Source organism: Streptomyces yamdrokensis (assembly GCF_053890455.1).
Genome location: NZ_CM132679.1, coordinates 4,662,074 through 4,892,759, shown reverse-complemented (window position 1 = coordinate 4,892,759; position 230,686 = coordinate 4,662,074). Strand labels below are relative to the sequence as shown.

Here is a 230,686-nt window from a genome sequence, read left to right as displayed (position 1 = left end):
CACCGGCCGCAAACAGCGGAATGCGGACGAATGGTGAACGCCGCCCGTGCGTCCGCTGCCCGGAAATTCTCCCGGTCACCCCTCCGAGGCGACAGAACCGCTGGTGGAGGCGGTCTGACGGAACAGCCATTCGGATTTCAGCTCGGCGTAACCGGGCTTGATGACGTCATTGATCATGGCGAGTCGTTCGTCGAAAGGAATGAACGCCGATTTCATCGCATTGACGGAGAACCACTGCATGTCGTCGAGCGTGTAGCCGAACGCGTCGACCAGGTGCTCGAACTCCTGGCTCATGCTCGTGTGCGACATGAGCCTGTTGTCGGTGTTCACCGTGGCACGGAAATGCAGCCGGCGCAGCAGGCCGATGGGGTGCTCGGCGTACGAGGCCGCCGCCCCGGTCTGCAGGTTGGAGCTGGGGCACAGCTCCAGCGGGATGCGCTTGTCCCGGACGTAGGAGGCGAGCCGGCCGAGCTCGACCGTGCCGTCGTCGTGCACCTGGATGTCGTCGATGATGCGCACCCCGTGCCCGAGCCGGTCGGCGCCGCACCACTGGAGGGCCTGCCAGATGGACGGGAGCCCGAAGGCCTCGCCGGCGTGGATCGTGAAGTGGTTGTTCTCGCGCTTGAGGTACTCGAAGGCGTCGAGGTGCCGGGTGGGAGGGTAACCGGCCTCGGCGCCCGCGATGTCGAAGCCGACGACGCCCAGGTCCCGGTAGCGGTTGGCGAGTTCGGCGATCTCCAGGGCGCGGGCCGCGTGCCGCATGGCGGTGAGCAGCGCGCCGACACGGATGCGCCGGCCGTCCCGTCCGGCACGCCGCTCCCCTTGCCGGAAGCCCTCGTTGACCGCTTCGACGACCTCTTCGAGGGTCAGCCCGCCCTCGAGGTGCTGCTCGGGCGCGTAGCGCACCTCGGCGTAGACGACACCGTCCGCCGCCAGGTCCTCGGCGCACTCGGCGGCCACCCGCACCAGGGCGTCCCGCGTCTGCATGACGCCGACGGTGTGCGAGAACGTCTCCAGGTACCGCTCCAGGGAACCGGAGTCGGCGGCCTCCCGGAACCAGAGGCCGAGCTTGTCCGGGTCGGTCTCGGGGAGTTGGGTGTAGCCGCCCTCGCGGGCCAGGTCGACGACGGTGCCGGGGCGCAGGCCGCCGTCGAGATGGTCGTGCAGCAGAACCTTGGGCGCCCGGCGGATCTGGTCCCCGGCCGGGGTGTTCACAGTGCTCTGGCTCGTCATCTCGGCACTCTAACGCCTACGCGCGTAGATCGCCCGGCGTGCGCATCTGCCGATATCCAACGGTGACCGCACGGCAGGGTCCCGTACACCGTTGCTTCTGACACTGTTCTGTCATGGCACAGCAAGCGACGCCGGTTCGCGGGGCACGGCTGGGGAGGGCGCTCGGCCCGGAGCCGAAGGCGGTGAGCGGCGTGGTACTGCTGCTGCCCGGCGGCGATCCGGTCTCCGGCCGCAGACCGTCCCCCCTGGTGGCGACCGCCTCCGTACGCGCGCTGGGACGCCGTCTGGGCCGCGCGGGCCGGGCCGAGCAACTCGCCGTCCACGTCGTCCACTACCGCTGTCGGGGCTGGAACGGCAGCGAGGCGCATCTCGCGCGGGACGCCGTCTGGGCCGCCGACGAGGCCGTGCGGCGCTACGGGGACGTTCCCGTGTGCCTGGCCGGCCCCGGCATGGGCGGCAGGGCGGCCCTGCGCGCGGGCGGTCACGAGGCCGTCGGCTCCGTGCTGGCGCTGGCCCCCTGGCTGCCCGAGGAGGATGTGGCCGCACCACCCGAACCGGTGAAACAACTGGCCGGACGGCAGGTGCTGATCGTGCACGGCACGCACGACACCCGGGCCGACCCCGAGCTGTCCTTCCGGCTGGCGGCGCGGGCGAAGAAGGCGAACCGGAACGTGTGCCGCTTCGAAGTGCACGCCGACGGGCACGGGCTGCACCAGTACCGGGACGAAGTACTGGCGCTGTGCGAGGACTTCGTGATGGGGACGTTGTTCGGACGGGCGCTGTCGCGCCCGGTGCGGGACGCTCTGGCGGCACCTCCGCCGCTGGGGCTGCGGATGCCGCTGGCCTCGGGGTTCGGTACGTCGTTACGACGGTAGGCGGCCGCGGCCGTACGCACCCGGGTGCCCGGGGGCGGGTGCCGGTCAGTCCGGGAGCAGGCGGCCGCGCCGCGACAGCAGGAACTTCTTGAACGCCGACACCGGCGGGGTGTCCGGCCGCCCCGCCGGCCAGGCGACGCCGATCTCACGGGCCGCCCGCGGCGAGGTGACGGTCAGTTCCACCACACCGGGGCGGGGCACGGCCGGCGGGGGCAGCAGGGCGACGCCGAGCCCGGCCGCGACCAGACCCCGCAGGGTCTCCGCCTCCTCGCCCTCGAAGGCGACCCTGGGCCGGAACCCGGCCTGGGCGCAGAGGTCGTCGGTGATGCGGCGCAGACCGTAACCGGGTTCCAGCGTAACGAAGTTCTCGTCGGCGGCCTCGGCGAGGCGGATCCGGCGACGGACGGCGAGCCGGTGGTCGGCGGGGACGACCAGGCGCAGCTTCTGCTCGTCCAGGCGGCGGGCGACGAGGTCGGGGGCGTCCGGGACCGGGGAGGTCAGGCACAGGTCGAGCTCGCCCGCGCGAAGGCCCTCCAGCATGGCCTCGCCGTAGTTCTGGACGAGGCTGAAGCGGATGCGCGGGTGATCGGCGCGGAAGGCGTGCAGCAGACCGGGCACGGTCCCGGCGCCCATGGTGTGCAGGAACCCGAAGGCGACCTTGCCGGTGGCCGGGTCGGCGTCGGCGCGGACCTCGTCGGCGGCCCGCTCGATCTCGGCGAGGGCCCGTTCCACGGAGGCGAGGAAGGTGCGGCCGGCGGGGGTGAGGGAGAGGGTCCGGCCGTGACGGGCGAACAGGTCGACGCCCAGGTCCCGTTCGAGGCGGACGACGGACCGGGAGAGCGTGGACTGCGGTACCTGCAGCTCCTGGGCGGCACGGGTGACATGCTCCGTGCGGGCGACGCCGGCGAAGTGGACGAGGCGCGGCGCGAGCAGCGCGACGATGTCCTCCGTGTCACTGGACGGTGACAGCCGACCCGGTGACCTCTGCTGATGCCGCATGGGAACGATTATGACGATTCCATGCATTGGACGGATGAGTGGGGCCGTCCATAGGTTCGAAGCATGTCTCCCGCCAGTCCCGGGGCGTCCACCACCGTGGACGCCCGCACCTCCGTCACGCCCCCTGTCTCTTCCGCCTCTCCTTCCTCTCCTTCTTCTCCTTCCTCTCCTCCCGCGAGCCCGCAGGTCGCCCCGGGCGCGCCGGGTGGTGCCGACTCCCGGCTCTCCCCGGGCGGCCCCGGTTTCCGCCGGATGAGCTTCGCCCTGTTCCTGGCGGGTGTGGCGACCTTCGCGCTGCTGTACTCCACGCAGGCCCTGCTGCCGCTGATCTCCGGCGGCCTCGGGGTGAGCGCGGGCGATGCGAGCTGGACGGTGGCGGCGGCCACCGGTGGTCTCGCGGTGTTCGTGCTGCCGATGAGCGCGCTCTCGGAGCGGTACGGACGCCGTACGGTCATGACGGCCTCGCTGGCCGTCGCGGTGACCGTCGGCCTGCTGGTCCCCTTCGCCCCGTCGCTGGGCTCCCTGGTGGCACTGCGGGCGCTCCAGGGGGCGGCCCTGGCCGGGGTGCCCGCGTCGGCGACCGCGTACCTGGCGGAGGAGGTCCGGCCGAAGGCCCTGGTGACCGCGATCGGACTGTTCGTCGCGGGCAACAGCGTGGGCGGGATGAGCGGCCGGGTCATCACCGGCTGGGTGGCCCAGGAGTGGGGCTGGCGGGTCGCCGTCGGTGTGATCGGGGTGCTCGCGGTGGCGTGCGCGGTGGCGTTCCGGCTGCTGCTGCCGGAGCCGAAGCACTTCCGGCCGGGCTCGCTGCGCCCGCGCGTGCTGCTCGGCACGGTCCGCGGCCATCTCGCGAACCCCCTGCTGCGGCGCCTGTACGCCATCGGCGCCCTGTTCATGACCGTGTTCGGCGGGGTCTACACCGTGATCGGCTACCGGCTGGCCGAGGCACCCTTCTCCCTCCCCCAGGGCATCGTCGGCTCGATCTTCCTGGTGTACCTGGTCGGCACGGTGGCGGCGTCGGCGGCGGGCCGGCTGGTGGGCCGGCTCGGCCGCCGGGGCGCGCTGTACGCGGCGGCCGGCACCACGGCGGCGGGTCTGCTGCTGTCCCTGGCCGGCTCACTGCCCCTGATCGTGCTGGGTCTGGTGCTGATCACCGGCGGTTTCTTCGCGGGTCACGTGGTCGCGTCCTCGGCGGTCGGGCGGACGGCCACCCAGGGCCGCGCCCAGGCGTCGGCGCTGTACCAGTCCGCCTACTACGCCGGCTCCAGCGCGGGCAGCACGGTCGGCGCGCTCGCCTTCCACTCGGGCGGCTGGGCCGGGACGGTGGGGGTCGGCCTGGTGGCGGCGGCCGGTGTCGTGGCCATCACGGTGCTGGGCACCCGCGCGGCGCGGGTGGAGCGGCGCCGGCCCGCCCCGGCGTAGGGCGGCCCAACGGGTTCGGAGCGGTTCCGCGGGGCGGCGGGCAAAAGCAGCGGTCGTGCCGCCCGCTGAACGCGCCCCCCTCACCCTCCACCCGACCCCACCTGCACGTTCGTCGTCCCGAAGGGCCGTTGTCAGTGGGCTGCGGTAGCTTCCGAAGTGCTGGGTGCGAAGGCGCGCCGCAGACAAGCCACAGGGGTGGACGGACGATGACGAACGGCACGGCGACGACGACCGATCTCGACGCCAGGCTCGAGGCGCACCGCGTCGAGCTGACCGGGTACTGCTACCGCATGCTCGGCTCCTCCTTCGAGGCGGAGGACGCGGTGCAGGACACGATGGTCCGTGCCTGGCGCAGCTTCGCCACGTTCGAGGGCCGTTCCAGTCTGCGTTCCTGGCTGTACCGCATCGCGACCAATGTCTGCCTGGACATGCTGACGGCGGGCAACAAGCGGGCCCGCCCGATGGACCTGACGGAGGCGACGCCGCTGGCCCGCGCGGCCCTCTCACCCCGGCCCGACCACACCTGGCTGGAGCCGATGCCGGATTCCCGCATGCTGCCCGAGACCGCCGACCCGGCGGAGGCGGCGGTCGCCAAGGAGTCCGTGCGGCTCGCCTTCATGGCCGCCCTCCAGCAGCTGCCGCCCAAGCAGCGGGCGGTGCTGGTGCTGCGCGAGGTGCTGGCCTGGAAGGCGAGCGAGGTGGCCGAGCTGCTCGGCGCCTCGGTCGCGTCCGTCAACAGCGCGTTGCAGCGGGCGCGGGCGACGCTCGCGGAGAGCCGGCAGCCGGGTGCCGAGGCGTCCGTCTCGGACCCGCTGGACGAGGGGCAGCAGAAGCTCCTGGAGCGCTATGTGGCGGCGTTCGAGGGGTACGACATGTCGGCGCTGACGGCGCTGCTGCACGAGGACGCCACCATGACGATGCCGCCGTTCGACCTGTGGCTGACCGGCTCCGGCGACATCACGGGCTTCATGACGACGCTGGGCGCCGCCTGTGCGGGCTCGCGGCTGCTGCCGGTCCAGGTGAACGGCCTGCCCGGGTTCGCCCAGTACAAGCCGGACCCGGAGGCCGGCGGGTTCACGCCGTGGGCGGTCCAGGTGCTGGAGATCTCAGACGGCCGGATCACCGGGTTCCACTGCTTCCTCGACACCCGGCGCTGGTTCCCGCTCTTCGGGCTGCCCCTCCACCTCGAAGCCGAGGCCGACGAGGTCGAGCAGGGAGCACAGGGCGGGGTCGGGGTCGCGCAGCCGTATCCGGCCGCCGGCCCGGCGGGCCAGGAGCTGGAGGCGTGCCAGCAGGTTCACGGCGGCGAGCCCGGGCGGTCCCAGTCCTCCCACGTCGCAGACGACCACCCCGCCGGCCCCGCCGCCGTCCAGGAGTGCCCGCAGCGCATCGCTCGGCCCGCTCACCCCGTCAAGGGTGACGGGGCCGCGCAGGACGAGTACAGGGGGTCTCGTGGCATCCACGAGCGGTAGACCGGACGCGGGCGCGTAACTCATCGCGGTGGCTCCTCGTGGGACACCGCACCGCGTCCCCCTCCCCGTGACGCGGCGCAGTGGAGATCACATTGACCCGGGCACGACCCGCCCACGAGGGTTGCCTGTATGCGCCACAGATCTTCCCCGCCCGCGGTCCCCGGTACCCGCAGTGCTCGCCACCCCGGCGAGGAGCCGTCGTGCAGGGGGTGTTGAGCGGCTTCCTGGTGATCGCGGTCGTCATCGGCGCCGGCTACCTGATCGGCCGCCGGGGGTATCTCGGCCGGCAGGGCCACGAGGTGCTGACGAAGCTCGCGTTCCACGTGGCGTCCCCGGCGCTGCTGTTCACGATCCTCGCCGAGGCCGACCTGTCGCTGGTCTTCTCCGGCCGGCTCCTGGTCACCGCGCTGAGCACGGCCGCGGTGGCCGGCGTCTTCGTGGCGGTGGGTGCCGCACGCGGCTGGGGCGTGGGCCGCACCACCATCGGCGCCCTGTGCTCCAGCTACGTCAACTCCGGCAACCTGGGCATCCCGATCGCCGTGTACGTCCTCGGTGACGCCTCGCTCGTGGCGCCGGTGCTGCTGTTCCAGCTCGTCGGGGTCACACCGGTCGCGCTGACGATCCTGGACCTGGCGTCCGCCGGGGAGAAACAGCCCCTGTGGCGGCGGCTGCTCACACCGCTGCGGAATCCGGTCGCGCTGGGCTCACTGGCGGGGGTGGCGGTGTCGGCGAGCGGCATCGGGATTCCCGGCCCGGTCATGGACCCGCTGACGTTGATCGGCAACATGGCGGTCCCGGCGGTCCTCCTCGCGTTCGGCATCTCGCTGCGCGGCAGCTCCCCGCCCCTGCGGGGCGGGGAGCGCGGGACGGTACTGCTCGCCGTGGCCCTGAAGTCGGTGGGCCAGCCGGCGGTCGCCTGGTTACTGGCGGTGACGGTCTTCGGTCTGCGCGGCGCCCAGCTGCTCGACGTGGTGGTGACGTCGGCGCTCCCGGCGGCGCAGAACATCTTCACCTACGCGAGCCGCTACCGCGTGGGCGAGGCCCTGGCCCGCGAGGCGATCCTGGTGTCGACCCTGCTGTCGGTCCCGGTGCTCGTGGTGGTGGCGGCGCTGCTGGGGTGAGTCGGTCGTCGGGGAACTCACTGGTGTCGATGACGAGGCCGAAGGGCGCCGGAAGCTTGACGGGCTCCCCGGACTTGACCGATTCCAGGGGGCGGTGGACATCGCCGTTCGGTTCCCCGAAGAGGGTCGCCGTCGGGCCGTCGGGGGCCCAGCGGTCCACGAGGAGGTGGAGAGGGATGCCCGCGGCGGCATAGGCGGCAGGCTTGCTGACGCGGTCGTGGCGCGCGTTGGACCTGGAGGTCGCCTCGACCACGAGTCCGGCGAGGGCGGCGGGAATGTGGGTGTCCGACTCCGGGTCCGGTCGCCTCGGGGCCACTACAGGATCCGGGACGAGCATACCGAGACGCGAAGGCACGGCGATGGCGAGCGTCTGGAAGACTCCCCAGTCCTTGGGAATCACGGAATAGAGGCGCCGATGATTCCTTCCGCGATCAGGTCGCGGCGGTACGCGGGAGCAGGTGACACGGTGACGATCCCCCGACGATCTCCACCTTGCTGCCCTCGGGCCGTTCCATCCCCTCCCAGAACCGGACGAGGTCGTCCCAGCTCTGTTTGGGGTCCTGGCTCACGGTGAGTGCGCTCATGGCGGTTCTCCCATCGGTGCGTCACCGATCCCAGCATGCCGAACGGGGCCGGTGGCGGTCCACCGGCCCCGTTCACCCGGTCGGGGCGTGTCCGACAGCGGCCTTTGGCCCGGGCGCAGGTCAGGCGATGCGCTCCCGTACCACCGGCGTCGCCGTGAACGGCGTGCCGGGGGCCGCGATGTCGTAGGAGCCGGACACCGCGTCGAGGGCGTAGTCGAAGCGGTCCGGGGTGTCCGTGTGGAGGGTGAGCAGGGGCTGGCCCGCGGTGACGGTGTCGCCGGGCCTGGCGTGCAGTTCGACGCCCGCGCCCGCCTGCACCGGGTCCTCCTTGCGGGCGCGGCCCGCGCCGAGGCGCCAGGCGGCGACGCCGATGTCGTAGGCGTCCAGGCGGGTCAGGACGCCGGAGGCGGTCGCCGTCACCACGTGCTGTTCGCGCGCCGTCGGCAGGGGCGCGTCCGGGTCGCCGCCCTGGGCCGCGATCATGCGGCGCCAGACGTCCATCGCGGTGCCGTCGGCCAGGGCCTTCGCCGGGTCGGCGTCCTTGATGCCGGCGGCGTCGAGCATCTCGCGGGCCAGGGCGAGGGTCAGTTCCACGACGTCGGCGGGGCCGCCGCCCGCCAGGACCTCCACCGACTCCCGGACCTCGAGGGCGTTACCGGCGGTCAGGCCGAGCGGCGTCGACATGTCGGTGAGCAGGGCGACCGTCCGCACGCCGTGGTCGGTGCCGAGGCCGACCATCGTGGAGGCGAGTTCGCGGGCGTCGTCCAGGGTCTTCATGAAGGCGCCGCTGCCGACCTTGACGTCCAGGACGAGCGAACCGGTGCCCTCGGCGATCTTCTTCGACATGATCGAGGAGGCGATCAGCGGGATCGCCTCGACGGTGCCGGTCACGTCGCGCAGGGCGTAGAGCTTCTTGTCGGCGGGGGCGAGGCCGTCGCCGGCCGCGCAGATCACGGCGCCGACGCCGTCCAGGACGGACAGCATCTCGTCGTTGGACAGCAGCGCGCGCCAGCCGGGGATCGACTCCAGCTTGTCCAGGGTTCCGCCGGTGTGGCCGAGGCCCCTGCCGGACAGCTGCGGGACGGCCGCGCCGCAGGCGGCGACCAGCGGGGCGAGCGGCAGGGTGATCTTGTCGCCGACGCCGCCCGTGGAGTGCTTGTCGGCGGTGGGCCGGGCCAGCGAGGAGAAGTCCATGCGCTCGCCGGAGGCGATCATCGCGGCGGTCCAGCGGGCGATCTCGCTCCGGTTCATGCCGTTGAGGAGGATCGCCATCGCGAGGGCCGACATCTGCTCGTCGGCGACCTCCCCACGGGTGTACGCGTCGATCACCCAGTCGATCTGCTCGTCGCTGAGTTCGCCGCGGTCCCGCTTGGTGCGGATGACGGAGATGACGTCCATGGCCATGACTGGCATTCCTTCCGGAGTGCGAGGGGCGCGGCCCCTCGGGACACGGCCCCTCCGGTCGGGGTGAGCCGCGAGGAGGGGCCTCGGTGGAGCCGCGGAGGTGCGGTGGAGCCGGGGGTCCTGTCGTCGCGTTCCCGTCGTCCGCCCGCAGGGCGGGCCTCGCGACGTCATGGGGTCCCCCTGCTCATGGGGCCCCGCTCGAGCGGGGACCGGGAGCCCGGGGGAGCGTGCACGGGGTCGCGAGGCAAGTGGGAGTGTGACGACAGGGCCCGGGGGGGGGCGAGGTGCTGCCGGGCCCGAGGGGCCCCGCAGGGCTACTTGGCGAGGTGATCCGGGCCGAAGGCCTGGGGCAGCATCTCCGAGAGCGGCAGGACACCCGCCGGGGTTTCCAGGAGCAGCCCCGGTCCGCCGAACTCGTACAGCAGCTGTCGGCAGCGGCCGCACGGAACGAGGACGGCGCCCGTGCCGTCCACGCAGGTGAAGTGCGTGAGCCGGCCGCCGCCGGTGCGCTGCAGTTCCGAGACCAGTCCGCACTCGGCGCACAGGCCGAGTCCGTAGCTGGCGTTCTCGACGTTGCAGCCGGAGACCGTGCGCCCGTCGTCGACCAGGGCGGCGACACCGACCGGGTAGCCCGAGTAGGGGGCGTACGCGTGGGACATGGCGTCCCGTGCCACCGCGCGCAGCGCCTCCCAGTCGGTGTCCGCCGCGGCGGCCGGGGCCGGGGTCATCCGCCCTGTCCCTTCCGGTACGGCAGTCCGTTCGCCCTGGGCATGCGCAGCCGCTGCGCGGACAGGGCCAGGACCACGAGGGTGATGACGTACGGCGTGGCGGCGACGACCTGGTTGGGGACCTCGTTGGTGCCGGCGTACCAGGCGTAGACGAGGGCGCCGACGACCAGGGTGACGGCCGCGGCCACGTACTTCTTGCGGATCGCAAGCCAGATCGCGCCGATGACCAGCAGCAGCGCGCCGAGCAGCAGCAGGGCGTGCACGTTGGTGGAGCCGCCGCGCAGGTTGAGGCTGTCGGTGTAGCCGAAGAGTCCGGCGCCGATGGCGAGGCCGCCCGGCATCCAGTTGCCGAAGATCATCGCGGCGAGGCCGATGTAGCCGCGCCCGCTGACCTGGCCCTCCAGGTAGAAGGGGTTGGCGACGATGGAGAGGAAGGCGCCGCCGAGGCCGGCCAGACCGCCGGAGATGATCACGGCCAGGTACTTGTACTTGTAGACGTTGACGCCGAGGGATTCGGCGGCGACGGGGTTCTCGCCGCAGGAGCGCAGGCGCAGCCCGAAGGGGGTGCGCCAGAGGATCCACCAGGTCGCGGGGATGAGCGCGACGGCGATGAGGGTCAGCCAGGAGACGTCGGTGACCAGGCCGCCGAGCAGGCCGGCGACGTCGGAGACGAAGAACCAGCCCTTGGCGTTGAGGTCCCGCAGCGCGTCGGACAGCCCCGGCACGGTGAAGTGGCCGAGCGGTTCGATCGCCGGGGACTGCTTGGCCGAGCCGCCCTGGTGGCCTTCGAAGGCCAGCGGGGCGAGGTAGCGGGTGGCGCCGAGGGCGAGGATGTTGATGGCCACACCGGAGACGATGTGGTTGACGCGGAAGGTGACGGTGACGAAGGCGTGCAGCAGTCCGCCGAGGCAGCCGCCGATGATGCCGACGAGGACGCCGGTCCACGGGCCCCACTGGAATCCGGCCCAGGCGCCGAACCAGGTGCCGAGGATCAGCATGCCCTCGAGGCCGATGTTGACGACGCCCGCGCGCTCGGCCCACAGGCCGCCGAGTCCGGCGAGGCCGATGGGGACGGCGAGCTGGAGGGCGGTGGACATCTGGCTGACGTTGGTGATGCCGTTGGCGCCGGTGATGAGGCGGACGATCGAGACCAGGGCCAGGGCGCCGGCGATGACCAGCAGCAGCACGGGCCACGACATGCGGCGGCCGGTGGGCGCCGCGTGCTGCAGCGAGGGCTGGTTGACGTCGGTCGCTGTGGTCGGAGCGGTCATCGGCCAGCCACCTCCTTCGTGGTGTTGTTGTCGGCGCCGAGGACGTGGCCCGCGGCGAGTTCCGCGCCGACCTGGCGCTGCTGGCGGCGCAGGCCCCACTCGCGGACGGCCTCGTAGGAGACGACGACCGAGAGGACGATCAGGCCCTGCATGATGACCGCGATCTCCTTGTCGTAGCCGTGGAAGTCCAGCTCGGGCGAGGCCTTGTCGAGCCAGGCCCACAGGAGGGCGGCGAAGGCGATGCCGACGGGGCTGTTGCGGCCCAGGAGGGCGATGCCGATGCCGAGGAAGCCGATACCGGTGGGGAAGTTCAGGTTGTACGTGTGGGAGTCGCCGAGCAGGATCGGCAGGCCCGCGAGTCCGGCGAGGCCGCCGGAGATCAGCATGGCGCCGAGCACCATGCGCTTGGGGTCGACCCCGCTGGCCGCGGCGGCGGTCGTGGAGGCGCCGGAGGCGCGCAGGTCGAAGCCGAAGCGGGTGCGGTTGAGGACGATCCAGTAGCCGATGCCGAGCAGCGCGGCGAGGACGACCAGGCCGTAGATCTCGCCGGCCTCGCCCATGTCGATGCCGGGGACCCAGCCGGACTCGTGCATCTCGCCGGTCGTGTTGTTGTTGCCGACCTTGACGCCGAAGACGGTCGGCAGCCACAGGTAGCCGATGACGGACGTCGCGATCGCGTTGAGCATGATCGTGGCGACGACCTCGCTGACCCCGCGGGTGACCTTGAGGACACCCGCGATACCGGACCAGAAGGCTCCGGTGAACACGGCGGTGAGAAGCAGCAGCGGGATCTGCAGCGCGGCCGGCAGGTTCATGTGGGCGCCGACGACGGCGGCCATGACGGCACCGAGCTGGTACTGGCCGTCGACCCCGATGTTGAAGAGGTTCATCCGGAAGCCGATGGCCACCGCGAGGGCGGCGATGTAGTACATCGACGCCTGGTTGACGATCAGGACCTGGATGTCGGAGAACGTCGCCTGCTCGAACATCAGGGCGAACGGCTCGACGGGGTTCTTGCCCGAGGCGAGCAGCACGATCGCGCTGAGCGCGAAGGCCACGGCGAGCGCGATGACCGGTCCGGCCAACGCGAGGAGCACACGCTCCTTGTCGAACTTCTTCATCAGCGGGCCTCGTCTTCCGGAGACTCGGGGGCGGCGGCCGCGGTGCCGGGAGCATCCGTCCCGGTCCTTCGGGCGTCGGCCGGGGTCTCGGGGGTCTCTTCGTGTTCGAGGTGTCCGGCGGCGGCACCGGTCATGGCGGTACCGAGCTCCTCGGGGGTGATGGTGGCGGGGTCGGCGTCCGCGACGAGCCTGCCGTCGTAGATCACCCGCAGGGTGTCGGACAGGCCGATCAGCTCGTCCAGGTCGGCGGAGATCAGCAGGACGGCGAGGCCCTCGTGGCGCGCCTGACGGATGTGGTCCCAGATCGCGGCCTGCGCGCCGACGTCCACACCGCGGGTGGGATGGGAGGCGATCAGGAAGCGGGGCCGGTGGCTCATCTCTCGGCCGACGATCAGCTTCTGCTGGTTGCCGCCGGACAGGGACGCGGCGGTGACGTCGATGCCGGGGGTGCGCACGTCGTACTTCCTGACGATGCGGCGGGTGTCCTCCTGGGCCGCCTTCGGGTCCAGCCAGACGCCCTTGGCGTTGGGCTTCTCGGTGACGTGGCCGAGGATGCGGTTCTCCCAGAGGGGGGCCTCCAGGAGCAGGCCGTGGCGGTGGCGGTCCTCGGGGATGTACCCGATGCCCTCCTCGCGGCGCCTGCGGGTGGCCCAGCCGGTGATCTCCTCGTCGGCCAGCCGGATGATGCCGGAGTCGGCGTGCCGCAGACCGATGAGCGCGTCGACCAGTTCGGTCTGGCCGTTGCCCTCCACACCGGCGATGCCGAGGACCTCGCCCGCGTGGATGGTGAAGCTGATGTCGTCGAGCAGGGCCTTGCCGCCGGGGGCCGCCAGGCGGAGCTTGTCGACGGTGAGCACCGCGCGGTCGGTGACCGTGGACTCGGCGGTCTCGGGCGTGGGCAGTTCGCTGCCGACCATCATCTCGGCGAGCTGGCGCGGGGTGGTCTCGGCGGGAACGGCGGTGCCGACGGTGGTGCCCCGGCGGATGACGGTGATGTCGTCGGCGACCGAGAGGACCTCGCCCAGCTTGTGGGAGATGAAGATGACCGACAGGCCCTCCGCCTTGAGCTCGCGCAGGTTGTCGAAGAGCGCGTCGACCTCCTGCGGGACGAGGACGGCGGTGGGCTCGTCGAGGATCAGCGTGGTCGCGCCGCGGTAGAGGACCTTGAGGATCTCCACGCGCTGGCGGGCTGCGACACCGAGCTCCTCGACCAGCAGGTCGGGGCGTACGCCGAGGCCGTAGCGCTCGGAGATCTCCTTGATCCTGCGGCGGGCCTTCGCTCCGATGCCGTACAGCTTCTCGCTGCCGAGCACCACGTTCTCGAGGACCGTGAGGTTGTCGGCGAGCATGAAGTGCTGGTGGACCATGCCGATGCCGCGGGCGATGGCGTCGGCCGGCGAGGAGAAGGAGACCGTCTCGCCGTGGATCGCGATGGTGCCCTCGTCCGGCTTCTGCATGCCGTAGAGGATCTTCATCAGCGTCGACTTGCCGGCCCCGTTCTCGCCGACGAGGGCGTGCACGGTGCCCTTGCGGACCGTGAGGTGGATGTCGTGGTTGGCCACGACACCCGGGAATCGCTTCGTGATCCCGGCGAGTTCGACGGCGGTCACCGATTCGTTGACCGCCGCTCCGGCCGGAGGGCTGCTGGACGCGTTGATGGCGCACTCCTGGGGACGGGGGTCGTCTACGCGCGTAGCGCCCCTACGGCATCGAACGGGGTCGCGCACCCCGCTCGACGGGGTGCGGGGAGCCTACTCCCCGCACCCCGTCAAGCGGTCACAACCCCACGGGTTACACGCTGTTCGGGTCCTGCGTGATCAGCTGGACTCGACCTCGATCTCGCCGCTGATGATCTTCTTCTTGGCCGTCTCGATGACGTCCTGGAGCTCGTCGTTGTCCGCGAACACGGGATTCGAGTTCGACAGGCTGACCTCACCCGACGCCAGATCGCCCCTGAGGATACCGGTGCTCGGGGACTTGTCCTCGACCGACTGCGCCAGCTTGTAGACCGACTTGGCGACGTCCTTCATCGCCGAGGTGAGGATCGAGTCCTTGTACTTCGCCAGCGCCTCCTGGGCGTACTGGTCGGAGTCCACACCGATCGCCCAGACCTTGTTGGCGGCCGCGGCCTCGATGGCGCCCTGGCCGGACAGACCGGCCGCCGTGTAGACGACGTCGGCCTTCTTCTCGATCTGGCCCTCGGCGGCGGCCTTGCCCTTGTCGGGGCTGGAGAAGCCACCCTCCTCCGCCGTCTGCGTCAGGAACTGCGAGATGACCTTGACGTCCGGGTTGGTGTCCTTGACGCCCTGCTCGAAGCCGGCCCGGAACTTGTGGATCAGCGGGATGTCCACGCCGCCGATGAAGCCCACGACGTCGGTCTTGGTGGTCTCGGCGGCGGCGACGCCGGCCAGGTAGGAGGCCTGCTCCTCGGAGAAGACCAGGTCGGCCACGTTGTCCATCTCGACCGTGGCGTCGTCGACGATGCCGAAGGTCGTGTCCGGGTACTTCTCGGCGGCGCCCTTCACGGCGGCGGCGTAGGCGTAACCGACACCGATGACCGGGTCGTAGCCCTGCTTCGCCAGCGAGGCCAGGCGCTGCTCCTTGTCCGCGTCGGTCTCACCGTCGGTGGGCTCGACGTCCGCGGTCTTGTAGCCGTATTCCTTCTCCGCCCGCTGCAGGCCCGCGAAGGCGGCGTCGTTGAAGGACTGGTCGCCCCTGCCGCCGACGTCGTACGCGATGGCCAGACCCTTGTCCTCCTCGGACTCGGACGAGCTGGAGGAGGTAGAGGTGCCGCCGCAGGCGGTGAGTGCGAGTGCCAGAGAGGCGGTCGCCGCGCCCGCGACCGTGATCCGGGAAATCCGGCGCATGTGTGGTGCTCCTTCGTACAAGCGCCGGAAGTTCGGGGGACGGCGCTGGCTTCGCCGCAGATTAACGCGCGTAGACAGTCCCGGAGAACCCTTCTGTCCACCTTGTTATGCGGCCGTGGCCTACCCGGGCCCTACCGCGAGCACACCATTGCCGATCGCGAACGGATCGTGGCACTGGGTGACATTCGGGCGATGTACGGCGTGTAGTGACAAGCAGCGTGACATCCGACACGGCGTGCGCCGGCCGGCGCACGCCGTGCATCGGAGCGGGCTGCCGGGCCCGCCGCGGACGGAGAGGGCTCAGCGCATCCGGCGCGCGCGCAGCACCAGGTCGTCGGTGTGGTGCGCGCCGGCGCCGCCGTCGGGTGCCACGCGGGGCCGCTGCTCGTCCACCTCCACCTCCCAGTCCTCGTCGAGCAGAGCGGCGACCATCGAGGGCCAGACGTAGTCGGCCGGGTCGAAGCCGCTCTCGTCCTCCTGCCGGGTGTCCATCCCCGCGTGGTGTACGAGCAGCAGCACGCCGCCGGGCGCGACGGCCGCGAGCAGCGCTCGCTCGGCTGCGGCGTCGGGGGTGCGCAGCAGGGCGGGGTACTGCGCGGAGACCAGGTCGAAGGAGGCCGGCGGGAGGGCCGCCTCCGTCAGTGAGGCGTGAACCCAGCGAACGGCGAGGCCGGCGTCCCGCGCGTGCCCGGCCGCCCGTTCCAGCGCCACGCCCGAGACCTCGAGCGCGGTCACGTCCCAGCCGCGGCGCGCGAGCCAGACGGCGTCCGCGCCCTCGCCGCAGCCGACGTCGAGCACCCGCCCGGGCGCGAGCCCGGCGACCTCGGCCACCAGCGCGCCGTTGGGCCGGCCGCTCCACAGCTGCCGTCGTTCGGTGTACCGGTTGTCCCACTCCGCCCTCACCGCGGGGTCTCCGACGTATCCGTCGGCAGGGGAGGAGGTGCCGGACGCGGGCGGTCCTGCTGCGATGTCGTCGTTCATCGGCCCACCGTCGCCCAACGCGTCCCGGACTCGCCACTCCTGTTGCCGGTCCGGCAACACGGCGCCCGAGGGCACGGAACGCGGGCGGGCACCCACTGAGGGCGCCCGCCCGTGTCCGGTACTGCGGCACTGCGCCGCTTGTCTGCCGCGTTACTCCGTCTTCACGGTGATGGAGCCGTCGATGATGCCCTCCTCGGCCTCGGCCACGGCGTCCGTCAGGCCCTCGATCTCGGCCATCTTCGGGTTGCTGTCGGAGAGGCCGACGCCGTCCACCTTCAGGTCGAAGACCTGGGTGCCGGTCAGCGGTTCGCCGTCCTGGACGGACTTGGCCAGCGTGTACACCGCACCGCCGACGTCCTTGAGGGCGGAGGTGAGGATGAAGTCCTTGTAGGCGGCGAGGGCTTCCTGCTGGTACTGGTCGGAGTCGACGCCGATCGCCCAGACCTTCGCCTTGGCGGCGGCCTCGATCACACCCTGACCGGAGAGACCGGCCGCCTGGTAGACGACGTCGGCCTTCTTCTCGATCTGGCCCTCGGCGGCCGCCTTGCCCTTGTCGGGGCTGGAGAAGCCACCCTCCTCCGCCGTCTGCGTCAGGTACTGGGAGACGACCTTGACCTTCGGGTCGGTCGCCTGCACGCCCTGCTTGAAGCCGGCCTCGAACTTGTGGATCAGCGGGATGTCGACACCTCCCACGAAGCCGACCGTGTTCGTCTCGGTGGCCTTGGCGGCGGCGACACCGGCGAGGTAGGACGCCTGCTCCTCGGCGAAGACGAGGGAGGCGACGTTCTCGCCCTCGACCACCGAGTCGACGATGCCGAAGGTGGTGTCCGGGTACTTCTCGGCCACGGCCGTCATCGCCGGGCCGTAGGCGAAGCCGACGCCGATGACGGGGTTGTAGCCCTGCTTGGCGAGCGAGGAGAGGCGCTGTTCCTTGTCCGCGTCGGTCTCACCCTCGGTGGGTTCGATGTCGGCGGTCTTGTAACCGAACTCCTTCTCCGCCTTCTGGAGACCCGCGTACGCGGCGTCGTTGAAGGACTGGTCGCCCTTGCCGCCGATGTCGTAGGCGATGGCGAGACCGAGGCCGTCCTTCGCGGAGCTCTCTGAGCTGTCACCGCTCTCGCTGCTGGTACCGCCGCAGGCCGTGGCGGCGAGTGCGAGCGACGCGACCCCCACCGCGACGCGAGTCAGTCTGGATATCCGACGCATCTGACGCTCCCCATTCTCCAAAGCCCCGCAGCGGGCGCTCGGTTCGGCGCACATTAACGCGCGTAGACACTCCTGGGAACGGGGTACTGCCGGGCCGTTATCCATTCGTGCCGATGGCCGGTCACACCCTGGTGAAGCAGAGGGCCGTAGGGGATCGAAAGGGGTGGAAACGGTCGACCGGAGCGGTGCGCGGCGGGACGCCACGCGCACCACGCTCCCCCTCCCCCGCCCGCGACGCAAGTGGAACGGCGGGACGGGAACAGAGGGGGACGGAGGGGGGCGAAAAGGCCTGGCGGGCGGTGGGAGCCGGCCCCGCGGCCGGCTCCCCCGCGCTGCCGGCGCCCTCAGCGCAGGTCGTCCAGCAGGGCGGCGGCGGTGAAGAGTTCGACGCCCACGGTGATGGCGTACTCGTCGACGTCGAAGTCGCCCTGGTGCAGGTCGCGGATGGTGCGCTCGCCCGGGGGCCGGACCCCGAGGCGGGCCATGGCGCCGGGAACGTGCTCCAGGTACCAGGAGAAGTCCTCGCCGCCGAGGCTCTGTTCGGTGTTCTCCACGGACTCCGGGCCGCGCCGGGCGATCATGGCGTCCCGCAGGAGCTCGGTGACACCGGTCTCGTTGACGACCGGCGGGACTCCGCGCACGTAGTTGATCTCCGACTTGGCACGGTGCAGGTTGGCCACCTCGTCGATGGCGGCGACCACGACGTCCGGGGCCAGCCGCCAGGTCTCCAGGTCGAGGCAGCGCACGGTGCCGGAGATCTCGGCGTGCTGCGGGATGACGTTGGGCGCGTGGCCGGACTCGACCCTGCCCCAGGTGATGGCGAGCCCGCTGCGGCTGTCGACCCGCCGGCCCACCAGCGCGGGCACGTCGGTGACGACGCGGGCGGCGGCGGTGACCAGGTCCGTGGTCAGGTGCGGCCGGGCGGTGTGGCCGCCGGGTCCGTCGAGGGCGATCTCCAGCCGGTCGCAGGCGGAGGTGATGGGGCCCTCGCGCAGTCCGATCCTCCCGGCGTCGACCCGGGGGTCGCAGTGCACGGCGACGATCCGCCCGACCCCGTCGAGCGCGCCGTCCAGGATGGCGTCGGCGGCACCGCCGGGCAGCACCTCCTCGGCGGGCTGGAAGATCAGCCGCACCGGCCGGGGCAGCAGGCCCTGGCGGTGCAGCTCGGCGAGGACGAGCCCGGTGCCGAGCACGACGGTGGTGTGCACGTCGTGGCCGCAGGCGTGCGCGCGGTCGGGCACGGTGGAGCGGTACGGGCACCCGGTCTTCATGTCGGGGATGGGCAGCCCGTCGATGTCGGCCCGCAGCGCGAGCATGCCGGTGCCGGGAACGGTACCGGTGCCGGTGACGGTGCCCGCGATGCCGCTGCCGCCCTCCATCACCCCGATGTCACAGACGAGGCCGGTTCCGCCGGAGAGTACGCGCGGCGCGAGGCCGGCCCGCTCAAGCCGCTCCTTGATCGCGGCGGTCGTACGGAACTCCTGGTTGCCCAGCTCGGGGTGCATGTGCAGGTCGCGACGGAAGGCGACGAGCTCGGCGCGCAGGACCTCGGGGAGCGTGCCCAGAAGCACCGCCCCTGCGGGCAGATCGATCTCGGACTCCAGTGACATCAGTTGCTTCACCCTTTGAAGGGTAGGCCGCCGGGCCCTCCGACCGACCCCTGATCAACAAAATTCAGCCCGTCAGTGGAAGAAAAAACGGCGGCGCCACGCTTGGCCGCACTCCGCGATGGGTAAGCTCACCGCCCCGTACGCGGATGAGCCCACACGGACCACCGGAACGCACCGCCGCTCGAACGGCCGCCTCCGGCACCCGCACCGCACTCCACCTCTCCTCGGTGTACCACGCATCGCCCGGGCCACGCGGACCGGTTCGCCTGCCGGACACGGCACCCCGCCGCCCCAGGTCCGCGTCCGCCGCCCACGCACCCGGGTGAAAACGCCTCCGGCGCCCCGGGTTGCGCCGATGGGGTGCGGGGCCGTGCACGCCGGCCCGCCTGAGTTCCTCCAGGCCACCCGTGCCTCGTGGGACGCCCTCCTCAGATGGCAGGCGCCACCGAAACCGCCGCCAGGCGGTGGGCGTCCCGGGCCGTGCCCGTCACGTTGGAGAGGAAACCCTGGGCTCGGGGGGAGGCGTTCTCGGTCAGCCAGGCCGGGTTGATGTCGCAGACCGCGACGCGGACCTCCGTGCCGAAGAGGGCCAGGGGGAGGGTGTGGACGACGGTCGACGGGAAGCTGAGCACCGTGCGGCCGATGGGGCCCCGGCGGGCGATCAGTTCGAGGGGGAGTTCGGGGCGGACGATCTCCAGGCCCGTCTCGACCGCGAGGCGGTGGAGTTTTTCGGTGCTCTCGCGGCGGTGGGCGAAGTAGCGGGTCGCACCGTGGGCCTTGGCGAGGGAGCGGACGGCGTCGAGGTAGGCGTCGGCGTCCACCACGCCGGTTTCCACGAGGGACGTGCCGACCATGTCGGCGGTCCTGGTGATGGTGGGCGGGCCGAACCGCTGCCGGGTCCAGGCGAAGGAGTTGGCGCTGACGGTGACACCGGCCGGTATGTCGTCGACCGGCATCGAGGAGAAGACCTCCACCCGGCGCCGGCCGCCCGGGGTGAGCCTGCGGCGGGCTATGCCGGAGACCGGGGCGAGGAGCAGGTCGCGGGGGCCGCGGCGGCCGCCCTTGCGGTGCCAGCGGACCAGGCGTTCGCCGCGCGCGAGCTGGCCGACGAACTCCATGGTCGCCGTGCCGTCGTCGACGACGACGAGGTCGTGGGCGCCGGTGATCGCCAGCATGAGCTGTACGTACCGCGAGAAGGGGTCGCCGAGGACGACCCGGGTGGCGCGGCGCAGCGGGCCGGCCAGGCCGCCTATGGTCCGCAAGGGCGCGCCCGCCCCGCCGCGCGCCTCCTCCCAGCGGACCTCGTGGCCCTCCTCGCGGGCGAGTTCGGACATGCGGCGCAACTGACCGCGGGTCATGGGGTCGACGGGGGACAGCACCACGAGGGTGAGCCCCACGCCGGGCGCATGCGCGTGCGCCCACTCCAGCACGTTCAGCAGCTGTACCGGGCTCTCGACGAAGGCGAGAGTGTGGGGGCCGGCATTCCCGGCGCGGGGGCTCATCGACGTACGACCGTTCCCGTCGTCAAGGGATGGTGAGGGGGAGAGGGGAGGGTCAGACGGTCAGCGGCTCGCCGGCCGCGTCGGCGATCTCCGCCTCGGCGACGACGCCGGGAACCCGGCGCAGCTTCTTCATCGGGCCGAGCTCGGACTCGTAGACCTTCTTGACGCCGTCACCGAGGGACTCCTCGATGGTGCGGATGTCGCGGACCAGGCGGGTGAGGCCCTGCGGCTCGACGGACGCGGCCTGGTCGGAGCCCCACATGGCGCGGTCGAGGGTGATGTGGCGCTCGACGAAGGTGGCGCCGAGGGCGACGGCGGCCAGCGTGGTCTGCAGGCCGGTCTCGTGGCCGGAGTAGCCGATCGGGACGTTCGGGTACTCCTGCTGGAGGGTGTTGATCACGCGGAGGTTCAGCTCCTCGGCCTTGGCCGGGTAGGTGGACGTCGCGTGGCAGAGCAGGATGTTGTCGCTGCCCAGGACCTCGACCGCGTGGCGGATCTGCTTCGGGGTGGACATGCCGGTGGAGAGGATGACCGTGCGGCCGGTGGCGCGCAGGGCGCGCAGCAGCTCGTCGTCGGTGAGGGAGGCGGAGGCGACCTTGTGGGCGGGGACGTCGAACTTCTCCAGGAAGGCGACGGCCTCGGTGTCCCACGGGGAGGCGAACCAGGCGATGTTCCTGGACTTGCAGTACTCGTCGATCTGGCGGTACTCGTCCTCACCGAACTCCACGCGGTGGCGGTAGTCGATGTAGGTCATGCGGCCCCAGGGGGTGTCGCGCTCGATGTCCCACTGGTCGCGCGGGGTGCAGATCTCGGGCGTGCGCTTCTGGAACTTGACGGCGTCGCAGCCGGCCTCGGCGGCGGCGTCGATCAGCTTGAACGCGTTCTCGAGCTCGCCGTTGTGGTTGATGCCGATCTCGCCGGTGATGTACACCGGGCGGCCGGGACCGGCTTCGCGGGTACCGAAGGTGCGGATGCGGGAGTTGGTGCTCATGACCTGGGGTTTCCTTACTTGGGGAGGGAATCGAGAGAGGGGCCGAGGATCCAGCTGGCGATCTCCCGGATCGCGCCGTCGCCACCGGGGACGGTGGTGACCGCGCGTGCGGCGCCGCGTACGACGTCGTGGGCGCTCGCGACCGCCACGGGCCAGCCCACGAGGGCGAAGCACGGGAGGTCGTTGACGTCGTTGCCGACGTAGAGCACGCGCTCGGGCGCGATGCCCTGTTCCTCGCACCACTGCTTCAGTGCGAGGTCCTTGCGGTCGATGCCGTGCAGCACGGGGATCTGGAGCTTGCGTGCGCGGGCGGCGACGACCGTGTTCTTCTCCGTGGACAGGACGAGCATCCTCAGTCCGCTCCTGCGCAGAGCGGCGATGCCGAGTCCGTCGCCGCGGTGCACGGAGACGAATTCCTGTCCGTCGGCGTCGATCAGCACCCTGTCGTCGGTCTGGGTGCCGTCGAAGTCGAGGACGACCGCGTCGATGTCGTCGGCGGTCGGGAGCGCGCCGGGCCTTGCCGCGTCGAAGAGCGGGGCGAGGGCGCGGGCGCGGGCGAGGTCGTGCGGGTCGTCGATCTCCAGGACCCGCGCGGGGTCGGTGCGGACGAGTTCGGTCCGGCCGAAGAAGCGGTGCCGGTGCTCGCGGAAGCCGGCCGCGTCCATCGCGTAGGCGGCGCCGGTCTCCAGGAGGTCCTGGGGGCGGTCCTGGCGGCGGGGGCGGAAGGACTTGTCGTGGTTGACGCCGTAGCCGCCGCTGGGGCCGTCCGCGCCGGGGGCCGCCCGGGTGTCCGCCGACACCGCGTCCGCCGACACCGCGTCGGTCGGCACCGCGTCGGTCGACACCGCGTCCGTCGTGGCCTCGTCCGTCGTGGCCTCGTCCCGCCAGATGAAGCCGTGGAACGGGGCCACGGTCACCGCCGTGTCGGCGCCCTGCTCGGCGACCGCGCCGGCCACCCCGTCGATGTCCTCGCGGATCAGGAACGGGCTGGTGCACTGGACCAGCAGGACGACGTCCACCTCGGCACCGTGCAGCGCCTCGTGGGCGTCCATGGCATGCAGGACGGCGGCCTCGGAGGTGGCGAGGTCGCCCGCGATGGCGGCGGGGCGCATCACGATCTCGGCGCCGGCCTGCCGGGCGGCGGCCGCGATGGCCTGGTCGTCGGTGGAGACGACGACGTCCGTGACATGGCGCGCGGCGCGGCACTCGCGGACCGCGCGGGTCACCAGGGGCGCGCCGCCGACCGGCGCGAGGTTCTTCGCGGGCACGCCCTTGGAGCCGCCGCGCGCGGGGATCACGGCGAGTACCCGGCGCGCCGGGGCGCCCTGGCCCGCTGTCGGTTGGGACATGGGATCAGCTCCTTGAGCCGGACAGGAAGGGAGGCGGTCTCGGCCGGCCGGAAGAGGGGCGCTCACAGCTCGCCCATCCGCCGGATCACCGGGGCCACCCGCTGGACGCCGTGGCGGTAGGCGCCGCGCGCCGCACGGCGCACGATCTGCCGGACCGGTCCGGGCTCCCTGTCGGCGGCGGGGGTGCCGGGCAGCGGGGTGCCGTCCGGGCCGAGGTGGTGTCGGGCGAGCAGGCCGGGCAGGTAGCCGGGCGCGGTGACGGTCGTGTAGTACGGGGCCAGCGGCGGCAGGCCGCCGGGGCGGTCGAGCAGCTTGGTGATGCGTGCCCGGGCGGCGTCGAAGGCGGTGTCGTACGACGCTCCCCCGGAGGCGGTGCCCCCGGCCGCCACGCCCTGCCGGGACACCCACTCCTCGTCCGGCACCGGCCGGTGACCGGCGTCGAGCTGGTCCCAGGAGGCGAGGCAGCCGGAACCGACGAAGTGGTGGTTGCCGAGCGCCTCGCGCACCCCGAGGTCGGTGAGGACCACGGTCGGGATGCGGCGGTGCAGGGACTCCAGCGCGGCCGTGGAGCTCATGGTGACCAGCAGGTCGGTGCGGTCCAGGACCTCACCCATGTGCCCGTACACCAGACGGAGGTTGGCCGGCGGGTCGAGCCGCTGGACCAGCTTCTGGTACGGCAGTTCCTCGATGTGCGTGGTGTGCTCGCCCGGCTTGGAGCGCAGCTTGAGCAGCACCTCGCGCTCGGGGTGCCGGCGGGCGTGCTCGACCAGCCGGTTCAGCAGGTAGGTACGGTCCCGGCGGTTGTCCGGAACGGAGGGCTGGGCGGCGAAGACGACCGTGTAGGGCCTGCCCCCCTGCTCCGCGGACGGGTCGGGCTCACCGGTGTAGGCGGCCCCGCCGAGGAACGGAAGCGCGACCTCCGTCACCGAGCCGGCGTCGGCGCCCACGCCTTCGTACACGGCACGGAAACGGTCCGCGTCCTGACGGGAGTTGGCGAGGACGAGGTCGGCTCCGTGGCGCAGCAGCAGGCCGTCGGCGAGCTTCTCGTAGACGACTCCGACGTACCCGGTGACGACGACGGGCCGCTTCGCCCGGCCGGCGGGGTCTTCGGAGCGGGCCCGGGCGTCCTCCCAGACCCGCCCGAGTCCGTGCAGCATCGCCTGCACCCCGCCGCCGACCAGGGCGAGGACCAGGAGGTCGTACGACTCCTCGCGCATGGCGTGCAGGAACTGGACCGCGGTCACCTCGTGGAGGGCGTCCGCCTGGACGCCGACCTCTTCGAGCTGACGGGCGGTGGGAGTCGCGCGGCCCCGCAGGAGATAACCGTCCAGACGGATGTCCGAGTTCTCCGGGGCGATGCGGTTCGCGGTGAGCGAGCCCCATTTCCACCGGGTGTCGGAATCCGCGAGGACGGCGACTCGCAGGGTCTTCGTTGCACTGGCTGGCACAACGACGACGCTAGAAGCAATTTCTAGGAGCCGCCCAACCTAAATCCAACAAATGGTTAACAGGAGACCGCCGAATGGAGAATCAACCCGCCCACCACTCGGAAAAATGTTCGCTTCACCGCTTCGCCACGCGCCGTTCACCCCACATCAAGGTTCAATCAATGACGAATGACGAGCCGCCGCCTAACGTCGAGGACGTGCTCAAGCTCTCCGTCATCGTGCCGTTCTACAACGTGCGCCAATACGTCCCAGATGCCCTGCGAAGTCTGCGCGCCAACGCGCGGGACGACTTCGAATTCATTCTCGTCGACGACTGCTCGACCGACGGGACCGCGGACCTCCTCGCGCGCGCCGAGCGCGAACTGCCGGGGGCGGTGCTGGTCGCGCACGAGAGGAACGGTGGCCTGGCCACCGCCCGCAACACCGGCATCGACCGGGCCCGCGGCGAGTACCTGACCTTCCTCGACGGCGACGACTGGCTGGCGCCCGGCTATTACGCCGAACTGGTGACCGCGATCGAGAAACTGGACTGCGACTTCGTCCGCACCGACCACGTGCAGTGCACCGCGCGGGCCCGCGTCGTGCACCGCGTCCCGCACGGCCGGCGCAACGTGGTGCTGGACCCGCGTGACGCGATCCTCCCCGCCCACCGGACCACCTCCGTCGACTACGCCTACGCCTGGGCGGGCATCTATCACCGCAGGCTCGTCGAACGCGGCCTGCTGCACTTCACCGACGGGCTGCGCACCGCCGAGGACCGGCCCTGGATCTGGAAACTGCACCGGGAGGCGGAATCCTTCGCGGTGACCAGCCTCCTCGGGGTCTTCTACCGGCGCGGCGTCTCCTCGTCGCTCACCCAGATCGGTGACGCCCGGCAGCTCGACTTCATTCGCGCGTTCGACCAGGTGATCGAGGAGACCGCGCGGGATTCCGATGCGGCGGCCCTGCTCCCGAAGGCCGTGCGCACGTATTGCGCCATCATTTCCCACCATCTGGGAACCATCGAAAGGTTCGAGCCGCCCGTGGCACGACAACTGAAGGCGATGAGCACCGCCGCGCTGCGACGCATGCCGCAGGACGTACTCGACGACGCGCTCGGCTCGATGGACGCCAAGCGTGCGGACGTGCTGCGCCGGCTGCGCCGCCGCCCGGTGCCGGCCACGGAGGTCGCCGCGTGACCACGCAGATCTTCATGGCGTCGACCCTGTACGGCACGGCCACGCTCGCCGCCGCCCTGGACTCGGGCTGCTTCGCGCCCGCCGACCGGCGGATCCTGTTGGTCTCCAACAACGCGACGACACCCGAGACGACACCCGCCGTCGACGAGATGCCCGGGTTCGAGCGGCTGCGGTCCCGGTTCGACGACGTGCTGTCGTGGAACGAGGCCATCTTCCCGTTCCACCCCGGCGGCTGGGCGCCGCGCCTGGAGGACGTCCCCCTGTGGGAGCGGTATCTGCGGCTGCTCTGGGGGCTCGGCGACGACGACCTCGCACTCGCCGTGGAGTCCATCCAGGTCAACCCGGCCCTCGGGATGACGCAGATCTTCACCGACGCCCCCATCACGGTCTACGCGGACGGCCTGATGAGCTACGGCCCCACCCGCAACAAGATCGACCCGCTGGTCGGCACCCGGGTGGAGCGGCTGCTCCACCTCGACCTGGTACCGGGTCTCGAACCCCTGCTGCTCACCGAGTTCGGGGTGGCGCCGGAGATCGTGGCCACGCCGGCCTTCACCAAGGTGCTGGCCGAACTGGTCGACACCGGTGACGCGCTGCCGGACGTGACGGAGCCCGCGCTGCTCCTCGGCCAGTACCTGTCCGCGCTGAACATCCTCTCCGCCGAGGAGGAGGAGAACCTCCACGTGCGGATGCTGAAGGGCGCGGTGCGCCTCGGTCACACCCGGGTGGTGTTCAAGCCGCACCCCACGGCCCCGGCGCGCTTCACCCGCACCCTGGAGGACGAGGCCGAGCGGCTCGGCGTCGCCCTCACGGTGGTGGACACCCCGGTGCTGGCCGAGGTGCTGTACCAGCGGATGCGTCCCGCCCTGGTCGTCGGCTGCTTCTCCACCGCCCTGCTGACCGCGTCCGCCCTCTACGGCCTGCCGGTCGCCCGCGTCGGCACCGAGACCCTGCTGGACCGGCTGACGCCGTTCGAGAACAGCAACCGCGTCCCGGTCACCGTCGTCGACGCGCTGCTGCCGGAGCCGACGGACGGGGCGGCCGTCGCCGAGGGGCGCGGGCGCATGGACACCGACGCCCTCGGCGACCTCGTACGGACCGTCGGGTTCACGATGCAGCCGAGGATCCTGCCGGACCTGCGGCCCGAGGCCGAGCGGTACCTGGCGACGCGGCTGGACGACGGCACCTGGCGGTACTTCAGGAAGAAGCGGCTGACGTCCCTCGGGCTGCCCGGCGGGGTGCCGCCCCAGCTGGCCTTCCTGCCGCGCAACGCCACGGTCCGGAAGGTCGCGCGCAGGGCGCGCAGGCTGCGCCGGGCGATGACGCGCCGCTGAGCACACGGGGCGCCCGCCCGGAGCACCGGTGTGGGGCGGCGCCCCGTACGCCGGGTGGGCGGGCGCCCGTCGGCCCCTTCTCGTCGACCGCCTCCGCATCCCAGGTGAACTACGGACAAAGACCGAGGGAAATTAGAGCGTCAGTCAGTCGACTCCATGGATTCCATGGCCGACCGGCGTTCGCGCTCATAGGATCACGATGCTTGCCGCCCTTCTCCGGCGTCACCCAACCCGTGAGGCATCCCATGACGAACCTCGGCCGGCTCTACCCGCTCCTCGACGACGTCCGGCTGCCGGACGACCTCCCCTACTCCCAGGTCAGCACCTGGGAACTGCGGTTTCTCTACCTGCTGGGGCGCCATCACCTCACGGGCGGGGACCGGCTGGTCGAACTGGGGTCCGGTGGCGGCGGCTCCACCTACGCTCTCGCCCTCGGACTGCGCGAGAGCACCCTCTTCGACGAGCGCCGGGGGCGGCTGCACGCGTACGACTTCTTCCGTGTGGGCAAGGGCACCTTCGCGACGGAGAAGTTCTTCACCTCCGGCAGCAGGCCGGCCGACGACGACTCCTTCCTGGACGACTTCCGCGGACGCCTCGAGCCGTTCCTGCCGTTCCTGGAGATCCACGCCGGAGACCTCTGGAAGACCTCGGACCCCGAGGACACCAGCCCGGTCGAGTTCCTGCACATCGACATCGCCAAGACCGCCCGGGTGTTCCGCTGTGTGGCCGAGCGGTTCCTGACCAGGCTGCGGCCCGGCTCGGTCGTCCTGCACCAGGACTTCGCCGGTCCCCGGCTGCCGTGGCTGCACCACAGCACGGGCGCGCTGCTGCCGTACATCGCGATCGCCGGGCCGCCGATCCGCTCCACGCTCGCCTTCGAGGTCGTCCGGCCGATCCCCGAGGACGTACTGAGGTCCATCGCCGAGGACAGCTACTCCGTGGACGAGAAGCTGGCGCTGATCTCCGCCGTCCAGGAACGGATCGGCCTCGACCACACCGGCGGCATCCCCTTCAAGTCCGTCCTGGAGTTCGCCAAGGCCTACGTCGCCCACTACGCCGGCGACCACCGGCGGGCGTGGTCGCTGGCCAAGCCGCTGATCGACGACGCGTACCTGAGCCGTACCCGCTCCGACCACTTCGAACAGCTGCGCAGGGCGTACGACGAGGACCGGGCGAAGAACGGCGGCGGTTCGCGGCTGGCCCGGCTGGTGAAGAAGGCCGTGGGGCGCTGAGTCCGCGGACCCGGCGCGAGAGGACGCGGCGCGCGGCACGTCTGAGCCCCCGCGGCCCGTCCCGGAGGGTTTCCGGGCGGGCCGCGGGGGCTCGGACGTTTCACTCCCCGAGGATCGCCCTCAGGTCGGCCGCGTTCGCCTCGGTGACCTTCCACAGCGACTGCTGACGCTCGTGGACGTCGGCGACGGTCGCCGCGTGGCTGTCCAGGATGCCGGTCGCCCGCTCGATGAGCACGGCGCCCAGGTTCCGGTCGTGCACGGAGACACCCCACTCGGGGCGCTCGATGTCGGCCAGGAAGTACGCCATCTTCGGGTGCGAGATCAGGCTGATGATCGGCGTGCCCACGCCGAACGGGATCATCCCGGCGTGCCCGCGCATGCCGATGACGAGGCGGGTCCTCGCGTACAGGTCCCGGATCCCGTCGTTGTCGAAGTCGTACATGGGGATGACCGGCAGCGAGATGCCGTGCTCGCGGCGCAGGTCGAAGGCGATCCGCTCGTCGTCCAGGGAGTGCGCCACGCAGCGGACCTCGGTGTGCGCGCCGATGCCCCGCACGGCCTTGGCGATCTCCGCGAGGAAGTGCCCGTAGTCGTGTCCGAAGCGCAGGCCCGCCCGGTCGTAGGCGGCGTTGAGCAGGACGGTGTCCTCGCGCTCGGCCGGGTCCGTCCAGCCCTGCACCAGCTGGCGGCTGACCGTGGTGGGGCAGGGCTGGAAGCGGACCTTGTCGTGCAGGTGCTCCGGGAGCATGGCCCGCACCTTGGCGATGGAGCCGTGGTTGCGCAGCCCGAAGAAGGAGGACTTCTCCACCAGCAGGCGCAGGCTCTCGCGGAACCGCCCGGCCCGGTACGACTGGCCGTCGAAGGCGTTGAAGCCGACCGCGTACACCATGATCGGCACGTCGATGGCGCGCAGGTGTTCGTCGGGCACGTTCCACTGCCAGGCGCTGTTGCCGTTGGGCATGGTGTCCGGGATGAACAGCCCGCCGCCGCCGATGACCAGGCCGCGCCGGGCGTTGACCCGCTCCAGGGCGGCCTTGTCGAACAGCCGGTGGGCGTGGACGGAGTGCCAGCGGCGGGAAGTGGTGTCCGGCCCGAAGCCCAGGCGGACGGTCTCCGGCAGCAGCTTGTCACCGGCGTTGCCCTGGCGGTCCATGTAGAAGGCGACGTGCGCCAGCTGGTCCCCCGCGCCGCCCAGTTCCCGCTCGGGCACGGAGGCGGCGCGCTGCGCCCACAGCCGGCTCGAGCGGTGGGTGGGGTCGACGGAGATGCCGGCGGTGGCATGGCGCAACGACGTGGCGTCGTCGCCGTGCACCCAGGCCATCTGGGCGAGCCGGGCGTAGGCGGTGGCGGCCCGGTTGGGAGCGGCGGCGGCGAGCAGCAGCCGTGCCTTGGCCTCGTCGTAGCGGGAGACGCTCATCAGGGCGTGCCCGAGCACCTCGTGCGGCCAGGCCTCGTCGAGCGGGATGTGCACGCTGCTCAGGATGTCGACGGCGTCCTGGTAGTCGCCGGCCGCGATGTGCGCGGCGGCCACCTTGCGGGCGCTCTCGGTGTCCTTGGTACGCGCGACGTGCGGGGTGCCCAGGTGCACCACCAGGTCGTGGTGGAGGCCTCCGGACTGGGAGAGGTAGGCGGCCTGGAAGTCGGCGTCGGACATGTCGAACTCGCGCCAGCGGTCCTCCGCCTGCCCGTATCCGGCCTCGCCGCCCTGCCAGGGCTTGTGGCGGCCGGTGAAGTGCAGGATCGCGGTGTCCTCGGGGACCGGCAGGTCGCCGGACAGGCGCCGCTTGACGAAGTTGTAGCGGGCGTCGAGGCGGACGAAGTCGCCGTCCAGGACGGAGTTGAGGATGCCCTGGTCGTGCTTGTCGAGTTCGTAGTCGCCGCTGCGTCCGGTCGCGTCCAGCTTGGCGCAGAAGGCGTCGCTGAGGTACTCGCGCTGGATGACCAGCAGTCCGGAGTTCAGCTTGTGCTGCCCGTAGAAGAACTGCGGGACGGCGGCCAGGCCCTCGCGCAGCCTCAGCAGTTCACCGAGGTCGCGGAGGACGACCATGTCGGTGTCGAGCGTGATGATGGTGTCGTACTCGCGCAGCCGGAAGACGTCGAGGATGAAGTACGCCTTGCGGACCAGGTAGTTGTCCTGGTCGCCCTTCTTGTACGTGTCGTAGTGCCCGGTGTTCACCCGGCGCAGCACGATCCGGGGGTGCAGGGCGCGGATCCTGGCGATGGAGCCGGGGCGCAGGTCGTCGTGGAGGACGACGAAGTCCTCGCACACGCCGGGGTTGGACAGGGCGAGGCTGCGCAGCAGGGCGAGGAAGCCGGGCAGGTAGTTCTCGTCGACGTAGGAGGCGAAGGCGACGCGGCGCTTGCCGGTGAGCGCGTCCGACGAGAGAGCCGGCGCCAAAGGGGCGGTGGTCACGGCCCCGGGGGTGTTGGTCATCGCAGGGATATCCTCATGTCGGTCACTCGCTGGGCCCGCTGCATGACCCATTCCTTCTCGCTGGTGTACTCGTGCACGGAGGTGATCGGCATCTTCATGGCTTCCGGCACGCGGTAGGCGCCGCTCTCGTAGAAGTCGAAGCCGATCAGGTCGAGCGTCGGGCTGACGTCCAGGAAGTCCAGCAGGAAGAGCATGTTGAAGCCGGTGGTCGGAATGCCCGACCAGGCGTCGGAGCCGAGCTTGCCGATGTTGCGCACGGGCCAGCGCAGCGACTCGTCGCCGAGGTGGCGCTGGGCACCGGGCACCAGGCGGTTGCGCAGGGAGTACTTCCAGTCGCCGGAGATTCCGCCGAACACGAGCCGGGTGGTGACCGGCTGGTCCCAGTTGAAGCCGTGCTTGTGGATGGTGGCGTGGATGTCGGTGCGCCCGCCGGTGTGCTTCTCGTCGATGCGGTAGGAGTTGAAACGGACCACCAGGTCGTAGGCGTCGATCTCGGCGCCCATCGAACTGGTGGCGACCCGGCCCGAGTTGGCGATGAGGCAGATGGACTTGCCGGCGATCAGGTTGCGGAACTCACCGAGGCTGACCCACTGCACGCCGCCGATGGTGGGGTCGGCGACGGGGCCGCGCATCCGGTTGCGTCGCTGCTCGGCGTAGAGGGCGAGGACCTCGGTGAGCGCGGGGAGGTCGGCGTCGCCGCGCGCGGCGCGCAGTTCCAGGTACTGGCTCAGGAGCTCCTGCCGGTCGGCGACCGGCGCCTGCTCGGCGGCCAGCGCGAGGAGCGCTCCCACCATGCGCGGTTCGGCCTCCGCCCAGTCCCCCACGGCGTGCGCGGCGAGGCCCTCGGCCCATACGTCGGTGGCGGGGCCGGCGGCGAACCGCTCCGCGCGCGGGCACTGGCGCCGCAGCAGGTCCAGCAGTTCCTGGTCTTTCTCCCCGGCGACGCGCAGTCCGGCGATCTTCGAGGAGACGCCGAACCCGTCGCTGTCGGTGAGACCCAGGTACCGCTCGTAGGCGGGTACGGCCTCGGACTCGTCGCCGAGGGCCTCCATCAGGCGGGCGCGCAGCCGCCAGCCGGCGCGGGAGTTCTTCCGCTGGGCGAGGACGGTGTCGCTGATGACCAGCGCGAGGTCCAGCTCGTCGTCGTAGCCGCACTCCAGGGCCTTGTTGGCGACGGCGAGCAGGGCGTCCAGCACTTCGTTGGCAATGCCGGCGGCGGGGGCCGACGCGCCCTTGACGACCCGCTTGAGGCGGGCGGCGGCGCCGCCCGGCGCGGTGGCGGTGGCGGTGGCGGCGTCACCGGTGGTGACCACGACGAGCAACCTGCGGAGCTGCTCGGCAAGTTCGATTCTGCGGCGGTCCACACTGCCGACGAGTTTGCCGCTGTGGACCGCGCAGGCACGCAAGCAGTCGTCCAGCTCCCCTCCGCGCACACGTGCCCGTCTGTTCTGAACCGTCGTCATGGCACTCCTGTTTTGCCGAACCGGCTGCGCACTCACTTCGCGACAGCATGGGTTGCGTTTTCTTCTGCGTAAGAGGGGGTGTTCGGAGAATTTAGAAAGCCAAAACGACATCCAGGTGAACTCGTCTCTACCTGGCGGGGAATCGTTGGCCTGGCGTTCGGTTGTTCTCCGTCCATCGGACTAGCGTGCTGACGTACCCGCGGCCGAGGCCGGCCGGAATCATGAGGCACAGGGGTTCCCTTGACCAACACGCTCGCCCGTCCGGCGCCCGAAGAGACCCGGCGGGCGGAGCCGGGGAAACCGCACGTCCGCCCCCGTCTGCGGGCCCTGGACGGACTGCGGCTGGTCGCCGCGCTGATGGTGGCCGCCTACCACTACGGTGGTCGCGGCGGCGACGTCACCACCGCCTGGGGAAGCTCCCCGAAGGAGCAGTTCCCCACCCTGCACGAGTACTTCGCGTACGGCTGTCTCGGCGTCCAGGTCTTCTTCGTGATCAGCGGGTTCGTCATCTGCATGAGCGGCTGGGGCAGGCCGCTGAGGTCGTTCTTCGCCTCCCGCGCCTCCCGGCTGCTGCCCGCCTACTGGGCGGCGGTCCTCCTCGTGACGGCGGTGTTCGCGCTGCCGGTGGTCGTCTACGAGGCGGTCTCGCCGAGCGACGCGCTGGTGAACCTGACGATGCTCCAGCAGCCGCTCGGCGCGGACCGGGTGCTGGGGGTGTGCTGGACCCTGTGGGTGGAGATCCGCTTCTACGCGCTGTTCGCCCTGTTCGTGGTGATGCCCGGGGCGAGCAGGCAGCGGGTGATCCTGTTCTGCGCGGTGTGGACCATGGCCGCCGCGATCGCCGACGCCGCGAACGAGCCGCTGCTCGACCTCGTCCTCATGCCGGAGTACGCGCCGTTCTTCGTCGGCGGCATCGGCCTGTACCTCGTCCACCGCGACCACAAGGACGCGTACGCCTGGGGCATCGTCGGAGTGAGCTGGCTGATCGGCCAGCGCTACGCGGTCCAGGACCTGTGGCACGCGCCGAGCGCGGACGCCTTCTCCCACCGGACCTCGTTCGGCATCATCCTGATCGTCACGCTCGGCTTCGCCGCGGTCGCCGCCATCGCGCTGGGCCGGCTGGACTGGGCGAACTGGCGCTGGCTGACCGTCGCGGGTGCCCTCACCTACCCGTTCTACCTGGTCCACGAACACCTGGGGTGGGTGGTCATCCACGGCCTCCACCGCGGCCTGGGCATCGGCTCGGCGGAGACCTTCGCCCTGACCATCGCCGCGATGCTGCTGCTGGCCTGGCTGCTGAACCGGTACGTGGAGGAGACGCTGACCCCGGTACTGCGGTCCCGGTTGTCCAAGCCACCACCGCAGTCGCAGCCCAAGCCGCTGTTGAAGCAGCTCTGACGCGGCAGGAACGTCCGTGGCAGACATACCTCCCGAAACAACATGCCGCGTATGCGGTATCGACGGCGGCGAAGTCCTGTGGGGCATCGGAGGCTTCCCCGAGTACGTCATCTGCGACTGCTGCGGCACCGAATCAGGAGTCGGAGACCACGGCCTCACCCAGGTCCGAGAACTCCGAGGCACTGGGCCGGCTGCGGGGCCCAGTGTGACCGGCCCAGCCGGAAGCCCAAGAGCCGGCATCTCCTGAAGCAGTGGGAGAAGATCCCTCCCCACCGGCGTCGACCGGACAGCAGGTCCGGACCTGACCGCAAGATGTGGGTGGGTGACACCGCACGCGTATGTCGCCCACCCACCACCACCGCCGCCAATAAGACATGGGAGTTGTGGATGGCAGCCGAATACCTGACCGTGGGTCAGTGGTGGATCGTCGCGCTCGTGGTTTCAGCCTTCTTCCCGGCAGCGTTCTACTACTGCCTCAGGAACAAGAAAGGCGCGCTGCTCTCCCTGATGGCACCCGCGCTCGGAGCCTTGTCCGTCCTCGGCCACAATGAGCTGCGAGACCACGGGGAGGTGGAGGCCTTGGTCATGTACTCCGTTTCCGTGCTCTCCGTGTCCCTCCTGGTCGCCGCTTTCAGACCGGACGTGGTGAAGCAGGCGGCGATGGCCCGGGCGGGTAAGGAGTACGAAGCCCCGAAGTGGAAGGTCAACCTCTACGCAGTACTGACGCTGACGCTCGCGCTCGGCCTGATGGTCCTGCTGCTGGCGTAGCGCGGGGGCGGTGCCGGGGCATTGGGGACTCCGTCCGACGCGCGGGCCGGCCGTCCTCGGAGTGTGGGGAAACCGCAGCCGCCGGTCTCATGCCGCCAGGGACAGCTTCGCCGCGAAGCCCAGGAACAGGGCGCCCGCCGCCGAGGTGGCGCCCGCCGACAGGGCCCGGCGGCGGCGGAAGGCGGCGGCGAGCCGGGTGCCGCCGAATATGAGGGCGCTCAGGTAGAGGACGCTGGCGATCTGGGCGAGGATGCCGAGGACCACGAAGGAGAGCGCCGGGTAGGCGTAGGCCGGGTCGACGAACTGCACGAAGAAGGAGACGAAGAACAGGATCGCCTTCGGGTTGAGCAGGCTGATGACCAGCGCCCTGCGGTACGGCCGTTCCACGGGGGCCGCGTCGGCCCGAACCGCCTCGGAGGCGTTCTCGAGGGCGCTTTGTTCCCGCCGGGTCCGCCACATGCCCCAGGCGGCGCGCAGCATGCCGACCGCGAGCCACGTCAGATAGCCGGCGCCCGCGTACTTCACGATGCCGAACAGCACGGCGTTCGCCTGGAGCAGCGAGGCGACGCCCGCCGCGGACAGGGTCATCAGCACGGCGTCCCCGCACCACACCCCGGCCGCCGCCCTGTAGCCGAACCGCACCCCGCGCCGGGCGGCGACGGACAGGACGTACAGCGAGTTGGGACCGGGCAGCAGCACGATGAGGATCAGGCCGGCCAGGTAGGTGGGGAGATCGATGACGCCGAACATGAAAAGGAGTGTCGCACGGGGGTGCGACACTCCGCGCCGGTGTTTCAGCCGTCGAGAAGCGTGTCCACGGGGAGCTCTACGCGCACGCCGACCGATCCCGGCAGGGCCACGTCCTGCCCCCGCTCGAAGCGCTGGGGGTCGGGGTATTTGCCGTCGGCCGGTTCCGTGTAGAGCAGGACCTCGTCGTGCTTGCGGTCCACGACCAGGTAGGCCGGGATGCCTGCCTGGGCATAGCACTCGACCTTGGGGCCGAGATCGTCGGACCAGTTGGACGACGTGATCTCGACGACCAGGCGGAAGACGTTCGGCGCGTAATAGTTCTTGGTGACGTGGGCGTCGCGGAAGTCGTCGTCGACGACGGACAGGTCGGGGATCGCGAAGTCCGCCGGCAAGGTGGGCAGCCACAGACCAACACCTTGGATCCATTCGGCCCCGCTGCCCGCGATACCCGCACGCTCGAGTGCCCTGCAGAACTTCGTCAACGACAACCCGTGCGAGCCGTCCGGCGACGGTGTCACAGTGAGCCTCCCCTGGAGAATCTCCACGCGGTGGCCAGGCAGCACACGGGCGAGCTGGTCGGCAGCCTCACCCAGGGTCAGCTCCTGCTGCAGTACGGCCATGGCGTCCTCCTTTTCGGGGCCCACTCTCCACGAGAGTAACCGGGGACGGACGGCTTCCGCCCGCGGTCACTCATACGAGGTAACCGACCAGCTCAGAAGGCGTCGCTCGGCACGTACGTCCCCCAGACCTCGCGCAGCGCGTTGCAGACCTCGCCGACGGTGGCGCGGGCGCGCAGGGCGTCCTTCATGGGGTAGAGGACGTTGTCCTCGCCCTCGGCGGCCTTCTTCAGGGCGGTCAGGGCGTTGTCGACGGCCTGCTGGTCGCGCTCCGCGCGGAGTGCGGCCAGGCGCTCGGCCTGCTGGGCCTCGATGGCCGGGTCGACGCGCAGCGGCTCGTAGGGTTCCTCGGTCTCGAGCTGGTAGCGGTTGACGCCGACCACGACCCGTTCGCCCGAGTCGGTCTCCTGGGCGATGCGGTAGGCGGAGCGTTCGATCTCGCTCTTCTGGAAGCCGTGCTCGATGGCGTTGACCGCGCCGCCGAGGTCCTCGACCTTCTCCATCAACTCGAGTGCCGCGGCCTCCACCTCGTCGGTCATCTTCTCGACGACGTAGGAGCCGGCGAACGGGTCGACGGTGGCGGTCACGTCCGTCTCGTAGGCGAGGACCTGCTGGGTGCGCAGGGCCAGGCGGGCGGACTTGTCCGTCGGGAGCGCGATGGCCTCGTCGAAGGAGTTGGTGTGCAGCGACTGGGTGCCGCCCAGGACGGCCGCCAGGCCCTGCACGGCCACGCGCACCAGGTTCACCTCGGGCTGCTGGGCGGTCAGCTGGACGCCGGCGGTCTGCGTGTGGAAGCGCAGCATCAGCGACTTGGGGTTCTTCGCCCCGAACTCGTCCTTCATCACCCGGGCCCAGATCCGGCGGGCCGCGCGGAACTTGGCGACCTCCTCCAGGATCGTCGTGCGGGCGACGAAGAAGAACGACAGGCGGGGTGCGAAGTCGTCGACGTCCATGCCGGCCGCCACCGCCGTACGGACGTACTCGATGCCGTCCGCGAGGGTGAAGGCGATCTCCTGCGCCGGGGACGCGCCGGCCTCGGCCATGTGGTAACCGGAGATCGAGATCGTGTTCCACTTGGGGATCTCGGCCCGGCAGTACTTGAAGATGTCCGCGATCAGCCGCAGGGACGGCTTGGGCGGGAAGATGTACGTGCCGCGGGCGATGTACTCCTTGAGCACGTCGTTCTGGATCGTGCCGGTCAGCTGGTCGGCGCCGACACCCTGCTCCTCGGCCACCAGTTGGTACAGCAGCAGCAACAGGGCGGCCGGGGCGTTGATCGTCATCGACGTGGAGACCCGGTCCAGCGGGATCCCGCCGAACAGCACCCGCATGTCGTCGACCGAGTCGATGGCGACGCCCACCTTGCCGACCTCGCCCGAGGCGATCGGGGCGTCGGAGTCGTGGCCCATCTGGGTGGGCAGGTCGAAGGCGACCGACAGGCCCATCGTGCCGTTGGCGATCAGCTGCTTGTACCGGGCGTTGGACTCGGTCGCGGTCCCGAAACCGGCGTACTGGCGCATCGTCCACGGCCGGCCCGTGTACATCGTCGGGTACACGCCCCGGGTGAACGGGAACTTCCCCGGCTCGCCCAACTGCTCGGCCGGGTCCCAGCCCTCGAGGGACTCCGGCCCGTAGACCGGCTCGATGGGCAGTCCGCTCTCGGTGGACCGGGCACTGCCCGACTCGCGTGCCATGGTGTGATGCCTCCCGCTGAGCAGCGCTGCTCGGCTGCTTGCCCGTTCACGTCAGGTCGGGTGCCCGTCAGGTGCTCCCCCGTACCGACCGCCTGCCCACCGGTACGGACCCGGCCCTTCGACGGACTGTAGTCGTGGGGGTGCGACCCGGTGCAGGGGCACACGCTGGGACCTTCCTCACAGGGCCGGTGGGACCCCGCTCACAGCGCTCGCCTCCGCCGCCGTCCGCCTGTCACTCACCACCATGCCCCCTGGTTCGGGAGCGGTCACGTCGGGGACCATCTCAGGTGACGGCACGCAGGGACCGGTGAGGCGAGGGGGGCTCGCGTGCGTACTACGGGCATGGGGACCAGGGCGCGGGCGTCGGCGGGGGCCCGGTCGCGGCCGGGCACGGGTACGGCGGCGAGGGCCGTCGCCGCGGGCGTGGCGCTGGCCGCGCTGACCGGGGGCGCGGTGGGCTGCACCGTGCAGCCCGTCGACGCGGACGGCAACGGGCGGTCACCGGTGCGCATCGAGCTGCCGAGCGGCACGCCGTCGGTGTACCGGCCGCCCGCCGGGTCCGGCGACGGGTCCGGGTCCGGCGACGGTTCCGGCTCCGGCGGCGGTTCCGGCTCCGGGGCCGACGACGGCAAGGGTGGCGGGGGTTTTGGCGCCGGTGACCGGCCAAAGAGCGTGCCCGCCCGGCCCCCGGCGCGGGTGCTGTGGTCCCCCGGCGACTCGGGGCGTGACATCCGTGAGCTCCAGGCCCGGCTGCGTCAGGTCGCCTGGCTGTTCGACGGGCCCACCGGGACGTACGACGGTGCCACGCGGGAGGCCGTCGAGGGGTTCCAGGGCAAGCGGGGGCTGCCGCGGACCGGGCGGACCGACACCGTCACCTGGCAGCGGCTGCTCGGCATGACGCGTGAGCCGGGCCGGTGGGAGCTGTACCTGATGGGCGGCCAGCCGGCCGCCGCTCCCGACGCGCGCTGCCGGACGGGACGCGTGCTGTGCATCAGCAAGTCCAGCCGCACCCTGCGCTGGATGATCGACGGGCGGACCCTGACGACGCTGCCCGTCCGCTTCGGCTCCGACCCCACACCGACGCGCGACGGTGTCTTCGAGGTCTACTGGAAGTCCCGCGACCATGTGTCCACGCTCTACGACTCACCGATGCCGTACGCCATGTTCTTCAGCGGCGGCCAGGCCGTGCACTTCTCGGCCGACTTCGCCGCGCGGGGCTACGCCGGCTCCTCGCACGGCTGCGTCAACGTGCGGGACGAGGCGGCCATCGCCGGGTTGTACGAACAGGTGCGCAACGGCGACAAGGTCGTCGTCCACTGGTGAGAAGGGCGCGGGCGGGACCGGGGGAACGTGTCCCGCCCGCGCCGAGTGCACGAGCCGCAGGTACGGGGGGAACCCCGGCTCCGTGCAGAAGCCGATGACCAGTCGGCTCACCCAGTACTGCGCCCCGGTGGCCGAAAACGTCACACCTGGCGACACGGAAACGCCGAACGCCGGTAAAACCGCAGGTCAGCCGGATGCGCCGGCGCCCTTGCCGCTCTTTCCCTTGTCGCCGTCGGCGTTCCCGTTCGCGTTCCCGTTCGCGTTCGCGTTCCCGTTCGCGTTCCCGTCGGCATCGCCGGTCGCGTTGCCCTTCCCGTTCCCGTTCCCGTTGTTGCCGTCCGCCGCAGCCCCGGTGCCGCCGGTGCCGTTGCCGGTGCCGTTGTTCCCGTTTCCCGTGGCATCGTCGCCCCGGCCGTTGCCGGTGCCGGTCCCGTTGCCGCCGTCACTCTCTGCCGTGGAGCCGGCACCGGAGCCGGAGCCGGAGCCCGTGCCCGTGTCGGCTCCGGTGCCGTGGGTGGCCAGGACGTTCTCGCAGTACGGCCCGACATGGGCGGAGCCGCCCGCCGCGCTCTCCAGCAGGCGCTTGCGGCTGCCCGGGAGCTTGCGGCCGTCGCGTAAGGCACGGCAGGCCGAGACGATCTGCTTCCCCCGGCCCTTCCCGGCCGCGAGGTCGCCGGTCTTCACACCGGGCTCCGTCGCGCCGCCGTCCTCGTCGTCGCCGAGGCCCGGTCCGTCCTGCTGCCCGGTGCCACCGTCGGCGTTCCCGGACGGCTTGTCCGGATCGCCGCCCCCGGGCGTGGCGCCGCCCGGCGCGTCCTCCTTCGACGGGGGCCCGGGCAGGGGGCGTTCGGCTGGGGCGGTGGCGGTGGACGTGGCGGCGGGGCCGGAGACTCCGGACGGTGTCGGCAGGACCCCGGTACCGGCCAGGACCGCGGCGCCGCCGACCATGCCCACGGTCAGCGCGGCGGCCAGCCCGAAGCGCGCCGGGCGCGCCCAGCGGGGTCCGTGCTCGGCTCCGGGACGGTCCGCGGGCGGGGCACCGATGCTGACCAGTTCCCCGTCGGCGCCCCGCGCGGCCTGTTCCGCCCGCTCCTCGCGGACCGTGCGGAAAGCGGCCAGCGCGGCGGCCTCACCGGGGAGTTCCCCGTCGGCCGGCGGGGGTGGGGCGGACAGGGCGCCGAGGACGCGCGCGAGCCGTTCGGCCTGTTCGCGGTCGGCCGGGTCGACGGCTTCGGGTGACTCTCCGCTCAGCAGTCGCTCCGCCGTTGCGCGGTCCAGCCACCTGTACTGCTCGTCGGCCATCACATGTCCTTCTGCGTCCGCGCTCGCATATGCGTCACACTCGCGGACGTCACCGCAGGGCTGCGTGGTTCTCTCTGGGGCGGGAGGCCGTCGAGTCCCCCCGCGGATTCCGGATGTGCTTCCGGATCGCCGTCGAGTATCTCAGCCAGCCGCCTCAGGCCCCGGTGCGCGGCCGTGCGTACGGCGCCCGGCCGTTTGCCCAGCGTGGCGGCGGCGGTCTTCGCGTCGAGGCCCACGACCACCCGCAGGACGACGGCCTCGGCCTGGTCCTGCGGCAGCCGGGAGATGAGGGCGAAGGCGCCGTCGGTGGCCATCGCCTCGATGGCCTGGTCGGCGGTGTCGGACTCCGCGGGCCGCCCGTTCAGTTCGCTCTCGTCACCGCCGATCGCGGGGCGGCGCCCGCGCATGCGGATGTGGTCGAGGGCACGGTTGCGGGCGATCCTGGCGGCCCAGCCGCGGAACCGGTCCGCGTCACCGCTGAACCGCTGCAGGTCCCGGGCGATCTGCAGCCACGCCTCGGACGTCACGTCCTCGGCGTCGAGCTCACCGACCAGCGTGCGTACGTACCCCAGCAGCCGTGGGTGCACGGCCCGGTACACCGTCCGGAACGCGGTCTCGTCCCCGTCCTGTGCCGCCCCCACCGCGGCCGTCAGCTCCGCGTCGTCCCCCAGCACCGCGCACCCTCTTTGCGCCTAAGCCGGCGCCGCTCTCGCGGACCGGGTTCTCGCCGTCGTGGTTCCTCGATCGATGGTCGCGGTCTCCGGCCGCGAATGGGTCGTGGTCATGCTTCCGTCGCAGCCTGGCGCGAAAGGCACGTTACGACCTCAAACCTCTCCCCGTCCATGTCCGCCCGCGTTTCCGTGCATGATTCAACAGAGCTGTGACCGGGCGGTGTGACAGAAAACGCACTCATGGCGCTGTAGGAGTCACGGGCCGCCGCGCGGCCCGTGCCGCGCGACGGCCGGGGCCTCTCCTGTGGGGGGTGGCGGCCTCGGCCGTTGCCTTGGCAGCCGTGGTTTACGGCTTCTTCCCGCCGTCCGGCCGGGCGGACGCGCCCTGACGGCCGCCCGCGCCGTTGCCCGCGGCTTCGCCCGCGCCGTTGCCCGCACCGCTGGAGCCGATGCCGGAGTCGCCCGCGTCGCCGGTCCGGTCCCCGGACGCACCGGCGCCACCGGGCTGCGACCCGCTCGGCGCCGACCGCGGCTGCCCGGCACAGTGGGCGTCGACGTTGTCCGCACCGCCCGCCGCGTCCACGAGCCGCTTCCATGCGGCCGGGTCGAGCGCGTTGCCGCGCCCCTCGAGCTTCTCGTACGCCCGGCAGTGGGCCTCGGTGTTCCGGGCCCTGAGGGGGCGCTCCGGGGCGGCGGGACCCGAGCCCGCGTCCGGGCCGGCGGTGCCGGGCCGGCCGGCGGACGGTTCCCCGGACCACGGGGCGAAGGTGCCGGCCGGTGTCGTCGGACGGCCCCCGCCGCCCCGGAAACCTTCCGTGTCCGTCACGGCCCCGCCGATCCCCGCGACGGCGACCCCGCCCAGGCCGAGGCCGGCGACCAGGACGGAGAGGGTGGCCCTTGCCGAGAAGCGGCCGAGGCGCCGTTCCCGGGGGCGCCAGTCGTCGCGGCGCCGGGTGCGGGTGCGGTGCGCGCCCGCACTCCGCGCCTCCCGGAACGCGGCCACGGCCCGCTGTTCGGCCCCGGCGTCGACACCGTCCCGGGTCAGGGCTCCGGCGAGCATGGCCCCGATGCCGACGGCATCGGGGCCGACGGCGTCAAGCGCGGCTGCGTCACGGGCCGGAGAGCGACCGGACGCGGGTACGGAGAAAGAGGTGGAGGTGGAGGCAGACCCCTGTGACGTGGCCTCGGGGTGCTCACGCCGACGGCCGGGCGCCCCGCCGCCGTTCCTCCGTTCACCCATGTCCGTTTCCGTCCCTGCTCGATCCGTTCAATCCGCCCGTTCCGTTCGGTCCACCCGGTCCACCCGGTCCACCCGGACGGCACCGCCCGGGCCCGGGCGGGCGGTGCCGTCCGACCGACGCATACGTGGCGCGCGTCCGGCCTGTTCAGAGCGCCGTGCCGGCCGCGCCGTCACGCGCGGTCCCCGTCACCGGCTACTTCGACCCACCCAGCGTCCGCGAGGCCCCATCCGTCACACTCCCGCCGTCCAGCTGCACGGCCAGGCGTTTCAGGCCCCGGTACACGGCCGTCCGTACCGCGCCCGGCCGCTTGCCGAGGACGCGGGCGGCGGCGGGGCCGTCGAGGCCGACGACCACCCTCAGCAGTACGGCCTCGGCCTGGTCCCGGGGCAGCCCGGCGACCAGCCCCAGGGCACGCTCGGTGGAGAGGACCTCCAGTGCCTGGTCGGGCGTGCTCTGCGGGCCGGGGAGGTTCAGCACGTCCTGTTCCAGCGTCGAGGGCCGTGGCCGCGCCCGTTGCCGGCGCAGGTGGTCCAGTGCCCGGTGCCGGGCGATGGTCGCCGTCCAGCCCCGGAACCCGGCCCCGTCGCCCTTGAACCGGCCGAGGTCGCGGGCTATCTCCAGCCAGGCGTCCGAGGTCACGTCCTCGGCGTCGTCGCCGACCAGTCCGCGCACGTAGCCGAGCAGTCCGGGCTGCACGAGTCGGTAGGCCACGGCGAAGGCGGCCTCGTCACCGTCCTGGGCCCGCGCGACGGCCGCGCCCAGTTCCCCGTCGTGCGCCTGTGCGCGGCGGGGTTGCCCTCCCTTGCCCAAGAACTGTCCTCGTCCGTACCGGTCCGCGACGCGGCCGTCCGGCGCGCCCCGTCGGGTCGTGCCCACGGCCCCACGGTCATCAGCGTCCGGCGCCATGAAAGTGTCACAGCTCGTCAGCAGCCCCGCGCGTCCCACGAACCCGCCGGTGCGGGCCGCCCGTCACCTCAGCGGTCACCGCTCGACGCGTCCCGGCACAGCAGGCGCAGGGACCCGTCGGCCGTGTAGCAGCGGCGGGCCTCCTCCATGGGGTTCCAGAAACGGCCGTCGGGGGTACGGATCCAGTACTCGCCGTCCGAAGCCACCCACTCGCCGCCGGCCTGCCGCACCATCACCTCACCGGCGTAGGCGCCGAACCCGCGCAGCACCGTCTCCACGGCGGCGTACGGGGCCGACTCCCCGCGTATCTCCTCGATGGCGCGGTCGGCGCTCCACAGACTGCGCGCCGAGTAGTCCAGGCGCAGCCGCGCCCCTTCGCGCATCGCCGTCACGGTGTCCGCCGCCCACCGCACGGGCTTGGCCGCGGCCGAGGGCCGGGCCTCCTGCCGTGTCGTCGCGGTCGTCGCGGTCGTCGCGGTCGTCGGAGTTTCAGTCGTCACAGTCGTCACACCCGATAGAGCGCCAGGGCCCGCGGTTTCGTCACCCGGATGCACGGGAGCACGGGCAACCGGCGCAGAACCGACCCGGCTTCGTCGCAACACGGTCACAGGCGCCGCCGTTCGGGCCGGTGTCCGGCTCTGCGAGCCGCGGGGCGGTCGACGTCGGGGGGACGGATCGGGGCCCGGGTGCGCTCCCGTCGTGTTGAGTACGTACTTCCGCTTCCGCGCCGTGCCGCCCTCGGCCCTGCGCAACGGCCCCGCCCGGCTGCTCCGGTTGTTCGAGGACGACCGGGAGACCGTGCGTGAACGCATCGGCCGGCACCGCGAGGAGGTCCTCGGCAAGGGCTGCCCCGACCACGAGCTCCTCTACGCGGACGCTCTCCCACCGCACGCGGCGAACGGGCCGCCCCCACGTGGTGCCCGGCGGCCGGCCGGTCTCCCCGCCCTGCCCTGACCGCGTTCCACACACGCACGGCACGGCGGCGCGAGACGGTGGTGGAGTGGCTGCTGCTTCGATCCGGGTCAGCCGTCCCTGCGGTTTCGGCGGGACAGGACCGCGGCGAGGACGCGCCGGCCCTCCGTCGAGACCTCCAGCACGCGCCGCAGACCCGCCGGGCCGTGACCGGCCAGGACCTCCAGAACGGTGATCTGGCGGCGCAGTTCCGCGGCGCCGAGCGGCGACAGCGGCAGACCCTCCGTGCGGCCTCCGCGGGCTGCCTCGATCGCGTCCGCCACGTCCTCGTCCGGAGCCCCGCCGTCCAGGATGCGGTGGATCCGCAGCGCGGTGACCGAGCAGGTGTGCGCCCACTCCCGCAGTGCGGAGGCGGAGCGCTCCGCCGGGGCGGTGGCGAGCATCCCGTGCGCGAGCGCCGCCGCGGCGTCCGCGCCGTCCGCCGCGGCGAGCTCGCCGCGCGTCTGCTCCAGCCGCTCCGCCCAGTCCTCGGCGGCCGCGTCCTCGGCGAGGCTCCCCCACAGCGGGCGCAGCGTCTCGTCGTCACCGCCCAGCAATGGCACGCAGCGATCCAAACAAGCCAGTCCGCTCGCGGCCAGTGCTCGCTCGCCGGCCTGCGCGATCAGTTCCACCAGGCTCATCCACGTCCCCCTCAGCAGGTCTTCGCAAGCCTCCGAAAAGGCCTTTCACGGACCTCACCGGTACGGAGGCCGCACTCTGCCCTTACTGCGTGCGACGGGCCGGGAGTGTCACAGGGGCACCACTCCGAGCCGGTCGAGCAACCGGAAGAGCAAGTTTTCGGCCACGGGGTCGGGGTCCGCGGTCAGCACCTCGACCAGTTCCTCCACGGCCACGGCGTGTCCGGCCTCGGCGGCCCATTCGACGGCCCGGTCGGCGGCGTCACGGGGTTCCAGGAAGTAGTCCTCCAGCGTGAGCCCGCCCTGCACCGCGCCCGCCGCGCCCTCGCCGCCGTCCGCCCCGCCGCCGTCCGGCGCCGGGGCTCCGAGGTAGCCGGCCGTCGCGGACCGCGCCAGGCAGGTCGTCCAGGCACCGCTCGCCGGTGCGGCCGCCTCCACCACCACGCAGGCGCTGTCCATCACGTAGCCGAACAGCGCGGGTGCGCCGGTCTCCCTGGCGAGGTCGTTCATGTTCCCGATGCCGCCGTCGCCGCTCGGGTACTCCCAGACCTGCCATCCGCCCGGCGCCGAGGTGCGCAGGGTCATGCCCCGGGCGCCGGCCAGCGCGTCCCGTTCGGCGAGCGGCCGTTCGTCACGGCCCACGACGAAATACCCCCAGTAGCCCATGTGCCGGTATTCCCCCCGGTGTATTGGTTTCGACTCGTCAGAAGACCACCACAGTCGCAAGGGGGTTCGCAGGAATATGCCGCGATCCGCCCCGCACAACTCCATCTGTACCGACTGAGGGCCGCTGAAACCGCCGCGCCGGGCCCGGCTCAGTCCACCTCGTCCGCCAGGCTCCGGAACTCCGCCCAGGACAAAGCCGGTTCGGCCGGGTCCCAGAGCTTCTGCGTGGTCGCCCGCAGCGGCATCCTGATCCCGGCCGCGACCTGGTCCTGCGTCTGGGAACGGGACAGGTCGCACCAGACGGCGAAGGACCCGCCGAGGATCTGACCGTCGTACCGGGCGGGGACGGCGCTGGTTCCGCGCAGCACGAGCGGCGTCCACTGCTCGTAGATCCGCTCCCCCGTCGGGTAGGCGAAGTCGTTCGGCTCGCCGAGCACGTAGTAGAGGAACTCGTCGTTGTAGTTGACGACCTCGCGGCCCTCGCCCAGGTAGTCCGCCGGCTGCCGGGCGCCGATCTCCTTGCCGGTCCAGTAGGCGACCTGGATGTCCTTCGCGGCCTGCACCGAACCGCCCTCGAAGAAGCCGTCGTTCCAGGCGCGGAGGGTGCGGTCGTGGGCGCGGACGGTGTCGGCGCGGTCGTTGAGCCAGCTCGTGGCCAGGTCCTCGACACTCGCGCCGGGTCCGTGCTCCTCGCGCGCGGCGGCGGCCAGTCCCGGGAACGACGCCTCGGGGTCGGAGACCACCAGCGCCTGGTACTCGTCGGCGCCGAGGTGCCACTGCGAGCCGGGGAACAGTCCGGCGTACTCGTTCAGCAGGTCGTCGACGATCCCGGCGGACTCCGGATCGGAGATGTCGATCGCGCCGCGCACGGGCCCGCCGCCCGCGTCGCGCAGCTGGAGGCCGGGGTGGGCGGCGATGACCGCGCCGAGGTGTCCGGGCGAGTCGATCTCGGGCACGACGGTGATGTGCCGGCTCGCGGCGAGGTCGACGATCCGCTTGACCTGTGCCTTGGTCAGACGCTGGTCGGAGACGATCTCCGGGTGCGAGTCGGACTCGATGCGGAAGCCCTGGTCGTCGGAGAAGTGGAGACCCAGCTCGTTGTACTTCAGGTCGCCGAGCTCGCGGACCCGGTCCTCGATCCAGTCGGCGGTGAAGTGCTTGCGGGCGATGTCCAGCATCATCCCGCGCCGCTGCTTGGCCGGCTCGTCGCGCACCACGCCCTCGGGGGCGGTCCCGGCACCGCGGATCTGCTGCTTGAGGGTGCGGGTCCCGTAGAAGACGCCCGCCTCGGCGGGAGCACTGACGGCCACCCGCCCGCCCCGCACGGTCATCGTGTACGACTCGGGGTTCGCGCCCCCGCCCTTGTTCAGCTCCAGGCGCAGGTCCCCGGCGCGCTCGTCGTCCTTCTCCCCCGCGTAGGCGAGGCCCAGCTCCCCGGCTATGAGGCGGCCCTCGTCCGCCAGCGCCGGATCTCCGACGACCACCCGGTGACCGCGCCCGGGCCGCCAGCCGGGGCCGCGCTCGGCGCTGTGGTCACGGACGGCGGGAATGGTCCGGGGCGCCTTCGACAGGGGGTAGGAACGGGTGGGGCTCGGTTCGGGCGTCCCGGAGGGCGGTGAACCCGCGGCGTCCGCGGAGCGGGAGGCGGCGGAGCCGGCCGGGCCCGTGTCGTCGTCCGACGTCGCCCAGAGACCGACGCCCACCCCGGACGCCGCGACCAGCGCGCCCGCGGCGAGGGCCACGGCCAGCGTCCGCCGCTGCCGCGTTTGCCGAGCGGAGGGCCGACGCCTGTGCTGCCTGTGCTGACTCACACGACCAACCTACGGCCCATCCGGGTGACGGACGCCGAGGAGCCGTTCCGAAACTCTCCCGTCCGAGTGAATTTCGACTATCGATCGGACACGTCATGGACTCACTCGATAACGTGACGGCACAACTCTCACACCATCCGCCACCCCATCTCCACCCCCATCCTTCCTGCCCCCTTCCCCCACCGACGCACACGTGACACCCCGAGGACTCACGCTGCCCGCGCACCGTCTCCCGCATCTCCCCGGCCGTGTCGCCCTTCCCGGACAGTCGCGCGGCACCCCCGGAGCACCCGACACGCCCGGTGCCCGATCCGGGCTGGAGCACTTCAACGCCATGCCGTCCGAGGACGCCGAGCGCGCCCTGCTGGCCTGCCTGCACAGCCCTCGCTGGGCGGTGCGCGTCGCGGCCCACCGCCCGTACCCGGATCTGGAAGCCCTCCTGGCGGCGGCGGACGAGGCGGCCTACGACCTGCCCCGCGCGGACCGCGCCGAGGCACTGGCCGCGGAATCCCTCCCCGGCCTCCCGGCGGACGCCTACTCCGCCGCCCACACGGCCCTGAACGCGGCCAACGCGGCCTACGGGAGCCGGTTCGGACATCCGTTCGTCATCTGCCTCGACGGTCTGAAGCCGGACGAGGCCCTGGACCACGTACTCGAAGGCATCCGGTCACGATTGGCCAACGATCCGGAGGAGGAGCGCCTGGTCGCCGCGGAGGAACTCCGGCGCCTGGCCCGGGGCCGTCTGACCGGCCTCCTCGCGAACGCGGGCCACTGACGGGCCACTGACGGGCCACGGCAGCCACCCGGAGGCGGCACCAAACCGCACCAAGTGACCCAAAAGCCCCACGGCGGCCCCTCGGAAGCCGTTCCGCGGACCGCTCCCTAGCCCGTAAGCGTGCCAGTTCGATCACAGCGGCAGGGCCCCTGTCCGCCTCGCGGCCACACGTGGCTACGATGCTGGGGGCCGGTGGACCGTACCCGGCCGGGCCCGACCGACAAGGAAAGCCGGCGCGGCCCCAATCCCCGCTCCCGGAGGAAACTTCCGTGCCGGCTGGAACGCTGTACCGCGGCCGGGAAGGAATGTGGTCCTGGGTGGCTCATCGAGTCACCGGCGTCCTCATCTTCTTCTTCCTGTTCGTCCACGTGCTGGACACCGCCCTCGTGCGCGTGTCCCCCGAGGCCTACGACACCGTCGTGGCCACGTACAAGACGCCGATCGTCGCGCTGCTGGAATACGGCCTCGTCGCCGCCATCCTCTTCCACGCGCTCAACGGCCTGCGTGTCATCGCCGTCGACTTCTGGCTCCAGGGCGCCCGGTACCAGAAGCAGATGCTCTGGACCGTTGTCGCCCTGTGGGCCGTGCTGATGATCGGGGCGATCTACCCCGTGCTCGGCCACGCCGCTCGTGAACTGTTCGGGAGCTGACGCCCATGTCCACGACTGAATCCACCGCTTCGGGCATCGGCCCCGTCGAGGGTGCGTCGCTCTACTCGGTCGACAACCCGGCGCCGGTCATCGAGCCCCCGCGCAAGCGGACCAAGAAGACCCCGAAGACCACCCGGGGCAACTTCGAGATGGCCGCCTGGCTGTTCATGCGCCTGTCCGGCGTCGTCCTGGTCGTCCTGGTCGTCGGGCACCTCCTGATCCAGCTCGTCCTGGACGGCGGCGTCTCCAAGATCGGCTTCGCCTTCGTGGCGGGCCGCTGGGCCTCGCCGTTCTGGCAGGTCTGGGACCTGCTGATGCTGTGGCTCGCGATGCTGCACGGCGCGAACGGCCTGCGCACGGTCATCAACGACTACGCGGAACGCGCGAACACCCGGCTGTGGCTCAAGGGCCTGCTCTACACGGCCACGGTGTTCACCATCCTGCTGGGCACGCTGGTGATCTTCACCTTCGACCCGAACATCCGTTAGGCACGGGGCTGCGAGAATCATGAAGATCCACAAGTACGACACCGTCATCGTCGGCGCCGGTGGCGCGGGCATGCGCGCGGCCATCGAGTCGACGAAGCGCAGCCGCACCGCCGTCCTGACCAAGCTCTACCCCACCCGCTCCCACACGGGCGCCGCGCAGGGCGGCATGGCCGCCGCGCTGGCCAACGTGGAGGAGGACAACTGGGAGTGGCACACCTTCGACACGGTCAAGGGCGGTGACTACCTGGTCGACCAGGACGCCGCCGAGATCCTGGCGAAGGAGGCCATCGACTCCGTCCTCGACCTGGAGAAGATGGGCCTGCCGTTCAACCGCACCCCGGACGGCACCATCGACCAGCGCCGCTTCGGCGGTCACAGCCGCAACCACGGCGAGGCTCCGGTCCGCCGCTCCTGCTACGCGGCCGACCGCACCGGTCACATGATCCTCCAGACGCTGTACCAGAACTGCGTGAAGGAGGGCGTGGAGTTCTTCAACGAGTTCTACGTCCTGGACCAGCTGATCACCGAGGTCGACGGCGTCAAGAAGTCGGCCGGTGTGGTGGCGTACGAGCTGGCCACCGGTGAGATCCACGTCTTCCAGGCGAAGTCCGTGATCTACGCCTCCGGCGGCAACGGCAAGTTCTTCAAGGTGACGTCCAACGCGCACACCCTGACCGGTGACGGCCAGGCGGCCGTGTACCGGCGCGGGCTGCCGCTGGAGGACATGGAGTTCTTCCAGTTCCACCCGACCGGCATCTGGCGCATGGGCATCCTGCTGACGGAGGGCGCCCGCGGTGAGGGCGGCATCCTGCGCAACAAGGACGGCGAGCGCTTCATGGAGAAGTACGCGCCGGTCATGAAGGACCTCGCCTCCCGCGACGTGGTGTCCCGGTCCATCTACACGGAGATCCGTGAGGGCCGCGGCTGCGGTCCCGAGGGCGACCACGTCTACCTGGACCTCACCCACCTCCCGCCGGAGCAGCTGGACGCCAAGCTGCCCGACATCACGGAGTTCGCGCGGACCTACCTGGGCATCGAGCCGTACACGGACCCGATCCCGATCCAGCCCACCGCGCACTACGCCATGGGCGGCATCCCGACGAACGTCCGGGGCGAGGTGCTGGCGGACAACACCACCGTCGTCCCCGGCCTGTACGCGGCCGGCGAGGTCGCCTGCGTGTCGGTGCACGGTGCCAACCGGCTGGGCACCAACTCGCTGCTGGACATCAACGTGTTCGGCAAGCGGGCCGGCATCGCGGCCGCCGACTACTCGCAGACCGCCGACTTCGTCGAGCTGCCCGAGGCCCCGGAGTCCTTCGTCGTCGCGCAGATCGAGCGGCTGCGGTCCTCCACCGGCACCGAGCGGGTCTCCGAGATCCGCCGCGAGCTGCAGGAGACCATGGACGCCAACGTCATGGTGTTCCGCACGGAGCAGACGATCAAGACGGCCGTCGAGAAGATCGCCGAGCTGCGCGAGCGCTACCTGCGCGTCTCCGTGCAGGACAAGGGCAAGCGGTTCAACACGGATCTGCTGGAGGCGATCGAGCTGGGCAACCTGCTCGATCTGGCCGAGGTCATGGCCGTCTCCGCGCTCGCCCGCAAGGAGTCCCGCGGCGGCCACTACCGCGAGGACTACCCGAACCGGGACGACGTCAACTTCATGCGCCACACCATGGCGTACCGCGAGGTGGGCGACGACGGCTCCGAGTCGATCCGGCTCGACTACAAGCCGGTCGTCCAGACCCGCTACCAGCCGATGGAGCGTAAGTACTGATGGCTACCCCTGTTGTGGACAAGGCGGAAGCGGCCGGATCCCCCGAGCCCGGCTTCGGCGACTCCCCTTACATCACCGCCACCTTCCGGATCCGCCGGTTCAACCCGGAGGTCTCCGCCGAGGCGACCTGGGAAGACTTCCAGCTGGAGATCGACCCCAAGGAGCGTGTCCTCGACGCGCTGCACAAGATCAAGTGGGATCAGGACGGCACGCTGACCTTCCGCCGTTCCTGCGCCCACGGCATCTGCGGCTCCGACGCCATGCGGATCAACGGCAAGAACCGCCTGGCGTGCAAGACGCTGATCAAGGATCTCAACCCGGAGAAGCCGATCACGGTCGAGGCGATAAAGGGCCTCACGGTCCTCAAGGACCTGATCGTGGACATGGAGCCGTTCTTCCAGGCGTACCGGGACGTGATGCCCTTCCTGATCACGAAGGAGACCAACGAGCCGACACGTGAGCGGCTGCAGTCCTCCGAGGACCGCGAGCGCTTCGACGACACGACGAAGTGCATCCTGTGCGCCGCCTGCACGTCCTCGTGCCCGGTCTTCTGGAACGACGGCCAGTACTTCGGTCCGGCCGCCATCGTCAACGCGCACCGGTTCATCTTCGACTCGCGCGACGAGGCCGGCGAGCAGCGCCTGGAGATCCTCAACGACCGTGACGGCGTCTGGCGTTGCCGTACGACCTTCAACTGCACGGACGCGTGCCCGCGCGGTATCGAGGTCACCAAGGCGATCGCGGAGGTGAAGCGGGCGCTCATCACGCGCCGCTTCTGACGCTTCACCCGTGCACGGCCAAGGCCCCGGTCCACCGGACCGGGGCCTTGGCCGTGTGCGGACGCCGGAGCGGTCGGCGCCGCGTCAGCCGCGCAGGACGCGGCCCTCCTTGTCGGTGCGGTCGTTGCTCACGAGGAACATGACGCCGTCGATCAGCGCCCAGAAGCCGAGGCCACCACAGGTGAGCAGCTGGGCGACACCGATGCCGACGGAACCGACGTAGAAGCGTCCGATGCCCAGGGTCCCCAGGAAGATCTGGAGGAGACCGGCGACGATCTTCGACTTGTCGGAGTAGGGGCGGCCCTGCGGGTCGTGGCCGTAGGGGGCCTGGGGGCCGGCGGGGACGGTCATGGCGCTGCTCCTGGGGAGAAAAAGCGTGATGCGCCGGGCAGGCTGCCCGGACGGCTCAGGAGGGAGCAGCGGAAACACGCATACGGATCCCGCGCGACTACGGCGCCAAAACCCACGGTTCGCGAACCGTCCCCCCTGCGCCAGAGGAGCGTAAGGCGCCCGGCGTTCGAACGGGAAAGCGAGAAGTCGAATGTTCCCGTTCCGTGATCAACTCGGCCCGATTACCGCATATTTCAGACGATGTTGCGAGCGATCGTCCAGGCCACGGCCGTCGTCAGGATCAGCACCTGGACCCAGGGGGCGATCCGGGGCGCCCAGGCGCGGCCGCGCAGCCCCTCCAGCGTCCAGCGCCCCCACAGCGCCAGGGCGAACGGCGCGGCGAGCAGCAGGGCCCTGTTGTCCAGCCAGGCGGCGGCGAACTGGCCGTGCATCAGGTCGTACACCATGCGCGTGCCGCCACAGGCCGGGCACAGCAGGCCGGTGACGGCCCGCAGCGGACACTGGGGCAGGAGGTGACCCGGCTCGTGCGGGTCGGTGCCCCACAGGTGGGCGGCGCCCGCGGCGCCCGCGGCCAGCACCGCGACGGGGGCCACCGCGGGATGCCACCGCGGGCGCCCCCGGGACGGGGCCCGAGGTGCCGCGTCAGCCACGCAGGATCCGCCCCTGGGCGTCCGTGCGGTCGTTGCTGACCAGGTACATGATGCCGTCGATCAGCGCCCAGAAGCCGAGCCCGCCGCAGGTGAGCAGCTGGGCGACGCCGATGCCGACCGAACCGGTGTAGAAGCGGCCGATGCCGAACGAGCCGAGGAAGAGCTGGAGAACACCGGCGACGATCTTCGACTTGTCGGAAAGGGGACGCCCGTAGGGGTCGTACCCGTAGGGCGCGCCGGGGTCGGGAGCACCGGGAACGAACCCGGGGGACGGGGGCTGCTGGAACCCGGGCGGGGGCGGGTAGCCACCGGGGGGCGGCGGGTAGCCGCCGGGGGGCTGCTGATAGCCGCCGGGGGGCTGCTGGCCACCGGGGGGCTGCTGGGGCCCGGGGTGCGGGTAGCCGTAGGGGCCGGACGGGCCGGAGTTCGGGGGGCCGAAACCGGGTGACTTGGACGGCTGCTGCGGCTGCTCGCTCACAGTGGGTCTCTCCTGAAAGATACGGATAACTGTCGGTCATCTTGCAGGACTCGGGCGGTAATGAGAAGTCGGATCCCGCGCAGGGCCTGTGGCACATGATCCGCCGGGGGAGGCTTCGAGGCCGTCCGTCCGGACGAGTGAGCCTTCGCCGCCCGGTCACCGCCTCGGCCCGCTCTGTGCCGTTACCGCCTAATGTGACGTCATGTCAGACGATGAGTCCTACGAACTGCTCGGATTCGACCATGTGCTGCTGCCCGTCGGGGACCTCGACGAGGCCGTCGGGTTCTACGGACGGGCCGGGTTCCCGGTCGGCTTCCGGTTGGACGAGGCCGGGATCGTGCGGCTGAAGGTGGGTGGCGAGACGCCCGGGGTGCTGCTGCGGCACGAGGCGGGCCTGGGCTGCCGGCCGCCGGCGTGGCCCTCCGCGCGGGTGTGGCTGGAGGTACCGGACGCCCGTGTCGCCGCCGGGGCGCTGGAGGGCGCCGGGATCGGTCTGCTCGACGGACCGTTCCCGGGCGCCACCGGCTGGACCGTCGAGTTCGCCGACCCCTGGGGGAACGTGGTCGGCCTGACCGACTACACCAAGCGCCCGCAGCTGGGCCGCCGGCCGTAGCGTCGGTCCACGCCGGCGCGGGGAGCGGTCCGCGCGGGCGCGGGGAGCGGTCCGCGCGGGCGCGGGGAGCGGTCCGGCCTGGGGCTAGGCTCTCTGTCCGTGTCCGTGAAGAACGACGGTCCCGGTGACGGTGCCGCACTCAGCAAGTCCGAGCAGACCCGCGCCCTGATCCTGGAGACGGCCATGCGGCTGTTCCAGGAGCGCGGGTACGACAGGACGACCATGCGGGCCATCGCCACGGAGGCCGGTGTCTCCGTCGGCAACGCGTACTACTACTTCGAGGGCAAGGAACACCTGATCCAGGGGTTCTACGACCGGATCGCCGCCGAGCACCAGCGGGCGGTGCGGGAGGCCCTGGAGCGGGAGACCGATCTGGAGGACCGGTTCGCGGGCGTACTGAAGGCGTGGCTGGACATCGCCACGCCGTACCACGAGTTCGCCGTGCAGTTCTTCAAGAACGCCGCCGACCCGGACAGCCCGCTCAGCCCCTTCTCGCCCGAGTCGGAGCACGCGCGCGTGGAGGCGATCAGCGTCCATCGGGACGTGCTGGCCGGTTCGAAGGCCAAGGTGCCCGCCGGGCTGCGGGAGGTGCTGCCGGAACTGATGTGGCTGGCGCAGATGGGGCTCGTCCTCTACTGGATCTTCGACCGCACCGAGGGCCGCGAACGCAGTTACCGTCTCGCCGAGCGCGGCGCCCGCATCACCGCGCGGGGCGTCGCCCTGGCCCGCTTCCGCGTCCTGCGCCCACTGGTGCGCGAGGTGCACGACATGTTCACGGAGTTCCTGCCGGGGATGACCAGGATGCTGCCGGACCCGGCGAAGGCGCAGGAAGCCCCTGCCGGGAACGACGACGGGACGGGCCGCGGGACGCCCGCCGGGAACACGGAGGGAGCCCATGGGGAACCCCCCGGGAACGGCGACGGGACGGCCCACGGGGCGCCCGCCGGGAACGACGGGCGCCCCGGTCGGGTCAGTTGACGGCGTCCACCTCACCCGGGGCGAGTTCCACGTCGTGCACCAGCGGGCCGCCGAGCACCGTCACCTGCCCCGCGCGGGAACCGTACGGGGCCGCCGTCACCGCCAGCAGGTAGGTGCCCGGGGACGGGACGGAGACGATGTACGAGCCGTCGGCGAGGGAGACGGCCCGGTCCAGCTGACGCCCGCCCGGGGTCAGCAGGGTGACGGCCGCGCCGTCCACGGGGTCGCCCCCGGCGGTGCGGACGAAGCCGTGCACGGCCGAGACGGCCGGGGCCGCCGGGTCGGGCCCCTCGCCGGGGGCCCGAGCGGCCGGGAGCGTGCCCGTGGCGTCCTCCCTCGGCTCGACCGCCAGATGCGGCAGCCGCTTCTCCAGCCCCGCCGGCAGCCACCAGTTGGCCTTGCCGATCAGATGCATCACGGCCGGTACCAGCGCCGTGCGCAGGATGAACGCGTCCAGGGCGACGGCCGCGGCGAGCCCCACGCCCGCCATGCCGGCCGCGTAGTCGCCGCTGAGCACGAAGGCGAGGAAGACGCACACCATGATCAGGGCCGCGGAGTTGATGACGCGGCTGGTCTCCGCGAGACCGACGCGCACCGCGCGGGCGTTGTCCCGGGTGTGCACCCACTCCTCGTGCATCCGGCTCACCAGGAACACCTGGTAGTCCATGGAGAGGCCGAAGAGCAGCGACAGCATGATGATCGGCAGGAAGGCCGCGATGGGGCCCTCCCTGCCGAAACCGAGCAGGTCCAGGCCCCAGCCCCACTGGAAGATCGCCACCAGGACGCCGAAGGAGGCCGCCGCCGCGAGCAGGTTCATCACGGCGGCCGTCAGCGGCACCACCAGGGAGCGGAACGCGAGCAGCAGGAGCAGGAAGCCCAGGCCGATGATCGTGCCGATGAAGAGCGGCAGACGGTCGCCCGTCACGGACGCGAAGTCCTTGGACACCGCCGTCACGCCGCCGACGTGGGCCTCGGCGCCCGCTGCGGGGATCACGTCCGCGCGCAGGACGTCGATGAGCCGGTCCGTCCTCTCGTCCTGCGGTGAGGTCTCGGGGACGACCTGGATGACGGTGACGCCGTTCGCGGGCGGCATCGGGGCGACCTGGGCGACGCCCTCGGTCTCCTCGACGGCCGTCACCAGGCGGTCGGACGCCTCGCCGTCCACCACCACCTGGAGCGGGCCGTTGAAGCCGGGGCCGAAGCCCTCGGCGAGCAGGTCGTAGGCCTTCCTGGTGGTCGTGGACGCCTCGTCGTTGCCCTGGTCCACGGTGCCCAGGCGCAGCGACAGCAGCGGGACGGCCAGCGCGGCCATCAGGACCACGGCGAGGACGGCGGTGGACCGCGGGCGGCGTTCGACGCCGGCGGCCCAGCGGGCCGCGAGGCCGGTGGGCCGGTCCGTCTTTGGGCCCCGCGCGGCGAGCGTGCGGCGCTGGCGGCGGCTGAGCACCCGGGGGCCGAGCAGTCCGAGGAGCGCCGGCAGCAGGGTGACGGCCGCGAGCACACTCAGCACCACGGTCAGCGACGTGCCGATGACGACGCCGTCCAGGAAGCGCAGGTTCGTCACCAGCATGCCGGCCAGCGCGATGCACACCGTGCCGCCCGCGAACAGCACCGCCCGCCCGGAGGTGTTGAGCGCGGTGACGGCGGCCTCCTCCGGGTCGTCGCCGCGCAGGATGCCTCGCCGGTGCCGGGTGACGATGAACAGGGCGTAGTCGATGCCCACGCCGAGACCGATCAACGTCGACAGCAGCGAGGCGAGTTCGGGCACGTTCGTGACGTGGCTGATCAGCTGGGTACCGAACATGCCGGTGCCGACGCCGAACACGGCGATCACGATCGGCAGCAGCATCGCGAGCACCGAGCCGAACGCCACGAACAGCACCACGGCGGCCGCGAGGACGCCGACCAGTTCGGCCGTGCCGGTGGGCGGCTCCTGGACCCGCGTGATGGCCTGGCCGCCCAGTTCCACCTGAAGTCCGTCGCCCGCGGCGTCCTTCGCCGTGTCGACGACGTCCTCGACGAGTTCCCTCGGCACGGCGTCCGCCTGTTCGGCGAAGGTGACCTGCGCGTACGCGGTCCGCCCGTCCCGGCTGATCTGCGCCGCGCCCTGCGGCCCGTAGGGGCCGAAGACGTCGCCGACGCCCTCCATGCGTCCGATCGCGGCCAGCGCGGGTTCCATCCGGTCCTGTACGGACGCCTCCCGCACGGAACCGTCCTCGACCTTCCACACCACGGTGTCGGTGTCGCCTGCGCGTTCCGGGAACGCCTTCTCCATCAGGTCGTACGCCCGCTTGGAGTCCGTGTCGGGCAGGGAGAAGACGTTCGCGTAGTTCGTGCCCGCGCCGCTCGCCGCCACCCCCAGCCCGAGCAGCGCCCCCACCCACAGCAACACGACCACCAGCCGGTGCCGATAGCACCAGCGTGCCAGTACCGCCACGTTCAAGCTCCTTCGTCGCTCCGTAGGTCCCCCGGGTCCTCGCAGCAGAATCGGCGGCCGGGCCCCCGCGGGGACACGACCCGCGCGGAACTCTCAAGGAACTCCAAAGCGGGAAGCGGTACGGCCGCGGACGCCCGCACCGATACTGGGAGCATGACGACGGCTCCAGGCACCGTGCTGGTCGTGGAGGACGAGGAGAGCATCGCCGATGTCCTCGCCATCGCCCTGCGCTACCACCGGTTCGAGGTCATGACGGCCGGCACCGTCCGCGAGGCGCTCGCGCTGACCGAGCACACGCACCCCGACGCGGCCCTGCTCGACGTCATGCTGCCGGACGGCGACGGCCGCGGACTCGGTCGTGAACTCCGGCTCAGGCGACCAGAGCTGGCGTTGGTGTTCCTCACCGCCCGGGACGCCCCGGCCGAGGTCGTCGGCGCGCTCGGCTTCGGTGACGACTACATCACCAAGCCGTTCAACGTGGACGAGGTCGTCGCGCGGGTGACCGCGGTGCTGCGCCGCACCCGCCCCGCCGACGCCCTCCCGCAGCGGGCGCCGCTGCGCCACGGCGACCTGGAGCTGGACGAGACGACGTACTCGGTGCGCCGCGCGGGCCGTTCGGTCGAACTGACCCCCACCGAGTACGCCCTGCTGCGCTTCCTGGTGCGCAACGGCGGGCGGATCGTGCCCAAGGACCAACTGCTGCGCCATGTCTGGCAGTACGAGCACACCCCGCCGGAGTCGACCGTCGTCGAGACCTACATCAGCTACCTGCGCCGCAAACTCGACACCCTGGGCCCGCCGGTGATCACCACCCGGCGTGGGGTCGGATACGGCCTGACGTGAGGGCGCCACAACCGCGGCCGTCCCGGCTCCCCCGACTCGCCCGGCTGCGCCGCCTGGTGCGCTGCGAGCGGGGCATCCACTCCCTGCGCGGCCGGCTGACACTGGCGAACCTGGTACTGCTCGCCATCGGCATCACGGCGGCGACCCTGGTGAGCGTGCTGGGCATGCGGTACTACCTGCTCGACCAGATCGACACGGAGCTGACCCGGAGCCGCGACTCGCTCGGCGGCTCCCGGCTGACGCTGCGGCAGATCGACTCGCTGAGCGTGCTGAGCTTCCTCACCGAGCGGGCGAACCCGGCGGAGAGCGGCGAGAACCGTCCCGACTCGATCTTCGCCGCCGTCGACTCCGGGGGCGAGACCGTGGGCATCCTCGGCTTCGAGCCGACCGAGGCCCAGCGCGCCCTGGCGGACGAGGTCGGCGACCCGCGCTCCCTGGTCCGTGACCCCGAGCCGCACGACCTCACGGTCCGGGGCACCGGCTACCGCGCCACGGCCACCCGGCTCGGGGACGGCACGTACATCCTGATCGCCACCTCCACCGAGTCCCTCCACGCCGGGGTCGCCAAGGTGGTCAGGCTCGACGTGGCCATCGGGACGCTGCTCCTGGCGCTGCTGGCCTGTCTGACGATGGTCAGCGTGAGGCGCCGGATGCGGCCGCTGGAGGACATGGTGGAGACCTCGTCGGCGATCGCCGAGGGCGATCTGACCCGGCGCGTGCCCTCCAGCCGGGATCCCATCCTGGAGGTGGAGCAGCTGCGGCTCGCCCTGAACTCGATGCTCCAGCAGGTCGAGTCGGCGTACCGCACGCGTGAGCGCAGCGCGGCCCAGCTGCGCCGGTTCGTCGCCGACGCCTCGCACGAACTGCGCACGCCGCTGGCGGCGATCCGCGGCTACCTCCAGTTGTACGACCGGGGGATGCTGCGGGAGCCGGTGGAGCGGCGGCGGGCCTGGGACAGGATGCTGGCGGAGTCCGACCGCATGGCGCGGCTCGTGGACGAACTGCTCGTGCTGGCCCGCCTCGACCAGCGGCCCGAACTGCGGCTGCGGAACGTGGACGTGTGCCGTCTGGCGCGGGACGCGGCCGAGGACCTGCGGGTGCAGCAGCCGGAGCGGCCGGTGACGGTCGACGCCGGCGGCACGGTGCTGGTACGGGCCGACGAGTCCGGGCTGCGACAGGTGCTGGGCAACCTGCTGGGCAACGTGCGGACGCACACACCCGCCGAGGTGCCGGTACGGCTCGGGGTGACCCGCGCCGGCGGGGCCGTGCGGCTGTGCGTGGCGGACGACGGCCCGGGGCTCGGCCCCGAGGACGCTGCACGCCTCTTCGACCGCTTCTTCCGGGCCGGCGGCGGCGCGGGCAGCGGTCTCGGCATGGCGATCGTGCAGGGCGTGGTCCACGCACACGGCGGCGAGGTGACGGTACGGACCGCCCCCGGCAAGGGTCTGACGGTCACGGTGACCCTTCCGGTGCGGGCGGAGTCAGAGGCGTGGGGAGCGGACCCGGCGCTCTCCGCGCCCTCACGGGAGGAGCCGGTCGCGGTGCCGACCGGCACGGCGGACCGGACCGACCCGCTGCCGACCGCCTTCCGGGACGGGTGCTGAGCGCGCGGAACGGTCCTGGGCCGCGGAGTCCGGGGCACCGGGCCGTACCGCGGGGGCCCGGGGTGGCACCCGGGCCCCCGCGGCGGGGCCGTCAGGTCTGCTTCGACGCCAGTTCGATCACCGTGATGTCCGACGGCGCGCCGATCCGGGTCGGCGGGCCCCAGGCGCCTGCGCCGCGGCTGACGTACAGCTGGGTGTCGCCGTAGTGGTCCAGGCCCGCGAGGGTCGGGTTGGCGGCGGCGGCGAGGTAGCTGGCGGGCCAGAGCTGGCCGCCGTGGGTGTGGCCGGAGAGCTGGAGGTCGACACCGTGGTCGACGGCCTCGTGGACCATCACCGGCTGGTGGGCGAGAAGCACGCAGGCGCGGGCCCGGTCCCGGTCGCCGAGCGCACGTGCGTAGTCGGGCCCCTGGCCCTCGTCCTCGCCGGCCAGGTCGTTCACGCCGGCGAGGTCGAAGTGCGGGAGGTGCGTGCGCGCGTTCTCCAGCGGGTTCAGGCCGAGTCGGCGCACCTCGTCGACCCACTCCTCGGCACCGGAGAAGTACTCGTGGTTCCCGGTGACGAAGAAGGAGCCGTGCCGTGCCCTCAGCTGCGCCAGCGGGGCCGCGGCCGGACCGAGTTCCTTGACCGTGCCGTCCACCAGGTCGCCGACGACGGCGATCAGGTCGGGCTGGGTCGAGTTGATCGTGTCGACGACCTTCTGCGCGAAGCCCCGGCCGAGGACCGGCCCCAGGTGGATGTCGCTGACCACGGCGATCCGGTAACCGTGCGCCGCGCGGGGCAGCTTGGCGAGCGGCACGGTGACCCGCTTCACCTTCGGCCCGCGCACCGTGCCGTACGTGCCGTACCCGACCGTTCCGACGGCCGCCGCGGCGGCGGCCCCGGCGACCACCCGGGAGACGAACAGCCGCCGGGAGGGACCGGCGGGCTCCACCGGGGTGGTGGGCTCCTCCGGCGCGTCAGGAGCGTCGGAGACGGGCGCGGAGGTCGCGGTCCCGGTCGTCCCGGGGACGTCCGCGTCCGCCGGCCGCGATGTCGCCGGTGCCGGTGTTCCCGGTGCCGTCGCGGCCGGTGCGGCAGCGGTGGCCGTCGCGCCCGCCGGTGCCGGCGTCGGCTCCTGGTTCGGCGGGGCGGCCGCCGTGCGCCGTGCCCGGCGCTCCAGGACCCGGCGCAGCACCGGGCGGACGGCATCGCCCACGAGCACCGCGAGGAGGAGGTAGAGGCACAGGGCCAGCCAGAGGTAACCGGGCCAGGCCAGGACCTGCTTGAGCCGGAACGGGACATCGCTGCGTGTGGCGAAGAACGCCGCGAAGGTCACCGCCCAGCCTCCGGCGATCACCACCACGCCGATGCGGCGCACGGTGCCCGGGGCCCGGGTCGTGTCACGGAACAGACGGCGCCACAGGTACCAGTTGCCCGTCACCAGGACGGACAGGACCAGCAGGGCGATGAGTACGAAGGCTATGGCCACGGTGCGGTGTTCCCCAGTTTTCCGTTACGACGTCCGTGACGCCCGGCTCAGTGCGCGCAGACCGCGCAACCCGATGCCCCCGATGACCGTCCCCCATACGAAGGAGACGGCGGCCAGCAGCAGATGGACCCAGAAGTACGCCGTCGGCTCGCCGTCGTCGAAGGCCAGCCCGCTGCCGTCCTTGACCAGGTTCCTGACGAAAGTGATCCAGATGATCCAGCTCCACACCCCGAAGACGAGCAGGAACCAGGAGACGGGGCGGCTGAGTTTCACCAGATCTGACCTTTCATCGCAACACCGGGCGCCCGGATTCGGCCAGGGCCCCGGGGGGTGTCCCCCGGGTGGGCACGGCATGGGTCCAGTATCACCGGCCGGTGTCCGGTTCCGTTCGCGGGGTGGGGAGGGAGGGGGGACTTCCTCAGGCACTGCATGTACGTTTCCGACCGTGCCTGCACCCAAAAACCCCATCCGGCGCTCACTGTTGGTCACTTCCGCCATATTGGTGTCCACCGCGCTGACCGCTCCCGTCGCCCTCGCGGCCCCGGGCCCGTCGTCCACCCCCTCGTCCAGGCCCTCGGCTTCGTCCAAGCCCTCGGCGGACCCGTCGAAGGGGTCCAAGGCCGTTCCTCCGGCCGAGATGTCGACGGTGGGCGGCGCCCGGCTCGGGCAGGCGGGGACCCAGGTCAACCTCGCGAGCGGCGTGCCCGTGCTGCCGAAGGACCTGTCGGCCCGGTCCTGGATCGTCGCCGACGCGGAGTCCGGCGAGGTGCTCGCCGCGCACAACGCGCACTGGCGGCTGGCCCCGGCGAGCACCCTGAAGATGCTGTTCGCCGACACCCTGCTGCCGAAGTGGCCCGGTTCGACGAAGCACAGGGTCGAGTCCTCCGACCTGGCCGGCATCGGTCCGGGCTCCAGCATGGTCGGGATCAAGGAGGACGAGACGTACACCGTCCACGACCTGTGGCTCGGCGTCTTCCTCCGTTCCGGCAACGACGCGGTCAGGGTGCTGTCCGCCATGAACGAGGGCCTCGAGAACACCGTCGAGGAGATGAACGAGCACGCCGAGGAGCTCCAGGCCCTCGACACGGTCGTGATGAGCCCCGACGGCTACGACGCCGAGGGCCAGGTGTCGTCCGCGTACGACCTGACCCTGATAGCCCGCTCCGGGCTGCAGAAGAAGGACTTCCGGGAGTACGCCTCGACGGTCCGCGCGGACTTCCCCGGTGAGACGAAGAAGAACAAGAAGGGCAAGAAGGTCCGCGGGTCCTTCGAGATCCAGAACACCAACCGGCTGCTGTCCGGCGACTACGACGTGCCCGTCTACAAGGGCATCGCCGGAGTGAAGAACGGCAACACCACCAACGCGGGCGCCACCTTCACCGGGGTCGCCGAGCAGGACGGCAGGGTCCTGCTCGTCACCGTGATGAATCCGCAGAAGAAGGAGAGCAACGGGGTCTACAAGGAGACCGCGCGGCTGTTCGACTGGGGGTTCAAGGCGGTCGGCAAGGTCGATCCGGTGGGTGAGCTGGTGCCGCCCAGGAGCGCCGTGCGGGCCGATGCCCGGCCGGGCGCCGGCGCCTCCCCCGGTGAGGCGGGCGGCGCGGGCGAAGGGGTGCCCGGCGCCGTGGGCACCCGGCCGGTGGCGAGCGCCGCGGCCGGGAGCGGGGCCGGTGGCGTCGGGACCGCGCTCGCCGTCACGGGCGGGGTGCTGGTACTGCTCGCGGGCGGGGCGTTCCTGGTCAACCGCCGCTGGCCGCTGCCGGATCTGGTGCGCCGCCGGCCGCGTCCGTGACCTGCCCGTCCCCCTCCTCCTTGTTCTGCGTCGCTGTCCAGGCGGCGCAGAACACGATCAGTTTCATGGTGAGGTTGATCCACAGCAGCAGGGCGACCGGAACGCCGAACGCGCCGTACATGCTCTTCGCTGCGACGCCCTGCACATAGCCACTGAGCAGCAGTTTCAGCAGTTCGAAGCCGACCGCGCCGATGAGCGCGGCCACGACCAGACGGCGGCGGGCGGGTTCGACGCCGGGCAGTGGCGCCAGGACGTACAGCAGGAGCAGGAAGTCGGCGCCCACGGCGACGGCGAAGGCCGCGATCCGCAGCACGATCCCGCCCCAGCCGCCCTTCTCCAGCCCGATGGCGTCACTGATCCGGTCGACCGCCGTCGAGGCGACCATGGAGGCGGCCAGGGTGACCAGGACCGCGCCGCCGAGCCCGACGAGGATGCCCGCGTCCTTGGCCTTGCGCAGGAGGGGGTTCTCCTCCGGTTCGGGCAGCTCCCACACCGCGCGCAGGCACTCGCGCGTCGATCCGGCCCAGCTGATGCCGGTGAACAGCAGGGCGGCACCGGCGATGAGACCGATGGTGCCGGCGTTGTCCGCCAGGCCGGCGATGTCCAGCTGGTCGGAGATACCGGGCACCTGCTCGGCGATCTTCTCCTGGAGGGCGTCCTGCTGCTCCTGGCTGAGCATGGCGGCGCCGACCACCGCGACGACGGTGAGCAGCGGGAACAGCGCGACGAAGCTGGTGAACGTCATCGCGGCGGCCAGCCGCGTCCAGGCCACCCGTTCCATCCGCTCGTACGAACGCCACGCGTGCGTGAGCATCAGCCGCGTGGCCCACGGGCCGACGACCGGGAGTCTCTTCAGCCAGTCCATGAACCGCCTCTGCCCCCGCCGGGGAAGTCCCATGTCCGGAACGACATCCCATTAATCACCCGTTCCGGGGAGTGGAGCGAGGTTTCAAAACTAATCACCCATACAGGGGCGATACGGTCACCGACATGCCTGATGACACCGTCTCCCCCACGGGATGGGGCCGCGTGGCTCCCGCCGCGGCCCGGCTGCCCCGGTCCCTGCTCGTCCTCGGCGGTACGTCCGAGATCGCGCTGGCCACCGCGCGCCGGCTGATCGCCCGCCGCACCCGCGCGGTGTGGCTGGCGGGCCGGCCCTCCCCCGCGCTGGACCGGGCCGCGGAGCAGCTGCGCCGCCTGGGCGCTCAGGTGCGCACCGTCGCCTTCGACGCCCTGGACCACGCCTCCCACGAGAGCGTCCTCGGCAAGGTCTTCGCGGAGGGTGACATCGACATGGTGCTGCTCGCCTTCGGCACCCTCGGCGACCAGGCCCACGACGAGCGGTCGCCCCGGGCCGCCGTCCGGGTCGCGCAGACCAACTACACCGGCGCGGTCTCCTCGGGCCTCGTGTGCGCCGGCGCCCTCCAGAACCAGGGGCACGGCTCCCTGGTGGTGCTGTCGTCCGTCGCCGGGGAGCGGGCCCGCCGCGCGGACTTCATCTACGGCTCCAGCAAGGCCGGCCTGGACACCTTCGCCCAGGGCCTCGGCGACGCGCTGTACGGCACGGGTGTGCACGTCATGGTCGTACGTCCCGGCTTCGTCCGTACCCGGACGACCGCCGCGCTGCCCGAGGCGCCGCTCGCCACCACCCCGGAGGCGGTCGCGACGGCGGTGGAGCTGGGGCTGCGCCGCCGCGCGGAGACGGTGTGGGTGCCGGGCGGACTGCGCGTGGTGATGTCGGCGCTGCGGCACCTGCCCCGGGCGGTGTTCCGGCGGCTGCCGCTCTGACGCCCGAGCGCCGGGTCCTGCCGTCGCATACCCGTCGTCCGCCCGCAGGGCGCCCCTCGCGGCGAGTGGGGCCCCTGCTCGAAGAACGAAGAACTCGGGGGAGCGTGCATGGCGTCGCGAGGCGGGCGGGAACGTGACGACAGGGCCCGGGAGGGCCGGAGGTCAGTACGCGGTGACGGAACCGCGGTCGGCACGGCCGGACTGCGGGGGCACCGCCGGCGAGCCGAACGGGAAGTCCCGCAGCTTGCGCCACACCGCGTCGGCGCCCTGTTCGTAGAGCGCGAAGCCGGTGCAGGGCCACCGCGCCTCGTAGTCGGCGAGCTCCTCGAAGGCGCGGTCCATCGCCGCCTCCTCTATGCCGTGCGCCACGGTGACGTGCGGATGGTACGGGAACTGCAGCTCACGCGCGACGGGGCCGGACGCGTCGCGCACCTGCTTCTGCAGCCAGGTGCAGGCCTCGGCGCCCTCCACGATCCGGACGAACACGACCGGCGACAGGGGCCGGAAGGTGCCGGTGCCGAAGAGCCGCATGAGGAACGGGCGGCCGGTCGCGGCGACCTCGCTCAGATGCGTCTCGACGGCCGCCAGGTCGCCCTCGTCGACCTCCGTCGGCGGCAACAGGGTGACATGCGTGGGGATACCGTGAGCAGCGGCGTCGCCGAAGCCCGCGCGCAGCTGCTGAAGCCGGCTGCCGTGAGGCTCCGGGACCGCGATCGACACACCGATCGTTACGGTCCCCACGTCGTCTCCTTCGTTTCCGTCGTTCGGTCCTTGTGGCGGTGCCGGCCCCGGGTGGTGGCACCGCCCCGGCCTGTTCGGTGCGCGGCGGGTGGCCGCCGGAGCGGCCGCCCTCGTACCGACTGTACGACCACGGCCCGCTCCCGGGCAGGCGCAGCCGGAGTGATGTACGGCGCTCAGCCGGTGGTACGGATCGGCACCGGCCCCGCGTTCACTCCCGCGGTGGTCGCCGCGGGAGCCCCGGCCCGGGCCGGGTCAGTGCTTGGCGGGCAGGAAGCCCACCCGTTCGTAGGCCAGGGCGAGGGTCTCCGCGGCGACGGCGCGGGCCTTCTCCGCGCCCTTGGCCAGGATCGAGTCGAGCGTCTCGGGGTCGTCGAGGTACTGCTGGGTGCGCTCCCTGAACGGGGTCACGAACTCCACCATGATCTCGGCGAGGTCCGTCTTCAGCGCCCCGTAGCCCTTGCCCGCGTAACGCTCCTCCAACTCGGTGATGCCCGCTCCGGTGAGGGTCGAGTACACGGTCAGGAGGTTGCTGACCCCCGGCTTGTTCCCGACGTCGTAGCGGATCACGGTGTCGGTGTCGGTGACCGCGCTCTTCACCTTCTTGGCGGTGGCCTTCGGGTCGTCGAGGAGGTTGATGAGGCCCTTCGGCGTGGACGCCGACTTGCTCATCTTGATCGTCGGGTCCTGGAGGTCGTAGATCTTCGCCGTCTCCTTGAGGATGTACGGCTTGGGGACGGTGAAGGTCGGACCGAACCGGGTGTTGAAGCGGTCGGCGAGGTCACGGGTGAGCTCGATGTGCTGGCGCTGGTCCTCGCCCACCGGCACCTCGTGTGCCTGGTAGAGCAGGATGTCGGCGACCTGGAGGACCGGGTACGTGAACAGGCCGACGGAGGCGCGGTCGGCGCCCTGCCTGGCGGACTTGTCCTTGAACTGCGTCATGCGGGAGGCCTCGCCGAAGCCGGTGAGGCAGTTCATGATCCAGGCGAGCTGGGCGTGCTCGGGGACGTGGCTCTGGACGAAGAGCGTGCAGCGCTCCGGGTCGAGCCCGGCGGCCAGCAGCTGGGCGGCGGCGAGCCGGGTGTTGGCGCGCAGCTCGGCCGGGTCCTGCGGAACCGTGATCGCGTGCAGGTCGACGACCATGTAGAACGCGTCGTGGGTCTCCTGCAGGGCCACCCACTGGCGCACGGCGCCGAGGTAGTTGCCGAGGTGGAACGAGCCTGCGGTGGGCTGGATTCCGGAGAGCACGCGAGGACTGTCAGGGGCCATGCTCATCATTCTCTCAGGCCTCGGGGAGCGATCGGGCACTGGTCCTGAGCGGGCGGGTTCCGATCCGTGCGCGGGGGTGCGACAAGGGGGTGGGGCGAGAGGGGCGCCGGGGGCCGCGGCGGACGGTGCGCCGTCCGCCGGCGAGCCGGACGTGGCGGTGGTCGTGTGGTCCGGCGGCGGGCGCGCCGCGTCCCGGCACGCCGGGGAGGCCGGTTTCGACCGGGTGCGGAGCCTGCTGGAGCCGACGCACGCGGGCACCGAGCGGGTCCCGGACACGCCTGGACGCAGGGTCGCCGTCCCCCGGTGCGGTTCACCGTGCTGCGGGGGCCGGCCGGGGCCCGGGGCCGGCCGCGGACGCGGCGGGCCCCGGCGGCGACGTGGCGGTGCCGCGCGAGGACCGGTTCCTCGTGGCCGGGGACGGCACACCGTGGACGCGCACGGATCCGGCGCCGGACGTCACGGACGACGACATCCTCCGGCGCCGTGCGCCGCGACGGGTCCACGACCGGCTGGAGGACGACGGCTTCCTCGGCGAGGAGCCGGAGCCCGCCGCTTTCGGCGGCGACGGTGCGCGGGCCGGGGGGGTGGTGTGGTGGGCCGGCCGCGGAGCTCGCGGCGGGGCCGCCAGGACCCTGTTGACACGCCGCGGGGCGGTCCGCCGCCGTGGCGGACCGCCCCGCGGGGAGCCGCGTCAGGAGCCGATCGGCATCTGAGGGCCGTCGGCGCCGTCAGCCGAGGTCGATCTCCGGGTACAGCGGGAAGCCGGCCACCAGGTCGGTCGCGCGGTGGGAGATCTCGTCCGCGGTCTTCGCGTCGAGGACGTGGGCCGCCTTGGAGGGGGCGCCGGACTTGGTGGTGCCGGCCTCGGTGGTGGTCAGGACCCGGTCGATCAGGCCCGCGACCTCGTCCATCTCGGCGGTGCCCAGGCCGCGCGTGGTCAGCGCGGGGGTGCCGATGCGGATGCCGGAGGTGTACCAGGCGCCGTTCGGGTCGGCCGGGATGGCGTTGCGGTTGGTGACGATGCCGGAGTCGAGCAGGGCGGCCTCGGCCTGGCGGCCGGTGAGGCCGTAGGAGGACGCCACGTCGATCAGGTTCAGGTGGTTGTCCGTGCCGCCGGTCACCAGGGTGGCACCGCGGCGCGTCAGACCGTCGGCGAGGGCACGCGAGTTGTCCACGATGCGCTGGGCGTAGTCCTGGAAGGAGGGCTGCCGGGCCTCCGCCAGGGCGACCGCCTTGGCGGCCATGACGTGCGGGAGCGGGCCGCCCAGGACCATCGGGCAGCCGCGGTCGACCTGGTCCTTGAGGGAGTCGTCGCACAGGACCATGCCGCCGCGCGGGCCGCGCAGCGACTTGTGGGTGGTGGTGGTGACGATCTGGGCGTGCGGGACCGGGTCGAAGTCGCCGGTGAGGACCTTGCCGGCGACGAGGCCGGCGAAGTGCGCCATGTCGACCATGAGCGTGGCCCCGACCTCGTCGGCGATCTCGCGCATGATCCGGAAGTTCACCAGACGGGGGTACGCGGAGTACCCGGCGACGATGATCAGCGGCTTGAACTCGCGGGCGGACGCGCGCAGCGCCTCGTAGTCGATCAGGCCGGTGGCCGGGTCGGTGCCGTAGGAGCGCTGGTCGAACATCTTGCCGGAGATGTTCGGGCGGAAGCCGTGGGTGAGGTGACCACCGGCGTCCAGGGACATGCCGAGCATGCGCTGGTTGCCGAAGGCGCGCCGCAGTTCGGCCCAGTCGGCGTCGGAGAGGTCGTTGACCTGGCGGACGCCGGTCTTCTCCAGGAAGGGCACTTCGACGCGGGCACCGAGGACGGCCCAGAAGGCGACGAGGTTGGCGTCGATGCCCGAGTGCGGCTGGACGTAGGCGTGGCGGGCGCCGAAGAGCTCCTTGGCGTGCTCGGCGGCCAGCGACTCGACGGTGTCGACATTGCGGCAGCCGGCGTAGAAGCGGCGGCCGATGGTGCCCTCGGCGTACTTGTCGCTGAACCAGTTGCCCATGGCCAGGAGGGTGGCGGGCGAGGCGTAGTTCTCGGAGGCGATCAGCTTGAGCATCTCGCGCTGGTCGGCGACCTCCTGGCCGATGGCGTCGGCGACGCGCGGCTCGACGGCACGGATCACGTCGAGGGCGGAGCGGAAGGCGGTGGAAGCGGTGGAGAGGGGCTCGGCGGGCATGAGGGACCTCCGGACGTGGCGTTCGGCGTTCACGGCATGGCCCAGGCGCACGGCACTCGGCCGGTCCCGGCGGGTCACGGGTCCGGGGGCCGCTTCCCGATGGTCGGTCCCATCCCAGCACGCCAGTCACGGCCCGCCGGTCAGCCTACCGGGCGGCACGGGGTGCCGTGGTGGGGCGTCCGCCATGCGAGCGGGCGCGTCCGCCCGGCGGCTGCGGGCTGCGGGGTCGGGGTGGCTGGTCGCACGGTTGGTTCCCCGCGCCCCTTGAAGGGCCCGCGGCCCTCCGAGGCGTCGGATCAGGGGGCGCTCACAGGATCACGTGCGGGAGGAAGCGGGCGTACTCGTCGGTGATCAGGCCCGACGACTCGCGGATGCCGAGGCCGGCGGACTCGTCCCCGACGGTCCAGGCGCCGAGGACGACGTGGTTGCCGTCGAAGTCCGGCAGCGGGGCGAGCTGCTGGTAGCAGCAGGGTTCGTCACGGACCACGGGGGCGCTGCCCGGCGGGTGGACCGTCACCCCGGCGCCCTCGCGGCCGAGCAGCGGCTTGGCCACGTAGCCGGTGGACGACGCCAGGTCGCGGGGGCCGTCGAGATGGGCCGGGAGGAGGTTGGGGTGGCCCGGGTAGAGCTCCCAGAGGATCGCCAGCAGGGCCTTGTTGCTCAGCAGCATCTTCCAGGCGGGCTCGATCCACAGGGTGCTGCCGGTGCCGCCGCCGTTGTCGAGGGTGTCGAGGACGTGGCCGGCGAAGCGGTCGGTGGTGAGCCATTCCCAGGGGTACAGCTTGAAGATGCTGCGGATGAACCGGAGGTTGTTGTCGACGAAGCGGCCGGAGAGCCGGTCCCAGCCGATCTCCTCCACGGTGAGCCACTCGGTGTCGAGGCCCGCCTGCTCGGCGGTCTCCTTGAGGTAGGCGACGGTCATGAGGTCCTCGCCGAGCACGTCGTCCCAGGAGTGGGCGAAGTACAGCGGGCTGCCGGGCGGGAGGAGCCCGGCCTGCTTCCGCCAGGCGTCGACGAGGCGTTCGTGCAGGGAGTTCCACTGGTCGGCGCCGGGGAACCGTTCCTCCATCCAGAACCACTGGGGCGAGGCGGCCTCCACCAGGGAGGTGGGGGTGTCGGCGTTGTACTCCAGCAGCTTCGCGGGGCCGGTGCCGTCGTAGCGGAGGTCGAAACGGCCGTAGACGGAGGGGAGCTCGGCCCGCCGGTGCCAGGCCTCGGCGACCGCGCCGGCGACCCGCGGGTCGGTGATGCCGAGGTCGGCGAAGCGGCCGGTGGTGACGATGTGGCCGGCGGCCGCGAGACACATGCGGTGCAGTTCCTCGACAACCTCCTCCAGCGCCTCGACCTCGTCCATGGCGAAGACGTAGTACGCGCTCTCGTCCCAGTACGGAACCCAGGCGTCGTCGGGGACGGGGATTCCCGCCGCCCGGTCGGCCTCGAGCGGCTTGGGCAGGGTGAGGGGGTAGATCAGGCCCTGCTCCTCGACGGTCCGCTGCCAGCCGGGGCGGGGTTCGATGGTGCGGCGTTCCACGGGTGAGCCCTTCGCTCCTTGACTCGGCCGGGTCCTCAGCCGCCCCTCTTGCCGGAGGACGAGCCGAAACCGCCCCGGTCGACGGCCTCGCTCCGGCTGAAGGTGCCGTCCTCGGCCCGGCTGCCGCTGACATCGGCGTCGTAGTACCAGTCGGCGTCGACACGCTGCGCCGAACCGGCCCTGCCGCCCTTGCCGACGGAACCGGAGGCCGTCGTGCAGTTCTTGTCGGCGACGATCTTGTAGCCGTTGACGTGGTCGTAGCTGTCCCGGTCCACGCAGCGGCGGTCAGGATCGGAGCTGCACGCGGACAGGGCCGCCGCGAGGACCCCCATGCTGCCGAGCATCACCGTGCCGGACCGCAGCCGCCGCCGTGCCTGAGCCCCCTGCGCCGTCTTCTGCTGGGCCGTCTTCTGGGCTGTGCTCTGCGCCATCTTCTCCGCTCCCCCGTGTGTGCCGTGTAACCGCTGCCGGTCCGTCATGCTCCCCGGCTCGCGGCGGACAGCCTAGGCGCCGACCGGCGGGCGTGGGCAGGGGGCCCTTGAACGCGGGCTCGACCGGCCCCGGTTCCGGGGCCTTTGGGAGGGTGTGCGTGCTTGGCGCGGCCGCCCGTCGCGAAGGACCGACGGGCACACCCCTCAGGGAAGAGCCCGGCACAAGGCGTCCAGGGTCGCCGCCCAGGCGTGGTCCGGCGGGGTGCCGTAGCCGACGACCAGGGCGTCCAGGGGGGTGACTTCGGCGGCGGGGTGGCGGAAGTGCGCCAGGCCCTTGACCGCGAGGCCCTGCCAGGCGGCCGCCCGGACGACCGACTGCTCGGTGCCCGGCGGAAGTCGGAGCACCGCGTGCAGCCCGGCCGCGATGCCCGTGACCCGGACGCCGGGCGCCCGCTCGGCGAGGGCGTCGACCAGGGCGTCGCGGCGACGCCGGTAGCGCAGCCGTGCGGCGCGCACGTGCCGGTCGTGGGCGCCGGAGGTGAGGAAATCGGCGAAGGTGAGCTGTTCGAGGACGCCGACGGAACGGACCGCGCCGTGCTCGACGACCTCCGGCAGCAGGGACGGGGGCAGCACCATCCAGCCCAGACGGAGACCGGGGGCGAGGGACTTGCTGACGGTACCGAGGTGGACCACGTGGTCGGGGTCCAGATCCTGGATCGCCCCGACGGGCTGGCGGTCGTACCGGAACTCGCTGTCGTAGTCGTCCTCCAGGATCAGGCCACCGGTGCGGCGGGCCCAGTCGATGACGGCCGCCCGGCGCTCCGGGCGCAGGACACCGCCCAGGGGGAACTGGTGGGCGGGATTGAGCAGCACCGCGGCGGCGTCGCCGGGGTCGGCGTCGGCGGGGACCGGAGTGGTGCGCAGGCCGGTGCGTTCGATCAGGTCGCGGTGTTCGGCGAGGCCGTAGGACTCCACGGCGAGGGTGCGGGCGCCACGGGCGCGCAGGATGTCGCAGAGCAGGTGGAGGCCGTGGGCGAACCCGGAGCAGATGACGATGCGTTCGGGGTCGGCGCGCACGCCCCGTACGCGGGCCAGGTGGTCCGCGAGGGCGGTACGCAGTTCGGGGCGGCCCCGCGCGTCGCCGTAGCCGAGGGCGTCGTGGGGGGCGGCCGCCAGGGCCCGGCGGGAGGCCCTGAGCCACTCGGCGCGCGGGAAGGAGGCGAGGTCGGGGGTGCCGGGGGTGAGGTCGTACCGCAGCCGCCCGGACGGGCGTTGCGGGGCGGGCCGCCGGGCGGGCGGCCGGGGCACCGCACGGTCGGCGACCCGGGTCCCGGAGCCCTGCCGTGCGGTCAGCCGGCCCTCGGCGACCAGATCGGCGTAGGCCTCGGCGACCGTGTTGCGGGCGATGCCCAGGTCGGCGGCGAGGGCGCGGGAGGAGGGCAGCCGGGTGCCGGGGGCGAGCCGGCCGCTGCGGACCGCTTCGCGCAGGGCCTCGGTCAGGCCGCGGCGCAGACCGGGACCGGCCGGTTCCAGGTGGAGGTCGATACCGGAAGTGGCCCATGGTTTCGCCATGCGAATGGACCATACTCCTGGGCTGCCTCGCTCCTACGCTCGTAGCCATGACGACGACCACGACCACGAACGACGGCACCGCGACGGCAGCCACCGGCGGCGGAGGTACGGCCACGGGGTACGCGCCCGAGGAGGCCCCCCGACTGGACTGGACCGCACTCGCCCCCGACGTCTACAAGGCGATGGTGCGGCTCGACGCGGCGTCGCGTGAGGGGGTCGACCCGAAACTGCTCGAGCTGGTGAAGATCCGGGCCTCCCAGCTCAACCACTGCGCCTTCTGCCTGGACATGCACTCCAAGGACGCGCTCGCGGCGGGCGAGAGCGTGGAGCGGATCGTGCAGCTCGCCGCCTGGGAGGAGTCGCGCCACTTCTACACCGGGAAGGAACTGGCGGCGATCGAGCTGACCGAGGCCGTGACGGTCCTGACCGACGGGTTCGTGCCGGACGAGGTCTACGGGAAGGCCGCCCGGTTCTTCGACGAGCCGGAGCTGGCGCGGTTGATCGCCGCGATCACGGTGATCAACGCCTGGAACCGGTTCGGCGTGACGTGCCGGTTGACGCCGGGTCACTACACGCCGGGCCGGTCACGGTGACAGCGCGTACCACGCTCCCGGCCGACGACGTCCGGTCCGCGCCGCGGGCCCTGGGCGCCGCCGCCGGGCAGGGGGCGGGCGAGAGGCAGCTCGATCCACCGGGCGCCTGGAAGGAGACCGCCCGGCGCTTCGACGCCGACGGGCCGGCCGCCTCCTGGCGCCGGTCGCCACCGTCGGCAGCTGGAACCGGCTGACGGTCGGCCGGCGGATTCCTCCGGGGAGTACCGGGTGGTGACCAAGGCCGGACGGTCGGCCCGGGCCTGCGACGCCGGACCGCACGGGCACTGGCCGGCATCGCGGCCGGACTCGCCCCTGGAGGGCCTCCGGTGCTGTGACCGGGAGGGTTTGCCGGAGCCGGTGAACCCTCCCGGCCACAGCACCAGGGGCACGGCCACCCCCGTGCGGCGGTGGGGCTTCGGTCAGGCCAGCCACGCCTTCCAGACGTCCTCGTTGGCCTTGACCCAGGTCTCGGCCGCCTTCGCGGAGCTCATCTTCTTGTCCGCGATCATCGCGGCGACCTCGTTCTGCTGCTCGGCGGTCCAGTTGAAGTTCTTCAGGAACCGGGCCGCCTCCCCGCCGTCCTTGGCGAAGTCGGCGTTGAAGTACTTCTGCAGGGGCGTCTGGGCGTAACCGCAGGCGATCTTCTTCGGGTCGGCGTCGCAGCCCTCCTCGTACTCGGGCAGCTGCACCTCGACCAGGTCGACCTGCGCGTTCAGCCACTGCGGCGTCCACCAGTAGGTGATGAACGGCTTCTTGGCCTTGTAGTCCTCCTTGATCTGCGTGATCTGCGCGGCCTCGGAGCCGGCGTACACCGTCTTGAGGTCCAGATCGAGGTTCTCGATGATCGCGTCGTCGTTGGTGGTGTACGACGGTGAGCCCTCGAGCAGCTGGCCCTTGTCGCCGCTCTCCGCGGTGCGGAAGAGATCGCTGTACTTGTTGAGGTTCTTCCAGTCCGTGATGTCCGGGTGCTCGTCCACGAGGTACTTCGGCACGAACCAGCCGATGTGGCCGGTGACGCCGAGGTCGCCGCCCTCGACGACGGACTTCTTGTCCTCGACGTACCGCTTGATCTTGTCCGGCGCGCCGCCCCAGTCCTCGAGCACGGCGTCGACCTTGCCGCTGTTGAGCCCGTCGATGGCGACCGACTCGTCGAGCTGGGTCAGTTCGACCTCGGTGTCGAGCTCGTTCTCCAGGACGTACTTGGCCACGGCCCCGTTGGCCTCGGCGCCGACCCACGACGGGACGGCGATGGTGACCGTGCCGGAGCTGCCCGAGGAGGAGGGGGAGGAGGAGTCGGTCTTGGCGGCACCGCACGCGCTCAGGCCGGTGACGGCGAGGACGGCGGCCGTGGCGGTCGCGGCGCGCAGGAGGTTCTTTCTGCTCTTCATGTGAGTGTCTCTCTCGGTTGGAACAGGCAGGGGGTTTCCCTGCGGAGGGGACTTGGGGGCCGGGTACGGGCGGGCGGGTGGCCGGGGCCCGGGAACGGCGGGCTAGCGGGTACCGGCCTGCTTGCCCGGGCGCTGTGTGGTGCGGTCCAGGACCAGGCCCAGCAGCACGATCGCCACACCGGCGCCGAGGCCGACGCCGAGCTCGCTCTTCTGCAGGCCGTAGACGACGTCGTAGCCGAGGGCACCGGAGCCTACGAAGCCGCCGACGATCACCATGGCCAGCACCAGCACCACGCCCTGGTTGAGGGCGAGCATCAGCGCGGGCCGGGCCAGCGGCACCTGCACCTGGCGGATCTGCTGGAAGGAGCTCGCGCCCATGGAGCGGGCCGCCTCCAGCGTCGCGGCGTCGACCTGGGTCAGGCCCTGCACCGTGATCCGTACGACGGCGGGCAGCGCGTACAGCACGGCCGCGGCGACGGCGGCGGAGCGGCCCACGTTGAACAGGGCCACCACCGGAATCAGGTAGATGAACTGCGGCAGGGTCTGCATGGTGTCCAGCACCGGCCGCAGCAGGCGGTTCAGCAGCGGCACCCGGGCCGCCACCACGCCGATCAGGAAACCGAGCGCGAGCGTGACGGCGACGCCCGCGATCGCCTGCGACAGGGTGTCCAGGGAGGTGGTCCACACACCGATGACACCGACCCCGGCCATCGCCAGGGCCGCCGTGCACATCGCGCCCCAGCCGCCCGCGAGCAGGGCCAGGGCCGCGGCCAGCAGCACCAGCAGCCACCACGGCAGGGCGGTCAGGCCGTCCCGGAGCGGGTCGAGCACCCAGATGGTGAAGCCGTCCGCCCAGACCCGGGTACCGCCCAGCACGGGCACGCCCTCGGCCAGGTGGCCGGTGAACCAGCCGACGGCGTCGTTGACGGGCGGGGCGATGTTGACCGCCCAGGTCTCGGGCCACTCGGCGATCAGCAGCAGCCACCCGACCGTGCCCAGCGCCGCACCGGAGCCGACGGCCACGGCCCAGGCGCGCCACCCGTGCAGCCAGGAGGAGCCGGCCGGGGCCGCGCCCTCGCTCAGCCGCTCTCCGGCGACGGCGGTGGTGCGGTCCAGCCAGACGGCCAGCAGCACGATCGGGATGCCCGCGGCGAGCGCCCCGCCGACGTCGACGGTGGACAGTGCGCGGAACACCTCCTCGCCGAGGCCGCCGGCGCCGATCACGGAGGCGATGGTGACCATCGACAGCGCCATCATGATCGTCTGGTTCAGGCCGAGCAGGACCTCCTTGCGGGCCAGCGGCAGCCGGGCCGTCAGCAGCCGCTGCGACGGGCTGGTGCCCAGTGACTTCGCGGCCTCCATGACGGACGGGTCGGCACCCCGCAGACCGAGCGCGGTCAGCCGGGCCATCGGCGGGGCCGCGTAGATGACCGTCGCGATCAGGGCGGACGGCACGCCGATGTCGAACAGCAGTACCAGCGGCAGCAGGTACGCGAACGCCGGCATGATCTGCATGGTGTCCAGGACCGGCCGCAGGATCCGCTCGAAGCGGTCCGACAGCCCGGCGCCCAGCCCCAGCAGCGCGCCGATCAGGGCCGAGGCGGTGACCGCGACCGCCATCAGGGCCAGGGTCTCCATGGTGGCTTCCCACATGCCGAGCACGCCGCACACCGCGAAGGCGGCGAACGTGACGCCGGCGAGCTTCGGTCCGCGCTTGTCGCGCAGTCCGCCCGCCCGCCAGGACAGCAGCACGGCGGCCACGATCACCGGGAACCAGCCGAGGGACTCCAGCAGGTCCGTCATCCAGCTCACGGAGCCCTCGGACCAGTTGCTCAGATGCAGCAGGAAGTAGAGGAAGACCGGGCTGGTCTCCCGGTTGTCCACGACCCAGGTGTAGGCGTCGTCCAGGGGTGTCCGGACGTCCACGGTCAGCTCGGACGGCCAGGTTCCGCTGCCCCACAGCAGGGCGGCGAGCGGGACGAGCACGGCGGCGGCGACGGCCAGCGGCAGCAGACGGCGCACCACGGGGTGCCGCTGCAGGGGGCGCCGCTCGGCGGACGCGCGTTCCTCGGACCGTTCGGCCGGCTTCGTCGGCGGGGCGGGCGTGATGACGGCGCTCACGCGGTCCACCCCCGGCCACGGGAGTCGGCACCGGTGGTCATACGGGCTGTGTGGGGACGGGAGGTCATGCGGCCGCCTCCTCGCGGTCCAGTCCGGCGACGACCCGCAGCAGGTCCATCTGGTCGACCTGCCCCAGGCACGCGCCGTCCTGCACCACGCACGCGGCCCGGCCGCTGCGGGCGACGGTCCCGACGGCCTCGACGACGATCGTGTCGGGGGTGAGGGAGCCGGGGTGCTCAAAGCCGCCGCAGCCGCCCGGCCGCATCGCGGTACGCACGGTCATGACCTGCTCGCGCGGCACGTCGCGGACGAAGTCGCGGACGTAGTCGTCGGCGGGCGAGCCGACGATCTGCTCGGGGGTGCCGAGCTGCACGATCTCGCCGTCCCGCATCAGTGCGATGCGGTCGCCGACCCGGAGCGCCTCACTGAGGTCGTGGGTGATGAAGACCATGGTGCGGCCCTCCTCGTGGTGCAGCCGGATGACCTCCTCCTGCATGTCCCGCCGGATCAGCGGGTCGAGGGCGCTGAACGGCTCGTCGAAGAGCAGCACCTCGGGGTCGGAGGCGAGCGCCCGTGCCAGGCCCACGCGCTGCTGCTGACCGCCGGAGAGCTGGCCGGGGCGGCGCAGCTCCAGGCCGTCGAGGCCGACCTTGTGGACCATCTCCTCGGCCCGGGCCCGCCGTTCCGCCTTGGGCATGCCCTGGATCTCCAGGCCGTAGGCGATGTTGTCCAGGACCGAGCGGTGCGGCAGCAGGCCGAAGTGCTGGAACACCATGGCCGCGCGGTGCCTGCGCAGCTCGCGCAGCCGGTTGCGGTCCATGGCGAGGACGTCCTCGCCGTCGATCTCCAGGGAGCCCGAGGTCGGCTCGATGAGCCGGGTGAGGCAGCGTACGAGGGTGGACTTGCCGGAGCCGGACAGGCCCATGACGACGAAGACCTCGCCCTTGCGCACGTCGAAGGAGACGTCCCGGACGGCCGCGGTGCAGCCGGTGCGGGTGCGCAGTTCGGCCTGGGTGAGGCTCGCGGTCTCCGGGTCGGCGGGGATGCGCTCGGCCTTCGGGCCGAAGACCTTCCACAGGTTGCGCACGCCGAAGACGGGCGGCTGCCCGGACGGGTCCGCGGGCGGGGTCTGCGTATCGGGCCGGGGCTTCTCGGGTGTGGCGGTGCTGCTCATCGGGCGTGGTTCCCTTCACTGGTCTCGACCAGCAGTTCGGCCGCCTTCTCGCCCACCATCAGCACGCCGATCATGGGGTTCACGGCGGTCATCGTCGGGAAGACGGAGGCGTCGGCGATGCGGATGCCCTGCAGCCCGCGGATCCTCAACTCGGGGTCGACCACGGCCTGTTCGTCGGTCGCGGCGCCCATCCGGCAGGTGCCCGCCGGGTGGTAGACGGTGTGCGCGACCTTGCGGGCGTACTCGCTCAGCTCCTCGTCACCGGTGACGTCGGGGCCGGGCGCCACCTCGCGCTTGAGCCAGTGGGCCAGCGGTTCGGTCCGCGCGATCTCGCGGGCGATGCGGATGCCGTCGACGAGGGTGCGGGCGTCGTAGTCGTCCGCGTCGGTGAAGTAGCGGAAGTCCAGCGCGGGCTTGACCTCCGGGTCGGCGCTGGTCAGGTAGAGCCGGCCGCGGCTCTTCGGCTTGGGGATGTTCGGGGTCATCGAGACGCCGAACTCCGGCCGCCGGTAGCCGAGGCGCTCCGGATTGTCCGTGAACGGGATCTGGTAGAAGTGGAACATCAGGTCGGGGCCCGCGTGTCCGGGGTCTCGGCGCACGAACAGTCCGGCGTCGGAGTCCATCGCGGAGTTGTCCGGGATGGGCCCGTCCGTCTCCCAGACGATCACCGACTCGGGGTGGTCGAGCAGGTTCTCGCCGACACCGGGGAGGTCGTGCGCCACGGGTATGCCGAGCGCCTCCAGGTCGGCCTTCGGACCGATGCCGGAGTGCAGCAGCAGCCGGGGCGAGTCGACGGCTCCGGCGCACAGCAGGACCTCGTTGCGGGCCCGGACGAGGATCTCCTCGCCGTCCTTGGTGCGGACGTGGACGCCTTCGGCCCGGGTGCCGTTCAGCTCCAGCCGGTACGCCCAGGTCTCCAGCAGGAGCGTCAGGTTGGGGCGTTCGTCCATCACCGGGTGCAGATAGGCGACCGACGCCGAGGAGCGCCGGTTGTTCTCCGGGTGGTAGGCGAGGTCGAAGAAGCCGGCGCCGTCGTCGAACGGCTTCTTGTTGAAGCCCTCGACGCGCGGCACGCCGAGCGTGCTCCGGGCGGCGTCGACGAAGTCACGGGCGATGGCGTTGCGGTCCTTCTCGTCGACCGGGACGATGTTGTTCTTGAGCCGGGCGTAGTACGCCTCCATCTGCACCGCGCCCCACCCCTCGGCGCCGGCCCGCTCCCACTCGTCCCAGTCGGACGGGAGCGGCTTGAACGCGATGAGGGTGTTGTGGGAGGAGCATCCGCCGAGGACCCGGGCCCGGCTGTGCCGGATGTGCGAGTTGCCGCGTGGCTGCTCGGTGGTGGGGTAGTCGTAGTCCAGCTCGCCGCCGAGCAGGCCCATCCAGCGGCGCAGGGTCAGCACGTCGTCGCGGCCCACGTCGCTGGGACCGCCCTCGATGACCGCGACGGTGACGTCCGGGTTCTCCGTCAGCCGGGAGGCGATGACGGACCCCGCGGTGCCGCCTCCGATGACGACGTAGTCGTACGTGTGGTCGCGGGTGGCGTCCCGGCCGTGCTCCCGGTCGGGTTCGTGGCGGTGTTCGTGCGCGTGCTCGTGGGTGCGCTCTGGCATGGGCTGTCGTTCTCCGGGAACTCGGTATGGGCGGGTGGGCGGTTGTGCGGTGTGCTGTTCGAGGCGGTGGGGCGGGGCGGGTGCTTCCGCTGCCCCTGGTGCGCCGGGCACGCCGGGGTGCCGCGCGCACCCCGAGGGCCGTGGGTGCCGCAGATGCTGCGGATGCTGCGGGTTCCGGGGAGAGGCGCGAGGGCCGCCTCTCCCCACGGCGGCGCGTTCGCCACGTGGGCCGCTCGGTGGCGGCGGGCTCAGCCGGCGAACCAGCGCACCGGCTTCGGCGCGAGGTTCTGGTAGATGTGCTTGGTCTCGCGGTACTCGGCGAGACCCGCCGGGCCGAGTTCACGGCCCACTCCGCTCTTGCCGAAGCCGCCCCACTCCGCCTGCGGGAGGTAGGGGTGGAAGTCGTTGATCCACACGGTGCCGTGGCGCAGCCGTCCGGCCACCCGCCGGGCGCGGCCCGCGTCGGCGGTCCAGACGGCGCCGGCCAGCCCGTACTCGGTGTCGTTGGCGAGGGCGACGGCCTCGTCCTCGGTGCGGAAGGTCTCGACGGTGAGGACCGGCCCGAACACCTCCTCGCGCACCACCCGCATCTCGCGGTGGCAGTGGTCGAGGACGGTCGGCTCGTAGAAGTAGCCGGCCTCGGGCCGCTCGGCGGACGGCTCGGGCCGCTTCCCGCCGGAACGCAGCACCGCGCCCTCCTTCAGCGCGGAGGCGACATACGCCTCGATCTTGTCGCGCTGCTGCTCGGAGACCAGCGGGCCGCACTCGACGCCGTCCGCGGTGCCCCGGCCGAGCCTGATCCGCTCGGCGCGGCGGGCGAGTTCGGTGACGAAGCGGTCGCGGACCGACTCCTCGACGATGAGCCGCGCGCCCGCCGAGCAGACCTGGCCGCTGTGGATGAAGGCCGCGTTGAGCGCCTGGTCGACGGCGGTGTCGAAACCTTCCTCGGTGGCGCAGGAGTCGGCGAAGACCACGTTGGGGTTCTTGCCGCCGAGTTCGAGGGCGACCTTCTTCACGGTCGGCGCGGCGGCCTCGGCGACCTTGGTGCCGCTGGCCAGTCCGCCGGTGAAGGAGACCAGGTCGACGTCGGGGTGCTCGGCGAGCCGGGCGCCTACGGTGCGGCCGGGGCCGGTGACGATGTTGGCGACACCGGCGGGCAGGCCCGCCTCGGTCAGCAGGCCGATGAGGGCGGCCGTGGTCAGCGGGGTGATCTCGCTGGGCTTGACGACGAAGGTGTTGCCGGCCGCGAGCGCCGGGGCGATCTTCCAGCTGGCCTGGAGGAGCGGGTAGTTCCAGGGCGTGATCATGGCGCAGACACCGACGGGCTCGTGCACGACGACGCTGTGGACGTCGGTGGAGCCCGCGTCGACGACCCGGCCGGGGGCCTCCCCGGCGACCAGGTCGGCGAAGTAGCGGAAGGCGTCGGCGACACAGTCGATGTCGACGCGCCCCTCCTCGACGGTCTTGCCCGCGTCCCGGCTCTCCAGCAGGCCGAGTTCCTCCCGGTCCCGGACGAGGAGACCGGCGACGCGGCGCAGCAGCGCGGCCCGCTCGGCGACCGGGGTGTGCGGCCACGGGCCCTCGTCGAACGCGCGCCGGGCGGCGGCCACCGCGAGGTCGGCGTCCTTCTCGTCGCCCTCCGCGACGACGGCGAACGGCAGGGCGTCCGCGGGGTCGAGGATCTCGCGCGTGGCCCCGGAGACGGCCGCCCGCCACTCGCCTCCCGCATGGATGGAGGTGCGCACCTGAAGCTCTGTAGTGTCCGCCATGATCGCCTACTGCCTTCCGTTCCTGTTCAGCGCCCGCGAGTGACCCAGGTCGAGTCACACAGGCGTCACCCACGGAACGGGAGGGCTCCTGCCCGCAGACTTCGTATGCATGCGCGATTCATGGCGGGAAGTGCGCGGCGTCACGGAGCATGCGGGCGAAAACGGGGAAAGCACCCCGTATCACCGGCCGTGATCGGTTCAGCCGAGGTCCACGGCCGCCCCGCAGGTGGTCTCCGGCGGGCAGAAGTGTGCGAGGGCGGTCCGGATCAGCTCGCGCTCGTCCTCGTGACCGTCGGAGTCGGCCCCGTAGGCGGCGAGCGCGTACAGCTTGCCGTCGGCGGCCTGGAAGCGCAGGTCGACGACGTGCCAGGTCCCGATGTCGGGCTCCCCCCTGAAGGAGTCCGCGAGGTACTCCAGCCGGGAGCCGGTGAAGTCGCCGTCGTCCAGCGTCTCCAGGGAGAGCTGCTGGAATCCGGGGGCCTTCGGGGTGGCGTCGGAGAGGAACAGTTCGTACGACGCGTCGGGCGAGGGCTCCGCCACCTCGAACACCTGGAGCCGCCTGCCGCTGCCGGAACTGCGGTAGCTGACCACGTCCATGCCGTACTGGGAGGACACGCTGGTACGGCTCCACCCCTCGGGGCGGGCGATGGTGAAGCCCTCGGGATCGGTGTACCGGTCGTAACCGGCGGGGTCCGTACCGGCCGGACCCGGGGCGGACGGCGTGGTCTGCCCGGTGGAAAAGGACGGCTGTCGCGGGGCGGGTGGCTCCTGCGGTCCGGGGGTTCCCGAACCGGCGGGCTGCGACACGCTCGCCGAGGCGGCCTTGTCGTCCTCCTGGCCGTCCGCGCCCTCGCCTCCTCCCAGGGTCTGGGTCAGCACCAGTCCCACGACCACCCCGATCACGACGGCCCCGCCCACCACGGCCCACACCCGCCTCCGGTCGAGCCCGTGCCGCGCCGGCGGCGGGGGCACGGGCGGGACGGACGGCCCGGCGGGGCCGTGGGGCAGTTCGGGGGACGACCAGGGGGCCGGCGCGGGCTGCCCGGAGGGCTCCGGCGGGGTACCGCCGCCCGGCCACCGGATGCCCGTGAGGGTGGGGGCGGAGGGCGAGACGTCCGGGGGCGGTGGCATCACCGGAGCGGACGCGCCCGCGGCGGTGTCCGCTGCCGTGCCCCCCTCCCCTTCCTCCCAGCGCTGGTTCTCCTCGTTCCAGTACCGCGGTCCCCCACTCATCGCTTCCTTCTCCTCCCCCGTGTCTCCTGCGTCCCCTGCGTCCCCTGCGTCCCCTGCGTCTTGCGGGTACCGCCGTCGTCACATCCCGAGCAGTCCCGCCACGGTCCCGGCCGAGACGAGCAGCGCCATGACGGCCTGAGCGTCCGTGAGCACCTCACGCAGCCGCCGACGGCGGCTCTCGCCGGCCGTACCGGTCCGGTCGATCTCCTCCTCGGTCTCCGCAAGGGCCGCGTCCAGCCGTACGGTCTGTTCGCTCCTCTGGAGCCGGGACAGGTCGGTGCGCAGTTCCCTCACCGCGGCGAGCAGTTCCTCGGTGGCGGCGTCGCGCGGAGCCGGGACGCCGTGGTGGCTCTCCGCGTGCGCGTGGCTGCCGATGGCGAAGGTGCTGTGGGAGACGTCGCCCACGCGGACGCCCTTTTCCTCACTGGGTGCCATTGCTGGAGGATCCTCTCCGCGGCGCAGGGCCGCCGGTGGTGGCAGCGGCGGCACGGGCGTGCGCACCGATGGCGAAGGTGGAGCCGTCGACGCGGTTGATGTTGACCGCGCCGTTGCTGATGTTCACGATCTTCTGCACGAACTCACCGGTCTCGTAGCCGGCTTCGGCCAGCGCGAGCCGTACCCCGTGCCCGACGCGGTCCTGGATGCTTCGCAGGTAACGCCGCACATCCATGTCCTGGAAGGTGGAACCCGCCCCCACCGCGGCCAGTTCACGCACCGAGAGGGCGGGGCCTTCGAGCAACCCACCTCCCCGGCCGACGGTCAGCAGCCGCCACCCGTAGCCCAGGCCACCGCACAGGACGATCAGCGCACGGCCCACGGAGCCGGGCACCTGGACGGCGGCCGCGACGGTCCTGCCGAATCCGGTGGCGGTGCGGAACTCGTGCTGGACGCGGTCGACGTTCTTGAACTTCTCCTGCAGCGGGGGCATCACGTGTGGGGCGATCTCCAGCATGAGCATCCGCCCCTGCGTGTGAACCCGCACGTAGACCGTGACGATCAGCTCCTCCTCCCAGCCGCCGACCCGGATGCGCAGGAAGTGCCGTCGTCCCTCACCTCCCTCCTCGACCGCCCGCAGCCGGTGCCGCTCGATTTCCTGCGGCGTGTACAGGGCCTGCGCGCGATCGGTCTGTTCCTTGTCGACGGGAAGGAAGACGCACTCGTCGATCTCCAGATGCCGCAGCCGGTCGCGCGCGACGGAGCCCGCGCTCTCGGCGGGCACACGCAGTTGTTCGATCAAGGGCCGGATCCGGTCGAGGATCGCCCGGTTGCTGAGCGGCTCCTGGTTCTCCTTCTGCTCGTCCGGCCGGAGTTCGACGGCCAGCACCCAGCTGTCGCGCCCGATTCCCGCCCCGCGGAACGGACTCGCCTCGTCGTACATCACCAGCGGCGCGTGCTGTTCCTGCCGGATACGGTCCCTCAGCCGGACGAACCGCTCTCCCCCGGCCTGCTCCGCGGGGTCTTCCGTGACGTCCCGGAATCGCCGCCGCGACAGTTCCTCGGTGAACACGCGGGCGAACTGGTCGCGCCGGCCCGCCACGCACAGCCCGATCAGTACGAGGAAAACGAGCGCCGTCCAGGCCTGCCACGGCTCGAACGTCCCCGCAGCGCCGGTGAAGAGCGGAAACAGAACGTCGCCGAGGCCGAGGACGTCGCCGCTCGAACCACTGGAGTCGTAGGAGTCGTAGGCGGGATCGTACGAACCGTACGAGGAACCGGAATCCGAACCGGAGCCGCCGGTGCCGGCACCGAAACCGACCCCGATCATGGCGGCCAGGCACACCGCGAAGTACAGCCGCCCGAACCAGAGCACCAGGGCGGCGCCGGACTTCCTGGCCTGGGACGACTCCCCGTCACGGCCTTTGATCCAGGGCACGAGACCGAGCAGCACGCCGGGCAGGAGCAGCGCGGCCAGCAGGCCGTCGGTCACCAGCACGCCCACGGCCCAGAGCCCGAGGACAGCGGCCGACCAGCACAGCGCCCGCCGCTGGGCCCGCAGCGCGTGGGCCAGGACCCGGGCCGCGTCGAAACCCGGCGAGGGGGCCACGATCCGCTGCTCGTGGAGATACAGCTCTTCGATGACCCGGTCACGGTAGACGAGGTCCAGGTTGACGCCCCCGCACAGCAGTCTGGTCACCTCGCTGGCACGCGGCGGGACGCGCGGGAGGTCCGGCGGTGCCGTGCCGCCCGTGCGGTGCGATTGCTGCGGCACGTGGGCAGTGCTCATGCCGGTCCCCCGATGCGGATGCGCATGTGTCTTTGGTGACGGAAGAGTTGAAGGACCATCAGCATAGGGGAGCGACAACATCATGCAAAGCGAATTGTCAAGAGCGTAATGATGTGACTTACGTTAACCTTTGGCCATGGATTGGAGCCCATGGCGCTCCGCCGCACACGCGGACGGGCGCGGACGGGCCTGCACACGCGGACGGGCCCCGTACCGGTCAAACCCGGCACGGGGCCCGTGGCCCGGAACGTGACTGACGGATCAGATGAGGCCGAGGCCGCGGACCGCCTCGCGCTCCTCCTCGAGCTCCTTGACGGAGGCGTCGATGCGGGCGCGGGAGAAGTCGTTGATCTCCAGGCCCTGGACGATCTCGTACTTCCCGTCCTTCACGGTGACCGGGAAGGAGGAGATCAGGCCCTCCGGGACGCCGTAGGAGCCGTCCGACGGGATGCCCATGGAGACCCAGTCGCCGTCCGCGGTGCCGTTGACCCAGGTGTGGACGTGGTCGACGGCCGCGTTGGCGGCGGAGGCGGCGGACGAGGCGCCACGGGCTTCGATGATCGCGGCACCGCGCTTGGCGACGGTCGGGATGAAGTCCTCGGCCAGCCACTTCTCGTCGTTCACGACCTCGGCGGCGTTCTTGCCGGCGACGGTGGCGTGGAAGATGTCCGGGTACTGCGTGGCGGAGTGGTTGCCCCAGATGGTCAGGCGCTTGATGTCGGCGACCGTCGAACCCGTCTTCTTCGCCAGCTGGGTCAGCGCGCGGTTGTGGTCCAGGCGGGTCATCGCGGTGAAGCGCTCGGCCGGTACGTCCGGCGCGGCGGCCTGGGCGATGAGCGCGTTGGTGTTGGCCGGGTTGCCGACCACGAGCACCCGGATGTCGTCCGCGGCGTGGCCGTTGATGGCCTGGCCCTGCGGCTTGAAGATGCCGCCGTTGGCCTCCAGGAGGTCACCGCGCTCCATGCCCTTGGTGCGCGGACGGGCGCCCACGAGAAGGGCGACGTTGGCCCCGTCGAAGGCCACGTTCGGGTCGTCCGAGATGTCGATGCCCTGGAGCAGCGGGAACGCGCAGTCGTCCAGCTCCATGGCCGTGCCCTCGGCCGCCTTGAGCGCGGGGGTGATCTCCAGCAGGCGGAGCTTGACCGGCACGTCCGCGCCGAGCAGCTGGCCGGAGGCGATGCGGAAGAGCAGGGCGTAACCGATCTGGCCGGCCGCGCCGGTGACGGTGACGTTCACGGGAGTGCGGGTCATGGCGTTCTCCGTATGACAGCTGGCGGTGGGGCGTCCCTGCCCCGGGGTACGGGATCCCGTCCGGCTCGTGACCGGTGCCCGCCACGATGATCGATCACCGGTACGGAGGGATCACCGCTGGATGATCGATCTCTTGGCGTCAAGAGAGATCCAGCGGTCAGGCTATCGCGCATCCACGATCGCGGACGGCCGGGCTCCATGTGGCCCGTCCCACAGAGTGACGGAGGGATGCACGGACGCGCCCGCGGGAAAGGCGGCCGCCTGTCCGCGAGAGGGACGGAGGCGGCCGCCGTTCGGGTGACCGATCCTGCCGGACCCGTGGGGGTGACGTGCACATGCCCGGCATTCGCCGGCTCATGCCCGTCCCGTGCCACGAACTTCACCGGGGCGGGCCGGCCCGGGCGGGGCCCTGAGGGCCGCCGCCGTCCCGCGCCGCCGGCGCCCGCCGCCCCGCGCCCGTACTCGGCGGGCCGGCGGGCGCGCCACAAGGACCTACTCCGCGGTTCCCGACGCCGTCTCCTCCGTGCACCCCTCCTCGCCGGAGGCCAGCAGTACGCACGCCTTGGCGTCCGCCGCCTTCCCGACCGCCATCATCGGGGTGTACGTGACCGTGTCGCCGACCTCGGTGATGCTGTCGCTCTGCTTGCTCTTCCCGCCGGTGATCTCGACCGTGTCGCCTTGCGCGGCCTGGGTGATCCGGCCCCACGCGGCACCGCAGACCTTGCTGTAGCGGACCTCGACGAGGGTGGTGCCGACGGTCGCCGTCCGCGTCGTGGTCACGAGGTCACCGCTGCACCCCATGCTCTCCGCGTCCTTGCCGTGGCAGCTGTCGCCGCTGCACTCCACCCCGGCGGGCAGATTCGCGGGGACGGAGGCCGTGGGCGAGGGCGACTTCACCGCCTCGCCCTCCTTGTCGCCCTCGAGCCCGGTGACGTAGAACGCGGCCGCGATCACCACCAGCACGCAGACGGCGCCCGCGAGGAACGTTCCCGTCCGCCGCTTGCCACCGGAACCGCCGGAACCGCCACGGCGCGCCGCCCCCGGGGACGGCGCGCCCTGCGCGTCCGACGAACCCCGCGGACGCCCGTCACCCGCGGGCTGCGCCCCGGCGTACGCCGGGGCGTCCCGGCGACCCGACGGGGACGGTCCCGTGTACCCGGCCATGCCCCAGGAGTTCGGTCCCGACGCGTCACGGACGTCCGAGGCGGTGGGCTGCTCAGGCACCAGCGGGGAACCCCCGGCCGGACCGGCGACGCCCGGCCGGACCGCGGCGCCCCCGCCCTTTCGCCCCCGGCCGCCCGCGCCGGCCGACGACGGCCCGGCGAGCTCGCTCAGCGCGGAACGCGCCTGCGAGATCCTGATCGCCTCCATCGTCATGTCGTGACGCATCTCCGAGCGGCTCCAGGCCCGCTCGGCCAGCTCCCACATCGTGGTCAGGTGCACCGGATTGGTTCCGGTGACCTCGGCCAGCGCCACGATCGCGCCCTTGGGCGCGAGCAGCCGGCCGTTCAGATAACGCTCCCAGGACGTCTTGCTGTAGCCCGTGCGGTCCGAGACCGACGCGACACTCATGCCGCTGCGGTCCACCACCCGCCTGAGCTGACTCGTGAACTCCTTGATCTGCGGATCGAGTTCATCCGGCAAGGCCTTCCAACGAGGCATCGATTCCCCACCTTCCCCCCGGTCGTGCTGGTATTTCCTCGCGCGTGGTGCCTCTGCCGAGTCCCCGTTCCGGCTGCCCACATGGATGCCGCCGGACAGGATCTCAGTTCCCGGGGTGGGGCGCACGGGAGCGTCAGGGCCGCGGGCATGCGCCGTCGCACGCTCACTCGCTCGTGTCCCAGTCTCCCACCGGCAACCCCTTCGACCGAACGGAACCGGCACAACGCGTGGGACATCACAGGTTGCCCCGGATCGTCATAATTATCACGCCGACGGGGTTCCGGAAGCACTTCACGGAAGTTCCCGGGGCGATCCGGGGCATCCGGGTGACGTAGCGGAACGGTCACTTCCGTGCCACAGCGCCCTGACAGCCGTTGAACAGCCGGTTCACGGTGCAGGAAGGTTGCTTCCGGCGGCGGCCCGTCCTTTCACGGGGGTGAGGACGGGCCGCCGTTCACCGGATGGGCGGGGCAGCCGCGCGAGGCAGCGGGTGCGTCAGCTGTTGCTGACGGTGAAGTGCAGGGTGTCCTTCAGGAACGGGATCTCCAGCAAGGGGTGGGGCTGCGCCATCAGCGCCAGCAGCACGATCGACAGGCCCAGCACCCCGTACGTGGCGATGTCCGTGAAGCGGGAGCGCACGGCGAGCATGCCGACGCCCGGCAGCACCCAGCGCAGCACCCCGCCGACCAGCAGCGCCGCGCCGACCAGCAGCGTGCCGATCCGGAACAGGTCGAGCGCCGTCAGCAGCAGGCCGAGTCCGGCCATGAGCAGGACGGCGAGGATCGGCCACTGCCGGGCGGGCGCGGGAGCGTCGCCGGGTGCGGCCCGGCCACCGCCCTCCGGGCGGGCGGTGTCCCTGGTGAAAAGGGGGAAGCGGCGGGTGGCGCGCCGTGGCCGCCCCGAGGCGTCGGGCGCGCTGACGGGGTCGACGACCGTGATGCCCTCGTCGGCGGCGTCCTCGTCGGCCTCCTCGACGGCGGAGCCCTCGACCGGCTCCCGCTCCTGTCCCTTCTCCCGGACCTGCTCCTGCTCCCGCTTCTGTCCCTGGCCCTGCTCCTGCCCGTGCCCCCGGTCCGGCTCCGGCTCGTGCGTCCGGCCGAAGTCCGTCCCGGTCTCCCGGGCCCTGGTCCGCGCCTCTCGGGCGCTGCGGTCAGCCGGCACTGCGCTCCGCCGCCTCGACCACGTTGACCAGCAGCTGGGCCCGGGTCATCGGGCCGACACCGCCGGGATTCGGGGAGATCCAGCCGGCCACCTCGGCCACGTCCGGATGCACGTCGCCCACGATCCTGCCCTCGGCGCTACGGGAGACGCCGACGTCGAGGACGGCCGCACCGGGCTTGACGTCCTCCGGGCGGACGAGGTGGGCGGAGCCGGCGGCGGCGACGATGATGTCCGCGCGCTTGAGGTGCGCCGACAGGTCTCGGGTGCCGGTGTGGCACTGGGTCACGGTGGCGTTCTCGCTGCGCCGGGTCAGCAGCAGCGGCATCGGGCGGCCGATGGTCACACCGCGGCCGACGACGACGACCTCGGCACCCTTGATCTCCACGCCGTAGCGGCGCAGCAGGGTGAGGACGCCGTTGGGGGTGCAGGGCAGCGGGGCCGGCTCGTTCAGGACCAGGCGGCCGAGGTTCATCGGGTGGAGGCCGTCGGCGTCCTTGTCCGGGTCCATGAGTTCGAGGATGCGGTTCTCGTCGATGCCCTTGGGCAGCGGCAGCTGGACGATGTACCCGGTGCAGGCCGGGTCCTCGTTCAGGTCGCGGACGACCGCCTCGATCTCCTGCTGCGTGGCCGTTTCGGGCAGCTCCCGCTGGATGGAGGCGATACCGACCTGGGCGCAGTCCCGGTGCTTGCCTGCGACGTACTTCTGGCTGCCGGGGTCGTTCCCGACGAGGATCGTGCCGAGGCCGGGCGTGATGCCCTTCTCCCTCAGCGCCGCCACGCGGGCGGTCAGATCGGACTTGATCGCTGCTGCGGTGGCCTTGCCATCGAGAATCTGGGCGGTCATGGCCCCATCCTCGCGGATGACCGGGCCCGGGTTCCAATCCGCCCGTATTCCGGCCGCATCGCGCGGGGGTCGTACCCGGGTACGACCCCGGCGACCGCGAGGTTCGCGATCCCACACACCGGCTCCGGTCCACTCCCCCACCGGTCATGTTCCACCTGTATCCGGCCAAGATCGGCAATGTTGCACTTGCACAACACAATCCGCCTGCGGCTGGACAATCGACAGATCCGTCGAGAACGATGAACGGACAGTGCCGCGGGCAGTACCGGGGGGACGGACCGCATCTGTAGACCTTCCTCCGAACCGCGCCCCGCGTGTCCCGCACCTGAAGCGACAACGGAGGAAGAACCGCCATGAGCTTCGGCGACCCGAACAACCCCTACGGGCAGCCGCCCCAGCAGCACGGCGGGCCCGGATACGGCTACCCGCAGCAGCAGCCTTCCGGCCAGCCCGGCTACGGCTACCCCTCGCCGCCGCAGTTCCCGCAGTCCTACGGACAGCCGGGGCCGGGCCCCGCGGCGGTCATGCCGGGCAGCGTGAAGGCCGCACGCATGATGCTGTTCGTGCTCGGCGGGCTCCAGGTCCTCGGCGGTGTGCTGATGATGGTGGCCAGCGCCTGGTTCGCGGATTACCTCGAGGAGGAACTCTCCTCCGACCCGAGCATCTCGTCGGACGACGTGAACACCGTCGGCGACGTCGGCGCGGGCATCATGGTCGTGCTCGGTGTGATCGTCCTCGGGTTCGCGTTCTGGGCGATTTTCACCGCCGTGAAAATGGCCACGGGCCGCGGCGGGGTGCGTGTCTCCGCGATCGTCTACGCCTCGGTGGTCACGCTGTTCAGTGTGATCAGCCTGCTCATGGCCAACGTCTTCGCGCTGATCAGCCTGATCCTCGGCATCCTGATCATCGTGTTCTGCGCCAACCGGAACGGCAGCTACTGGTTCAACCGGCCCCGGTACTGAGCCTGTTCCACCCCTGGCCCGTTCCACCGCCGCGCCGGATCCGCCGCTGTGCCGGTTTCGTCCGGCGCCGCTTCCGGCCAATCACGCACCAGGGCCGTGTCCCACCCGTACGGAGGGAGACACGGCCCTGGTGCGTCGCCCTGACCCGACGGAGTGACCGTCAGGCATGGGGGACGCGCCTTCTACAGCATCATCGTCGTACCTCCGCCGACTTCGGGGGACGCAGGACACCACAGCACACGGCTCCGGCTCGCCCCGGGCGGAAGCCTCGCCCTCGGCCGGGCCGCGCACGTCGGGGCCCGGCCGGAGCGGCTGGACGCGCCGGTGCCGTTCGGGTTCCCGCGGACCGTCCTCCCCCGGCCGGCGACCCGCTGCCGCCGGAGGTGCGGGCACCGCGCCACGACCACCTGCGCTGCGCACCGCACGCCTCACTGCCCGCCGTCGACCATGTCGTGGAGCGGCTGCGGCCCGACTGGCCGGCCGCCTCGCGTGTGCCGGTGCACCGGGAGGACGGCCCGACGGTCCTGGCGGCGGCGCCCTGCCGCCGGACGGCCCGATGACCGAGCCGTACGCCGTCACGGTGCCCAAGGGCTACCGGGTCGGCGTGTGGGAGGTGCGCGAGCCGATCGCCACGGGCGCCTTCGGCAGCGTCCCCCGAACCACCGCACGTACGCCGACCGCGTCGCCCACCACCTCGGGGAATACACGCCTTTGGCCGGGAGGCGGCCCTGGGACATCCGAGGTCGCGTCCCTCTGCCCGTCCGCCTCCTCTGCCCGTCCGCTCGCGCGGGCAGAGGAGGCGGGAACCCCGGCGGGCAGTCGGCGTCGCTGTCGCTCCACCGTCAGTGGAAGAAGTGGCGCGTCCCCGTGAAGTACATCGTCACGCCGGCCTTGTCCGCGGCCTCGACGACCTGCTCGTCGCGGACCGAACCACCTGGCTGGACCACGGCCTTGACCCCGGCCCCGGTGAGGATCTCCAGGCCGTCCGGGAAGGGGAAGAAGGCGTCGGACGCGGCGAAGGAACCGGCCGCGCGCTCGGCTCCCGCCCGCTCCACCGCGAGCTTCGCGGAGTCGACCCGGTTGACCTGGCCCATGCCGACGCCGACCGAGGCACCGTCCTTGGCGAGCAGGATGGCGTTGGACTTCACGGCCCGACACGCCCGCCAGGCGAAGGCCAGCTCGGCGAGCTCCGCCTCGGACAGCGCCTCACCGCTCGCGAGGGTCCAGTTCGCGGGGTCGTCGCCCTCGGCCTGGAGGCGGTCGGTGACCTGGAGGAGGGCACCGCCGTCGATCGGCTTGACCTCGACCGGGGCTGCGGGGGCCTCGGGAGCGCGCAGCACGCGGATGTTCTTCTTCTTGGTGAGGGCCTCGAGGGCGCCCTCCTCGTAGTCCGGCGCGACGACGACCTCGGTGAAGATCTCGGCGACCTGCTCGGCCATCTCCTTGGAGACCGGGCGGTTGACCGCGATCACACCGCCGAACGCGGACAGCGGGTCGCAGGCGTGCGCCTTGCGGTGCGCCTCGGCGACGTCCGCACCGGTCGCGATGCCGCACGGGTTGGCGTGCTTGATGATCGCGACGCACGGCTCGCTGTGGTCGTAGGCGGCACGGCGGGCGGCGTCCGTGTCCGTGTAGTTGTTGTACGACATCTCCTTGCCGTGCAGCTGCTCGGCCTCCGCGAGGCCGCCCGTGCCGGAGATGTAGAGGGCGGCGGGCTGGTGCGGGTTCTCGCCGTAGCGGAGGGTGTGCGCGCGGTCGTACGTGGCGCCGAGGAAGTCCGGGAACTGCGACTCGTCGACCGGGGCGTACTCGGAGGCGAACCAGGAGGCGACCGCCACGTCGTACGCGGCGGTGTGCCGGAAGGCCTCGGCGGCGAGCCGCTTGCGGGTGGTGAGGTCGAAGCCGCCGTCCTTCACCGCCGACAGGACGTCGGCGTAGCGGGCGGGGCTGGTCACCACGGCGACCGAGGGGTGGTTCTTCGCCGCGGCGCGCACCATCGACGGGCCGCCGATGTCGATCTGCTCCACGCACTCGTCGGGCGTCGCGCCCGAGGCGACGGTCTCGCGGAACGGGTAGAGGTTGACCACGACCAGGTCGAACGGCTCCACGCCCAGCTCGCCGAGCTGCTGCCGGTGGCTGTCGAGGCGCAGGTCGGCGAGGATGCCGGCGTGGACCTTCGGGTGCAGGGTCTTGACGCGGCCGTCCAGGCACTCGGGGAAGCCGGTGAGTTCCTCGACCTTGGTGACCGGCACGCCGGCGGCGGAGATGCGGCCGGCCGTGGACCCGGTGGAGACGAGCTCCACACCGGCCTCGTGCAGGCCGCGCGCGAGGTCCTCGAGGCCGGTCTTGTCGTAGACGCTGACGAGCGCCCGTCGGATGGCCCGCTTGTTGCTCTCGGCGGTCACTGGATAACTACCTTTCGTCCCTCAATGCGATAGCCGTTGCGGGCGAGCCGCCCCACGACCTCGACGAGCAGCCTTCGCTCGACTTCCTTGATGCGCTCGTGCAGCGCGCTCTCGTCGTCCTCGTCCCGGACCTCCACCACGCCCTGCGCGATGATCGGCCCGGTGTCGACGCCGTCGTCGACGAAGTGGACGGTGCAGCCGGTGACCCTGGCGCCGTACGCGAGCGCGTCCCGCACGCCGTGGGCTCCGGGGAAACTGGGCAGCAGGGCAGGATGGGTGTTGACGAACCGCCCGCCGAAGCGCGCGAGGAACTCCTTGCCCACGATCTTCATGAACCCGGCGGAGACCACGAGGTCGGGCTCGTGGGCGGCGACGGCCTCGGCGAGCGCCGCGTCCCACTCCTGACGGGTGGCGTAGTCCCCGACCCGGCACACGAAGGTCGGCAGCCCGGCGCGCTCGGCGCGGGCGAGCCCCTCGATGCCCGGGCGGTCGGCGCCGACGGCCACGATCCCGGCTCCGTACGCCTCGGCGCCGGTGGCGGCGATCTCGTCGAGAAGCGCCTGAAGGTTGGTGCCGGATCCGGAGACCAGCACGACGAGACGCCTGACGCGCTCGGCCACGGGCTTGGCGGCCACGGTGAGGCCCTTTCTCGGGAGCACTGGTGCGGTCGGGGACCAGCACTTTGTACATTCATACGAATGCTTCGCGTCCTCGGATACGGGGAAGTCTACGAAGCGGCCGACCGCCAGCAACGATACCGGCACATGAGGCGGCCCCCACGGGACGGGGGCGTGGCCGGAAGGTAGCGTCTGGGAAGAGCCGGTCCGCAACGTCCGGGAACGACCGGTCACCCGGGAACGCCACCCGCGCACCAAGCGTTCACAGGACGAGGCTCCCGGGCCGGAGAGCGGACGGGCACGCGCCGGCTGGGCCGCACACGTTCCAGCTCGCCCGGTGCAGCCGTAGCAGTTGTTGATTGACTTGATTAAGGGGAAGACGCTCACTTGATGCCGGACCGCAGCCTGCGATTCCTCACGTTCCCCCAGCCGTCGGCGCAGGGAGGGGAGCGTGGCGCCGTGCTGCTGCGGGAGCGCCCCGCCTCGCCGCCCGAGACGCCCGAGCCACCCCGGGGTGAGGGCGGCGACGGCGACGGGCGCCGTCGCTCCGAGGAGGACAATCCGTTCGCTCCGCCACCGGAGGGGACTCCCGACCGGCCCTGGCAGCCCCGCCGCCCGTCCGGCGACGAGGGCGGTGACAGTGGCGGCGAGGGGGACGGCGGCCGCTCCCTCTGGGGCGGGCGGTGGAGCGATCGGCAGCCCGGCCGTTCCTCCGGCGGCTTCGGTGATCGCCCGCGCGGCCCGGAGGGGCAGGGCGGTGGCGGGGCCGGCGGCCCCCAGAGCCCCGGCCCGCGCTGGGACCCTACGGATCCGGCCCAGCGCCGGGCGCGCTACGCCCTGCTGTCCGGAATGTGGGCCTTCTTCTTCGCCCTGTTCGGCTGGCCGTACGTCGCGCTGCTACTGGGCGCGCTCGCCGTGCACTGGGCCGTCAGCGCCCTGCGGGCCAAGCCCCGCGCGGCGTCCGACCCCGACTCGCCGGCGCCGCCCGCGCAGACGGGCCGGCCCCAGAAGGGCCGTCCGCAGACCACGGCGGCGGTGAGCGGGCTGGTCACGGCCTCCCTGGCGCTCATCCTGGTCGCCGTCAGTTTCACGGCACAGATGGTCTACCAGGACTACTACACGTGCACGAACGACGCCCTCACCCAGCAGTCCAAGGAGTCCTGCGACGACCTCCTGCCGGACGAGCTCCAGAACCTGCTCGGGACGGCTGAGTGAGAGCCGGCTGACAGCCGGTCGGCCGGGAGCCGACCGGCAGCGTGCCCCGGCTCCCCGGCTCCCCGCTTTCCGAAGCCGCCCCCAGCCCTACGGGCTGGGGGCGGCTTCGGGGTTTCGGGAGCGGTGGGAAGGCTCCCGCCGGAAAGGTCACGGCTGAGGGCACCCCGGCCGGGGGCGGGGTCCGTCGGGAGGAGGTCGTAGGGGGTCGGTGGCGTCCCGGCTCCGTCGGCCGTCCGCCGTCGCGCCGGCGCCGCCCTCCGGCACCCCCCGGCGCGGGCTGCCGATCCTCGAATTCCATGTCCTCGCGGCCGCCCGCACCCATGCCCTCGCAGCCGCCCGCAACCCTGCCCACGCCTCCTCGTCCGCGCTCTTCGGCGCCTGCTCCGCCCGCTCGCTTTGGGGCGTGCGGCACCGCCAGGCCCGTACCGGCAGGGCCGTCGCCGTGGCCACCAGCCCGATCCACACCAGCGTCGCGGCCCCCGTCTGCCACCACACCGGCCCGAACCGGGAGAACGCGGCGACGCCCATCGGCCCGCCCGCCATCGCGGCGAACAGTGCCAGCAGGGCCGCGCACAGTACCGCCGCGACTCCGGCGACACCGGCCGTCCGGCCCCGCGACCAGAGCGCGTACGGTTCCCGCCCCGGCCGCCCGCCTCCGGGCTCCGCCGGGTGCCCGGCCGTCGTGGCCCCCTGCGCGACGTACCACCCCGCCGCCACCCCGGCCGCCAACGGCACGGCCACGGCCGCCCAGTTCGCCGGCGTCCCGGCTCCCGCGTCCGGCACCGCCGCAAGGAGCGGGAACGCGGGCAGCGACGGAGGCGGCGTGGCGGAGAGCGGAGTCACGGCATGGCCGGCGCCGAGGAGGAACCCGGGCCCCAGGGCGTACGCCGTCGCCCACACCGCGGCGTTCGGCAGCAGGGCCACGCCGAGCAGCAGCAGCGCGAGCCACCCCGACCACCCCTGCGTCAGCCGCAGGAAGGCCTCCTGGGTCTCGCCGCCGTGCCACAGCAGTGACACCGTCAGCAGCAACGCCCCGCCACCGACGAGCACCGCCGTCCCGGCCGCCGCCGCCCGCGCGGCGACTCCTAGGCGTCCGTCCGGGCCGAGGAGCAGATGCCGTACGCCCCGCGGCAGCAGCGCCCCCACCGTCCGTTCCAGTGGCCCGCGGGGGCAGCCGTACGCCCGCCACACCCCCACGCCCGCCGCCACCGCCGCGACCAGCGGCACGCACACGCCCGCCGACGCCCACGCCGGCCGCAGCGCACCGCCCGCGGCGTAGAGCGCCGCGGGCGTGCCGACGGCCAGGTAGCCGAGGACGACGCCCGCCCAGGCCGTCGGACCGTGGACGAGCGGGGCGTCACCCAGGGCGTCCGATGTTTCCGACGCGTCCGACGCACCCCCGTCGGTGGCGTCGCGGGCCGCCCGGTGCAGCAGCCACACCGGGAGCGCGAGCAGCAGCAACGGCGGGACACCGAGCGGAGCCGGCGTACCCGAGAGCGTGTCGGTGCGGACCAGTTCGGCACCGTGCGCCAGCAGCCACAGCGCCGCCGCGACACTCAGCGCGCCGTCGGGTCCGCTGTCCGGGTACGGCGAGCTGATCCACAGCAGCATCACGAGCATGGCGAACGCCGCGAGCCCGAGCCCGGCCGCGAGGGCGCCGCCGAGGAGGGAGGGGCCCAGTCCGGGCGAGCGGTCGCGCATCCGGGTGAGCAGGAGGGACGGCCTCGTTCGGCGGGTGGTCGTCTGGATCACACCCGCCATGCTCCCAACGACACGCGCTTTCCCCGCGTAACAGGCGAAGGGCCGCCGTGTCGCTCAATATACGTTTATGTACTTTTTCGCACGAAGGGGCGTCCTGTGACGCGGAGCCCTGTCATCCCCCTCCCCCCGCCCGAGGAACGCCGACGTCTGCGCGAGTCCCGCTCGTTGACACAGGCTCAGCTCGCCCGGCGGGTCGGCGTCAGCCGCCAGACGGTGCGTGCGTGGGAGTCCGGCCGCACCGCACCGCGCGGCCGGAAGGGGGAGGCGTACGCGAAGCTGCTGACCACCGCCACCACCGCCACCCCGGCGAATCCCGGACCCACCGAACCCCTCACATCCTCCGGGCCCCTCACCCCGACCGAGCCGACGAAGTCGGCCGGTTCGGCCGACTCCCCCGAGATCCCCAGGAGTCCGGCCGAGCCTTCCACGCGTTCGGCCGCCGGGCGGACCAGCCGGGGACAGCCCTCCTGCTCCGTCCTGGAGGAGGCCGTCGGTCCCGCCGCCCTGACGCCCGCTCAGGCCTTCGACGCGCTGTACGCCTTCTGCGCCCCGGCGCTCGTACGACAGGCCTATCTGCTGTCCGGCCGTCGCGATCTGGCTCGTGAATCGGTCGAGCGGGCCTTCCAACTCGCCTGGGAGCGCTGGCCCGAGGTGGCCCGCGACCGTGACCCGGCCGGCTGGGTGCGCGCGGCGGCGTACGAGTGGGCGCTCGCCCCGTGGCACCGGTTCCGGCCCCGCCACCGGCACCCGGAGCCACCGCCCTCGCAGCCCTTCGACCGCGCGCTGCTGGACGTCCTGCTGCACCTTCCGCCGCCGCACCGCCGTGCGCTCGTGCTCTACGACGGTGTCGGCCTCGACCTGCCGGAGACCGCGGCGGAGACGGAGGCGAGCACGCCCGCGACCGCGAGCCGCCTGCTGCACGCACACGCGACCCTCGCGGCCCGGCTGCCTGAACTGTCGGATCCGCTCGTGCTGCACCGACGGCTGGCCGAACTGGCCGCCACCGAACACCTCCGGTCCGCCAAACCGCCGGAGGTACGCGACGGCAGCGAGCGCAGAGCCCGCTTCCGGACCCGGGCCGCCATCGCCTTCACCGTGGCCCTGATCGGCGCCACCGCACTCACCCTGTGCACGGCTCCCACACGGTACGACCCGCCGGTGCCGCCCGGCGAGACGGTCCAGGGGGTACCGCCGCGGGTGGCGCCGGGCCCCCTCTCGGGCAAGGAGCGGGAGCTGCGCACCAAGCTCCGCGAGGAACTGCTGCACGGCCCGGAGCGGCTGGCACCGCAGTCGCGCTGACGGACCCGGCCGCGGTCCCGGTACGGCTTCCGATCCCGGTCCCGCGTCCGAAAACGACGATGGGCCCGTTCCCCTGGAGGGGGAACGGGCCCATCCGTGTTCTGCGGCTGATCAGCCCGCGAGGATCTCGCGCGCCAGCTTGGCCGTCTCGGTCGGCGTCTTGCCGACCTTGACGCCCGCGGCCTCGAGGGCCTCCTTCTTGGCCTGGGCGGTACCGGACGAACCGGAGACGATGGCGCCGGCGTGGCCCATGGTCTTGCCCTCGGGCGCGGTGAAGCCCGCGACGTAGCCGACGACCGGCTTCTTCACGTTCTCCTTGATGTACGCCGCGGCCCGCTCCTCGGCGTCGCCGCCGATCTCACCGATCATCACGATCAGGTCGGTGTCGGGGTCGGCCTCGAACGCGGCCAGCGCGTCGATGTGGGTCGTGCCGATGACCGGGTCGCCACCGATGCCGACGGCCGACGAGAAGCCGATGTCCCGCAGCTCGTACATCATCTGGTACGTCAGCGTGCCGGACTTCGAGACCAGGCCGATGCGGCCCGGCTTGGTGATGTCACCCGGGATGATGCCGGCGTTCGACTGGCCCGGGGTGATCAGACCGGGGCAGTTCGGGCCGATGATCCGGGTCTTGTTGCCCTGCGACACGGCGTACGCGTAGAACGCGGCCGAGTCGTGGACCGCGATGCCCTCGGTGATGACGACCGCGAGCGGGATCCCGGCGTCGATGGCCTCGACGACGGCGGCCTTCGCGAACGCCGGCGGTACGAAGAGGACGGATACGTTCGCACCCGTCTTCTCCATCGCCTCGGCGACCGTGCCGAAGACCGGGATGTCGTTGCCCTCGATGTCGACGGAGGTGCCCGCCTTGCGCGGGTTCACACCGCCGACGATGTTCGTGCCGTCGGCCAGCATGAGCTTGGTGTGCTTCATGCCCGTGGCACCGGTCATGCCCTGGACGATGACCTTGGAGTCCTTGTTGAGGAAGATAGCCATGGCTGTTCTGTCCCTCGTCCCTTACTTCGCAGCCGCGAGCTCGGCGGCCTTGTCGGCCGCGCCGTCCATGGTGTCCACGCGCTGCACGAGCGGGTGGTTGGCGTCCGAGAGGATCCTGCGACCCAGTTCGGCGTTGTTGCCGTCCAGGCGCACGACCAGCGGCTTGGTGACTTCCTCACCCTTGTCCGCGAGCAGTTGCAGCGCCTGCACGATGCCGTTGGCGACCTCGTCGCAGGCGGTGATGCCACCGAAGACGTTGACGAACACGGACTTGACGTCCGGGTCGCCGAGGATGATCTCCAGGCCGTTGGCCATGACGGCGGCGGAGGCGCCACCGCCGATGTCGAGGAAGTTGGCGGGCTTCACGCCGCCGTGCGCCTCACCGGCGTAGGCGACGACGTCCAAGGTGCTCATCACGAGCCCCGCGCCGTTGCCGATGATGCCGACCTCGCCGTCGAGCTTGACGTAGTTGAGGTTCTTCTCCTTGGCGGCGGCCTCCAGCGGGTTGGCCGCGGCCTTGTCGTGGAACGCCTCGAAGTCGGGGTGACGGAACTCGGCGTTGTCGTCGAGGCTCACCTTGCCGTCGAGGGCGAGGACGTCACCGGAGGCGACCTTGGCCAGCGGGTTGACCTCGACGAGGAGCGCGTCCTCGGCGATGAACGTCTTCCACAGCGTGACGAGGACGTCGGCGACCTTGCCGGCCACCTCGGCCGGGAACTTCGCGGCCTCGACGATCTCGCGCGCCTTCTCGGGGGTCACGCCCTCGTTGGGGTCGATCGGGGTCTTGGCGACGGCCTCCGGACGGGTGGCCGCCACCTCCTCGATGTCCACGCCGCCCTCGACGGACGCGATGGAGAGGAAGGTGCGGTTGGCACGGTCGAGGAGGAAGGAGACGTAGTACTCCTCGACGATCTCCGGAGCGGTCTCGGCGATCATCACCTTGTGGACCGTGTGGCCCTTGATGTCCATGCCGAGGATGTCCGTCGCGCGGGCGACGGCCTCGTCCGGGGTTGCTGCCAGCTTCACGCCACCGGCCTTGCCGCGGCCACCGACCTTCACCTGCGCCTTGACGACGGACTTGCCGCCGAGACGCTCGGTGATCTCGCGCGCCGCCTCAGGCGTGTCGATGACTTCACCGGCCAGCACCGGTACATCGTGCTTGGCGAAGAGGTCCCTCGCCTGGTACTCGAACAGGTCCACGCGCTTCCGTCCCTATCAGTGATCTCGCGGTTCGTTGGATGCGTGGGCGTGCCGCGAAGGGCAACGTGACGACGTCCGCTGTGTCACAAGGGGAGCGCACACGGTGTCCGAGCGCGCGGCATGTCCATCTCGCAGGCTATCGCCGGTTGCGAGGCCTCCCGAAATCGTGGGGTCACACCTGAGCGGTGATACCTGTCACATGATGTCTGATTCGGTGACACAGAGTGCCACGAGTGAGTGGCCTCACCGGGCTGGGGTTGGCCCGGTGAGGCCCGCCGTGCACCCGGCGGGGCGGGAACGTTCCCGCTCTTCGGGGTGCGGGGTGGCCGGCTCCCACCCCAATGGGGCAGGCCACCTCATCCACGGGTTTACGGCCGGACGGGCCGATGGCGTTCGGCCCGTCCATGTCCGGATGCCCCGTGAAGCCTTTATTACTCGCGAGTCAGGTTAGTCGTGTGATCCACGTGGCGTACGCGGCGTACGGACGACTCGGGGGGCGGCTGGAAGGTCCAGGGCTCGGGTGTCCGTACCCGGAGGGGGCGGGGGGGGGAGGCCCTGCGGACGGGGCCACGGTCCCGGGCACGGCCCCGGACGGGCATGGCCGTGCCCGGCCCGTCCGGGGAGCGCGTCCCGCCCGTCGCGGGCGGGCCTATGCGGGGGAGACGGGGACGTCCCGGTGCCGGTCCCGCGTGTCGGCCGCTTCGGCCTGCGCGGCGGCGCCGGGGGCGAGCAGGGGGCGAAGGCGGGGGCTCACGGTGACGGCCGGGGTGTCACCGTGACGCGGGGTGCCGTGGCCGGCGGCGGTGCGGTGGCCCGTCGTGCCGTCCGGGCTTTCGCCGGGAGCGTGAGGAGCGGGGGCCGCCGGCTCGGTGTGCGGCACGGTCCTCGTGTCCCCGCGGCCGTCGGCTCCGTCGTGCGGCCAGGTGCCGTACGCCTCTGCGCCGATCCCGGCGCCTCCGTGGTGCGGGCCGTACGGGGCGGCCTCCGCCGCTCCGGGCCGGCCTGCGGCCGGTGACGCGGAGGTTTCCGGCTTCGGCTTCGGCTTCGGCTTCGGCTGAGGAGCGGGCGCCGCCTGTCGAGAGGCCCCGGCGCCCATCGGCGGGCCGAACGTGAGCGGCGCCGGCAGGGTGACCGGCAGCAGGTCCCACAGCCCCGGGAATCCCGGCGACACCGGGAGATCAGGGAGTGGCGGGAGATCGGGGAGTGGCGCGGGCTGCGGCACACCGGGCCACGAGAGACCGGGCAGGGCCGGCAGAGCCGGCGGGGGCGCCGCCGGGAGCGCCTTCCCGGGCGCCTCGGCCAGACCCGCGACGAGCCCGCCCAGCCGGTCAACGGCCGGGGTCACGACCCGCTCACCCACCGCCCGGACCACGCCCTTGCCCTTGCCTGGAGGACGCCCCGCCTCCGGAGGGATGCCCTCGGGGAGGGCATCCCTCCGGATGGGGCTTCGCGGGACGGACCGGCTCGGGACGAGGGTCGAGAGCGGTATCGGAACCGGGCGTGCCGCTCTGCTCGTCCGAATCCGTCGGCCGCCCGCCCGGCGCCGTGCCCGGACCGTCGGACCGCCCGGTCGCAGCACTCGCCCCCGCCCGGACACCGTCCACCACCGACACCACGGCCCCGGCAACGGAGGAAGGAGAGGAAGGAGAGGACGAAGGGGCAGAAAAGGCAGGAGAGGGGGCAACGGAGGAAAGCCGGGGCGGCACCGAGGGCGTCCTCACCGGCTCATCGTCCGCCGCCCGTGCGCGCTCTCCGCACAGCACCCCGAGGACGAACACCGCACCCACCAGAAGCACCAGGTGCAGCGCACACCTGCCGGTCACCGTGCGCGTCGCGCGCAGAGCGGCACCGGGCAGGACTGCGGACCGGGTCAAGGAAGGAACGTTCCTCGGAGACGGCGATACAAGCGGCACAAGGAGAACGCCGACGCCTCAGGCGCCGAGCGGCGTCGATCCTCGCACGCCACTCCCGAGGCCGCGCAAGCCCCGATGGACCGACGGACCGTCATATCCGCTTTTGCCGATCCGGGCCGGACGACGACAGATCGACAAATCGTCACCACCCTCCCTCTCTTCTCGTCCCTCCTCACCCCGGGTCCGGTACCGGCAGCGGACGTTTCTCGATCGCTGCGGCCATCACCTCCGGAAACAGGTCGGGTGTGCAGGCGAACGCCGGCGCGCCCAGCGCGGCGAGGGCGGCCGCGTGCTCCCGGTCGTAGGCGGGCGCCCCCTCGTCGGACAGCGCCAGCAGCGTCACGAACTGCACCCCGGACGCCTTCATCGCCGCGACCCGCTTGAGCATCTCCTCGCGGATGCCCCCTTCGTAGAGGTCGCTGATGAGTACGACCACCGTCTCCGCGGGCCGGGTGATCTGCGACTGGCAGTACGCCAGCGCCCGGTTGATGTCCGTACCGCCGCCGAGCTGGGTCCCGAAGATCACGTCGACGGGGTCGTCGAGCTGGTCCGTGAGGTCGACGACCGCCGTGTCGAACACGACCAGCCGCGTGTCGATCGACCGCATGGACGCGAGGACCGCTCCGAACACCGACGCGTAGACGACGGACGCCGCCATCGACCCGGACTGGTCGATGCAGAGGACGACCTCCTTCCTCACCGTCCGCTCGGCGCGCCCGTAGCCGATGAGCCGCTCGGGCACGACCGTCCGGTACTCGGGGAGGTAGTGCTTGAGGTTGGCCGCGATGGTGCGGTTCCAGTCGATGTCGTGGTGGCGGGGCCGGCTGACGCGGGCGCTCCGGTCCAGGGCCCCGGTGAGGGCGGCCCGGGTGCGGGTGGCGAGCCGCTTCTCCAGCGCGTCGACAACCTTGCGGACGACGGCCCGTGCCGTCTCCTTCGTCGTCTCCGGCATCGCCTTGTTGAGCGACATCAGAGTGCCCACGAGGTGGACGTCGGCCTCTACCGCCTCCAGCATCTCCGGTTCCAGGAGGAGGGTGGCGAGCCCCAGCCGGTCGATGGCGTCGCGCTGCATGATCCGGACGACGGAGGACGGGAAGTAGGTCCGGATGTCCCCGAGCCAGCGCGCCACCGACGGCGCGGACGCCCCCAGCCCCGCCGAACGCTCCTGCCCCGACCGCTCCTTGCCTCCCTTCTGCGGCCCGTCCCCCCTGCCGTAGAGCGCGGTGAGCGCTCCGTCGATGGCGGCGTCCTGCCCGGACAGGCCGCACCCGGTGCCGTCCGCCGCGCCCCCGCCCAGTACCAGCCGCCACCGCCGCAGCCGCTCCCGCTCCGTGTCCGTCACCGCAGCCGGCATGTGTCCCCCCTCTTGCTGTGGTCCTCCGTGCCGTGGCCCTTCACCCCGTCGTCCTTCGCCCCGTCGTCCTTCGGTCCGGGGTGTTCGTCCTGCACCCGTGTGTCCTGGGCTCGCGCGTCCCGCGGCTGTACGCCTTGCTGCCGTACCCGTACGCCGGTCATCGCGCCGCACCCACCAGGCCGGCACGCGCGGCCCCTCCGTCCTCGCCGCCCCGGGCGGCGGCCTGGTCCTCGTCGAGGCCGAGCAGCAGCCGCACCACGGGCAGGACCGCGTCCGCGCGAGCGGTGTCGAGGCCGGCCGCGAACCCGGGTGCTCCAAAACCGGTGGTCGCCGGGCCGCGCGGCGTCCCCGGTCCGCGCCGGACCAGCTCGCCCAGCGTGCGCCGGACCCCGGACTCGTACGCCGAGAACGTCCGCCGCAGCAGCGGCAGTACGTCCGTGAACGCCTCCGCCGGCACGCCCGTCAGCCACGCGTCGAGCAGTCCGCGGAGCCGCTCGTCGTGGACGAGGAGCAGGCCGCCGCCCGAGCCGCCGCCGACGAAGCCCTCGATCCACGCCGCCGCGTCCGCCGGCGCCGTACCCGGCGACGACAGCACCAGCCCCATCTGCCGGGCCGCCTCGTCGTGCGCCAGTTCCCCGTCGTCCAGCAGCAGGCGGACGGACCGTCCCCGGATCACCCCGGACACGGTGTCCCGCGTCGCCAGCGTGCGCAGCACCGACGCCCAGCGGACACGCAGGTCGCCGTGGCCCGGCGCGGGTGCGTCGCCGAGGAGGCCGACCGCGCCGTGCACGGCGTCGAGGTGACCGCGCATCTCGTCGGCGGCGTCCGCGTCCAGGCCGGCACACGCCGGTGGCAGGCCCACCAGGATCCGCTCCGCCAGCCCGGCGGCGACCTCCGCGAGCACCCCGGAGCCGGTACCGCGCACATCGCCGTAGCGCAGCGAGCGGACCAGGGCCGGCAGGGCCTGGGCGAGATGACCGACGTCCGCGTCGAGGGCCGCGCGGTCGGCGAGTATCCGCATCACCGTCGGCAGCGCGTCGGGCAGCTCTGCCAGGAGGCAGCGCTCGGCGAGCCCGGTGACGTCGGCGAGGCCCTGTGCGGCGACGGCGTCCGCCTCTGCCCTGGCGGTCGCGGCGGCGCGGACGGTCGTCCCCCATATCCCGGCCTCCGCGACCCGCACGGACAGCTCCGGTTCCCAGCGCAGCCGCCAGGTCTCCCGGAAGGTGCCCGTACTCCCGTACGAGGCCGCCGGCTCGCCCCAGTTCACGGCGAGCAGACGCAGCCGGTGCAGCAGTCTGCTGCGCTCCCCGTCGGTCTCCTTGCGCAGGTCGAGTTCCAGCTCGCGCTCCGTCGGCTCGGGTTTCAGCCGCAGCCTGCGCTGGGTCCGCGTGAGGTCCCGCTGGAGGGGCACCGCGGGCGCCGCCGCCGGCACCTCCCCCAGCACGTCCCCGACGATCAGCCGGTCGTGCACCAGCGCCAGCGGCACGTCCGAGCCCTCGCACATCACCGCCCGGACCGCGTCGGTCGCCTCGCCCAGTCCGGGCAGGGGCCGGCCGCGCATCGCGGCGAGCGTGTCCGCCAGCCGCACCGCCTCGATGACGTGGGCGGGGGACACAATCCGGTCCTCGGCACGCAGCAGCCCCGCCACCTTCGTCATCCACCGCTCGACGGGCCGGTCCACCGCGCCGAACAGGTGCCCGTACCAGCCGGGCGAGGTGATGCCCGCGCCGTATCCGCTGAAGCGGGAGAGCCTGCGGTTCGTCCACGGCACCCAGGTCATGTCCGCCTTGACCTTCGGCAGCCCCTTCAGCAGGGCCCGGTCGGCGGCGACAGTGGTCCTCCGCCTCAACGCGGGCACGTGCCAGGCGCCGCAGACGACGGCCGGGTCGCCCCCGAACTCGCGCTGCGCCGCCCGGATCTGGAGGCGCATGTACGCCTCACGGACGAGATCGCGGTCGTGTCCGCCGCTTCCGTACTCCTCCCGGAGCGCCGTCATGGCCTCCTCCAGGGCGGTGAACGGTGCGAGTGCCTCGCCCTTCTCCCCTGTGCCCCGGTGCTCGACGACGTCCTCCCACCAGCGCTCGGCGTCGTCGTACCCGGCTGCCTCGGCCAGCACTCCGAGCGGATCGATCCGCGCATCGGCGCCCGCGTCGGCACCGGTCGCCCGCTTCCCGTCCACCGTTTCGCGGTCCTCAGGACCGCAGTCCGCCTCCTCGGCCCTCCTCCAGGCCAGGCCGTGGGTGGCCGGCAGGTCGATGAAGCGGGCGGGGACGCCGTGTTCGAGCGCCCAGCGGATCGCGACCCACTCCGGGGAGAACTCGGCGAGCGGCCAGAACGCCGAGCGGCCGGGCTCGTCCACGGCATGGGCGAGCAGAGCGACCGGCGGACGCATGTCCTCGTCCGCGGCGAGCGGAATCAGCTCGTTCGCCTCGGGTGGGCCCTCGACGAGGACGGCCTCCGGCCGGGTCTCCTCCAGCGCGGCCCGCACCGCCCGCGCCGACCCCGGACCGTGGTGCCGCACTCCGAGCAGCAGCGGTCCCGTTCCCCGGCCGCCACCGGGCCGGTCCACGTCGCTCATGTCTCCCATGCCGTCCCCGCCCCCCTCGATGCCTCGCCGGGCGGGCACGCCGGCTCCCGAGGCGCCGCGCTCCCCCTGCCGTTCACGCGCCGGCCTCCCGGCAGGCCCGGTAGAGGTCCGTCCAGCCGTCACGCTCGCGGACGACGGTCTCCAGGTACTCCTGCCAGATGACGCGGTCCGCAGCCGGGTCGCGGACGACCGCGCCGTGGATGCCCGCCGCGACGTCCCCGGCCCGCAGCACGCCGTCGCCGAAGTGGGCCGCCAGCGCCAGACCGTTGGTGACGACGGAGATCGCCTCCGCGGTCGACAGCGTGCCACTGGGCGATTTCAGTTTCGTCCGGCCGTCGGTGGTGACCCCGTCGCGCAACTCGCGGAAGACGGTGACGACCCGGCGGATCTCGGCGATGCCGTCGGGTGCGGCCGGCAGGTCGAGGGAGCGGCCGATCTGGTCCACGCGGCGCGAGACGATGTCGACCTCCGCCTCGGGGGTCTGAGGCAGCGGCAGCACCACGGTGTTGAAACGGCGGCGCAGGGCGCTGGACAGGTCGTTGACCCCACGGTCGCGGTCGTTGGCGGTGGCGATCAGGTTGAAGCCGCGGACCGCCTGCACCTCCTGGCCCAGTTCGGGAATCGGCAGTGTCTTCTCCGACAGGATCGTGATGAGCGTGTCCTGGACATCGGCCGGGACACGGGTCAGTTCCTCGACGCGAACCGTCATCCCCTCCGCCATCGCCCGCATGACGGGGCTGGGTACGAGGGCGTCGCGGCTGGGTCCGTGGGCGAGCAGCCGGGCGTAGTTCCAGCCGTAGCGGATGGCCTCCTCCGGAGTGCCGGCGGTGCCCTGGACCAGCAGGGTGGAGTCGCCGCTGACCGCGGCGGCGAGGTGCTCGGACACCCAGGTCTTCGCGGTGCCGGGCACACCGAGGAGGAGCAGCGCGCGATCGGTGGCCAGGGTGGTGACGGCGACCTCGACGATGCGGCGCGGGCCCACGTACTTCGGTGTGATCACGGTGCCGTCCGCCAGCGTGCCGCCGAGCAGGTAGGTCGCGACGGCCCACGGGGACAGCTTCCACCGGGCGGGGCACGGACGGTCGTCCTGCGCGGCCAGCGCGGCGAGTTCGGCGGCGAAGGCGTCCTCGGCGTGCGCCCGCAGGACCTCGGCCGCGGGCAGGGGCTCGGAGCCGTTCTGCCGCGGGTCGACGGATGTCGGTTCTACGGAGACAGTCATGGCGCAGTCCCCCTCCAGCTCGGCCGGTTCGGATCTGGTGACCACCGTGCACCACACCACTGACAATCGCTTCGACCTGGGCGAACGCCATCTCCGGAGTGATTGTCAGTGGTGGGGCCTACCTTCGATGGCATGACTCAGCAGGGGGTGCGCTGGAGTGCGGACCAGGTGCTGGCCCTGGCACCCGACACCGCGTCGCGCAAGGCGGGAAGCAGGCTCGGCGCGGCCGGGCCGTGGTCCGGGGCCGGCAGTTCGGGCGAGGGGGCGGTGTGGGGGCTGTGCGAGGGCAGCGGCAGCAAGCCGTATCAGACGGTGGTCGACCTCGCGGACGTCTCCGGGCCCGCGTACGAGTGCAGTTGCCCGAGTCGTAAGTTCCCGTGCAAGCACGCGCTCGGTCTGCTGCTGCTCTGGGCGGGCGACGAAAGGGCCGTGCCGCGGGCGGAGGTGCCGGAGTGGGCCGGTGGGTGGATCGAGGGCAGACGCGAACGCGCTGAACAGAAGAGGACCGCGGCCCCTCCGTCGGGTCCCTCGTCCCGGCCCGCCGATCCGGAGGCGGCCCGGCGCAGGGCGGAGCGGCGCGCCGAGCGGGTCACAGCGGGCGCGTCGGAGCTGGAGCAGCGGCTGGCGGACCTGCTCCGCGGCGGACTGGCCACGGCGGAGCAGTCCGGGTACGGCCTGTGGGAGGAGACGGCGGCCCGGATGGTCGACGCGCAGGCGCAGGGACTGGCCGCCAGGGTGCGCGAGTTGGGGGCGATCCCGGGCACGGGTCCGGGCTGGCCGGTGCGGCTGCTGGAGGAGTGCGCGCTGCTCCACCTCCTCGATCAGGGCTGGCTGCGCCGCGAGCGGCTGCCGGAGGGCCTGGCCGCGACGGTCCGCTCCCGCGTCGGCCTGCCTGCCTCGGCGGACGGTCCGCCGGTGCGCGACCGCTGGCTGGTGCTCGCCCAGTACGACACGGCGGACGCGCGCCTGACGACCCGCCGGATCTGGCTGTACGGCACCCGGTCGGGGCGTACGTCGCTGCTCCTCTCCTACGGCGCAGCGGGGCGTGCCCCCGAACCGGCGCTGCCGGTGGGGCTGGCACTGGACGCGGAGCTGTCCGCCTATCCGGGCGCGGGGCAGGTCCGGGCGGCGCTGGGCGAGCGGTTCGCGCCGCCCGCCCCCACGGCCGAGCGGCCTCCCGGGACGACGACTCCCCTGGCCGCCGCCCGGTACGGCGACGCGCTGCGCGACGATCCCTGGCTGGATTCGGTGCCGGTGACCCTGGACCGGGTGATACCGGTTCCGGACGGCGACTCCTGGCAGCTCGCCGACGCCGACGCGGACGCGGCCCTGCCGCTCACGCCGGCCGCGTGTTCCCGCCCCGGCCTGTGGCGTCTCGTCGCCCTCTCGGGCGGCGCGCCGGTCAAGGTCTTCGGTGAGTGCGGCCACCGGGGATTCACTCCGCTGTCGGCCTGGCCGGCGGGGCCGGGCGAGGTGGTCCCCCTGTGCTGACCGACCCACCGTTCCGCCCCCGCCACCCTCTGCGCTCCCCGGGCATCGCGGTATACGCGATATACGCGGTATACGCGGTATACGCGGTATACGCGGTATACGCGAGGCTTTCCGAGCCGCTGCCGGACGTCCGACGGAAAGGAATGTGATGAGCAGGATCTCCACCGCCGCGACCCCGTCCGGCGGATCGGGCCCGCCGGCCTCGTCTCTCCCCGACGACTGGGAGGAGCTCGTCACCACCGCCCTGCTGGGCACCGACCGGCGCACTCCGGCGGGCTCCGCGTCCGGTGCGGACGCCCCGGTGGCCCTGCTGGACGCGGCGGCCGTGGCGACCGTACGGCGTCGGGCCGGGCTACGTCCCGCCGGGGCGGCCGAGCGTCCCCGGCCGGCGCCCGAGGACCTGCGTCCCGAGCTGCCGCCCGCCGCCGTCCGCCGGCTGACGATGCTGCTCACCGACCGCTCCGGCTCGTCCGGCAGCGGCCGCCGGGGCGCCGCACCGGATCTGATGGAGCTGCTGCCCCAGTGGCTCGCGGCGGCGAACGCCCATGGTTTCGCGGCTCCTCCGCCGGCGCTGCCCGCGCTGCTCGACGCCGCGCGGGGGCGTACGGATCTGCGGCCGGCGGCCCTGCGGTTCGCGGGCCCGCGAGGCCTGTGGCTGGCCCGCCTCAACCCGGACTGGCGGTTCGCCCTGCGCTCGGCGCCGGGTGGGGGCACGTCGCTGCCGGGGCCCGGGGACACGGAGAGAGTCCTGCGGCTCTGGCAGGAGGGTCTCTTCACGGAGCGGGTCGCGCTGCTCTCCTCCCTGCGTTCCCGTGAGCCCGCCGCCGCACGCGAATTGCTCGCGACGACCTGGGCCACGGAGCGGGCCGAGGACCGGCTGATGTTCCTCGACTCGCTGCGCACCCGCCTCGGCCCGGACGACGAGCCGTTCCTGGAGCAGTCGCTCGCCGACCGCAGCCGCAATGTACGGGCGACGGCCGCCGAACTGCTGTCGGCACTGCCCGGCTCGGCCCTCGCGCAGCGCATGGCGGTCCGGGCCGGGGCGTGCGTGGCCGTCGACCACACCCGGGATGCGTCCATGCTCACCGTCGAGGCGCCGCACGAGTGCGACGCGGGCATGGAGCGGGACGGTGTGGTGGCCAAGGCTCCCGCGGGCCGGGGTGAACGGTCCTGGTGGCTGGGGCAGTTGGTGGAGGCGACACCGCTGGGCACATGGTCGCGCCGACTCGGCGGGCGTACGCCGCTGCAGATCGTGGCCCTCCCGGTCGGGGACGGCTGGCGGAGCGAGCTGCACGCGGCCTGGTGCCGCGCGGCGGTGCGTCAGCGGGACGCCGAGTGGGCGCAGGCCCTGCTCGGCGAGCCCTCCGCCGCGGAGGCGGGCGGCCCGGGGGCGGTGTCCCTGGCCGAGCGTGCCAAGCTGCTCGGCACGCTCGATGCCGCCGAACGGGCCGGGTGGGTGGCGGGGTTCATCGGGACGCACGGGTTGCCGGACGCGTTCCAGCTGCTCGGTGTGTGCGCGGTGCCGTGGGCGCCGCCGCTCGGCCGGGCCGTGGTGGACGCACTCGACATCGCGCGCGACGCGGGGAGTTACCCATGGAGTTTCAGCGGCGTCATGGGCCTGGCCGAGCGCTGCCTCGATCCCCTGGAGGCGAGCCGCCTCGATGCGTTCCTGGCCGTACCGGACGAGCCGGAGCACGCCTCACCAGGTGCCGGTGGCTACTGGTCGGAGGCGTTCCAACGGCTGGTCACGACGCTGCGCCTGCGCGCCGCGATGCTGGCGGAACTGGACCCGGCCGCCCGGCCCTGACACCTGCCCAGTCCCGACACGCTCCCGCATCCGCGGCAACCGGCCGCCCCGCAGGACCGCACGCCGAAGCCGCCCGGCACGACCCGGCCGGCCCGGTGCGGCACCGCACCGTACGGGCGGGGCGAGCGGCCGCGTCCGAGGTGGTCTCACGCCTCCGCGGGTTGCCGTACGGTCGCGCGGACCCAGTCCACGATCGACGCGGTCGTCGCCCCCGGGGTGAAGATCGCCGCGACGCCCTTCTCCTTCAGGGGTGCGATGTCCGCCTCGGGGATGATCCCGCCGCCGAAGACCAGGATGTCCGCCGCGTCCCGCTCCTTGAGCAGGTCGATCACCGCCGCGAAGAGCGTGTTGTGCGCACCGGAGAGGATGGACAGGCCGATCGCGTCGGCGTCCTCCTGGATCGCGGTGTCGACGACCTGCTCGGGGGTCTGGTGAAGCCCGGTATAGATGACCTCCATACCGGCGTCACGCAGGGCCCGCGCGATCACCTTGGCCCCGCGATCGTGGCCGTCGAGCCCCGGCTTGGCCACCACCACGCGGATCGGACCGGCTGCCACACCCATCACTGCCTCCATGAAGCGACTACATCCATCCGTACCGATACATACCGCATACATCAGTCGTTCCCGTACCCGTCGCGGGTACCGCGCACTCCGCCGCCCACTGCACCGACTGCGCCACCGCGGTACGGAGACCCCGCCCGGACCGACCGGGGAAGTGAACGAACGTTATCGCCAGCATCCCGCAACCGGCAGTTTCGCGGTGGGGACCGAGGGGGAAATCACACAGAGGGACACGTTCACCGCGCACCGTTCCGGCGCCTCGGGATCCGAACACCGCGCCCATGCATCACACGGGCATCAGTGGGAACATGCGCATAAGGGATTCACGACGAGGCCGCCGTACACCACGGCCGCACCAAGCGCCTGCCGCGCGTGGCGTCGACCGCATTCGTCGCGACGCCCCATGAGGGCACACGGGGGACAGAGCTGTCCTTCCGCGTGCCGACAGGAGGTCGGCCATGAAGGTCACGGAGGCAGCGCTTCCCTTTCTGCCGCTCTGCCGGCGCATCACGCCGGGCAGGCCGGCGGTTCCCTCCACGGCCCTGCTGAAAGCCACCGCCCTGGAGCTCGCCATCCTCGCGGGCCACGTCCTCCTCTATCCCGCGGGCATGGCGCAGGAGCGCCGGGAGGCGACCCTCGAGCCCTCCGCACCGGACGGCACCGCGAAGCTGCCGACGGAGGCCCGGCCCCCGGTCGTGCTGCTGCACGGCTTCATCGACAACCGCTCGGTCTTCCTGCTGCTGCGCCGCAGCCTCGCCCAGCACGGCAGACAGCGGATCGAGTCACTCAACTACTCTCCGCTGACCTGCGACATCCGCGTCGCGGCCGAACTGCTGGGCCGGCACATAGAAGAAGTGTGCGAGCGCACCGGCAGCAGCCGGGTCGACGTCGTCGGACACAGCCTCGGAGGCCTGATCGGGCGGTACTACGTACAGTGCCTGGGAGGTGACAGCCGGGTGCGGACCCTGGTCACGCTCGGCACCCCGCATTCGGGCACCCGCGTCGCCCGGCTGGCCAACGCGCATCCGATCGTGCGCCAGATGCGCCCCGGTTCACCGGTGCTCGAGGAGCTGACCAGCCCCGCACCCGGCTGCCGTACGCACTTCGTCGCCTTCTGGAGCGACCTCGACCACATCATGGACCCGCTGGAAGCGGCCCGCATCGAGCACCAGGACCTTCTCGCGCAGAACGTACGGGTGAGCGGCGTCGGCCACCTCGCCCTGCCCGTGCACCCTGCCGTGGCCGGCGGCATACGGCAGGCACTGGACACGTCGCATCCGGGAGAACCGTCCACGGCCGCACGGACGGCCTGACGGCGGCCCGGCCCCCTGCCCCGCGCCCCTCGGCCCCGCCCCCTCGCCCCCGGCCCTCACCCCGCCCGACACGCCCGGATCATCCGTCCCTTGGCAACTGTGGCGACATCATTCACTCACCCGAACAACAGCCGCCCCGCCCGGCCGACTTGGCGACGTGAACCCGACGAATTTCGAACAAATCTCGAACACAAAGCCAAGACCGCGTCTATCCGTCACCAAAACACAACCGAATGCCCGTTTCCTGCGCGCGTGAAACCTGCGGAAGATTGTCGCGCCCGCATACCGCCGGGTACAGTCGCCGCACTGCTCTGGCAGCCCCTGTTGTCGAGGCGAAAGAGAAGTTGGTGAACGACCGTCACCCGTCGGGGACCATGGCCCCGGCCCCGACTTCCGACACCTCGTCGGCGCACTACGCGTCGTACGGCACTCCGGAAGCCCAGTACGGCGACTTCACCATGTACGACGGTTACGACGCCACCGGTTTTGACCCCACGGGCTCGGCGACCGGCGGCCACGCCACCACGGCCTTCGCCGCCGACCCCCTCTTCGGCGACCTTCCGGGCAACGGCCACGACCAGGGGGCGTACGCCACCGGAAACGCCACCGGGACCTGGTCCGCCGCCGGCCACGACACCGCGCACTACGACGCGTACGCGGCCCAGCAGCAGGCCGGCTACGACACCGGCGGCTACGACGCGACCGCATGGACCACCGGACAGCAGCAGACGCCGGAAGTGCCGCAGCAGTCCACGGCACCCGACGCGAGCGGCCAGTGGGACTCCGGCGCATGGCTCCAGCCCGACCAGGCCGCCCGGAGCACCGCCGATCCGACCCAGCAGTGGTACTGGGGCACCCAGGCCTTCGACACCGGCGCCTACGACGCCACACAGTGGAACTCCGACGGCAGCAGCACGGCCGCACCGGCCCCCGACGCCTACGCGGACCCCTGCGAACACCAGGCCGTGCCCTTCGACCAGCAGGCCACGGCCACGTTCGAGCAGCATCCCGATCCGCAGGCTCCCGACTCCTCCACCTTCGATTCCCAGGCCCCCGCCCAGGAGTCGTACGAGGAGAAGTCCTACGGGCAGGACTCGCACGAGCACGGTGCGTCCGAGAAGGTCCACGACGATCCGTACGGGCCCACCCAGGACGCCTCGGGTGAGACCGGCGAGCTGCCCGCGGTGGCCCCGCTGCTCGACGGCCAGGAGGAGCGGACCCCGGTCACCCTGCCCTCACCGCGCGCGGCGTCGCGTGGCGGGTCTCGTTCCCGCCGCCGTACGCCCGCCAAGCGTTCCGCGCTGCTGACGGTGGCCGTGCCCTCGGCGTGCGTGATGGGTGTCGCCGGTATCGCGGCGGCCTCGGTCGGCGATCTGGCGGAGGAAAGCGGCGTTCAGGAGACCAGGACGACCGCCGCGGACGTGCAGCCGGTGCAGCCCGCCGTGGCCAACAACCAGCTCGACACCCAGCTCGAGAGCCTTTCCGCCGGGGCGGACGACTTCGCCGACCGGGCGAGCCGTACCCAGGAACGCATCGACCTGAAGGCACAGCAGGCGGCCGACCGCAAGGCGGCGGCGGAGGAGGCGGCACGCCAGGAACGGCTGCGCCCGAAGTTCGCGCTCCCCGTCGCGCAGCACGGCCTCAGCGCCTACTACGGCCAGGCGGGCACCAACTGGATGTCCGTGCACACCGGGATCGACTTCCCCGTGTCGTACGGGTCGACCGTGATGGCCGCGACCGACGGCACGGTCCGGACCCAGTTCAACCCCTCCTACGGCAACATGGTGATCCTGACCGCGAAGGACGGTACGGAGACGTGGTACTGCCACCTCTCCAGCTACCGGGTCGCCCCGGGCACGACCGTGAAGGCCGGGGACCCGATCGCGAACGCGGGCAACTCGGGAACGTCGACCGGGCCTCACCTGCATTTCGAGGTACGACCGGCCGGCGGTGGCACGATCGACCCGCTGGCGTGGCTGCGCAGCCACGGCCTCGAACCGACGTAGACCATCCGAGCGCCTGCCCCGGCGGGCCCCCGCACCCACCCGAGGGCCCGGCCCACTGCCCGGCTACAGCTTCTCCACCGGCGCGTACCGCAGCAGCAGCCGCTTCGGCTTGGTGTCCCCGAAGTCGACCGTCGCCTCTGCGTTGCCGCCCGTGCCCTTCACCGCGACGACGGTGCCGAGCCCGAACTGGTCGTGCGTGACCCGGTCCCCGACCGCCAGCGACACCGCCGGCTTCTCGGCGGTCCGTCGCGTGGCGAAGCCTGACGCGCCCGACGCCGACGAGCGGGACCGGGACGACGACAGCGAGGCCGCCACCCCCGACGCCGGCCCGGAGGACACGGGCGCGGTCGCACCCGTCCGCTTCCACTCCAGGTGGGTGGCCGGGATCTCCTCCAGGAAACGCGAAGGCGGGTTGTACGACGGCTGCCCCCAGGCGCTGCGCAGCGTGGAACGGGTGAGATACAGCCGCTCACGCGCGCGCGTGATGCCGACGTACGCCAGGCGCCGCTCCTCCTCCAGCTCCTTGGTCTCACCGAGGGCACGCATGTGCGGGAAGACGCCGTCCTCCATGCCGGTCAGGAAGACGACCGGGAACTCCAGGCCCTTGGCGGTGTGCAGGGTCATCAGGGTGATGACACCGGAACCGTCCTCGTCCTCGTCGGGGATCTGGTCGGAGTCGGCGACCAGTGCGACCTGCTCCAGGAAGTCGGCCAGCGTGCTTTGCTCTTCTTCGCCGCGCTCCTGTTCGAACTCCAGGGCGACGGCGGCAAGTTCCTGGAGGTTCTCGATCCGGGTCTCGTCCTGCGGGTCGGTGGAGGCCTGCAACTCGGCGAGGTAACCCGTCCGTTCGAGGACCGCCTCCAGGACGGTCGCGGGGCCCGCTCCGGACTCGACGATCGTCCGGAGGTCCTCCATCAGCGTGTTGAACCGCTTCACCGCGTTCGTGGAGCGCGCGGCCATGCCGTACGCCTCGTCGACGCGCTTCAGCGCCTGGGGGAAACTGATCTTCTCCCGTTGGGAGAGGGCGTCGATCATGGCCTCCGCGCGATCGCCGATGCCCCGCTTGGGGACGTTGAGGATGCGGCGCAGCGGCACCGAGTCCTCGGGGTTGGCGAGCACCCGCAGGTAGGCCAGGACGTCCCGGACCTCCTTGCGCTCGTAGAAGCGGACGCCGCCGACGACCTTGTAGGGCAGACCGACCCGGATGAAGATCTCTTCGAAGACACGGGACTGCGCGTTGGTGCGGTAGAAGACGGCGACGTCACCGGCCTTGGCCTCGCCCGCGTCCGTGAGGCGGTCTATCTCGTCGGAGACGAACTGGGCCTCGTCGTGCTCGGTGTCGGCGACGTACCCGGTGATCTGCGCGCCGCTGCCCGCGTTGGTCCACAGGTTCTTGGGGCGGCGGGACTCGTTGCGCTCGATGACGGCGTTGGCGGCGCTCAGGATCGTCTGCGTGGAGCGGTAGTTCTGCTCCAGCAGGATCGTCGTCGCGTTCGGGTAGTCCTCCTCGAACTGGAGGATGTTGCGGATCGTCGCGCCGCGGAAGGCGTAGATCGACTGGTCGGCGTCGCCCACCACGCACAGTTCGGCGGGCGGCAGGCCGTCCGCGCCCGGCGGCATGCCGACGGAGGGCTCGGAGGTGCCGACCAGCTCGCGCACGAGGGCGTACTGGGCGTGGTTGGTGTCCTGGTACTCGTCCACGAGGACGTGCCGGAAACGGCGGCGGTAGTACTCGGCGACGTCCGGGAAGGCGCGGAGCAGGTTGACCGTGGTCATGATCAGGTCGTCGAAGTCGAGGGCGTTGGCCTCGCGCAGCCGCGACTGGTAGAGCGCGTAGGCCTGGGCGAGGGTCTTCTCGAAGCCGTCGCCCGCCCGTGCGGCGAAGTCCTCCTCGTCGATCAGCTCGTTCTTCAGGTTGCTGATCTTGGCGGTGAAGGACTTGGGCGGGAAGCGCTTCGGGTCGAGGTCCAGGTCACGGCAGACCAGGGCCATCAGGCGCTTGGAGTCCGCGGCGTCGTAGATGGAGAACGACGACGTGAAGCCGAGCTTCTTGCTCTCGCGGCGCAGGATGCGCACACAGGCACTGTGGAACGTCATGACCCACATCGCGTTCGCGCGCGGGCCGACGAGCTGCTCGACGCGCTCCTTCATCTCACCGGCGGCCTTGTTGGTGAAGGTGATCGCGAGGACCTGGCCCGGGTGGACACTCCGCGCGGCCAGCAGGTGCGCGATGCGGTGGGTGAGCACACGGGTCTTGCCGGAGCCGGCACCGGCCACGATGAGCAGCGGGGAGCCAAAGTGCGCGACGGCGGCGCGCTGGTTGTCGTTCAGCCCTTCCAGGAGGGCCGCGGGATCCAGCACCGGGCGCGGGGCACCGTCGCGGTAGTGGGTGTCCCGGTCCGGCGGCACGTCGAACTTCCCGCCGAACAGATCGTCCGGAACCTGCTCCGGTACATGATCGTCCTCGGGTGGCGGCGGTGGTTCGTCCACGGGGCCGCGCCGGGCCTGGAGGTCCGCCAGGAAGCTGTCGTCAAAGAGGCTGCTCATCGCTCTCCGAGTCTAGGCCGCCCCACCGACAACCCGTGGCCACCCCGGGAACATCCCCGCATTCCGGCCCGTTCCCCAGCGGTCGGCACCGCCGCGCGCCCGGCGACCGGACATGTGCCCACCCTCCAGGACCGCGCCCTCACCCTGGGTGACGTGACGAAGAAGGTCACGAAAACGTATCGGGCATATCACCCGTCAACCTTCACACGAGGCACATGAGTTGGCTACGGTTCGGGCGGGCCGCGCGAACCCCACCGGCGAACCTCGCCGGGCGAGCGGCCTCCGCCGAGTCCGTCACTGCCGCCGCGGCAGCCGGAGCCGGGGACCCACCGGGAACCCGGGGTGAATCGGCCGCTCCCTCCCCGGAGCAGCCGTAGGGCAGTCCTTCCGGTCTACCCCGCCCGCACCCCTCCCGAACCTCCCGGGGCCGACACGGCCCGGGAGCCCCTGCCGCTCCCCGCGGCGGAACGTTGGAAGGAGTCGCCTCCCTTGGCGTCGCACCGCAAGTCGCGCACCCCGGGTACGCGCGTGGCCGGCATACGGACCCCCGCTCTCGCCACGGCGGCCCTCACCTCCGTCGCCCTCCTCTCCCAGACGGCCGACGCCGCCCCCTCGGACGACGACCGGCCGAGCCTGGAGGAGGTCGAGAAGAAGGTCGGCGACCTCTACCGCCAGGCGGAGTCGGCGACCGAGAAGTACAACGGGGCCAAGGAGAAGACCGCGAAGCAGCGCAAGCGCGTCGACACGCTCCTCGACGACGTGGCCAAGCGCACCCAGACGCTCAACGAGGCGCGGGAGGAACTGGGTTCCTTCGCCGCCGCCCAGTACCGGACCGGTGCCGGCATCCCCGACACGGCGACCTTCCTGCTCGCGGACTCCCCGCAGGACTTCTTCGACCAGGACCAGCTGCTGGACCGGATGACCGGCCGCCAGAAGGAAGCGGTCGACGACTACGTCACCCAGCAGTCCGAGACGATGGAGAAGCGCAAGGAGGCCACCGAGAGCCTCGAGACGCTCACCGAGTCGCAGAACGCCCTGAAGACTGCCAAGGCCACCGTCCAGAAGAAGCTCAGCACCGCGCGCGAGCTGATGTCGAAGCTGACCGCCGAGGAGAAGGCTCGGCTGGCGGCGATCGAGGAGAAGAAGCAGGAAGAGGCCGCCCGCAAGGCCGCCGAACTCGCCCAGCAGCAGGCGGAGCAGCAGAAGGCCGAGGAGGAGGCGCGGCAACCGCAGGAGGCGGCGAGCGGCACCTCAGGTGCGTCGGGCTCCTCCGGCACGTCCGGCTCCACGACGACCACACCGTCGGCCTCGACGGACTCCTCGTACGCGGCCAAGGCGGAGAAGGCCCTCGCCTTCGCCCGCGCGCAGATAGGCAAGCCCTACGTCTGGGGCGCCACCGGCCCCGGCTCCTACGACTGCTCGGGTCTGACCCTGGGCGCGTGGAAGGCCGCCGGTGTCCTTCTCCCCCGCACGACCTACGACCAGGTCGAGGCCGGCACCACGGTCCCGGTGTCCCAGGCCCAGCCCGGTGACCTCGTCTTCTTCTACGACGACATCACCCATGTGGGCATCTACATCGGCAACGGCATGATGATCCACGCCCCGAAGCCCGGCACCTACGTCCGCGAGGAGTCGATCTTCTACGACGGCGAGTCGTCGATCCACAGCGTGGTCCGCCCGGCCTGACCCACGGATGCGGTGACGTCGGCGCGGGCCGCTGTCACGCCCGGACCCGTGCCGGCCGCCGTCAGGTCCAGAGCACGGCGATGAAGACGTTCGCCGTGGTCAACAGGCCGACCAGACCGAACAGGCCCTTGTCCACCTTCTCGTCGTCCCGCTTCACGTAGACCAGACCGAGGATCACGATCAGCAGGGCGAGTTTGACGCCGATCTTGATGTTGTCGACGGAATGGTCCTGCGCTTGGTTCAGCCCGACCAGGACCACACCGGTGACCAGCATCGTCACCGCACCGTGCAGCATCGCCGGAACGAACCGGGCGGTGCCCCGGCCCATGGCCTTCATCTGGGTGAGGAACCCGCCGAGCAGCGACGCGATGCCGATGATGTGCAGTCCGACGAAGAAGTGGATGAGTACGTCCATGGGGCCGGAGCCTACGGGAGGAGGATGTACGCGCTCAGCAGACGGTCACACCAGGCGCCGTGCCGTTGCCCAGCGGGTCAGTTCGTGGCGGTTGGAGAGCTGGAGCTTCCTGAGGACCGCCGAGACGTGGGACTCGACCGTCTTCACGGAGATGAAGAGCTGCTTGGCGATCTCCTTGTACGCGTAGCCCCGGGCGATCAGCCGCAGTACCTCGCGCTCGCGCTGGGTGAGGCGGTCGAGGTCCTCGTCGGCCGGCGGGGCGTCGGTCGAGGCGAAGGCGTCGAGGACGAAACCGGCCAGGCGGGGCGAGAAGACGGCGTCTCCCTCCTGGACCCGGAAGATCGAGTCGACCAGGTCGGTCCCGGTGATCGTCTTCGTGACGTATCCGCGGGCGCCTCCCCGGATCACGCCGATCACGTCCTCCGCCGCGTCCGAGACGGACAGCGCCAGGAAGCGGACAGGCTGCTCGGCGTCGGCCATCAACGGGGCGCAGCGGCGGAGCACTTCCACGCCACCGCCACCGGGCAGGTGCACGTCGAGGAGGACGACCTCGGGCCGGGTCGCGGTGATGACCGTGACCGCCTGGTCGACGTCCGCGGCCTCGCCGACCACTTCGACGCCGGTCTGTTCGGTCTGTCCGATCTCGGCCTGGACGCCCGTGCGGAACATCCGGTGGTCGTCGACGAGGACGACACGCACACGACGTCCGGCGCCGTCGGCCGGTCCCGCCGTTGCGTTCGTCCCGGTCGGCTCGGTCGGCTCGCTCATGACGTTTTCTCCGCCCTCTCCATCTCCAGCTCGACCTCCGTGCCGCCGTCCGGCACCGCGCGCAGTCGCGCCGTGCCGCCGTTGCGTTCCATGCGGCCGATGATCGATTCTCTGACACCCATACGGTCGGCGGGTATCGAGTCGAGGTCGAAACCGGGGCCGCGGTCCCGGACGGACACGAAGACCGTCCTTCCCTCGACTTCGGCGTAGACCTGTACGGCACCCCCCTCGCCACCGTACTTGGCCGCGTTCACCATAGCCTCGCGCGCGGCCTGCATCTGCGGCCCGGTCTTCTCGTCGAGCGGGCAGTCACCGACGACGACGACTTCGATGGGGACGCCGTGCTTGTCCTCCACCTCCGCGGCATTGCGCCGTACGGCGTCGGCCAGGGTGGTGGGCTCGTCGGCCTCGTCCTTGCCGGTGCCCTCGGGCTTGTAGAGCCAGGTGCGCAGGTCACGCTCCTGGGCGCGGGCGAGCCGGCGCACCTCCCCCGGGCTCTCGGCGTTGCGCTGGATCAGGGTGAGGGTGTGCAGCACCGAGTCGTGGACATGGGCGGCGACCTCGGCGCGCTCCTGGGCGCGGATGCGCATCAGCCGTTCCTCGGAGAGGTCCTGGGTCATGCGCACGAGGTAGGGGCCGGCGAGGAGCGTGATCCCGACGAGGACCGCGAGGGCCGCCTGGAGCACCGAGGCGAGGTGGGCGCCTGAGCCCCGGAGCACGAAGATGCCCGACACACCGGCCGTCACCAGCAGAACACCGGCCCCGGCCCGCAGCAGGGTGACCGTGCGGCGGCGGCTGCCGACCTCGACCCAGCGGGCGCGGCGCGCGTTGTCCGCCTGCCTCCACACCAGGGCGACGCCCGCGCCGACCAGCACGATCGGCCAGAGGTAGGCCCTGGCGCCGTTGGACATGTTCACGTTGCCGACGAAGACCAAGGCCACGACGACCATCAGGAGCAGGGCGACGATCTGGCCCTTGTCCGGTCTGCGGGTGACGAGTCTGCGCCGGCCGTCCGGCGAGCTCTCGGTCGCGACCAGGGCGGGCGGCTTCTGCGCGTTCACGCCGCCGACCCCCAGCGGCACGAAGAACCAGAAGGCGGCATACAGCAGGGCGCCGAGACCGTCGGCCATGAACAGGCCGACGAAGACGAGCCGTACCCAGATCACGGGCAGCCCGAGGTGTCCGGCGAGCCCCCGCGCCACACCACCGAGCCAGCGTCCGTCACTGCTGCGGTAGAGCTTGCGCGGCGGCCGCGGCTCGGCGAGGGGCGCTGCTGCGGCTTCCGACATGCCAATGATGGTCACACGGCCCCTGGTTCCGGGGCATCAGGGTCGATCCCGGAGACGCCCCTGATCTCCGGAGGCCCGGCCTCTCGGACGCTCTCCCGGGCACCCCTCAGGGCCGATATCAGGGTCCGGCCAGGGTCGTCCCGACTGCCGTCGCGGCGGCTCGCCCGCCACCATGGACTCATGACAGACCACCAGCACGCCGCGACGGGTCCGGGGCCCGGCTCCGGTCCGCGCCCTCCCGAGGACGCCGGGCCGCGGGAGGGCGCGCCTGCCGCGGGCACGACAGGCGGTGCGGCGGCCGGGGAGGCCGCTGCCGCCGGAGCCCCGCACCCTCCGGGCGAGCCGCCCGTGCCCGAGCCACCGCACCGTTTCCGGCGCGACCGCCGGCACCAGATGCTCGGCGGGGTGTGCTCCGGGCTGGGCCGGCAGTGCGACATGGACCCGGTGATCTTCCGCATCACGCTGGCGGTGCTCTCCGCCACCGGCGGTGTCGGCCTCATCTTCTACGGCTTCGCCTGGCTCCTCGTCCCGTACGAGGGCGAGGATGAGAACGAGATCCGCAGACTGCTGACCGGCAGGGTCGAGGGCCAGACACTGGCAGCCATACTTTTCGCGCTCGTCGGCTGCGGTGTCTTCCTCACCATGCTCAACAACGGCGGGGTGCTGAGCTTCGCCGTGATGCTCTCCCTGCTGCTCGCCGGTGCCGGGTACTGGTCGCGGCAGCGCGGTACCCCCAGCCCCGATCCCCTCGCCGCCCAGGCCGCGGCCGATGCCCCGCCGGAGCCCCAGGCACCGCCGGTTCCCGCCGCCTTCTCCTCGTGGTGGCGCGATCCCATCGTGAAGGACGGTACGCACATCGGTGGCACGGGCTACCTGTGGGGACCCCGGAACTCCCGGGACCTGGACATCGCCTCCGCGATCGACGTCAGACTCACACCCCACTCCTCCGCTCGCGACGGCGTGCCCACCCCTCACCGGCAGGCGAAGCCACGCGACCCCCGCTGGATCGGCGGCTGGATCTTCCTGCTCGCCCTGCTCGCGGCCGGCCTGGGCACGGGCCTCACCTGGGAGGAGCAGCCGCTCGGCACCAGCCTGCAGACCGGCCTGGCCTGCGCGCTCGCCGTCTTCGGGATCGGCCTGGCGGTCAGTGCCTTCCTGGGCCGCACCGGGATGGGGTCGATCATGCTGGCGATCATCACCGCAGGGCTGCTCGCCGCCTCGTCGGCCATGCCCAAGGACATCGGCACCGAGTGGATGCACACGACCTGGGAGCCCGCGTCGGCCGCCCGGATACACCCGGTCTACGACTTGGGCACGGGCACCGGCACCCTGGACCTGTCCAACGCACGGATACCCGAGGGAGAGACCGTGTCGACGCGGACGAATGTCGGCGTGGGCCGCTCCCACGTGATCGTGCCCGAGGGCGTGACCGTGAAGCTAAGCGTCAACGTGGGAGTGGGTGACATCCAACTGCCGGGCGACAAGCAGAAGGACGTGGACGTGGCGCCGGGCAAGCACGAGGAAGTGACCCTGCGGCCTTCCTCCGGCGTCAGGAAGGCGGGGACTCTCGAGCTGGACATCCACGTCGGTGCGGGACAGGTGGAGGTGAGCCGTGCCACGTCATGAGTTCCAGCCCGGCAGGCTGATCGCCGGCCTCTTCCTGACCCTCGCCGCCGTGCTCTACGCGGGCGACGCGGGCGGCGCGTGGGAGACACCGTGGTTCGTCGCGGTTCCCGTCGTCACGGGCGGTCTGTGCCTGGCCGGGGCAGTGGCCGCCGTGACGGCGCTGATACGCCGGCACAGACGCTCCGGCGCGGAGACCCACGCGAAGTCACCGGCCTGACGAGGCGACTCGGCGAGGCGGCTTGGGGAGACGACTCGGCGCGGGGCGGCTTGGCCGACGGGATGGGCGGATCCACCCGGACGAGGGCAGATCCGTCCTGCGAAAAGCGGGGCCCTACCGGTAGTCCCCCACCCGCTGTCGCCGCCGCGACCGGAGTACGGCGTCCACGGAAAGAAGGGGAGCGCCTGCCAGCAGCAGCGGAGTCCAGGCCATGAGGTAGGGAAGATCGTTGCCGTAGTAGTAGGGCTCGGCGGCCCAGCTCACGGTCAGCCAGAGGCTGAGGGAGATCAGCACACCGCCGAGAGCGGCCACCCGGGTCAGCAGGCCGATCAGGATCCCGATCCCGACGGCCAACTCTCCGAAGGCCATGGCGTAGCCGAAGGCGACGGGACTCTCCAGGGACATGTCGACCAGTGCGGGAATGGCCGAGGAGTCGCGGACGGCCCGCATCATGTCACCGATCGACCCGGCCCCGGCGTCCTTCATGAACGCGCTGTCGGTGAGTTTGTCGATGCCCGCATAGATGAAGGTGACGCCCAGAAAGATCCGCAGAGGAAGGAGGGCGTACCGCGTGGCGGTGTCCCGCCAGCCTCCGTCGCCATCGAGTGGGGGGCCGTAAGTATCCGTTCGCATACCGTGAGTCATCGCCGTCTGTCGCCTCTCGCCGCCGTACCGAGACCCCCCTCAACAGAGCATACGTACGACAATTAACACGGGATCAATCCCGGGCCGCCCGGATTTTTTCGGACGTTCGCCGGAGAGCGACAGAGAGCGGCAGAGGGGGACTTGGGGGGCCTGGCCTAGTCCGTCACATCGATCGCGTACCGGTTCGTCTCCACCCCTGCCGCCGTGACGACCTGCACCTCGACCCGCCCCGGTTCCACGTCCGCCGGGACCGGAACCGTCAGCAGGGCGTCCGTCGGGTTGTCGAAGCCGCCTGCCACCGGCACCAGCGGTACATGGACGTGCACGGTGCCCACCCGGACGACCATCCGGGCCAGCCGGTCGGCTCCCTGCGCGCCCAGCGGCACGAAGCCGGCCCCGCGGATCTCGATGTCGTCGCCGGTCCGGATCGGCGCGTCCAGGTCACCGGCCTCCCGTGCCCGTACCACCGACAGGATCACCGGCCGGCCGCCCTCCGCGTACTTCCCGGCGAGATAGGTCGCCGCCGACACCAGTACGACCACGGCGAGTCCCCAGGGCAGGTCCGGCAGTTGGTCGGGCCGCCGCGCCAGCCGCACCGCCGCGAACGCCAGCGCGACGGCGCTGATCACGACGTACTGGATGTCGGCGAAGGCTCCCCGGCCCGCGTCGTCGGTCAGCAGATCGGCCGCCCGGGGCCGGTCCGCACGCACCTTCTGCAGTCGCTGCCCCTGCACGCGCAGCCCGACCACCCGCCGCACCACCACGGCGATCCCGCACACCACGGCGAGGACGGTCACCACACCCGCGCCGCGGGCGAGTTCCAGTCCCGCGATCAGCGCGTCACGTTCCCGGTGATCGGAGGCGACGGCCAGTTGTCCGACCAGGACCAGCACCGCGTACGCCAGGAAGAGCACCCAGGCGGCCGCCACCGCACGGGACGTGGAGAGGCGGTTGTCCTCCCCGATGACCGGAGCCAGTACCCCGCCGCGCGCCCGGTGGAACCAGGAGGCCGCGGTCAGCGCGCCGGCGACCACCAGCGCGGCCGACAGCCCGGCCGTGCGGGCGGCGCTCCACCCCGGACCGATCGCCGTGAGCGCCTGGCCCAGGAGCAGCAGGACGACCGCCGACCACACCACCACCGCCGTCCGGCGCCACACGCGTGCCAGCCGGGCCGCCCCCTCGGCCCGGCCGCGCCGGGCGACGAGTTCGGCGGCCTGCGCCAGCTCCTCCGAGACCCACTGGCGGGAGGCGGACGCCGAGTGGGCCACCGCCGCGGGCAGTCCGCGGCCGGCCGCGAACTCCTCGCGTTTCAGCAGGAACGCGGCGACCGCACGCCGATGCCCCTCACGCACTCCGTGCGGACAGTCCCCGCAGGCGCAGCCGCCCTCGTGGGCGCCCGCGTCCGCGCCGCCCTGTCTCGCCTCCTGCACCGCCACGCCCGAAGCCCGCCTTCCCCGCATCCACGTTCATGATCACGACCACGTTCCCGGCCGCCTGCGCCGGTGCAGGCAACTCCCCTGCAACGAAAGCGAATTGTGCCCTACGTCCGGCCCTCCACACCCGGCAGGTCCGGTCCGTGGGAGTGAAGTCCGAGGCCTCATGTTGACCCGGCCACAGAAATTTCCCCGTTCGGCACGTCGGGACGGGCCGGGCCACCTCAGGTCAGGTCAGCAGGTCGGGCTCGCTTCGGCTGATGTCCCGCCACATCGGCTGGTAGTTGATCCAGGCCACCAGGTCCCCGCCCAACTGCTCCCGCGTCGCCACCGCCTGCCGGTGGTCGATCAGCACGGGCCGGCCCGCCGCCTTCGCGCTGAGCTGCACCTGACATGAGCGTTCCATGGACACGAACCACCAGGCGGCCGCGTCGACCGAGTCTCCCACGGTGAGCAGCCCGTGATTGCGCAGCACCAGCGCCTTGTGGGAGCCGAGCGCGGCCGCGATGCGCCGGCCCTCGTCCGCGTCGACGGTGACGCCGCTGTAGGTGTTGTAGAGGGCGTGGTCCTCGTAGAACGCGCAACTCTCCTGGCTGATCGGGTCGAGCAGGTCGCCGAGGGCGGCGAGCGCGCGGCCGTGCACCGAGTGGCAGTGGGCGACGGCGACGACGTCGGGCCGCGCCGTGTGCACCTGCGCGTGCATGGTGAACGCCGCCTGGTTGACGTGGTAACCGCCCTGGACCACCTGGCCGTCCCGGTTCGCCAGCACCAGGTCGCTCACGGTGACGTACCGGAAGGGCATCCCGAACGGATTGACCCAGAAGCAGTCCGTGAACTCGGGATCGCGTGCGGTGATGTGCCCGGAGACGCCGTCCTCGAAGCCGAGCCGCCCGAACAGCCGCAGTGCGCCCGCGAGCCGCTCCTTGCGGTGCCGGCGCTCGTCCTCGAGCGACTCGTGCATGGGCGGCATGGCGAACCGCAGCCGGTCGGTGGGCAGCGGCAGAAGCGGGGGCGGGGTCTGCCCGTGCATAAGTCCTCCAGCAGGGGGTGTCGCATGGTGCGGAAGTTACCGTCGTGCAGCCACGGACGACAGATCGATTCCACAAAGATCCGGTGCGACGTGACAAAGGCGACACCCGGGCGCCGCCATCCGGAAGCCGCCATCCGGAGGACCACCGTCCGGTGGACTCGGCGGATACCCGACACAGGACGTCCGGTATCCCCGCCACACTCGGCCCATGAACACGAACTGGGAGGCCTTCGCCACCGCCGAACCCGCCCTCGCGAAGACCGTGGAGGAGCGCTTCGCCTCGCACACCCACCACGTCCTCGCCACCCTGCGCAAGGACGGGTCGCCGCGCACCACCGGTCTGGAGGTGCGCTTCCTGAACGGCGAGCTGTGGCTCGGCATGATGCCGGACTCGCTCAAGGCGCTCGACCTGCGCCGCGACCCGCGCTTCGCGCTGCAGGCGAATCCCGGCTCGGGCACGGGCATGGGCGGCGGGGACGTCCGGATCAGCGGCCGGGCGATCGAGGTCGAGGACGAGGAAACCCGGCGCGGGTACACCGAAGAGGTGGAACCGCCGGAGCCGTTCCACCTCTTCCGCACCGAGTTGACGGAGGTCGTACGAACCTGTGTGGAGGAGGAGACGTACCTCGTCCTCCAGGTCTGGAAGCCCGGTGAGCCGGTGCGCACACTCAAGCGGACCTGAAAGGACCTGACAGGACCTGAAAGGACGCGCAGGGGCTCGTACGGACCTGCGAGGACCCGGCAGGGACTACTCCCCGCCAGGCATCACTCCCACTCGATGGTCCCCGGCGGCTTGGACGTCACGTCGAGGGCGACGCGGTTGACGTCCCGCACCTCGTTGGTGATGCGGGTCGAGATCTTCGCGAGGACGTCGTACGGCAGCCGCGACCAGTCGGCGGTCATGGCGTCCTCGGAGGACACCGGGCGCAGGACGACCGGGTGGCCGTAGGTCCGGCCGTCGCCCTGGACCCCGACGCTGCGGACGTCCGCGAGCAGGACCACCGGACACTGCCAGATGTCCCGGTCGAGGCCTGCCTCGGTGAGCTCCTCGCGGGCGATGGCGTCGGCCTCGCGCAGCAGGTCGAGCCGCTCCTTGGTCACCTCGCCGACGATACGGATGCCGAGCCCGGGGCCGGGGAACGGCTGGCGCTGGACGATCTCGTCGGGCAGGCCGAGCTCCTGGCCGACCCGCCGGACCTCGTCCTTGAACAGCTGCCGCAGCGGCTCGACCAGCTGGAACTCGAGGTCCTCGGGAAGCCCTCCGACGTTGTGGTGCGACTTGATGTTGGCGGCGCCGGTGCCGCCGCCGGACTCGACGACGTCCGGGTAGAGCGTGCCCTGGACCAGGAACTCCACGGCCGGGCCGGCGTCCGCGATGATCTCGGCCTGGGCCTGCTCGAAGACCCGGATGAACTCGCGGCCGATGATCTTCCGCTTCTCCTCGGGGTCCGAGACGCCCTTGAGCGCGGCCAGGAACCGCTCCGACGCGTCGACGACCTTCAGCTGGACGCCGGTCGCGGCCACGAAGTCCTTCTCGACCTGCTCGGTCTCGCCCTTGCGCATCAGGCCGTGGTCGACGTACACGCAGGTCAGCTGGGAACCGATGGCCTTCTGGACGAGGGCCGCGGCGACGGCGGAGTCCACCCCGCCGGACAGGCCGCAGATGGCACGCCGGTCGCCGACCTGCTCACGGATGGCGGCGACCTGCTCCTCGATGACGTTGCCGGTGGTCCAGTCCGGGCTCAGGCCGGCACCCCGGTACAGGAAGTGCTCCAGCACCTGCTGCCCGTGCGTGGAGTGCATCACCTCGGGGTGGTACTGGACGCCGTAGAGCTTCTTGGCGTCGTTCTCGAAGGCGGCGACCGGGACGACGTCCGTGGACGCCGTGACGGCGAAGCCCTCGGGGGCGGCGGAGCAGGCGTCGCCGTGCGACATCCACACCGCCTGCTCCTCCGGGGTGCCCTCGAAGAGGGTGGAGGCCGCCTTGGAGACGTGCAGTCCGGTACGGCCGTACTCCCGGGAGCCGGTGTTGTCCACCTGGCCGCCGAGGGTCTGCGCCATGAGCTGGAAGCCGTAGCACATGCCGAAGACCGGGACGCCGGCCTCGAAGAGCGCGCGGTCGACGGTGGGGGCGCCCTCCTCGTACACGGACGAGGGGCCGCCGGAGAGGATGATCGCCGCCGGGTTCTTGGCGAGGATCTCCGCGACCGGCATGGTGCTCGGCACGATCTCGCTGTAGACCCGGGCCTCGCGGACGCGACGGGCGATGAGCTGGGCGTACTGCGCGCCGAAATCGACGACCAGGACGGTGTCGGGCGCGTGGGCAGCGGAAGTCGCTGATGACACGAGGTGCCTTCCGGCGGTGGGCGGGATCTGGTGCCTTCCGATTCTACCGGGAGGCGGATGCCCGCCTCCCCCTCACTCCCGGTGCCCGCGCGGGCACCGGGCCGCAGCACCGGGCGGTGGGCTCGTCTCGGCATGCGACCCGTGTTGGACAGCCGGAGACCGCGCGGCATACTGGGCCCATGCTCACGCACCCGACCTTCCTCTTTACCTATGGCAACCGGCCCACCGGCTGCCATGGTCGTGCTGCTTGAGCCACTGACAAGCAACTTCCCAGGCGCCCCGGGCCGACAAGGTCCGGGGCGCCTGGCGTTTTCGGACCATGTACCCGGGCACTCCGCACCGTCCGACGAGGAGCCCCGGCATGACGACGACCACCACGACCATCACAGCCACGACGGCCACCACCACCGAAACCGCGAGCACCGAGAAGACCGGCGCCCGCACCGCCGAGGCCGCCGGTGTGATCACCGGTGCGCGCGAGCGGATCGACGCACTCGACGATCGGATCATCGGCCTGGTCCAGGAACGGATGGCCGTGTCGGCCGTCATCCAGCGGGAACGGATCACCTCCGGCGGCCGGCGCGTGAATCTCTCCCGTGAGATGGAGATCCTCGGCCACTACAGGGACGCCCTGGGCAAGCCGGGCACCACGCTCGCGATGACCCTGCTGGAACTGTGCCGCGGCAGGATCTGAGCCCGCCGGGCACCGGAGCCGGCCGCCGCCCGCTGAATCCGCGTCCCAGGCACGGACGCACGTGTCCGCCCTCACCCGCACGACGCGTGACCGGAGCCGGGACCGCGCCGTTGGTACGGGTGTCCGTGTCAGCCGGGGGCGGGCCGAAAGAGCCACGCGTGGCTCGTCGGAGCGATGAGACGTACGGCTCGCGCCGTGCGTCGCGGGACCTCGTTGCGGACGGGTGACCGGACGGCAGGGGACAGCGGACCGGTCACCCGGGAGAACGACCGGCTCCGGGGACGCCCGGGGCCGGCCGGCGGGACGAGTCCCGGTCCGGCCGGAACCGTAGGCCCGGGTCCTCCGCGGGCAGCGTCCTCGCGGACGGCCTGCCTGCCGCGCGGGAGGCGGTGTCAGGTGCGGGACGCGGTGTCAGGTGCGGGACGCGGTGTCAGGTGCGGGACGCGACGCCGCATTCCTCTGCGGCCCCGTCCAGTCCCCGGCTCCGGTCGTACGGATCCCGCGCCTCCCCCGTCGCCGTGGGGCCGACGCCCAGGTCGGCGAGGAAATACGGACGGATCACTCCGTCGCCGTCGCGGCAGTCGTCGTTGCTGATCTCACCGTTGATGTCGGCGAGCCAGAGGCGCCCGTCGGTCGCCTGGAACCTGGCGGGGTCCACCGCCTCCACCTCGATCACCCGACGCACGATCACGCGGGCCACCTCGCCGTCACCGGGGCGGTGGAGCGCGTACACGAAGGTGTAGTCACCCTTGACCACGGCCTTCCCGGCGGTTCCGCGCGCGGGCTCGACCGCCAGACGGCCACGAACCCTCACATCATCCACCAGTTCGACCTCATCGGGGTCGAACCGGGTGAAAACCCACACCGGGTCGTTCTCCACCGTGGGCTTGCGCAGTCCTGCGCGCAGATCGGCGAGGTAATCCCCCATCAACGGATCGAGGAGGGCCAGCGCCTCCCTCGGCTCGGCGCCCATGATCACCTCATGGTCGAGGTTCGAGGCGATCAGGAAGTCCCTCGCCCCCTCCAGAGCCGCCTCGACAGCAGCGGCCGAGACGCCGTTGACGGCCTTCGCCTTCCCTTCCGGCAGCCGGATCGCCTCCGCCCCCGACTCCCAGCGCGCGGCCGGAGATCCGGCGAACGGCCGCTCACGGGTCGGCGTATCGGCGAGCCCCGCGGACGGGGCACTGCCGGGGCGGACGGTTTCGGGGGCCAGCGGCGCGACGGAGGAACCATTCGTCCCGTCCGACGTGCCCGACCCGTCACCGAGGCCGCCGGGGAGCCGGGAGAGCGCGCCGGACGGATTGACGGCGACCACGGCCACGGCGGCGGCCACCAGCACGCCGACGGCGCTCCAGCCCTTGCGCCGGCGCGTGGTCCGGCCGTCCATGTCCTGCCAGGCGGGCCCGGTGCGCCATCCTTCAGGCCGGGCGGGCGGGGCGGGCGGAGCGGCGGGCTTGTTCCGGCCCCAGCCCCGTTTCTTGCCGCCACCGTTGGACCTGGCCTCGGCCTCGTCCATGGCACGCAGCCGTTCGGTCACCATCCGCGCCCGTGCGGACGGTTCCCTGGGAGCGGAGCCGCGGATGTCGCGCTCACTGTCCTCGATGAATCTCCCCCACACGTCGTCAGGCAGGGGAGAGCGCCCCGGTCTTGCGGGTTCCTCGGGCGGCTGCTCGGGCACTTGGTGACGCGCTTCCTGTCAGGCGATGTCGGATTCCGTCCATGCGGATCGGAGGGTGAGCCTACGTCGGTGTTGATCGGTCCACATCAGTGATCCACCTCACATAAGGTTTCCGTCAGGCCCGGGACAACCATTCACAGGGTTCGGTGATCAAACCCACCGGAACCACGGGCCACTCCCGCGCCCCATCGCGGAGGCCTCCACCCGACGCGTACCGCAACCGGTGGTACACCCGACTTCCCGAGGTCTTCATGAAGCTCCGCCGTGCCATGGCTGTCGCCGCAGCGACAGCAGTGATAGCCCCGGCAGCGCTCCTCGCGGCTCCGGCCGCCTACGCCACCGAGTCGGCGAGCACGTCGCCAGCCGTCACTTCGACCGACGAGCCAGGGGAAGGCGAGGAGGAGACGGACACCCCGCCGACCACGACCGATCCCACCGACGACGCGGGCACCCCCGACGAGACCGAGACCGACGACACCGAGACCGGAGAGTCCGGGAACGACGAGTCCGGGAACGACGAGTCCGGGAACGACGAGGATCCGGAGCCCACGCCCAGCGAGTCCGAGGACGAGGCGGAGCCGGCCCCTGGCACCCCCGTCTCCCCGACCAGCCCCGCGCCGAGCACGTCCGCGCCGGAGGAGTCGGAGTCCCCGGAACCCGAGCCGTCCGTGTGCGAGGACACCAAGGTCGACGTCGGCGTCTCCGGTCTGCCCGGCAAGATCGCCGCGGGCAGTGGCTGGCACGAGTTCTCGCTGGACGTGGTGAACAACTCCGACTCGACGCTCGAGAACCTCGACTACTTCGCCGGAGCCGCCGCAGACGCGGACGGCGCCGACCTGTTCAAGAGCAAGCAGGTCGAGCTGCAGGTCTGGAACCCGGACGGCAAGAAGTGGGCCACCCTCGACGAGGACGGCTACGCGGTCGGTTACATCGGGTACAGCACCGAACTCGAGCCCGACTACCAGGTCGCCATCCCGATGCGGCTCAACGTGAAGGCCTCCGCCCCGGTCGGCGCCGGTTTCACCCTCGGCGCGACCATCTACGGCGACAGCGACGGCGAGTGCGCCGGCTACGGCTCCATGGCGTACAAGTTCCAGATCGTGGGCGCCGGTACGGACACGGACGGCACCAAGCCGCAGGAAGGCGGCAAGGCGCCCGTCACCGACAAGAAGCCGGTCCTCGGCAACACCCCGAAGGTCACCGGGAGCCTCGCCGCGACCGGCGCCGACTCCGACCTGCCGATGATCAGCTTCGTCAGCGGTCTCGCCCTCGTGACCGGCACCGGTGCGGTGTACCTGATGCGCCGCCGCAAGGCCGGCACGGTGGCGTAAGCACGCCGTACGGCGGTTGACGCCGGACCGGACAAGGTGAAGGACCTGCGCTCGGAGGGGGGTGCAGGTCCTTCACCCTTTCCCGTCCCTCCCGTCCCTCCCGTCCCTCCCGTCAGCCCCTTGCCGGCCTACTTCCTCGGCGGCACAGCCGGCATCCCCAGGAACGGCAGTTTCAAAGCGCCGAAGGCGTCCGCCGGCACCGCCGGGGACTTCGGCTCGACCGGCTGAAGCCGCTCGTAGGCCGCGCCCTGTTCCGGCCGCTGGTCGGGCTCGCCCTTGTTGGGCCAGAACGACATCGCCCGCTCGGCCTGGGCCGTGATCGTCAGGGACGGGTTCACTCCCAGGTTCGCCGAGACCGCCGCTCCGTCCACGACGGAGATCCCGGGGTGGCCGTAGAGCCGGTGGTACGGGTCGATCACGCCGGTCTCCCGGTCGGAGCCGATGGGGCAGCCGCCCAGGAAGTGGGCCGTGAGCGGCATGCCCGTCAGCTCGCCGATGTTGGAGCCGGCGAACCCGTTGATCTCGGCGGCCAGGGCGGACGCGCCCTCCGTGGCCGCCTTGATCTGCTTGGGGTTGGCGGCACCATGACCCTGCCGGGCGGTGAGCAGCCCGCGCCCCGGGCCGGACGGCTTCAGGTACGTCGTCAGGGAGTTGTCCAGCGACTGCATCACCAGACCGATGATGGTCCGTTCCGACCAGCGCCGGTTGGAGAGCGAACGCACCAGCAGCAAGGGGTGTTTCACCGCGTTGCCCAGCCAGCCCAGGACCCTGGCCGGGCCCGATTCGCGACCCGCGTAAGGGACCTGGAGGGTGGAGAGGCCGCCCATCGAGTTCGAGCCGCGACCGTAGCGGACCGGCTCGATGTGGGTGTTCTCGTCGGGGTGGATCGACGACGTGATGGCCACGCCGCGGGTGAAGTCGGCCCTGGGCGCCCCGGACACCTTGCGGTAACGGCGGTCGTCGGTCTGCGCGCCGACGAGTGCCTCGGAGTTGGTGCGGGTCAGCTCGCCCAGCCTGTCCGAGAGGTGCGGCAGCTGTCCGTTCGCCTTCATGCGGTGCAGCAGCGTCTGGGTGCCGTAGGTGCCGGCGGCCAGCACGACCCGACGGGCCCGGAAGGTCCGGCCGCCGCCCTTGCGGCGGTCGTCGGTGGGGAGGGTGGCGACGGCGAACCCGCCCTGCGAGTCCTCCGTCACCGACATGGCCGTCGTCATGGGGTGGACGACCGCGCCGGCCTTCTCCGCGAGGTGCAGGTAGTTCTCGTTGAGGGTGTTCTTCGCGCCGTGCCGGCAGCCCGTCATGCACTCGCCGCACTCGGCGCAGGCCCGGCGCGCCGGCCCCACGCCGCCGAAGTACGGGTCGGGCACCTCCTGTCCCGGCTTCGCCCTCGCCGCCGCCTTCCCGCCGGCGTCCTCGCCGTCGCCGAAGAAGACGCCCACCGGGGCCATGTGGAATGTGTCTCCCACACCCATCCGCTCGGCCGCCGCCTTCAGGTGCACGTCGGTCGGGGTCGTCGTCGGATTGAGCCGCACGCCCAGCATGCGCTGCGCCTGGTCGTAGTACGGCTTCAGCTCCTCCTGCCAGTCGGTGATGTCGCGCCACTGCGGGTCGTCGAAGAAGGGCTTCGGCGGTACGTACAGGGTGTTGGCGTAGTTGAGGGAACCGCCGCCGACGCCCGCGCCGGCCAGGACCATGACGTTGCCCAGCAGGTGGATGCGCTGGATGCCGTACATACCCAGCCTGGGGGCCCACAGATAGTTCTTCAGGTCCCAGGAGTTCTTCGGGAGGGACGCGCGGGTGAAGCGGCGGCCCGCCTCCAGGACACCGACGCGGTACCCCTTCTCGGTCAGGCGCAGGGCCGTGACGGAGCCGCCGAAGCCCGAGCCGACGACGAGGACGTCATAGTCGTAGTCGTACGCGGTGGACGCGGTGCCGTCCTCGCGTCCGTCGTTCCGTTCCTGGACGGGGTTCTCCTGTGACACGTGCTCTCCTCGTCGAAAGCTGTGGTGCCGGGCCGGTCGGCGTGGGCCGGCTAGCGGAAACGGAATGCCTTCATCAGACGCAGACTCCGGCTCATGAACGCCGCGTACTGCTCGTCGTCCATGCCGAAGGCGGGCGCCATGGGCAGCAGCCGCTGGTGGGCGACGGTCTGTGCCTCCGTGTACTTGAGGATGCCCTCGGAGCCGTGCCGGCGGCCGAGGCCGGAGTCCTTCATGCCGCCCATCGGCGACTGGACGCTGCCGTAGGCGGGCGCGTACCCCTCGTTGATGTTGACCGTGCCGGTGCGCAGCCGGGCGGCCACCTCGCCGCCGCGCCGGGCGTCCTTCGTCCAGACCGAGGAGTTCAGTCCGTACGGGGTGGAGTTGGCGCGTTCGACGGCCTCGTCGTCGGACCCGAAGCGGTAGAGGGAGACGACCGGACCGAAGGTCTCCTCCGCGCAGACGCCCATGGACTCGTCGACGCCGTCGAGGATGGTCGGCTCGTAGAAGTAGGGGCCGATGTCCGGGCGTGCCGTGCCGCCCGCGATCACCTTGGCACCCTTGGCGACGGCGTCGTCCACGTGCCGGATGACCGCGTCCAGCTGGCGTTCGCCGACCAGGGAGCCCATGTCGGCACCGTAGGCCAGGGATGTGCCGAGGCGGATCGCTCGGGTCCGGGCGGCGAAGCGCTCCAGGAAGGCGTCGGCGACCGACTCGTGGACGTACAGCCGCTCGATGGAGATGCAGAGCTGGCCCGCGGAGGAGAAGCAGGCACGGACGGCGCCCGCGGCGGCCCTGTCCAGGTCGGCGTCCTTCAGGACCAGCATGGCGTTCTTGCCGCCGAGCTCCAGGGACACCCCGACGAGCCGGGCGGCGGCGGTCTGGGCCACCTCGCGGCCGGTGCGGGTGGAGCCGGTGAAGGAGACGTAGTCGGCGCGCTTGACGACCTCCGGACCGACGACGGGTCCCTCGCCGAGTACGACCTGGAAGACGTCGGCGGGCAGTCCGGCCTCGATCAGCAGGTCACGGGCCCACAGGGCGGTGAGGCAGGTCTCCGTGTCGGGCTTCATCACGACCGCGTTGCCCGCGACGAACGCCGGGAGCGCGTCGCCGACGGACAGTTCGAGCGGGTAGTTCCAGGGGGCGATCTGGCCGACGACACCGCGCGGGTGACGCCGTTCGACGGTCTTCGTGAGGGCCGGCATGGCGCCCGCGTGCCGCTTGGGCCGGAGGTACGCGGCGGCCCTGCGGCCGTAGTGACGGGCGGCGACGGCGACGGCCTGGACCTCCTCGTGGGCGTGCAGGCGGGCCTTGCCGGTCTCCAGCTGGATCAGGTCGAGCACTTCGGCCTGGCGTTCGAGCACCAGGTCGTGGAAGCGGAGCAGCACGGCGGCCCGCCGGCGTACCGGGATCCGCGCCCACACGGCCTGGGCGGCACGGGCCGCCTCGAAGGCCCGCCCCACGTCCTCGGGGGTCGACTCGGGCAGGTCGGCCAGCTTCTCACCGGTGAAAGGTGTGTGGTTGGCCGTCCGCCCGGACCCGACGACTCCCCTGGTCAGCCGGGCGACCAGCTCGGGCGTGACCACGTCGGCCGCGGTGCGGGCGCCCTCCGGGGCGGCGGCGAGAGGGTTGGTACCGGTCGTGTCCCGGGTCTGCGCGTCCGTCATGAGCCGCAGGGTATGCCCGCGCGAACACTTTGTGTACCCGTCGGTAACAGATTCACCGACCGCTCACACACCACGCCAGTGAGCGCTGGCAGCAAACCCGCTGATCAGGGTGTCGTCGACCGGACCTTCCCGATCTCGAGCCGGTCGCGGGCGCCCTCGAACACCGCCGTCCCCTCCTTTTCCCCGGGCCTGCCCCTGGGCATGTCGACACGGAGCTCGTACATGCGGTCGTTCTCGGCGAGGATCATCAGCTGCATGACCCGGACGCGCAGCTCGTCCGGGCCGTACGTCGTGTCGGCGAGGACGGCCTCATACCCCTGGAAGCCGGTACGGGTGTACTGGGTGCGCGCGTCCCCGTCGTACGTGTCCCAGTCCGCGTGCGCCCGTTGCGCCTGGGCCATCGGGGACCGGGGGGCCTGGTCCCACTGGGTGAGGCGGACCTCGACGCCGTCCCGGGAGCTGCCGTCGTCGAGCCCGTAGACCACGAGCCTGGGCTGATCGCGCGCACCGCCTTCCCGGGCGAACTCCTGGTAGCCGTGCGGGAGGGAGAGGACGGCGGCCATGGCGGCCTCGCGGTGGGCGGTCCAGAGGGGCGAGGCCGGGGCGACCGTGGGGGTGGGCGTGGAGGTGGCGGCGGCGGAAGCGCGAGCGGTGCGCTCGGTGGCCGCCCCCGTGTCCGCCACGAGGGTGACGGCGGACCAGGCACCGCCCACGAGCAAAGCGCCGAGGGCCGCCACGGGAGCGGGACGGAGAAGGCGCCGCGCGAGGGGCGGGGGCGCGGGGGCACCGGGACCCGGGGTGCCGGAATCGGAGGTGCCGGAATCGGAGGTGGGCTCGGACCCGGACTCGCGTTCGCCTTCGGGCCTGGAGACGTCGGACCTCGGCTCGGACTCCGGGATCGACCCGGGCATCGGCTCCGGCCCGGGCCCGGGGATCGGCTCGGGTATTGACCCGTATACCGACTCGGGCCCCAGCTCCGGTCCCGGCTCCGGTACGCGTGGGCCGCTCCAGCGCGGTGCGGGTACCGGTACCCGCACCGCGCTGGAGCGGCCCAGTCGCACCGTCCCGGCGTCGTCCGCCGGCTCCCTCATCCCGGAAACGTCCTGGCTCCTCGCCCCGGATGCCGCCGACGCGGGTTTTGGCCATCCGCTCGTCACCGCTTCCAGTTCCGCGGCGGCCTCTTCCGCGTCCGGCCGGTCCTCGGGCTCCTTCGCCAACAGCCTTACGATCAGCGGCCCGAGCCCGCCGGCCTGCTTCGGCTCGGGCGTGTCCTCGGCGATGACCGCGGCGAGCGTGGACTCCAACGCCGTACGGCGGAACGGGGACCAGCCCTCGACCGCCGCGTACAGCAGAACGCCCAGGGACCACAGGTCGGAGGCGGGGCCGGCGAGGCGGCCGGACATCCGCTCGGGGGCGACGAACTCCAGCGAGCCGATGAACTCCCCGCCGGCCGTGAGGGATTCCTCGCCCTGGACGTGGGCGATGCCGAAGTCGGTGAGGACCACCCGCCGGTGCGGTCCGAGCAGGACGTTGGCGGGTTTCACATCGCGGTGCACGATGCCGACGGCGTGCGCCGCCCGCAGTGCCCCGAGGACGGCGAGGCCGATCCGGGCGGCCTCGGCGGGCGGCAGCGGACCGCGTTCGAGCAGCTCGTGCAGCGACTCACCACGGACCAGCTCCATGACGATCCAGGGGAGTCCGTTGGTGCCGTCCCGCCCCTCCGGATCCTTGACCCCGTCGTCCTCGACCACGACGTCGTGGATGGCGACCGCGGCGGGATGGTCGACGCGGGCGGCTGCACGGGCCTCGCGGTACAGCCGACGGGCGGCCCGCCGGTGCCTCTCGTCCCCGGGACGGCCCGGTAACCGCGGCTGCTTCACGGCGACTTCACACTGGACGAGTTCGTCGAGCGCCCGCCAGACGGTGCCCATGCCGCCGGATCCGATCTGCTCGATCAGCCGGTAGCGGCCGCCGACCAGGCGACCCCGGGCGTCCGTCGCGCCACCGTCGTTGCTCATGCCCCATCAGTACCGTGCGAGGCACCGCGTTGTCGACGCGGTGCCCGTACCGGGCGCGGCACGGCCCTCCCGGACCGGATCAGGACTCGTCGACGTCCAGGTTGGCGATCACGGTCTTCGCCACTTCACGCCCGCGCTCCGTGAAGTCGCCCTTGCCCGGGTAGCTGACGGTGAGCTTGTACATGTCCTCGCCGGACGTCATGTAGTAGAAGATCCGCATCTCGCGGGGACGGGGGTTCTGGCTGTCGGTCGTGGTGTAGACGACGGTGTTCTCCGCGGCCTTCCTCCCCTTGTGCGTGAGGTCCGGCTTCGGCTCCGTCCTCGCGTTCTCCGGCATGCCGAGGGCGTAGTTGCCCCTCTCCTTGAAGTCCTTGTTGTCGTCGTACATCTCGGCGTCGGCGGAGGCCTCGATCTCGTTGCCGGTGTCCTCGGCCTTCCGGTCCAGCGTCAGACCGACCCAGATGCTGCCGCTGTGGTCCGTGTACCTGACCCAGCGTTCCTTGTCGCCGCCCGGGGAGTCCTCCGGGTCGGGCACGGTGCGCTGGTAGTCCTCCGGCACCGAAACGGACGCCGCGACGTCCCTCTCCTTGTGGGTCTTCCAGTCGTCGGGAAGCGGTCCCGCGAACGGGTCCGCGATCACCAGGTACGCGGCCACCGCTCCGGCGACGACCGCCGCGCCCAGTCCGATCAGTGTCCTGTAGCCGATCCGGATGCCCTTGCCGGCGGATCCACTGCCGGAGCCGTCGCCGGGGCCCGGGGTGTGGACGATCTGCGTGGGCTGGGGCGCGGGCGGGTTCGCGACGGCGTCCAGCAGCGCGCGGACCCGGGCGGCGTTCGGACGGTGTGCCGGGTCCTTCTGCAGCAGGCCCGTGATGACCTCGGCGAGCGGACCCCGCGCGGCGGCGGGTGGCGCGGGCGCGGCGTTGAGGACGGACTGGAGGGTCGCGGGCGTGTTGCTGCGCCGGAACGGTGAGACGCCCTCCGTGGCCGCGTACAGCACGACGCCGAGGGACCACAGGTCGGATGCGGGCCCGGGGCGCTGGCCCAGCACCCGCTCGGGCGCGATGTACTCGGGCGAGCCCACGAAGCCGCCGGTGTCGGTCAGGTTGGTCTCGCCCTCGATCTGGGCGATGCCGAAGTCGGTGAGGACGACCCGGTCGTGCCGGCCGAGCAGCACGTTGTCCGGTTTCACGTCCCGGTGCAGGATGCCGGCCGCGTGCGCGGCCTCCAGCGCGCCGAGCACCTCCAGGCCGACCCTGGCCGCCTCGCGCGCGGAGAGGGTGCCCTCCTCCTGCAGGACGGCGCCCAGGGAGCGGCCCTGGACCAGCTCCATCACGATCCACGGCTGCCCGTCCACGACCGCGACGTCATGGACGTTGACCACCGCGGGGTGATCGAGCCGGGCGGCGGCACGGGCCTCTCGGCGCATGCGTTCGAACGCGTTGGCGCGTTCGCGTTCGGGAAGGTGGTCCGGGACGCGGGGCTCCTTGACTGCGACCTCGCGGTCCACCGTCTCGTCCGCCGCCCGCCACACCGTGCCCATGCCGCCGTGCCCGAGCTTGGAGAGCAGCCGGTAGCGACCGGCGATGAGCCGGCCGGCACCGGGGTCGTCCTGCGACGATTGAGGGGACGATGCCTCGCGGCGGGACGGCTGCGAAGGCGGTGCCGGCGGCGGTGTCGACGGCCGGCCGGGCGCCTGCTGCCGCGAATACTGCTGCGGAACCACCTGCGTGGGTGCCGCGTACGGGTTGCCCGGATGCGGCACGGACGCGGGCGGGTTCGGGTTCGGCGGTTGCAGACCGAAACTCGTCGGTTCGTCGGCCGCGCCGTGGCGGGCTCCCCCGTTGTTGCTCATGCTCCATCCATATCGCGCCAGGCCCTCGCGGAGCCACAGCGGGTGCCGTCCGGTCACAGACCCGTGACTCCGTTCGCGGCTTATCCACCTTTTATGCGACTACGCGCCCGACGAGGAGATGCCGGACACCACGGACCGCGAAGGTGTCACCGATGTCACCACGGCAGAAGACGTGGGGGGAGATGGCGTGGGAGAAGCGGACGGCCCCTCCGTACGGGGTGGGCGGGGCTCGGGAGGCCGGCTCGCGGGCGTCAGCGGCCCGGTGCTCGACGGCGTGCCGCCCCCGCCCCCGCCGCCGCCGCTTCCGTCACCGTCGCGGTCCAGGAACAGGAGCGCCGCGGACGCCCCCGCCCCCATCAGCGCGGCGACGGCCAGCGCGGCCGCGAGCACGCTTCTCATGGGCCGCCCCGGCGAGCGCACGGCGGCAGGCCCGCCGGACACGTGCCCCCGCCGGCGTGCCGGGTGTCCGGACGGGAGGTGGCCGAACGGCGTGTGGCCGAACGGCGTGTGGCCGAGCGGCGGGGACTCCGGTGTGCGGCCCGTTTCGAGGAAGGACCGCAGCATCCCCTCGGCGCGGTCCGCGTCCAGCCGCCGGGCGGGGTCCCGCTCCAGCAGGCCGCGTACGACGGGCAGGATCGGCCCGGCTTGCGCGGGTGGCCGTATCTCGTCGGCCACGACCGCGTGCACGATCCCGCCGATCGAGTCCCGGCGGAACGGCGACTCGCCGCTGAGCAGCGTGCACAGCAGCGCGCCCAGCGACCACAGATCGGACTCGGGTCCGCTCCTGGCCCCGGACATCCGCTCGGGGGCGGTGTACTCCGGCGAGCCGACGAAGGAGCCGGACTCGGTGAGCGTGGTGGCGCCGGCTACCTGGGCGATGCCGAAGTCGGTGAGGACGACCCGGTCGGTGCCGCACTCCAGCAGCACGTTCGCGGGTTTGAGGTCGCGGTGCAGCACGCCCGACGCGTGGGCGGCGCGCAGCGCGCCGAGCAGGGCGATGCCGATGCGCGCGGCCTCCACCGCGTCGACCGGGCCCCGTGCGGCAACACGGTCGGCGAGCGAACCGCCGTCGATCAGCTCCAGGACGATGTACGGACGTTCGTCGTCCTCGACGACATCGTGGACGACGATGATGTGCGGATGGCTCAGCTGGGCGAGCGCCCGCGCCTCCCGCAGGGTGAGGTCCCGCTGCCGACGGGCCTCCGTCGCGGTGAGCGTCTCGTCCAGGGGGAGTTCCTTGACGGCGACGCCACGCCCGAGCAGTTGGTCCGTCGCCCGCCACACCACGCTCATACCGCCGCGCCCGAGCCTCTCCTCCAGGCGGTAACGGCCTGCGACGACACGGTCGTTGGGCCGCGCGGACCCGCTTTTGGGTTCCCCCTCGGTCACCATGGGCCCATCATGCCTCACCGGATGTCATCCCTCCGGTAGGCCTATTCGGCCAAGCGCCGCCGTCACGGCCCCGAACGGCCGGATTCCCCCGGGGCCGGGCCGTCTCAGCCGGCTTCCCGCCATCCCCGCAGGACCGTTTCGAACTGCCGGCCCGTCGTGGCCCAGTCCTCGGCCGGGGACGCCATGTAGATCGCGTACTCGACGCCGTCACGGGAGGTGTACATCTGGTCCACGGCCCGGTACGGCCCGGGGAACTCCGTGTCCTTCGCCAGCGCGGTCCAGGTGTACTCCAACCGCGCGCTCTCGCGGTCGCGGTAGACGCGGCGTTCCAGCGTCGTCTGCCGGTAGTCGACCAGACGCTGCCCTATCTGCTGGTCCAGATCGCTCAGATGCTCGAACGGGTCGGCGAAGTCGGGGGAGTCGTCGACGGCGATACGGATGAAGGTCCTGCCGCCGTCGGGCGTGTAGTCGACCTGGCGGGTCGCCTCGTCGAAGACGACCCGCTCCCAGTCGTCACCGGGCAGGGCGACGCTGAAGCCGAACGGATCGTCACGACGCACCCAGCCCGCCGGCAGCCCACCCGTCTGCTCGCCGCCGTCCGCGCCGGTCTCGTCGGACGCCGACGACGGCGTGGCCGTGGGGGCCGGTTCGTCGAAGGGCGACGCCGAACTGCCGCTGTCCTGTTCCCTGCCGTCGCCCCCTTGCACGAGCAGCAGTGCCGTCCCTCCGCCGACGAGCGCGGCCAGGACCGCGACCAGGGCGATCAGACGCCCGCGCCCGGGCCGCCGCGGCACGGTGGGGGCGACGCCTCCGGAGGGCGACTGGACGGCCGTGACACGGGGGTCGGTACCCGCCCCGGGCTCGTACGCCGTCGGTCCCGAGGGCCACGGAGACGGCGACGGCACCGGCGACGGCGAGGCCGAGACCGAGGCCTGCGAGAGCGTCGCCTGTGACGACGACGGCGATGTCTGCGCCGAGGCCGGCCGTCGCCCCTCCGCCGCCTCGGCGAGCATCTGCTCGGCCGCCGCCACGTCGGGCCGCGTGACCGGATCCTTGCGCAGGAGTGCGCTGATGACGGGCGCGAGCGGGCCTGCGTACCGCGGCTCGTCGGCCTCCTCCTCCACGACCGCCTGCATGGTGGTCAGCGGAGACGTCCGGCGGAACGGAGATCTGCCCTCCACCGCCGTGTACAACGTCGCGCCGAGCGCCCAGAGGTCCGAGGAGGGGCCGGGATCCTGGCCGCGGATCCGCTCGGGTGCCAGGTAGTCGACCGAGCCGACGACCTCTCCGGTACGGGTGATCGCCGTGTCGCCCTCGATCTGCGCGATGCCGAAGTCGGTGAGCAGCACGCGTCCGTCGCCGCCGAGAAGCACGTTGCCGGGCTTGACGTCGCGGTGCACCACCCCGGCGGCGTGCGCGGCGCGCAGGGCGCGCAGCACCCACAGGCCGATACGGGCCGCCTCACGGGGCTCGACGCGCTCCCGCTCCTTGACCGCGTCGGCGAGCGAACGGCCTTCGACCAGCTCCATGACGATCCACGGCCGGCCGTCGTGCTCCAGGACGTCGTGCACGGTGACGACCGCGGAGTGGTTGATCCGTGCCGCCGCGCGTGCCTCGGCGCGGGTCCGCGCCAGCATCATGGCCTGGTCCGCGTCGGAGACGTAGAGCGCGGCGGTCAGCTCCTTGACGGCCACCGACCGGTGCAGCACCTCGTCGTGCGCGCGCCACACCCGGCCCATGCCACCGCTGCCGATGGCATCGCCCAGCCGGTAGCGGCCCGCGACGAGCAGGCCCTGCATCTGATTCACCTTGCCCCGCAATGCTCTTGACAGGGTCAGATTAGGTTTCCGGGGTCCGGCCTGGGAACAGCGGGCGGGCCATGGAAACCGCACTGTGATGGTTGCCACTGCGGGGAACGCGCGGTGGCGGATGCGGCAGCGGCGACTGCCGAGGCGTACGGCGCCGGATCAGCCGGTGAACCGGTAGGTCGCCGAGGCCTGCTCGAACAGCCGGGTCACCTCGTCCCGTTCACCCTCAGGGCCGCGCACCTGCAGTACGTGGTACCGGCCGTCGATCAGCGCGGCCAGATTGCGGATGTACAGCTCACCGCTGTCACCGGTCCAGGTGAACTGGCCCTCGGCCATGGTCCGTCCGCCCACCTCGATGGTCTTCAGACCGGTGGAGGTGGCCCAGCTGGAGTCGCGGTACGGCTGGAGTTCCCGCTCGTCGTCCTGCTGATAGGCCATCGGGTCGTTCCCGTACTGCGCGGCGCTGTCCCGGCCCGGGACGACGATCAGTTCGAAGTCGCCGCTGGAGTAGAGGACCTGACCGCTGCCGTTCTTCCCGGTGCGCTGCCAGCCCTCCGCCACGGCGACACGGAAGCCCTCCGGGTCCTTGCGCAGGGTGAAGCCCTCGGGGACGTCGGGATCGTCGGGGCTGGTGGTCTGCGTCTCGTCGGCCGCGCCGGACTCCCCGGTGCCGCCCTCCGGGTTCTTCGGGTCCCCCGGTTCCGCCGAGGAGTCGCCGGAGCCGGATCCCGGCGCGCCGCCCGCCTCCTGCGAGGGAGACGCCTCGCCCGCCGTACCGGCCGCGCCGGTGCGGCCGGCCGTCCCCGCGCCCCCGGTCTCCTCACCGGCCTTCGGCATGAACATCACGGCGTACGTGATCGCCGCGGCCATGGCGAGCAGCACCAGCAGAAGCAGCGTGCGGCCCAGCCGGCGCGGGGACTTCGACTCCTGTCTGGCCCGCTTGTGCCGTCCGTGGTGCGCCGGCAGTCCGGCGCGGCGCCTGCGCACCAGTTCGCCCCGGCGGCGCACGATCGGCAGCCGACTGGTGTCGACCGGCGGCGCCGCTATGACGTGCACGCCTGCTTCCGGTTCGGGCGCCGACCGCACCAGCGAACGCAGCCAGCCCCGCAGTTCCTCGAAGTCGAGCCGCTCGGTGGGATCCTGGCGCAGCAGCGACTCCACGACCGGCCTGAGCGGCCCGCACTCCTCGGCGAACGCGGGGGGCTCGGCGCACACCATCTGCACCAGCTCGGCCGTCGACTCCTCCGGGTAGGGCGCGTGTCCCTGTACGGCCCGGAACAGGAGCGCGCCCAGTGCCCACAGGTCCGTCGCGGGGCCGATGGGCGCGGCCAGCTGCCAGTTCTCGTGCACGGGCCCTGCCTGCTCCGGCGCCCACCGCTCCGTCACGGGGCCGACGACGGCCATCCGTGCCTGTCGCGCCCTCTCCGCGGCCAACGCGGTGGTGGGGCCCCGGCGCACGGGTGCGTGGACCGCCGGCTCGCCCCAGTGTGCGGTGGCCGGGGCGGCCCCGCCGGACGGCAGGGCCGTACGCCCGTGCAGGTCGGCACTGCCACTGCCACTGCCACTGCCACTGGACAACTGCGGGCTGCCGGTGGCCTCCACGCCGTACGGGTCGGCTGTCTGCCTCGGCGGGACCGCGCCGGTCCCACTCCCGCCCGAAGTGGCCGACGAACCGTTGGTGTGCGGTGCGAGGGGGGCCTGGTCGCCGTCTCCGGTGGCGGAAGCGGCGCCGGGCAGGGCTGCTCGGCCCGACCGCTGCGCCTCCTGCACCCGGGCGGCGGCACGGGCCCCCGCCCGGTACGCGGCGATCGCCCCCGCGCGGGCGGCTCTGACGTCCCCGGCGCTGTCGATGGCCCGCGCGGCCGACGCCCCGGCCCCCGGGCCCGCCGCCTCGCCCCCGGGAAGCCGACCTGCTCGCGCCTCGATGGCGGCCCGTCGCGAGGCGTCGGGAGGTGAGCCGGAGCCGGGCCCGTGGGCGGGACCGGAACCGTGTACGGGGTCAGGGTCGGCGGTGAACCCGGGCGGCCATGACGGGGTGCGCCCCGGTTCCTGTGCCGGAACCCCGGTGCCCGTGGGCGCCACGGGCCCCAACGCCCCGGCTGCCGAGCCCGAGCCGGCCCGCGGCACCACAGGGTTCGGAGCAGCCCTGCCCGCAGCGGTAGCAACCGGAGCGGCAGGTGCCGGCAGGAACGTGTCGGGAACAGGCACCGGGTCGTACCCGCACAGCGCCTCCTCCGCCGCACCGACCGCGAGACCGGTCAGCATCACGCGGCCGTCGTCGCAGACCAGCACCGTACGGGTGGTGATGTTCCGGTGCACCCAGCCGTGTCCGTGCAGTACCCGCACGGCCATCAGAACGTCGGCGGCGACCTCGGCCGCCCGGTACGGGGACAGCGGCTGCTCGGCCAGCAGCGCCGCCAGCGGCCGGGCGGACACCAGTTCGCTGACGATCCAGAGGGAACCGCCCTCCGCGAACACGTCGAAGACCTGGTCCAGGCGAGGATGGTCGGGGATGGCCGCCGCGGCCTGCGCGGCCTCGACCGCTCGCCGCACCACGGGATCGGTGGGCCGCCGCGTGCCCGCGCGGTCGGCCGTACGCCCCGCGGACCGGCGGGCGCCTCCGTCGCGCGCCGTGAAACCGTCGGGCAGTCCTTCCGCGTCGAGCACCTCGGCCTCGACGACCTCCGGCAACGGGATCTGTCTGACGAGGACTTCCTGCCCGCTGTAGGTGTCGAAGGCGCGGGTCTCGGTCAGTTCGTACTCGTCGGACGGCGGCAACGGCAGGCGGTAGCGGTCGGCGAGAACCCGCCCCGCGTATTCGTCCACTGCGCCTCCCCCGGCATTATGGTCGGTCAGGTCCGCTCGCCCAGCGGCCTGTTCCGGCTTCGTACGGTCCGCGAATATTCACGATACGTGCCGGAGGCAACCCGGAGAGAGGGGATGCCACATCTCATTTCCCATTCGGGTGACCGCTCATGCTCAGGACTTGGGTTCAAAGGACTGCGTCAGCGCCTTCCAGGTCTCCTTGCGCTGTTCACCGCCCCAGCCGTCGGCCTTCGCCGTGTACATCAGCGCGTACCCGACCCGGCCGTCCACGACGAACCCCCGGTCGATGGTCCGGTACTTCGTACCGCCGTCCACGTAGGTGAACTCCCAGTCGGCGGTGTTCCACCCCCGGTAGTCCACCGCCTCTATTCGGACCCTCTTGTACTGCGAACGCACCATGCCGCGTTCCTGGTTCTCCCAGTCGGCCACCGGATCGTCCTTCGGCGTGGACGTCCAGGCGATGAGCAGCTTCTGTCCGTCGGGCCCGGTGAACCGGTCCCCGGCGCCATCCGTCGACCGGTACCTCCAGCCCTCGGGCAGACCGATCGTGTACCCCTGGGTCCCGTTGTGCGTCGCCACCACCGAGGCGTCCCCGTCGGCCCCGGCCGACTCGCCGGACCCGGTGTCACCGGCGTCGCCGGATTCCGCTCCCGTGCCTGTGCCCGTGTCCTTCGATTCGGCCGCCTCACCGTCGGTTCGGGTGCTGTCGCCCGCGCCGCCCTCGGAGCCGTCGTCCTTCTTCGTGTCGGCGCTGGGCGCCTGGCCGGAGGCGACCTGCTCCGGGCCGTCCTTCGCTCCCGCGCCGCCTTCGTCGTCGCCACCGAGTGTCAGGGCCAGCACGGTACCGATCACGGCGAGCACCACGACCACCGCGATGAGGACCAGCGTCCGCCGCGGCACCACGTCGGTGAGCGACGCCTTCGGCGCGGGCCGCGCCGGCAGGTCCGGCGGCGTCATCACGGGCCACCCCGAATCCCGGGCGCCCGACGTCGAGTTCGTCGCCCCGGAAGTCGAGCCGGGCGCCGAGCCGCGTACCGGACCGGACCCACGGTTCGCCGCCGGCCCACCCGACCGCACCCCGTTCCCGTCCCCCTTCCCGGCCCCGGTTCCAGCCCGAGTCGTGGCCGGCGCGGCGGCCGAGGCCGCCGGATTCGCCGCGGCGGTCTTCCCGGCCGTCGAGCCGTCGGCGCGGCTACCGGACTTGGCGCGCGTCGCGGCCGCCGAACCGGCCGCCCCTGCCGACACCGCGGCCTTCCGCACGGAACGCATCGCGCCGCGCAGCCGTTCCCCGGCCTCCTCGCCGCCCCGCCTGCCTCCGCCACGCCCGCCGGGCTGCTCGGGCAGCGGCACGACCTTCGTCGCGTCCGCCGGTTCCGAGTCGGCGCCCTTGGTCCCGGACGCGTTGATCACCGCGTTCAGCATGGCCCGCGAAGTGGCGTCGTCGAGCCGCTGGGCCGGGTCCTTGGTGAGCAGTCCGTAGATGACGTCCCTGAGCGGTCCCGCGTTCCTGGGCTCCTCGAGCGGCTCGGTCATCACCGCCGTGAGCGTCGCGATCGCGGACCCCTTGTCGTACGGCGGCGTACCCTCCACCGCCGCGTACAGCAGCCCGCCGAGCGACCACAGGTCGGCCGCCGGCCCCGGCTTGTGCCCCCGGGCCCGCTCCGGGGAGATGTACGAGGGAGCACCGACCAGCATGCCGGTCGAGGTGATGGACGGGTCGCCCTCGACCTGGGCGATGCCGAAGTCGGTGAGCACGACCCGGCCGTCCTCGGCGATCAGCACGTTCGAGGGCTTCACGTCGCGGTGCAGGATGCCCTCGCGGTGGGCGGAACGCAGCACGTCGAGCACCGCGAGCCCGACCTCGGCGGCACGCCGGGGTTCCAGCAGGCCGTCCTCCCTGATGGCCTCGGCGAGCGACTTGCCCTCGACGAGCTCCATCACGATCCAGGGCCGGTCGTCCTCCTGGACCACGTCGAAGACCGTCACGGCACTGTTGTTACGGATTCGCGCGATCGCCTTGGCCTCGCGCAGCGTCCGTGTGATGAGCCGCCGCTTCTCCTCCTCGTCGATGCTCGACGGGAACCGAAGCTCCTTGACGGCGACGGTCCGCCCCAAGGTCTCGTCCTCGGCGCGCCACACCGTCCCCATGCCGCCGCGGCCGAGCACATCTCCCAGCCGGTACCGCCCGGCGAGCAGACGTGCGCTCTCGTCCTGACGGGTTGTCCCCGCCCGCTCCGGCTCCGACATGCGTCCCCTCATGCAACCCGCCCCGACAGAGCCTTCATTGTCCCTCACCCGACAAGTGCTCCACGCCCAGGGTGCCTCTGGCCCCGGCTCGCGCCCGACGCACCCGGAACCCGGGTGAAGGACGTGCTCCACGGCCCTGCATGATGTCCCTCCCACAAGGGAGGAACCGGATGCCGCCGCCTCGGACGCTCCTTGCCATCGCCGTGTCCGTGGCCACGCTCGCCCTGGCGCCGACGGTCTCCTCGGCCCTGTCGGCCCATCCCGCCGACGTACTCCTCCCATTGCTGGTCACCCGGGGTGGAGCCCCGGCGGCGGCCCTGCTGGCCGTGGAGGAATCCGGCCCGCGCTATGCCCGCGCCGGCGAGGGCATGGGCCGGACCGACCACTTCCGCGCCGGCAGCGTCACGAAGACGTTCATCGCGACGCTCGTGCTGCAACTGGTGGACGAGCACCGCCTGTCGCTGTCCGACACCGTGGAGAAACATCTGCCGGGACTGGTGCGGGGAGCGGGCAACGACGGCCGCGCGCTGACCCTGCGTTCCCTGCTCAACCACACCAGCGGTCTGTACGACTTCGCCGAGGAGACCCGCGGCACGGTCCCCGTCACTCCCCGTCAGGCACTGCGTATCGCCCTCGCCCACTCCCCGGCCGGCCCCGGCCGCTACTCCTACTCCAACACCAACTACGTCCTGCTCGGCCTGGTCGTCGAACAGGTCACCGGTCGCTCGTACGCCACCGAGGCCGAGCGGCGCATCATCGTTCCGCTGCGTCTGACGGGCACCTCCTTCCCCGGCTCCCGCTCCTCCCTGCCCTCCCCGCACGGCCGCGCCTACGCCGCCGGCGGGGCCGATGTCACCGCACTCGACCCGCGGGTGGCCGGCGCCGCGGGCGAGCTGGTGACCACGCTCGCCGACCTGGACCGCTTCTACGCGGGCCTGCTCGGCGGTGGACTGCTGCCCCCGCGCCGGCTGCGCGAGATGCTCGACACCCGTGCCACACACGGCTCGTACGGCATGGGCCTGTACCCCGTGGAGCTTCCGTGCGGCACCACCGTGTGGGGGCACAACGGACACATATCCGGCAGCTACGTGCGCAGCGCAGCAACCGTCGACGGCCGGCATGTCCTCACCTTCCGGGTGAACACGGACGCGATAGCGGACCCCGGTCTGGAACCCGCGGTACTCGCGGCCGAGTTCTGTCCTCGCACCCAGTAGAACGGCCGGGTCCCGAAAGGAGATCCCAGTTCATAACACCCGTTCGAGTGAACGTGACCCCGAACCCCGGACCCCGGACCTGCGATCCGGGGTCCGGTGTCGGTCTCGTCCCGCCCCCGGCCGACGGCCTCTCCCCTACGACGGAACGATGTCCGGAGCCCCCAGCCGGGCCGCGTCCGCCGTCAGGTCGTCCGGTTGCCGCTGCGACTCCCGTTCGGCCTCCACCCGCTTCTCGTAGTGCCGCACCTCGTGCTCGATCCGGTCCTTGTCCCAGCCCAGCACCGGCGCCATCAGCTCGGCGGCCTCCAGGGCGCTGCGCGTGCCCCGGTCGAACGTCTCTATGGAGATGCGGGTCCGCCGGGTCAGCACGTCGTCCAGGTGCCGTGCCCCCTCGTGCGAGGCGGCGTAGGTGATCTCGGCGCGCAGGTAGTCGTCGGCCGCCTGCAGTGGTTCGCCCAGCGTGGGGTCCTGCGCGACGAGTTCCAGAACCTCTTCGGCAAGCGACCCGTACCGGTTCAGCAGGTGCTCGATCCGTACCACGTGCAGTCCGGTGCGTGCGGCCGTCCGTGCCCGCGCGTTCCACAGCGCCCGGTACCCCTCGGCGCCGACCAGCGGTGTGTCCTCGGTGACACAGGCGGCGACCCGCACGTCGAGCCCGTGCACGGCCTCGTCCACCGCGTCCTTGGCCATCACCCGGTAGGTCGTGTACTTGCCTCCCGCGACCACCACGAGTCCGGGCACGGGATGGGCCACGGTGTGCTCGCGCGACAGCTTGCTGGTCGCGTCGGACTCACCGGCGAGCAACGGCCGGAGGCCGGCGAACACGCCCTGGACGTCGTCCCTGGTGAGCGGGACCGCGAGGACCGAGTTCACATGCTCGAGCAGGTAGTCGATGTCCGCGCTGGACGCGGCCGGATGCGCCTTGTCGAGGTCCCAGCCGGTGTCCGTGGTCCCGACGATCCAGTGCCGGCCCCACGGGATGACGAACAGGACGGACTTCTCCGTGCGCAGGATGAGCCCGGTGGTGGAGTGGATGCGGTCCTTGGGGACGACCAGGTGGATGCCCTTGGAGGCCCGTACGTGGAACTGGCCCCGCTCACCCACCATCGCCTGGGTGTCGTCGGTCCACACCCCTGTGGCATTGACTATCTGCTTGGCGCGGACTTCGTACTCCCCGCCGCCCTCGACGTCCTGCACCCGGGCACCGACGACCCGTTCGCCCTCGCGCAGGAATCCGGTCACCCGTGCGCGGTTGGCGACCCTGGCGCCGTATGCCGCCGCGGTGCGCACCAGCGTCGTCACGAAGCGGGCGTCGTCCATCTGGGCGTCGTAGTACTGGAGCGCCCCGACCAGGGCTTCCTTCTTCAGGCACGGTGCCACGCGCAACGCGTGACGGCGGCTCAGGTGCCGGTGCACGGGCAGCCCCCGTCCGTGTCCGGGGGCCATCGACATGGTGTCGTAGAGCGCGACGCCCGCCCCGGCGTACAGCCGCTCCCAGCCCTTGTGCTGCAACGGGTAGAGGAACGGCACCGGTTTCACCAGGTGCGGAGCGAGCTTCTCCAGCAGCAGGCCGCGTTCCTTCAACGCCTCCCGCACGAGGGCGAAGTCGAGCATCTCCAGGTAGCGCAAACCGCCGTGGATCAGTTTGCTGGACCTGCTGGACGTGCCCGACGCCCAGTCACGTGCCTCGACCAGTCCTGTGGACAGGCCGCGCGTCACGGCGTCCAGCACGGTGCCCGCGCCGACCACGCCACCTCCCACCACCAGCACGTCCAGTTCACGCTCCGCCATGGATGCGAGTGACTCGGCGCGCTCCGCCGGTCCCAGTGTCGCTGTCCTCACCGCTGCCTCCCGCTCGTCGGTCGCATCGGCCGCACCCGTCGGGCGAAGCCCGGCCCCCCTCCCTCATGCCCAGATTCTCGCCGGGTTGCCCGATTCCAGCCACCACGCGCCCCACCCTGTGGACGACTCACGCCGCGACTCGGCGGAACCCGGTGAAACTCAGTGAAACCCGGCGAAACTCGGCCAACCAATACGGCATAACGGTCATATTTACTCCTAGTCTGACATTGCGCTCGCTCGTTCTGTCCACAGAGCTTGCGCGCCTGTCCCGCTTCGGTTACTGGGAAGGACGGCCCACGCCATGCCCGCAGATCTCGCCGTCATCGGACTCGGCCCGTACGGCCTGCCCCTGGCCCAGGCCGCCGTCGCCGCCGGCATCCCCACCATCGGCTACCGGACCGGCCCGGAGGCCGCCTCCCTCAGCCCCGCCGAGCTGCGCCGCATGGCCGCCCAGGGGTTCCGCGCGATCACCGGCCCCGCCGAGCTCGGCCGGGTGCGCACCGCCGTCATCTGCGCGCCGGTCCCGCGCGGCGCGGAAGGCGGGCTGGATCTCGGCCCGGTGGAAGCGGCCGCCCGCACCCTGGCCGCGCGGCTGCGCCCGCACACCACGGTGATCCTCGAGTCCCCGGTGCCCCCCGGAACGACCGAGGACTTTCTCCGCCCCCTGCTCGAATCCGGATCCGGCCTCCGCGCGGGCCGCGGCTTCCACCTCGCCTACTCCCCCAGCCGCGTCGACCCGGGCAACCGCGACTTCACCCCCGCCAACACCCCGAAGGTCATCGGCGGTCTCACCCCGGCCTGCACCGAGTCGGCCGCTGCCTTCTACGGGAGGCTCACCGACAAGGTCGTCCGCGCGCGCGGACCGCGGGAGGCGGAGACCGTGCAGTTGCTGGAAACCAACTTCCGGCACGTCAACACCGCCCTCGTCAACGAGATGGCCGTGCTCTGCCACGACCTGGGCGTCGACCTGTGGGACGTCATCCGCTGCGCGGAGACCAAGCCCTTCGGCTTCCACTCCTTCCGCCCCGGACCCGGCGTGGGCGGCCACGCCCTCGCCCAGGACCTGACCGCCCACACGGGCCGCACCCTGCGGATGGCGGAACTCGCCCAGCAGGTCAACGGCAGGATGCCCCACTACGTCGTCCAGCGCGCCGCCGCGCTCCTCAACGAGCACGGCAAGTCGGCCCGCGGCGCACGCGTGCTCCTCCTCGGCGTCACCTACAAGGCCGACCTCGCCGACCAGCAGGGCAGCCCCGCGCGGGAGATCGCGATGCGGCTGATGGAGCTGGGTGCCTCGGTCAGCTACCACGATCCGCACGTCCCGTCCTGGAGCGTGCTCGACCGTCCCCTCCCCCGCGCCGACTCGCTGTACGAGGCCGCCGCCGACGCCGATCTGACGATCCTGCTCCAGCAGCACCGCACGTACGACCTCCAGGGCCTGTCCGTGAAGGCCCAGCTGCTGCTGGACACGCGCGGAGCCACACCGACGGGGGCGGCGCACCGGTTGTGAGAGGGACGAGAGGGGGCGCCCGCGGCGTCCCCTGCTTCAAGAGCTGATGGCGGGCGGCACACGGCGCAGGTATTTTGGGATTCAGGCAGGGTCCACCGCAGAAGGCACTGCGGCAAGCTCCGGATGGATCACGGAGTGTCCACCCCTGTGTCTCGTAGGGGTGGCCGCTCACCATCCAGAAATCCGCAGAACCCACCTCCTTTGGCACTTCACCGTCCACAGACGGATCCGGTCCCAGCGGGTGGGCTTGCGGTGGCGACCCGTCTCCCGGTATTCACGCCGAAGGCAACCGCGCGCCCTCCTCGCGCCCCACGCGCCCCCATCACCACGCACCACCCTCGTGGACATGCGACGGGGCCCGGCCACCCCTTACGGATGGCCGGGCCCCGTCCTCACTCTCAAGCTCTCAAGGGTGTCGTGCACGCCGCGCTCCGTGCGGGCGCGGCATCACGTCATCGCCGGTGCTGCGAGTCCGCCACCGTCACCTCGACGCGCTGGAACTCCTTCAGGTCGCTGTACCCGGTGGTGGACATGGCGCGGCGCAGGGCGCCGAAGAGGTTCATCGAGCCGTCGGGCTTGTGCGACGGACCGGTGAGGATCTCCTCTATCGTGCCGACGGTGCCGAGGTCGACCTTCTTGCCGCGCGGCAGCTCCTCGTTCACCGCCTCCATGCCCCAGTGGTTGCCCCTGCCGGGACCGTCGGTGGCGCGTGCGAGGGGGGAGCCCATCATCACCGCGTCGGCGCCGCAGGCGATGGCCTTGGGCAGGTCGCCCGACCAGCCGACGCCGCCGTCCGCGATCACGTGCACGTACCGGCCGCCGGACTCGTCCATGTAGTCGCGGCGGGCGGCCGCCACGTCGGCGACCGCGGTCGCCATGGGGACCTGGATGCCGAGCACGTTGCGGGTGGTGTGCGCGGCGCCGCCGCCGAAGCCCACCAGGACACCGGCCGCGCCGGTGCGCATCAGGTGCAGGGCCGCGGTGTAGGTGGCGCAGCCGCCGACGATCACCGGGACGTCCAGTTCGTAGATGAACTGCTTCAGGTTGAGCGGCTCGTGCGAGCCGGAGACGTGCTCCGCGGAGACGGTAGTCCCACGGATCACGAAGATGTCCACGCCGGCGTCGACGACGGCCTTGGAGAACTGGGCGGTGCGCTGCGGGGAGAGCGCGGCCGCGGTGACCACGCCCGAGTCGCGCACCTCCTTGAGGCGCTGCCCGATCAGCTCTTCCCTGATGGGTGCGGCGTAGATCTCCTGGAAGCGGCGCGTGGCCGTCTCGGCGTCCAGCTCGGCGATCTCGTCGAGCAGCGGCTGCGGGTCCTCGTAGCGCGTCCACAGTCCTTCGAGGTTCAGCACGCCGAGGCCGCCGAGCTCACCGATACGGATCGCCGTGGCCGGCGAGACGACCGAGTCCATGGGGGCTGCCAGGAACGGCAGCTCGAAACGGTAGGCGTCGATCTGCCAGGCGATCGAGACCTCCTTCGGGTCCCGCGTACGGCGGCTGGGGACGACGGCGATGTCGTCGAAGGCGTACGCCCGGCGGCCGCGCTTGCCGCGCCCGATCTCGATCTCAGTCACGTCTGTGGCCTTTCCCTGATGCGTTGCAGCGCCTTCCAGTATCCCCGACCGTCACACCCCGCATCGCCCCGCGTCACTCCGCATCACTCCGGACGAACGACGAGGGCGGCCCGGACCTCTCCCGGGCCGCCCTCGGACGACTGTCACACGCGTGCGTCACACGCCGGTGCGGACCGTCAGCGTCTGCGGTCGCGGTGTGCCGTCAACGCTTGCTGCTGTAGTTGGGCGCTTCGACGGTCATCTGGATGTCGTGCGGGTGGCTCTCCTTGAGCCCCGCGGAGGTGATCCGCACGAACCGGCCGTTCGCCTGCAGGTCGGGCACGGTCCGGCCGCCGACGTAGAACATCGACTGGCGCAGGCCGCCGACCAGCTGGTGGACCACCGAGGAGAGCGGGCCGCGGTAGGGCACCTGGCCCTCGATGCCCTCGGGGACGAGCTGCTCGTCGGAGGCGACGCCCTCCTGGAAGTAGCGGTCCTTGGAGAACGACCTGCGGTCGCCGCGGGTCTGCATCGCGCCGAGCGACCCCATGCCGCGGTACGACTTGAACTGCTTGCCGTTGATGAACAGCAGCTCACCCGGCGACTCCGCGCAACCCGCGAGCAGCGAACCCAGCATCACCGTGTCGGCGCCCGCGACCAGGGCCTTGGCGATGTCGCCGGAGTACTGCAGACCGCCGTCGCCGATGACCGGGACACCGGCCTCCTTGGCGGCGAGCGCGGCCTCGTAGATCGCGGTGACCTGCGGCACGCCCACGCCGGCGACGACACGCGTGGTGCAGATGGAACCGGGGCCCACGCCGACCTTGATACCGTCGCAGCCCGCGTCGACCAGGGCCTTCGCGCCGTCGCGCGTGGCGATGTTGCCGCCGATGACGTCGACGCCGGTGGAGTTCGACTTGATCTTGGCGACCATGTCGCCGACGAGGCGGGAGTGGCCGTGCGCGGTGTCGACGACGATGAAGTCGGCGCCCGCCTCGATCAGTGCCTGGGCGCGCTCGAAGGCGTCGCCCGCGACGCCGACCGCGGCACCGACCAGCAGCCGGCCCTCGCCGTCCTTGGCGGCGTTCGGGTACTGCTCGGCCTTCACGAAGTCCTTGACCGTGATCAGGCCCTTGAGGACGCCGTGGTCGTCCACCAGCGGAAGCTTCTCGATCTTGTGGCGGCGCAGCAGCTGTACGGCCTCCGCACCCGAGATGCCGACCTTGCCGGTGACCAGCGGCATCGGCGTCATGACGTCGCGCACCCGCTGTGAACGGTCGGTCTCGAAGGTCATGTCGCGGTTGGTGACGATGCCGAGCAGCCTCTTGTTGCCGTCGGTGACCGGGACGCCGCTGATGCGGAACTTGCCGCACAGGGCGTCGGCCTCGGCGAGGGTGGCGTCCGGGTGAATGGTGATCGGGTCGGTGACCATGCCCGACTCGGAACGCTTCACCAGGTCGACCTGGTTCGCCTGGTCCTCGATGGACAGGTTGCGGTGCAGGACACCGACGCCGCCCTGGCGGGCCATCGCGATCGCCATGCGCGATTCGGTCACCTTGTCCATGGCGGCGGACAGCAGCGGGACGTTGACCCGCACGTTCCTGGAGACGTGCGAGGCGGTGTCGATCTCGTCGGGCGCCATGTCCGACGCGCCCGGCAGCAGCAGCACGTCGTCGTAGGTCAGCCCGAGTGTCGCGAATTTACCGGGCACTCCGTCGACGTTCGCAGTCATGACACCTTCCCCAAATGGCCTTGATCGGTGCGGATGTCCATGCTAACGGGCAGGAGAGCTGTCTCATTCCATGGTTCCGCGAGGCTCCGCCTTTTGTACGTTTGTACGGAATCGGCCGCGAGCCCGTTCGGCGCCCAAGGGGCGGCCGAGCGGCGGTCGGTTTCGGCGACGGCGGTTACTGCTCCGCCAGCGCGCGCAGCCGGCTCAGGGCCCGGTGCTGGGCGACCCGGACGGCACCGGGTGACATTCCCAACATCTGGCCGGTCTCCTCCGCCGTGAGGCCCACGGCGATCCGCAGCAGAAGCAGCTCGCGCTGGTTCTCGGGCAGGTTGGCCATCAGTTTCTTGGCCCACTCGGCGTCGCTGCTGAGCAGAGCGCGCTCCTCCGGGCCGAGGGAGTCGTCGGGACGCTCGGGCATCTCGTCGGAGGGCACGGCCGTCAGACCGGGGTGACGCATGGCGGCCCGCTGCAGGTCGGCGACCTTGTGTGCGGCGATGGCGAAGACGAAGGCCTCGAACGGACGGCCGGTGTCCCTGTAGCGGGGCAGCGCGAGGAGCACCGCCACACAGACCTCCTGGGCGAGGTCCTCGACGAAGTGCCGGGCGTCGCCCGGGAGCCGGGACAGCCTGGTGCGGCAGTACCGCAGCGCCAGGGGGTGGACGTGGGCGAGCAGATCGTGCGTGGCCTGCTCGTCTCCGTCGACGGCGCGGTGGACGAGCGCACCGATCGCCCCGTGAACCGTGCCCGCCTCGTCGTCGCGCATCGGTCCATGGTGCCTTGCGGGCGTCGGCTCCACGGCACCCCGCCCATTGTTGTGCACCGAAGCGTTATGAGCAGGTGCGCCGGAACTCATCGCCTGCGCCCTCCCCTTCCGCTCGACCGACTTGTCCCCGAGGAACTCCACACCTCAAGGATGCGTCATCCGCGGCGAAACAGGCACAGGGCACTCGGCAACCGGCTTCGGCACCCTGGTGGACCAGGCGTTTCACGCCTCCGCGGACGAAGTGCGCGGGACGCCCACAGGCCCTGTCGTCCGGATCGGTCCGGGACCGCCCAGCGCGGTACGCGTCCTGCGGGAGCAGCGGCCGCGACCCGCGGGGGGACGGCAGCCCGCACCAGGGGCGCCGCCCGTGTCCGGCGCGCTCCCACGCGAGAGCGGCCCACACCCGCGCGGTCCGGGCGGCTGCGGTTCGGGCGGCGGGCGCTCCCGCATGCCCCCACCCGCCGGCCACCGCTCGATGCCGTACACCGAAGCCAACCCGGCCCGGGCCGATCCGAAGGACAGGTCCTAGCGCACCAGGCCCCACCGGAATCCGAGCGCCACCGCGTGAGCCCGGTCCGACGCGCCGAGCTTCTTGAAGAGCCGCCGGGCGTGTGTCTTGACGGTGTCCTCGGAGAGGAACAGCTCTCGGCCGATCTCGGCGTTGGAGCGGCCGTGGCTCATGCCTTCGAGGACCTGGATCTCACGCGCGGTGAGCGTGGGCGCGGCGCCCATCTCCGCCGAACGCAGCCGCCGCGGGGCGAGCCGCCAGGTCGGGTCGGCGAGAGCCTGCGTGACCGTCGCACGCAGCTCCGCGCGGGAGGCGTCCTTGTGCAGATAGCCGCGGGCGCCGGCGGCCACCGCGAGTGCCACGCCGTCGAGGTCCTCGGCGACGGTGAGCATGATGATCCGTGCGCCGGGGTCGGCGGACAGCAGCCGCCGGACGGTCTCGACACCACCCAGTCCGGGCATGCGCACGTCCATCAGAATCAGGTCCGAGCGGTCGGCTCCCCAGCGGCGGAGCACTTCCTCACCGTTGGCAGCCGTCGTCACGCGCTCGACGCCGGGCACGGTCGCGACCGCGCGGCGAAGCGCCTCTCGGGCAAGCGGGGAGTCGTCGCAGACGAGGACGGAAGTCATGACCGCCCTCCGCAGCTGATGCGCGTCACCTTGAGCCTCCAGGCTGGTACGAAATCGTCACCTGTGCGGTCGACCGCTTCGGACACCCGCCCGAGCGCTTGTTCCTTCAACCGCCTCGCACTCTCAACGACGGTCACCCGAAAGAGTTACGGGGCCGCCTGCCGACTTCGGCACTCTACGTGAGGGGGCGGACACGGTGCAGACACGCGCGGCGCACCCTCGAACTTTCATCACAACCCGTGCCCCGTTCGGACCCTTTTCTTCCCATTCACTGGTGTCTGAGACTAGATTCGCAATGAGTCATATTTTCATCTCCTTTGATCGTAGTTGTACGGTCGTGGACACCGGATCCGCCCAGAACGGCTACAAGGGGTCACGCAATGGCAGATTTCTCCCGCCTTCCAGGACCGAACGCGGACCTGTGGGACTGGCAGCTCCTGGCCGCGTGCCGCGGGGTGGACAGCTCGCTCTTCTTCCACCCCGAGGGCGAGCGGGGTGCGGCACGAAGCGCCCGTGAGCACTCGGCCAAAGAGGTCTGCATGAGGTGCCCGGTACGCGCCGAGTGCGCCGCCCACGCGCTGGCCGTACGCGAGCCGTACGGCGTGTGGGGCGGACTGACCGAGGACGAGCGCGAAGAACTGATGGGCCGGGCGCGCCACCGACTTGTGTCGACCTCGCCGGCGGCACCGGGTTCGCCCGCAGCACCGGCGGTGTCGACGCCGGTCCCCGCGTCGGTCGCGACGACCGGCGAGCACGTCGCTTCGAACACCTGAAGGAACGTTTCTTCAGATGGGGCACGCGCACGTGCCCTTCGTTTTTCTCGTTCCTCGCAGGAGGTTCCAGGGCGGAACCGGGCGGAACGGGGCGGAACAGGACGGGACGGCAGGGTGTCGGCCGCCCGCGAGTGCCGGGTGGTCCCGGCTAGCGGCCGCCAGCGCGCGACAGCTGGTCGAGCGTCGCGCCGACCGCGGGCACCTGGGCCAGGTCGGGGAGAGTCAGGGCGACGATCTCCCGCCGCACAGCGGGCTCCAGGGTGACGGTACGTACACCCCTGGGCCGTACGGAGTCGACTGCCAGCTGGGGCAGGACGGCCACCCCGAGCCCCGCACCCACCAGCCCCGCGACCGCGGGGTAGTCGTCGGTCGCGAAGTCGATGCGCGGAGTGAAACCGGCCGACTCGCACACCTCGACCAGTTGCCCCCGGCAGCGCGGACAGCCGGCGATCCACGGCTCCTCGGCGAGTTCCCCTATGGACAGGGACTCCGCGTGCGCCAGCGGGTGCCGCTCGGGCACGAGTCCCACGAGCCGGTCCGTGAGCAGTGGCCGCACCACGAGGTCGTCCCACTCCTCGGCGCCCGACGCCCCTTCGTAGCGGAAGGCGAGGGCCACGTCGCAGTCACCCCCGCGCAGCATCTCGACGGACCGGGGCGGCTCGGCCTCCTCCAGGGAGACACGGGTGCCCGGGTGGGCGTCGCGGAGTGCGGCGAGGGCCGTCGGGACGAGCGTCGAGCTGCCGCTGGGAAAGGACACGAGCCGTACCCGCCCCGCCCTCAGCCCGGCGATGGCGGCGACCTCCTCCTCGGCGGCCGTCAGCCCGGCGAGGACGCCGGCGGCATGACGCACCAGCGCGTCCCCGGCCTGCGTCATGCGCATCTCCCGTCCGGTGCGGACCAGCAGCGGCGTGCCGACGGACGCCTCCAGCGCCTTCATCTGCTGGCTGACGGCGGGCTGGGTGCAGCCCAGTTCCCTGGCCGCCGCGGAGAACGAACCGGTGGTGGCCACGGCGCGCAGCACGCGGAGATGACGGGCTTCGATCACACCCCAAGGATAAGCCGTCCTTTGACAGGACACTGAATATCCATTCGACGCTTTGATTCGGCATCGCCTACGGTGCGCCCTCATGAAGCTTCTGTCTGTGAATCTGGGTCGCCCCAAGGCCGTGCCGTACACGGACCACCCCCAGGGCGTGACCGGTATCGACAAGCAGCCGGTGGACACGCCGGTGCGAGTGGCGGCGCCGGGGCCGAAGGGGTTCGGCGCGAGCGGACTGGCCGGGGACTCGGTGTGCGAGACGCGGCACCACGGGGGCGATGACCAAGCGGTGTACGCGATGGCCCGCGAGGACCTCGACGAATGGGAAGGCGTGCTGGGGCGCACGCTGCCGAACGGCTCGTTCGGCGAGAACCTCACCACGGAGGGGATCGACCTGTCCGGCGCCCGGATCGGCGAGCGGTGGGCCATCGGATCCGAGGTGGTGCTGGAGGTCACCTCCGGTCGCATTCCCTGCCGCACCTTCCAGGGCCATCTGGGTGAGAGGGGCTGGGTGAAGCGGTTCACGCGGCGCGGCGCACCGGGCGCGTACCTGCGAGTGATCCGGCCCGGTGAGATCCGGACGGGCGACGCGATACGGATCGTGCACCGGCCGGATCACGAGGTGACGGTCGCTCTGCAGTTCCGGGCGGCGACGACCGAGCAGACTCTGCTGCCGCTGCTGCTGGCGGCGGGCGACGCTCTCCACCCGGAGGCACTGGCGAGGGCACGGAAGTACAAGGAGAAGCACGGGGAGGGCAACGAGGAGCAGTCCGGGAAGAAGTACGTGGCGGAGCGGGGCTCCTGACGTACAGCCACCGCGCACCGGCCGCCCTGCCCGGCCGCCGGGCACCGGCCGCCGGGCAGGAAGGCGGGGGCGGGTGGAGGGGCGGACATGGGGGTGACTGATCCGGCCGGGCTTCAGTGCACCGGCCGGGGCGGCGGTGCCGACCGGACGACCGGACTCCGGGTAACTAGTCTTGGGCCATGACAACCGCTCTGATTACGGGTTCGACAGCCGGGATCGGTGCCGCGTTCGCGCGGCGGCTGGCGGCCGACGGGCACGACCTGGTGCTGGTGGCCCGCGACCTCGGCAGGCTCCGGGAGCAGGCGACCGAGCTTCACGACCGTCACGGTATCGAGGCGGAGGTGTTGTCGGCCGACCTGTCCGAGGACAAGGGCATCGAGGCGGTGGCCGAGCGGTTGGGCGATCGCAGGAACCCCGTCGACCTGCTGGTCAACAACGCGGGTTTCGGCAACAAGGGCCGGTACCTCGAGGTCTCCGTGGCGGACGAGCTGAGGATGCTCAAGGTGCACTGCGAGGCGGTGCTCCGGCTGACGACGGCTGCGGTGGAGGCGATGCGGGAGCGCGGGCGCGGGGGTGTGGTGAACGTCGCCTCGACCGCGGCGTTCGTGCCGCGCGGGACCTACGGGGCGTCCAAGGCGTGGGTCGTGCAGTTCACCCAGGGCGCGGCGCAGGACCTGGCGGGCAACGGCGTCCGCCTGATGGCGCTGTGCCCCGGGTTCGTACGCACCGAGTTCCATGAGCGTGCGGGGATGGGTACGGACAACATCCCGAACTGGATGTGGCTGGACGCGGACAAGGTGGCCGAGGCCGCCCTCGCCGACCTGGCCCGCGGCAGGACGGTGTCGATCCCGGACCCGCGTTACAAGGCGCTGATGGGCGTGGCGAAACTGGTGCCGCGCGGTGTCCTGGGCGGCTTCTCCTCGCGGACGGGCCGCAAGTACGGCCCGCAGTAGCGGACCGTCGCGACCGACCCGCCGTGACCGGACCGGGCCGCCGTGGTCCGGGCTGGTGGCAGTGCGACGGGCCGGGGCCGGAGGTGGAGCAGGCAGGGCTGGGGACTCCGGAGTCACGGAGTCCCCAGCCGCGCCCGAAAGCGGCGCCGGTCCGCTGGGCGGGGCGACGGCACCTCCGCTGTCGGAGGCGGCGACTAGGATTCCGGGCGTGTCTTCAGGGGGTGACCGCCACGCCGCGGCGTGGCGGTCACCGTTTCCGCCGCCGTCTCCCGGAGGTGCTCGGTGTCCGCTGTCCCGAAACCGGTTGCTCCCGCTCCTCGTGAGCGCTGGTTCCAGCCGCGGCGGTCGGGCTTCCGGTGGGAGCAGGAAGGGCTGGATCACGTTCGCGGTCTGATGCCGCGGACCGAGCCGTACCGGGCGTGGGCGACGTTCCAGTTCACCGCGGCGTCCGGCAGGACCAACGAGTGCGATGTGCTGATCGCCGTGCCCGGCGGTCTGTACCTGCTGGAGCTGAAGGGGCATCCCGGCCGGGTCGTGAACCACGGTGACACCTGGCAGTTCCACGGCGACCGGGTCCGCACCCTGCGCAACCCCCTCCATCTGACCGATCTGAAGGCCAAGGAGCTGAAGGGGCAGCTGGAGCGCGCCGCCCGGACGCTCGGGCTGTCTCCCCGGGACGTCCCGTTCATCAAGCCGGCCGTCTTCCTCCACGACCCCGGTCTGGTGAGCGCGCTGGACGAGTTCCAGCGCACGTCCGTCTTCGGCCGCAACGACGGCGCGAGCGGTCTGCCGAGGATCTGGGACGACCTGCTGGGCCGGCCGCCGGAGCGGGAGAGCTGGCGTGTCACTCCGGTGATCAGCGAGCGCCTGGAACGGCTGATGCAGAAGATCGGCATCAGCCACTCCACCGCGCACCTGCGGTTCGGGGACGACTGGAAGCTCGAGCCCCGGGCGCTCGACGCGGGCCCCGGCTGGGAGGACCGGCTGGCGGTGCGCGACGACGGACTGGTCCAGGAGAGCGGCCGTGTCCGTATATACCTGTCCGGTGCCGCCGCGTCCGACGAGCAGCGCGCGAAGGTGGACCGTGCGGCCCGCCGCGAGTACCAGGTGCTGCAGGGCATCAACCACCGGGGCATCGTGCAGGCGGCGCAGATCCGTGAGCACCAGGGCGGTCCGGCGATCCTCTTCCGGCACCGCGAGTCGGATCTCCGGCTGGACGCCTACCTCGATGCGTACGGCGGCCGGCTCGCCCCTGCTCAACGTCTCGATCTGGTGCGTCAGCTCGCCGAGGCGGTGCGCTACGCGCACAACCGTTCCCTGTACCACCGGGCGCTGTCCGCCCGGTCGGTGTACGTCTCGGCGCGTGAGGACGGCGGTGAGCCCGTCCTGCGGATCGCCGACTGGCAGACGGCGGCGCGCGACTTCGAGACGACGATGCACCGCTCGCTCGGTGACACTCCGCTGGACGGAGGGCTGATCGCGGACACCGCGCAGGTCTATCTGGCGCCGGAGACGGACCAGGAGTTCGCCGATCCGGTCGACCTGGACGTCTTCGGTCTCGGTTCGCTCAGTTATCTGCTGCTCACGGGACGTTCCCCGGCGGACCGGCGCAGCGCCATGCTGGAGCGGTTGCAGAGCGACAAGGGCCTGCATCCGTACGCCGTCTCCGATTCCGTGTCAGCCGCTCTCGGCACTCTCGTCTTCCGGGCCACGGCCGCCGATGTGCGGGACCGTCCGGCGTCGGTCGACGAGTTCCTGGAGCTGCTGGCGGCGGCCGAGGCGGACGCGGCGGCGCCGCAGTCCGCGGGCGGCCCGGCCGTAGAGCCCCTCACGGTGCAGCCGGGGCAGCCGCTGGACGGCACCTGGACGGTGGTGCGGGTGCTCGGTACCGGTGCCACGGCTCGCGCGCTGCTGGTCCGCCGTATCTCCGCCGAGGACGGCGAGGACTCCCTCCGCGTGTTCAAGGTGGCCCTGGACCAGGAGAAGGAAGCCCGCCTGCACGCGGAGGCGAAGGCGCTGAAGGAGGTGGGCGGCGGGCGCATCGTGAAGCTGCTCGCCGAGCCCCGTGAGCTGGCCGGTCACACGGTCCTGGAGATCGAGTACGCGGGCGGTTTCCGCGGCGGGGACGACCGGGAGCCGGTGAGTCTCGGTTCGCGGCTCCGTGACCAGGGCCCGCTGGGGTACGACCAGCTGGAGCGGTTCGGCAACGACCTGTTCGACGCTCTCGACGCCCTCGCCGCGCGCGGGGTGCGGCACCGGGACGTCAAGCCGGACAACCTGGGTCTGTTCAAGCGCAGTGACGGTTCCTGGCAGTTGATGCTGTTCGACTTCTCGCTGGCCGACGCCCCGGACCAGGACGTGCACGCGGGCACGCGCGGGTATCTCGATCCGTTCCTCGGCGAGGCGGGCCGTTCGCGTTACGACGATCACGCCGAGTGGTACGCCGCCGCGGTCACCCTGCACGAGATGGCCTCCGGGGAGCGGCCCGTGTGGGGGGACGGGCAGGGGGATCCGCGGCTGGTCGCGGACGCGGAGCTGCATGTGTCGGCCGAGTTGTTCCCGCAGGCCCTGAGCGAGGGGCTGAGGGGGTTCTTCGAGCGGGCGCTGCACCGGGACGTGGAGCAGCGGTACGACAGTCTGCGGCAGGTGCAGGAGGCGTGGCGGCAGGTTTTCCGCAGGGCGGACGCGGCGCCTCCCGCGACGACTCCGGCCACGGTCGGTATCGGTGCGCAGGACCTGGAGGACGCCCGCGAGCAGGCGGCCGAGGCGGCCGGGCTGGGGACGCCGCTGGCGGCGGCGGGCCTGTCCCCCCGGGCGGTGTCGGTCGCCGAGGGGCTCAAGGCGCACACCGTCGAGCAGCTCCTGGACATCCCGCCGCACTACATCTCCCGGGCCCGCGGGGCCGGCAACGCGATCCGCAAGGAGCTGAACCGCCGCCACCGCCAGTGGACGCAGGCGCTGCGCCGGCGACCCGCCGCGAAGAAGCCCGCGGAGATCCGGCCCGACGCGCGGGAGGAGGTGCTGGAGTCGGTCGACACGCTGGCCGCGCGCCTCACTCCTCCGGCGGGCAAGCGCCGCACACGTCCCCGTCCGGACGTGGTGCGGGCCACCTTGCAGCTTCCGGGGGTGCTGGAGGCCGGGGAGGCGGTGGAGCCGTGGCCGGCGCAGAGCCTGATCGCGAAGGCCCTGGGCATCAGCCAGCCGACCGTTTCGCAGAACCAGCAGGCGGCGGTCGCGGCGTGGGCCGGGCTTCCGTGGCTGGTCAGGGTGCGGGACGAGCTGGTGGCGATCCTGACCGACCGGGACCGGGTGTGCACGGCCGAGGAGTTGGCGTCGGAGCTGCGGGTCCGGCACGGCGCGGGCACGGGTGATCCGGCCGAGGCGCAGGCCAGGGCGCTGGCCGTGGTGCGGGCCGCGGTCGAGGCGGAGATCCGCAAGCGGGACGAGGAGCCGCCCGGTACCGGGCCCGCCGAGTCCGCCGAGGGGGCCGAGCCCCCGGCCCGGTTCGCCGTGCAGCGCCGGGGCGGCCGGGTCGTCATCGCGCTGGAGGACCAACCGGGCGCCGACGATCCGACGCCCGCCGAACTCGCCGACTACGCGGCCCTGCTGGGCGAGCAGGCCGCCGACCTGGCAGGGCGCGAGCCGTTGCCCGGCCGCGCGACCGTGCTGAGGGAGCTGCGTTCCGTACCGGCGCCGGAGGGCATGGCGCCGCTGGCCGACACCCGGCTGGTGGAGCTGGCCGCGTCGTTGGCGGGAGGTGTGGCCTTCTCTCCCCGGCTGGAGCTGTTCCCGCTCTCCCTCGGTCTGGCCCGCGCTCTGCGCATCTCGCAGGCGCCGGCGGGGGTCCGCCCCGAGACCGGTATCACCACCGCGGATCTGCTCTCCCGGGTCCGCGCGCGGTTCCCCGGTCTCACGGTGCTGGACGAGACGACGTACGTGGAGCTGGCGGAGGCTCTGACGGAGTCGGGGTTCCCTCTGGTGCACGACCAGGAGCGGCGCCGTTTCTTCCCCAAGGAGCAGCAGGGTCCGGGCAGCCGGATGGGGCTGTCCGCCTCGGTCCTGACGAGTACCGGTTCGCTCTACGCCGCCGCGCAGGGCCGGATCGCCGAGGGCAGGGATCCGCGTGAGGTGCTGTCCGCGCGACTGGGTGAGGCCCGTCGCCGGGGCGGTTTCGTGGCCCTGACATTGAAGGGCGCCGAGCTGCCGGGGACCGCGCGGGCACTGGCGGAGCGGTTCGAGGTGACCGGTGTCCCGTTGAACACCCTGTTCCTGGACGCGCTCAAGGAGCTGGCCGAGGAGCAGTCCGTACGCTGGCAGGCCCTCTTGAAGGCGGACGCCAGGTTCACGGTGACCGGCGTGCTGGGTGCGGCGCTCGCCTCGTACACGCGGTCGGCGGCCGAGCGGGTCCGGCAGCGGGTGGTGGATCTCGCGGAGCGCTCGGGTCCGCGCACGGTCCTGCTCGCCCACGAGGCCGGTCTGATCGCCCGTTACTGGGAGGCGGGCGGCCGTGAACTCCTGGCCTCTCTCCAGCAGGCGGCCAGGCGGCCGGCCGACGTCCCGCACGGTCTGTGGCTGCTGCTGCCGGTGGAGGACCCGCGTGCCACACCCGTGCTGGACGGCCGCACCGTGGAGGTGGTGGACCGGGCCAGCGAGTGGGAGGTGCTGGACAGCCTCTTCGTGAAGGGCCTCCGGGGCGCACCGGCACGGACCTGACGAGGATTGCCTGTCAACACGATGCTCGGTAGTGGGGTAGCGGTTCAGCGTTGTACAGAGGGGGACAACAGTGATCGACAACAAGGACTTCATGCACGGTGCGGCGCTGGTGGCCATCGCCGACTCGGAGATGTTCACGGCACTCAACCGTGCCAGCGTGAAGTACGGGCACTATGTCGTGAACCATGACCGACACTTGTTCATCAAGTACAACACCGGCACGGGTCCAGGAGACTATTTCTTCACCTTCTCCGGTGAGGACAAGAACAGAATCAGATCCGAACCAGCACCTCTGGTCTTCGCTGTCCTGGTCTGCGGCGAAGAAGTGGTCACAGGAATCGCGAGGGACGAGCTCGCACAGCTCCTCCCCCTCACCACTGCCGCCGCCTCGACCGTCAAGGTCTCGGCACCACAGGGCAGGCAGCTTCGGATCTCGGGGCCGAGCGGACAGTTGCCGTTGATAGCGCGACGGTCGTTTCCGTCCCGAATCCTTTCCTGAGGGCCGCCGGGCGGGGCGCGACGCACGGCTCCGGACTCGGGCCTGTTCAGTCCGTGGGTTCCAGCTTGTCCGGTCAGTCGGGGACCGCTCTGTTCCCGGGCCGTCCGACCGGCAGAGGTGACATGGTGTCCGGGGTAGGAGGCTGGCCCGGGAACCCGTATGGCTTGTTCTGATAGCTGAATGCCCAGTTTGGCTTGCCAAGCCCCTGCACCGGCGATTCACTTGCACGAAACGCGGTGAAACTAGCCTGTGGGAGGAGGTGCTCATGCTTCTGAACTTCAGGGTGGCCAATCACCGCTCGATCCGCGAGGAGCTGGAGTGGCAGCTTCAACCGGTGTACGAGGGGGACCGACCGCCGGGTACCGCATGGGAGGCAGTACCGGTCGCGGGGGTCTTCGGCTCGAATGCGGCCGGCAAGTCGAACATCGTCGACGCGCTGCGCTACATGGCGGAGATGGTGAACCGCTCGCATCTCCTGGCAGAGGCCGGCGAGGGCGTGAGCCGGCAGCCGTTCCTGTCGGACGTCCGGGAGACGGACTCGTCCTGGTATATCGCCGACCTCCTGGTGCGCGGGGTCAGGTACGTATACGGCTTCGAGGTGGACGACGAGTGTGTCGTCGGCGAGTGGCTGTACGCCTACCCGGAGGGGCGCAGGCGGGTGGTATTCGAGCGGACCGGGGACGACTTCCGTGTCGGCAGCACGCAGGACCGTCCCAAGGAACTCCACACGGTCGCCGACGTGACGGCTCCCAACGCGCTGTTCCTTTCGATGGCCGCCCGATCGAAGAGGGTCACGGACGTCGTCTACCCGGTATACCGGTGGTTCCGGAGCGACCTGGTGTTTGGCGGCTCCTTGACGAATGGGCCGACGCACCGCGCGCTGATGCTCAGAAACCTCGCACGTCGGCTGGACCGACAGGGAGAGCCCGCCCATCTACGGGACCTGCTGCGCGTCGCGGACCTCGGGATCGAGGATTTCCGCGTGGAGACGGTCGAGGAGGAGCTGTACTCGTCGCGGTCCGTCCCCCGGGGTGCCGAAAAGGACACGCTCTTCGACATGCCGAGGCCCCACCGACGGACACGCCACGAACTGCTGTTGAGGCACACCGGTAGGAACGGTCCGTTCGAGGTGCCGCTGGACGCGGAGTCCGCCGGTACGCAGGCACTGGTGGAGTACGCGTTCACGCTGGAGGGGGTGGCCCGTCGCGGCGGCACCCTGGTGGTGGACGAGCTGGGCAGCAGCCTGCACCCGCGGCTCAGCGCGTTCCTGGTCGGTCTCTTCCAGGACCCGGAGCGCAACCCGAGGGGCGCTCAATTGCTGTTCACCAGTCATGACGTGAGCCTGCTGGGCCGTAGGGCCGGGGAGGACATTCTGAAGCGGGACCAGATCTGGTTCGTGACGAAGAACGAGTTCGGAGAGAGCTCGCTGTATCCGCTGTCCGACTTCCGGCCGCGCCAGGACGAGAACCGGGAGCGGCGCTATCTGAGCGGGAGCTACGGCGCGGTGCCCATGGTCGACGACACGTTCACGCTGGCGATCGCCGGGCGGGGGGAAACGGGTGGCGAGGGATCCGAAGCGGGACGGCCGGAGGGCTCCGAGGCGTGAGTCCACGCTGCGCCGCAGGCCCGCGTATCGGGATTCGTTACCGACGATCCTGGTGGTGTGCGGGGCGAGGAACACCGAACCGGCATATCTCAAAGGTCTTTTGAGAGTGGTCGACAATCGTGCCGTGGATGTCCGGGTCAAGGTCTGTCCGCAGGATCCGGTGTCCGTGGTCCGGCACGCGGCGGGTGAGCGCAGGCGTGCGGGCGACCACTATTCGCACACCTGGTGCGTCCTGGACGTGGATGACTTCGCGCATCTCGACGAGGCGCTGCGGCTGGCCCGCAGCGAGGGCATCGACGTCGCCCTGTCGAACCCGTGCTTCGAGTTGTGGCTGCTGCTCCACTTCCGCGACCACCGCGCCCCCGTCGACGGCTTCCGGCAGGCCGAGCGGCATCTCGTCCCCCACCACCACGGTTACAGCAAGGCTGCGGACCGGTTCGCCTTCGATCTCTACCGGCAGGCCTGGCCGCAGGCAGTGGAACGGGCACGGGAGCTGGCGAAGCCGGGTGAGGAGCACAAGAGGAACCCGTCGACCGGAATGTGGCGCCTGGTCGAGCACATCGTGCCGGCGTATCCGCAGGCCTGAGCCGTACTCGTCTTCAAGCCCTGCCGCGACTGAGGGAGAATCGGGACGGCAGGGCCTCCAGGGGATGGGCGGACATGAACGTCGGTGAAGAGCTTCTCGGCAAGAGGATCATCAAGACCCGCCCGCCTCGTGACGGCATGCAGCTCGTTCGGCTGGAGTCGGTCGCAATCTTCATCTGCTCGCAGTGCACCTCGGAAAAGACCGCACGCCTTGTCGCCGTCTGCGGTGTCTCCCTCCTGTGCAACGGCTGTTACGGACGCATGGGTGCCTCGGCTGCGGAGAGCGATCTGCAAACGCGGAAAGACACCGGTGGACCGTCGGCGGCCTCTACGTCTCCGTCGACGGTCGCGGATACTCGAGCGTCGTTCCTTCAGGCCGAGGGTCTCGCGCGGGTCGTCGTAGAGGAACGTGCCAGTGGGCTGCCCTACTCGGTGATCAACACCGGGCGCACCGTCGAGTGGAAGTTCCATGTGCGTGCCGAGCACCTCCTGCACGGCACGTGCCCCGTGCCGGCCGAGATGGCCGACCGGGCTTCCCCTCATGAGCCGCTGGACCTCACCTTTCTGCGAGGGCGTCGCCGCATTGGGGTCCTGGACGAGCAGGAGGGGGCCAGGCTCCGGGTGGAGGGCGCTGAGCCGCTGCTGACAGGAGTGACGTGGCAGTCTTTCGTCCTCCCCGGAACGCGTGTGTCGGTGCGGTGGGAGACGTGGGGGAAACTCCGTTTGGCCTTCACCCCGCTGGACAAGCCCGTTGTCTTCGGCGGCACCGTGGTCCACTACGACTACGACCCGAGGATCATGACCCGTGAACTCGCGGCGTTCGACGCCCGCGTGGACCGGGTGGAGGAACTCGTGCTGAACGCACTGCGTGAGCTCGGGTACCTCGACGAGAAGGGCCGGGCCCTGCTCCCGCAGGAGGCGTTGGTCCGCAACACCATCGAGCGTGCGCCGACGGAACAACCTCCGACGAAGAAGATCCGTGGGGCGATCGAACGGTTGCTCGCGCGCGGGGTCCTCACGTGGGAGCAGGGCAGCGTCAACGGGGCAGCCGTGCTGCACTATCCCGCACGGACCGGAGAGACACCGGTTCCGCTGCTCTGCTACGCCCCGATGCTACGGGTGGCGGACCGCGAGGATCTTCGGGATGGGGCAACCGGCGCTGCGTACGGCACGAGCGCCCATCGCGTCTCGGGGCACCTGATGCGCATAGGCCACCTCGGCAAAGCAGCGAGCCCTGAAGCGGAAGCCGCCTACCGGGAGGACCACAGGAGAGCCGGCCTGGCCGGGCCTCACGAGCTGCCCCGCGGCTACACCTACGTTCGTGAGCACGAGCGGGGGATGTAGGCAACCTGCGTTCAAGGCTCGGAAGGCGACACTGGCATGTGTCCGATGGGCGCTCCACCGGCTACCGGACTGGACCGGGCCTGGTTCTTTTCGATCCCGTTCCGCTCGTCTTTGCCCGACGGTCGGCCTCCGCGCGCTTCCTTTCCAGCTGCGCCTTCTTCTTCGCCCGTATCCGCTCCGCTTCCCTCTTCTCCCGGGCCAGCAGAACGCGCCGCTCGCGCTGCTTCTCCTCCGGAGTCAGTCTCATGTAGGCGGGCGCGACCTTGGGCGGTGTGTTCCTTCGCTCCACTCCCCTGTCCGCAATAGGGGCGGGGCGGGTGGCGGGGAGCGACTTGAGGCTGGTGGCCGAGGCCTTCTTCCTCTTCCTCCGCGGTGGTTTCACAGGTTCGGGCTTGGACGGACTTGCCGGTTTCTCCGTCCTGGCCGGGGCTGCGCCCAGCCCGTCGCGCCGACGCTCGGCGTCACGGGCGAACTCCAGTTCCTGCTGTGCGCGTCGGCGTCGAAGATCCTCCTGCTGCTGGGCGAGCTGCTTCGTAGCTTTACTCCGCTTGTTCCCCGCCACCACCGGCGCTTTACCGAGCCGACCGTTCACACCCCTGCTCATGACACCCCCCACATGCCACTGGTGATCACGTACGAAGACCTGCCGTCTGCCCTCAAAGGCCGCCACCGCCCTGCGGTCACAAGTCCCCATCGAGCACGGATGGTGTCGAAGCAACCACCTGACCAGCTTGGATGCTGAATCACGCGTCAGTTCTTGTCAACGTGCAGACATCTGCGCCCGGGCCGCGGGTGACGTTCACCTTCCTTCGCACGGTTCCAGCTTGTCCGGCCAGCCGGTGAGGGTGCCGGTGTCGCGGAGGCGGTACAAGTCCGCCATGAGCTTGGCGCGTGCCGCTCCGGTCCGTGCGGACCAACCGAAGAACATGAGGGCTTCGCCGACGGCTTGCTCCGCGCCGAGGTCGCGTGGCCTGTCTTCGATGAGGCCCAGCAGGGCGCGTTGGCGTTCGGCCGGTGCCACGTGCTCGACCGGTCGCGGGGTGAGGCCCGGCAGTGGCCATCGGGCCTGTGCGCACGGCCGGCCTGCCATGTCCAGGAAGTCTCCTGTCTCGGCTATCCGGCCGTCGTCTCGCAGTCGATCCGCCGCCGCGTTCACGGATGCTTTGATCGTTGACGGCCGTGGCTTGTACAGCAGCTCGCCCAAGTGCCGTAGGAGGACCTGCCGGTGGATCGGTCCTTCGACGTCGACGACCCGGTGAACGGCGTCCGCCATCGGAGGCTTCGGGATCCCGCCGCGCCGGTCGGCGGTCGCCGGGTCGAGGTCGGCCACATCGGCAGGCTGGTAGGGAACCGCCCAGTCGCCGTGGTCGGGAGCGCTACGGAATGACTTACGGGGTGCCACAGGGGGTCGGCTCCTTCATCGTGGGGTGATCGGACAGGTAGGCGTCCAGGCCGGCGGCCACCAGCGGGGACGGCGTCTGCGTCCCGGGCCGGCTGTGCAGGCGCAGCAGTACGTGGTCGTCGCCGACGAGGCAGTCGGTGCAGGGCAGGCTGCGGGACAGCAGCCGGGCGAGGGCGTCGCATGCCGCTCGTACATCGACCTCATGCAGACCGATCCAGGCGTGCAGGGTGCCGTCCTGGACGGTCAGTTCGACGTCGACGGAGGTGCCCGCCGCCTCGGCGGCCTCGCCGCACCAGGTCAGCGTCTCGTGCAGCGCCGCAAGCTGGGACGGGAACGGCAGGAAGATCTTTTGGCGCATGTCGTCGCGGACCGTGACGCCGGTCCGCGACGCCTGCTCGCGCCACCAGTCCTGCACGATGTCGCGGGCCGAGACACCCCACGGGCCGGTCCGGGCCGCCCGCCGCACCGCCTCGGCCGCGTTTCGGCGGACCGTGCTCGCGTGGTCGGTTCCTTCGTCCACCGCCATCCGGCTCACCAGGGAGCGGGGGCCGAGCCGAATGTCGTGGACGACCTGGCGGTACAGCTCGTGCAGCGTGTCGGGCAGCGGTGCCGCGTCCGGACCGAGGAGGGGCTGTCCGCGTTCCGCCCGGGCGCGGAAGGCGTCGAGGTCGCCTGTGGCGAGCAGGTCGGTGCCGAGCGGCGGTCTGCGGCTTGTGCTGCCGGGTCCGTCTGCCGGCCGGACCGGCCTCCCCGTCGAATACGGCCCGCAGGTCACCGGTGAGCCAGCGGGGCAGCTCGACCGCGGGTGCGCGGCCGTCGAAGAAGTCACCGGCCAGGTCGACGCAGTACGACCACCTGTCCCACTCCGAGCGTGCCACGTACGTCTGGCCGACCCTGCGCAGCGCCCGGCGCATCCGCTCGTACGAGACCTTCCGTCCACCCAGGTTGTATGACGTCCTTGCGCGTGCGGCCTCGATGGCGAGCGCGATCCTGTGCACGGGCGTCGCAGCCGCGGTCTCCCGCAGCGACACGATGCCGACCCAGCGGTTCATGGCCCTCCCCCGGCCGGGTGGCACGACCCGCACGGCAACGGGAGACGTCGCGCGTTCCCCGGTTCGTACGGACGGATACCGCCCGGCCCTATCGCTACCCCTCGTCGTTCCGCCGCGCCTGGCCGACCTCGGTGATCGCAGCGGAACCCCCAGGTCAGCGTACGTCCGCCTCAACCGGTTGGGGAGGGTTCCAGCAGGACGGATCATTACGTCGCGGGCCGTCCGGCGGCCGGGGTGACGCGGCCTCCGGGCGCGGGGGACCGACCGGATACGGACACCAACGGGCTCATGGGGTTTCGGGGGTGAAGGATTCTTCCCGGCATCCGGGATCAGCTGGTCCACCGGGTGATCATCATCCGGTGGATCTGTCTGCCCTCTGCGGTCCGGCGCATTCTGTTGTGCGGTCCGTACCCTTCGTGGCACTCCGGTGTACGCCCATCGCTACGCCGCGGCGATCCTCTGGGGGAGCGACTCCAGCCATTGCCGGAGTGACATCCCTCGCGGCGGCAGAAGGTCGAGCCCCAATGCCGCGGCCGCGGTGTGGAGTTCCTGATCCGAGGACACCATGGCCAGGAGTTCACCGATCTCCCGAACTGTCTGTGCACGGTCCTCCGGTTCGGTTTCGCTGACGTACTCGTCGAGAGCCTCGTCGCGAGAACCGTAGATGTAGGAGAAATCCCGGTGGAAGTAGGCGCCGAGCAACTGGCTCAGGCCCGGGAATCGCTCGTTCCATTCCCAAGGGGTCTGCGGGTTCGCCGGGGGAACCTGTGACGGGTCCTGCAGGAACCGGTGAAGGTGGTCCCTTGCGAGGCGCAGGCAGTCCTCCACGCTTGTCCCCATCGGGGGGCGGATGTGAGGGAGGCATTCCACGTCATCCGCGATCTCTTCGGAGGAGAGTCCGACGGCGAGCAGGTCGTCGATTTGCCGGATCGCAACTGCGGCGCGCTCAGGGCCCCTTGCGGCGATCCTGAGGTAGGAGGCCAGGCCGGGGCCCGGGGTTTCCGTGGTGTCGGAGAACGTGAAGCCGGTGTACGTGTAGGCCGCGAGCAGGTTGCCGAGTTCATGGAATCGGTGCCCTGGCGGAAGTTCCTGGCTCATGAGGTGCTCCAAGCGTGCGTGTCAGGGCTGTGGGAACGAGGTGAGGACGCGGTATCCGGACGGCGCCGACGGATCGGCCTTGAGAATGACACGAACCCCTCTCACCCATTGCGTCGGCTGTCCATGAGTGAAGTCGTAACGCGTGAGGTGAAGTCCCGTGCTTTCGTCGAACCTTGCTTCCAGTCTCAATGGCCCCTTCGCGCCCTTGGAGAGCCAGGTCGAGATCTTCCGCTGGTTCTTTCCGAGGGCAAGCGTCCTGTCGGTGAAGCGTTGTGCCGCATCTACGTCGACGTAGCGTGAGTCCGCGGCAAGTCCTGGGTCCTCACGCAGACGCCTGCGCATGCCGTCGACGGTCTTGTCGACATGCTTGTCGATGGTATGGGCCTTGCTCTTGCCTCCAAGGCTCTTGCCCTCATCACCGCGGACATCCGCACGATGCTCGGGCTTGGTGCGCCCCTTGCGTTTGCTCCTTGGCCACGCGTTGTAGTCCCCGCCGGAGGCAGAGCCGGGCGAGGAGCCCAGCCCCATGAGGACGATTCCGGCCGTACCGAGGACGCCGGCGCTGAGGGCGGCTTCGGCGGTGAGGGCGCCGGCCATTCCGCCTCCCGCGAGCGCGAGTCCTCCGGGAGGGAACAGGGCGAGCAGGGAGAGCAGGAGGAGGGCGAAGCCGAGGTGGACCAGGAAGGTGTTCAGGGCGTCGAGCAGATGCAGTGTCCGGATCGCTCTGCCGTCGGGCCCCGCTTCCCCGAACCCGCGCCACAGCAGGAGCGTCCCCGTGGTGGCCGCGCCCAGCGCGGTTCCGAGGCGGAAGCGGTGGACGGCCAGAAGCTCCCCTACGGGCTGGGCGGACACGGGCCGCCAGGTCCGCAGCAGGATCGTGAGTCGGTAGGCGACCCAGGCGAGGGCCGCGATGCCGAAGCCCATCAGGATCTTCGGCCCCGCACCGGTGGTGAAGGACTCCTGGAGGCCGGCCGTGGAGGGGAACGAGCCCACGCCCAGGAACAGCAGTGACGGCAGCACGAGGACGCACGGGATGAGCAGGAGCCACCGCTCCCGGGTGCGGCGGGCCTTTCGGGCCGCCTTCCGCCAGGCGCGGATGTCGGCCGTCCGCCAGGCGCGTTGGTTATCCGACGCGTCCATCCGCGCGGTGATCCCGGCGACCACGCGCCGGAGTTCTTCGGTGTCGTCGGGCGGTGCCGACGTGGCTGCGTACAGCAGGGATCGCCGCAGTCCGACGTAGCGCAGCACGATCAGCAGGCTCCATGGCGGACGCCGGGCCGCGTAGCGCAGCAGGGCTGCCAGGCTGTCGCCGTCGGCGCGTTCGGAAGCGAGCAGTACGCCCGGCACGGTGCGTTTGCCCCGGTGGAGTCGGCGCAGGTCGACGGCCATGGCGACGGCCAGGCACAGGAGGGGCGCCGCCCACGCCTTCCCGTCCAGGGACTCGAGCCACTGCGTGGCCTGGCTGCCCGGTTTCCGCCCCGCGTAGTTGTTCACCGTGTGGTGGACGGCGGCGGCCACGACGGGCGGCACCGACAGCAGGCGCGTCCACCCGCGTGTGCGCCACAGCAGTCCCACCCCGAATCCGGCCGTGGCCGTCCACACCAGGTGGGTGAAGGTCTCCGTGACCGGAGGTCCGGCCATGTCGAGTTGACTGAACGGTGCGGGCAGCCAGGCCGTGAACACCTGCCCCGCGCCCGGCACATAGGGTGGGGACAGGCTGTCGGGGATGATCCAGCCCTCGCCGCGGACAAGCGCCCGGTCCGCGTCCAGACCGAACCGGAGCACCGCCTCCAGTAACCCGAATCCGGCCCCCAGCGCCCCACCCAGCACGACGAAGTCGGTCAGGCCCCACTGGCGGCGAATGCGCAGGCTCCACCCCGCCAGCAGCAGCGGGGAAACCTTGATCAGCTCCTCCACCCAGGGAGCCACCGTGTAGCCGGTGGTGTTCACCACCGTGACCAGCGACTGCCCCGACCGGTCGGCGTAGATGCGGGTGTAGGCGAGCTGCACCAGAGCGGTCGCCACACCGCACCCGTACACCCCCACCACGAGCGCCAACAGCACGGTCGACAGGCGCACCGAACGCGTCGGCCAGGAAGCGGCGAACAGTTGCAGCACGCCCCAGACGGCTGCCACCGTCATCATCAACGTCACACCAGGCCCCCCGCCGCGCCCGAACAACCATTTGATTCGCGATGGTGAACGCGATGCTAGGGAGTCAACTGCCACTACAGCAAGGGAGTTGGCGAGACCCCCACCCCCGACGACACCCGTGGACGAGAGTCAGGGCGCGGGCTGACCGGGCTGTACCGGCGCGGACTGCGACGGGGACGGGACGCCCGACGGCGGCTGGAGTTCCTGCTGGACCCAGGCTCCCGCGACCACGGTGGCGAAGGCGGTGGCGACGGCGACGAGTACGGTGCCGAGGGGGACGGTGACGGAGGACAGCCGGCGGAGGTCGCGCACCTGGGACCACTTCAGCGCGGCGGCCCGTGCCAGCCACCCTTCCCAGGCGAGGCCCAGTCCCATGCAGACGACGAAGGTCTGGCCGGCCAGGCCGCCGCACGCCACCGCCATGTCCTTCCAGGACGGGTCCGGCGTGTACTGCGGGTCCATGGTGAGGGGCCGTGGCCAGGATCTCGGCGGGCAGCACCATCGCCATGAGCGCCGCCTCCTTGGCGATCGGTGTGCTGCCGCGCAGCAGGGCGTAGAAGTAGCCGAAGACGAAGCCGTACAGCGCCCAGTGGCCGAACCTCAGCGCCTTGGAGATCTCCTCGAGGTGGAAGGGCATGAACCCGTCGGCTCCCACGGGCCGGCGGTCGCCCACTGGTAGGCGGCCCAGGGCAGGGCCAGATGGAGGGAGAAGTCCGTCTCCACCCGTGCGGGGCCGTCGGCCGACTTCTGCGTCACCTTGTCCGGCGGGTTGTCCCAGCCGTCGTGGCTGGGCTCCCTGCCGTCATGGAGCACGGTGGACCCGCCGCAGAACCCGCCCCCGTCCTCCCGCACCTCGGCCAGTGCCTCGCTCCGGGGCGGCAGGGTGTACGTGCGGCGCTCACGGATCACCACTTCCTGCCGTGACGCGTCCCAGCCGATCTCGACGCCGAGCCTCCCGGTGCGTTCCCCGCCCTCCTGCCCACCGGCGACCCCGACCGGACCGGCTCCGGCCAGGCACACGCAGAGCAGGAGCAGCAGCACCCCCGCGTACGCCGTCGGAAGCCCCGCCCACGGCCTACGACCGCCTGTCCGACACCCCATGCGGTGGCACCCCCCGTGCACGGCACGCAGCACGCGTCGACGCTCCCCCACCGGACGTCGGCTCCGCGGCCCCACGATGACGGCCCCCCGCGCCCTCCTCGGGAGCCCCTTCGCCGGAAATCCCCCCTTGACGGGGATCGGGGCGGTTCGCGGGAGGCGGCTGGCAGGATGGGCGGTGGGCCGTGGGGGCCCGTGGGCGAGTGGTGAAGGAGTGGGCCGACGTGACGGCTACGGCTGAGGGGGCGGGGTCCGCGCTGGACCGGACGCGGCTGCTGAAGGATCTCCAGGCGCAGGCGCGGCTGCTGGAGGACGACCTCCGCAGGCGGACGGACGACGAGCCGGAGTTCCGGGACGCGCTGCGGGCCGAGTACGAGAAGGCCGTCGCGGCGGAGCGCACGGCGGCGATGTACGAGACGTGGCGGGACGACCGGGTCGTACAGATCGCGGCGGCGTGGGTGCTGGCCTGTGTGTTCGTGCGGTTCAGCGAGGACAACGGGCTGATCGCGGACCCGTGGTTCTCCGGTCCCGGTGACCGGCTCGCGGAGGCGCAGGACCGGCACGACGCGTACTTCCGGGCGAACCCGTCGAAGAACGACCGGGACTGGCTGCTGGACTCCTTCGACGCGCTGGCGAAGTCGCACCGGACGGTGGAGGGGCTGTTCGACCGCACCCACAACCCGCTGTACGAGGTGATGCCCTCCTACGAGGCGGCCACGGCTCTGCTCGCCTTCTGGCGTGAGCGGGGTGCGGACGGCGGGATCGTCCACGACTTCACCGACCCCGGGCTGGACACGCGGTTCCTCGGCGACCTGTACCAGGACCTGTCCGAGCACGCGCGGAAGACGTACGCGCTGCTGCAGACGCCGGTGTTCGTGGAGGAGTTCATCCTCGACCTGACGCTGGAACCGGCCGTGGAGGAGTTCGGCCTCACGCCGGCGTGGAAGCACCGGCCCGGTGGGTGGGACGGCGAGGTGTTCGCCGACGGTCCCGACGGTGCGGACGTCGTCCGGGGGCTGCGGTGCATCGACCCCGCGTGCGGCTCCGGGCACTTCCTCCTGGGCCTCTTCGAGCGGCTGCTGGCGAAGTGGCGGGAGGCCGAGCCCGGCACCGAGCCGTGGGTGCTGGTCCGGCGGGCCCTGGAGTCCGTCCACGGCGCCGACAAGAACCCGTTCGCGGTGGCCATCGCACGGTTCCGGCTGCTGGTGGCCGCGCTGAAGGCGTGCGGGGTGCGGGAGTTGAGTGCGGCTCCCGAGCTGCCGATCCGGGTGGCGGTGGCGGACTCGCTGCTGCACGGGCGCGGCGCGGAGACGGTCACGGAGTCCCTGGAGACCCTGTTCGCGGAGAACGAGCCGTTCTATTACCGCACGGAGGATGTGGAGGGGTACGCGCGGGAGGTGGACCTTCTCGGGCGGGGGTCGTATCACGTGGTGGTGGGGAATCCGCCGTACATCACGGTTAAGGACGCCAACGAGAACAAGAACTACAAGGCCGCGTACGACGCCTGTTATCGGCAGTACGCGTTGTCGGTGCCGTTTGCTCAGCGGATCTTTGAGTTGGGGATCAGGGCGGGGGGCGACCATCGGGATGGGGGGTTCACCGGGCAGATCACGGCCAATTCTTTTATGAAGCGGGAGTTCGGGAAGAAGCTGATTGAGGAGTTCTTCCCGAGGGTCCAACTGACGCATGTAATCGATACGTCGGGAGCATTCATTCCGGGGCATGGGACGCCTACCGTTATTTTGACGGGGCGGAATCAGGTGGCCCGGCAGGGTGAGCCAGTGCGGGCCGTGTTGGGGGTGCGGGGGGAGCCGGGCCAGCCGGAGAATCCTGCGGATGGGCTGGTGTGGCGGGCGATCGTGGGTCAGGTGGGAACGCCTGGAAGCGAGTCGGATTGGGTATCAGTGACCGACGCGCCGCGCGAACGCTTCCGAGAATTTCCATGGTCTGTCCAGGGCGGCAATGCACATGACCTCATGGGCAAGCTGAGCGTCGGCAGCAGCGGCACCGTTGCGGAGCGCGTGAAACTGATCGGGCGTACCACACACACAGGTTCCGACAGCGCGTACTTTGCTTCTCCTGGAGCCTGGTCCAGGTATGGCACCCCAAAGGGGAACACTGTCCCGCTTGTGGAAGGAACTGCTGTACGCGACTGGAACCTCTCCCTGGAAACAGAAGCGCTCTTTCCTTACGGCGCAGACTTCAAGGCCGACCTCAGTAACGAGCGAGTCCAAAAAGTTCTCTGGCCGCTGCGCGCTGGTCTCCGCGAGCGCAGGGAACCCAACGGGACGCACGAAGAAATCGGGCTGACCTGGTACGAGTGGAGCCGGTGGCACCCTGAGCGCTATTCTGTCCCGCTGGGAATCGCCATGGCGTTTGTCGCCACGCACAACCACTTCGTGCTGGACCGGGGCGGGAAGGTGTTCAAGCAGTCCGCGCCGGTGATCAAGTTGCCGGAGGGGACGAGTGAGGAGCGGCATCTGGAGTTGTTGGGGGTTTTGAATTCTTCAACTGGCTGTTTCTGGCTGAAGCAAGTCAGTCACGACAAGGGCAGCCAGTCGGGCACAGGCGGCTTCATGCACGACGAGTGGGAAAGGTTCTTCGAATTCACCGGCACTAAGCTGCAGGAATTCCCGCTTGCCAAGGAATTCCCGCTCGCCCTCGGCCGTGAACTTGACGCCCTTGCGCAGTCACTGGCCAAGCAGGAACCCTCTGTCCTCGCCCGCAACGCCGTGCCGACCCACGAAGCCTTGGACAAAGCTCACCGGGAGCAGGAGGAGACCCGCGCACGGATGATCGCGAAACAGGAGGAGTTGGACTGGACGGTCTACGGCGCGTACGGACTGCTCACCGCTGAGGAGGTTGCACGGGCCACCGATACCGATACCCCCGAAGTAGAGCTCGGGCAGCGGGCGTTCGAGATCGTGCTCGCACGGAGGGTCGCCACCGGGGAAGCAAAGACAGTGTGGTTCGAGCGGCACGGGTCCACTCCGATCACCGAGATCCCCGCCCACTGGCCGGAGGCCTACCGCAAGGTCGTCCAGGCCCGGATCGATCTCATCGAGGCCAACAAGGACATCCGTCTCGTCGAGCGCCCCGAGTACAAGCGCCGCTGGTCCACCGAGCCTTGGGAGAAGCGGGAAGCCTCTGCCCTGCGGAACTGGCTGCTCGACGCCGCTGAACGCGAGGAACTGTGGTTCGAGGAGCGGGACGGGTTCACCGTGCCCCGGCCGCTCACCGTCAACCAGCTCGCCGACGAGCTGCGCCACGACGACGACGTCCAGGCCGTGGCCACGCTGTACGCCACCGACCACCTCGGCAAGCGTGATGCCTCCCTCGCCACCGTCCTCGCCGCCGTCATCGAGGCCGAGCACGTGCCGTATCTCGCCGCGCTCCGCTACAAGGACTCCGGTCTGCGCAAGCGGGCGCAGTGGGAGCAGGTCTGGGAGCAGCAGCGCGAGGAGGACCGGACCGGGAAGCGGCTCGACATCAAGGTGCCGCCGAAGTACACCAGCGCGGACTTCACCAAGAACTCCTACTGGTCCCACCGCGGCAAGCTCGACGTGCCCAAGGAGCGCTTCATCTCCTACCCCGGCGCCTCCCTGGAGTCGGACACCTCCCTGCTCCTCGGCTGGGCCGGCTGGAACCACCGCGACCAGGCCGACGCCCTCGTGGGCCTCGTCCGCAGCCGCGTCGAGGACGGCGGCTGGGAGAAGAAGGACCCCCGGCTCGTACCGCTGCTCGCCGGACTACGCGAAGTACTGCCCTGGGTGCACCAGTGGCACGGCGAGTACGACGAGGAGTGGGAGGGCAACCCCGCCGAGGAGTTCCAGGCCGCTCTCGACTCGGGCCGCGCGGACGCGGAGTTGTCCGAGAACGACCTCGTCGCCTGGCGCCCCGAGAAGAAGACGCGCGGGCGGCAGAAGAAGAGCGAGTGACTGAGCTGCGCCCATGAGGGAGGGGCGGTCGGAAGCCACGTTCCGGCTTCCGACCGCCCCTCCCTCGTCAGATCAGTCGCGCGCTGTCATCCGTACGAACGCCGCCCACTGGTCGGCGCCGACGGTCAGAAACGCGTCGCCGGGCCGCTTGGAGTCGCGGACCAGCACGGCCGTACCGGCGTCCGCGACCTCGACGCAGTCGCCGCCATTGCCCGCGCTGTAGCTGCTCTTGAACCACCGCAGTTCGGCCGCAGCAAGCGCGGGGGTGCCTGTCTTCATAGCTCTCCCAACAGCTTCTCGATGAAGGTCAGCGACTCCTTGGGAGTCAAGGCTTGTGCCCGAAGAACACCGTACGTCGCTTCGAGCGGGCTGACCTTCTTCGGTTCCGTGTACAGGGCGCTCACGTCCTGCACTTCCATGTACGCCATCCTGCGCTGGCTTTTGGAGTGGATCAATGTGAACGGCCCGGCCAGACCGGCATGTTCATCACGCTCCACCGGCATGACCTGCATCTCGACGTTGCGTTGATGCCCGATGAGCAGAAGTTGTTCCAGTTGACCACGCCAGACCTCACGGCCACCCAAGGGGCGCCTGAGCACCTGCTCTTCAAAGACGAAGCTCAGCAGTGGGGCGGGGCGTCGGGCGAACAGCTTCTGTCGTTCCATGCGCGCTGCCACACCCTGCTCGATCGCCTCCTCGTCCAGGAGGGGCCGCCACATCTGGAAGACCGCCCGCGCGCATTCCTCTGTCTGCAGAAGGCCCTTGACCGCGTGGGTGACGTAGGCGTGAAGCTCGACAGCCTCGGCCTCCAGCTGCACGTACCGCCGGAAGAACCCCGGATACCGAGCCTTCGCCACCTCCTCCTTCATCGCCATCAGCACGCCCCGCGCCCCCACCGCACGGTCCACCGCGTCGATCAGCTCGGGCTTGGGAATCCGCCGCCCCTGCTCCACCGCCGCGATCTGCGCCTCGCCGTACCCGACCTGGCTCCCCAACTGCGCCTGCGTCAGCCCGGCCACCTCGCGCAACAGCTTCATCTGGCGCCCGAAACAGCGCAGGAACTCTCCGTTCGAGTCGGCGCCCTCGCCGCTCACACCCGCATCCGCACCCGATTCCATCGCATCGCCCCTCGGCACATCCAGCGCTCGGTCATCCGTGATCGCACGCTAGGACGCACAGGGGCCCCTCACACCGAAACCCGCACAAGTTGCGACGAACGGGTGAACGACCCTCCTGACCTCTCGGCAGGGCCCGTCCTCCGGAGCACGCCGGAGGGGTGCTCGTGGCGCAGCTTGCCCCGCAGCACCGTGTGGACACGCATGCGGGGCACTTCGCCTTCGGCTCGCAGGAGTCCGATGACGCGGACTCACCGGTCCCCTCCCCCGAGGACTTCGACCGCGGCGCCTTCCTCGGCACTCACCCCGGGCACCACCTGAGCACCGGCCGGCACGGAACACCGCCGGCCGTCTCCCCGGCCGGCGGAAACCGCCACCAGGAGCGTGGCCCTGCTACGGCTCGACGAGTTTCAGGAGGCCCAGAAGACCCCCGAAGAACGCGAGCACCACCAACACCCCTGCTATCTGGGAAGCGAGGGTGGGGGTCTCCGCACCGGCCTGCGACCGGACGTCGACGTCGATCAACGGCTGCTGGACGCAGCTCACGTCCTCTCCCGGGCCGTCCACGAGGAACGTGGCGCGGACAGCCTGCCTTCGGGAAAGGAGACTGGGAGAGATGGCGACCACTTTGGGCGATACGGAGTCAACGGCCACTGCGGGGGCGACGCCTCCCGCCGGGGAGGAGGTCACCCCGAGCACCCCCACCACGTCGGCACCGAGATCGAACTTCAAGGGTGCGTCGTTGTGGAACTGTGCGGCGGTGATGTCCCGGCGGCCGGAGTTGTACAGCTCCAGCTCGATGACCCGCGGACGGCTCACGGACGTGCCGTTGTGGGTGACCTGGAGCGATCCGGTCTGGTCGTGAGAGGCGATGAACAGCGGTGCGTTCGTACGCGTGAGGTAGCCGAGGCGTCGTTTCGGATGCGCGGCCCGCATCGTCGCGTAGGAGGCAAGGGCGCCGACTGCCACGGCGACCAGCGTCGTGATGATGAACTGCCAGAACGATCCCGACTCGTACCAGGCTTTCGCGATCAGCATGCTCGGGAGTGTAGGCGCCTCGAAGGCTCAACTCCCTTTCTGCTTCCGCGTGATGCGCGGGTGAGCCGTCAGGTCGCGCAGTCACCGAACGGGACGGCTCCCCACCCGCACCCCGACCGGGCCGGGCCGGGACGCACTCGGGCCGCACCGGACGAGAAGGCGGCCGGCTTCGACGGGAACGGCCGGACACGGCGTGAGCGCGTACGGCCGGAAGCCGAGCCCCGACCTCTTCACCCAACGCGTTCACGCGCACACGCTCCGTGCGGTACCGTCGCAACGAATCGGCCCCCGCGACGGTTGCACCCGTCCGCGAGGGCCTGGACCACCAGTGGAAGAAGTAGGTCTCCCACAGTGATTTACCGGCACCATATCGCGCCCCCGCGCGCCTTCACCCAGCTCTCCCACGAGATCATCCGGCACCCGCGTCTGACCTCCGACGCCGTCCGTCTCCTGACCTGGCAGCTCTCCCTTCCACAGGGAGCGCACGAGTCCCTGTCGCGCACCGCCGAACGCGCCCGTATCGGCGGGAGCGCCTTCACCCGGGCCAAGCGTCAGCTCAAGGACGAGGGCTTCGTGCACGAGCGGCGCGTCCAGGGGCCCGGCGGCCTCTGGACCACCCAACAACTCGTCTCCAGCACCCCGTTGAACGCGGCCGAGGCCGCCAAGCTCCTCGCGGGGCTGCCCGTGGGCGTCGCCGGAGGAACCACCACCGAGCGGGTGTCGCCGCAGCTCGCACCGGGTGCCCGGATTCCGGCCGTCGGTGAGCCGACCGCCCCGCTCACCGACGGTCATCCAAAGAAAGACCCAGGGGAGAACACCTCCCACCGACCCCCCGAACCCCCCAGCCCGGGGCCGGAGTCGGAGACAGAGACGGCGACGGCGACGGCAGCACCGCAGACGGACCCGCAGCCGGAGACGACGACCGCCCCGCCCCTCCTCGAAGAGGCCCGCGCCCTCGTCTCCACCTACCCCCACCTCTCCCCCGCCCTGCACCACATCCCCCGCGCCATGCACGCCGAACTGGCCGGCCTCACCGCCCGCTGGCTCGCCGCAGGGCACCCGCCCGCCGCCGTCCGCCTGCACATCCTGCGCGGCCTCCCCGACGACGGCAGCACCGTCCACCGCCCCGGCGGCCTGCTGCGCTACCTCCTGCGCGACGTACCACCCGCACCGCCCGTACCGACGGGGACGGGCTCCGCGCCGGAAGCAGCCCCACCCTCCGGAGGAACCTCACCCGAGCAGCTCCCCGGACCCCGCCTGTCCCGCCGCCTGGCGGGCGCCCGCGAGTGCGCGGGCGAGCACATCCAGCCCACCCTCTTCAGGCCGACCGGCAACGAAACCCTGTGCCGGGACTGCACACCCGCTCCGTACCGCCGAGGTGAACCGCTCCCCCCGGGCCGGGAACAGGGCATCGGCTCGCCGCTCGAACGAACAGGGCCTCCGCTCCGTCGGTACTCATGAGGCCGAACGCGGCTTCGGCCCGGGACACGTCGGCAGGCGACACGTCCTGGCCCTCCGCAGCATCTCCCAGGGGGACACCATGAGCCGGTCGGGACGAATCACACGCATGCTTCTGGTGGCAGCCATGGTGATGCCGGCTGTGGCCTGCACATCGGAAAGCAGCAGCGACGGAGGCGAACGGGCGGCGTCCTGCGCCTACCAGGTCCTCTACCAGGACCGCACGTACCGGGACGTCGCGAACGTGGAGTTCACGGCGGGCGAGAAGCTCGGCCCCGCCACCGTCCCGCCGTGCGACGACACCGGTGGCGGGGATGACGCCGAACAGGTCAAGGAGACAACGACCGCCTACAAGGTGAACGGCATCTCTCCCGAGGCGGCCGTCGCCGTCGGAGACAGCCCCGACGACACCACGCTCGTGGCCGCCTACTCGGGCAACGAGCTTCCCTCGGAGATACAGAAACTGATCGACGAGCCCTGACAACAACCCCGACACCGTTGCCCACCGCCCTCACAGGGCCGTGCCGTGGAGGACGTCGTACCTGGTAAACGGGGTCGGGGACCATGGGGAGCGAGAGCAAGCGACGCCGCACCTCACGGTGCGTCCGTCCCGGAGCCCGGACCGCCGGCCGGCAACGGGATGCGCCCGCGACCCGCCCGACGGGGTGCGTCCGCCGCCTCCGCCGGGCTCGTGGTCCTTCCGGCGTAGTGCGCGGTCTGCTTCACCAGCAGGGCTGCCCTGGTCAAGCGTTGTCCTCCTACACCACGGCGAAGAACACGCACGGCCGGCCTGAGGGATCGACACGGAGGCAAGAAGAAAGGGGCAGCGGCCGTTGACCGGCGGGTGCCCCTTTAAGTCTGTGACCACGGTAGCACGAGTCTGCTCAACATGCGGTGGCTGATCTCGTGCTCCGCTAGGGTGCTGCGATGGTTACGGCCTCCGCTTCGGACCCTTATGCCCGGCATGTACTCGCCCGGATGGCGGACTTCTTCACTGACGAAGGCACGCCGTGGGCACGCCGCCTCTGGGACATGGGTTCCGTGCTGGCCCTGGAAGAACTCTGGGAGGCCGGCTACTGGCAGGCCCACGGGGTGTTGTCACCAGCCGCGTGTGACTGGCAACGCATCCAGCTCGGAGCTCTGATCGGCCCTGACCGGGGCCTCGGAGACAAGGAGCTCCGCAAGGAACTCACCGGTCTCTTGAAGCATCCGCTGCCGGATCCCAGCCCCGCCCGTCGGCGCCTCAAGGAGATCATCGGTCACGTCCGTGCCGGTTACCTGGAGCGGTGGGCGGCAGCGGTCAGTGCTCCCGTCGAGCAGCGTGTCAAACCGGAAAGGTTTTCCCGGACGGTGGCCTCTCACCTCCTCGACCTGGGCTACAGCGCCAGCTATCTGAAATCCTGGGCGAAGGGCTTGTACGACGCGCATGCCACCACGGCGGACACGGCGGCCGCAGCGGCTGAGCCGGCCCGTACGCAAGCTCGTCCGTACGACGTACTGGTGGCGTTGGAAAAGGTGCCCCGGCGAGAGCTCGCCGAACCGCTGGAGCACTGGTACGACAAGGGCAAGGTCGTGGCCTGGCTGCGGGAGCACGGTCACGACACCGCAGGCATCCGGCCTGGCGGCGGGTTCGTCTACCGGTTCACAGCTCTCGACCCCTTCGGGGCTGCCGAGCAGGCTCGGCAGATGCTGGAGCGGATGACCGCCCGTTCCCAGTTCCTGCGCCGCGACCGGGGCGGTGTGACACCCCTCCCACACATCTGGGTCGCTGGACACCCGCGCCCCATCGCACTCGATCCCCCAGCACGCGGTGCCGATGTTCTGACCCTGGTCAACGAGGGCCACCTGTACAAGGTCGCAGGTGCCCGCAGCCGGACCGACGACGCCCTGGAGCTCGCGGCCGCAGTCAACCGTGGTCCGTTGGCTCCGGCTGTGGCAGGCGCCTGGGCCGCCATCGAGTCACTGCTGTCGAATCCTGACGACCCCAAGGGGGAGGGTGAGCGATCCGGTAAGGCAGTGGCAGCCGACCGTATGGCGGCCATCATCGCCTGCTCCTGGCCCCGGGCCGAACTCACCGCTCTCGCGCACCGGCACAAGCCCCGCACGTCGGACGATCTCGCCCGTGCCATCTCGGCATGCACCACGAATCAGGAGCGAGCCCGCCTGGTCGCAGAGGCCCTTCTTGCGCGCGGGGCCGAGGCGCTGGATTTCACCGGCGCCTCCACAAAGTACTCCGACCGTCCCGCCGCGCAACGCATGGCCGATCTGGTGCAGAATCCGCGCCCGGTCCTGGCTGATGTCGCCAGCGCCTTCCGGATCGCGCTCCGGCGCCTGTACCGGACCCGGAACATCATCCTGCACGGCGGTGCCACCCAGGGCGTGGCACTGGAAGCCTCACTGCGTACTGCCGCCCCTCTGGTCGGCGCGGGCCTGGACCGGATCATCCACGCCAACTACGCCGAAGGGCTCGATCCGCTCAACCTGGCCGCTCGCGCCGACGTCGCCCTCACCCTCGTCAACGGCGAGACCGGACTCTCCGTCGTGGACCTCCTGGAGCCCGCTTGACCGGACGGCTCTCAGAGCGACGAGCGGCGGCCCCGACAAGCCCGACAGCGTCCCCCGCCACCCCCACAGGACCCCGCCGTGGGGGCGTCGGACCTGGTGAACGGGCTGCCGCCACGGGATCTTCGGAGGCATGACGAGTTCCCCCCAGCGGCAGCGGCCGGCCGCTGCCGCCCTCCCCTTCGCCGAGCAGAGGGCCCTCACCCTCCGCTTCTCCCCCACCCCCCGCGGCGCCCGGCTCGCCCGGCGCCTCGCCTCCCAGCAGACGGACGCCTGGGGCTGGGCCTACGGCAGCCCGGTGCACGACACCGTCGAGCTGGTCGTCGCCGAGCTGGCCGCCAACGCCGTCACCCACGGCCGGGTCCCCGGCCGGGACGCCGAGCTGCGGCTCAGCAGGAGCGCGGACGGGGCACGGGTGCGCGTGGAGGTGAGCGACGTACGCGGTGAGCGGCTGCCCGTCCCGGCGCCGGACGACGGGCCGCTCGCGGAGGGCGGCCGGGGCCTCACCCTCGTCGCGGCGCTGGCCGAGGAGTGGGGCGTCGCCGAGCGTCCGAAAGGCCCGGGCAAGACCGTATGGGCGGTCGTTTCCTGCGCCTGTTCACAGCCGGCAGGCCCGACCAGCGGTGCGTCTCCTCGGCGCACTCCGCCCGAGCGTCCCGGCCGAGACGTCGTCAGGACGAACCCAACGCCGTGAAGGACCGGTCGGGCCCCTCCTCCCTGGTCGGCCAGGGAGCAGGGGCCCCTCAGCCGACCGGTGATCCACCACCCCACACTCGTCAAGCATCGAATTGATCAAGCCATCCTTTCTCACGGATCTTGCACAACTTGTTCACGCAAGGTCATGGTGTTGGCCACGGGGAGATCATGGCCTCCTCGCCCGAGGAACGACCGAAAGGATCGGCACCGCGGGAAAACCGCCGCCATGCCCACGCGTGTGCTGCACATGCCGCACGTACGAATCGACGTCCACTCCGACTACGAGGACGCCTGCACCGGGGCGGCAGCCGAAAACTCGACAAAGCACTCCCTTCATCAACGCCAAAGAAGACGAACGCCAGCCGGCTCACGCCACGGGAAGTCTCAGCGCAGGGAACAACCCGAACCAAAAGCAGCTCATGCGTTGCAAAACCGACCATTGAACCGCCGGCCCGTCAATCACATAAGGCAGCGAGAGGAAAAAGTGAAGTCGATCACCAAGGCCCCGGTCCCGACCAAAAGGAAAGCCGCGCGCACACTCATGCGCTCACTCGTCATCCCCCTGGCCTTCAGCATCGGCCTGGTCACTTCTGGGGCAGCTTTCGCAGGCTCGGATTGCTTCGCCTACGGGAACGGCGCCACAGCCATATTCAGGGCAGAGGGCGAGCACCTGCTCATAACGGACGAAAGGGCGGACGGGCGCTCAGCCGTTGCTCAGATCAACTATGGTGACGGCCTCTACACGTACTGGAACCCCAACGGCCAGGGCACCACCCGCGATGTCAATCTGGATATAGCAGAAGGCGTGCGCGTGGACGTAAGAGCCTGCACGGGTGAATACAATGGGTATTTGATATACGCGGAGAGCTGCAGCCTGTACAAGGTTGGCATAGCCTGATCTTCAACGAAGCAGGGGAGAGTGCGAGGCCGCAGGACCGCCTCGCACTCTCCCCTGCCTCGCCAAGGAGTCATTTCGTGAATTCTTTGTTTCGTTCCATGATTACAGCAGCAACTATAGTCGTGAGCGTCACCGCCATGTCCGGTTGCGATGAATCAAATAATCCCTCCGGTGCAGCCAAACCCTCAAAAACTGCGGGAATTCAGCCCGAATACGGACTTGAGGGTGCCATAGCCAAAGCAGTGGACGCGGGTAAGGGATACAGCGTCAGCGATGCCACCGATCTTGATCGTGATGCACACAGGAGTGCACCGACCTGGTGGAAGATCTGCTTCCAGAAGAAGGGTAAAGCCCCCAGCTCCGTAGACTTCGGGGTAGTTCTCAACTCTGAACGCTGCCCGGACAAGTGGGGAGACCACGTAGCCGTCCCTGAAACACCCAATCTCGTGGGGCAACAGTTCAAAGACGCCGAGAAGAAGATCCTGGGCATGGGATATCCGGCCCCCGACATGAGGGTCTACTACGGCGGCGAAGCGGTGACCGAGAGCTTTGACCTTGATTCGGTTCGCGGCCAGGTGTGCGCGCAGTCTCCTCAGGCGGGGGACCCGTTCGACAATCCTGAGAATGTGAAGCTGCACGTCGCCGAGGGAAAATGCCCCTGATATTGAGGCGGTAAAGGCCTGGACGGATCAATCGAATCGTTCCATCCCAAAAGCACGCCACAATCCAGGAAAGAGGCCCCATGGCCGACGAGATGGTCCTCAGAGCCCAGAAGTTTGTAAATAAGACGTATGGCAGCCGCATAGGCATGACGGTCACGGAGGACGGGCGTACCGGCTGGAACACGATGTTCGCCCTGACCCGCGCCCTCCAGTATGAACTCGGTATCAGTTCGCTGTCCAACAGCTTCGGCCCCACGACACTGTCCGTGCTCAATTCAAAGCACCCGAAGATCAATGCTTCCACCGTGCCATCGGCCGACTTCTGCAGGATCATCCAGTCCGGACTGTACTGCAAGGGCTATGACGGTGATGGAATCGACGGCCTGTACAGCGACCGCGTCGCATCGGCCATAGCCTCCCTCAAGGCCGACATGGGCGTCAGTGGCGCCTACCCTGGAAACAGCCTCGAACCCAAGGTGTTCAAGGGCCTGCTGAACATGGACGCCTACGTCACCGTCGAAAATGGCTCCACCACCATCCACGAAATCCAGCAGTGGCTGAACGGCCGCTACGTACATCGGAGCGACTTCTACGTCATACCCTGCGACGGCCACCATTCCCGCGACGTCGCCAAGTCCCTGCTCTTTGCCATCCAGTACGAACTCGGCATGGCCGACGGCACCGCCAACGGCGTCTTCGGACCCGGGACCCAGGCCGGCCTGAGGAATCACACCCTTGCTGTCGGAGCCACCGGAACCTGGGCACTGCTGTTCACCGCCGCCATGATCCTCAACAAGCGCAGTGTGCCGTTCGGGAACTTCACCAGCACTGTGCAGAACGGCGTCCAGGTATTCCAGTCGTTCGCCAAGCTCCCGGTAACAGGAAAAGGTGATTTCCAGACCTGGGCCTCCCTTCTGGTCTCCTACGGTGACCAGACCCGGGCGGGCGAAGCCTGCGACGGTGTCACCATGGTCACCCCGGCACGGGCGCAGACGCTGAAGAACGCGGGATACAAATACGTCGGACGCTACCTCTACAACCCGTCCACCACATCGCTGCCTGAAAAGGAGATCCAGCCAGGAGAACTGGCGACCCTCAAACAGTACGGTCTGCGCTGCTTCCCGATCTACCAGACCTGGGCCCGATCGGTGGACTACTACAGTCCCGAGCAGGGCGTCATCGACTGCATGAACGCTTCGTACAAGGCTGAAGAACACGGCTTCAAACCCGGAACTCTGATCTACTTCGCAGTCGATTACGACGCCGTCGACGCAGAGGTGACCTCAGACGTCCTGCCGTATTTCCAGAGCATCAAGAACCGCATGCAACGGATGGGCGGCTCTTACCGCATCGGTATCTACGGCCCACGCAACGTCTGCTCCCGGGTTTCTCAAGCCGGTTACGCGGAAGCGAGCTTCGTCTCCGACATGTCGTCCGGGTTCTCAGGCAATCTGGGTTACACCCTGCCGGACAACTGGTCGTTCGACCAGATCGCCACCAAGACGGTCGGCTCCGGTGACGGGGAAATCGAAATCGACAACAACATCGCCTCCGGCCGGGACACCGCGCAGGGGGACTTCGATGCCCCGCCGGCCAAGAAGCAGGACATCGGCTTCGATCTCGCCACCTATGGGGACTCGCTGGCGGCGGAGGCCACCGGCTACATGCAGTCCATAGGGCGAGGGGAACAGTCCAACAACATCTACAGCCGCCTGCAATGCCTGGAAGCAGTCATACGGGTCGACGATGTGATCACGGCGACCGCGCGCAGGTACCGGATGCGCAAGGCCCTCATCCAGACCTCCGCCTTCTGGGAGTTCTGCCATTACGGCTCGGAGGACGCCCTCAAGGACGGTGGTGTCGGCTTCTACTACACCGGCACCGTTCCCGACTGGGCCGAAGACCTGCCGATCGTCGAAAAGTTCGAGGACAGCAGCACCGGGATCGGCCAGATCCAGGGCCGCATCGGAATTCTGGCCTGGAACAACTCCATCCGTTCCGGACTCACCGACGGCACCGTCCTCGACCCCACAGACGTGCGTCCCAGCCCGGATGCCGACCGCTACAAGATGTGGATCCGTCTGCTCACGGACGACGCGTTCAACGTCCGAACCGTGGCCCATGTCCACATCTGGGGCGCTGACGGAAAGATGGGCGACCTGGTGGAAGAGCCACCGATACGCCGTCCCGCACTCGACTACACACCATCCGAAATCTACGAAGTGCTGCGTCGCTACCAGGGCCCGAGCGAACCCGCCTACAGCGACGCACTGCTGCGGATGCCGCTGTACGACACCTTCGAAAAATACAATGCTCTGTCTCGCGGAAACTGATCAGACATGCCGTCGACCGACCCGTACCAGGTACACGATTTCACAGCCCTGTTCACGATTCTGATCACAGCACCACTGGTGCTGGTCGGTCTGATCGCTTACCTGGGGTCGCGTCTGGCTCCGAAGCGCCTGCGGTCCCCCGGATCGCGTACGCCCGCTGCGGTCTGCCGTGATGTCGCGGCGCTGTCCGCGGCCATCGCGCTCGCCCTGTACGGGTGGGGCTGTCTTCAGGTCGCCTTCCTGGGGCGGCAAGGCGTCGGCAACGCATGCGCGGAGGAAGCCGGTGGTGCCCGAGTGACCGCCTTCCACGGCGACTTCGTCCCCCTGCAAATCGTGTGCCGCGTAACCGGCGGCGACAGCTTCACCGTCGTCGTTCCCGACCACCTCAACACATCCGTCACCGTTTCACTGCTGCTCGCCCTGGCCTGCGGAGCCGCGAGCCTCCTGCTCCGCCTCAAGCAGCCTGTCCTGCCAACGGCACAGAAGGAAGGCCGACCTGATGGTCGAAATCGACTTGAATCGTAGACGCGCCCTCATGGCTGCCGCCGGTGTCACCACCGCAGCCGGTCTCGCCTCCGTGAGTTTCCCCGCCCCGCGGGCCGCCGCCGCCCCCATTACCGCCACGCCCCAACCGCTCACGGACGACCAGCTCAAGGAGGCACTGCGCCGCTTGGAAGCCCGGCGCGCCCGCACCCTCACCGGACGCCCGTCCGCGAACCGCTGGGAGATGCACAAGGCCGTCGACGCGGCCGGCGAAATCGTCACGCGACCCGTGCCCGGAACCGGTCTGAGCATCGTGGTGCGTGCCGGCGATGTGGAAACCGTTCTGGTACACGTGGTCCGCCGCTTCCACTACGAGGTCGACGCCCTCAACAGGCCCGGCGAACCCCTCCCGGTGGAAGGGTGGGTGAAGCCGTCGAAGGTCCGCGACAGCGAACTCCCCGAGTCCAATCAGGCATCCGGCACCGCCGTGGCCCTCCGTCCGGGCTCCTACCCTCGCGGCACTCGCGGCGGCCTCACCTCCGGCCAGGAGCTGGTCATCCGGGACATTCTCGCCGACACCGAGGGAATCGTCCGTTGGGGAGGTGACGACCGCCTTCCCTACGAGGGCCTCTTCTACCTCCAGGTGCGCCCCGGCGACGAGGATCTGGCCCGCGTCGCCACCAGAATCCGAGCCTGGAACGAGACGCCTGGTGCCGGTGCCGGCACCCTCGTCGACGCGACCCAGCCATCCCGGCGTCGGCGCGCGGATCGCTACCGGTAGCCGAACGCGGCAGCCCGTCCGCCCGTCCTGGCGTTCTTGGCCCCGCTGACCACTCCACCTGCTGGAACCCGCGGGAATCGAGGGCGCGTGACGCGGCCGTCCCTCGCGCTTCGAGAAGGCGAACGGCGAAGCGCGCGAGAACGGCCGCCGTCCAGGAACCCTCCCGCCGAGGCACCCCCTGGCGAGGCATGCGGCCGATCCCACTTTCGGGCTGGGATCCACGAACGTCTCCCTCCCTGACCTCTCCTGCCCCACCCACCTCGCCCTCCGCCCCCGATCCCGCCGCCCCGCCCCGGCCCCCTTGTGGGGCCTGGCAGGATTGGGGGGACTTGTGTGGGATGCCATGGGGAGCGGGAGCGGTATATGGCCAGGGGTGGCGACATCGTCGTACTGAGGGACGTCCTCGACATCAAGGAGGACGTCACCGCCGGGGACTTCAAGATCGAACTGTCCCAGGGGTTCCGGGGCGACCCGGCCGGGCGGGTCGAGGAGTACGTGGTGACCCCGCAGCTCCAGGAACAGTTCCGCAGCGCGCTGAAGCTGGTGCGGGGCGCGGTGCGCAAGAGGTCCTCCGAGGCCGCCTACCTGCACGGGTCCTTCGGCGCCGGTAAGAGCCACTTCCTGACCGTGCTGCACGCCGTCCTCAACGGCGAACCGGCCGCCCGCGCCAAGCCGCGGCTGCGCGAGGTCATCGCCGAGCACGACGAGTGGATGCGCGGCAAGCGGTTCCTGATGGTGCCGTACCACCTCGTCGGCGCCGCCAACCTGGACGAGGCGCTGCTCGGCGGGTACGTGCGGACCGTACGCGAGCTGCACCCGCACGCGCCGACCCCGGTCGTGTTCCGCTCCGACGCCCTGCTCGCCGACGCCCGCCGGATGCGCGAGCAGCTCGGCGACGAGGCGTTCGTCAGGCTGCTGCCCGCCGGCCCCCCGGCGGGCGGGGGGCCGGACGACGAGGACGACGACGAGCTCCAGGTGATCGGCACGGGCGGGGCCTGGACCTCCGCCGAGCTGGACGAGGCCTTCGCCGCGCCCGCCGGGGACCCGCGCCGGGAACGGCTGGAGTCCACGCTGCTCACCGGGCCCCTGCGCTCGTACGCCGAGAGCGCGCGCGGCGACGCCGCCAAGTACGTGCCGTTGGAGAACGGGCTCGCCGCGATCAGCCGGCACGCCCGGTCGCTGGAGTACGACGGCGTGGTGCTGTTCCTGGACGAGCTGGTGCTGTGGCTCCAGGCCCACATGCGGGACCGCACCTTCGTCAACAACGAGATCCAGAAACTGGTCAAACTCATCGAGTCCGGCGACGCCGACCGGCCGGTGCCGATCGTGTCGCTGATCTCCCGGCAGCGCGACCTGTCACAGCTCGTCGGGGCCGACGTGCTCGGCGCCGACGTGAAGGCGATGGAGCAGGCCCTCGAGTACCTGAACGAGCGGTTCACCACCGTCGACCTGGAGGACCGCAACCTCCCGGAGATCATCAAGGAGCGGGTGCTCAAGCCGCGGCCCGGCAAGGAGGAGGTACTGGAGAACGCCTTCGCCGGGATCGACCGGTCCAACCAGCAGGTCAAGGACATCCTGCTGGACGGCGGCGGCGCCACCCACGCCGACTGGACCGGCTTCCGCGCCGTCTACCCGCTCTCCCCCGCCCTGCTCAACGTGCTCGTCGCCCTCTCCGGCGCCCTCCAGCGCGAACGGACCGGACTCAAGCTCGTCCAGCAGCTGCTGGAGAAGAACGCCGACGCCGCCGTCGGGCAGCTCATCCCGCTCGGCGACCTGTGGGACGTCCTCGTCGACGGCACCGGAGCCGCCTTCACCGACAAACTGAAGCGCGAGTCCGAAGCCGCCGTGAAGTTCTACACCAAGGCGCGCACCCACCTCCTGGACAAGTACGGCTCCGACACGCACGCCGAGTTCCGGGCCGACGACCGGTTCGTCAAGACCCTGCTGCTGGGCGCGCTCGCCCCCGACGTGCCCGCGCTGCGGCGGCTGACCGGGGCGCGGCTCGCCGCCCTCAACCACGGCTCGGTGCGCTCGCGGACCGTACCCGCCGGTGACGTCGTCGTCCGGCGCATGCGGGACCTCCAGGCCACGTTCCCCTCCGAGGTGCGCTCCGACGGCGAAGCCGACCCCGTGTTCTCGCTGCACCTGTCCGACCTCGACATCGAGCCGCTGCTCGACGCCGTCGCCGACGAGGACAAGGCGGGCGTGCGCCGGGTGTGGCTGCGCGACCGGCTGTGGGAGGCGGCCGGAGTACGCGACGGGCAGTTCGTCGCCGAGAAGGAGATCGTCTGGCGGGGCACGCGCCGCATCGCCGAGTTCGTCTTCGGCAACGTACGGGACCGCTCCGACCTGCCCGACGAGCAGTTCACGCCCGCCACGGCCGGCCATGTGCGGTTCGTCGTCGACTACCCCTTCGACGACGGCGACCACTACCCCAGCGACGACTTCCACCGCGTCGAGGAACTGAGGAAGGACGGGGTCACCGCCCCGACCCTGGTGTGGCTCACCGACTTCTTCTCCGACCAGCGCCGGGCCCAGCTCGGCCGGCTGATGCGGATCAACTTCCTGCTGGAACGCGACCGGCTCGCCGACTACACCGGCACCTTCCCGCCCGACGACCGGACCAAGGTCAGGCGGCAGCTGGAGGTCGCCCGCGACACCCTCACCGACCAGCTCACCGGCGCCCTCGCCGAGGTGTACGGACTGGCCCGGCCGACCGACTCCAACCCCGGGCCCGAAGTGCCGGACGGGCGCCACGTGCTCTCGCTCCAGCCCGAGTTCGCGCAGCCCCGCGAGGAGGGCGGCAAGGGCTTCGAGGCGAACGTGCAGCACCTCGCCGACGGCATGTTCTCCGCCCTGCACCCCAAGCACCCCGACTTCGGGCCGGACCGCAACGGGCAGCGCAAGGCGGTGACGGCCGGTGAGCTGCGTACGGCCCTGGAGTGGATCACCCGGGCCATGGACGAGGGCGGGCGCGCCCAGAACGTCGACAGCCACCACCTGAAGACCGTCAAACGGATCGTGGAACCCCTGGAACTGGGCACGGTCCACGACGGCCCGCTCGTCATGCGGCAGGACTGGCGCACCCGCATCAACCAGGCCGCGTCCGTCCACAAGCAGCGCGGCGACCTGGCCGTCGAGGACATCCGCGGCTGGATCACCAGGGACCTCGGGTACGGCGGCCTCGACAAACTCACCGGGAACCTCCTCATCGCCGCCTACGCGCTCCTCGACGACCGGGCCTGGGCCTTCCAGGGCGGCCCGGAGCGGGAGGCGCCCGCGCTGCACGAGATCGGGCCCGGCTGGTCGCTGCGCGCACAGCCACTGCCCAGCGAGGAGGAGTACGCGGCGGCCCGCGAGCGGGCGGCCCGGCTGCTCGGTGTCTCCGCCAAGCCGAACCTGTACGCGCGCAACGTCAACCGGCTCGCCGACGACATCCGCGCCAGGGCGGAGACCTGGGAGAAGGGCGTGGCCGGGGTGCGGGCCTCACTGGACCGCCACGCCGCGCTGCTCGGCCTCGACGACCCGGACCAGGCCGCTCCGGCCGCCCAGGCCGCCGCTCCCCGTACCGCGATCCTGCGGGAGGCCGCCGCCCTGCTCGCCCGGCTGACCCGGCACGGCAGCGACGCCACCGCGCTGGTGCGCGAACTGGCCGCCGCCTCGTACACCGCGACCGAACGCGACCTCAACACCGCCATGGGCAGCGCGGGCGAGGTGCTGCGGGCCCTCGACGACGCCCCCTGGCCCGTTCTCGGCAACGTACGCGGTCTGACCGGCCGCGAGGACGGCGTGGGCGACCGGGCCCGGCGGCTCTTCGACGAGATCGCGCTGACCGCACGGGCCTCGGAGTTCGAACGGTCCCTGGTGCCGGTGCTCGCGGCGGCGGGCGAGCGGGCCAACGCGATCATCAACGCCGCGCTCCGGGTCGAGAACGTGCTTCCCACCCGGCCGGAACCCGTGCCGGGGGCGCGGGACGTGCGGGTCACCGATCCGGAGGTGGCCACGCACCACCCGGAAGCGGGGCAGGCCGAGGAGAAGGCGTCGAAAGCCCAGGCTTCTCAGCCGGCTTCCGCTGCTCAGGAGGACGACCGGGACCGCCCCCGGCGGGCGGGGCGCCGGCTCATCGCCGCCGGCGGCGCCACCCCGCTGGAAGAGCTGCTGACCGGCGAACTGGCCGGCTTCCGGGACGACATCCGCGCCTACCTCGCCGCCCACCCGGGCGCCACCGTGGAGGTCAGTTGGACGCCGGTGACGGCCGACGGCCACGACGCGTCCGACGACGGCGCCGAAGGCGTCGGGGGGGCCCGCTGATGGCGGCCCGGCCCGCCGCCGGGCGGCGAGCCGTCGAGGTGCTGCTGGAGGCCGAGCTGCCCCGCGCCGAGGGGCGCCGGCTGGTGCTGGTCGACGCGGTGTGGGCGGGTGGCGATCAGGAGCGCGAGTTCACGGTCCAGATCGACGGCGCCGTCCGCCGGGTGCACGTCACCGACCAGGACTCGCCGCTCGGCATCGCCGACGCCTGGCGGCACCACACCACCGCCGTCGACCCGGACGGCGACAGCGTCCTCGTCGTCACCGGCCAGGTCCCCGCCGACCAGCTCGGCTGGGACCTGCGCGGACACGCGGTCCGCCGCCGGCCGCTGGCCGTCGAGCGGGCCGACATCGTCAAGCAGCTGTTCGGGGCGGGCGACCTGGACACCCGCATGGTGCGCGAGAACTGGCTCCTCGACGCCCTCCTGGAGGCCGAACCGTCCGGCGGCTGGCCCCGGGCCGGCTCCGTCCTCACCCGGAACCGGGCCCTGCGCGCCCTGCTCGCCGCCCGCGTCGGCCTCGGCGACACCAGCGACGCGTCACTGGACCCGGACGCCGACACGCTCTTCGACTGGAGCCGCACACCGGCCGGACCCCGGCGGTTCGCCGAACTGCCGGAGCAGGAACGAACCGGACTGACCACCTGGCTGGAGGAGGTGACCGGCCCCGCCGCACCCACCCTGCTCGCACTCGCCGCCGACGGGCGCGGCCCCGACGCCCTGCCGCTGGGCGCGCTGGCATCGGCCGCCCTGGCCTGCCCGGCCGCCGCCGACGCCGGATTCGCCCTCGGCACGCTCTTCGGGCACGCCCTCGGCTCGTTCGACGCACTCGCCCCCTACGCATCGGCCGCCACCGGCGTCCTGACCCGGTGGATCGCCCAGGCGGAAGCGGGCGGCAGCGCCGGCACCGACGCACGGACCCGGGTCCTGGCCGTACTGGAACGCGCCGACCGGCTCGCCGACACCGCACGCCTGACCGGGCTGCTCGCCGGGGACCGGCTGCTGCCCTCCGGCTACCGGGCCCGGCTGCGCACCCTCGCCGCCACGCTCGACGGACGGCCCGGCCCCGCACAGACCGCGCTGCGCGACCTCGCCGACCACCAGCTCGCCGCCCTCCACGCGGACTCCACCGAACGCGCCCGCACCGCCGTACGCCTGCTGCGCTGGCTCGACGGCCCGCAGGACACACAGGACATGCGGGACATGCGGGAATCCGTCGGCAGGAGCGTGCGCCACCACCTGGAGTCCACCGGCTGGGTGGACCTGGCGACCGGCATCCTCGCCGAGGGCGACGCCTCACGCGACAGCGGGATCGGGGAGGCGTACCACCGGCTGATCGGCCGGGTCCGCGACCGGCGCCGACAGCTCGACGAGTCGTTCGCCGCGACCCTGGCCATCTGGACGGAGGCCGCCTCGCAGCAGGCACCGCACGGGGCACTGCTGATCGAGGACGTGCTCGCCCAGGCGGCCGCACCCCTGGCCCGCGACGGCGGCCGGCCCCTCGTGCTCGTCCTGGACGGTATGAGCGCCGACGTCGCCGTGGAACTCGCCGCCGGACTCGCCCCTCGCACCTGGACCGAGATCGTCCCCACCGCACCCGCGGGCCGCCGCCCCGGCCGCCTCGCCGCCGTCGCCATGCTGCCCACCCTCACCCGGATCAGCCGCGCCTCCCTGCTGAGCGGAGCCCCCGCCGAGGGCGGACAGGACACCGAACGCGCCGGCTTCACCGCCTTCTGGAAGAAACGGCACCGCGAAGCCGTGCTCTTCCACAAGGGCGGCTACGAAGGGACGGCCGGACACCGGCTCGCCCCCGCACTCCTCGAAGCCCTCGCCGACGAGAAACGCGTCGTCGGCGTGATCGTCAACACCATCGACGACGCCCTCGCCGACGGACGCGAGAACGGGCGCGCCCGCTGGCGCACGGCCGACATCGCCAAACTGGCCGACCTGCTCGACGCCGCCCTCGGCGCGGGCCGGCCCGTCCTGCTCGTCTCCGACCACGGGCACATCCTGGACCGCAGCCCGCGCGAGTCCGGACCCGCCGTGGCCGAGGGCGTACGGGGCGCCCGCTGGCGCACCGGTCCGGCCGGCCCCGGAGAGGTGGAACTCACCGGGCCACGGGTCCGGACCGCGGGCGGACGGATCACCGCCGCCTGGCGCGACGACCTGCGCTACACCGCCCGCCAGGCCGGATACCACGGAGGCGCCTCGCTCGCCGAAGTCACCGTGCCCGTCCTCGCGTTCGTCCCGTCCGGCAGCGAGATCCCGGCCGGCTGGACCGCCCTGCCCACGGAGGACACCGCCCCCGACTGGTGGCGCGGAGACGCCGAAGCGGTGACGCGGCAGGAACCCGCGCCGGCCCCCCGCGGCGGCAAGGGCGGCGGCAGCCGCAAGCAGCAGCCGCAGCACGAGAGCCTGTTCCCCCAGCCGGGGCAGGGCACGCCCGGTGAACGGACCGTACGCAGCAAGCCGTTCGAGACACAGCGCGAATTCGTGCGCAACGCCCCCGGCAACACGGCCGTGGCCGCCGTGCTCGACGCCCTGCTCGCGGCCGGCGGCAAGCTCTCCCCCGCCGCCGTCGCCGCCGCCGCCCAGGCCGCCACCGGCAAGTCGGAACGCAACCCCCAGCGGTTCGTCACCATGCTCGAACGGCTCCTCAACATCGACGGCTACCCCGTGCTCCAGCTGGTGGAGTCCGGACGCACCGTCCACCTCGACAGGGAACTGCTGCGCCAGCAGTTCCCGGAAGGCACCGCACCGTGAGCACCCCGGCCCCTCCCCCGCCCCCGCACGCGCCGGGCACCCCCGGCGTCAGCGCCGCACGCGCCCACGACGTCGTCGACGCCCTGCGCCGCGGCACCGTGCCGCAGCAAGGACTCGGACTGTTCGCCGTCGGCCTGGACCGGTTCGCGGACGCCCTCGACGACGACCTCGCCACCGTCGTACGCGGCGGCTCCGCCTTCCACGCGCTGCGCGGCGAGTACGGCTCCGGCAAGACGTTCTTCGCGCGCTGGCTCGCCGAACGGGCCAAGCGGCGCGGCCTGGCCGTCAGCGAGGTCCAGATCTCCGAGACGGAGACCCCGCTGCATCGCCTGGAGACCGTCTACCGGCGGCTCACGGAACGGCTGACCACATCCACCCACCAGCCGTCCGCGCTGCGCGCCGTGATCGACTCCTGGTTCTACGCGCTGGAGGAAGAAGTCCTCGACGCCGGAGACGCCGACGAGAACGACGAGGCCTCACTCGCCCGTGCCGTCGACGAACTGCTGGAACGGCGGCTCGCGGACGTGGCCCGCACCACGCCCGCCTTCTCCGCCGCACTGCGCGGCTACCGCGAGGCGGTGGCGGCCGGGGACGGGGCACGGGCCGAGGCGCTGATCGCCTGGCTCGGCGGGCAGAAGTCCGTCGCCGCCGCCGCCAAGCGGGCCGCCGGAGTGCGCGGCGACCTCGACCACTTCGCCGCGCTCGGCTTCCTCCAGGGCCTGCTGACCGTCCTGCGGGACTGCGGACACCCCGGCCTCCTCCTGGTCCTCGACGAGGTGGAGACCCTCCAGCGGGTACGCGGCGACGTACGGGAGAAGTCCCTGAACGCCCTGCGCCAGCTCCTCGACGAGATCGACGCGGGACGCTTCCCCGGCCTGTTCCTCGTCATCACCGGCACCCCCGCCTTCTACGACGGGCAGCAGGGCGTGCAGCGCCTCGCACCGCTCGCCCAGCGGCTGGCGACGGACTTCACCACCGACCCGCGCTTCGACTCCCCGCGCGCCGTCCAACTCCGCCTGACCGGCTTCGACCTGGCCTCCCTCGGACAGCTGGGCCGCAAGGTGCGCGGTGTGTACGAGGCCACGGCCCGCCACCCCGAACGGATCGCCGCACGGGCCGACGACGCCTACCTCGACGAACTGGCCCGCGCCGTCACCGGCTCGCTCGGCGGCAAGGCCGGCATCGCACCCCGGCTGTACCTGCGGAAGCTGGTCGCCGACGTCCTCGACCGGATCGACACGTTCGACGACTTCGACCCGCGCGCCCACTACACGCTCACCGTGAACGCCTCGGAACTCGACGAGGTGGAACGCAACGCGGCCGCGAGCGCCGGGGACGTGGAGCTGGAGCTGCCGTGAGCGCCGACGCGCTGGACCTGCTCGACCCGATCCTCACCCACCACATCGTCAACTCGCTCGGCTGGCGCTCCCTCAGGCCGCTCCAGGAGAAGGCGATCGAACCCCTGCTGTCCGGGCAGGACGCCGTCCTGCTGGCGCCGACCGCCGGCGGCAAGACGGAGGCCGCCGCCTTCCCCCTGCTCACCCGCGCACAACGGCACGGGTGGAAGGGCACCGGCATCCTGTACGTCACCCCGCTGAAGGCCCTCCTCAACAACCTGCACCCCCGGCTGGAGACGTACACGGGCTGGGTGGGGCGGACCGCGGAGCTGTGGCACGGCGACATCGCCTCGAACCGGCGTCGGCGCATACTGACCCAGCGCCCCGACCTCCTGCTCACCACGCCCGAGTCGCTGGAGGCCATGCTGGTCAGCACCCACGTGGACCACCGGGCGTTCTTCTCCGGGCTGCACAGCGTGGTGGTCGACGAGGTCCACGCCTTCGCGGGCGACGACCGCGGCTGGCATCTGCTCGCCGTACTGGAACGGCTCCAGAAGCTCGTCGAGCGGCCGGTGCAGCGGGTCGGGCTGTCCGCCACCGTCGGCAATCCGCGTGAACTGCTGGACTGGCTCCAGGGGTCGGGGCGGGGACGGCGGCCGGGACAGGTCATCGCGCCCGGCATCGCGCCGCCCGAGCCGGAAGCGCGGGCCGGAGTCTTTGCGGCGGACGCGGCGGACGCGGCGGGTGCAGCGGGTGCGGCGGGCACCCGTGCGTCGGGGACGAGTGCGGCAGGCACGCGTGTGCCGCCGGGCGACATCGAACTGGACTACGTCGGCTCCGTCGCCAACGCGGCCACCGTCGTCTCCGCCCTGCACAAGGGTGAGAAGCGCCTGGTCTTCTGCGAGAGCCGGCGCACCGTCGAGGAACTCGGCGAGCAGCTCCGACTGCGCGGCGTGACCACCTTCCTCTCCCACGCCTCCCTCTCCACCGACGAACGCCGCCGTGCGGAGGAGGCGTTCACCGAGGCCCGCGACTGTGTGATCGTCTCGACCAGCACCCTGGAACTCGGCATCGACGTCGGCGACCTGGACCGGGTCATCCAGCTCGGCGCACCCGTCACGGTCGCCTCGTTCCTGCAACGCCTCGGCCGCACCGGACGCCGTCCCGGCACCCGCCGCAACTGCCTCTTCCTCGCCCTGGACGACGAGGGGCTCCTGGCCGCCGCGGCCCTGCTGCTGGCCTGGTCGCGCGGCTGGGTGGAGCCGGTGATCCCACCCCCCGAGCCCCGGCACCTCGTGGCCCAGCAACTGCTCGCACTGTGCCTCCAGGAGCACCGCGTCGGGGAGAACCTGTGGCAGGAGTGGTGGGGCGGTCTCGGTGTGTTCGGTGCCGCCGCCGAACCCGTCGTACGGCACCTGGTGGAACAGGGCTACCTGGAAAGGGACTCGGGCACCCTGTTCATCGGGCCCGAGGCCGAACGCCGCTTCGGGCACCGGCACTTCATGAACCTGACGGCCTCGTTCACCGCGCCGCCCGAGTTCACCGTGCTCAGCGGGCGGACGGAGATCGGCCGTACCGACCCGGATCTGCTCACCGAGGAGACCGACGGCCCGCGCAAGCTGCTCCTGGCGGGCCGCAGCTGGCTGGTGACGTACATCGACTGGCGGCGCAGGCGCTGCTTCGTGGAACCCGTGGACGAGGGCGGGCGCGCCAAGTGGAGCGGCTTCGGGGCGCATCGCGTCCGGTCGTTCACCCTGGCCCGTGCCGTACGCGATGTGCTGCTCGGGGATGACCCGCCCGTGTCCCTGACCCGGAGGGCGGAGGCGAAGCTCGCGGCGGCCCGGGAAACGTCCCTGGACGTGGTGCGTCCCACGGGCACGGTCATCACCCGCCGGGGGGCCGACGACGTGCGCTGGTGGACCTGGGCCGGACACCGGGCGAACGCCACCCTGGCCGCCTCGCTCCCCTCCGTCGTCCTGCGGCACCGGACGGTCGACGACCGCTTCGTCCGGCTGCGCGAGGACGTGACCCCGCAGTCGTGGCGGGCGGCGGTGGAGGACGCCGGGACGGGTCTGGCCCTGCCCGAGGTGGACCCGCACGCCGTGCGCGGGCTGAAGTTCGCGGAGGCGCTGCCGGTGCGACTCGCGGAGGCCACCCTCGCCGCACGGCTGGGGGACGCCGACGGGGCGCGGGCGGCCCTGGCGGAACCGGCCCTGTTCCTGCTGAGACGGGACGGCTGACAGAACCCGGACCGGCCATGCCGTCCGCCGCGGTCCCGCCCCGTCCGACGCCCGCTCACGGGAGGATCGTCCTGGTGTCCGCGCATGCCCCGGTGTGACCGACCCGACCACGCGAGGGGATACGGGACGCTTACGGCTCCCCCTCGTACCGAAGACGCGGAGGGGAGCCGGTGAACCGCCGCCTCCCGTGCTCCGCCCGCCCGCGGCGCCCCTCTCCTACGCCAACGCCCCGACGACCACCGACGCAGCCTCCGCGATCAGCTCGTCGTCGTGGCCGGCGTCCGCCGTCCTGCGATGCGACATGATCGCCATGACGAGAGGCGCGGCGTCGGGCGGCCACACCACGGCGATGTCGTTGCGGACGCCGTGGGCACCGCCTCCGCCGCTCTTGCCGCCGACCACCCAGTCCTCGGGGACGCCCGCCCTGATGAGATCGTCGCCGGTGGTGCCGGCCCGCAGCCACTTCGTGAGCTGTGCGCGGTCCTTCCCGTCCAGCGCGTCTCCGAGGACGAACGCCCGCAGGTCGCCGGCCCACGCGCGGGGTGTGGTGGTGTCCCGCGTGGAGCCCGGGGCCCATCGGTTGAGTTCCGGCTCGCGGCGCTCCACCCGGGTGACGGTGTCGCCCACCTCCTCGAGGGCGGACGCCAGGCCCTTCGGCCCGCCGAACGCGTCGAACAGGAGATTGGCCGCGGTGTTGTCGCTGTGGCGGACGGCGGCGTCGCACAGCTCACGCAGCGTCATCCCGGTGCCGACGTGCTTCCCGGTCACGGGAGGGTGGGCCACCAGGTCGTCCCCGGAATACGTGATCACCTCGTCCATGCCGCTCGGGGAGTACGCGCGCAGGACGGCGGCGGCGAACGCCTTGAACGTGGAGGCGTAGGCGAACCGTTCGTCGTCGTTGTGGGTCACTTCCCGCCCGTCACCGGTGTCGACCGCGTAGACCCCCAGCCGTGCCCCGTAGGTACGTTCCAGTTCCTCGAAGTCGCCGGTGGCCCGCTTCGCGGCCGGAGCCGGCCGCGCCGTCGTGGCGGACGGGGCCGGTGAGGCCGGGTGCCGCCGGAGCCGCACGCCGCGAGCGGAGGGACGGTGAGCGCGGCGAGCACGGCGAACCCGCCGGGGACGGCACGTCGTGCGCGTGAGTACTGCATGGGCGAACCTCCGGGTGACCCCGTGGACAGAGCTCTGCGGACGGTCCCTACGGAAGCACGAGATCGTCGAAGAACCCCGTGCGCCGAGCGTGGCACGGGGCACGGGGCACGGACATCCAGGACGCGTACCGGCGCGGGCGCAGCACGAAGGCCCGGCACCGCTGGTCGGCGGTGCCGGGCCTTCGTGTCCGCCACGGGCGTCGGTCACCGACGCCCGCCGCTATGAGCGCTCGCTCAGTGGGAGTGGCCGTGGCTGTGACCACCGGCGGCCGGCTCCTCCTCTTCCTTCTTCTCGACGACCAGGGTCTCGGTCGTCAGGAGGAGGGAGGCGATGGAGGCGGCGTTCTCCAGGGCGGAGCGGGTGACCTTGACCGGGTCGATGACGCCGGCCTTGACCAGGTCGCCGTACTCGCCGGTGGCGGCGTTGAAGCCGTTGCCCTTCTCGAGCTCGGCGACCTTGGAGGTGATGACGTAGCCCTCGAGGCCGGCGTTCTCGGCGATCCAGCGCAGCGGCTCGACGGCGGCGCGGCGGACGACCGCGACACCGGTGGCCTCGTCGCCGGTCTTGCCGAGGTTGCCCTCGAGGACCTTGACGGCGTGGACGAGCGCGGAGCCACCACCGGAGACGATGCCCTCCTCGACCGCGGCGCGGGTCGCGGAGATGGCGTCCTCCAGACGGTGCTTCTTCTCCTTCAGCTCCACCTCGGTGGCGGCGCCGACCTTGATGACGCACACGCCGCCGGCCAGCTTCGCGAGGCGCTCCTGGAGCTTCTCGCGGTCCCAGTCGGAGTCCGTGGACTCGATCTCGGCCTTGATCTGGCCGATGCGACCGGTCACGTCCTCCTTCTTGCCGCCGCCGTCGACGATCGTGGTGTCGTCCTTGGTGACGGTGACGCGGCGGGCGGAGCCCAGCACGTCCAGGCCGACCTGGTCGAGCTTGAGGCCGACCTCCTCGGAGACGACCGTGGCGCCGGTGAGGACGGCCATGTCCTGCAGCATCGCCTTGCGGCGGTCACCGAAGCCGGGGGCCTTGACCGCGACGGCGTTGAACGTGCCGCGGATCTTGTTGACGACCAGGGTCGACAGGGCCTCGCCCTCGACGTCCTCGGCGATGATCAGCAGCGGCTTGGAGGAGTTGGCCTGGATGACCTTCTCCAGCAGCGGCAGCAGCTCGGCGATGGAGCCGATCTTGCCCTGCGTGATGAGGATGTACGGGTCGTCCAGGACGGCTTCCATGCGCTCCTGGTCCGTCACGAAGTACGGAGACAGGTAGCCCTTGTCGAAGGCCATGCCCTCGGTGAAGTCCAGCTCCAGACCGAAGGTGTTGGACTCCTCGACGGTGATGACACCGTCCTTGCCGACCTTGTCCATCGCCTCGGCGATGAGCTCGCCGACCTGCTGGTCCTGGGCGGACAGCCCGGCGACGGCGGCGATGTCGGACTTCTCGTCGATCGGACGGGCCGAGGCGAGCAGGTCCTCGGAGACCGCGGCGACGGCGGCGTCGATGCCCTTCTTCAGGGCGGCCGGGGAGGCGCCGGCCGCGACGTTGCGCAGACCTTCGCGGACCAGGGCCTGGGCCAGCACGGTCGCGGTGGTCGTACCGTCACCCGCGATGTCGTTGGTCTTGGTCGCCACCTCCTTGACCAGCTGGGCACCGAGGTTCTCGAACGGGTCGTCGACCTCGACCTCGCGGGCGATCGTGACACCGTCGTTGGTGATGGTGGGGGCGCCGAACTTCTTGTCGATGACGACGTTGCGGCCCTTGGGGCCGATCGTCACCTTCACCGTGTCGGCAAGCTTGTTGACGCCGCGCTCAAGGGCGCGACGGGCGTCCTCGTCGAACTTCAGGATCTTCGCCATGGCAGCGGGAGCCCTCTCGGAAATCTGGGGTGAGAAAACACTGCGCCCCGGGCGCCCGGCTCAGTAAGCGTGTCGGGACCAGGGGCGCAGTTCGGAGCAAATCTGCTACGAGGTGACTTACTTCTCGATGATCGCGAGAACGTCGCGGGCCGAGAGGACGAGGTATTCCTCGCCGTTGTACTTCACCTCGGTGCCGCCGTACTTGCTGTAGAGCACGACGTCGCCGACGTTCACGTCGAGTTCGACGCGCTTGCCGTCCTCGATGCGGCCGGGGCCGGTGGCCAGGACAACGCCCTCCTGGGGCTTCTCCTTGGCCGTGTCCGGAATGACCAGGCCCGAAGCCGTGGTCTGTTCGGCGTCGAGCGGCTGGACCACAATGCGGTCCTCGAGCGGCTTGATGGCAACCTTGGAGCTGGCGGTCGTCACGATCCGACCTCCCCCTTCGGAGATCTCACGGGGTTAACTGTCTGAGGTGGCGACCAGGTCGATCCGTCGTCGCGGGTGCCGGACCTGCCCGTCGCTGTGTTGGCACTCTCCAGTGGGGAGTGCCAGACCTGAGACTATGACCGCGATTAGCACTCGGTCAAGCGGAGTGCCAATTCACTGCGTGGCGTCGCCGGATTTCTCGTGCACGCCGGCCCGGAAAGCGGACCCCTGTTCGGGTGGCCGTCCCGAGGGCCGCCACCCCCGGGCCCCCGGACGGGCCGGATCGTGAGCGGTGCCCGCCGGTGGCCGCCTGAGGACTCAAGGGCGCCGGACGTGGTCCTCAAGCCTCCCGACCCTCAACCCCCGCTCCTCCAGTTCGCGCAGCAGCCGCGTCGTCCGCTCCGCCAGGGGCAGGGCCGGAATCCCGCCCGCGGGGACGGAGATGATGTCGCCGGGCGTCAGGCGGTGCGCGCCGCGCGTGTACGTGAGGGTGCCGTCACCCTCCAGGGTGACCCGCCAGAGCACGACCGCCACGATGCCGCAGTCGCCGGCGGCCCGGAGGGTCGTGGTGTCGTACATGCCGTAGGGCGGGCGGAACAGGTGGGGGCGGATGCCGAAGCGGGACCTGAGCTTGCGCTGCTGGCCGCAGATCTCGGCGCGCTGGCCGGCGTAGGGCAGGCCGCGCAGGGCGGGGTGGTCGAGGGTGTGGTTCTGCAGGCTCGCGCCGACCGAGCGCAACCGGGCGAAGTGGCCGTAGCCGGGCCCCACCACGCTGTCCGTGAGGAACATGCTGACGGGGAGGCGGTGGTCGCGTACGAGGTCGATGAAGCGGGGGTCGCGTTCGGCGCCGTCGTCGTAGGTCAGGAAGACGACCTTGTCCCGGGTCGGGACGTGGTCGACGACGGGCGGGAGACCCGGATCGCCGCGGGGTGAGCGGCCCGCGCCGTCCCCGGCGCCCTTCCCCGCCCCGGCCTGAACGGTCGGGCTCACGGCCGGCCGGCCGGCCGACTGGCCGCAACCCGCCAGCACCGCCAGGAGAACCGCCGCGGCCGCCCCCCGCCGGACCCGCCGGACCCGCCGCGCCGGGCCGGTCACAGGTAGTCCTCCAGGCGCCCCACCGCGTACCCCTCGGCCGTGACCTTGTCCAGGAAGCGGCGGATCATGTCGGGCATGGTGCCCTTCCAGTCGTCGCGGCCCCGGAAGTGCGTGAGGACGATGTCGCCGGGGTGCAGCTCCCTGTCCCACTCGCGGTAGTCCCAGCGGTCGACGAAGACCTCCTCGTTCCACAGCGGGGCGTACTCGATGCCGCAGGACTTCGCCGCGCGCAGGGTGTCCTTGTTGTAGTTCCCGAACGGCGGGCGGAAGAGGACGGGGCGTTCGCCGTACCGCTTCTCGATGACGTCCTGCATGCCGCAGATCTCGCGCTTCTGGCGGGCGTAGGACAGGCCGGGCAGGTACGGGTGGTTCAGGGTGTGGTTGTGCAGGCCGACGCCCCGGTCCTGCATCTTCCCGAAGTAGCCGTAGTCCTCCTTGATCACGTAGTCGCTGAGGAACGCGGTGTACGGGATCTTCAGCTCGCTCATCATGCGCAGGAAGGCGGGGTCCTTCTCGGCACCGTCGTCGATGGTGAGGAAGACGACCTTCTCCTCGGTGGGGACGGTGGTGAAGACCGGGGGGAGGTCCAGTCTCCGGTGGCCGTCGACCTCGAAGCCCCTACGGGTGGTGATCCGGGGTTTCTTCCGGGGCGCGGGCGGGGCGGTCAGGGGCACCTGCTTGAGCCCCCAGCGCTTCGCCACGGCCGTGCGCGCGGCGTGCGCGGCGCGCAGTCTGGTGGCGTAGGAGTCGAGCGCGCGGGCCGGAGGCGCGTGGAGGGGCCGCCGTCCGCCCTCAGCCGGGTCCGGGGCGGTGGAGTCCTGTCCGCAGCCCGCGGCGAGAGGAGCGAGGGTCGCGAGAGTGAGTACGGCGACACCGGCCCGTACGCCACCCAGTGACCACCTTTTATCGTTTTGTCCTACTACTCGCATGGGGCCGGATCATCGCAGTCCCCGGCTCCTGCTCCGGCCCGACACCGCGGTCGGCGGCACACCGTCCACCGACTGGCCGACACCGGACCCGCGCCTGGCCCACAATGAGCCGGTGAACGACCGCACCGCGCCCCACGCCCAGCCCTCCCCGCAGCCCTTCGACGCCTCACCCCTCGCCCTGCTCCTCACCCCCGAGGGCCGCGCCCTCCTCGACGAGGTGCGCGACACCGACCCGGCCCGGGAACTCGCCGTCGCGACCCGGCTGCGCCGTGGGCATCCGGCGGAGCTGGTGTCGGCGGCACTCGGCCAGGCCCGGCTGCGACAGCGGGCGGTGGCGAAGTTCGGGGCCCGGGACGCCGGGCGGATGTTCTTCACCCCGAACGGGGTCGAGCAGTCGACCCGGGCGAGCGTGGCGGCGTACCGGGCACGGCGGCTGAAGGAGCTGGGCGTGACGTCGGTGGCCGACCTGTGCTGCGGGATCGGCGGGGACGCGATCGCGCTGGCCCGCGCCGGGATCCGGGTGCTCGCGGTGGACCGGGACCCGCTCACCGCGGCGGCGGCCCGTGCGAACGCGGACGCGCTGGGCCTGGCCGCGCTGATCGAGGTGCGGGAGGCCGATGTCACGGAGGTGGACACGGCCGGGTACGACGCCGTCTTCGTCGACCCGGCCCGGCGCGGCGGCCGGGGCCGCGTCTTCGACCCCGAGGCCTACTCGCCCCCGCTGTCCTGGGCGGTCGAGGCGGCCCGCGGGGCGGCCCGCGCCGCCGCCCTGAAGGTCGCTCCGGGCATCCCGCACGAGGTCGTCCCCCATGACGCCGAGGCCGAGTGGATCTCGGACGGCGGGGACGTGAAGGAGGCGGTGCTGTGGTTCGGCACCGGACGGGCGGCCGCCGGGCCGGGGGGCGCGGGGGCCCCGGCGATCCGCGCGACCCTGCTGCCCGGCCCCCGCACGCTGCTCTCCCGCGGCCTGCCCGACCCCGCGGTACGCCCGCCCGGCCGGTACCTGTACGAGCCCGACGGCGCCGTCATCCGCGCGCATCTCGTCGCCGAGGTCGCGCAGGACCTCGACGGAGGGCTGATCGACGCGACCATCGCGTACATCACCGCCGACGCGCACCGCCCGACGCCGTACGCCACCGCCTACGAGATCACCGACCGGCTCCCCTTCAACGTCAAGAAACTGAAGGCGCTGCTGCGCGAGCGCCGGGTCGGCACACTGACCGTCAAGAAGCGCGGCTCGGCGGTGGAACCGGAGGAACTCCGCCGCAAGGCCCTCCCCAGACCGAACGGCGCCGCGTCCGTCACCGTCTTCCTCACCCGCGTCGCCGGCGCCCCGACGATGCTCCTGGGGCACCCGGTGCGCTGACGCCCGCGGGCTCCCGGAACTCCCCCCGGCGGGGACGGGTCACCGCAGCGACGCCCACAGCTCCTCCGCCTCCGGCTGCTGTGCCACCAGCCGGTTGGGATCCCAGGGCGCCGGGAGCACCGGCATCGTCACGGTGGTGACGGCGGGCGAGGACAGGCCCTGCAGGCTCTGGGCGAAGCGGCTCAGCTCGGCCAGCGAGTCCAGGCCGGTGTCGGTCGTGAGGCTGCTGGTGACCGCGTCGGCGATCTCGTACAGCTCGGTGGGGTCGGTCAGCAGGCTCTGCTTCCCCACCTGGTCCAGCAGCGCCTTCACCAGCGTGTGCTGGAGACCTATGCGGCCGAGGTCGCTGCCGTCCGCTATGCCGTACCGGGTGCGGGCCATGGCCAGGGCCTCGGTGCCGTCCAGGTGGTGGGTGCCCGCTTCGAGGTGCAGACGGCTCAGGTCGTCGTCGATGTCCTCGTCCGTGGTGACGGTGACGCCGCCGAGTGCGTCGACCAGGCGGGCGAAGCCGGTGAAGTCGATCTCGACGTAGTGGTCCATGCGGACGTCCGTGAGCAGCTCGGCCGTCTTCACCGCGCACACCGGCCCGCCCACCTGGTAGGCGCTGTTGAACATCGCGTCGGCCACCGGCCGCGTCGATCCGCCGTCCGGCAGCGGGCAGGCCGGGCGGTCGACCAGGGTGTCGCGCGGGATGCTGACCACGGTCGCGGCGGTCCGGCCGGCGTCGAGGTGGACGACCATGGCCGTGTCGGAACGGCCCCCGCCGCTGTCGCCTCCACCGAGCTCCTGGTTCTCCCCGCCGCTGCGCGAGTCCGAGCCCAGCACCAGGACGTTGAGCGACCCCGTCGGCAGGGACGGGGCCGAGGCGGACGCCGAAGCGTCCCGGTCCGAGGCCGTCGTTCCCCTGGGCGGACGGTCGTCGCCCAGGGCGCCGTTGATGTCGACGCTCCTGATGTTGTCGCCCAGCTGCCAGTACGCCCAGCCGGCCGTCCCGGCACCCAGCACCAGCGCGCCCGCCAGCGCGAAGCCGGCGAACTTCAGGGCCCGCACCCGGCGGCGGACCGGCTGCCGGTCCGCCGCCGGGTGCGTCACCGGGCCTGTCGGCGGGCCCGTCCCTGTGTCCGCGTCCCCGGCGGGGTCCGGGGACGCGTCCGAAGACACCTCGCTCCCGCCTCCGCCGCGCCCGTCACCGTGCCCCCTGTCGCGCCCCTCGCCTCGCCCCTCGCGGGAGCCCCCGCCGTGGCCCTCATGTCCCATCACAGACAGGAACGTAAGTCCGAATTATGACAACGAACGCCCCCCGAACCGTTTTCTTGTGAAGTTCTCAGACTTCACAGCCCGGACTCACCCGCGGCGCGCGTCGAAATTTTCGGAAGAGTCGGCGACAGTTTTCGAGCAGTGCCCGGCCGACACCCGCAAGCCCGACACCCGCAAGCCCGGCGACCGTCACCCTCCGGCCGGCGCCCCCGTGCTGCTGCGCACCACCAGGCTCGTCGCCAGTTCCACCCGGGTCGCGGCGGCCGCGGGGTCCTCGCCCTTGCCGAGGTCGAGGACCAGCCTGGCCGCCGCCTCCGCCATCTCCGTCAGCGGCTGCCGCACGGTCGTCAGCGGCGGACCCACCCAGCGGGCCACCGGCAGGTCGTCGAACCCCACCACGCTCAGGTCCTCGGGAATCCGCAGGCCCAGCTCACGCGCGGCCTCGTAGAGACCGAGCGCCTGGAGGTCGTTGCCGGCGAAGACGGCGGTGGGCCGGTCGGGGCGGCGCAGCAGGGCGAGGCCCTGGCGGTACCCGGTCTCGTGGTGGAAGTCGCCGGTCATGACCAGCCCGGGGTCCACCGGAAGTCCGCCGGTCTCCAGCGCGGCCCGGTAGCCGTCGATGCGGGCGCGGCTGCACATCATCTGCGAGGGCCCGCTGATCGCCCCGATCCTGGTGTGCCCGAGCTCGACCAGGTGCCGGGTGGCGGCGAGCCCGCCCTGCCAGTTGGTCGCGCCCACGGAGGGCACGTCGGTGCCGGGGTCACCGGCCGGATCCATCACCACGAACGGGATGGAACGGCTGGTCAGCAGCGCCCGCCCGGACTCGTCGAGGCCGGACAGGACGAGGATCACCCCGTGCGGGCGGCGGGCGGCGACCTGGTCGGCCCAGGTCCGCCCCGGGGTGAGGCGGCCCGCGCTCTCGGAGAGCACGACGCTGAGCCCCGCGTCCCTCGCCACGTTCTCCACGCCCCGGATGACCTCCATCGCCCAGGCACTCTCCAGCTCGTGGAAGACCAGGTCGAGCAGGGGCGAGCGGGTGGCCTCGGCGCGCCGGCGCCGGTAGCCGTGGGCACGCAGCAGTTCCTCGACGCGGCTCCGGGTGGTGGGGGCGACATCGGCACGGCCGTTGAGGACCTTCGAAACAGTCGGTGCCGAGACACCGGCCTCGCGGGCGATCTCGGCGAGGGTCGCAGTCTGCGCGCTGCGCCCTCGCGTCCGGGTTTCGGCGGGCTGCGAGGAAGTCATGGCCGCGATCGTATCCCTGCGGGCCCCCTTGACGAAGTGTTCCCCGAGTCTTGGGCTCCCGGAACATTCGACAAACACTCCGAAACATTCGCAGGCCGCGACGAACCCGGCAGCCGCCCCGGCGCCAACCCGGCAGCCACAAAGAACCTTCGGACCTTTGTGAGAGGGCCCTCCGTCCCCCGACAGGAGTTTCATGACCACCGCGTCCTGGCGTGACCCCGCCCTGCCCGCCGCCGCCCGTGTCGACGACCTGCTCGCCCGGATGACCCTGGAGGAGAGGACCGCCCAGCCGTACGGGGTGTGGGTGGGCGCGGACACGGACGGTGAGGGAGTCGCGCCGCACCAGCACGACACGACCTCCGACTACGACCGGGACGAGCTGATCACCCACGGTCTCGGCCGGCTCACCCGCCCCTTCGGCACGGGGCCCCGTCGACCCGGACCTCGGCACGCGGTCGCCGGCCCGCGCCCAGCGCCGGATCGCGCGGGCGGGCGGGTTCGGCATCCCGGCACTCGTGCACGAGGAGTGCCCGGCCGGCTTCACCGCCTGGCGGGCCACCGCCTACCCGGTGCCACTGGCCCGGGGTGCCGCCTTCCACCCGGAGCCGGTCGAGGAGACGGCCCATCGCATCGGCCACGACCTGCGTTCGGCCGGTGTCAGCCACGGTCGGCAGCCGCCCGTCGGCTCGTGGCCGCGCCGGTCAACTCGCGCCCACCGACTCGAAGCGCCACCGGTGTACCGCGCGGGTGACCAGGTCCCCGGGCGGGTCGGTGAGTTCGGGGAGGACGGCGTCGTACGGGGCGTTCCACCAGGTGATGACGAGGACCCGGTCCTGCGGGGCGCGGAAGGTTTCCCGGCGCAGGGAGGGCGGATCGGCGGGCAGTTCGCGCAGCCGCTCCTCGGCCCAGGTCAGCAGTGCCCCGCCCCGGCCGGGCACGGCCCGTGCCTCCCACATCAGCGCGACGGTCACGAGTACAGGTTCTCCCCGCCGGCCTCGTGCACATGATCGTGCGTGTGCGTGTGCGCCTCGCCCGGTACGTGGGGTTCCGTCACCGGGAGGGAGGAGTCCGCGGACAGGTCCCAGTCGGACGCCGCCCGGCCCCGGGCGACCATCTCCGCGCCCAGGGCGGCCACCATCGCGCCGTTGTCCGTGCACAGCCCCGGACGCGGTACGCGCAGCCGGATGCCGGCCGCCTCGCAACGCTCCTGGGCCAGCGCCCGCAGCCGGGTGTTGGCGGCCACTCCGCCGCCGATCATCAGATGGCCGACGCCCTCGTCCCTGCAGGCGCGTACCGCCTTGCGGGTGAGCACGTCCACGACGGCCTCCTGGAAGGAGGCCGCCACGTCACGCACCGGGACCTCCTCCCCCGCCGCCCGCCTGGCCTCGATCCAGCGGGCCACGGCCGTCTTCAGACCGGAGAAGGAGAAGTCGTACGCCGGGTCGCGCGGCCCGGTCAGCCCGCGCGGGAACGCGATCGCGGACGGGTCGCCCTCACGCGCGTACCGGTCGATGACCGGGCCGCCGGGGAAGCCGAGGTCGAGCACCCGCGCGATCTTGTCGAAGGCCTCGCCGGCCGCGTCGTCGATGGTGGCGCCCATCGGGCGGACGTCGGAGGTGATGTCCGAGGAGAGCAGCAGCGAGGAGTGGCCGCCGGAGACCAGCAGCGCCATCGTCGGTTCGGGCAGCGGCCCGTGTTCCAGCTGGTCGACGCAGATGTGCGAGGCGAGGTGGTTGACGCCGTAGAGGGGCTTGCCGAGGGCGTAGGCGTATGCCTTGGCCGCCGAGACGCCGACCAGCAGCGCGCCGGCGAGCCCCGGGCCGGCGGTGACGGCGACGCCGTCCAGGTCCCGGGCGCTGACCCCGGCCTCCTTCAGCGCGCGTCCGATCGTCGGCACCATCGCCTCCAGGTGGGCGCGGGAGGCGACCTCCGGGACGACACCGCCGAAGCGGGCGTGCTCGTCGACGCTGGAGGCGACGGCGTCCGCCAGCAGGGTGGTGCCCCGGACGACGCCGACACCGGTCTCGTCGCAGGAGGTCTCGATCCCCAGCACCAGGGGTTCGTCAGCCATGGGTCTCGGTTCCTTCTACGCCGTTCACGGGGTTCGCGGGGTTCGCGGGGTTCGCGGGGTTCGCGGGGTTCGCGGGGTTCGCGGGGGCGGCCGTGGGGGCCTCCGGGGCCACGGAGGCCCCCGGGGTGACGGAGGTGGACAGGTCGGCCAGCCGCATCACCAGGGCGTCCACGTTCCCCGGCTGGTAGTAGCCCTTCCTGACCCCGATGGTCTCGAAGCCGAAACGCTCGTAGAGCTTCTGGGCCCGGACGTTGTCGATCCGGCACTCCAGCAGCACCTCGGCGCACTCGAACGCGGTCGCCGCCCGCAACAGCTCCGTCAGCAGCCGCGAGCCGAGGCCGGTGCCCCAGTGGTCCCGGCGGACGGCGATGGTCTGGACGTCGGCCACCCCGGTCGCCTCGCCCGTACCCTCGTCGCCGTCGGCCGCCACGCCGGCGGAGGTGAGCCCCGCGTATCCGACGAGCCGGCCCTCCTCCTCGGCGACCACGTAACGGCGGGTCGCGGCGGAACCGCGCGCATGGGCCAGTTCGGACCAGAACATCCCCCGCGACCAGGCGTCCTCGGGGAACAGCTCGCGCTCCAGCTGGAACACCCGCTCGATGTCCCACCAGCGCATCTCGCGCAGTGCGACCTTCTCGGGCCCTGTCGCTCGTGTCACTTGGGGGTGACCACCTTGTAGTTCTTGGGGACCTGGGCATCGGGGCGGCGCAGGTACAGCGGCCGCGGCGCGGGCAGTTCCGTGCCGGCCGCCAGCCGCTCGGCGGCCAGCCGGGCGAGGGCTGCGGCACTCACGTGCTCGGGCTCGTGCGCCTTGGGGAAGGTGTCGGGGTACAGCAGCGCGCCGGCGCCGACCGCGGGCAGCCCCGCGACCCGGCCGGCGATGTCGGCGGGCCGGTCGACGGCGGGGTCGGTGAGGCGGGTACGCGAGTCGGCGTACCGCGCCCAGTAGACCTCCTTGCGGCGGGCGTCGGTCGCCACGACGAAGGGGACCTCCAGGTCCGCGGCGTACGCGAGGCCGTCCAGCGTGCACACACCGTGCACGGGGACACCGAGCGCGAGCCCGAAGGCGTCCGCGGTCATCAGGCCGACCCGCAGCCCGGTGTACGGCCCGGGGCCGATGCCGACGACGACCCCGGTGAGGGCGTCCGCCTTCACACCGGCCTCGGCGAGCACCCGGTCGATCGCCGGGAGCAGCAGTTCGCCGTGGCGGCGGGCGTCCACCTGACTCGACGAGGCGATGACGTCGCCGCCGTCGTGCAGCGCGACGGTGACGGCAGGGGTGGCGGTATCCAGAGCGAGCAGGAGCACACAAACAGCCTACGGCTCCCGGCGCCCCGTGTCGGACGGCCCGGTCGGACGGTCACGTACTGCTACCGTCACATCGGCGTATGCACACTCCGGGACGATCCCGAATGATCCGGGACGATCCCGCACGATCCGCGGTCGTCCCGAAAGACCACCACCGGGTGGTACGGAACGGCCCGGGCGACCACGAGCGGTGCGGGCCGGCATTCGAGCGGCGCAGAGATGCAGAGGCACAGAGGCACAGAGACAGCGGCACAGCGGCACAGAGGTGGTGACGGCGGTGGCAGGCGACAGCTCGGCGATCGTGACGGGGCTGACCGCGGCGGCCCTCCTGACGGTGGGCGTCCTCGGCTACCAGGCGTCCGCGAACGCGCCGGCCACTCGGGCGGCCGCCCGCGCGGGCACCGTACCGGCGGCCCTGCAGGCCGACCGGGACGAGGAGTCCCCCTCCCCCACCGGTCCGCCCCGGGGGTCCGGCCGGGGCATCCGGGTCGTGTACGCGCTGGACGACGACCGGGTGTGGCTGGTCGAGAAGGGCGGCGAGGTCCGGCGCACCTTCCCGGTCAGCCCCGGCACGGTGGACCCGGAACCGGGCACTTACCACGTCACCTCCCGCTCGGGGGCCGTCACCGGATCGGACGGCGTCCCGGTGGAACACGTCGTCCGCTTCGCCACCGGCAACGGCACCGCGATCGGTTTCAGCGCGGCGGTCGACGGCTCGGCCCCGGAGCCGGACCCGGAGGTCCCCACCGGCGGTATCCGCGAAACCCGTGCGGACGGCGAGGCGATGTGGAAGTTCGCCACCATCGGCCGCAAGGTCGTCGTGGTGCGTTAGCCGCGAGGTCGCCCGCGACCCGGGCCCCGCGACCCGTGGCTCACGCCGCGATCAGGCGGCCTCGCGGTGGCCGTTCACCGGCCCGGCGAGCCGGGGCTGCGGGCGCGGGTGCGGCTGCGGTTCGGGGGCGCGGGGCGGGGTGGAGATCGCGGCGGCGGCCGCGCCGGCCGCCAGCAGGTCGCGCATCGACACCCCGGTGGACGACTGCGGCCGTGCCTCGGTCCGGCGAGAACTCTCGGTGGCCGGCATGGACGCCTCCTGGGGCCGGGGGCGGACGTGGTTAGGTAGACCTAACCGCGAGCTGGATACCATGTGACCACGCTCGGGACACCGAATGCAACATTTTGCCGACACCTTGTCGGAACGCACGGCGAACAGACACCGCGGGCACAGGAAACCGGGCCCGGGAAACCGGAGACCACGGGCGGCGGGGCACCCGCCACCCGCTCAGGCCGACAGCGCGCTCAGGTCCGTGCCCGCCCAGCGGTCGCCCAGGCCGGTCAGCGTCATGTGCCGTACCTCGTCCGTGGTGTCGCCGACCGCGCGGTGGATGACGATCTGGAGCCGGTCGTCGGTCAGCTCCTCGATCCTGCCCTCGCCCCACTCCACGACGATCACCGACTCGGGCAACGAGACGTCGAGATCGAGGTCCTCCATCTCGTCCAGCCCGCCCGACAGCCGGTACGCGTCGACGTGGACCAGCGGCGGGCCGTCCCCCAGGGACGGGTGCACGCGGGCGATCACGAACGTCGGGGAGGTGACGGCACCCCGCACCCCGAGCCCTTCGCCGAGCCCGCGGGTCAGCGTGGTCTTGCCCGCGCCCAGCTCGCCGGTGAGCATCACGAGGTCACCGGCGCGCAGCAGCTTGGCGAGGGCGCGGCCCAGGTCCCGCATCTGCTCGGCCGAGGTGACGGTGAGCTCGACGGACGGCTCAGCCCGGTTGTGCGCTGCTGCTGGTGCTTCCATAGCCACCCACGGTAGCTCCTGCGGGCACCGCGCCCGCGCGGACCAGCAGGTCCGCGAGACGGTCGGTGACCACTTCCGGGTGTTCCAGGATGACCAGGTGCCCGGCGTCCGGTACCAGCACCAGTTCGGCGTCCGGCAGCAGACCGGCGATGGACTCGCTGTGCTCGCTGGGTGTGATCAGGTCGTGCACCCCCGCCAGCACCAGTACCGGGAGACCGGTGAAGTGGGCGAGGGCCTCGGTCTTGTCGTGCTCGTGGAACGCCGGATAATACTCGGCGACGACGTCGATCGGGGTGGACTCGATCATCCGCTCGGCGAACCGGGCGACGGTCGGGTCGACGTCCCGGGCCGCGAACGAGTAGCGCTTGATGATCCCGGCGAACAGGTCCACGGTGGCCCGGCGCCCCTTCTCCACCAGCTCGGCCCGCTGCCCCAGTGCCTTCAGCACCCCCGGGAGCACCCGCCGCACCGCGTTGACCCCGGCCACGGGCAGCCCGAAGTTGACCTCGCCCAGCTTGCCCGGCGACGTGCCGACGAGGGCGACGCCGACGACCCGCTCGCGTATCAGCTCGGGGTACCGGTCGGCGAGGGCCATCACCGTCATTCCTCCCATGGAGTGCCCGACCAGCACGATCGGCCCCTCGGGGGCGGCGGCGTCGATGACGGCCTTGAGGTCCTGCCCCAACTGGTCGATGGTGACCGGCTCGCCCCGCTCGGCCTGGGCCGCGCCCCGCCCGGAACGGCCGTGGCTGCGCTGGTCCCAGTAGACGGTCCGTACGACACCCCTGAGCGCGGCCCGCTGGAAGTGCCAGGAGTCCTGGCTGAGGCAGTAGCCGTGGCTGAAGACAACGGTGACGGGGGCGGGCGACTTGCGGCCGAACAGCCGGCGGCGGCGCGCGGGGGTGGCGTCCGGGTCGGGATCGGGGTCGTCGACCTCGTAGTACAGCTCGGTGCCGTCCTCGGCGTACGCCGTGCCGGGGGTGCCGCGCAGCGAACCGTACGGTCCCGTGGAGTCCAGGGCGAGCCGGGCCTTCCTGCGCATGCCCCGGCCGACGGTCATCCGCTCTATGGCGACCCCGGCGGCGGCCCCCGTGGCGAGCACGCCTATCGCCATGCCGGCGACCCCGGTCGCCCGGCGCCAGCCGCCGGACACTTCGGCGACGGAGGCGGCAGCCGTCATGGCGGCGTCCCGGGCAGCCTCCGCACTGCTCTCGCTCACGTACTGGCTCCTCTGTCGTTCCGGTCGTTCCTCATGCGCGTGCGGTCGGGCGGGCGTACCGACGTACTACTCCGTCACGTCGCCCGTGCCGTCCACGGCGTTCACATGGACGCGCGGGACGCGGGTTCCGATCCGGGTGACGATCTCGTACCCGATGGTGCCCGCGGCCTGCGCCCAGTCCTCGACGGTGGGCTCGCCGCGGTCCCCGGGGCCGAAGAGCACCGCCTCGGTGCCCGGTGGGGGTTCCTCCCCGCCGAGGTCGACGACGAACTGGTCCATCGCGATCCGTCCCGCGGCCGTACGCCACTTGCCCTCGACGAGCACCGGACCGGTGGAGGAGGCGTGCCGCGGGATGCCGTCCGCGTAGCCGAGCGGGACGAGGCCGAGGGTGGTGGCGCCCGGGGTGACGTAGTGGTGGCCGTACGAGACGCCGTGTCCGCCCGGGACGTGCTTCACCAGGGCGAGGGAGGCGGTCAGGGTCATCACCTGGCGCAGCCCGAAGTCGGCCGGGGTGCCGACCTCGGGGCTGGGTGAGACTCCGTACAGGGCGATGCCGGCCCGGACGAGGTCGAAGTGGCTGTCGGGGAGGGTGAGAAGGGCGGGCGAGTTGGCGATGTGCCGGACCTCGGGGGCCACGCCCTGCTGCTCGGCGTGCGCCACCATCTCCCGGAAGCGGGTGAGCTGGGCGTCGATGGAGGGGTGGCCCGGTTCGTCGGCGCAGGCGAAGTGCGACCACAGGCCGGTGACGCGCAGCAGCCCGTCGGCCTCGGCGGTGAGCGCCGCGGCGACCAGGCCGGCCCAGTCCCCGGGCGCGCAGCCGCCCCGCCCGAGGCCGGTGTCGGCCTTGAGGTGCACGCGCGCGGGCCGCCCGGCCAGACGCGCGGCCGCGGTGACCTCCTTGAGCGCCCACATGCCGCTGACGGAGACGTCGAGGTCGGCCTCGATCGCCTCCCGCCAGGGCCCGCCGGGTGTCCACAGCCAGCACAGGACGCGTACGCCGGCGGGGACACCGGCACCGGGCGCGCGCAGCGCCAGCGCCTCCTGCGGGGTGGCCGTGCCGAGCCAGGACGCCCCGGCCTCGACGGCCGCCCGGGCGCAGGCGAGGGCGCCGTGCCCGTACGCGTCCGCCTTGACCACGGCCATGAGGGCGGCACCGGGCGCGTGGGCGCGCAGGCTCCGCACATTGGCGCGCAGCGCGGCCAGATCGATCTCGGCACGGGCCCGCAGGGTCGCGCTCCGCGCGGCATCTGTCTCGTTCATCGCGCCCCAGTGTCTCAGAGCGGTACGAGGCCTCACCGGGAGTGGTACGGCCAAGGCGGGGAGCGGTACGACACCGCCGGCGGCCCGGGGCGGGGTCACCCGCGTGTGACGTCCCGCCACGCCGCCGGGATCGCCGCCGCCACGTCGTGCGCCCCCACCGGCGCGCCGTCCGCCGCGTAGCGTCCGGCGAGTCCGTGCAGGTAGGCCGCCACGCTGCCGGCGTCCCGGGCCGGCAGTCCCGCCGCCAGCAGCGAGCCGGCGAGGCCGGACAGGACGTCCCCGCTCCCGGCTGTGGCCAGCCAGGACGTGCCGGTCGGGTTCACCCGTACGGCGATGCCCTTCCCCTCCCCGCCCCCGCCCCCGTCTCCCGGGTCGGCGACCAGGGTCGTGGAGCCCTTGAGCAGCACGGTCGCTCCGTACCGTCCGGCCAGTTCACGCGCCGCGGCCAGCCGGCCGCCCTCGACCTCCTCGCGCTCGACGCCGAGCAGCGCGGCGGCCTCTCCGGCGTGCGGGGTCAGCAGGGTCGGCGCGCTGCGGGCCCGTACGGCCGAGGCGTCGGCGAGCCGCAGGCCGTCCGCGTCGATCAGCACCGGGACCTCGGCCGCCAGCGCCTCCGCCACCGGCCCGGCGTCGTCGCCGGCGCCCGGCCCGGCCACCCACGCCTGCACCCGTCCGGCGTGCTTCGGTCCCCGGTCGGACACCAGCGTCTCGGGGAAGCGGGCGATCACGTCCTGTGCGGCGGGACCGACGTACCGTACGGCCCCGGCGCCGCCCCGCAGCGCGCCGGCGACCGCGAGCACGGCGGCGCCGGGGTAGCGGGCGGACCCGGCGACGACACCGACGACACCGCGCCGGTACTTGTCGCTCTCCGCGCCGGGCACCGGCAGCAGGCGGGCCACGTCAGCGTGCTGGAGCGCCTCGAGCACCGGGCCCGCGGACCCCGCGGTCAGGTCCAGGCCGATGTCGACGAGCCGTACGGACCCCGCGTACTCGCGCGCCGGATCGACGAGCAGCCCCGGCTTGTGCGTCCCGAAGGTCACCGTGAGGTCGGCCCGGACCGCGGTGCCGCGCACCTCGCCGGTGTCCGCGTCGACGCCGCTCGGCAGGTCGACGGCGACGACCGCGGCGCCCGACCGTTCGGCGGCCTCGGCGAGCGGCACCGCCGCCGGGCGCAGCCCGCCCTTGCCGCCGATCCCGACGATGCCGTCCACGACGAGGTCGGCCCGCCGGACGGCGGTGACGGCATCGGTGTCCGCCCGGGTCCCGCTTGTGGCATCGGCGTCGGTGGTCCCCACGGTCCGGCCGCCCGCCCGGCGCAGTGCCGCGAGCCCGGCGGCATGGGTGCGTTCCGGCGCGAGCAGCACCGCCGTGACGCCGGCGCCGCGCCGGGCCAGCCGGGCACCGGCGTAGAGGGCGTCGCCGCCGTTGTCCCCGCTGCCGACCAGCAGGGCGACCCTGCTGCCGTAGACCCGGCCGTGACCCCGCCCCAGCAGGTCCGCGCAGGCCGCGGCGAGTCCGGCGGCGGCGCGCTGCATCAGCGCGCCCTCCGGCAGCCGCGCCATCAGGTCCCGCTCCGCCGCCCTGACCGTCTCCACGCTGTACGCAGTACGCATACGTCCGAGTGTCCCCCACGGCCCGTCCCGCACACCCTGCTCCAACTGCCGCTCGGGGGAAGCCCTCCCCGCTCCCCCTCCCGCGCCCCGGAAACCGGTCGAAAGTTGTCGGAGCCCGTCCCCCGGTCGCATCCATTGACGCCATGCCGCCCTCTCGCCACACTCACCATCCCCCACCGCGTGAATCGATTCAGTCGAATCGGTTCGACGCGACGAGAAGACCAGAGGAAGAGGAAGCAGAGACCCCATGGGACGCAGAGCCGCACTCCTCGCCGCAGCCGGCGCCACCGCCCTCCTCACCGCCGCGGGCGCGCTGACGGCCCCCGCCACCGCCGCACCCGCACCCGCACCCGCACCCGCCGTCCAGGAGGCCCCCATCCAGGCCGCGGCCTGCGGTGACGGCTCCTACCAGGCCGAAGCCGTGCAGAGCGGCAGTACCTGGACCTCCCGGCGCGGCAGCAGCGTCGTCTACACCGGTACCGACATGCGCGCGGCCGTCCAGGCGGCGGTCAGCAGCCTGTCCTCCGGCCGCACCTCCAAGGAACGGGTGGTGGTGCGCGGCTCGGGCTCGATCTCCGCCGGTTCGCGCATCTCGCTGCCGAGCTACACGGTTCTGGACGTCTGCGGCACGATCAACGTCACGGGCAGCGGCTCCGGCGACCAGGCCCCGGTCTACTCCCGCGGCACACGGGACGTCGAGGTCCAGAACCTCAGCGTCACCGGGGCCCCGCTGTACGGCATCTTCCTGCGCAACGTGCAGAACGTGGTCCTGGGCCAGATCGACATGCGCCTCTCGCGCGGCCTCGGCGTCCGTATCGACAACCGCGGCGACACCAGCCAGTGGACGAGGAACGTCCGCATCGACAACGTCTACGTGTCCGGCGCGTCCAGCCACGCCGTCGAGACGTACGGGGTCGACGGCCTGACCGTCGGCACGGTGACGGCCCGCAACGTCGGCGAGTCCGGTCTCCTCCTCAACCAGACCGTCAACGCCACGGTCGGCAGGGTGGACGCGGAGAACGCGGGCACCGGCACCGGTTACGCCGCGTTCCGCATGGCCAACCGCAACGGGCGGATCGGCAGCTCGTACGCGACCAACATCCGCGTCGGCGAGGTCGTCGCGCGGGGCGGCGGACGCGGCGTGTTCTGCGTCTCGGAGAGCGGCGGCGCGACGATCGACCGGATCAGCCTGTCCAACACGGGCAACAACGCGATCCTGATCGAGAACTGCTACAACGTGAACCTCGCGGCGCAGAGCGGCACGGTCACGGGCGGCGGCGAGATCCGGCTGGCGGCGCGCACGGAGTTCGCGAACAACCGGGACATCACGGTGCAGAACCTGACGGTGACCAACTCCTCGATCCGCGAGAGCCCCTGCGGTGAGAACACCACGTTCCGCAACAACAGGCTGGTCAACAGCAGCCAGTCCATCTGCTGACAAAACCGGCGGCACCAGGGTGGCCGGCCGGCTGAGGCGCAGGCGAAGCCCCGCCCGCCCGGCCGGTCACCTGCGCCTGCGCCCCGCCCGACGGGCCATCCGCACCATTCTCACGACCGTGAACACCACGACGAGCAGGGCGGCGGCGGCCAGAAGCACCTCTCCCCACACCGGCAGCCGTCCCCCGACCTCCCCGACCCCGGGAAACCCCAGCAGGCTCGGCCGGTCCATTCCCGTCACCCTTCGGCGACGACGACCGCCGAGGCCACCCCGGCGTCATGACTGAGCGAGACGTGCCACGACCGCACCCCCAGTTCCTCGGCCCGCGCCGCCACGGTCCCCTTCACCCGCAACCGCGGCTGCCCGCTGTCCTCGCAGTACACCTCGGCATCGGTCCAGTACAGCCCTCCGGGCGCACCGAGCGCCTTGGCCAGCGCCTCCTTGGCGGCGAACCGTGCGGCCAGCGAGGCGACCCCCCGCCGCTCCCCACTGGGCAACAGCAGCTCGCCGTCCACGAACAGCCGCCGCGCGAGACCGGGCGTCCGCTCCAGCGACGCCGCGAACCGCTCGATCTCGGCCACGTCGATCCCGACCCCGATGATGCTCATGCCGAGCACTTTACGGCGACGCCGGAGGGGAAACCCGGTCACACGCTCACGCGGGAACGGCCGACAGCTCGCACCACACGTACTTGCCCCGATTGCCCTCCCCGGACAGCCTGCCGACCCCACGCGTCCGAACACGCCCGGACGAGCGCCAGCCCACGCCCTTCCTCCCACCCGGCGTCCACGCCCCGGTACCGGGGCGGTTGTGCCTGCTCGCGGCCCACTGCTCATGCACCGACAAGGTGCTCATCAACACCCTGACCCCGATGGCAACCGACCGGACACGAGGCTGGTGGGAGAAGTGCCGGGGCCGTCTTCCCGGACCGAGTCCCTGAGCTCCCGGCTGAGGAGCGGGAGTCGCGTGTCCGACGGACGACACCCGATGCGACGCAAGCCGATCCCGGAGCGCCCCTCTCCCGCACCGTACGAAGCGGTCATCCACGAAGCTGCGATCCGGCTCGGGAACAGTGGCCGAGCAACGTCACGGGATCAACCCGCCCGTCTTCCCGAGGTCTCCGGAACAGACCACGTCATCCTCCGTCCGCGATCCCAAGACCCCCGGCCGAGCCCCCTCAGCGTCCCCACCGCGGCCTTCACCGCCTCCCTCGACGCGATCCGAGTTCACTCCACCGTGACCGACTTCGCCAGGTTGCGGGGCTGGTCCACCTCGTTGCCGCGGGCCGTGGCCAGCTCGCAGGCGAAGACCTGCAACGGCACCGTCGTCACCAGCGGTTGCAGCAGTGTGGGGGTGGCCGGGACGCGGATGAGGTGGTCGGCGTACGGGACGACCTCGTCGTCGCCCTCCTCGGCGATGACGACGGTGCGGGCGCCGCGGGCGCGGATCTCCTGGATGTTGGAGACGATCTTGTCGTGGAGGACGGAGCGGCCGCGTGGTGAGGGGACGACCACGACGACCGGCAGGTCGTCCTCGATCAGGGCGATCGGGCCGTGCTTCAGCTCGCCCGCGGCGAAGCCCTCCGCGTGCATGTAGGCGAGTTCCTTGAGCTTGAGCGCGCCCTCCAGGGCGACCGGGTAGCCGACGTGCCGGCCCAGGAACAGCACGGTGTTCTTGTGGGCGAGGGTGCGGGCGAGTTGGCGTACGGGCTCCATGGTCTCCAGGACGCGTTCCACCGACCGGGCGATGGAGGACAGGTCCCGCACGACCGCGCGGATCTCGTCGCCGTACTTCGCGCCGCGGACCTGGGCCAGGTACAGGGCGACCAGGTAGCAGGCGACCAGCTGGGTCAGGAAGGCCTTGGTCGAGGCGACGGCGACCTCGGGGCCGGCGTGGGTGTAGAGGACGGCGTCGGACTCGCGGGGGATGGTTGAGCCGTTGGTGTTGCAGATGGCGAGGACCCGGGCGCCCTGTTCGCGCGCGTGCCTCAGGGCCATCAGGGTGTCCATGGTCTCGCCGGACTGGGAGATGGCGATGACGAGGGTCTGCTGGTCGAGGATCGGGTCGCGGTAACGGAACTCGCTCGCCAGCTCCACCTCGCAGGGGATCCGCGTCCAGTGCTCGATGGCGTACTTGGCGATCATCCCGGCGTGGAAGGCCGTGCCGCAGGCGACGATGACGACCTTGCCGGCCTCGCGCAGCGCCTCCGGCGCGATGCGTACCTCGTCGAGGGACAGGGCGCCGGAGCCGTCGATGCGGCCGAGCAGGGTGTCGGCGACCGCCCGGGGCTGCTCGGCGATCTCCTTGAGCATGAAGTAGTCGTAGCCGCCCTTCTCGGCGGCCGACGCGTCCCAGTCGACGTGGTACGAGCGGACGTCCGCCGGTGCGCCGTCGAAGCCGGTGACCGTGACCGCGTCGCGGCGCAGTTCGACCACCTGGTCCTGGCCCAGTTCGATCGCGGAGCGGGTGTGGTCGATGAACGCGGCGACGTCCGAGGCGAGGAACGACTCGCCCTCGCCGACACCCACCACGAGCGGCGAGTTGCGGCGCGCGCCGACGACCACGTCCGGCGCGTCCGCGTGGACGGCGACCAGGGTGAAGGCGCCGAGCAGGCGCTTGCAGACAAGGCGCATCGCCTCGGCGAGGTCCGCGCAGGACGAGAACTCCTCCGCGAGCAGGTGGGCGACGACCTCGGTGTCCGTCTCGGAGGCCAGGTCGTGGCCGCGCCCGGCCAGTTCGGCCCGCAGTTCGGCGAAGTTCTCGATGATGCCGTTGTGGACGACGGCGACCCGGCCCGCGTTGTCGAGATGCGGGTGGGCGTTGGCGTCGGTGGGGCCGCCGTGCGTGGCCCAACGGGTGTGACCGATGCCGGTCGCCCCGGTGGGGAGCGGCCGGGCCGCCAGCTCCTTCTCCAGGTTGAGGAGTTTCCCGGCCCGTTTCGCCGTGGCGAGCCCGCCGTCCGCGAGGACGGCCACACCCGCCGAGTCGTAACCCCGGTACTCCAGCCGTTTCAGTCCGGCCGTCACGACGTCCAGCGCCGACTGCGGCCCCACGTATCCCACGATTCCGCACATGACCGGCAGCCTACGATCCGTCAGGCACCGAAAAGGGCCGCCGCGTGCCCGGAATCGGAAATTCCCACCGGTGCGCGACGCACCGGTGGGAACGGAAGGGGGTGCGTCAGCCGAGCTTGGCGAGCTGGGCGTCGGAGATCTGCGTCGGGAAGGGGGCCTCCTCGCCGGTGCCCATCGCAGCGAGGTTGACCGCCGAGAAGGCCGCGACGACGGAGCCGGTGCGCGTGATGACGACGTTCAGGGGGGCCTCGACGCCCTCGGCGGACATGGTCAGGGTGATCGCGAGCGCTTCGTCGGCACCCTTCGGCGCCTCGGTCCTGGCCGCCTTCACGATCTCGAACTTCTCCCCCACGGCGGTGTAGGTGAAGCCTCCGGCGCACTTCTCGGCGGCGGCGTCGACGTCCTTGATGACCTGCTCGGCGCCGCCGTCCTCGTAGGAGGCGAGGGTGACCAGGGCCTTGTCCACGTCGAGGCCGGCGAGCAGGGCCTCCTTTGGGTCCGCGCCCTCGGCGGGCTTCTGCGGCCCGCTCGTCCAGGACCGCTTGACCGTGGCGGCGGGCGAGCCGACCGGAACACCGGCCTGGACATGGGCGAGCGGCTGGCACGCCTCGTCGTCGGCCTTGACCTTGTCGGCGGCCACATCGTCCGTCGCGGGCAGCTTGGTGACCACCTTGCCGTCCTCCACGTCCGCCTGCGTCAGCGCGGCCTTCTCCAGCTCGGCCGCGGTCAGCGCCTTGGCCGCGGGCGCGGCGGAGGCGTCGGCCTTGCCCTCGTCACCCTTACCGCCGCCGCTGCCGCTGCCGTTGCCGCTGTCGTCGGAGCCGCCGCAGGCGGTGACGAGCAGGGCGAGCGCGGCGGCGGAGGCGGCGAGAGCGGTACGGCGGACAGCGGTGGTTCTCACGGGGAACTCTTTCTTCGAAGGCGCGGCGGGACCCGCGACGCGTTGCGCGCAATATAGACACGGCTCCCTCATGAAATGATCATCAGGAGATCACCTGTGGGGCAACTGTGACTACTGCGTGATCTCGCCTCGCGCGCCCGCCGTCCGGCCCGGCCCGTTCCTCCCGGTCAGCCCTTCTCGCCGGGCTTCGAGAAGCGGCGCACCCGGCGGCGGACGGCGGGGCCGATCCGGACCATGGCGCGCTTCTCGATGCCGCCGATACGCCGCTCCAGGGCGGCGAGCCGCTTGTGGGTGGCCGCCAGTTCCCTGCGGGTCTCGGCAAGCTCCAGGCCGGTCTCCTCCGTCCGCTTCTCGGCGGCGGCCAGCCGGGTGCGCAGTTCCTTGTTCTCCTGGACGCGCTTGTCGATCCGGGTATTGGCGACGGCGATCCGCTCCCGCAGCCGGCTGACCCGGTAGCGCATGTGGCCGTCGTCCGAGCCGTCCCAGACCGGCATCGAGGCCGGCAGGTCCAGGGCGGCGAGCCGGGCGTCGAACGCGGCGCCGCCGTCGCCGTGGGAGTAGGTGTTCCGCAGGTCGTTGCGGTCGAGGAAGGCGGTGATCCGCTCGAACCGTTCACCGTGGTTCTTGGTCATCGCCGAGTAGTCGGCGGACTCGTACAGGTCACGCGGGTCGGTGTCCGCGGACAGCGAGTCGACCGGGACGTGCGGGATGTCGAAGTAACGGCACAGTTCGAGGGTCCGCGAGTCGTGGGTGAGCACGACGCTCGGCGTGCCGGCCAGCAGGGCGGCGATGTTGCCGTGGATCCGGGTCCCGTAGGCGAAGTCGTGGCCGCGCAGCTCGTCGATCCAGGTCGCCGGGTCCAGCGGCATGCGCACCTTGTTCTCACGCAGCAGATCGTGGCTGAGCTGGAGCGGGAACGGGTCCTCGACGCCGTTCTCCGGCGTGATGTCGCCCCAGAGCAGCAGTTCCGCGTCGACGAGGTTCTGCGCGTAGTAGAGCAGGTGGGGGTACCGCTCCCAGGCGGTACGGGCCAGACCGGCGATGTCCCCCACCGGTACGGCGTCCGGGGAGAGGTTGACGGCGATACGCGAGGCCGCGGTCAGCTCGACGGTCCGGACGGCCGGGAAGGTGTCCCCGTACAGGAACATGGAGGGGCAGCCGATGATGTCGACGCGGTCGGCGGGGAACCCCATGTCGGTGAGGTAGCGGGCGGTGAGCTCGCCGCGGACCCCGATCGACGCGGACCGGTCCAGGACGGCGGAGACGAAACGTCTCACCGACGCCTCGATCGGTTTCAGCTCCCCGGTGTCGTAGTCGGCCCCGGTCTGGGCGCCCACGCCGAAGACGACCACGGGGACGGTGAGCTGCTCCACCAGGGTCGACAGCCGGTCCAGGGATGCCTGGAAGGAGGGACGGAAGGCGTTCGCGAGCGGCACGACGAAGGCGTCGTACTGTTCGTTGATCTCGGCCGCGCGCCGGGCGGACGGGTCGGTGCGGATGCCGTTCGAGACGACCTCGGTGTCCGGCGCGGACAGCATCTTGTGGGCCGAGTCACTGAAGAGCAGGTTGCCCGTATTGGTCCCGATCAGATCCTGGTGGATGAACTCCGTCGGCGTGGCCACGCGGAGCGGGCTCTTTCCGGAACGGATCAGGATGCGCTTCACACGAGACTCCCCGACTGCAACTGGCGGACACGACGGCGGCCCGAGCCGCTACGAAATGCTAAACGCCATGCACCGAAAAGTCGGACACGGGGTGTTCACATTCCGACAACTTCCCTCATCCTCCCTCAGCTTCGCTCCCTTCCTGCCCATCGCGTGACACAGCCCACGAACCATCCCGTTCGAACTCCGTTAACAATGGACTGTGATCTCTCCGGTCTCCTCGAAGTCCCGGAGCGCCCACCGGCAGCGGCCGGAGGCGACTCCCTACCTAGACCTCACCCGCGCGGAATGGAGCGCGCTGCGCCACAAGACGCCGCTGCCGTTGTCCGCCGACGAGGTGGAGCGGCTGCGCGGGCTCGGTGACGTCATCGACCTCGACGAGGTGCGGGACATCTACCTGCCGCTGTCCCGGCTGCTCAACCTCTACGTCGGCGCCACCGACGGGCTCCGCGGCGCGCTGAACACCTTCCTCGGCGAGCAGGGCTCCCAGTCCGGCACACCCTTCGTCATAGGGGTCGCCGGTTCCGTCGCCGTCGGGAAGTCCACGGTCGCCCGGCTGCTCCAGGCCCTGCTGTCGCGCTGGCCCGAGCACCCGCGCGTCGAACTGGTCACCACGGACGGCTTCCTGCTGCCCACCGCGGAGCTCCAGGCGCGCGGCCTGATGTCCAGGAAGGGGTTCCCCGAGTCGTACGACCGCCGCGCCCTCACCCGTTTCGTCGCCGACATCAAGGCCGGCAAGGACGAGGTGACGGCCCCGGTCTACTCCCACCTCATCTACGACATCGTCCCGGGCGAACGGCTCACCGTGCGCCGCCCCGACATCCTGATCGTCGAGGGGCTCAACGTCCTGCAGCCCGCGCTTCCCGGCAAGGACGGACGCACCCGGGTCGGGCTCGCCGACTACTTCGACTTCAGCGTGTACGTGGACGCCCGCACCGAGGACATCGAGCGCTGGTACCTCAACCGCTTCCGCAAGCTGCGCGCGACCGCCTTCCAGGACCCCTCCTCGTACTTCCGCAAGTACACCCAGGTCTCGGAGGAGGAGGCCCTCGACTACGCCGGCACGATGTGGCGGACGATCAACCGGCCCAACCTGGTGGAGAACATCGCCCCCACCCGCGGCCGGGCCACCCTCGTCCTGCGCAAGGGCCCGGACCACACGGTCCAGCGCCTCAGCCTGCGCAAACTCTGACCTCGGGTGCGGAGCACCGGTGGTGCCCCGGGTGCGGGGCGGTCGGCCGCCCCGCGTCCGCCCGCCCCGGTCAGCCCAGTGCCGACTTGACCACGTCCGCCAGGCGTTCCGCGACCGAGCGGGCCTGGTCGATGTCGGCGGCCTCCACCATCACGCGGACCAGCGGCTCGGTGCCCGAGGGGCGCAGCAGCACTCGGCCGGTACCGCCCAGCTCGCGCTCGGCCTCCGTCACGGCCGCCGCGAGCTCCCCGGAGGTCTTCACCCGGGTCCTGTCCACGTCGGGCACGTTGATGAGCACCTGCGGCAGCCGCTCCATCACCGACGCCAGCTCGCGCAGCGAACGCCCCGTCTCGGCGACGCGCGCGGCGAGCAGCAGGCCGGTGAGCGTGCCGTCGCCGGTCGTGGCGTGGTCGAGGACGATGACGTGGCCGGACTGCTCGCCGCCGAGGGCGTAGCCCCGCTGCTTCATCTGCTCCAGGACGTACCGGTCGCCGACCCCGGTCTGCACGAAGTGGATGCCCTCGCGCTCCATGGCGAGCTTGAACCCGAGGTTGGACATCACGGTCGCGACGACGGTGTCGGAGCGCAGTGCGGAACGCTCCCGCATCGCCAGCGCGAGCACGGCGAGGATCTGGTCCCCGTCCACCTCTTCACCGGTGTGGTCGACCGCCAGACAGCGGTCGGCGTCGCCGTCGTGCGCGATACCGAGGGCGGCCCCGTGCTCGACGACCGCGGCCTTCAGCTGCTCCATGTGGGTCGAACCGCAGCCGTCGTTGATGTTGAGCCCGTCCGGCTGGGCGCCGATGGTGACGACCTCGGCCCCGGCCCGCGCGAACGCCTCCGGCGAGACCCGGGAGGCGGCGCCGTGCGCCTCGTCGAGGACGATCCGCAGGCCGTCCAGCCGGTTCGGCAGAACGCCGACGAGGTGGGCGACATAGGTGTCGAGCCCCTCCTCGTAGTCCCGCACGCGGCCCACGCCCGCGCCGGTCGGGCGGTCCCAGGGGGCACCGGTGCGGTGCTCCTCGTACACGGACTCGATCCGGTCCTCCAGCTCGTCGGCGAGCTTGTGGCCGCCGCGCGCGAAGAACTTGATGCCGTTGTCGGGCATGGCGTTGTGGCTGGCGGACAGCATCACACCGAGATCGGCGCCGAGCGCCCCGGTCAGATGCGCCACGGCGGGCGTCGGCAGCACGCCGACCCGCAGCACGTCCACGCCGGCGCTGGCCAGCCCGGCGACCATCGCGGCCTCCAGGAACTCCCCGGACGCCCGCGGGTCACGCCCGACCACGGCGGTCGGCCGATGCCCCTCGAACGTGCCCGCCTCGGCCAGTACGTGCGCGGCGGCCACGGAGAGGCC

The 230,686-nt window shown here is 71.7% G+C and carries 183 protein-coding genes and 6 pseudogenes (1 of these 189 only partly in view); 68 read left to right on the top strand and 121 right to left on the bottom strand.

Translation table 11 applies throughout. From position 1 onward, the window contains the following. Positions 1–75: 75 nt before the first annotated feature. Positions 76–1,233, bottom strand: coding sequence for an adenosine deaminase (locus ACWZEH_RS21875; RefSeq protein WP_456192808.1), 1,158 nt, complete (start codon positions 1,231–1,233; stop codon positions 76–78). A gap of 113 nt (positions 1,234–1,346) precedes the next feature. On the opposite strand from ACWZEH_RS21875, the gene ACWZEH_RS21870 reads away from it, so the two are divergent. Further along, on the top strand, positions 1,347–2,108 hold the full coding sequence (locus ACWZEH_RS21870) for an alpha/beta hydrolase (RefSeq protein ID WP_456192807.1): 762 nt from the start codon (positions 1,347–1,349) through the stop codon (positions 2,106–2,108). Positions 2,109–2,153: 45 nt separating this feature from the next. On the opposite strand, the gene ACWZEH_RS21865 is transcribed toward ACWZEH_RS21870, so the two are convergent. Beyond that, positions 2,154–3,107: a LysR family transcriptional regulator gene (locus tag ACWZEH_RS21865; RefSeq protein WP_456192806.1), complete on the bottom strand. Its 954-nt coding sequence runs from the start codon at positions 3,105–3,107 to the stop codon at positions 2,154–2,156. Positions 3,108–3,170: 63 nt separating this feature from the next. On the opposite strand from ACWZEH_RS21865, the gene ACWZEH_RS21860 reads away from it, so the two are divergent. Both ACWZEH_RS21860 and ACWZEH_RS21855 read left to right on the top strand, forming a co-directional pair. Next, positions 3,171–4,529 carry an MFS transporter gene (locus tag ACWZEH_RS21860; RefSeq protein WP_456192805.1) on the top strand — a complete coding sequence of 453 codons (1,359 nt, stop codon included), beginning with the start codon at positions 3,171–3,173 and terminating at the stop codon, positions 4,527–4,529. Between the two features lie 206 nt (positions 4,530–4,735). Continuing rightward, positions 4,736–5,749, top strand: a pseudogene (locus ACWZEH_RS21855) (sigma-70 family RNA polymerase sigma factor); the annotation flags it as partial. On the opposite strand, the gene ACWZEH_RS21850 reads toward ACWZEH_RS21855, so the two are convergent. Then, positions 5,636–6,025: an STAS domain-containing protein gene (locus tag ACWZEH_RS21850; protein ID WP_456199757.1), complete on the bottom strand. Its 390-nt coding sequence runs from the start codon at positions 6,023–6,025 to the stop codon at positions 5,636–5,638. The pseudogene ACWZEH_RS21855 and the gene ACWZEH_RS21850 overlap by 114 nt on opposite strands. Positions 6,026–6,201: 176 nt before the next feature. Between ACWZEH_RS21850 and ACWZEH_RS21845 the strand changes: the two genes are divergently transcribed. Next, positions 6,202–7,122: an AEC family transporter gene (locus ACWZEH_RS21845; RefSeq protein ID WP_456192804.1), complete on the top strand. Its 921-nt coding sequence runs from the start codon at positions 6,202–6,204 to the stop codon at positions 7,120–7,122. A 7-nt stretch (positions 7,123–7,129) separates the two neighbouring features. On the opposite strand, the pseudogene ACWZEH_RS21840 reads toward ACWZEH_RS21845, so the two are convergent. The 14 genes and pseudogenes from ACWZEH_RS21840 to ACWZEH_RS21775 all read right to left on the bottom strand — a co-directional run. Then, positions 7,130–7,706, bottom strand: a pseudogene (locus ACWZEH_RS21840) (Uma2 family endonuclease); the annotation flags it as partial. Positions 7,707–7,826: 120 nt separating this feature from the next. Beyond that, positions 7,827–9,110 carry a thymidine phosphorylase gene (locus ACWZEH_RS21835; RefSeq protein ID WP_456192803.1) on the bottom strand — a complete coding sequence of 428 codons (1,284 nt, stop codon included), beginning with the start codon at positions 9,108–9,110 and terminating at the stop codon, positions 7,827–7,829. Positions 9,111–9,424: 314 nt separating this feature from the next. Further along, positions 9,425–9,838: a cytidine deaminase gene (locus ACWZEH_RS21830; RefSeq protein WP_456192802.1), complete on the bottom strand. Its 414-nt coding sequence runs from the start codon at positions 9,836–9,838 to the stop codon at positions 9,425–9,427. Continuing rightward, positions 9,835–11,109, bottom strand: a complete 1,275-nt coding sequence (locus ACWZEH_RS21825) for an ABC transporter permease (protein ID WP_456192801.1) — start codon at positions 11,107–11,109, stop codon at positions 9,835–9,837. The genes ACWZEH_RS21830 and ACWZEH_RS21825 overlap by 4 nt, the downstream gene beginning before the upstream one ends. Then, positions 11,106–12,230 carry an ABC transporter permease gene (locus ACWZEH_RS21820; protein ID WP_456192800.1) on the bottom strand — a complete coding sequence of 375 codons (1,125 nt, stop codon included), beginning with the start codon at positions 12,228–12,230 and terminating at the stop codon, positions 11,106–11,108. Before ACWZEH_RS21820 ends, ACWZEH_RS21825 begins: the two co-directional genes overlap by 4 nt. Next, positions 12,230–13,840, bottom strand: coding sequence for an ABC transporter ATP-binding protein (locus ACWZEH_RS21815; protein WP_456192799.1), 1,611 nt, complete (start codon positions 13,838–13,840; stop codon positions 12,230–12,232). Before ACWZEH_RS21815 ends, ACWZEH_RS21820 begins: the two co-directional genes overlap by 1 nt. A gap of 207 nt (positions 13,841–14,047) precedes the next feature. Further along, the gene (locus ACWZEH_RS21810) at positions 14,048–15,097 is read right to left on the bottom strand and encodes a BMP family lipoprotein (protein ID WP_456192798.1); all 1,050 of its coding nucleotides are present in this window, start codon (positions 15,095–15,097) and stop codon (positions 14,048–14,050) included. A 300-nt stretch (positions 15,098–15,397) separates the two neighbouring features. Continuing rightward, positions 15,398–16,078 carry a class I SAM-dependent methyltransferase gene (locus tag ACWZEH_RS21805; RefSeq protein WP_456192797.1) on the bottom strand — a complete coding sequence of 227 codons (681 nt, stop codon included), beginning with the start codon at positions 16,076–16,078 and terminating at the stop codon, positions 15,398–15,400. Between the two features lie 150 nt (positions 16,079–16,228). Beyond that, entirely contained in the window at positions 16,229–17,284 is a 1,056-nt protein-coding gene (locus ACWZEH_RS21800) for a BMP family lipoprotein (protein WP_456192796.1), read from the bottom strand. A 344-nt stretch (positions 17,285–17,628) separates the two neighbouring features. Next, positions 17,629–18,894 carry a M20 family metallopeptidase gene (locus ACWZEH_RS21795; protein ID WP_456199755.1) on the bottom strand — a complete coding sequence of 422 codons (1,266 nt, stop codon included), beginning with the start codon at positions 18,892–18,894 and terminating at the stop codon, positions 17,629–17,631. 428 nt (positions 18,895–19,322) lie between these two features. Further along, positions 19,323–20,396 carry a hypothetical protein gene (locus ACWZEH_RS21790; RefSeq protein ID WP_456192795.1) on the bottom strand — a complete coding sequence of 358 codons (1,074 nt, stop codon included), beginning with the start codon at positions 20,394–20,396 and terminating at the stop codon, positions 19,323–19,325. Between the two features lie 52 nt (positions 20,397–20,448). Then, complete coding sequence (locus ACWZEH_RS21785; protein ID WP_456192794.1) at positions 20,449–21,387, bottom strand: N-acetylneuraminate synthase family protein; 939 nt, start codon at positions 21,385–21,387, stop codon at positions 20,449–20,451. 14 nt (positions 21,388–21,401) lie between these two features. Continuing rightward, entirely contained in the window at positions 21,402–22,736 is a 1,335-nt protein-coding gene (locus ACWZEH_RS21780) for a cytidylyltransferase domain-containing protein (protein ID WP_456192793.1), read from the bottom strand. A 62-nt stretch (positions 22,737–22,798) separates the two neighbouring features. Next, positions 22,799–24,184 carry a DUF6716 putative glycosyltransferase gene (locus ACWZEH_RS21775; protein ID WP_456192792.1) on the bottom strand — a complete coding sequence of 462 codons (1,386 nt, stop codon included), beginning with the start codon at positions 24,182–24,184 and terminating at the stop codon, positions 22,799–22,801. A 197-nt stretch (positions 24,185–24,381) separates the two neighbouring features. Between ACWZEH_RS21775 and ACWZEH_RS21770 the strand changes: the two genes are divergently transcribed. The 3 genes from ACWZEH_RS21770 to ACWZEH_RS21760 all read left to right on the top strand — a co-directional run bounded on the left by ACWZEH_RS21770 (position 24,382) and on the right by ACWZEH_RS21760 (position 27,928). Continuing rightward, a complete protein-coding gene (locus tag ACWZEH_RS21770; RefSeq protein WP_456199754.1) occupies positions 24,382–25,362 on the top strand; it encodes a glycosyltransferase family 2 protein in 981 nt (326 codons plus the stop codon). Next, entirely contained in the window at positions 25,359–26,696 is a 1,338-nt protein-coding gene (locus ACWZEH_RS21765) for a polysialyltransferase family glycosyltransferase (protein ID WP_456192791.1), read from the top strand. The genes ACWZEH_RS21770 and ACWZEH_RS21765 overlap by 4 nt, the downstream gene beginning before the upstream one ends. Before the next feature lie 245 nt (positions 26,697–26,941). Next, complete coding sequence (locus ACWZEH_RS21760) at positions 26,942–27,928, top strand: class I SAM-dependent methyltransferase (RefSeq protein ID WP_456192790.1); 987 nt, start codon at positions 26,942–26,944, stop codon at positions 27,926–27,928. A 100-nt stretch (positions 27,929–28,028) separates the two neighbouring features. On the opposite strand, the gene ACWZEH_RS21755 is transcribed toward ACWZEH_RS21760, so the two are convergent. Both ACWZEH_RS21755 and ACWZEH_RS21750 read right to left on the bottom strand, forming a co-directional pair. Then, positions 28,029–30,362: a glycosyltransferase gene (locus ACWZEH_RS21755; RefSeq protein ID WP_456192789.1), complete on the bottom strand. Its 2,334-nt coding sequence runs from the start codon at positions 30,360–30,362 to the stop codon at positions 28,029–28,031. Then, complete coding sequence (locus tag ACWZEH_RS21750; protein ID WP_456192788.1) at positions 30,359–31,825, bottom strand: glycosyltransferase family 29 protein; 1,467 nt, start codon at positions 31,823–31,825, stop codon at positions 30,359–30,361. Before ACWZEH_RS21750 ends, ACWZEH_RS21755 begins: the two co-directional genes overlap by 4 nt. A 240-nt stretch (positions 31,826–32,065) precedes the next feature. Between ACWZEH_RS21750 and ACWZEH_RS21745 the strand changes: the two genes are divergently transcribed. Next, complete coding sequence (locus ACWZEH_RS21745; RefSeq protein ID WP_456192787.1) at positions 32,066–33,223, top strand: acyltransferase family protein; 1,158 nt, start codon at positions 32,066–32,068, stop codon at positions 33,221–33,223. 387 nt (positions 33,224–33,610) lie between these two features. Next, positions 33,611–33,991, top strand: a complete 381-nt coding sequence (locus tag ACWZEH_RS21740) for a hypothetical protein (RefSeq protein ID WP_456192786.1) — start codon at positions 33,611–33,613, stop codon at positions 33,989–33,991. A gap of 87 nt (positions 33,992–34,078) precedes the next feature. On the opposite strand, the gene leuE is transcribed toward ACWZEH_RS21740, so the two are convergent. The 3 genes from leuE to ACWZEH_RS21725 all read right to left on the bottom strand — a co-directional run bounded on the left by leuE (position 34,079) and on the right by ACWZEH_RS21725 (position 37,052). Next, on the bottom strand, positions 34,079–34,741 hold the full coding sequence (leuE, locus tag ACWZEH_RS21735; RefSeq protein ID WP_456192785.1) for a leucine efflux protein LeuE: 663 nt from the start codon (positions 34,739–34,741) through the stop codon (positions 34,079–34,081). A 44-nt stretch (positions 34,742–34,785) separates the two neighbouring features. Next, complete coding sequence (locus ACWZEH_RS21730) at positions 34,786–35,361, bottom strand: Uma2 family endonuclease (protein WP_456192784.1); 576 nt, start codon at positions 35,359–35,361, stop codon at positions 34,786–34,788. Between the two features lie 92 nt (positions 35,362–35,453). Further along, positions 35,454–37,052 carry an acyl-CoA mutase large subunit family protein gene (locus ACWZEH_RS21725; RefSeq protein ID WP_456192783.1) on the bottom strand — a complete coding sequence of 533 codons (1,599 nt, stop codon included), beginning with the start codon at positions 37,050–37,052 and terminating at the stop codon, positions 35,454–35,456. Positions 37,053–37,394: 342 nt separating this feature from the next. Here ACWZEH_RS21725 and ACWZEH_RS21720 point away from each other — a divergent pair, with 342 nt between their 5' ends. Continuing rightward, a complete protein-coding gene (locus tag ACWZEH_RS21720; RefSeq protein ID WP_456199753.1) occupies positions 37,395–38,375 on the top strand; it encodes a L,D-transpeptidase family protein in 981 nt (326 codons plus the stop codon). 186 nt (positions 38,376–38,561) lie between these two features. On the opposite strand, the gene ACWZEH_RS21715 is transcribed toward ACWZEH_RS21720, so the two are convergent. From ACWZEH_RS21715 to ACWZEH_RS21695, 5 genes are all read right to left on the bottom strand, one after another. Next, positions 38,562–39,677, bottom strand: a complete 1,116-nt coding sequence (locus ACWZEH_RS21715; protein ID WP_456192782.1) for a hypothetical protein — start codon at positions 39,675–39,677, stop codon at positions 38,562–38,564. Continuing rightward, on the bottom strand, positions 39,677–40,351 hold the full coding sequence (locus ACWZEH_RS21710) for an RNA polymerase sigma factor (RefSeq protein ID WP_456192781.1): 675 nt from the start codon (positions 40,349–40,351) through the stop codon (positions 39,677–39,679). The genes ACWZEH_RS21715 and ACWZEH_RS21710 overlap by 1 nt, the downstream gene beginning before the upstream one ends. A gap of 343 nt (positions 40,352–40,694) precedes the next feature. Then, entirely contained in the window at positions 40,695–41,588 is an 894-nt protein-coding gene (locus tag ACWZEH_RS21705; protein WP_456192780.1) for a hypothetical protein, read from the bottom strand. A gap of 193 nt (positions 41,589–41,781) precedes the next feature. Continuing rightward, a complete protein-coding gene (locus ACWZEH_RS21700; protein WP_456192779.1) occupies positions 41,782–42,399 on the bottom strand; it encodes an RNA polymerase sigma factor in 618 nt (205 codons plus the stop codon). A gap of 164 nt (positions 42,400–42,563) precedes the next feature. Continuing rightward, positions 42,564–42,995: a hypothetical protein gene (locus tag ACWZEH_RS21695; protein WP_456192778.1), complete on the bottom strand. Its 432-nt coding sequence runs from the start codon at positions 42,993–42,995 to the stop codon at positions 42,564–42,566. Between the two features lie 199 nt (positions 42,996–43,194). Between ACWZEH_RS21695 and ACWZEH_RS21690 the strand changes: the two genes are divergently transcribed. Then, positions 43,195–43,449, top strand: coding sequence for a hypothetical protein (locus tag ACWZEH_RS21690; RefSeq protein WP_456192777.1), 255 nt, complete (start codon positions 43,195–43,197; stop codon positions 43,447–43,449). Positions 43,450–43,517: 68 nt separating this feature from the next. On the opposite strand, the gene ACWZEH_RS21685 is transcribed toward ACWZEH_RS21690, so the two are convergent. The 3 genes from ACWZEH_RS21685 to ACWZEH_RS21675 all read right to left on the bottom strand — a co-directional run bounded on the left by ACWZEH_RS21685 (position 43,518) and on the right by ACWZEH_RS21675 (position 46,498). Then, positions 43,518–44,087: a hypothetical protein gene (locus tag ACWZEH_RS21685; protein ID WP_456192776.1), complete on the bottom strand. Its 570-nt coding sequence runs from the start codon at positions 44,085–44,087 to the stop codon at positions 43,518–43,520. Between the two features lie 108 nt (positions 44,088–44,195). Further along, on the bottom strand, positions 44,196–44,750 hold the full coding sequence (locus tag ACWZEH_RS21680; protein WP_456192775.1) for a hypothetical protein: 555 nt from the start codon (positions 44,748–44,750) through the stop codon (positions 44,196–44,198). 149 nt (positions 44,751–44,899) lie between these two features. After that, positions 44,900–46,498, bottom strand: a complete 1,599-nt coding sequence (locus ACWZEH_RS21675; RefSeq protein ID WP_456199752.1) for a beta-N-acetylhexosaminidase — start codon at positions 46,496–46,498, stop codon at positions 44,900–44,902. A gap of 256 nt (positions 46,499–46,754) precedes the next feature. Here ACWZEH_RS21675 and ACWZEH_RS21670 point away from each other — a divergent pair, with 256 nt between their 5' ends. The 5 genes from ACWZEH_RS21670 (at position 46,755) to ACWZEH_RS21650 (ending at position 51,027) form a co-directional block, all read left to right on the top strand. Then, a complete protein-coding gene (locus ACWZEH_RS21670) occupies positions 46,755–47,336 on the top strand; it encodes a 2-oxo-4-hydroxy-4-carboxy-5-ureidoimidazoline decarboxylase (RefSeq protein ID WP_456192774.1) in 582 nt (193 codons plus the stop codon). Positions 47,337–47,605: 269 nt separating this feature from the next. Beyond that, positions 47,606–47,986: a succinate dehydrogenase, cytochrome b556 subunit gene (gene sdhC, locus ACWZEH_RS21665; protein ID WP_456192773.1), complete on the top strand. Its 381-nt coding sequence runs from the start codon at positions 47,606–47,608 to the stop codon at positions 47,984–47,986. 5 nt (positions 47,987–47,991) lie between these two features. Further along, positions 47,992–48,474 carry a succinate dehydrogenase hydrophobic membrane anchor subunit gene (locus tag ACWZEH_RS21660; protein WP_456192772.1) on the top strand — a complete coding sequence of 161 codons (483 nt, stop codon included), beginning with the start codon at positions 47,992–47,994 and terminating at the stop codon, positions 48,472–48,474. Between the two features lie 19 nt (positions 48,475–48,493). Continuing rightward, complete coding sequence (gene sdhA, locus ACWZEH_RS21655; RefSeq protein ID WP_384017946.1) at positions 48,494–50,248, top strand: succinate dehydrogenase flavoprotein subunit; 1,755 nt, start codon at positions 48,494–48,496, stop codon at positions 50,246–50,248. Next, positions 50,248–51,027 carry a succinate dehydrogenase iron-sulfur subunit gene (locus ACWZEH_RS21650; RefSeq protein ID WP_456192771.1) on the top strand — a complete coding sequence of 260 codons (780 nt, stop codon included), beginning with the start codon at positions 50,248–50,250 and terminating at the stop codon, positions 51,025–51,027. The genes sdhA and ACWZEH_RS21650 overlap by 1 nt, the downstream gene beginning before the upstream one ends. Before the next feature lie 84 nt (positions 51,028–51,111). Here the strand turns inward: ACWZEH_RS21650 and ACWZEH_RS21645 are convergent, their stop codons facing one another. The 3 genes from ACWZEH_RS21645 to ACWZEH_RS21635 all read right to left on the bottom strand — a co-directional run bounded on the left by ACWZEH_RS21645 (position 51,112) and on the right by ACWZEH_RS21635 (position 52,506). Continuing rightward, positions 51,112–51,378, bottom strand: a complete 267-nt coding sequence (locus tag ACWZEH_RS21645) for a TM2 domain-containing protein (RefSeq protein ID WP_257851236.1) — start codon at positions 51,376–51,378, stop codon at positions 51,112–51,114. 233 nt (positions 51,379–51,611) lie between these two features. After that, positions 51,612–51,971 (bottom strand): DUF2752 domain-containing protein, encoded by a 360-nt coding sequence (locus tag ACWZEH_RS21640; protein ID WP_456192770.1) that lies wholly within the window; start codon positions 51,969–51,971, stop codon positions 51,612–51,614. Positions 51,972–52,020: 49 nt separating this feature from the next. Then, a complete protein-coding gene (locus ACWZEH_RS21635) occupies positions 52,021–52,506 on the bottom strand; it encodes a TM2 domain-containing protein (protein ID WP_456192769.1) in 486 nt (161 codons plus the stop codon). Between the two features lie 202 nt (positions 52,507–52,708). Here ACWZEH_RS21635 and ACWZEH_RS21630 point away from each other — a divergent pair, with 202 nt between their 5' ends. Beyond that, entirely contained in the window at positions 52,709–53,119 is a 411-nt protein-coding gene (locus tag ACWZEH_RS21630; RefSeq protein WP_456192768.1) for a VOC family protein, read from the top strand. A gap of 99 nt (positions 53,120–53,218) precedes the next feature. Then, entirely contained in the window at positions 53,219–54,097 is an 879-nt protein-coding gene (locus ACWZEH_RS21625) for a TetR/AcrR family transcriptional regulator (RefSeq protein WP_456192767.1), read from the top strand. On the opposite strand, the gene ACWZEH_RS21620 is transcribed toward ACWZEH_RS21625, so the two are convergent. Then, entirely contained in the window at positions 54,090–56,525 is a 2,436-nt protein-coding gene (locus ACWZEH_RS21620) for an MMPL family transporter (protein WP_456199750.1), read from the bottom strand. The genes ACWZEH_RS21625 and ACWZEH_RS21620 overlap by 8 nt on opposite strands. 162 nt (positions 56,526–56,687) lie before the next feature. Here ACWZEH_RS21620 and ACWZEH_RS21615 point away from each other — a divergent pair, with 162 nt between their 5' ends. Continuing rightward, positions 56,688–57,377: a response regulator transcription factor gene (locus tag ACWZEH_RS21615; protein WP_456192766.1), complete on the top strand. Its 690-nt coding sequence runs from the start codon at positions 56,688–56,690 to the stop codon at positions 57,375–57,377. A 56-nt stretch (positions 57,378–57,433) separates the two neighbouring features. Further along, the gene (locus ACWZEH_RS21610; protein WP_456199749.1) at positions 57,434–58,981 is read left to right on the top strand and encodes a sensor histidine kinase; all 1,548 of its coding nucleotides are present in this window, start codon (positions 57,434–57,436) and stop codon (positions 58,979–58,981) included. Between the two features lie 91 nt (positions 58,982–59,072). On the opposite strand, the gene ACWZEH_RS21605 is transcribed toward ACWZEH_RS21610, so the two are convergent. Beyond that, positions 59,073–60,449, bottom strand: coding sequence for a metallophosphoesterase (locus ACWZEH_RS21605; protein ID WP_456192765.1), 1,377 nt, complete (start codon positions 60,447–60,449; stop codon positions 59,073–59,075). A 24-nt stretch (positions 60,450–60,473) separates the two neighbouring features. Next, positions 60,474–60,722: an SCO4848 family membrane protein gene (locus ACWZEH_RS21600; RefSeq protein ID WP_456192764.1), complete on the bottom strand. Its 249-nt coding sequence runs from the start codon at positions 60,720–60,722 to the stop codon at positions 60,474–60,476. Between the two features lie 172 nt (positions 60,723–60,894). Between ACWZEH_RS21600 and ACWZEH_RS21595 the strand changes: the two genes are divergently transcribed. Beyond that, positions 60,895–62,241 (top strand): D-alanyl-D-alanine carboxypeptidase family protein, encoded by a 1,347-nt coding sequence (locus ACWZEH_RS21595; protein WP_456192763.1) that lies wholly within the window; start codon positions 60,895–60,897, stop codon positions 62,239–62,241. On the opposite strand, the gene ACWZEH_RS21590 is transcribed toward ACWZEH_RS21595, so the two are convergent. Continuing rightward, positions 62,189–63,106 carry a YihY/virulence factor BrkB family protein gene (locus tag ACWZEH_RS21590; RefSeq protein WP_456192762.1) on the bottom strand — a complete coding sequence of 306 codons (918 nt, stop codon included), beginning with the start codon at positions 63,104–63,106 and terminating at the stop codon, positions 62,189–62,191. The genes ACWZEH_RS21595 and ACWZEH_RS21590 overlap by 53 nt on opposite strands. Positions 63,107–63,231: 125 nt before the next feature. On the opposite strand from ACWZEH_RS21590, the gene ACWZEH_RS21585 reads away from it, so the two are divergent. Beyond that, positions 63,232–64,029, top strand: coding sequence for a decaprenylphospho-beta-D-erythro-pentofuranosid-2-ulose 2-reductase (locus ACWZEH_RS21585; RefSeq protein ID WP_456192761.1), 798 nt, complete (start codon positions 63,232–63,234; stop codon positions 64,027–64,029). A 162-nt stretch (positions 64,030–64,191) separates the two neighbouring features. On the opposite strand, the gene ACWZEH_RS21580 is transcribed toward ACWZEH_RS21585, so the two are convergent. Together ACWZEH_RS21580 and trpS are read right to left on the bottom strand one after the other, a co-directional pair. Then, positions 64,192–64,770: a 2'-5' RNA ligase family protein gene (locus ACWZEH_RS21580; RefSeq protein ID WP_456192760.1), complete on the bottom strand. Its 579-nt coding sequence runs from the start codon at positions 64,768–64,770 to the stop codon at positions 64,192–64,194. Positions 64,771–65,022: 252 nt separating this feature from the next. After that, positions 65,023–66,036, bottom strand: a complete 1,014-nt coding sequence (gene trpS, locus ACWZEH_RS21575) for a tryptophan--tRNA ligase (protein ID WP_456192759.1) — start codon at positions 66,034–66,036, stop codon at positions 65,023–65,025. Positions 66,037–66,413: 377 nt separating this feature from the next. On the opposite strand from trpS, the gene ACWZEH_RS21570 reads away from it, so the two are divergent. Continuing rightward, positions 66,414–66,749 carry a hypothetical protein gene (locus ACWZEH_RS21570; protein ID WP_456192758.1) on the top strand — a complete coding sequence of 112 codons (336 nt, stop codon included), beginning with the start codon at positions 66,414–66,416 and terminating at the stop codon, positions 66,747–66,749. 15 nt (positions 66,750–66,764) lie between these two features. Here the strand turns inward: ACWZEH_RS21570 and ACWZEH_RS21565 are convergent, their stop codons facing one another. From ACWZEH_RS21565 to pdxR, 4 genes are all read right to left on the bottom strand, one after another. Further along, entirely contained in the window at positions 66,765–68,213 is a 1,449-nt protein-coding gene (locus ACWZEH_RS21565) for a glycine hydroxymethyltransferase (protein ID WP_456192757.1), read from the bottom strand. Between the two features lie 307 nt (positions 68,214–68,520). Beyond that, positions 68,521–69,744, bottom strand: a complete 1,224-nt coding sequence (locus ACWZEH_RS21560; RefSeq protein WP_456192756.1) for a glutathionylspermidine synthase family protein — start codon at positions 69,742–69,744, stop codon at positions 68,521–68,523. A gap of 35 nt (positions 69,745–69,779) precedes the next feature. Then, positions 69,780–70,175, bottom strand: a complete 396-nt coding sequence (locus tag ACWZEH_RS21555) for a hypothetical protein (RefSeq protein WP_456192755.1) — start codon at positions 70,173–70,175, stop codon at positions 69,780–69,782. A 204-nt stretch (positions 70,176–70,379) separates the two neighbouring features. Then, positions 70,380–71,747: a MocR-like pyridoxine biosynthesis transcription factor PdxR gene (pdxR, locus tag ACWZEH_RS21550; protein ID WP_456192754.1), complete on the bottom strand. Its 1,368-nt coding sequence runs from the start codon at positions 71,745–71,747 to the stop codon at positions 70,380–70,382. 47 nt (positions 71,748–71,794) lie between these two features. On the opposite strand from pdxR, the gene ACWZEH_RS21545 reads away from it, so the two are divergent. Then, a complete protein-coding gene (locus tag ACWZEH_RS21545; protein WP_456192753.1) occupies positions 71,795–72,340 on the top strand; it encodes a carboxymuconolactone decarboxylase family protein in 546 nt (181 codons plus the stop codon). Beyond that, complete coding sequence (locus ACWZEH_RS21540) at positions 72,337–72,534, top strand: hypothetical protein (RefSeq protein ID WP_456192752.1); 198 nt, start codon at positions 72,337–72,339, stop codon at positions 72,532–72,534. Before ACWZEH_RS21545 ends, ACWZEH_RS21540 begins: the two co-directional genes overlap by 4 nt. A 225-nt stretch (positions 72,535–72,759) precedes the next feature. On the opposite strand, the gene ACWZEH_RS21535 is transcribed toward ACWZEH_RS21540, so the two are convergent. The 12 genes from ACWZEH_RS21535 to ACWZEH_RS21480 all read right to left on the bottom strand — a co-directional run bounded on the left by ACWZEH_RS21535 (position 72,760) and on the right by ACWZEH_RS21480 (position 88,777). Next, entirely contained in the window at positions 72,760–73,728 is a 969-nt protein-coding gene (locus ACWZEH_RS21535; protein WP_456192751.1) for an ABC transporter substrate-binding protein, read from the bottom strand. A 102-nt stretch (positions 73,729–73,830) separates the two neighbouring features. Beyond that, positions 73,831–75,849 (bottom strand): ABC transporter permease, encoded by a 2,019-nt coding sequence (locus ACWZEH_RS21530; protein WP_456192750.1) that lies wholly within the window; start codon positions 75,847–75,849, stop codon positions 73,831–73,833. A gap of 64 nt (positions 75,850–75,913) precedes the next feature. After that, the gene (locus ACWZEH_RS21525) at positions 75,914–77,023 is read right to left on the bottom strand and encodes a quaternary amine ABC transporter ATP-binding protein (protein ID WP_456192749.1); all 1,110 of its coding nucleotides are present in this window, start codon (positions 77,021–77,023) and stop codon (positions 75,914–75,916) included. Continuing rightward, positions 77,020–78,633: a GMC family oxidoreductase gene (locus tag ACWZEH_RS21520; protein ID WP_456192748.1), complete on the bottom strand. Its 1,614-nt coding sequence runs from the start codon at positions 78,631–78,633 to the stop codon at positions 77,020–77,022. The genes ACWZEH_RS21525 and ACWZEH_RS21520 overlap by 4 nt, the downstream gene beginning before the upstream one ends. A gap of 248 nt (positions 78,634–78,881) precedes the next feature. Then, entirely contained in the window at positions 78,882–80,402 is a 1,521-nt protein-coding gene (locus ACWZEH_RS21515; protein ID WP_456192747.1) for an aldehyde dehydrogenase family protein, read from the bottom strand. A 198-nt stretch (positions 80,403–80,600) separates the two neighbouring features. After that, positions 80,601–81,635, bottom strand: a complete 1,035-nt coding sequence (locus tag ACWZEH_RS21510; protein ID WP_456192746.1) for a hypothetical protein — start codon at positions 81,633–81,635, stop codon at positions 80,601–80,603. A gap of 78 nt (positions 81,636–81,713) precedes the next feature. Beyond that, positions 81,714–82,070: a hypothetical protein gene (locus ACWZEH_RS21505; protein WP_456192745.1), complete on the bottom strand. Its 357-nt coding sequence runs from the start codon at positions 82,068–82,070 to the stop codon at positions 81,714–81,716. Continuing rightward, positions 82,057–83,859 (bottom strand): hypothetical protein, encoded by a 1,803-nt coding sequence (locus ACWZEH_RS21500; RefSeq protein WP_456192744.1) that lies wholly within the window; start codon positions 83,857–83,859, stop codon positions 82,057–82,059. Before ACWZEH_RS21500 ends, ACWZEH_RS21505 begins: the two co-directional genes overlap by 14 nt. 261 nt (positions 83,860–84,120) lie before the next feature. Then, positions 84,121–85,110, bottom strand: a complete 990-nt coding sequence (locus ACWZEH_RS21495; protein WP_266080496.1) for a malate dehydrogenase — start codon at positions 85,108–85,110, stop codon at positions 84,121–84,123. A 492-nt stretch (positions 85,111–85,602) separates the two neighbouring features. Further along, positions 85,603–86,772 (bottom strand): helix-turn-helix domain-containing protein, encoded by a 1,170-nt coding sequence (locus ACWZEH_RS21490; RefSeq protein WP_456192743.1) that lies wholly within the window; start codon positions 86,770–86,772, stop codon positions 85,603–85,605. Positions 86,773–87,267: 495 nt separating this feature from the next. Then, entirely contained in the window at positions 87,268–87,711 is a 444-nt protein-coding gene (locus tag ACWZEH_RS21485; protein ID WP_456199747.1) for a DUF3017 domain-containing protein, read from the bottom strand. A 211-nt stretch (positions 87,712–87,922) separates the two neighbouring features. Further along, positions 87,923–88,777 (bottom strand): bifunctional methylenetetrahydrofolate dehydrogenase/methenyltetrahydrofolate cyclohydrolase, encoded by an 855-nt coding sequence (locus ACWZEH_RS21480; RefSeq protein WP_456192742.1) that lies wholly within the window; start codon positions 88,775–88,777, stop codon positions 87,923–87,925. Positions 88,778–89,130: 353 nt separating this feature from the next. Between ACWZEH_RS21480 and ACWZEH_RS21475 the strand changes: the two genes are divergently transcribed. Further along, on the top strand, positions 89,131–89,739 hold the full coding sequence (locus tag ACWZEH_RS21475; protein ID WP_456192741.1) for a hypothetical protein: 609 nt from the start codon (positions 89,131–89,133) through the stop codon (positions 89,737–89,739). A 153-nt stretch (positions 89,740–89,892) separates the two neighbouring features. Then, positions 89,893–90,239, top strand: a pseudogene (locus ACWZEH_RS21470) (hypothetical protein); the annotation flags it as partial. A gap of 342 nt (positions 90,240–90,581) precedes the next feature. On the opposite strand, the gene purH reads toward ACWZEH_RS21470, so the two are convergent. Continuing rightward, positions 90,582–92,144 carry a bifunctional phosphoribosylaminoimidazolecarboxamide formyltransferase/IMP cyclohydrolase gene (gene purH, locus ACWZEH_RS21465; protein WP_456192740.1) on the bottom strand — a complete coding sequence of 521 codons (1,563 nt, stop codon included), beginning with the start codon at positions 92,142–92,144 and terminating at the stop codon, positions 90,582–90,584. After that, positions 92,141–92,779, bottom strand: coding sequence for a phosphoribosylglycinamide formyltransferase (gene purN / locus ACWZEH_RS21460; protein WP_456192739.1), 639 nt, complete (start codon positions 92,777–92,779; stop codon positions 92,141–92,143). The genes purH and purN overlap by 4 nt, the downstream gene beginning before the upstream one ends. Positions 92,780–93,151: 372 nt before the next feature. On the opposite strand from purN, the gene ACWZEH_RS21455 reads away from it, so the two are divergent. Further along, positions 93,152–93,976 (top strand): MFS transporter, encoded by an 825-nt coding sequence (locus ACWZEH_RS21455; protein ID WP_456192738.1) that lies wholly within the window; start codon positions 93,152–93,154, stop codon positions 93,974–93,976. 147 nt (positions 93,977–94,123) lie between these two features. On the opposite strand, the gene ACWZEH_RS21450 is transcribed toward ACWZEH_RS21455, so the two are convergent. Beyond that, positions 94,124–95,737 (bottom strand): cell division protein PerM, encoded by a 1,614-nt coding sequence (locus tag ACWZEH_RS21450; RefSeq protein ID WP_456192737.1) that lies wholly within the window; start codon positions 95,735–95,737, stop codon positions 94,124–94,126. A 96-nt stretch (positions 95,738–95,833) separates the two neighbouring features. Between ACWZEH_RS21450 and ACWZEH_RS21445 the strand changes: the two genes are divergently transcribed. Then, positions 95,834–97,036, top strand: a complete 1,203-nt coding sequence (locus ACWZEH_RS21445; RefSeq protein WP_456192736.1) for a helix-turn-helix domain-containing protein — start codon at positions 95,834–95,836, stop codon at positions 97,034–97,036. A 111-nt stretch (positions 97,037–97,147) separates the two neighbouring features. Here ACWZEH_RS21445 and sucD read toward each other — a convergent pair whose 3' ends face one another. From sucD to ACWZEH_RS21410, 7 genes are all read right to left on the bottom strand, one after another. Then, positions 97,148–98,032 carry a succinate--CoA ligase subunit alpha gene (gene sucD / locus ACWZEH_RS21440; RefSeq protein WP_456192735.1) on the bottom strand — a complete coding sequence of 295 codons (885 nt, stop codon included), beginning with the start codon at positions 98,030–98,032 and terminating at the stop codon, positions 97,148–97,150. A gap of 21 nt (positions 98,033–98,053) precedes the next feature. Continuing rightward, positions 98,054–99,232: an ADP-forming succinate--CoA ligase subunit beta gene (gene sucC / locus ACWZEH_RS21435; RefSeq protein ID WP_456192734.1), complete on the bottom strand. Its 1,179-nt coding sequence runs from the start codon at positions 99,230–99,232 to the stop codon at positions 98,054–98,056. Positions 99,233–99,881: 649 nt separating this feature from the next. Then, positions 99,882–100,577 (bottom strand): hypothetical protein, encoded by a 696-nt coding sequence (locus tag ACWZEH_RS21430; protein ID WP_456192733.1) that lies wholly within the window; start codon positions 100,575–100,577, stop codon positions 99,882–99,884. A 740-nt stretch (positions 100,578–101,317) separates the two neighbouring features. After that, positions 101,318–102,499 (bottom strand): VWA domain-containing protein, encoded by a 1,182-nt coding sequence (locus ACWZEH_RS21425; RefSeq protein ID WP_456192732.1) that lies wholly within the window; start codon positions 102,497–102,499, stop codon positions 101,318–101,320. Then, positions 102,484–102,660 carry a hypothetical protein gene (locus ACWZEH_RS21420; protein ID WP_456192731.1) on the bottom strand — a complete coding sequence of 59 codons (177 nt, stop codon included), beginning with the start codon at positions 102,658–102,660 and terminating at the stop codon, positions 102,484–102,486. Before ACWZEH_RS21420 ends, ACWZEH_RS21425 begins: the two co-directional genes overlap by 16 nt. Beyond that, positions 102,657–105,077: a DUF5682 family protein gene (locus ACWZEH_RS21415; RefSeq protein WP_456199746.1), complete on the bottom strand. Its 2,421-nt coding sequence runs from the start codon at positions 105,075–105,077 to the stop codon at positions 102,657–102,659. Before ACWZEH_RS21415 ends, ACWZEH_RS21420 begins: the two co-directional genes overlap by 4 nt. Positions 105,078–105,159: 82 nt before the next feature. Beyond that, complete coding sequence (locus ACWZEH_RS21410) at positions 105,160–106,305, bottom strand: ATP-binding protein (RefSeq protein ID WP_456192730.1); 1,146 nt, start codon at positions 106,303–106,305, stop codon at positions 105,160–105,162. A 132-nt stretch (positions 106,306–106,437) separates the two neighbouring features. Here ACWZEH_RS21410 and ACWZEH_RS21405 point away from each other — a divergent pair, with 132 nt between their 5' ends. After that, positions 106,438–107,796, top strand: coding sequence for an SWIM zinc finger family protein (locus ACWZEH_RS21405; protein WP_456192729.1), 1,359 nt, complete (start codon positions 106,438–106,440; stop codon positions 107,794–107,796). A gap of 148 nt (positions 107,797–107,944) precedes the next feature. Then, complete coding sequence (locus ACWZEH_RS21400; protein WP_456192728.1) at positions 107,945–109,603, top strand: DUF5691 domain-containing protein; 1,659 nt, start codon at positions 107,945–107,947, stop codon at positions 109,601–109,603. Between the two features lie 146 nt (positions 109,604–109,749). Here ACWZEH_RS21400 and ACWZEH_RS21395 read toward each other — a convergent pair whose 3' ends face one another. Further along, positions 109,750–110,166 carry a coenzyme B12-dependent isobutyryl CoA mutase small subunit gene (locus tag ACWZEH_RS21395; RefSeq protein ID WP_042165276.1) on the bottom strand — a complete coding sequence of 139 codons (417 nt, stop codon included), beginning with the start codon at positions 110,164–110,166 and terminating at the stop codon, positions 109,750–109,752. Positions 110,167–110,624: 458 nt separating this feature from the next. Between ACWZEH_RS21395 and ACWZEH_RS21390 the strand changes: the two are divergent. Both ACWZEH_RS21390 and ACWZEH_RS21385 read left to right on the top strand, forming a co-directional pair. Continuing rightward, a pseudogene (locus ACWZEH_RS21390) lies at positions 110,625–111,487 on the top strand (esterase/lipase family protein); the annotation flags it as partial. A 225-nt stretch (positions 111,488–111,712) separates the two neighbouring features. Then, positions 111,713–113,485: a M23 family metallopeptidase gene (locus ACWZEH_RS21385; protein WP_456192727.1), complete on the top strand. Its 1,773-nt coding sequence runs from the start codon at positions 111,713–111,715 to the stop codon at positions 113,483–113,485. Between the two features lie 63 nt (positions 113,486–113,548). Here ACWZEH_RS21385 and pcrA read toward each other — a convergent pair whose 3' ends face one another. Continuing rightward, on the bottom strand, positions 113,549–116,032 hold the full coding sequence (gene pcrA, locus ACWZEH_RS21380; protein ID WP_456192726.1) for a DNA helicase PcrA: 2,484 nt from the start codon (positions 116,030–116,032) through the stop codon (positions 113,549–113,551). Positions 116,033–116,521: 489 nt separating this feature from the next. Between pcrA and ACWZEH_RS21375 the strand changes: the two genes are divergently transcribed. Beyond that, complete coding sequence (locus ACWZEH_RS21375; protein WP_456192725.1) at positions 116,522–117,718, top strand: C40 family peptidase; 1,197 nt, start codon at positions 116,522–116,524, stop codon at positions 117,716–117,718. Positions 117,719–117,779: 61 nt separating this feature from the next. On the opposite strand, the gene ACWZEH_RS21370 is transcribed toward ACWZEH_RS21375, so the two are convergent. From ACWZEH_RS21370 to ACWZEH_RS21360, 3 genes are read right to left on the bottom strand one after another with little or no spacing between them, the layout of a single operon-like run. Beyond that, the gene (locus ACWZEH_RS21370; protein ID WP_456192724.1) at positions 117,780–118,133 is read right to left on the bottom strand and encodes a hypothetical protein; all 354 of its coding nucleotides are present in this window, start codon (positions 118,131–118,133) and stop codon (positions 117,780–117,782) included. Positions 118,134–118,178: 45 nt separating this feature from the next. Further along, positions 118,179–118,901, bottom strand: coding sequence for a LuxR C-terminal-related transcriptional regulator (locus ACWZEH_RS21365; protein WP_456192723.1), 723 nt, complete (start codon positions 118,899–118,901; stop codon positions 118,179–118,181). Further along, entirely contained in the window at positions 118,898–120,190 is a 1,293-nt protein-coding gene (locus ACWZEH_RS21360; RefSeq protein WP_456192722.1) for an ATP-binding protein, read from the bottom strand. Before ACWZEH_RS21360 ends, ACWZEH_RS21365 begins: the two co-directional genes overlap by 4 nt. A 180-nt stretch (positions 120,191–120,370) precedes the next feature. Here ACWZEH_RS21360 and ACWZEH_RS21355 point away from each other — a divergent pair, with 180 nt between their 5' ends. Together ACWZEH_RS21355 and ACWZEH_RS21350 are read left to right on the top strand one after the other, a co-directional pair. Continuing rightward, positions 120,371–121,816 carry a PspC domain-containing protein gene (locus ACWZEH_RS21355; protein ID WP_456192721.1) on the top strand — a complete coding sequence of 482 codons (1,446 nt, stop codon included), beginning with the start codon at positions 120,371–120,373 and terminating at the stop codon, positions 121,814–121,816. Further along, positions 121,803–122,033, top strand: coding sequence for a hypothetical protein (locus tag ACWZEH_RS21350; RefSeq protein ID WP_456192720.1), 231 nt, complete (start codon positions 121,803–121,805; stop codon positions 122,031–122,033). The genes ACWZEH_RS21355 and ACWZEH_RS21350 overlap by 14 nt, the downstream gene beginning before the upstream one ends. 114 nt (positions 122,034–122,147) lie before the next feature. Here the strand turns inward: ACWZEH_RS21350 and ACWZEH_RS21345 are convergent, their stop codons facing one another. From ACWZEH_RS21345 to ACWZEH_RS21335, 3 genes are all read right to left on the bottom strand, one after another. After that, complete coding sequence (locus tag ACWZEH_RS21345; protein WP_456192719.1) at positions 122,148–122,678, bottom strand: DoxX family protein; 531 nt, start codon at positions 122,676–122,678, stop codon at positions 122,148–122,150. A 155-nt stretch (positions 122,679–122,833) separates the two neighbouring features. Next, the gene (locus ACWZEH_RS21340; RefSeq protein ID WP_456192718.1) at positions 122,834–124,114 is read right to left on the bottom strand and encodes a hypothetical protein; all 1,281 of its coding nucleotides are present in this window, start codon (positions 124,112–124,114) and stop codon (positions 122,834–122,836) included. Positions 124,115–124,340: 226 nt separating this feature from the next. After that, entirely contained in the window at positions 124,341–125,141 is an 801-nt protein-coding gene (locus ACWZEH_RS21335; RefSeq protein WP_456192717.1) for a class II aldolase/adducin family protein, read from the bottom strand. A 208-nt stretch (positions 125,142–125,349) separates the two neighbouring features. Between ACWZEH_RS21335 and ACWZEH_RS21330 the strand changes: the two genes are divergently transcribed. After that, positions 125,350–125,823: a pyridoxamine 5'-phosphate oxidase family protein gene (locus ACWZEH_RS21330; RefSeq protein WP_456192716.1), complete on the top strand. Its 474-nt coding sequence runs from the start codon at positions 125,350–125,352 to the stop codon at positions 125,821–125,823. An 83-nt stretch (positions 125,824–125,906) separates the two neighbouring features. Here the strand turns inward: ACWZEH_RS21330 and guaA are convergent, their stop codons facing one another. Continuing rightward, positions 125,907–127,487 carry a glutamine-hydrolyzing GMP synthase gene (guaA, locus tag ACWZEH_RS21325; protein ID WP_456192715.1) on the bottom strand — a complete coding sequence of 527 codons (1,581 nt, stop codon included), beginning with the start codon at positions 127,485–127,487 and terminating at the stop codon, positions 125,907–125,909. A 361-nt stretch (positions 127,488–127,848) separates the two neighbouring features. Between guaA and ACWZEH_RS21320 the strand changes: the two genes are divergently transcribed. Further along, positions 127,849–128,181 carry a chorismate mutase gene (locus tag ACWZEH_RS21320; protein WP_456192714.1) on the top strand — a complete coding sequence of 111 codons (333 nt, stop codon included), beginning with the start codon at positions 127,849–127,851 and terminating at the stop codon, positions 128,179–128,181. 430 nt (positions 128,182–128,611) lie between these two features. On the opposite strand, the gene ACWZEH_RS21315 is transcribed toward ACWZEH_RS21320, so the two are convergent. Continuing rightward, positions 128,612–129,799, bottom strand: coding sequence for a hypothetical protein (locus ACWZEH_RS21315; protein ID WP_456192713.1), 1,188 nt, complete (start codon positions 129,797–129,799; stop codon positions 128,612–128,614). Between the two features lie 329 nt (positions 129,800–130,128). Here ACWZEH_RS21315 and ACWZEH_RS21310 point away from each other — a divergent pair, with 329 nt between their 5' ends. Further along, a complete protein-coding gene (locus ACWZEH_RS21310; protein ID WP_456192712.1) occupies positions 130,129–131,190 on the top strand; it encodes a hypothetical protein in 1,062 nt (353 codons plus the stop codon). Positions 131,191–131,318: 128 nt separating this feature from the next. On the opposite strand, the gene ACWZEH_RS21305 is transcribed toward ACWZEH_RS21310, so the two are convergent. The 8 genes from ACWZEH_RS21305 to ACWZEH_RS21270 form a co-directional block, all read right to left on the bottom strand. Continuing rightward, the gene (locus ACWZEH_RS21305) at positions 131,319–133,169 is read right to left on the bottom strand and encodes a GMC family oxidoreductase N-terminal domain-containing protein (protein WP_456192711.1); all 1,851 of its coding nucleotides are present in this window, start codon (positions 133,167–133,169) and stop codon (positions 131,319–131,321) included. A gap of 50 nt (positions 133,170–133,219) precedes the next feature. Beyond that, a complete protein-coding gene (locus ACWZEH_RS21300; protein WP_456192710.1) occupies positions 133,220–134,833 on the bottom strand; it encodes a succinic semialdehyde dehydrogenase in 1,614 nt (537 codons plus the stop codon). A 104-nt stretch (positions 134,834–134,937) separates the two neighbouring features. After that, positions 134,938–136,851, bottom strand: a complete 1,914-nt coding sequence (locus ACWZEH_RS21295) for a serine/threonine-protein kinase (RefSeq protein WP_456192709.1) — start codon at positions 136,849–136,851, stop codon at positions 134,938–134,940. 79 nt (positions 136,852–136,930) lie between these two features. Further along, positions 136,931–138,706, bottom strand: coding sequence for a serine/threonine-protein kinase (locus ACWZEH_RS21290; protein WP_456192708.1), 1,776 nt, complete (start codon positions 138,704–138,706; stop codon positions 136,931–136,933). Positions 138,707–138,805: 99 nt separating this feature from the next. Continuing rightward, a complete protein-coding gene (locus tag ACWZEH_RS21285) occupies positions 138,806–140,098 on the bottom strand; it encodes a serine/threonine-protein kinase (protein ID WP_456192707.1) in 1,293 nt (430 codons plus the stop codon). Positions 140,099–140,202: 104 nt separating this feature from the next. Continuing rightward, positions 140,203–141,897 (bottom strand): serine/threonine-protein kinase, encoded by a 1,695-nt coding sequence (locus ACWZEH_RS21280; protein ID WP_456192706.1) that lies wholly within the window; start codon positions 141,895–141,897, stop codon positions 140,203–140,205. Positions 141,898–142,065: 168 nt separating this feature from the next. Then, positions 142,066–144,732, bottom strand: a complete 2,667-nt coding sequence (locus tag ACWZEH_RS21275; protein ID WP_456192705.1) for a protein kinase — start codon at positions 144,730–144,732, stop codon at positions 142,066–142,068. A 153-nt stretch (positions 144,733–144,885) separates the two neighbouring features. Continuing rightward, positions 144,886–146,979 (bottom strand): serine/threonine-protein kinase, encoded by a 2,094-nt coding sequence (locus ACWZEH_RS21270; protein ID WP_456192704.1) that lies wholly within the window; start codon positions 146,977–146,979, stop codon positions 144,886–144,888. A gap of 170 nt (positions 146,980–147,149) precedes the next feature. Between ACWZEH_RS21270 and ACWZEH_RS21265 the strand changes: the two genes are divergently transcribed. Continuing rightward, positions 147,150–148,193: a serine hydrolase domain-containing protein gene (locus ACWZEH_RS21265; RefSeq protein ID WP_456192703.1), complete on the top strand. Its 1,044-nt coding sequence runs from the start codon at positions 147,150–147,152 to the stop codon at positions 148,191–148,193. A gap of 135 nt (positions 148,194–148,328) precedes the next feature. Here ACWZEH_RS21265 and ACWZEH_RS21260 read toward each other — a convergent pair whose 3' ends face one another. Then, positions 148,329–150,035 (bottom strand): glycerol-3-phosphate dehydrogenase/oxidase, encoded by a 1,707-nt coding sequence (locus ACWZEH_RS21260; protein WP_456192702.1) that lies wholly within the window; start codon positions 150,033–150,035, stop codon positions 148,329–148,331. Positions 150,036–150,336: 301 nt separating this feature from the next. Between ACWZEH_RS21260 and ACWZEH_RS21255 the strand changes: the two genes are divergently transcribed. Beyond that, the gene (locus tag ACWZEH_RS21255) at positions 150,337–151,545 is read left to right on the top strand and encodes a nucleotide sugar dehydrogenase (protein WP_456192701.1); all 1,209 of its coding nucleotides are present in this window, start codon (positions 150,337–150,339) and stop codon (positions 151,543–151,545) included. Positions 151,546–151,997: 452 nt separating this feature from the next. Here ACWZEH_RS21255 and ACWZEH_RS21250 read toward each other — a convergent pair whose 3' ends face one another. The 4 genes from ACWZEH_RS21250 to ACWZEH_RS21235 all read right to left on the bottom strand — a co-directional run bounded on the left by ACWZEH_RS21250 (position 151,998) and on the right by ACWZEH_RS21235 (position 156,733). After that, the gene (locus ACWZEH_RS21250; protein ID WP_456192700.1) at positions 151,998–153,122 is read right to left on the bottom strand and encodes a GuaB3 family IMP dehydrogenase-related protein; all 1,125 of its coding nucleotides are present in this window, start codon (positions 153,120–153,122) and stop codon (positions 151,998–152,000) included. Between the two features lie 202 nt (positions 153,123–153,324). Further along, positions 153,325–154,833 (bottom strand): IMP dehydrogenase, encoded by a 1,509-nt coding sequence (gene guaB / locus ACWZEH_RS21245; protein ID WP_456192699.1) that lies wholly within the window; start codon positions 154,831–154,833, stop codon positions 153,325–153,327. A gap of 175 nt (positions 154,834–155,008) precedes the next feature. After that, positions 155,009–155,596: a sigma-70 family RNA polymerase sigma factor gene (locus ACWZEH_RS21240; protein WP_456192698.1), complete on the bottom strand. Its 588-nt coding sequence runs from the start codon at positions 155,594–155,596 to the stop codon at positions 155,009–155,011. 525 nt (positions 155,597–156,121) lie between these two features. Then, positions 156,122–156,733, bottom strand: a complete 612-nt coding sequence (locus ACWZEH_RS21235; RefSeq protein ID WP_003948568.1) for a response regulator transcription factor — start codon at positions 156,731–156,733, stop codon at positions 156,122–156,124. A 380-nt stretch (positions 156,734–157,113) separates the two neighbouring features. On the opposite strand from ACWZEH_RS21235, the gene ACWZEH_RS21230 reads away from it, so the two are divergent. Next, on the top strand, positions 157,114–157,506 hold the full coding sequence (locus tag ACWZEH_RS21230; RefSeq protein WP_456192697.1) for a WhiB family transcriptional regulator: 393 nt from the start codon (positions 157,114–157,116) through the stop codon (positions 157,504–157,506). Between the two features lie 148 nt (positions 157,507–157,654). Here the strand turns inward: ACWZEH_RS21230 and ACWZEH_RS21225 are convergent, their stop codons facing one another. Then, positions 157,655–158,551, bottom strand: a complete 897-nt coding sequence (locus ACWZEH_RS21225; RefSeq protein ID WP_456192696.1) for a LysR family transcriptional regulator — start codon at positions 158,549–158,551, stop codon at positions 157,655–157,657. An 82-nt stretch (positions 158,552–158,633) separates the two neighbouring features. On the opposite strand from ACWZEH_RS21225, the gene ACWZEH_RS21220 reads away from it, so the two are divergent. The 7 genes from ACWZEH_RS21220 (at position 158,634) to ACWZEH_RS21190 (ending at position 169,050) form a co-directional block, all read left to right on the top strand. Further along, the gene (locus ACWZEH_RS21220) at positions 158,634–159,350 is read left to right on the top strand and encodes an MOSC domain-containing protein (protein WP_456192695.1); all 717 of its coding nucleotides are present in this window, start codon (positions 158,634–158,636) and stop codon (positions 159,348–159,350) included. 179 nt (positions 159,351–159,529) lie between these two features. Beyond that, complete coding sequence (locus tag ACWZEH_RS21215; protein ID WP_456192694.1) at positions 159,530–160,303, top strand: SDR family NAD(P)-dependent oxidoreductase; 774 nt, start codon at positions 159,530–159,532, stop codon at positions 160,301–160,303. A gap of 240 nt (positions 160,304–160,543) precedes the next feature. Next, the gene (gene pglW / locus ACWZEH_RS21210; RefSeq protein ID WP_456192693.1) at positions 160,544–165,016 is read left to right on the top strand and encodes a BREX system serine/threonine kinase PglW; all 4,473 of its coding nucleotides are present in this window, start codon (positions 160,544–160,546) and stop codon (positions 165,014–165,016) included. 70 nt (positions 165,017–165,086) lie between these two features. Beyond that, complete coding sequence (locus ACWZEH_RS21205; RefSeq protein WP_456192692.1) at positions 165,087–165,515, top strand: hypothetical protein; 429 nt, start codon at positions 165,087–165,089, stop codon at positions 165,513–165,515. Between the two features lie 265 nt (positions 165,516–165,780). Further along, on the top strand, positions 165,781–167,121 hold the full coding sequence (locus ACWZEH_RS21200; RefSeq protein ID WP_456192691.1) for an AAA family ATPase: 1,341 nt from the start codon (positions 165,781–165,783) through the stop codon (positions 167,119–167,121). After that, entirely contained in the window at positions 167,075–167,707 is a 633-nt protein-coding gene (locus ACWZEH_RS21195) for an RloB family protein (RefSeq protein WP_456192690.1), read from the top strand. The genes ACWZEH_RS21200 and ACWZEH_RS21195 overlap by 47 nt, the downstream gene beginning before the upstream one ends. A gap of 74 nt (positions 167,708–167,781) precedes the next feature. After that, positions 167,782–169,050 carry a hypothetical protein gene (locus ACWZEH_RS21190; RefSeq protein WP_456192689.1) on the top strand — a complete coding sequence of 423 codons (1,269 nt, stop codon included), beginning with the start codon at positions 167,782–167,784 and terminating at the stop codon, positions 169,048–169,050. Positions 169,051–169,111: 61 nt separating this feature from the next. On the opposite strand, the gene ACWZEH_RS21185 is transcribed toward ACWZEH_RS21190, so the two are convergent. From ACWZEH_RS21185 to ACWZEH_RS21155, 7 genes are all read right to left on the bottom strand, one after another. Continuing rightward, positions 169,112–169,654 (bottom strand): hypothetical protein, encoded by a 543-nt coding sequence (locus ACWZEH_RS21185; RefSeq protein ID WP_456192688.1) that lies wholly within the window; start codon positions 169,652–169,654, stop codon positions 169,112–169,114. 195 nt (positions 169,655–169,849) lie between these two features. Further along, the gene (locus ACWZEH_RS21180; protein WP_456192687.1) at positions 169,850–170,452 is read right to left on the bottom strand and encodes a hypothetical protein; all 603 of its coding nucleotides are present in this window, start codon (positions 170,450–170,452) and stop codon (positions 169,850–169,852) included. Then, positions 170,439–171,227 carry a hypothetical protein gene (locus ACWZEH_RS21175; protein ID WP_456192686.1) on the bottom strand — a complete coding sequence of 263 codons (789 nt, stop codon included), beginning with the start codon at positions 171,225–171,227 and terminating at the stop codon, positions 170,439–170,441. Before ACWZEH_RS21175 ends, ACWZEH_RS21180 begins: the two co-directional genes overlap by 14 nt. Positions 171,228–171,945: 718 nt before the next feature. After that, on the bottom strand, positions 171,946–172,602 hold the full coding sequence (locus tag ACWZEH_RS21170) for a contact-dependent growth inhibition system immunity protein (RefSeq protein WP_456192685.1): 657 nt from the start codon (positions 172,600–172,602) through the stop codon (positions 171,946–171,948). Between the two features lie 21 nt (positions 172,603–172,623). Next, positions 172,624–174,747, bottom strand: a complete 2,124-nt coding sequence (locus ACWZEH_RS21165; protein ID WP_456199744.1) for an RNase A-like domain-containing protein — start codon at positions 174,745–174,747, stop codon at positions 172,624–172,626. A gap of 138 nt (positions 174,748–174,885) precedes the next feature. After that, on the bottom strand, positions 174,886–175,218 hold the full coding sequence (locus ACWZEH_RS21160) for a hypothetical protein (protein WP_456192684.1): 333 nt from the start codon (positions 175,216–175,218) through the stop codon (positions 174,886–174,888). A 138-nt stretch (positions 175,219–175,356) separates the two neighbouring features. Then, positions 175,357–175,857: a hypothetical protein gene (locus tag ACWZEH_RS21155; protein ID WP_456192683.1), complete on the bottom strand. Its 501-nt coding sequence runs from the start codon at positions 175,855–175,857 to the stop codon at positions 175,357–175,359. Positions 175,858–176,078: 221 nt separating this feature from the next. On the opposite strand from ACWZEH_RS21155, the gene pglX reads away from it, so the two are divergent. Continuing rightward, entirely contained in the window at positions 176,079–179,792 is a 3,714-nt protein-coding gene (gene pglX, locus ACWZEH_RS21150; RefSeq protein ID WP_456192682.1) for a BREX-2 system adenine-specific DNA-methyltransferase PglX, read from the top strand. Between the two features lie 72 nt (positions 179,793–179,864). Here pglX and ACWZEH_RS21145 read toward each other — a convergent pair whose 3' ends face one another. From ACWZEH_RS21145 to ACWZEH_RS21135, 3 genes are all read right to left on the bottom strand, one after another. Beyond that, positions 179,865–180,071 carry a DUF397 domain-containing protein gene (locus ACWZEH_RS21145; RefSeq protein WP_456192681.1) on the bottom strand — a complete coding sequence of 69 codons (207 nt, stop codon included), beginning with the start codon at positions 180,069–180,071 and terminating at the stop codon, positions 179,865–179,867. Further along, on the bottom strand, positions 180,068–180,910 hold the full coding sequence (locus ACWZEH_RS21140) for a helix-turn-helix domain-containing protein (RefSeq protein WP_456192680.1): 843 nt from the start codon (positions 180,908–180,910) through the stop codon (positions 180,068–180,070). The genes ACWZEH_RS21145 and ACWZEH_RS21140 overlap by 4 nt, the downstream gene beginning before the upstream one ends. A gap of 390 nt (positions 180,911–181,300) precedes the next feature. Further along, positions 181,301–181,945, bottom strand: coding sequence for a hypothetical protein (locus tag ACWZEH_RS21135; protein WP_456192679.1), 645 nt, complete (start codon positions 181,943–181,945; stop codon positions 181,301–181,303). Positions 181,946–182,296: 351 nt separating this feature from the next. On the opposite strand from ACWZEH_RS21135, the gene ACWZEH_RS21130 reads away from it, so the two are divergent. The 13 genes from ACWZEH_RS21130 to ACWZEH_RS21070 all read left to right on the top strand — a co-directional run bounded on the left by ACWZEH_RS21130 (position 182,297) and on the right by ACWZEH_RS21070 (position 202,465). Beyond that, complete coding sequence (locus tag ACWZEH_RS21130) at positions 182,297–183,406, top strand: hypothetical protein (RefSeq protein WP_456192678.1); 1,110 nt, start codon at positions 182,297–182,299, stop codon at positions 183,404–183,406. Positions 183,407–183,512: 106 nt separating this feature from the next. After that, positions 183,513–183,884 (top strand): DUF6281 family protein, encoded by a 372-nt coding sequence (locus tag ACWZEH_RS21125; RefSeq protein ID WP_456192677.1) that lies wholly within the window; start codon positions 183,513–183,515, stop codon positions 183,882–183,884. A gap of 446 nt (positions 183,885–184,330) precedes the next feature. Beyond that, complete coding sequence (locus ACWZEH_RS21120; RefSeq protein ID WP_456192676.1) at positions 184,331–185,968, top strand: hypothetical protein; 1,638 nt, start codon at positions 184,331–184,333, stop codon at positions 185,966–185,968. Positions 185,969–186,098: 130 nt separating this feature from the next. Beyond that, the gene (locus ACWZEH_RS21115) at positions 186,099–186,659 is read left to right on the top strand and encodes an ATP-binding protein (RefSeq protein WP_456192675.1); all 561 of its coding nucleotides are present in this window, start codon (positions 186,099–186,101) and stop codon (positions 186,657–186,659) included. Between the two features lie 486 nt (positions 186,660–187,145). Continuing rightward, positions 187,146–187,559: a hypothetical protein gene (locus ACWZEH_RS21110; protein ID WP_456192674.1), complete on the top strand. Its 414-nt coding sequence runs from the start codon at positions 187,146–187,148 to the stop codon at positions 187,557–187,559. 98 nt (positions 187,560–187,657) lie between these two features. Further along, a complete protein-coding gene (locus tag ACWZEH_RS21105; protein ID WP_456192673.1) occupies positions 187,658–188,221 on the top strand; it encodes a hypothetical protein in 564 nt (187 codons plus the stop codon). An 80-nt stretch (positions 188,222–188,301) separates the two neighbouring features. Continuing rightward, positions 188,302–190,554: a glycoside hydrolase domain-containing protein gene (locus ACWZEH_RS21100; RefSeq protein ID WP_456192672.1), complete on the top strand. Its 2,253-nt coding sequence runs from the start codon at positions 188,302–188,304 to the stop codon at positions 190,552–190,554. Between the two features lie 6 nt (positions 190,555–190,560). Then, entirely contained in the window at positions 190,561–191,079 is a 519-nt protein-coding gene (locus ACWZEH_RS21095) for a hypothetical protein (protein WP_456192671.1), read from the top strand. Between the two features lie 10 nt (positions 191,080–191,089). Further along, positions 191,090–191,818 (top strand): hypothetical protein, encoded by a 729-nt coding sequence (locus tag ACWZEH_RS21090; RefSeq protein ID WP_456192670.1) that lies wholly within the window; start codon positions 191,090–191,092, stop codon positions 191,816–191,818. Positions 191,819–192,181: 363 nt separating this feature from the next. Then, complete coding sequence (locus tag ACWZEH_RS21085) at positions 192,182–196,129, top strand: BREX-2 system ATPase PglY family protein (RefSeq protein WP_456192669.1); 3,948 nt, start codon at positions 192,182–192,184, stop codon at positions 196,127–196,129. Further along, on the top strand, positions 196,129–198,888 hold the full coding sequence (gene pglZ / locus ACWZEH_RS21080; RefSeq protein ID WP_456192668.1) for a BREX-2 system phosphatase PglZ: 2,760 nt from the start codon (positions 196,129–196,131) through the stop codon (positions 198,886–198,888). Before ACWZEH_RS21085 ends, pglZ begins: the two co-directional genes overlap by 1 nt. Then, positions 198,885–200,246: a BREX system ATP-binding protein BrxD gene (gene brxD, locus ACWZEH_RS21075; protein ID WP_456192667.1), complete on the top strand. Its 1,362-nt coding sequence runs from the start codon at positions 198,885–198,887 to the stop codon at positions 200,244–200,246. Before pglZ ends, brxD begins: the two co-directional genes overlap by 4 nt. Next, positions 200,243–202,465, top strand: coding sequence for a DEAD/DEAH box helicase (locus ACWZEH_RS21070; protein WP_456192666.1), 2,223 nt, complete (start codon positions 200,243–200,245; stop codon positions 202,463–202,465). Before brxD ends, ACWZEH_RS21070 begins: the two co-directional genes overlap by 4 nt. A gap of 216 nt (positions 202,466–202,681) precedes the next feature. On the opposite strand, the pseudogene bla reads toward ACWZEH_RS21070, so the two are convergent. The 5 genes and pseudogenes from bla to ACWZEH_RS21045 form a co-directional block, all read right to left on the bottom strand. Continuing rightward, a pseudogene (gene bla, locus ACWZEH_RS21065) lies at positions 202,682–203,613 on the bottom strand (class A beta-lactamase). A 234-nt stretch (positions 203,614–203,847) separates the two neighbouring features. After that, on the bottom strand, positions 203,848–205,473 hold the full coding sequence (gene groL, locus ACWZEH_RS21060; protein ID WP_384021010.1) for a chaperonin GroEL: 1,626 nt from the start codon (positions 205,471–205,473) through the stop codon (positions 203,848–203,850). Positions 205,474–205,590: 117 nt separating this feature from the next. Next, a complete protein-coding gene (gene groES / locus ACWZEH_RS21055; protein ID WP_266079104.1) occupies positions 205,591–205,899 on the bottom strand; it encodes a co-chaperone GroES in 309 nt (102 codons plus the stop codon). Positions 205,900–206,217: 318 nt separating this feature from the next. Next, positions 206,218–206,994, bottom strand: coding sequence for a polysaccharide deacetylase family protein (locus tag ACWZEH_RS21050; protein ID WP_456192665.1), 777 nt, complete (start codon positions 206,992–206,994; stop codon positions 206,218–206,220). After that, positions 206,991–207,923 carry a polysaccharide deacetylase family protein gene (locus ACWZEH_RS21045; protein ID WP_456192664.1) on the bottom strand — a complete coding sequence of 311 codons (933 nt, stop codon included), beginning with the start codon at positions 207,921–207,923 and terminating at the stop codon, positions 206,991–206,993. Before ACWZEH_RS21045 ends, ACWZEH_RS21050 begins: the two co-directional genes overlap by 4 nt. A gap of 112 nt (positions 207,924–208,035) precedes the next feature. Between ACWZEH_RS21045 and ACWZEH_RS21040 the strand changes: the two genes are divergently transcribed. Next, the gene (locus ACWZEH_RS21040) at positions 208,036–209,289 is read left to right on the top strand and encodes a THUMP-like domain-containing protein (RefSeq protein ID WP_456192663.1); all 1,254 of its coding nucleotides are present in this window, start codon (positions 208,036–208,038) and stop codon (positions 209,287–209,289) included. A 39-nt stretch (positions 209,290–209,328) separates the two neighbouring features. Here ACWZEH_RS21040 and ACWZEH_RS21035 read toward each other — a convergent pair whose 3' ends face one another. Both ACWZEH_RS21035 and ACWZEH_RS21030 read right to left on the bottom strand, forming a co-directional pair. Beyond that, the gene (locus tag ACWZEH_RS21035; RefSeq protein ID WP_456192662.1) at positions 209,329–210,381 is read right to left on the bottom strand and encodes an LCP family protein; all 1,053 of its coding nucleotides are present in this window, start codon (positions 210,379–210,381) and stop codon (positions 209,329–209,331) included. Between the two features lie 354 nt (positions 210,382–210,735). Next, entirely contained in the window at positions 210,736–211,791 is a 1,056-nt protein-coding gene (locus tag ACWZEH_RS21030) for a LacI family DNA-binding transcriptional regulator (protein ID WP_456192661.1), read from the bottom strand. A gap of 193 nt (positions 211,792–211,984) precedes the next feature. Here ACWZEH_RS21030 and ACWZEH_RS21025 point away from each other — a divergent pair. Further along, positions 211,985–212,468 (top strand): annotated as a pseudogene (locus ACWZEH_RS21025) (glycosyl hydrolase); the annotation flags it as partial. Positions 212,469–212,492: 24 nt separating this feature from the next. On the opposite strand, the gene ACWZEH_RS21020 reads toward ACWZEH_RS21025, so the two are convergent. From ACWZEH_RS21020 to tsaB, 4 genes are read right to left on the bottom strand one after another with little or no spacing between them, the layout of a single operon-like run. Next, positions 212,493–212,762 (bottom strand): hypothetical protein, encoded by a 270-nt coding sequence (locus ACWZEH_RS21020; protein ID WP_456199743.1) that lies wholly within the window; start codon positions 212,760–212,762, stop codon positions 212,493–212,495. Then, entirely contained in the window at positions 212,759–213,862 is a 1,104-nt protein-coding gene (gene tsaD / locus ACWZEH_RS21015; RefSeq protein ID WP_456192660.1) for a tRNA (adenosine(37)-N6)-threonylcarbamoyltransferase complex transferase subunit TsaD, read from the bottom strand. Before tsaD ends, ACWZEH_RS21020 begins: the two co-directional genes overlap by 4 nt. Next, positions 213,855–214,478: a ribosomal protein S18-alanine N-acetyltransferase gene (gene rimI / locus ACWZEH_RS21010; RefSeq protein ID WP_456199741.1), complete on the bottom strand. Its 624-nt coding sequence runs from the start codon at positions 214,476–214,478 to the stop codon at positions 213,855–213,857. The genes tsaD and rimI overlap by 8 nt, the downstream gene beginning before the upstream one ends. A gap of 38 nt (positions 214,479–214,516) precedes the next feature. Next, positions 214,517–215,170, bottom strand: a complete 654-nt coding sequence (gene tsaB, locus ACWZEH_RS21005) for a tRNA (adenosine(37)-N6)-threonylcarbamoyltransferase complex dimerization subunit type 1 TsaB (protein WP_456192659.1) — start codon at positions 215,168–215,170, stop codon at positions 214,517–214,519. Positions 215,171–215,447: 277 nt separating this feature from the next. On the opposite strand from tsaB, the gene ACWZEH_RS21000 reads away from it, so the two are divergent. Next, positions 215,448–216,002, top strand: coding sequence for a hypothetical protein (locus ACWZEH_RS21000; protein ID WP_456192658.1), 555 nt, complete (start codon positions 215,448–215,450; stop codon positions 216,000–216,002). A 51-nt stretch (positions 216,003–216,053) separates the two neighbouring features. Here ACWZEH_RS21000 and ACWZEH_RS20995 read toward each other — a convergent pair whose 3' ends face one another. The 5 genes from ACWZEH_RS20995 to ACWZEH_RS20975 form a co-directional block, all read right to left on the bottom strand. Continuing rightward, complete coding sequence (locus ACWZEH_RS20995) at positions 216,054–216,251, bottom strand: hypothetical protein (protein ID WP_456192657.1); 198 nt, start codon at positions 216,249–216,251, stop codon at positions 216,054–216,056. Between the two features lie 198 nt (positions 216,252–216,449). Further along, positions 216,450–216,968 (bottom strand): tRNA (adenosine(37)-N6)-threonylcarbamoyltransferase complex ATPase subunit type 1 TsaE, encoded by a 519-nt coding sequence (gene tsaE / locus ACWZEH_RS20990; protein WP_456192656.1) that lies wholly within the window; start codon positions 216,966–216,968, stop codon positions 216,450–216,452. Continuing rightward, positions 216,934–218,187: an alpha/beta fold hydrolase gene (locus ACWZEH_RS20985; RefSeq protein ID WP_456192655.1), complete on the bottom strand. Its 1,254-nt coding sequence runs from the start codon at positions 218,185–218,187 to the stop codon at positions 216,934–216,936. Before ACWZEH_RS20985 ends, tsaE begins: the two co-directional genes overlap by 35 nt. A gap of 66 nt (positions 218,188–218,253) precedes the next feature. Further along, a complete protein-coding gene (gene alr / locus ACWZEH_RS20980) occupies positions 218,254–219,447 on the bottom strand; it encodes an alanine racemase (RefSeq protein ID WP_456192654.1) in 1,194 nt (397 codons plus the stop codon). Positions 219,448–219,542: 95 nt separating this feature from the next. Beyond that, a complete protein-coding gene (locus ACWZEH_RS20975) occupies positions 219,543–221,060 on the bottom strand; it encodes an NAD(P)H-hydrate dehydratase (RefSeq protein WP_456192653.1) in 1,518 nt (505 codons plus the stop codon). A gap of 247 nt (positions 221,061–221,307) precedes the next feature. On the opposite strand from ACWZEH_RS20975, the gene ACWZEH_RS20970 reads away from it, so the two are divergent. Then, positions 221,308–222,498 (top strand): hypothetical protein, encoded by a 1,191-nt coding sequence (locus ACWZEH_RS20970; protein WP_456192652.1) that lies wholly within the window; start codon positions 221,308–221,310, stop codon positions 222,496–222,498. Between the two features lie 66 nt (positions 222,499–222,564). Here ACWZEH_RS20970 and ACWZEH_RS20965 read toward each other — a convergent pair whose 3' ends face one another. The 5 genes from ACWZEH_RS20965 to ACWZEH_RS20945 form a co-directional block, all read right to left on the bottom strand. Then, positions 222,565–222,729: a hypothetical protein gene (locus ACWZEH_RS20965; protein ID WP_456192651.1), complete on the bottom strand. Its 165-nt coding sequence runs from the start codon at positions 222,727–222,729 to the stop codon at positions 222,565–222,567. A gap of 5 nt (positions 222,730–222,734) precedes the next feature. Next, on the bottom strand, positions 222,735–223,106 hold the full coding sequence (locus ACWZEH_RS20960; protein ID WP_456192650.1) for a holo-ACP synthase: 372 nt from the start codon (positions 223,104–223,106) through the stop codon (positions 222,735–222,737). A gap of 618 nt (positions 223,107–223,724) precedes the next feature. Further along, positions 223,725–225,572 carry a glutamine--fructose-6-phosphate transaminase (isomerizing) gene (gene glmS / locus ACWZEH_RS20955; protein ID WP_456192649.1) on the bottom strand — a complete coding sequence of 616 codons (1,848 nt, stop codon included), beginning with the start codon at positions 225,570–225,572 and terminating at the stop codon, positions 223,725–223,727. A 106-nt stretch (positions 225,573–225,678) separates the two neighbouring features. Beyond that, positions 225,679–226,473, bottom strand: coding sequence for a hypothetical protein (locus ACWZEH_RS20950; RefSeq protein WP_456192648.1), 795 nt, complete (start codon positions 226,471–226,473; stop codon positions 225,679–225,681). Between the two features lie 167 nt (positions 226,474–226,640). Beyond that, a complete protein-coding gene (locus ACWZEH_RS20945; RefSeq protein ID WP_456192647.1) occupies positions 226,641–228,137 on the bottom strand; it encodes a polysaccharide pyruvyl transferase family protein in 1,497 nt (498 codons plus the stop codon). A 202-nt stretch (positions 228,138–228,339) separates the two neighbouring features. Between ACWZEH_RS20945 and coaA the strand changes: the two genes are divergently transcribed. After that, the gene (gene coaA / locus ACWZEH_RS20940) at positions 228,340–229,329 is read left to right on the top strand and encodes a type I pantothenate kinase (protein WP_456192646.1); all 990 of its coding nucleotides are present in this window, start codon (positions 228,340–228,342) and stop codon (positions 229,327–229,329) included. A gap of 70 nt (positions 229,330–229,399) precedes the next feature. Here coaA and glmM read toward each other — a convergent pair whose 3' ends face one another. After that, positions 229,400–230,686: the 3' portion of a phosphoglucosamine mutase gene (glmM, locus tag ACWZEH_RS20935; RefSeq protein WP_456192645.1), read on the bottom strand. It continues 72 nt past the right edge of the window; only the last 1,287 of its 1,359 coding nucleotides appear in the window; its start codon lies off the right edge, out of view; the stop codon is at positions 229,400–229,402.

Coding starts and splice junctions, on each gene's coding strand:
- ACWZEH_RS21510 (WP_456192746.1), bottom strand. CDS start 81,635: ATGAGTGGGGGACCGCGGTACTGGAACGAGGAGAACCAGCGCTGGGAG.
- ACWZEH_RS21395 (WP_042165276.1), bottom strand. CDS start 110,166: ATGGGTGTGGCAGCCGGTCCGATCCGCGTGGTGGTGGCCAAGCCGGGG.
- ACWZEH_RS21170 (WP_456192685.1), bottom strand. CDS start 172,602: ATGAGCCAGGAACTTCCGCCAGGGCACCGATTCCATGAACTCGGCAAC.
- ACWZEH_RS21810 (WP_456192798.1), bottom strand. CDS start 15,097: ATGCGCCGGATTTCCCGGATCACGGTCGCGGGCGCGGCGACCGCCTCT.
- ACWZEH_RS21825 (WP_456192801.1), bottom strand. CDS start 11,109: ATGACCGCTCCGACCACAGCGACCGACGTCAACCAGCCCTCGCTGCAG.
- ACWZEH_RS21085 (WP_456192669.1), top strand. CDS start 192,182: ATGGCCAGGGGTGGCGACATCGTCGTACTGAGGGACGTCCTCGACATC.
- ACWZEH_RS21295 (WP_456192709.1), bottom strand. CDS start 136,851: ATGAGCAACGACGGTGGCGCGACGGACGCCCGGGGTCGCCTGGTCGGC.
- glmS (WP_456192649.1), bottom strand. CDS start 225,572: ATGTGCGGAATCGTGGGATACGTGGGGCCGCAGTCGGCGCTGGACGTC.
- ACWZEH_RS21215 (WP_456192694.1), top strand. CDS start 159,530: ATGACAACCGCTCTGATTACGGGTTCGACAGCCGGGATCGGTGCCGCG.
- ACWZEH_RS21415 (WP_456199746.1), bottom strand. CDS start 105,077: ATGAGCGACGTGGACCGGCCCGGTGGCGGCCGGGGAACGGGACCGCTG.
- ACWZEH_RS21490 (WP_456192743.1), bottom strand. CDS start 86,772: ATGCCTCGTTGGAAGGCCTTGCCGGATGAACTCGATCCGCAGATCAAG.
- ACWZEH_RS21045 (WP_456192664.1), bottom strand. CDS start 207,923: ATGCGAGTAGTAGGACAAAACGATAAAAGGTGGTCACTGGGTGGCGTA.
- ACWZEH_RS21345 (WP_456192719.1), bottom strand. CDS start 122,678: ATGACTCACGGTATGCGAACGGATACTTACGGCCCCCCACTCGATGGC.
- ACWZEH_RS21730 (WP_456192784.1), bottom strand. CDS start 35,361: ATGGCCGTACTGCAGCAGGAGCTGACCCTGGGTGAGGCTGCCGACCAG.
- ACWZEH_RS21535 (WP_456192751.1), bottom strand. CDS start 73,728: ATGAAGAGCAGAAAGAACCTCCTGCGCGCCGCGACCGCCACGGCCGCC.
- ACWZEH_RS21545 (WP_456192753.1), top strand. CDS start 71,795: ATGACGACGACCACGACCACGAACGACGGCACCGCGACGGCAGCCACC.
- ACWZEH_RS21475 (WP_456192741.1), top strand. CDS start 89,131: ATGAGCTTCGGCGACCCGAACAACCCCTACGGGCAGCCGCCCCAGCAG.
- ACWZEH_RS21115 (WP_456192675.1), top strand. CDS start 186,099: ATGACGAGTTCCCCCCAGCGGCAGCGGCCGGCCGCTGCCGCCCTCCCC.
- tsaD (WP_456192660.1), bottom strand. CDS start 213,862: ATGGCTGACGAACCCCTGGTGCTGGGGATCGAGACCTCCTGCGACGAG.
- ACWZEH_RS21830 (WP_456192802.1), bottom strand. CDS start 9,838: ATGACCCCGGCCCCGGCCGCCGCGGCGGACACCGACTGGGAGGCGCTG.
- ACWZEH_RS21875 (WP_456192808.1), bottom strand. CDS start 1,233: ATGACGAGCCAGAGCACTGTGAACACCCCGGCCGGGGACCAGATCCGC.
- ACWZEH_RS21565 (WP_456192757.1), bottom strand. CDS start 68,213: ATGCCCGCCGAGCCCCTCTCCACCGCTTCCACCGCCTTCCGCTCCGCC.
- sdhA (WP_384017946.1), top strand. CDS start 48,494: ATGAAGATCCACAAGTACGACACCGTCATCGTCGGCGCCGGTGGCGCG.
- ACWZEH_RS21255 (WP_456192701.1), top strand. CDS start 150,337: ATGCCCGCAGATCTCGCCGTCATCGGACTCGGCCCGTACGGCCTGCCC.
- ACWZEH_RS21190 (WP_456192689.1), top strand. CDS start 167,782: ATGAACGTCGGTGAAGAGCTTCTCGGCAAGAGGATCATCAAGACCCGC.
- ACWZEH_RS21520 (WP_456192748.1), bottom strand. CDS start 78,633: ATGCCAGAGCGCACCCACGAGCACGCGCACGAACACCGCCACGAACCC.
- pglZ (WP_456192668.1), top strand. CDS start 196,129: ATGGCGGCCCGGCCCGCCGCCGGGCGGCGAGCCGTCGAGGTGCTGCTG.
- ACWZEH_RS21135 (WP_456192679.1), bottom strand. CDS start 181,945: ATGCTGATCGCGAAAGCCTGGTACGAGTCGGGATCGTTCTGGCAGTTC.
- ACWZEH_RS21420 (WP_456192731.1), bottom strand. CDS start 102,660: ATGACCGGCGTACGGGTACGGCAGCAAGGCGTACAGCCGCGGGACGCG.
- ACWZEH_RS21165 (WP_456199744.1), bottom strand. CDS start 174,747: ATGATGACGGTGGCAGCCGTCTGGGGCGTGCTGCAACTGTTCGCCGCT.
- ACWZEH_RS21360 (WP_456192722.1), bottom strand. CDS start 120,190: ATGTCGGAAGCCGCAGCAGCGCCCCTCGCCGAGCCGCGGCCGCCGCGC.
- ACWZEH_RS21335 (WP_456192717.1), bottom strand. CDS start 125,141: ATGCACGGGCAGACCCCGCCCCCGCTTCTGCCGCTGCCCACCGACCGG.
- ACWZEH_RS21270 (WP_456192704.1), bottom strand. CDS start 146,979: ATGTCGGAGCCGGAGCGGGCGGGGACAACCCGTCAGGACGAGAGCGCA.
- ACWZEH_RS21310 (WP_456192712.1), top strand. CDS start 130,129: ATGGCTGTCGCCGCAGCGACAGCAGTGATAGCCCCGGCAGCGCTCCTC.
- ACWZEH_RS21365 (WP_456192723.1), bottom strand. CDS start 118,901: ATGAGCGAGCCGACCGAGCCGACCGGGACGAACGCAACGGCGGGACCG.
- ACWZEH_RS21715 (WP_456192782.1), bottom strand. CDS start 39,677: ATGGCCGACGAGCAGTACAGGTGGCTGGACCGCGCAACGGCGGAGCGA.
- ACWZEH_RS21400 (WP_456192728.1), top strand. CDS start 107,945: ATGAGCAGGATCTCCACCGCCGCGACCCCGTCCGGCGGATCGGGCCCG.
- ACWZEH_RS21800 (WP_456192796.1), bottom strand. CDS start 17,284: ATGCGTCGGATATCCAGACTGACTCGCGTCGCGGTGGGGGTCGCGTCG.
- ACWZEH_RS21705 (WP_456192780.1), bottom strand. CDS start 41,588: ATGGGTGAACGGAGGAACGGCGGCGGGGCGCCCGGCCGTCGGCGTGAG.
- ACWZEH_RS21140 (WP_456192680.1), bottom strand. CDS start 180,910: ATGGAATCGGGTGCGGATGCGGGTGTGAGCGGCGAGGGCGCCGACTCG.
- ACWZEH_RS21680 (WP_456192775.1), bottom strand. CDS start 44,750: ATGGGCTACTGGGGGTATTTCGTCGTGGGCCGTGACGAACGGCCGCTC.
- ACWZEH_RS21405 (WP_456192729.1), top strand. CDS start 106,438: ATGACTCAGCAGGGGGTGCGCTGGAGTGCGGACCAGGTGCTGGCCCTG.
- ACWZEH_RS21555 (WP_456192755.1), bottom strand. CDS start 70,175: ATGGCGCAGAGCACAGCCCAGAAGACGGCCCAGCAGAAGACGGCGCAG.
- ACWZEH_RS21290 (WP_456192708.1), bottom strand. CDS start 138,706: ATGAGCAACAACGGGGGAGCCCGCCACGGCGCGGCCGACGAACCGACG.
- ACWZEH_RS20995 (WP_456192657.1), bottom strand. CDS start 216,251: ATGCCGGCCACCGAGAGTTCTCGCCGGACCGAGGCACGGCCGCAGTCG.
- ACWZEH_RS21030 (WP_456192661.1), bottom strand. CDS start 211,791: ATGACTTCCTCGCAGCCCGCCGAAACCCGGACGCGAGGGCGCAGCGCG.
- sucD (WP_456192735.1), bottom strand. CDS start 98,032: ATGGCTATCTTCCTCAACAAGGACTCCAAGGTCATCGTCCAGGGCATG.
- ACWZEH_RS21850 (WP_456199757.1), bottom strand. CDS start 6,025: ATGAGTTACGCGCCCGCGTCCGGTCTACCGCTCGTGGATGCCACGAGA.
- ACWZEH_RS21220 (WP_456192695.1), top strand. CDS start 158,634: ATGAAGCTTCTGTCTGTGAATCTGGGTCGCCCCAAGGCCGTGCCGTAC.
- ACWZEH_RS21495 (WP_266080496.1), bottom strand. CDS start 85,110: ATGACCCGCACTCCCGTGAACGTCACCGTCACCGGCGCGGCCGGCCAG.
- guaB (WP_456192699.1), bottom strand. CDS start 154,833: ATGACTGCGAACGTCGACGGAGTGCCCGGTAAATTCGCGACACTCGGG.
- ACWZEH_RS21630 (WP_456192768.1), top strand. CDS start 52,709: ATGTCAGACGATGAGTCCTACGAACTGCTCGGATTCGACCATGTGCTG.
- ACWZEH_RS21660 (WP_456192772.1), top strand. CDS start 47,992: ATGTCCACGACTGAATCCACCGCTTCGGGCATCGGCCCCGTCGAGGGT.
- alr (WP_456192654.1), bottom strand. CDS start 219,447: ATGAACGAGACAGATGCCGCGCGGAGCGCGACCCTGCGGGCCCGTGCC.
- ACWZEH_RS21505 (WP_456192745.1), bottom strand. CDS start 82,070: ATGGCACCCAGTGAGGAAAAGGGCGTCCGCGTGGGCGACGTCTCCCAC.
- ACWZEH_RS21480 (WP_456192742.1), bottom strand. CDS start 88,777: ATGACCGCCCAGATTCTCGATGGCAAGGCCACCGCAGCAGCGATCAAG.
- ACWZEH_RS20975 (WP_456192653.1), bottom strand. CDS start 221,060: ATGCGTACTGCGTACAGCGTGGAGACGGTCAGGGCGGCGGAGCGGGAC.
- ACWZEH_RS21090 (WP_456192670.1), top strand. CDS start 191,090: ATGGCTGCCGCCGGTGTCACCACCGCAGCCGGTCTCGCCTCCGTGAGT.
- ACWZEH_RS21425 (WP_456192732.1), bottom strand. CDS start 102,499: ATGCCGGCTGCGGTGACGGACACGGAGCGGGAGCGGCTGCGGCGGTGG.
- ACWZEH_RS21820 (WP_456192800.1), bottom strand. CDS start 12,230: ATGAAGAAGTTCGACAAGGAGCGTGTGCTCCTCGCGTTGGCCGGACCG.
- ACWZEH_RS21685 (WP_456192776.1), bottom strand. CDS start 44,087: ATGAGCCTGGTGGAACTGATCGCGCAGGCCGGCGAGCGAGCACTGGCC.
- ACWZEH_RS21120 (WP_456192676.1), top strand. CDS start 184,331: ATGGTTACGGCCTCCGCTTCGGACCCTTATGCCCGGCATGTACTCGCC.
- ACWZEH_RS21515 (WP_456192747.1), bottom strand. CDS start 80,402: ATGGCGGACACTACAGAGCTTCAGGTGCGCACCTCCATCCATGCGGGA.
- groL (WP_384021010.1), bottom strand. CDS start 205,473: ATGGCGAAGATCCTGAAGTTCGACGAGGACGCCCGTCGCGCCCTTGAG.
- ACWZEH_RS21615 (WP_456192766.1), top strand. CDS start 56,688: ATGACGACGGCTCCAGGCACCGTGCTGGTCGTGGAGGACGAGGAGAGC.
- ACWZEH_RS21185 (WP_456192688.1), bottom strand. CDS start 169,654: ATGAGCAGGGGTGTGAACGGTCGGCTCGGTAAAGCGCCGGTGGTGGCG.
- ACWZEH_RS21870 (WP_456192807.1), top strand. CDS start 1,347: ATGGCACAGCAAGCGACGCCGGTTCGCGGGGCACGGCTGGGGAGGGCG.
- ACWZEH_RS21865 (WP_456192806.1), bottom strand. CDS start 3,107: ATGCGGCATCAGCAGAGGTCACCGGGTCGGCTGTCACCGTCCAGTGAC.
- ACWZEH_RS21370 (WP_456192724.1), bottom strand. CDS start 118,133: ATGGACGTACTCATCCACTTCTTCGTCGGACTGCACATCATCGGCATC.
- ACWZEH_RS21385 (WP_456192727.1), top strand. CDS start 111,713: ATGCCCGTTTCCTGCGCGCGTGAAACCTGCGGAAGATTGTCGCGCCCG.
- ACWZEH_RS21320 (WP_456192714.1), top strand. CDS start 127,849: ATGACGACGACCACCACGACCATCACAGCCACGACGGCCACCACCACC.
- ACWZEH_RS21785 (WP_456192794.1), bottom strand. CDS start 21,387: ATGAGCACCAACTCCCGCATCCGCACCTTCGGTACCCGCGAAGCCGGT.
- ACWZEH_RS21725 (WP_456192783.1), bottom strand. CDS start 37,052: ATGGCACGCGAGTCGGGCAGTGCCCGGTCCACCGAGAGCGGACTGCCC.
- ACWZEH_RS21760 (WP_456192790.1), top strand. CDS start 26,942: ATGACGAACCTCGGCCGGCTCTACCCGCTCCTCGACGACGTCCGGCTG.
- ACWZEH_RS21860 (WP_456192805.1), top strand. CDS start 3,171: ATGTCTCCCGCCAGTCCCGGGGCGTCCACCACCGTGGACGCCCGCACC.
- ACWZEH_RS20970 (WP_456192652.1), top strand. CDS start 221,308: ATGGGACGCAGAGCCGCACTCCTCGCCGCAGCCGGCGCCACCGCCCTC.
- ACWZEH_RS21455 (WP_456192738.1), top strand. CDS start 93,152: ATGCCGGACCGCAGCCTGCGATTCCTCACGTTCCCCCAGCCGTCGGCG.
- ACWZEH_RS21585 (WP_456192761.1), top strand. CDS start 63,232: ATGCCTGATGACACCGTCTCCCCCACGGGATGGGGCCGCGTGGCTCCC.
- ACWZEH_RS21795 (WP_456199755.1), bottom strand. CDS start 18,894: ATGTCACTGGAGTCCGAGATCGATCTGCCCGCAGGGGCGGTGCTTCTG.
- ACWZEH_RS20960 (WP_456192650.1), bottom strand. CDS start 223,106: ATGAGCATCATCGGGGTCGGGATCGACGTGGCCGAGATCGAGCGGTTC.
- ACWZEH_RS21300 (WP_456192710.1), bottom strand. CDS start 134,833: ATGACGGACGCGCAGACCCGGGACACGACCGGTACCAACCCTCTCGCC.
- ACWZEH_RS21285 (WP_456192707.1), bottom strand. CDS start 140,098: ATGGTGACCGAGGGGGAACCCAAAAGCGGGTCCGCGCGGCCCAACGAC.
- ACWZEH_RS21160 (WP_456192684.1), bottom strand. CDS start 175,218: ATGGACCCGCAGTACACGCCGGACCCGTCCTGGAAGGACATGGCGGTG.
- pdxR (WP_456192754.1), bottom strand. CDS start 71,747: ATGGCGAAACCATGGGCCACTTCCGGTATCGACCTCCACCTGGAACCG.
- ACWZEH_RS21590 (WP_456192762.1), bottom strand. CDS start 63,106: ATGGACTGGCTGAAGAGACTCCCGGTCGTCGGCCCGTGGGCCACGCGG.
- ACWZEH_RS21450 (WP_456192737.1), bottom strand. CDS start 95,737: ATGGCGGGTGTGATCCAGACGACCACCCGCCGAACGAGGCCGTCCCTC.
- tsaE (WP_456192656.1), bottom strand. CDS start 216,968: ATGGAAGCACCAGCAGCAGCGCACAACCGGGCTGAGCCGTCCGTCGAG.
- ACWZEH_RS21330 (WP_456192716.1), top strand. CDS start 125,350: ATGAACACGAACTGGGAGGCCTTCGCCACCGCCGAACCCGCCCTCGCG.
- ACWZEH_RS21100 (WP_456192672.1), top strand. CDS start 188,302: ATGGCCGACGAGATGGTCCTCAGAGCCCAGAAGTTTGTAAATAAGACG.
- ACWZEH_RS21200 (WP_456192691.1), top strand. CDS start 165,781: ATGCTTCTGAACTTCAGGGTGGCCAATCACCGCTCGATCCGCGAGGAG.
- ACWZEH_RS21230 (WP_456192697.1), top strand. CDS start 157,114: ATGGCAGATTTCTCCCGCCTTCCAGGACCGAACGCGGACCTGTGGGAC.
- leuE (WP_456192785.1), bottom strand. CDS start 34,741: ATGTTCGGCGTCATCGATCTCCCCACCTACCTGGCCGGCCTGATCCTC.
- trpS (WP_456192759.1), bottom strand. CDS start 66,036: ATGGCCCCTGACAGTCCTCGCGTGCTCTCCGGAATCCAGCCCACCGCA.
- ACWZEH_RS21125 (WP_456192677.1), top strand. CDS start 183,513: ATGCTTCTGGTGGCAGCCATGGTGATGCCGGCTGTGGCCTGCACATCG.
- ACWZEH_RS21240 (WP_456192698.1), bottom strand. CDS start 155,596: ATGCGCGACGACGAGGCGGGCACGGTTCACGGGGCGATCGGTGCGCTC.
- ACWZEH_RS21790 (WP_456192795.1), bottom strand. CDS start 20,396: ATGAGCCCCCGCGCCGGGAATGCCGGCCCCCACACTCTCGCCTTCGTC.
- pcrA (WP_456192726.1), bottom strand. CDS start 116,032: ATGAGCAGCCTCTTTGACGACAGCTTCCTGGCGGACCTCCAGGCCCGG.
- ACWZEH_RS21650 (WP_456192771.1), top strand. CDS start 50,248: ATGGCTACCCCTGTTGTGGACAAGGCGGAAGCGGCCGGATCCCCCGAG.
- ACWZEH_RS21265 (WP_456192703.1), top strand. CDS start 147,150: ATGCCGCCGCCTCGGACGCTCCTTGCCATCGCCGTGTCCGTGGCCACG.
- ACWZEH_RS21235 (WP_003948568.1), bottom strand. CDS start 156,733: ATGACTTCCGTCCTCGTCTGCGACGACTCCCCGCTTGCCCGAGAGGCG.
- ACWZEH_RS21355 (WP_456192721.1), top strand. CDS start 120,371: ATGACAGACCACCAGCACGCCGCGACGGGTCCGGGGCCCGGCTCCGGT.
- ACWZEH_RS21740 (WP_456192786.1), top strand. CDS start 33,611: ATGGCAGCCGAATACCTGACCGTGGGTCAGTGGTGGATCGTCGCGCTC.
- ACWZEH_RS21720 (WP_456199753.1), top strand. CDS start 37,395: ATGGGGACCAGGGCGCGGGCGTCGGCGGGGGCCCGGTCGCGGCCGGGC.
- ACWZEH_RS21145 (WP_456192681.1), bottom strand. CDS start 180,071: ATGAAGACAGGCACCCCCGCGCTTGCTGCGGCCGAACTGCGGTGGTTC.
- ACWZEH_RS21805 (WP_456192797.1), bottom strand. CDS start 16,078: ATGAACGACGACATCGCAGCAGGACCGCCCGCGTCCGGCACCTCCTCC.
- ACWZEH_RS21105 (WP_456192673.1), top strand. CDS start 187,658: ATGATTACAGCAGCAACTATAGTCGTGAGCGTCACCGCCATGTCCGGT.
- rimI (WP_456199741.1), bottom strand. CDS start 214,478: ATGCGCTGGTGGGACATCGAGCGGGTGTTCCAGCTGGAGCGCGAGCTG.
- ACWZEH_RS21280 (WP_456192706.1), bottom strand. CDS start 141,897: ATGCAGGGCCTGCTCGTCGCGGGCCGCTACCGGCTGGGCGATGCCATC.
- ACWZEH_RS21410 (WP_456192730.1), bottom strand. CDS start 106,305: ATGACTGTCTCCGTAGAACCGACATCCGTCGACCCGCGGCAGAACGGC.
- ACWZEH_RS21750 (WP_456192788.1), bottom strand. CDS start 31,825: ATGACGACGGTTCAGAACAGACGGGCACGTGTGCGCGGAGGGGAGCTG.
- ACWZEH_RS21155 (WP_456192683.1), bottom strand. CDS start 175,857: ATGGGGTGTCGGACAGGCGGTCGTAGGCCGTGGGCGGGGCTTCCGACG.
- ACWZEH_RS20965 (WP_456192651.1), bottom strand. CDS start 222,729: ATGGACCGGCCGAGCCTGCTGGGGTTTCCCGGGGTCGGGGAGGTCGGG.
- ACWZEH_RS21500 (WP_456192744.1), bottom strand. CDS start 83,859: ATGAGCACTGCCCACGTGCCGCAGCAATCGCACCGCACGGGCGGCACG.
- ACWZEH_RS21755 (WP_456192789.1), bottom strand. CDS start 30,362: ATGACCAACACCCCCGGGGCCGTGACCACCGCCCCTTTGGCGCCGGCT.
- ACWZEH_RS21645 (WP_257851236.1), bottom strand. CDS start 51,378: ATGACCGTCCCCGCCGGCCCCCAGGCCCCCTACGGCCACGACCCGCAG.
- ACWZEH_RS21095 (WP_456192671.1), top strand. CDS start 190,561: ATGCCGTCGACCGACCCGTACCAGGTACACGATTTCACAGCCCTGTTC.
- ACWZEH_RS21835 (WP_456192803.1), bottom strand. CDS start 9,110: ATGGCCATGGACGTCATCTCCGTCATCCGCACCAAGCGGGACCGCGGC.
- ACWZEH_RS21525 (WP_456192749.1), bottom strand. CDS start 77,023: ATGAGCAGCACCGCCACACCCGAGAAGCCCCGGCCCGATACGCAGACC.
- ACWZEH_RS21780 (WP_456192793.1), bottom strand. CDS start 22,736: ATGTCCCAACCGACAGCGGGCCAGGGCGCCCCGGCGCGCCGGGTACTC.